The organism is Shewanella kaireitica (assembly GCF_023284045.1).
Classification (GTDB): domain Bacteria; phylum Pseudomonadota; class Gammaproteobacteria; order Enterobacterales; family Shewanellaceae; genus Shewanella; species Shewanella kaireitica.
This window is the reverse complement of record NZ_JAKIKQ010000002.1, coordinates 346028-564001: the sequence shown is the minus strand read 5'-3', so window position 1 is coordinate 564001 and position 217974 is coordinate 346028. Positions and strand designations below refer to the sequence as shown.

191 protein-coding genes, 5 tRNA genes and 2 pseudogenes (1 of these 198 running past the window's edge) are annotated in these 217974 nt (G+C 43.7%); 113 read left to right on the top strand and 85 right to left on the bottom strand.

What is annotated here, in order from left to right; all coding sequences use genetic code 11:
* The 4 genes and pseudogenes from L2730_RS05065 to L2730_RS05050 all read right to left on the bottom strand — a co-directional run.
* Positions 1 to 73 (bottom strand): annotated as a pseudogene (locus L2730_RS05065) (transposase); the annotation flags it as partial.
* Positions 74 to 153: 80 nt separating this feature from the next.
* Positions 154 to 270 (bottom strand): annotated as a pseudogene (locus L2730_RS05060) (alpha-amylase family glycosyl hydrolase); the annotation flags it as partial.
* Positions 271 to 752: 482 nt separating this feature from the next.
* Positions 753 to 1118 carry a DP-EP family protein gene (locus L2730_RS05055; protein WP_248973577.1) on the bottom strand — a complete coding sequence of 122 codons (366 nt, stop codon included), beginning with the start codon at positions 1116 to 1118 and terminating at the stop codon, positions 753 to 755.
* A gap of 48 nt (positions 1119 to 1166) precedes the next feature.
* Positions 1167 to 4415: an nSTAND1 domain-containing NTPase gene (locus tag L2730_RS05050; protein ID WP_248973576.1), complete on the bottom strand. Its 3249-nt coding sequence runs from the start codon at positions 4413 to 4415 to the stop codon at positions 1167 to 1169.
* 382 nt (positions 4416 to 4797) lie between these two features.
* Between L2730_RS05050 and L2730_RS05045 the strand changes: the two genes are divergently transcribed.
* Positions 4798 to 5118, top strand: a complete 321-nt coding sequence (locus L2730_RS05045; RefSeq protein WP_248973575.1) for a hypothetical protein — start codon at positions 4798 to 4800, stop codon at positions 5116 to 5118.
* A gap of 72 nt (positions 5119 to 5190) precedes the next feature.
* Here L2730_RS05045 and L2730_RS05040 read toward each other — a convergent pair whose 3' ends face one another.
* The 8 genes from L2730_RS05040 to L2730_RS05005 all read right to left on the bottom strand — a co-directional run bounded on the left by L2730_RS05040 (position 5191) and on the right by L2730_RS05005 (position 13752).
* The gene (locus L2730_RS05040) at positions 5191 to 5400 is read right to left on the bottom strand and encodes a TOBE domain-containing protein (protein WP_248973574.1); all 210 of its coding nucleotides are present in this window, start codon (positions 5398 to 5400) and stop codon (positions 5191 to 5193) included.
* Positions 5401 to 5433: 33 nt separating this feature from the next.
* Entirely contained in the window at positions 5434 to 5664 is a 231-nt protein-coding gene (locus L2730_RS05035) for a hypothetical protein (protein ID WP_248973573.1), read from the bottom strand.
* Positions 5665 to 6043: 379 nt separating this feature from the next.
* The gene (locus L2730_RS05030; RefSeq protein ID WP_248973572.1) at positions 6044 to 7147 is read right to left on the bottom strand and encodes an FAD-dependent monooxygenase; all 1104 of its coding nucleotides are present in this window, start codon (positions 7145 to 7147) and stop codon (positions 6044 to 6046) included.
* Positions 7148 to 7150: 3 nt separating this feature from the next.
* Complete coding sequence (locus L2730_RS05025; protein ID WP_248973571.1) at positions 7151 to 9274, bottom strand: LodA/GoxA family CTQ-dependent oxidase; 2124 nt, start codon at positions 9272 to 9274, stop codon at positions 7151 to 7153.
* 2 nt (positions 9275 to 9276) lie between these two features.
* Positions 9277 to 10425: a ferritin-like domain-containing protein gene (locus tag L2730_RS05020; RefSeq protein ID WP_248973570.1), complete on the bottom strand. Its 1149-nt coding sequence runs from the start codon at positions 10423 to 10425 to the stop codon at positions 9277 to 9279.
* An 80-nt stretch (positions 10426 to 10505) separates the two neighbouring features.
* Positions 10506 to 10679, bottom strand: coding sequence for a hypothetical protein (locus L2730_RS05015; RefSeq protein WP_248973569.1), 174 nt, complete (start codon positions 10677 to 10679; stop codon positions 10506 to 10508).
* Positions 10680 to 10971: 292 nt separating this feature from the next.
* On the bottom strand, positions 10972 to 12141 hold the full coding sequence (locus L2730_RS05010; RefSeq protein ID WP_248973568.1) for an MFS transporter: 1170 nt from the start codon (positions 12139 to 12141) through the stop codon (positions 10972 to 10974).
* 573 nt (positions 12142 to 12714) lie between these two features.
* Entirely contained in the window at positions 12715 to 13752 is a 1038-nt protein-coding gene (locus tag L2730_RS05005) for a class I SAM-dependent rRNA methyltransferase (RefSeq protein ID WP_428848432.1), read from the bottom strand.
* A 183-nt stretch (positions 13753 to 13935) separates the two neighbouring features.
* Between L2730_RS05005 and L2730_RS05000 the strand changes: the two genes are divergently transcribed.
* Entirely contained in the window at positions 13936 to 14511 is a 576-nt protein-coding gene (locus L2730_RS05000; protein ID WP_248973567.1) for an esterase/lipase family protein, read from the top strand.
* Positions 14512 to 14521: 10 nt separating this feature from the next.
* Here the strand turns inward: L2730_RS05000 and L2730_RS04995 are convergent, their stop codons facing one another.
* Together L2730_RS04995 and L2730_RS04990 are read right to left on the bottom strand one after the other, a co-directional pair.
* Positions 14522 to 15094 carry a GAF domain-containing protein gene (locus L2730_RS04995; RefSeq protein ID WP_248973566.1) on the bottom strand — a complete coding sequence of 191 codons (573 nt, stop codon included), beginning with the start codon at positions 15092 to 15094 and terminating at the stop codon, positions 14522 to 14524.
* Between the two features lie 131 nt (positions 15095 to 15225).
* A complete protein-coding gene (locus L2730_RS04990; RefSeq protein ID WP_248973565.1) occupies positions 15226 to 16176 on the bottom strand; it encodes a helix-turn-helix domain-containing protein in 951 nt (316 codons plus the stop codon).
* Between the two features lie 202 nt (positions 16177 to 16378).
* On the opposite strand from L2730_RS04990, the gene L2730_RS04985 reads away from it, so the two are divergent.
* The gene (locus L2730_RS04985) at positions 16379 to 17302 is read left to right on the top strand and encodes a YMGG-like glycine zipper-containing protein (RefSeq protein WP_248973564.1); all 924 of its coding nucleotides are present in this window, start codon (positions 16379 to 16381) and stop codon (positions 17300 to 17302) included.
* A gap of 69 nt (positions 17303 to 17371) precedes the next feature.
* Here L2730_RS04985 and L2730_RS04980 read toward each other — a convergent pair whose 3' ends face one another.
* Positions 17372 to 18721: a sensor histidine kinase gene (locus L2730_RS04980; RefSeq protein ID WP_248973563.1), complete on the bottom strand. Its 1350-nt coding sequence runs from the start codon at positions 18719 to 18721 to the stop codon at positions 17372 to 17374.
* Positions 18715 to 19404 carry a response regulator transcription factor gene (locus L2730_RS04975; RefSeq protein ID WP_248973562.1) on the bottom strand — a complete coding sequence of 230 codons (690 nt, stop codon included), beginning with the start codon at positions 19402 to 19404 and terminating at the stop codon, positions 18715 to 18717. Before L2730_RS04975 ends, L2730_RS04980 begins: the two co-directional genes overlap by 7 nt.
* 129 nt (positions 19405 to 19533) lie before the next feature.
* Between L2730_RS04975 and L2730_RS04970 the strand changes: the two genes are divergently transcribed.
* The 5 genes from L2730_RS04970 to L2730_RS04950 all read left to right on the top strand — a co-directional run bounded on the left by L2730_RS04970 (position 19534) and on the right by L2730_RS04950 (position 25903).
* A complete protein-coding gene (locus tag L2730_RS04970) occupies positions 19534 to 20580 on the top strand; it encodes a glycosyltransferase family 2 protein (protein WP_248973561.1) in 1047 nt (348 codons plus the stop codon).
* Positions 20580 to 21986, top strand: a complete 1407-nt coding sequence (locus tag L2730_RS04965) for an ArnT family glycosyltransferase (protein WP_248973560.1) — start codon at positions 20580 to 20582, stop codon at positions 21984 to 21986. Before L2730_RS04970 ends, L2730_RS04965 begins: the two co-directional genes overlap by 1 nt.
* On the top strand, positions 21968 to 22408 hold the full coding sequence (locus tag L2730_RS04960; RefSeq protein ID WP_248973559.1) for a GtrA family protein: 441 nt from the start codon (positions 21968 to 21970) through the stop codon (positions 22406 to 22408). Before L2730_RS04965 ends, L2730_RS04960 begins: the two co-directional genes overlap by 19 nt.
* 113 nt (positions 22409 to 22521) lie before the next feature.
* The gene (locus L2730_RS04955) at positions 22522 to 24045 is read left to right on the top strand and encodes an FG-GAP repeat domain-containing protein (RefSeq protein ID WP_248973558.1); all 1524 of its coding nucleotides are present in this window, start codon (positions 22522 to 22524) and stop codon (positions 24043 to 24045) included.
* A gap of 493 nt (positions 24046 to 24538) precedes the next feature.
* Positions 24539 to 25903, top strand: a complete 1365-nt coding sequence (locus tag L2730_RS04950; RefSeq protein WP_248973557.1) for a DUF4397 domain-containing protein — start codon at positions 24539 to 24541, stop codon at positions 25901 to 25903.
* Between the two features lie 56 nt (positions 25904 to 25959).
* Here the strand turns inward: L2730_RS04950 and L2730_RS04945 are convergent, their stop codons facing one another.
* Positions 25960 to 26385 carry a hypothetical protein gene (locus L2730_RS04945; RefSeq protein WP_248973556.1) on the bottom strand — a complete coding sequence of 142 codons (426 nt, stop codon included), beginning with the start codon at positions 26383 to 26385 and terminating at the stop codon, positions 25960 to 25962.
* A 205-nt stretch (positions 26386 to 26590) separates the two neighbouring features.
* Positions 26591 to 26827 carry a transposase gene (locus L2730_RS04940; RefSeq protein WP_248973555.1) on the bottom strand — a complete coding sequence of 79 codons (237 nt, stop codon included), beginning with the start codon at positions 26825 to 26827 and terminating at the stop codon, positions 26591 to 26593.
* A gap of 462 nt (positions 26828 to 27289) precedes the next feature.
* On the opposite strand from L2730_RS04940, the gene L2730_RS04935 reads away from it, so the two are divergent.
* Both L2730_RS04935 and L2730_RS04930 read left to right on the top strand, forming a co-directional pair.
* A complete protein-coding gene (locus L2730_RS04935) occupies positions 27290 to 27958 on the top strand; it encodes a YiaD family glycine zipper/OmpA-like lipoprotein (protein ID WP_248973554.1) in 669 nt (222 codons plus the stop codon).
* Between the two features lie 255 nt (positions 27959 to 28213).
* On the top strand, positions 28214 to 29005 hold the full coding sequence (locus L2730_RS04930) for a molybdate ABC transporter substrate-binding protein (protein ID WP_248973553.1): 792 nt from the start codon (positions 28214 to 28216) through the stop codon (positions 29003 to 29005).
* A gap of 72 nt (positions 29006 to 29077) precedes the next feature.
* Here the strand turns inward: L2730_RS04930 and mgtE are convergent, their stop codons facing one another.
* From mgtE to L2730_RS04870, 12 genes are all read right to left on the bottom strand, one after another.
* Positions 29078 to 30442: a magnesium transporter gene (gene mgtE, locus L2730_RS04925; protein ID WP_248973552.1), complete on the bottom strand. Its 1365-nt coding sequence runs from the start codon at positions 30440 to 30442 to the stop codon at positions 29078 to 29080.
* 133 nt (positions 30443 to 30575) lie between these two features.
* Complete coding sequence (locus L2730_RS04920) at positions 30576 to 30851, bottom strand: HPr family phosphocarrier protein (RefSeq protein WP_248973551.1); 276 nt, start codon at positions 30849 to 30851, stop codon at positions 30576 to 30578.
* Entirely contained in the window at positions 30838 to 31692 is an 855-nt protein-coding gene (gene rapZ / locus L2730_RS04915) for an RNase adapter RapZ (RefSeq protein ID WP_248973550.1), read from the bottom strand. Before rapZ ends, L2730_RS04920 begins: the two co-directional genes overlap by 14 nt.
* 202 nt (positions 31693 to 31894) lie before the next feature.
* On the bottom strand, positions 31895 to 32338 hold the full coding sequence (ptsN, locus tag L2730_RS04910) for a PTS IIA-like nitrogen regulatory protein PtsN (RefSeq protein WP_248973549.1): 444 nt from the start codon (positions 32336 to 32338) through the stop codon (positions 31895 to 31897).
* A 2-nt stretch (positions 32339 to 32340) separates the two neighbouring features.
* Entirely contained in the window at positions 32341 to 32628 is a 288-nt protein-coding gene (gene hpf, locus L2730_RS04905; RefSeq protein ID WP_020910875.1) for a ribosome hibernation promoting factor, read from the bottom strand.
* A 30-nt stretch (positions 32629 to 32658) separates the two neighbouring features.
* The gene (locus tag L2730_RS04900) at positions 32659 to 34170 is read right to left on the bottom strand and encodes an RNA polymerase factor sigma-54 (RefSeq protein WP_248973548.1); all 1512 of its coding nucleotides are present in this window, start codon (positions 34168 to 34170) and stop codon (positions 32659 to 32661) included.
* Between the two features lie 136 nt (positions 34171 to 34306).
* Entirely contained in the window at positions 34307 to 35038 is a 732-nt protein-coding gene (gene lptB / locus L2730_RS04895) for an LPS export ABC transporter ATP-binding protein (protein WP_248973547.1), read from the bottom strand.
* A complete protein-coding gene (lptA, locus tag L2730_RS04890; RefSeq protein ID WP_248973546.1) occupies positions 35035 to 35583 on the bottom strand; it encodes a lipopolysaccharide transport periplasmic protein LptA in 549 nt (182 codons plus the stop codon). The genes lptB and lptA overlap by 4 nt, the downstream gene beginning before the upstream one ends.
* Before the next feature lie 64 nt (positions 35584 to 35647).
* Entirely contained in the window at positions 35648 to 36205 is a 558-nt protein-coding gene (lptC, locus tag L2730_RS04885; RefSeq protein WP_248973545.1) for an LPS export ABC transporter periplasmic protein LptC, read from the bottom strand.
* The gene (kdsC, locus tag L2730_RS04880; protein ID WP_248973544.1) at positions 36202 to 36753 is read right to left on the bottom strand and encodes a 3-deoxy-manno-octulosonate-8-phosphatase KdsC; all 552 of its coding nucleotides are present in this window, start codon (positions 36751 to 36753) and stop codon (positions 36202 to 36204) included. Before kdsC ends, lptC begins: the two co-directional genes overlap by 4 nt.
* A gap of 1 nt (position 36754) precedes the next feature.
* On the bottom strand, positions 36755 to 37732 hold the full coding sequence (locus L2730_RS04875; protein WP_248973543.1) for a KpsF/GutQ family sugar-phosphate isomerase: 978 nt from the start codon (positions 37730 to 37732) through the stop codon (positions 36755 to 36757).
* 46 nt (positions 37733 to 37778) lie between these two features.
* Positions 37779 to 38738 carry a calcium/sodium antiporter gene (locus L2730_RS04870; RefSeq protein ID WP_248973542.1) on the bottom strand — a complete coding sequence of 320 codons (960 nt, stop codon included), beginning with the start codon at positions 38736 to 38738 and terminating at the stop codon, positions 37779 to 37781.
* A 175-nt stretch (positions 38739 to 38913) separates the two neighbouring features.
* Here L2730_RS04870 and mlaF point away from each other — a divergent pair, with 175 nt between their 5' ends.
* The 11 genes from mlaF (at position 38914) to L2730_RS04815 (ending at position 48084) form a co-directional block, all read left to right on the top strand.
* Positions 38914 to 39726 (top strand): phospholipid ABC transporter ATP-binding protein MlaF, encoded by an 813-nt coding sequence (gene mlaF, locus L2730_RS04865; protein ID WP_248973541.1) that lies wholly within the window; start codon positions 38914 to 38916, stop codon positions 39724 to 39726.
* On the top strand, positions 39713 to 40498 hold the full coding sequence (gene mlaE, locus L2730_RS04860; RefSeq protein ID WP_248973540.1) for a lipid asymmetry maintenance ABC transporter permease subunit MlaE: 786 nt from the start codon (positions 39713 to 39715) through the stop codon (positions 40496 to 40498). The genes mlaF and mlaE overlap by 14 nt, the downstream gene beginning before the upstream one ends.
* 71 nt (positions 40499 to 40569) lie before the next feature.
* The gene (gene mlaD, locus L2730_RS04855; protein WP_248973539.1) at positions 40570 to 41040 is read left to right on the top strand and encodes an outer membrane lipid asymmetry maintenance protein MlaD; all 471 of its coding nucleotides are present in this window, start codon (positions 40570 to 40572) and stop codon (positions 41038 to 41040) included.
* A 17-nt stretch (positions 41041 to 41057) separates the two neighbouring features.
* On the top strand, positions 41058 to 41729 hold the full coding sequence (locus tag L2730_RS04850; RefSeq protein WP_248973538.1) for an MlaC/ttg2D family ABC transporter substrate-binding protein: 672 nt from the start codon (positions 41058 to 41060) through the stop codon (positions 41727 to 41729).
* Positions 41729 to 42022 (top strand): STAS domain-containing protein, encoded by a 294-nt coding sequence (locus L2730_RS04845; protein WP_248973537.1) that lies wholly within the window; start codon positions 41729 to 41731, stop codon positions 42020 to 42022. Before L2730_RS04850 ends, L2730_RS04845 begins: the two co-directional genes overlap by 1 nt.
* A gap of 13 nt (positions 42023 to 42035) precedes the next feature.
* The gene (locus L2730_RS04840) at positions 42036 to 42287 is read left to right on the top strand and encodes a BolA family protein (RefSeq protein WP_044555622.1); all 252 of its coding nucleotides are present in this window, start codon (positions 42036 to 42038) and stop codon (positions 42285 to 42287) included.
* Positions 42288 to 42308: 21 nt separating this feature from the next.
* Entirely contained in the window at positions 42309 to 43568 is a 1260-nt protein-coding gene (murA, locus tag L2730_RS04835; protein ID WP_248973536.1) for a UDP-N-acetylglucosamine 1-carboxyvinyltransferase, read from the top strand.
* Between the two features lie 150 nt (positions 43569 to 43718).
* Positions 43719 to 45113 (top strand): sensor histidine kinase, encoded by a 1395-nt coding sequence (locus tag L2730_RS04830; RefSeq protein ID WP_248973535.1) that lies wholly within the window; start codon positions 43719 to 43721, stop codon positions 45111 to 45113.
* The gene (locus L2730_RS04825) at positions 45113 to 45751 is read left to right on the top strand and encodes a response regulator (RefSeq protein ID WP_248973534.1); all 639 of its coding nucleotides are present in this window, start codon (positions 45113 to 45115) and stop codon (positions 45749 to 45751) included. The genes L2730_RS04830 and L2730_RS04825 overlap by 1 nt, the downstream gene beginning before the upstream one ends.
* A gap of 193 nt (positions 45752 to 45944) precedes the next feature.
* A complete protein-coding gene (locus L2730_RS04820) occupies positions 45945 to 47624 on the top strand; it encodes an Ig-like domain-containing protein (protein ID WP_248973533.1) in 1680 nt (559 codons plus the stop codon).
* Between the two features lie 280 nt (positions 47625 to 47904).
* Entirely contained in the window at positions 47905 to 48084 is a 180-nt protein-coding gene (locus L2730_RS04815; RefSeq protein ID WP_248973532.1) for a hypothetical protein, read from the top strand.
* A gap of 460 nt (positions 48085 to 48544) precedes the next feature.
* Here L2730_RS04815 and degS read toward each other — a convergent pair whose 3' ends face one another.
* From degS to L2730_RS04800, 3 genes are all read right to left on the bottom strand, one after another.
* Positions 48545 to 49627, bottom strand: a complete 1083-nt coding sequence (gene degS, locus L2730_RS04810; protein ID WP_248973531.1) for an outer membrane-stress sensor serine endopeptidase DegS — start codon at positions 49625 to 49627, stop codon at positions 48545 to 48547.
* A gap of 126 nt (positions 49628 to 49753) precedes the next feature.
* Entirely contained in the window at positions 49754 to 51109 is a 1356-nt protein-coding gene (locus L2730_RS04805; protein ID WP_248973530.1) for a DegQ family serine endoprotease, read from the bottom strand.
* Between the two features lie 188 nt (positions 51110 to 51297).
* Complete coding sequence (locus L2730_RS04800) at positions 51298 to 51648, bottom strand: ZapG family protein (RefSeq protein WP_248973529.1); 351 nt, start codon at positions 51646 to 51648, stop codon at positions 51298 to 51300.
* 161 nt (positions 51649 to 51809) lie between these two features.
* Between L2730_RS04800 and zapE (L2730_RS04795) the strand changes: the two genes are divergently transcribed.
* The 9 genes from zapE (L2730_RS04795) (at position 51810) to L2730_RS04755 (ending at position 62863) form a co-directional block, all read left to right on the top strand.
* Positions 51810 to 52919, top strand: a complete 1110-nt coding sequence (zapE, locus tag L2730_RS04795) for a cell division protein ZapE (protein WP_248973528.1) — start codon at positions 51810 to 51812, stop codon at positions 52917 to 52919.
* A 340-nt stretch (positions 52920 to 53259) separates the two neighbouring features.
* Entirely contained in the window at positions 53260 to 53691 is a 432-nt protein-coding gene (rplM, locus tag L2730_RS04790) for a 50S ribosomal protein L13 (protein WP_020910899.1), read from the top strand.
* Between the two features lie 14 nt (positions 53692 to 53705).
* The gene (rpsI, locus tag L2730_RS04785; RefSeq protein WP_020910900.1) at positions 53706 to 54098 is read left to right on the top strand and encodes a 30S ribosomal protein S9; all 393 of its coding nucleotides are present in this window, start codon (positions 53706 to 53708) and stop codon (positions 54096 to 54098) included.
* Between the two features lie 841 nt (positions 54099 to 54939).
* The gene (locus L2730_RS04780) at positions 54940 to 55128 is read left to right on the top strand and encodes a DUF2065 domain-containing protein (RefSeq protein ID WP_020910901.1); all 189 of its coding nucleotides are present in this window, start codon (positions 54940 to 54942) and stop codon (positions 55126 to 55128) included.
* A 66-nt stretch (positions 55129 to 55194) separates the two neighbouring features.
* A complete protein-coding gene (locus tag L2730_RS04775; protein ID WP_020910902.1) occupies positions 55195 to 56490 on the top strand; it encodes an adenylosuccinate synthase in 1296 nt (431 codons plus the stop codon).
* A 204-nt stretch (positions 56491 to 56694) separates the two neighbouring features.
* Complete coding sequence (locus tag L2730_RS04770; protein WP_220736614.1) at positions 56695 to 57318, top strand: tetratricopeptide repeat protein; 624 nt, start codon at positions 56695 to 56697, stop codon at positions 57316 to 57318.
* 40 nt (positions 57319 to 57358) lie between these two features.
* A complete protein-coding gene (rnr, locus tag L2730_RS04765; protein WP_248973527.1) occupies positions 57359 to 59821 on the top strand; it encodes a ribonuclease R in 2463 nt (820 codons plus the stop codon).
* Complete coding sequence (gene rlmB, locus L2730_RS04760; protein WP_248973526.1) at positions 59822 to 60565, top strand: 23S rRNA (guanosine(2251)-2'-O)-methyltransferase RlmB; 744 nt, start codon at positions 59822 to 59824, stop codon at positions 60563 to 60565.
* A 207-nt stretch (positions 60566 to 60772) separates the two neighbouring features.
* Positions 60773 to 62863 carry a prolyl oligopeptidase family serine peptidase gene (locus L2730_RS04755; RefSeq protein ID WP_248973525.1) on the top strand — a complete coding sequence of 697 codons (2091 nt, stop codon included), beginning with the start codon at positions 60773 to 60775 and terminating at the stop codon, positions 62861 to 62863.
* 70 nt (positions 62864 to 62933) lie between these two features.
* Here L2730_RS04755 and L2730_RS04750 read toward each other — a convergent pair whose 3' ends face one another.
* Positions 62934 to 63677: a DUF481 domain-containing protein gene (locus tag L2730_RS04750; RefSeq protein ID WP_248973524.1), complete on the bottom strand. Its 744-nt coding sequence runs from the start codon at positions 63675 to 63677 to the stop codon at positions 62934 to 62936.
* Between the two features lie 507 nt (positions 63678 to 64184).
* Here L2730_RS04750 and rpsF point away from each other — a divergent pair.
* Genes rpsF through rplI form a run of 4 tightly spaced genes read left to right on the top strand, consistent with a single transcriptional unit; the run spans position 64185 to position 65631 of the window.
* Complete coding sequence (gene rpsF / locus L2730_RS04745; protein WP_020910908.1) at positions 64185 to 64598, top strand: 30S ribosomal protein S6; 414 nt, start codon at positions 64185 to 64187, stop codon at positions 64596 to 64598.
* An 8-nt stretch (positions 64599 to 64606) separates the two neighbouring features.
* Positions 64607 to 64912 (top strand): primosomal replication protein N, encoded by a 306-nt coding sequence (gene priB / locus L2730_RS04740; RefSeq protein WP_020910909.1) that lies wholly within the window; start codon positions 64607 to 64609, stop codon positions 64910 to 64912.
* An 11-nt stretch (positions 64913 to 64923) separates the two neighbouring features.
* Positions 64924 to 65151 (top strand): 30S ribosomal protein S18, encoded by a 228-nt coding sequence (gene rpsR / locus L2730_RS04735; RefSeq protein WP_005497284.1) that lies wholly within the window; start codon positions 64924 to 64926, stop codon positions 65149 to 65151.
* Positions 65152 to 65178: 27 nt separating this feature from the next.
* A complete protein-coding gene (gene rplI, locus L2730_RS04730; RefSeq protein WP_020910910.1) occupies positions 65179 to 65631 on the top strand; it encodes a 50S ribosomal protein L9 in 453 nt (150 codons plus the stop codon).
* Between the two features lie 493 nt (positions 65632 to 66124).
* On the opposite strand, the gene L2730_RS04725 is transcribed toward rplI, so the two are convergent.
* Both L2730_RS04725 and L2730_RS04720 read right to left on the bottom strand, forming a co-directional pair.
* On the bottom strand, positions 66125 to 69118 hold the full coding sequence (locus L2730_RS04725) for a TonB-dependent receptor (protein ID WP_248973523.1): 2994 nt from the start codon (positions 69116 to 69118) through the stop codon (positions 66125 to 66127).
* Between the two features lie 365 nt (positions 69119 to 69483).
* Positions 69484 to 71703 carry a S46 family peptidase gene (locus L2730_RS04720; RefSeq protein WP_248973522.1) on the bottom strand — a complete coding sequence of 740 codons (2220 nt, stop codon included), beginning with the start codon at positions 71701 to 71703 and terminating at the stop codon, positions 69484 to 69486.
* A gap of 124 nt (positions 71704 to 71827) precedes the next feature.
* On the opposite strand from L2730_RS04720, the gene dnaB reads away from it, so the two are divergent.
* From dnaB to L2730_RS04705, 3 genes are all read left to right on the top strand, one after another.
* Positions 71828 to 73234 (top strand): replicative DNA helicase, encoded by a 1407-nt coding sequence (gene dnaB / locus L2730_RS04715; protein ID WP_248973521.1) that lies wholly within the window; start codon positions 71828 to 71830, stop codon positions 73232 to 73234.
* Between the two features lie 93 nt (positions 73235 to 73327).
* The gene (gene alr / locus L2730_RS04710) at positions 73328 to 74404 is read left to right on the top strand and encodes an alanine racemase (RefSeq protein ID WP_248973520.1); all 1077 of its coding nucleotides are present in this window, start codon (positions 73328 to 73330) and stop codon (positions 74402 to 74404) included.
* A 68-nt stretch (positions 74405 to 74472) separates the two neighbouring features.
* Positions 74473 to 75744, top strand: coding sequence for a BamA/TamA family outer membrane protein (locus L2730_RS04705; RefSeq protein ID WP_248973519.1), 1272 nt, complete (start codon positions 74473 to 74475; stop codon positions 75742 to 75744).
* Positions 75745 to 75875: 131 nt separating this feature from the next.
* On the opposite strand, the gene L2730_RS04700 is transcribed toward L2730_RS04705, so the two are convergent.
* Positions 75876 to 78083 carry an OmcA/MtrC family decaheme c-type cytochrome gene (locus tag L2730_RS04700; protein WP_248973518.1) on the bottom strand — a complete coding sequence of 736 codons (2208 nt, stop codon included), beginning with the start codon at positions 78081 to 78083 and terminating at the stop codon, positions 75876 to 75878.
* A 399-nt stretch (positions 78084 to 78482) separates the two neighbouring features.
* Between L2730_RS04700 and L2730_RS04695 the strand changes: the two genes are divergently transcribed.
* The 6 genes from L2730_RS04695 (at position 78483) to L2730_RS04670 (ending at position 85384) form a co-directional block, all read left to right on the top strand.
* Positions 78483 to 79460: a LysR family transcriptional regulator gene (locus L2730_RS04695; RefSeq protein WP_248973517.1), complete on the top strand. Its 978-nt coding sequence runs from the start codon at positions 78483 to 78485 to the stop codon at positions 79458 to 79460.
* On the top strand, positions 79444 to 80394 hold the full coding sequence (locus L2730_RS04690) for a LysR family transcriptional regulator (RefSeq protein WP_248973516.1): 951 nt from the start codon (positions 79444 to 79446) through the stop codon (positions 80392 to 80394). Before L2730_RS04695 ends, L2730_RS04690 begins: the two co-directional genes overlap by 17 nt.
* A gap of 586 nt (positions 80395 to 80980) precedes the next feature.
* A complete protein-coding gene (locus L2730_RS04685) occupies positions 80981 to 83512 on the top strand; it encodes a DMSO/selenate family reductase complex A subunit (RefSeq protein ID WP_248973515.1) in 2532 nt (843 codons plus the stop codon).
* Positions 83513 to 83523: 11 nt separating this feature from the next.
* Entirely contained in the window at positions 83524 to 84168 is a 645-nt protein-coding gene (locus L2730_RS04680; protein WP_248973514.1) for a DMSO/selenate family reductase complex B subunit, read from the top strand.
* A gap of 53 nt (positions 84169 to 84221) precedes the next feature.
* The gene (locus L2730_RS04675) at positions 84222 to 84944 is read left to right on the top strand and encodes a TorD/DmsD family molecular chaperone (protein WP_248973513.1); all 723 of its coding nucleotides are present in this window, start codon (positions 84222 to 84224) and stop codon (positions 84942 to 84944) included.
* Positions 84944 to 85384: a hypothetical protein gene (locus L2730_RS04670; RefSeq protein ID WP_248973512.1), complete on the top strand. Its 441-nt coding sequence runs from the start codon at positions 84944 to 84946 to the stop codon at positions 85382 to 85384. Before L2730_RS04675 ends, L2730_RS04670 begins: the two co-directional genes overlap by 1 nt.
* Here L2730_RS04670 and L2730_RS04665 read toward each other — a convergent pair.
* Positions 85381 to 86103 carry a hypothetical protein gene (locus tag L2730_RS04665; protein WP_248973511.1) on the bottom strand — a complete coding sequence of 241 codons (723 nt, stop codon included), beginning with the start codon at positions 86101 to 86103 and terminating at the stop codon, positions 85381 to 85383. The two genes, L2730_RS04670 and L2730_RS04665, sit on opposite strands and share 4 nt — an antisense overlap.
* Positions 86104 to 86550: 447 nt before the next feature.
* Here L2730_RS04665 and dusA point away from each other — a divergent pair, with 447 nt between their 5' ends.
* The 3 genes from dusA (at position 86551) to L2730_RS04650 (ending at position 88494) form a co-directional block, all read left to right on the top strand.
* Positions 86551 to 87534 carry a tRNA dihydrouridine(20/20a) synthase DusA gene (gene dusA / locus L2730_RS04660; RefSeq protein WP_248973510.1) on the top strand — a complete coding sequence of 328 codons (984 nt, stop codon included), beginning with the start codon at positions 86551 to 86553 and terminating at the stop codon, positions 87532 to 87534.
* 224 nt (positions 87535 to 87758) lie between these two features.
* Positions 87759 to 88067 (top strand): hypothetical protein, encoded by a 309-nt coding sequence (locus L2730_RS04655; RefSeq protein ID WP_248973509.1) that lies wholly within the window; start codon positions 87759 to 87761, stop codon positions 88065 to 88067.
* Positions 88068 to 88293: 226 nt separating this feature from the next.
* Positions 88294 to 88494 (top strand): PspC domain-containing protein, encoded by a 201-nt coding sequence (locus L2730_RS04650; protein WP_020910929.1) that lies wholly within the window; start codon positions 88294 to 88296, stop codon positions 88492 to 88494.
* Positions 88495 to 88667: 173 nt separating this feature from the next.
* Here L2730_RS04650 and L2730_RS04645 read toward each other — a convergent pair whose 3' ends face one another.
* Positions 88668 to 89405 carry an enoyl-CoA hydratase-related protein gene (locus L2730_RS04645; protein WP_248973508.1) on the bottom strand — a complete coding sequence of 246 codons (738 nt, stop codon included), beginning with the start codon at positions 89403 to 89405 and terminating at the stop codon, positions 88668 to 88670.
* Between the two features lie 35 nt (positions 89406 to 89440).
* On the opposite strand from L2730_RS04645, the gene L2730_RS04640 reads away from it, so the two are divergent.
* Genes L2730_RS04640 through L2730_RS04630 form a run of 3 tightly spaced genes read left to right on the top strand, consistent with a single transcriptional unit; the run spans position 89441 to position 91644 of the window.
* Complete coding sequence (locus L2730_RS04640; RefSeq protein ID WP_248973507.1) at positions 89441 to 89920, top strand: copper chaperone PCu(A)C; 480 nt, start codon at positions 89441 to 89443, stop codon at positions 89918 to 89920.
* 12 nt (positions 89921 to 89932) lie between these two features.
* Entirely contained in the window at positions 89933 to 90904 is a 972-nt protein-coding gene (locus tag L2730_RS04635) for a DUF2333 family protein (RefSeq protein WP_248973506.1), read from the top strand.
* Between the two features lie 2 nt (positions 90905 to 90906).
* Complete coding sequence (locus L2730_RS04630; RefSeq protein WP_020910933.1) at positions 90907 to 91644, top strand: TIGR04219 family outer membrane beta-barrel protein; 738 nt, start codon at positions 90907 to 90909, stop codon at positions 91642 to 91644.
* 361 nt (positions 91645 to 92005) lie between these two features.
* Here L2730_RS04630 and L2730_RS04625 read toward each other — a convergent pair whose 3' ends face one another.
* Both L2730_RS04625 and L2730_RS04620 read right to left on the bottom strand, forming a co-directional pair.
* Positions 92006 to 92443, bottom strand: coding sequence for a TIGR02444 family protein (locus tag L2730_RS04625; protein WP_248973505.1), 438 nt, complete (start codon positions 92441 to 92443; stop codon positions 92006 to 92008).
* Between the two features lie 57 nt (positions 92444 to 92500).
* The gene (locus tag L2730_RS04620) at positions 92501 to 94411 is read right to left on the bottom strand and encodes an ABC transporter ATP-binding protein (RefSeq protein WP_248973504.1); all 1911 of its coding nucleotides are present in this window, start codon (positions 94409 to 94411) and stop codon (positions 92501 to 92503) included.
* Positions 94412 to 94572: 161 nt separating this feature from the next.
* Here L2730_RS04620 and L2730_RS04615 point away from each other — a divergent pair, with 161 nt between their 5' ends.
* The gene (locus L2730_RS04615) at positions 94573 to 94782 is read left to right on the top strand and encodes a YheV family putative zinc ribbon protein (protein WP_248973503.1); all 210 of its coding nucleotides are present in this window, start codon (positions 94573 to 94575) and stop codon (positions 94780 to 94782) included.
* Between the two features lie 93 nt (positions 94783 to 94875).
* Here the strand turns inward: L2730_RS04615 and L2730_RS04610 are convergent, their stop codons facing one another.
* The gene (locus L2730_RS04610; protein ID WP_248973502.1) at positions 94876 to 96168 is read right to left on the bottom strand and encodes a DsbA family protein; all 1293 of its coding nucleotides are present in this window, start codon (positions 96166 to 96168) and stop codon (positions 94876 to 94878) included.
* Between the two features lie 361 nt (positions 96169 to 96529).
* Here L2730_RS04610 and dbpA point away from each other — a divergent pair, with 361 nt between their 5' ends.
* The 6 genes from dbpA (at position 96530) to L2730_RS04580 (ending at position 104575) form a co-directional block, all read left to right on the top strand.
* The gene (gene dbpA / locus L2730_RS04605) at positions 96530 to 97906 is read left to right on the top strand and encodes an ATP-dependent RNA helicase DbpA (protein ID WP_248973602.1); all 1377 of its coding nucleotides are present in this window, start codon (positions 96530 to 96532) and stop codon (positions 97904 to 97906) included.
* Between the two features lie 136 nt (positions 97907 to 98042).
* Positions 98043 to 99185 carry an HDOD domain-containing protein gene (locus L2730_RS04600; protein WP_248973501.1) on the top strand — a complete coding sequence of 381 codons (1143 nt, stop codon included), beginning with the start codon at positions 98043 to 98045 and terminating at the stop codon, positions 99183 to 99185.
* Between the two features lie 521 nt (positions 99186 to 99706).
* Positions 99707 to 100924, top strand: coding sequence for an aspartate aminotransferase family protein (locus L2730_RS04595; RefSeq protein WP_248973500.1), 1218 nt, complete (start codon positions 99707 to 99709; stop codon positions 100922 to 100924).
* Positions 100925 to 101053: 129 nt separating this feature from the next.
* Positions 101054 to 102073, top strand: coding sequence for an arginine N-succinyltransferase (astA, locus tag L2730_RS04590; protein ID WP_248973499.1), 1020 nt, complete (start codon positions 101054 to 101056; stop codon positions 102071 to 102073).
* A 9-nt stretch (positions 102074 to 102082) separates the two neighbouring features.
* The gene (gene astD / locus L2730_RS04585) at positions 102083 to 103543 is read left to right on the top strand and encodes a succinylglutamate-semialdehyde dehydrogenase (protein ID WP_248973498.1); all 1461 of its coding nucleotides are present in this window, start codon (positions 102083 to 102085) and stop codon (positions 103541 to 103543) included.
* A 234-nt stretch (positions 103544 to 103777) separates the two neighbouring features.
* The gene (locus L2730_RS04580; protein WP_248973497.1) at positions 103778 to 104575 is read left to right on the top strand and encodes a DUF1338 domain-containing protein; all 798 of its coding nucleotides are present in this window, start codon (positions 103778 to 103780) and stop codon (positions 104573 to 104575) included.
* Positions 104576 to 104659: 84 nt separating this feature from the next.
* On the opposite strand, the gene L2730_RS04575 is transcribed toward L2730_RS04580, so the two are convergent.
* The 4 genes from L2730_RS04575 to crp all read right to left on the bottom strand — a co-directional run bounded on the left by L2730_RS04575 (position 104660) and on the right by crp (position 107828).
* On the bottom strand, positions 104660 to 105991 hold the full coding sequence (locus L2730_RS04575) for an ATP-binding protein (protein ID WP_248973496.1): 1332 nt from the start codon (positions 105989 to 105991) through the stop codon (positions 104660 to 104662).
* Positions 105988 to 106662, bottom strand: a complete 675-nt coding sequence (locus L2730_RS04570) for a response regulator transcription factor (protein WP_248973495.1) — start codon at positions 106660 to 106662, stop codon at positions 105988 to 105990. Before L2730_RS04570 ends, L2730_RS04575 begins: the two co-directional genes overlap by 4 nt.
* Positions 106663 to 106773: 111 nt before the next feature.
* Positions 106774 to 107112 (bottom strand): PepSY domain-containing protein, encoded by a 339-nt coding sequence (locus L2730_RS04565; protein ID WP_248973494.1) that lies wholly within the window; start codon positions 107110 to 107112, stop codon positions 106774 to 106776.
* An 80-nt stretch (positions 107113 to 107192) separates the two neighbouring features.
* On the bottom strand, positions 107193 to 107828 hold the full coding sequence (gene crp / locus L2730_RS04560; protein WP_012156707.1) for a cAMP-activated global transcriptional regulator CRP: 636 nt from the start codon (positions 107826 to 107828) through the stop codon (positions 107193 to 107195).
* 439 nt (positions 107829 to 108267) lie between these two features.
* On the opposite strand from crp, the gene L2730_RS04555 reads away from it, so the two are divergent.
* Complete coding sequence (locus L2730_RS04555; RefSeq protein ID WP_428848431.1) at positions 108268 to 109050, top strand: tetratricopeptide repeat protein; 783 nt, start codon at positions 108268 to 108270, stop codon at positions 109048 to 109050.
* Positions 109051 to 109684: 634 nt separating this feature from the next.
* Here L2730_RS04555 and L2730_RS04550 read toward each other — a convergent pair.
* The 3 genes from L2730_RS04550 to L2730_RS04540 all read right to left on the bottom strand — a co-directional run bounded on the left by L2730_RS04550 (position 109685) and on the right by L2730_RS04540 (position 112125).
* The gene (locus L2730_RS04550) at positions 109685 to 110572 is read right to left on the bottom strand and encodes a phosphoribulokinase (RefSeq protein WP_020910950.1); all 888 of its coding nucleotides are present in this window, start codon (positions 110570 to 110572) and stop codon (positions 109685 to 109687) included.
* Positions 110573 to 110884: 312 nt separating this feature from the next.
* A complete protein-coding gene (locus L2730_RS04545) occupies positions 110885 to 111139 on the bottom strand; it encodes a YheU family protein (protein ID WP_248973493.1) in 255 nt (84 codons plus the stop codon).
* Complete coding sequence (locus L2730_RS04540) at positions 111139 to 112125, bottom strand: hydrolase (RefSeq protein WP_428848434.1); 987 nt, start codon at positions 112123 to 112125, stop codon at positions 111139 to 111141. Before L2730_RS04540 ends, L2730_RS04545 begins: the two co-directional genes overlap by 1 nt.
* A gap of 204 nt (positions 112126 to 112329) precedes the next feature.
* On the opposite strand from L2730_RS04540, the gene L2730_RS04535 reads away from it, so the two are divergent.
* The gene (locus L2730_RS04535) at positions 112330 to 112845 is read left to right on the top strand and encodes a TAT leader-containing periplasmic protein (RefSeq protein ID WP_248973491.1); all 516 of its coding nucleotides are present in this window, start codon (positions 112330 to 112332) and stop codon (positions 112843 to 112845) included.
* A 38-nt stretch (positions 112846 to 112883) separates the two neighbouring features.
* A complete protein-coding gene (locus tag L2730_RS04530; protein WP_248973490.1) occupies positions 112884 to 114470 on the top strand; it encodes a GMC family oxidoreductase in 1587 nt (528 codons plus the stop codon).
* A 75-nt stretch (positions 114471 to 114545) separates the two neighbouring features.
* On the opposite strand, the gene tolC is transcribed toward L2730_RS04530, so the two are convergent.
* Complete coding sequence (gene tolC, locus L2730_RS04525) at positions 114546 to 115856, bottom strand: outer membrane channel protein TolC (RefSeq protein ID WP_248973489.1); 1311 nt, start codon at positions 115854 to 115856, stop codon at positions 114546 to 114548.
* Positions 115857 to 116148: 292 nt separating this feature from the next.
* Between tolC and nudF the strand changes: the two genes are divergently transcribed.
* The 7 genes from nudF to parC all read left to right on the top strand — a co-directional run bounded on the left by nudF (position 116149) and on the right by parC (position 124096).
* Positions 116149 to 116766, top strand: a complete 618-nt coding sequence (gene nudF / locus L2730_RS04520; RefSeq protein WP_248973488.1) for an ADP-ribose diphosphatase — start codon at positions 116149 to 116151, stop codon at positions 116764 to 116766.
* A gap of 39 nt (positions 116767 to 116805) precedes the next feature.
* The gene (locus tag L2730_RS04515) at positions 116806 to 117252 is read left to right on the top strand and encodes a DUF1249 domain-containing protein (RefSeq protein ID WP_248973487.1); all 447 of its coding nucleotides are present in this window, start codon (positions 116806 to 116808) and stop codon (positions 117250 to 117252) included.
* Between the two features lie 9 nt (positions 117253 to 117261).
* Positions 117262 to 118101 (top strand): 3',5'-cyclic-AMP phosphodiesterase, encoded by an 840-nt coding sequence (gene cpdA / locus L2730_RS04510; protein ID WP_248973486.1) that lies wholly within the window; start codon positions 117262 to 117264, stop codon positions 118099 to 118101.
* A 29-nt stretch (positions 118102 to 118130) separates the two neighbouring features.
* A complete protein-coding gene (locus tag L2730_RS04505) occupies positions 118131 to 118703 on the top strand; it encodes a YqiA/YcfP family alpha/beta fold hydrolase (protein ID WP_248973485.1) in 573 nt (190 codons plus the stop codon).
* 55 nt (positions 118704 to 118758) lie between these two features.
* Complete coding sequence (gene parE, locus L2730_RS04500; protein WP_248973484.1) at positions 118759 to 120645, top strand: DNA topoisomerase IV subunit B; 1887 nt, start codon at positions 118759 to 118761, stop codon at positions 120643 to 120645.
* An 89-nt stretch (positions 120646 to 120734) separates the two neighbouring features.
* The gene (locus L2730_RS04495; protein ID WP_428848433.1) at positions 120735 to 121829 is read left to right on the top strand and encodes a PQQ-dependent sugar dehydrogenase; all 1095 of its coding nucleotides are present in this window, start codon (positions 120735 to 120737) and stop codon (positions 121827 to 121829) included.
* Positions 121829 to 124096: a DNA topoisomerase IV subunit A gene (gene parC, locus L2730_RS04490; protein ID WP_248973483.1), complete on the top strand. Its 2268-nt coding sequence runs from the start codon at positions 121829 to 121831 to the stop codon at positions 124094 to 124096. Before L2730_RS04495 ends, parC begins: the two co-directional genes overlap by 1 nt.
* A gap of 64 nt (positions 124097 to 124160) precedes the next feature.
* Here parC and L2730_RS04485 read toward each other — a convergent pair whose 3' ends face one another.
* Together L2730_RS04485 and L2730_RS04480 are read right to left on the bottom strand one after the other, a co-directional pair.
* Positions 124161 to 124352 carry a bacterioferritin-associated ferredoxin gene (locus L2730_RS04485; RefSeq protein WP_248973482.1) on the bottom strand — a complete coding sequence of 64 codons (192 nt, stop codon included), beginning with the start codon at positions 124350 to 124352 and terminating at the stop codon, positions 124161 to 124163.
* 200 nt (positions 124353 to 124552) lie between these two features.
* The gene (locus L2730_RS04480; protein WP_248973481.1) at positions 124553 to 125479 is read right to left on the bottom strand and encodes a D-2-hydroxyacid dehydrogenase; all 927 of its coding nucleotides are present in this window, start codon (positions 125477 to 125479) and stop codon (positions 124553 to 124555) included.
* A gap of 48 nt (positions 125480 to 125527) precedes the next feature.
* Here L2730_RS04480 and L2730_RS04475 point away from each other — a divergent pair, with 48 nt between their 5' ends.
* Complete coding sequence (locus tag L2730_RS04475) at positions 125528 to 125860, top strand: DUF3392 domain-containing protein (protein WP_248973480.1); 333 nt, start codon at positions 125528 to 125530, stop codon at positions 125858 to 125860.
* Between the two features lie 91 nt (positions 125861 to 125951).
* Here the strand turns inward: L2730_RS04475 and L2730_RS04470 are convergent, their stop codons facing one another.
* From L2730_RS04470 to rsgA, 5 genes are all read right to left on the bottom strand, one after another.
* Positions 125952 to 126662, bottom strand: coding sequence for a glycerophosphodiester phosphodiesterase (locus L2730_RS04470; protein WP_248973479.1), 711 nt, complete (start codon positions 126660 to 126662; stop codon positions 125952 to 125954).
* A 26-nt stretch (positions 126663 to 126688) separates the two neighbouring features.
* Complete coding sequence (locus L2730_RS04465) at positions 126689 to 129883, bottom strand: mechanosensitive ion channel domain-containing protein (protein ID WP_248973478.1); 3195 nt, start codon at positions 129881 to 129883, stop codon at positions 126689 to 126691.
* Between the two features lie 70 nt (positions 129884 to 129953).
* The gene (locus L2730_RS04460) at positions 129954 to 130838 is read right to left on the bottom strand and encodes a DMT family transporter (RefSeq protein ID WP_248973477.1); all 885 of its coding nucleotides are present in this window, start codon (positions 130836 to 130838) and stop codon (positions 129954 to 129956) included.
* A gap of 7 nt (positions 130839 to 130845) precedes the next feature.
* The gene (gene asd, locus L2730_RS04455; protein WP_248973476.1) at positions 130846 to 131709 is read right to left on the bottom strand and encodes an archaetidylserine decarboxylase; all 864 of its coding nucleotides are present in this window, start codon (positions 131707 to 131709) and stop codon (positions 130846 to 130848) included.
* 25 nt (positions 131710 to 131734) lie between these two features.
* The gene (gene rsgA / locus L2730_RS04450; RefSeq protein WP_220736558.1) at positions 131735 to 132802 is read right to left on the bottom strand and encodes a small ribosomal subunit biogenesis GTPase RsgA; all 1068 of its coding nucleotides are present in this window, start codon (positions 132800 to 132802) and stop codon (positions 131735 to 131737) included.
* Between the two features lie 124 nt (positions 132803 to 132926).
* Between rsgA and orn the strand changes: the two genes are divergently transcribed.
* The 23 genes from orn (at position 132927) to L2730_RS04335 (ending at position 153391) form a co-directional block, all read left to right on the top strand.
* Positions 132927 to 133472 (top strand): oligoribonuclease, encoded by a 546-nt coding sequence (orn, locus tag L2730_RS04445; RefSeq protein ID WP_020910972.1) that lies wholly within the window; start codon positions 132927 to 132929, stop codon positions 133470 to 133472.
* A gap of 196 nt (positions 133473 to 133668) precedes the next feature.
* Positions 133669 to 133744 (top strand) — tRNA-Gly (locus L2730_RS04440).
* 48 nt (positions 133745 to 133792) lie between these two features.
* Positions 133793 to 133868: transfer RNA gene (locus L2730_RS04435), tRNA-Gly, on the top strand.
* 14 nt (positions 133869 to 133882) lie between these two features.
* A tRNA-Gly gene (locus tag L2730_RS04430) sits at positions 133883 to 133980 on the top strand.
* A 20-nt stretch (positions 133981 to 134000) separates the two neighbouring features.
* Positions 134001 to 134076, top strand: a tRNA-Gly gene (locus tag L2730_RS04425).
* Between the two features lie 248 nt (positions 134077 to 134324).
* Positions 134325 to 134400, top strand: a tRNA-Gly gene (locus L2730_RS04420).
* Between the two features lie 672 nt (positions 134401 to 135072).
* Positions 135073 to 135528, top strand: a complete 456-nt coding sequence (locus L2730_RS04415; RefSeq protein WP_248973475.1) for a hypothetical protein — start codon at positions 135073 to 135075, stop codon at positions 135526 to 135528.
* Positions 135529 to 135727: 199 nt separating this feature from the next.
* Positions 135728 to 137209, top strand: a complete 1482-nt coding sequence (locus tag L2730_RS04410; RefSeq protein ID WP_248973474.1) for an NAD(P)H-hydrate dehydratase — start codon at positions 135728 to 135730, stop codon at positions 137207 to 137209.
* A gap of 82 nt (positions 137210 to 137291) precedes the next feature.
* Positions 137292 to 137768, top strand: a complete 477-nt coding sequence (tsaE, locus tag L2730_RS04405; protein WP_248973599.1) for a tRNA (adenosine(37)-N6)-threonylcarbamoyltransferase complex ATPase subunit type 1 TsaE — start codon at positions 137292 to 137294, stop codon at positions 137766 to 137768.
* Positions 137752 to 139071, top strand: coding sequence for an N-acetylmuramoyl-L-alanine amidase (locus tag L2730_RS04400; protein WP_248973473.1), 1320 nt, complete (start codon positions 137752 to 137754; stop codon positions 139069 to 139071). The genes tsaE and L2730_RS04400 overlap by 17 nt, the downstream gene beginning before the upstream one ends.
* 25 nt (positions 139072 to 139096) lie before the next feature.
* Positions 139097 to 140959 carry a DNA mismatch repair endonuclease MutL gene (mutL, locus tag L2730_RS04395; RefSeq protein WP_248973472.1) on the top strand — a complete coding sequence of 621 codons (1863 nt, stop codon included), beginning with the start codon at positions 139097 to 139099 and terminating at the stop codon, positions 140957 to 140959.
* Positions 140952 to 141878 (top strand): tRNA (adenosine(37)-N6)-dimethylallyltransferase MiaA, encoded by a 927-nt coding sequence (gene miaA, locus L2730_RS04390; RefSeq protein ID WP_248973471.1) that lies wholly within the window; start codon positions 140952 to 140954, stop codon positions 141876 to 141878. Before mutL ends, miaA begins: the two co-directional genes overlap by 8 nt.
* 95 nt (positions 141879 to 141973) lie before the next feature.
* Complete coding sequence (gene hfq, locus L2730_RS04385) at positions 141974 to 142252, top strand: RNA chaperone Hfq (RefSeq protein WP_202286414.1); 279 nt, start codon at positions 141974 to 141976, stop codon at positions 142250 to 142252.
* Positions 142253 to 142272: 20 nt separating this feature from the next.
* Positions 142273 to 143568: a ribosome rescue GTPase HflX gene (gene hflX / locus L2730_RS04380; protein WP_248973470.1), complete on the top strand. Its 1296-nt coding sequence runs from the start codon at positions 142273 to 142275 to the stop codon at positions 143566 to 143568.
* 48 nt (positions 143569 to 143616) lie between these two features.
* Positions 143617 to 144756, top strand: a complete 1140-nt coding sequence (hflK, locus tag L2730_RS04375) for an FtsH protease activity modulator HflK (protein WP_220736550.1) — start codon at positions 143617 to 143619, stop codon at positions 144754 to 144756.
* Positions 144757 to 144758: 2 nt separating this feature from the next.
* Entirely contained in the window at positions 144759 to 145637 is an 879-nt protein-coding gene (hflC, locus tag L2730_RS04370) for a protease modulator HflC (RefSeq protein WP_248973469.1), read from the top strand.
* Between the two features lie 414 nt (positions 145638 to 146051).
* A complete protein-coding gene (gene petA, locus L2730_RS04365) occupies positions 146052 to 146642 on the top strand; it encodes a ubiquinol-cytochrome c reductase iron-sulfur subunit (RefSeq protein ID WP_020910985.1) in 591 nt (196 codons plus the stop codon).
* A complete protein-coding gene (locus tag L2730_RS04360; protein WP_020910986.1) occupies positions 146642 to 147856 on the top strand; it encodes a cytochrome b in 1215 nt (404 codons plus the stop codon). The genes petA and L2730_RS04360 overlap by 1 nt, the downstream gene beginning before the upstream one ends.
* On the top strand, positions 147856 to 148551 hold the full coding sequence (locus L2730_RS04355; RefSeq protein ID WP_248973468.1) for a cytochrome c1: 696 nt from the start codon (positions 147856 to 147858) through the stop codon (positions 148549 to 148551). Before L2730_RS04360 ends, L2730_RS04355 begins: the two co-directional genes overlap by 1 nt.
* 109 nt (positions 148552 to 148660) lie before the next feature.
* Positions 148661 to 149290 carry a stringent starvation protein SspA gene (sspA, locus tag L2730_RS04350; protein WP_020910988.1) on the top strand — a complete coding sequence of 210 codons (630 nt, stop codon included), beginning with the start codon at positions 148661 to 148663 and terminating at the stop codon, positions 149288 to 149290.
* On the top strand, positions 149290 to 149745 hold the full coding sequence (locus L2730_RS04345) for a ClpXP protease specificity-enhancing factor (protein WP_248973467.1): 456 nt from the start codon (positions 149290 to 149292) through the stop codon (positions 149743 to 149745). The genes sspA and L2730_RS04345 overlap by 1 nt, the downstream gene beginning before the upstream one ends.
* Positions 149746 to 149947: 202 nt before the next feature.
* Entirely contained in the window at positions 149948 to 150520 is a 573-nt protein-coding gene (locus L2730_RS04340) for an aminodeoxychorismate/anthranilate synthase component II (protein ID WP_248973598.1), read from the top strand.
* Between the two features lie 387 nt (positions 150521 to 150907).
* A complete protein-coding gene (locus tag L2730_RS04335) occupies positions 150908 to 153391 on the top strand; it encodes a S9 family peptidase (protein WP_248973466.1) in 2484 nt (827 codons plus the stop codon).
* Between the two features lie 80 nt (positions 153392 to 153471).
* On the opposite strand, the gene L2730_RS04330 is transcribed toward L2730_RS04335, so the two are convergent.
* Entirely contained in the window at positions 153472 to 154926 is a 1455-nt protein-coding gene (locus L2730_RS04330; protein WP_248973465.1) for a DEAD/DEAH box helicase, read from the bottom strand.
* 374 nt (positions 154927 to 155300) lie between these two features.
* Here L2730_RS04330 and L2730_RS04325 point away from each other — a divergent pair, with 374 nt between their 5' ends.
* The 4 genes from L2730_RS04325 to cydC all read left to right on the top strand — a co-directional run bounded on the left by L2730_RS04325 (position 155301) and on the right by cydC (position 160306).
* The gene (locus L2730_RS04325; protein ID WP_248973464.1) at positions 155301 to 155516 is read left to right on the top strand and encodes a DUF3565 domain-containing protein; all 216 of its coding nucleotides are present in this window, start codon (positions 155301 to 155303) and stop codon (positions 155514 to 155516) included.
* A gap of 178 nt (positions 155517 to 155694) precedes the next feature.
* Positions 155695 to 156045, top strand: coding sequence for a DUF3622 domain-containing protein (locus L2730_RS04320; RefSeq protein ID WP_248973463.1), 351 nt, complete (start codon positions 155695 to 155697; stop codon positions 156043 to 156045).
* A gap of 704 nt (positions 156046 to 156749) precedes the next feature.
* Positions 156750 to 158567, top strand: coding sequence for a heme ABC transporter permease/ATP-binding protein CydD (gene cydD, locus L2730_RS04315; protein ID WP_248973462.1), 1818 nt, complete (start codon positions 156750 to 156752; stop codon positions 158565 to 158567).
* Entirely contained in the window at positions 158567 to 160306 is a 1740-nt protein-coding gene (cydC, locus tag L2730_RS04310; protein ID WP_248973597.1) for a heme ABC transporter ATP-binding protein/permease CydC, read from the top strand. Before cydD ends, cydC begins: the two co-directional genes overlap by 1 nt.
* Before the next feature lie 415 nt (positions 160307 to 160721).
* On the opposite strand, the gene L2730_RS04305 is transcribed toward cydC, so the two are convergent.
* The 5 genes from L2730_RS04305 to L2730_RS04285 form a co-directional block, all read right to left on the bottom strand.
* Positions 160722 to 162605, bottom strand: coding sequence for a methyl-accepting chemotaxis protein (locus tag L2730_RS04305; protein WP_248973461.1), 1884 nt, complete (start codon positions 162603 to 162605; stop codon positions 160722 to 160724).
* Between the two features lie 281 nt (positions 162606 to 162886).
* Complete coding sequence (gene putA / locus L2730_RS04300; protein ID WP_248973460.1) at positions 162887 to 166081, bottom strand: bifunctional proline dehydrogenase/L-glutamate gamma-semialdehyde dehydrogenase PutA; 3195 nt, start codon at positions 166079 to 166081, stop codon at positions 162887 to 162889.
* A gap of 261 nt (positions 166082 to 166342) precedes the next feature.
* The gene (locus L2730_RS04295; RefSeq protein ID WP_248973459.1) at positions 166343 to 166918 is read right to left on the bottom strand and encodes a TIGR04211 family SH3 domain-containing protein; all 576 of its coding nucleotides are present in this window, start codon (positions 166916 to 166918) and stop codon (positions 166343 to 166345) included.
* Positions 166919 to 167082: 164 nt separating this feature from the next.
* Entirely contained in the window at positions 167083 to 168351 is a 1269-nt protein-coding gene (locus L2730_RS04290) for an inorganic phosphate transporter (protein ID WP_248973458.1), read from the bottom strand.
* 24 nt (positions 168352 to 168375) lie between these two features.
* Positions 168376 to 169056 (bottom strand): TIGR00153 family protein, encoded by a 681-nt coding sequence (locus L2730_RS04285; protein ID WP_248973457.1) that lies wholly within the window; start codon positions 169054 to 169056, stop codon positions 168376 to 168378.
* 231 nt (positions 169057 to 169287) lie between these two features.
* On the opposite strand from L2730_RS04285, the gene L2730_RS04280 reads away from it, so the two are divergent.
* On the top strand, positions 169288 to 170775 hold the full coding sequence (locus tag L2730_RS04280; RefSeq protein ID WP_248973456.1) for a CYTH domain-containing protein: 1488 nt from the start codon (positions 169288 to 169290) through the stop codon (positions 170773 to 170775).
* Between the two features lie 81 nt (positions 170776 to 170856).
* Here the strand turns inward: L2730_RS04280 and L2730_RS04275 are convergent, their stop codons facing one another.
* From L2730_RS04275 to L2730_RS04235, 9 genes are all read right to left on the bottom strand, one after another.
* Positions 170857 to 171549, bottom strand: coding sequence for a hypothetical protein (locus L2730_RS04275; protein ID WP_248973455.1), 693 nt, complete (start codon positions 171547 to 171549; stop codon positions 170857 to 170859).
* Positions 171550 to 171940: 391 nt separating this feature from the next.
* Complete coding sequence (locus tag L2730_RS04270) at positions 171941 to 172732, bottom strand: potassium channel family protein (RefSeq protein WP_248973454.1); 792 nt, start codon at positions 172730 to 172732, stop codon at positions 171941 to 171943.
* Positions 172733 to 172781: 49 nt separating this feature from the next.
* Complete coding sequence (locus L2730_RS04265; RefSeq protein ID WP_020911006.1) at positions 172782 to 173111, bottom strand: hypothetical protein; 330 nt, start codon at positions 173109 to 173111, stop codon at positions 172782 to 172784.
* 106 nt (positions 173112 to 173217) lie between these two features.
* Positions 173218 to 173871 (bottom strand): hypothetical protein, encoded by a 654-nt coding sequence (locus tag L2730_RS04260; protein WP_248973453.1) that lies wholly within the window; start codon positions 173869 to 173871, stop codon positions 173218 to 173220.
* A gap of 11 nt (positions 173872 to 173882) precedes the next feature.
* A complete protein-coding gene (locus L2730_RS04255; RefSeq protein WP_020911008.1) occupies positions 173883 to 174572 on the bottom strand; it encodes a PspA/IM30 family protein in 690 nt (229 codons plus the stop codon).
* Positions 174573 to 174584: 12 nt separating this feature from the next.
* Positions 174585 to 174998, bottom strand: coding sequence for a YjfI family protein (locus tag L2730_RS04250; RefSeq protein ID WP_220736527.1), 414 nt, complete (start codon positions 174996 to 174998; stop codon positions 174585 to 174587).
* 91 nt (positions 174999 to 175089) lie between these two features.
* Positions 175090 to 176811 (bottom strand): polyamine aminopropyltransferase, encoded by a 1722-nt coding sequence (locus tag L2730_RS04245; RefSeq protein ID WP_248973452.1) that lies wholly within the window; start codon positions 176809 to 176811, stop codon positions 175090 to 175092.
* Positions 176812 to 176878: 67 nt separating this feature from the next.
* Positions 176879 to 177778, bottom strand: coding sequence for a DUF350 domain-containing protein (locus tag L2730_RS04240; protein ID WP_248973451.1), 900 nt, complete (start codon positions 177776 to 177778; stop codon positions 176879 to 176881).
* A gap of 13 nt (positions 177779 to 177791) precedes the next feature.
* A complete protein-coding gene (locus tag L2730_RS04235) occupies positions 177792 to 178751 on the bottom strand; it encodes a hypothetical protein (protein ID WP_220736524.1) in 960 nt (319 codons plus the stop codon).
* A 332-nt stretch (positions 178752 to 179083) separates the two neighbouring features.
* Here L2730_RS04235 and glnE point away from each other — a divergent pair, with 332 nt between their 5' ends.
* From glnE to L2730_RS04210, 5 genes are all read left to right on the top strand, one after another.
* Positions 179084 to 181933: a bifunctional [glutamate--ammonia ligase]-adenylyl-L-tyrosine phosphorylase/[glutamate--ammonia-ligase] adenylyltransferase gene (gene glnE / locus L2730_RS04230; protein ID WP_248973450.1), complete on the top strand. Its 2850-nt coding sequence runs from the start codon at positions 179084 to 179086 to the stop codon at positions 181931 to 181933.
* A 220-nt stretch (positions 181934 to 182153) separates the two neighbouring features.
* Positions 182154 to 182810 (top strand): DUF4347 domain-containing protein, encoded by a 657-nt coding sequence (locus L2730_RS04225; protein ID WP_248973449.1) that lies wholly within the window; start codon positions 182154 to 182156, stop codon positions 182808 to 182810.
* 123 nt (positions 182811 to 182933) lie between these two features.
* Entirely contained in the window at positions 182934 to 183314 is a 381-nt protein-coding gene (locus tag L2730_RS04220) for a hypothetical protein (protein ID WP_248973448.1), read from the top strand.
* Between the two features lie 777 nt (positions 183315 to 184091).
* On the top strand, positions 184092 to 184559 hold the full coding sequence (locus tag L2730_RS04215; protein WP_248973596.1) for a nuclear transport factor 2 family protein: 468 nt from the start codon (positions 184092 to 184094) through the stop codon (positions 184557 to 184559).
* An 86-nt stretch (positions 184560 to 184645) separates the two neighbouring features.
* Positions 184646 to 185032: a DUF3224 domain-containing protein gene (locus tag L2730_RS04210; RefSeq protein WP_248973447.1), complete on the top strand. Its 387-nt coding sequence runs from the start codon at positions 184646 to 184648 to the stop codon at positions 185030 to 185032.
* A 27-nt stretch (positions 185033 to 185059) separates the two neighbouring features.
* Here the strand turns inward: L2730_RS04210 and zapE (L2730_RS04205) are convergent, their stop codons facing one another.
* The 6 genes from zapE (L2730_RS04205) to L2730_RS04180 form a co-directional block, all read right to left on the bottom strand.
* Entirely contained in the window at positions 185060 to 186247 is a 1188-nt protein-coding gene (zapE, locus tag L2730_RS04205) for a cell division protein ZapE (RefSeq protein ID WP_248973446.1), read from the bottom strand.
* A gap of 77 nt (positions 186248 to 186324) precedes the next feature.
* Complete coding sequence (locus L2730_RS04200; protein WP_248973445.1) at positions 186325 to 187860, bottom strand: M16 family metallopeptidase; 1536 nt, start codon at positions 187858 to 187860, stop codon at positions 186325 to 186327.
* Positions 187860 to 189284: a M16 family metallopeptidase gene (locus tag L2730_RS04195; RefSeq protein ID WP_248973444.1), complete on the bottom strand. Its 1425-nt coding sequence runs from the start codon at positions 189282 to 189284 to the stop codon at positions 187860 to 187862. Before L2730_RS04195 ends, L2730_RS04200 begins: the two co-directional genes overlap by 1 nt.
* Positions 189285 to 189676: 392 nt before the next feature.
* Entirely contained in the window at positions 189677 to 191215 is a 1539-nt protein-coding gene (gene norR, locus L2730_RS04190) for a nitric oxide reductase transcriptional regulator NorR (RefSeq protein ID WP_248973443.1), read from the bottom strand.
* Between the two features lie 173 nt (positions 191216 to 191388).
* The gene (locus L2730_RS04185) at positions 191389 to 193680 is read right to left on the bottom strand and encodes a nitric-oxide reductase large subunit (protein WP_248973442.1); all 2292 of its coding nucleotides are present in this window, start codon (positions 193678 to 193680) and stop codon (positions 191389 to 191391) included.
* 589 nt (positions 193681 to 194269) lie between these two features.
* Positions 194270 to 195196: an LpxL/LpxP family Kdo(2)-lipid IV(A) lauroyl/palmitoleoyl acyltransferase gene (locus L2730_RS04180; protein ID WP_248973441.1), complete on the bottom strand. Its 927-nt coding sequence runs from the start codon at positions 195194 to 195196 to the stop codon at positions 194270 to 194272.
* 243 nt (positions 195197 to 195439) lie between these two features.
* On the opposite strand from L2730_RS04180, the gene L2730_RS04175 reads away from it, so the two are divergent.
* Positions 195440 to 196303 (top strand): hypothetical protein, encoded by an 864-nt coding sequence (locus L2730_RS04175; RefSeq protein ID WP_248973440.1) that lies wholly within the window; start codon positions 195440 to 195442, stop codon positions 196301 to 196303.
* 599 nt (positions 196304 to 196902) lie between these two features.
* Here L2730_RS04175 and L2730_RS04170 read toward each other — a convergent pair.
* Positions 196903 to 197310 carry a hypothetical protein gene (locus L2730_RS04170; RefSeq protein WP_248973439.1) on the bottom strand — a complete coding sequence of 136 codons (408 nt, stop codon included), beginning with the start codon at positions 197308 to 197310 and terminating at the stop codon, positions 196903 to 196905.
* An 869-nt stretch (positions 197311 to 198179) separates the two neighbouring features.
* On the opposite strand from L2730_RS04170, the gene L2730_RS04165 reads away from it, so the two are divergent.
* On the top strand, positions 198180 to 198650 hold the full coding sequence (locus L2730_RS04165) for a TetR family transcriptional regulator (protein ID WP_248973438.1): 471 nt from the start codon (positions 198180 to 198182) through the stop codon (positions 198648 to 198650).
* A 17-nt stretch (positions 198651 to 198667) separates the two neighbouring features.
* On the opposite strand, the gene L2730_RS04160 is transcribed toward L2730_RS04165, so the two are convergent.
* Entirely contained in the window at positions 198668 to 198940 is a 273-nt protein-coding gene (locus tag L2730_RS04160; RefSeq protein ID WP_248973437.1) for a hypothetical protein, read from the bottom strand.
* Positions 198941 to 199201: 261 nt separating this feature from the next.
* Here L2730_RS04160 and L2730_RS04155 point away from each other — a divergent pair, with 261 nt between their 5' ends.
* Both L2730_RS04155 and L2730_RS04150 read left to right on the top strand, forming a co-directional pair.
* On the top strand, positions 199202 to 199789 hold the full coding sequence (locus tag L2730_RS04155; protein WP_248973436.1) for a hypothetical protein: 588 nt from the start codon (positions 199202 to 199204) through the stop codon (positions 199787 to 199789).
* Between the two features lie 9 nt (positions 199790 to 199798).
* Positions 199799 to 200881: a rhomboid family intramembrane serine protease gene (locus tag L2730_RS04150; RefSeq protein ID WP_248973435.1), complete on the top strand. Its 1083-nt coding sequence runs from the start codon at positions 199799 to 199801 to the stop codon at positions 200879 to 200881.
* Between the two features lie 64 nt (positions 200882 to 200945).
* Here the strand turns inward: L2730_RS04150 and L2730_RS04145 are convergent, their stop codons facing one another.
* From L2730_RS04145 to L2730_RS04130, 4 genes are all read right to left on the bottom strand, one after another.
* Positions 200946 to 202316 (bottom strand): MipA/OmpV family protein, encoded by a 1371-nt coding sequence (locus tag L2730_RS04145; protein WP_248973434.1) that lies wholly within the window; start codon positions 202314 to 202316, stop codon positions 200946 to 200948.
* 469 nt (positions 202317 to 202785) lie between these two features.
* Positions 202786 to 204168 (bottom strand): NAD(P)(+) transhydrogenase (Re/Si-specific) subunit beta, encoded by a 1383-nt coding sequence (locus L2730_RS04140; protein WP_248973433.1) that lies wholly within the window; start codon positions 204166 to 204168, stop codon positions 202786 to 202788.
* Positions 204169 to 204174: 6 nt separating this feature from the next.
* On the bottom strand, positions 204175 to 204450 hold the full coding sequence (locus L2730_RS04135; protein WP_020911038.1) for an NAD(P) transhydrogenase subunit alpha part 2: 276 nt from the start codon (positions 204448 to 204450) through the stop codon (positions 204175 to 204177).
* Positions 204451 to 205638: a Re/Si-specific NAD(P)(+) transhydrogenase subunit alpha gene (locus tag L2730_RS04130; RefSeq protein ID WP_248973432.1), complete on the bottom strand. Its 1188-nt coding sequence runs from the start codon at positions 205636 to 205638 to the stop codon at positions 204451 to 204453.
* A gap of 348 nt (positions 205639 to 205986) precedes the next feature.
* Between L2730_RS04130 and L2730_RS04125 the strand changes: the two genes are divergently transcribed.
* The 6 genes from L2730_RS04125 to L2730_RS04100 all read left to right on the top strand — a co-directional run bounded on the left by L2730_RS04125 (position 205987) and on the right by L2730_RS04100 (position 214006).
* Entirely contained in the window at positions 205987 to 207768 is a 1782-nt protein-coding gene (locus L2730_RS04125; protein ID WP_248973431.1) for an assimilatory sulfite reductase (NADPH) flavoprotein subunit, read from the top strand.
* 89 nt (positions 207769 to 207857) lie between these two features.
* The gene (gene cysI, locus L2730_RS04120) at positions 207858 to 209555 is read left to right on the top strand and encodes an assimilatory sulfite reductase (NADPH) hemoprotein subunit (protein ID WP_248973430.1); all 1698 of its coding nucleotides are present in this window, start codon (positions 207858 to 207860) and stop codon (positions 209553 to 209555) included.
* Positions 209548 to 210312 carry a phosphoadenylyl-sulfate reductase gene (locus tag L2730_RS04115; protein ID WP_248973429.1) on the top strand — a complete coding sequence of 255 codons (765 nt, stop codon included), beginning with the start codon at positions 209548 to 209550 and terminating at the stop codon, positions 210310 to 210312. Before cysI ends, L2730_RS04115 begins: the two co-directional genes overlap by 8 nt.
* 795 nt (positions 210313 to 211107) lie before the next feature.
* A complete protein-coding gene (locus L2730_RS04110; RefSeq protein ID WP_248973428.1) occupies positions 211108 to 212829 on the top strand; it encodes a hypothetical protein in 1722 nt (573 codons plus the stop codon).
* Between the two features lie 88 nt (positions 212830 to 212917).
* A complete protein-coding gene (locus tag L2730_RS04105; protein ID WP_248973427.1) occupies positions 212918 to 213331 on the top strand; it encodes a DUF3010 family protein in 414 nt (137 codons plus the stop codon).
* Positions 213332 to 213436: 105 nt separating this feature from the next.
* On the top strand, positions 213437 to 214006 hold the full coding sequence (locus L2730_RS04100; RefSeq protein ID WP_248973426.1) for a peroxiredoxin family protein: 570 nt from the start codon (positions 213437 to 213439) through the stop codon (positions 214004 to 214006).
* 85 nt (positions 214007 to 214091) lie between these two features.
* Here L2730_RS04100 and rpiA read toward each other — a convergent pair whose 3' ends face one another.
* On the bottom strand, positions 214092 to 214748 hold the full coding sequence (gene rpiA / locus L2730_RS04095; RefSeq protein WP_248973425.1) for a ribose-5-phosphate isomerase RpiA: 657 nt from the start codon (positions 214746 to 214748) through the stop codon (positions 214092 to 214094).
* A gap of 254 nt (positions 214749 to 215002) precedes the next feature.
* On the opposite strand from rpiA, the gene L2730_RS04090 reads away from it, so the two are divergent.
* The 3 genes from L2730_RS04090 to L2730_RS04080 all read left to right on the top strand — a co-directional run.
* A complete protein-coding gene (locus tag L2730_RS04090) occupies positions 215003 to 215947 on the top strand; it encodes a DUF808 domain-containing protein (protein WP_248973424.1) in 945 nt (314 codons plus the stop codon).
* Positions 215948 to 215967: 20 nt separating this feature from the next.
* Positions 215968 to 217056 carry an endonuclease/exonuclease/phosphatase family protein gene (locus tag L2730_RS04085; RefSeq protein ID WP_248973423.1) on the top strand — a complete coding sequence of 363 codons (1089 nt, stop codon included), beginning with the start codon at positions 215968 to 215970 and terminating at the stop codon, positions 217054 to 217056.
* Positions 217057 to 217369: 313 nt separating this feature from the next.
* Positions 217370 to 217974 carry the beginning of an alkaline phosphatase D family protein gene (locus L2730_RS04080; protein ID WP_248973422.1) on the top strand. 1165 nt of this gene lie beyond the right edge of the window, so 605 of the gene's 1770 nt are visible here — the first part of the coding sequence; it begins with the start codon at positions 217370 to 217372; the stop codon falls past the right edge of the window.

The following is a 217974-nucleotide window of genomic DNA, read 5'->3' as shown; positions in this document are numbered from 1 at the left end:
TAACACAACGATTAATGATGTGATAAAACGGCGTGGTATCCGGGTCGATGAGGGTTCTTCGTGCAGAGGTCATAGGGTTCACCAAAGTGACAACGGGTAACTCAAGGTAGGCTGAAGCTTAGTAGAGAGAGATGAGAAAGCAAAAGATATGGCTGTCCTGTCTTTCGTCTTTTCTTCACCACATAAGTAAGCTCTTCTAACACAACGATTAATGATGTGATAAAACGGCGTGGTATCCGGGTCGATGAGGGTTCTTCGTGCAGAGGTCATAGGGTTCACCAAAGTGACAACGGGTAACTCAAGGTAGGTTGAAGCTTAGTAGAGAGAGATGAGAAAGCAAAAGATATGGCTGTCCTGTGTTTTTGTGTTTTGAAAGTCCTTTTTAATTTAGTGGGTTATCCATGCAGCAACAAAAAGTAGCAACAAAAAGATGAGGCGAAAGCGCCTCATCTTTGGTTAGTGACAGGAATCATTAAGAGATATGGCTGTCCTGTCTTTTATCTGTCTTTTACTGTCTTTTAGTAATGCAGCATCAAAAAGATGAGGCGAAAGCGCCTCATCTTTGGTTAGTGGCAGGAGCCATCAAAAGATATGGCTGTCCTGTGTTTTTTTTCTTTTGAAAGTCCTTTTTAATTTAGTGGGTTATCCATGCAGCAACAAAAAGTAGCAACAAAAAGATGAGGCGAAAGCGCCTCATCTTTGGTTAGTGTCAGGAGCCATTAAAAGATATGGCTGTCCTGTTCTTGCTGGGTTTAATCTTGGCCGCGATTAACAACTTGTGGATCTGGGCTAGAAATTAGTAAGTTGCTTCCAATGGAAGATAGTATGAAGCGAAAACCTGTTTTTCCTGGCGTTTTATCTAAATCTAGCAATTGTAATTCCAATCCGTTTTCCGAAACATTGACGTTATCGATTACATTGTCAAATGGCGTATCAAACGCTGCTCCGATAAACTTAAGTTCTTTTCCTGTTTGATCTACTAGTAAATAACGAATAATTTCAGATTCATTAGCTACGACACTTCCTGTCACAGGCAAACCATTTTGAGTATAATTAAAATCAGGCACATTATTTTTTAGTGTTACTGTTAATGTGAAATCTACAGTGCTTTTTGGCATATTAACTTCCTTTGTTGTTGGTTACGTAAGCGCTTTAATTGGTTTGATTTATAGTTGATTCAGTATTATTCCGGAATCCTGCAAATCTTTCACTAAATCAGGTTGAGTTTTTAATTCGTTTAGGCAGGCTAATGCTCGAGCATAGATAATGGTATATCTTGGACTTTTGTTTATAGCAACTATTCTTTTATTTCGATCTCTTGCTTGCCGACAAAGTTGCAGTGCTAGTTGACTGTTGCCATTTTTTCTTTCGAGTTTTGCTTGTAATAGCTCAATACTAGATAGCTTACCTAGATATACTCTGTTTTCTGGTTGATTTAAAATGATTTTTTCAAAAAATCGCATTGCTAATATTGTCTCTTCCATGCTTTTTTTATAGGAGCCTTTTTTAAAATAATAGGTGGCACTAGCAAAATGATATTTTGCCCATATAAGCTCAAATTTCTTGGGGTCCATTATAAAGTATTCAGCCTTTAGTCTTTTTACGACACTAGAAGGCCTAAGTTCTTTTGATAAATGATTTGGTTTTCTAGCATAAATCCACATAAGGAAGTTAGAATAATATTGCTGTGCTTTAAGAACATCATTTTTGGGATCATGGTTCAGGGCTTTCGTTATTGCTATATAGCTAAGCTCTGCTTGAATTAGCGCTTCCTCGTGGTGGCCGATAAAATGAAATATGCTGGCTAGTGAATGATTACTGCCGGCTAATCTATCCAGCATATAGGGCGTAATCGTTGTGTTATTCTTTGACTGTAATTGAATTTCTTTGTGTATTGCTATAGAGGCATGAATATCTCCCTGTGCCAGGACTGCACGAGCCAACCACGATCTCGTATCTACTACATCAGCTATTAATTGAGAGTTACTTGGATCACTCTTAAGTGCTTGAAGCTTTAATTCTAATGACGCCTCAAACGCACTGCGAGCAGTACTAAAGTCTTGTTGTTCTAACGAAACCGACCCCAACGAATTCTGCGCATAAGAAAGCTCCATGAGTGCATCGTTATCCTCTGGCGCAATATCAAACATGGTCTGACTATAGGCAAGATACTTTTCAAACCACACTCTTGCCGCATCCCAGTCGCTTTTGTCGTAATCGAGCTGGCCTATCCAAAAGGCGTTGGCACCGAGGGTTTTGAGCAGCTCTAAATTGTGCGGTTGTTTTTCTAGCAACGTGGTGAGCTTGTTGCGGGCAGCATGAAAAGCGCTATTGGCTTCATCTAATTTATTACGTGAGTAGGCGACTTCGCCCATGGCCTCAAGGGTTTGCGCGTGTTGGAAGTTCGCTTCAAAACCTAAGTCATTGTTGAGCTGAGCGTCGTCACTAAAGTATTCTAACGCCTTGTTACTGATGCCATCGAGCAGGTCCATACGACCGATGCCGCGCATCTTGTCGGCGAAATCCCCCACCATAAAGCCGAGTAGGTTTTCGGCCGCTAAACGCTTTTGTTGCGCCACGTTTTCTGCTTGGTTACTTTTAATGCTCATAATGACCGACACCACTGACAAAACACACAGGGTGGCAATCGTCATACGCTTCACCCAGCGCTTGCTGCGCTGTTGTTTACTTGATGCGGTAATAAGCTCACGCTCTTGCGGCTCGATGGTAAACAAGGGGTTTTGTTGCAGTGCTAAAGCTTCTTTTAACGGTTTGCCGTCGGCGAGCAGATAGGCACTATTTTTGTGCTCTTTGCGCCAGCGCTTGGCAAGATGAAAGAGGCGGCTTTTTATCTGCAGGTCGCTAAGGTGCGCTTCTATCCATTTGGTGGCACGTGGCCAACGCCTTAATAGTGCTTCGTGGGCGATACTGAAACAGGGCTCATTATTTTGCAGGTGTGAGACAAACAAGCGACTGTCGACCATGGCCTGTACTAACGCGGTTTCTGACTCGGTTTTTAACTGCGACCAGCGTGCGGTGCGGCTGGTAATTGAGGTTTCATCTTCACGCAAGGTGACCAGTAAAGATAAAACCTGCGGTAGACTGGCCTTTTGCGGTTCAGTTAAGGCGTTAATGGCGTCTTCGGCGTTTTTGCCAATTGCGCCCTCAATGCCGCCAAGCTCTTGATAGACCGACAGTAATAATTGGTTTTCGCTACTGCGGCGTAGATACAAGGCTTGCAGCATAAACTGCAGCATCGGCAGGGCGTCGGGGTTACTGGCGGCTTCACTGCAGATGATTTCGTCCAGCGGCATGGCAGTGTCAGGATCGCTGTCCCAGGTTAAGTTAGCCGCAATAGCTGGCAGACGGATCATCTGCAGCAGTTCGCTACGCGACGGTGGCGCTAAGTCAAAATGGGCGCCGCGACTCTTGCCCGCCATTAGCGTGGGGTAATTCACCAGCAATGGGTAAAACTCATTACGACAAGCACTGAGCACCAGTAGTGTGCCTGAGGTGGATAGATGTTCGATGAGTTCGACAAACTGATGGCGCTCATCATCAATAAACAGTGGTGATGAGAGTAAGATCTCCAACCGATCGATAAACAGGGCAAAGTGGGTGAAGCCGCTGGTTTGATTTTTCAGTGCTTGCTGGCACAGCTGAATAATGCTGTTGGGCTCGGCTTGTATGGCGCTGGCTAAGGTGTCGGCACTGTAGCCATCAAACACCGGAAGATCGTTAAGCTCCCAGTCGAGCATGGTACTGGCAAGCTCAATAAATAGCTGTGAGGCGGCAACATCGGCAAAGTCTAGTTCGCTATAAGATGCCACTTTAATACTGTTGTAGCCAGCTGATGTCATTAAATTTGGCATCACGCCGGCGTTAATGAGTGATGATTTACCGCTGCCACTGGGGCCGAGGGTAAGGCAAAAAGCGCGGCCATATTTTATTTGTTGGCTGACTCTATCGAGTAGCACGCTGACCTGTTTGCCGCGACCAAAGAATACGTCGGCATAATTGGCTGAGTATGCCTGCAGACCAGGAAATGGCGAGCCACTTTGCCAGCTTTGGCTATCGGCGACCTCTTCTTGGCCAATGGGGAAACGCACTTCTGCAAGGGTGCGGTAACCGCGTTTGCGAATGGTTTCAATAAAAATAGGCGAGGTGGCACTGTCGCCAAGGGCACGACGGATCTGATTGATGATTTTATGTAGTGGATTGTCGCCCACATCGGTATTGGGCCAGCAATGGTGCACGATGTCGTCGCTACTTAACACTTCACCAGCACGCTGACAAAGTAGGTTAAGTACATCCATGGCTTTAGGTTCTAACTGCTTAAGCTGTTTACCATTTCTTAGGCTATTGGCACTCGGATCGACTTGCCATTCACCGAAGAAAAAAGTGCTATCACTCATAGTTTCATTCCATTGGCCCTATAGGGTGGTGCAAATGACCTAGGGTAAGGTTATTCCTGCTGTATCTACCCCAAAAAATAGTCAAAAAAAATTCACAAATCAGGTGGTTAAACACTAAGTAGATAATGATTATGGCATCGTTTTTAGTGTAGTTAAAGTGTGAATGTTGTTAATTTGTTGTTTATTTTTAATGTTGTTGTGAAGTGCACTTTTGATGACGTTTTTGGTTGGAGCTTAAGTTAGCTTGTGGCTAATAGTGATTATGTATTTTTTCAAAAAAGCTCAATTTTATTGGCTTGAGGAGTTAGTAGGTCTTTACTTTTTGGTTGATTTGTTCGATGTTTAACCTGTTGGGGTTTGCTTTTCGTCAGTGGAGGACAAAATGTCAGTATTATCTTTGGGCTTTGTGGTGCTGTTTATAGGCATTGCTTTTATGGGGCTGCCTGAGCTTAATCGTACGCTTAAGCAGCATGATCGGCAGCAATGGGACAGCTTACTGGGGTCGCAAGGTCGTTTTATGGCTTCTTTTGATAGGCTGACGCTATTTTTCTGGACGCTTGGGCGTGGCTTCGAAATCTCAGACAATATCGATATTCAGTACGCCGGTCATCAAGCTTTTAAACAAGCAACCCGAGTGAAATATACTATTTTATTGGGCACTTCTTTGATTATTATTGGCTTTATTATCTCGCTATTTGGCTGAGTAAAGCCGCTGTTACTATTGCAACCGCGGCTTTGCTGGCCAAACCTAGATAACCAAACTTAGATGACTTGGTTAATCTACAGCAACCATCACATTGCTTGCCTTGATAATGGCATACGCATCACCACCAACCACTAGGCCAAGTTGTTGGCAAGATTTTTTAGTCACAACAGACGTGATCTCAACGCCTGGTGCCAATTCAATAACGACTTCGTTATTAACTGAATCTTCGTCGATAGATTTGATTTTGCCGTTTAGGTTGATACCAACTACGTTAAGCATGAAGTCAATTCAGAAACACTCAAGCTTTTCAATTCAATGCGTATTGGCGACAGAATGGCGTTCCCTTGTGAGCCAATGCAAAGCAGAAGTGGAACGCTTGAGGGTTTCCCGTAGGGTGGGTTTCAAAGCGCAGTATGCTGCGGCGGAAACTCTTGATATAGCATAACTATTAGCAGCGATCTTCCGGCTTGCCTTCTGCGCTTTCAATTCCCACTGAATCAACAAATACTTAATGTATTTGGTATCCAGTGCGCTGATTTTCATGGAATAGTTCCCTTAATGTATGAGGGCGAAAGTATACGTGCGTAGTATGCTATCTATCTAATTTTAAAGTTAAATTGTTACATTTGTTTGAAGTAAGTCGCAGATGCTTGATAAAAGTTGGCGGCTGTTGAGCTTTCGAGCTTAGTTTTTGTTCTAATTCTAATTCTAATTCTAATTCTAAGGCAAGGCTTGAGCGATGATGCTTAGCGAGCTAAGTGAAAAGTCCGTAACGCATTGATAAGCGCCATGATAGAAGCATTGAAACGAACCCGAAGGGCTGTGCTTAATATAAAGACAGCGCAATGACTGCGCGGTCTTTGGCTATTTATTCAACGGCAGAGTGCTCGACTGATCCGGTTGTAGCTTATGTGGTATTTGATCATTGCAGTGGAGTTTGCCTCTTCTGCCAAAACTCGCTTTCAGGCCAGCGCTGTTCTTGATTATAGAAGTAAGCCTTTTGCTCAAGGTAGTTGATAAAGCTGTGGGCTAGGTTATTGCGATATTGATTGATCTCCAGTGTGTTATTTCTGAGCCAAGCTTCAATTGCGGTTGCGGCATCTATGCCATTTTTAAGTGCTTTGTAGATCCCTTGCGAGCTAATAGGATCGAAGCTTGACGCAGAGTCGCCAACGGTTAGCCAGCACTGGTCGGCAGGGGGATCCATTATGGCGGACTGGGCAACCCAAGTGTGCAGGTTGCTTGGGGAAGCCTGACCTGCAATAGGGCTAATATGTTGGGTGAGTTGCAGCGCGTGCTGCCAAGCATTAATGCTTTTGAGCTGTTTTTGCTTGATAACCTCGGCGTCGCTGGCAACGGTGACGATGACCTTATCATTGGGTAGGTGCGCTAAATACCACCAACCATAATCAACAGCTTCTAGCAGGGTCATCTGCTGGTAACTCTGTTTAGTGATGATGTCGCTAGCCTCGAAGTAGCCACTCACTGCCACCAGTTGATCTTCGACTCGTACTTTAGCGTTGAATTGTCGGGCGACTTTAGCGCTGCGACCTGTGGCATCAACAATAAAACGGCATCTAATTTGAGCCTTATTACGTAGAGTCACTTTAATCGGATAGGGGTGTTGCTCTTGGGTTAAGCTAGCAAAATGGGTGTTTTTCAGCAGTGCACCGCCCTGTTTTTCGACCTGCATGGCGAGAAACCTGTCGAATGCGCTGCGGTTTAAATGCCAGCCGTTGCCTTGTGGGTTAAACAGGTAGTCGTTATAGCCGAGTTGATCGCTGCCCCAGCTTGAGTAACTCCCTAAACAGGGGGCATGTTTTTGTGCGCTAAAGGCGCTCCAGATCCCTAGTTTATCGAAGAGTTCACGGCTATTGGGTGGGATGCTCTCGCCAATTCGAGGGGCTGTGTAATCACTGCCCTCGATGACAAGCGTATTGTTAACCCCAAGGTTGTGCAACGCAATCGCTGTTGCACAACCTGCCGGGCCCCCTCCGACGATGATGACGTCATAGAGTGGTTTCATCGCTTACCTCTTTTTGTTGATGGCGGTTTCGTTGCCAGCAATCATCGGCCAAGGAGTGGGTTGCTTCAGTTCTGGGGTTTTACCTTCGAGTTTACTTTCCACTTCTAAATAAACATCGTCGGGGTAGCACTCGCCATCATCAATTATGCTGGCTTGCACTATCACCCCAATATCATTCCACTTTTCAAGCATCTCGCTGTACTGCCAGAAGCGGCCTGCATTGGCTAAGTTGCCACTGTCTGTTGGGCTGTTTTCGCCAGGAACTGTGCCACTGCCTCTGACCGAATAACGCTGTGGTGGCAGACCATGACGGTCTTTTGCTATCTGCGAGTCTTTATAGTCTTGGGCGGTATAAACCGTCACTGGACGCTGGGCTGGCCATGACCAATAGAGGGTTTGTGAATCTTGTGTATTGGGGGAGGTTTGGTGAATGGCGCAGGAGTTATAATCTGCATGCCAAGGCAGCGCCATAAACTTGGTGGCATCTCCAGGTTCTAGTCCTAGATGTTCAACATCTTCATGGCGAGGGATCCAGCCGAGGGTCAGCAACGGGGCTCTATAGCCAAGAGTTTGGTTGCTGACAGCAGCGTAATCGAGTGTTTTGTGGTGAATTCGAAAGGGGCCAGCGCCTTGTTGCCATTGATTGACATACATGCTGGGCTCGCGGATCACCCAAGTCATATCAATACCGGGGCTAAAGCGGCCGCCAAGGCAGTTTTGCAGCGTGGCTCGGTCGAGGTATTCCCCCGCGCCAAGGGGGTTATCGGTACTCTTTTTATATTGGTGATTAGACCAACAGTGTAGAGCATGGTATTGACTCACTGTTGGGCTGAGAAACGGTTTACCGCCTGCAGGACTTGAATCGCCAAGTGCCAAAGGCATTAGCGGCGCGCCAACGTCGATAGATTGTGAGCGCCAGCTTGCTTGTTTCCCGGCGTTGGGTTGACGAATGTAGGCAAGGCCCGCCAAGATGGTTTCATCTGGATTGTCGTCGGCGCTGATACTGTCGACACTGTTATGGGCGTCAATGGCAAAACTGGGCAGATAGGCATTCCACAATTGCTGCGCTGTGGCTCTGAAGATAGGCTTAATGTGGTCGTCGAAAGCCGGCTGATAGTTAGGGTTAAACTGACCGTTACTGAAGATGGCTGGATCTAAATCTAACTCTCGTAAAAATAGATCATATGCTTCGTCAAACAGTGACACCACATTGAGGGTTTGCGGCGCATAGCTTGGGTCTGTCACCACCACCCAGCCACCAAAGACTGTGGCAGTTGTGCCATCGTCAAACTGCACGGTGGCATTGACTGGGCCGTCAGAGGTGTCGTCAAACCATTGGTCATTATTGACCGGGTTATTGATCTGTACTTTATCCTTTGCATCTAGCTTCCAAGCGTTACTTTTACCATAACCGCCTGCAACAATAAGCCGACCGCAGCTATCCGTTTCCATCTCTCCTAAGCTATCGATACGCCCTTGAGGCGTTTCTAGTTGCTCAAAGTGCATATATGGGAAGGACTGTGGATAGTCGGGCAGCTGTTGGATTTCAGCGTTTTTTTCGATAGATGCGATGTGGTTAGGGCTAAATTCTACTTTGCCATTACAGCCTTTCAGCACCCGCGGGCCGGCATCAATAATTAGCTTTTTGAGTCGCTCACCATTGTATGGGTCTAGACCCTCTCGCAGGTTTCTCAAGGTCGGCGTGGCACCGTTGTCGTAGGCGACGGCGCCGTGGTCATCGTCATTGGCAAACCAGCTGCATTTTTTGTTGGCTAAATGGACACTCCAAACAATGTCGACGACCTTCTTGCCATCGATAACACTGCCTATCTTAATCTCTTCGCCATTTGCAGCGGGGTACTTTTCAACCTCTTCTTCAGGGTAGGCAAAAATACGAAAGCGTGCCGCTTGGCGTTTAAAGGCACCACAGGCATCACGGAACTCTGAGCTTTTGATGATGGTATTTTCAGTGCCAGGACGAATAGGTAAACCGCCAGTTGTAGGATCGCAGGGCTTACCGGGTTGCGGCATTGCGGCAATGGATTCTGGTGCAAGATAGTACTCACTGCTATTGCCCACGCGAGCAATACCAATAGCTGGATGAATTTTAAAAATAGACTGGCTCATGATTATTGCTCCGTTTGGCTTTGTGAAGTAGAGAATACAGGGACGACTCCGTTTTCCCAGCAGGCGGCTATTGCTGCGCCGACTTTATACATGGTGGTGCCAAACTCGGCGCCAGCCTCATGCTGTACCTGCTCGACACTGATGCCATTCTCTTTGGCCAACTGTTGTTGATAAATAGGGTTAAACACAATATTCATTAGCTGTAGGAAATGACCAAAATGGCTAACGAGGATCTGCTGGTTTTGAAGTCCTCTAGGGCTGCCAAAGTTTAACGGAAAGGTCTCTGGCAGTGTTTGTTTACGCAGGTAAGTAAACTTTTGGAAGTGATCCCAATAGGGCTGAATATCGTCGACATGGTTTTGATACTCAGGTGATAGCTGCTCTTGTTGGTAATCTTCAAAACGTTGCTCAATGGGGACGTCTCGATTGATTTTCTCATCGGGCCAAGCTGCGCCTTCGCCTTGGTCGACAATTAAATCGATTAACCCATTCACTTGCGTGAGTCCTTCGCAGCCGTCTTTGCTTACTGTTAGCGAGCTAACTTGTGGGTAGGTCGACTGGAAATGAGCCACTTGGTTAACATTGGCGCTGATACAATCTTTGAGTATCGCGGCGCCAACTCTAATAGCGTTATAGATCTCCCCTATAGAGGCGTATTCATCGCTTTTAGGGTTTAATGTCGCCGGGCTTAGCTCACCGGGGCATTCGATGATGCACATGGTGTTGATGCGCTCGACATCCATCGGGCCTATTTGAGTGCTGTAAGGGCTGAAGACTTTTGTGGGTTGGTTGGGGTTTTCGGTAAAGTCTAGGTGTGGAACCTCTTTGCCATAGTGGGGGGCGGTAATGTGCAGATCAACACCGTAGGCGTTAGCGATATTGGCTGCACACTGCATATGCAGCATCTCTTGATTGACCACTGAACGCACGAGTCGCCTTGCTTCAGATGCTTGGTCGATGACGGAGTACATTGCCGACATATAAAATGGAATGGTATAGAGTTCGACGTCGACGGCCCATTGTAAATGCTCCCGCAGAGCCTCAATGGTCCACAGGTTTTTATTCATAATCCTTTTGGGATGCACGATGTCGTGGCTGGTTAGCAGTTCTTGCTGCGTTCTCATCCCGAGAAATTGTTTAATACTCATCATGTATTTCCTTTTGGTGCGCTGCATAAATTAGGTGGTTTACCCCATTGCTAAAGGGTTGTTGAGTGTCTACGTGCAGTTTTTTACTCAGCGGCAATATCTACTTGGCCAACTTTATCGTGGTGTTTGGCTGTTACCTCAGCCGTTGCAGCATATGCACTGGCCATAGCTATTGCTGCTGAAATAAAGATCACGAGTTGTTTTTTTAAGTAATGCTTAGACGTTATTTGCTGTAGATGTGTTTGCTTTACTTGCATGACAGTGACTCCTTGTCGTCAATTAACATCCGTTGTTAACTGGATTGCTCATTTACACTCGGTACAGAGACTAGGTTAGATCGCAACGGCTAACCTTTCGGTAATCTTCTTTTTAGTTAAGTGCTTACTAATGGTGAGTTTTTATTTTGAATTTCGCATTGCCGCTAAGGATAATGGCGGAATCGCAAAGTGGTTTTAGCTATCTTCGATTGGGGGAATGACTTCAATAGGGAGTTAAAATCGATAAGAGTATTTTTTTGAATACTCTTATCAATGTTGGGGTATTCGCTACTTAACCTATGGCAGGCGTTTGGCCGCTATGGGTTTTGTGCAAACTTTTTAACAGCATATAGATAGAAGTTGTCGTCAGTACAAAGCCCAAATACAAAATCAATGAATGGGCTGAGCGGTTACTGTGCTCAGCAATTACAGGTCCAAATACGGAGCCGACGCTATAACTAAGCAGCATTAACTCTGTGGCCGCGACTATCTTTTCTACCCCTATCGTTTCGCAAGCTAGCGTGATTGCTATGGGGTATAGGGCAAAGCAACTGGCGCCTAGAATAAAATAGCTCATGCTGATTATCAGTATTGATTTGCCGTCTAATACTCCCACAATACCTATGGTTCCAAGTAAGCAAAACAGTGCCATCAGTAAGCTTTTACTGACTCTTACCGATAAAAAGCTCACCAAAGGCTGAATGAGCATACCGCCGATAATAATCACAGCCATTAGAAATGCTGTTTTATCGGTACTGGCAAGTTGGGTATTAATGTAGCTTGGCATCAAACCATATATAGGCCCGAGTAACATACCAGACACTAAACAACCTATGATGGCTGGAGTGCTTATTCTGCGTGCTTCTTTCAGCCCTATTTTTTGATGCTGCAACTGTAAAGGTTGTCCTGTTTTAACCAGCAGTGGCGGCAGTACGGCAATGAGCAAAAGCCCGATGACACAAAAGAATGGGGTTAAGCCGTTAATGCCAATAGAACCAATTGCAAGCTGTCCCAAGGCGCTGCCGCCATAAAGAGACATCATATATAAACCTAATCGCTTGGCTCTTTGTTTAGCACTGTCGGCCATGAGTAGCCAAGACTCCACCACGACAAATACTCCCGCAACTGCTATGCCTGCAATGAATCGCGCTGCTAACCATACCCACGCAACGGGAAGCATGAGCATCAACAATATGGTTGCTATCAACAAAGATAGAAATAAGATAAGTGCCAAGCGATGGCCGCTGTTAGTGATAACAGACTGTACACCCAAAGTACCTACTAGTATGCCTAAGTAGAAGATACTGGCTAGCCAAGCTGTAAGCGAATTGTCCATATTAAACGATGTTAAGGACAAGGGGATAAGGCTCATGAGGAAGCCGGAAGCTATTGCGAAAAAAGCTAACCCTGTCACTGGGGTGAAGGTGCTGTTTTTTGCAGTTAAAAAGGCAGATTTATCCACCTTGTACTCCTGAATGTATATGCTTTTGCATGTTTGGTGTTAGAGGCTGTTGAACTTTCGAGCTTAGTTTTTGTTCGGTTCTTTACCGTAGTAGAAGCATTGAATCGAACCCAAAGGGCCGCGTTTCTTGGCTATTTTTACTGTGTTGTAGACTATTTGTGGAGAATAACTAAACGGCATAGCCTCCGCCTTGTCAAAATAGCCAATAAACTGCGGCAAAAATAACCGTGAAAGATCAACAGCCCCTAAATATTGGGAAGCGGATTTTAGGCCTTTTTTTGATAAAGTAAAGATTATTTTTTGAACATTGTTGGTTTGTCATTGCTAAAGCTTATTTGGGTTGGTTAGTTTGTTGTTTTAATGGGGTTTAATTGCTTTTGTTTTCTATTTTTTTGGGGTGGGAGGAGTTGTTTTTTAAGGCTTGTTGAAGTTAGTTGTTTGAGGACGGTATTGCGAAGAAAAACATGTTTGATTGTTATGGTTTATCTATTTTTAGCACTATATATTATAAAGTGGCAATAAATGGCAGGTTTTATTGCCATTTATTGCTGTTGTAGACGCTTATGTTAGTGGCTAGCTTAAGGTCAATGCCACTATTTTTAGTGGATGGTTGCCATCAAACGAAGGGAAGTCTTCATGGCAATCAAGCCATGTATGCTTGGTGACTTGGCGACCTTGTTTTTCGACGCAGCGAACTAAACTGTCAAACCAAGCTTGGCGATCCACTTTAGCGACATTGTTACAACACACTATTGTGCCTTTGGCTTTGGTGGTGAGCAGTGCCGGCTTAAACAAGCTCTGGTAGTCATTAATCAGATCGACGATACCAAATGGGCTTTTGGCGTATCTTGGTGGATCTAAAAAGACTAAATCAAACTGGGTGGCAGCCAGTTTTGGGTAGGCGGGCAGCTTTTGATTTCTGCGCCCTCCCACTTTTAACCCTGCCAGTTGCCTAAGTGCTGGGAAGGCATCGCTTTGCACAAACTCACATACCTCTTCAACATGGTTGAGCTTGGCATTTTTCTTACCTGCAGCCAGTGCAAATGAGGAAAAGTCGATATTTACCACTCGAGATGCACCGCCTACCGCTGCTGCAGTACCAATACCACAGGTATAAGAGAACAGATTCAGTACGCTGCGACCTTCACTGTGCGCTTTTACGTACTCGCGGCCAACTCGCATATCCAAAAACAGCAGGGGATCTTGGCCTTCATGCCGCAGTTTACTGCTAAACAAAATACCATTTTCGTGCATTACTTGCGCGCTAGTTGCAAAGGCTTCACTCTCGTCGCTCAAGCGGTTAAGTACGCGAGAGTTTTTGTTAGAGCGATCGTTATAAATAATCGGTAGTTGCGCTTGTTGAATGAGTAGCTCAGAGACTTGAGCTAGCTCGTCCTCGGTCAATGCTTGATGAAAGCTTTGGATCAACCAAGCGTCGCCGTAACGATCGATGTTGAGGCCGTTAACACCTTCGACAGTGCCGTGAAAAATGCGATAACAATCGGTGTCATTTTGCTGTGCTGCGGCGAAAAATTCAGTTCGATTGCTAATTGCTGCAGTCAAAGCTTGTGATACAGACAAAGAGGTGGGGTTCGATTGGCTTGTCGACATAAATACTGGGCTCATTTGAAATATAGGCAGATGGGACGAGTTAATAGTAGCAAAATTAATGTAATAAATATCGCTGAGGCTTATGTATTACAGGTTTTGCAACGCCTTAGTGTTTTTGCCAAAGTATATTGTGTGTTTTTGCTGCTAGAGTATAAGTGGAGACAACCCTAAAAGGAGTTTTTTGTGAAGATAGTATTAGTGCATGGCATTTTTAATACTGGGCATGTGATGCGCTGGATGCAGCATCAACTTACTAAAGCGGGTCATGAATGTTTTTCTCCCACCATCGGGCCATTTGATGGGCGCTTAGGAATTGAGCATGCGGCCGAAAACTTAAAGCTGCAGATAAACAAGCAGTTTGGGGCGAGCGGGGAGTTGGTACTGATTGGTTTTAGTATGGGCGGCATAGTTGGTCGCTACTATTTACAATTATTGGGCGGGGCGAGCAGAGTGAGTCAGTTCTTTAGCTTATCAACGCCTCACGCAGGTAGTATTTGGGCTTACCTGCCATATCCGTCTAAAGGGGTTAGGCAGCTGCGACCTAAAAGTGAATTGCTAGGTAAACTCAATGCTACTGTAAGCAACCTTGAAGGTGTTGTGTTGTATTCCTATCGCACCCCGATAGATCTCACTATTGTGCCTAGCGTCAGTTCCGTTTGGGCGGTGGCAGAGAATAAGTCATTTTGGATTGTGCTGCACCTTAGCGTGATTTTTAGTCGTAAAATCGTTAATGAAATCAATGGTAATTTGCTACGCTGACATTGTTTGCTTAAACAGAGCGTCGATGTTCTATTGGGCTCACGGTTTCAGAATTGTGGTTATCATTTTGCAAATTTTTACTTAAGCGGCCACTTTTTTCAGCTAACAGTGCTTGTTGATAAGCATGTTTAAGATCGGCTTCGATATTTGACTTAAACCGAGTGAGCAGTTGTTTCGTCGGGTTATCAAACTGAGTGGGTTGTGAGTCTAACATACAGATGGTGCCAAATATGTCGCCGTTGGGCCAACAGATCGGTAAGCCTAAGTAAGCAATTAAACCGAGCTTAATATCTGGGTTTTTATCCCAATTAGGATCTTGAGTAGCATCGTTAACAACTAGCTCTTTCTTACCTGTTATTACCGCTTCGCAATATAAGCCAATACCTAAGCGCTCTCGATCTCTCGCTTTAAAGGGATTGTTGGGGGTGTTGCTGGCAATAAATACTTCTATCTCTCTTGGGTAGGCTCGCATAACTAATGTGGCGGGGATACGAGATATTTCAGAGACCAAATTGACCATCTCTTGCCATCTTTCACAGATCTCGTGGTGAATGTCGATCCCTTGTGTATCGAGAGCAATCATATCTATATTCCTTTTTGCAGATAATAGGCGCGATTCCGTGCAACCCTAATAAATAGTTAAGTTGGTTTCTGGCCAAAATCAACTTAGATTTCAGAAATCGGTAATAAAAAGGCTGCTTTAGCTGTTGTTGATTATTTGCTGTTACGAATGAGATTAAGGAATAGTGGGCTGGCTATTAGCACCTGGCGTTGCAGATTGAAAGAAACATAGCTGCGACGCTTGCCTTGGTATTTTGCACCGTCTAAGCGTTCTGTTAATGCTTCACCTGTATGGACCACTACTCCACCGAGAAAATCCATTAGCTTAATGCCAATGTCTGAGCGCGCTTTATAACCAAAAGAGGTGTTCTGTGGATCTTCAACCAAGGTAAATAATAGTTGTGCGACGAAGTCTTCTGAAACATGGGCTCCGCCAAGATAGGTACTTAGCATGTATAGGCAACCAGGTTGTTCACCGGTAATGAGGTGTGCAGCTGTTAGCTCATTGTCTTGGAGTTTACCGAAAAGCAGTTGATCAAAAGTCTCTTGGCTGACTTTGACCATAAAAATGTGGCCTGCGAGCAATCCATTAACCAGATAAAAAGAGACCTCGGTTGAGTCGACATCAGCTAATGATTTAATGAAGTCTTGACTCCATTGCTCTCGACTATGACTGAGATTAGTGTGATAGTTGGCTATCCAGCCATACATTTGTGGTGCCTCATCGGCGCGCTTACACAGTTTGTCGAAGCTAACGTTTTCGGGTGAAATATAGGGGTGAGCTCCCATCACATGGTTGTACTTGAACTGTTGATCTAACATTTTGTTGAATGCGTCGAGCGAGGGTAACTGTTTGAGCTCAAAGGCGGGATCACATAATAGTGTATGAGGTTTGTCGCCAAAGTACTCCATAAGCGCAACCTGTCTACGCAAATTAGGACTGACCTTTGCTCGCTCCCAGCGACTGATTGTTAAAGAGTCTAGATCGGCAAACAGTTCATGATAATCAATCAAATCATAGGCTAATGCTTCTTGAGACAAGGCTTTCTGAGCACGTCGCTGGGTAATGTAATCTGCAATGCCTGCAAATTTGTCTGATTTCATGCTGACCCCTTTGTCTTTCTCGATAAATACCAATACCGAACAATCTGATCTCAACTAGGCATTCGGATATTTTTTTTTCATCGCCATGCCCTAATGCCGCTTTTTGATTACTGGTTTAATAGTCACCAATACGTTACCACTTCCCCTTAAGTTAGCAGCATTTTTGGAATAGGGGGACACATATTCTTATGAGGTTAAATTTATGTCTAACAACACTATTTTCTCAAATACGCAATCTGCACTGTTAGTGTCTTCAACTACTGCGACTAACAAAACCTTTATCAACGGAGCGTCTAGCACTATGAGCACAGTAAACAAGTATTCAAAAGTAATTCTAACCACGTTATGCCTGAGCATGCTAACAGCTTGTGCAAGCAGCGAAGGCATAGATGATGATGGACGTGACAGTAATCGTGGCCTTAAAACTGGCGCAGCAGGTGGCGCCATTTTAGGACTCGCTATGGGCGCAGTTGCAGGGGATGCTAGCCTTGCATTAAAAGGAGCAGCAGTTGGCGCTGCGGCGGGTGGTGTTGCCGGTGCGAGTGCAGATTACGCCAATGATAGAGAAGATCACCGCAACGAGAATGCTAGCAAGAACATTAATATAAACGGTTTGTCTGGAGCACAAGTGGGCGGAGCAGCTGCGCCTGCAACCGCTGCGCAGAACTGGGATCGCTTAGACACTTTTAGCGGACAATGGCAGGTGAATATCTGGGCATTGGATAGCAAAGGCGAGCGCGTAGAAGCGACTGGTGTTGCTCAAGGTGGATTGAGTAAAACGACTGCGGCCACGTTATCGGTAGAGAACTTAAAGGTGTCAGGCGTAAACCAAGACCTAAATGGGCAGGTTGAACTGTCATATACGCCAGCGCAGGGCTATCAATTGCAAACGGATTTTAATGGCAACAGTAAGCTTAGCTTTTCGGGAGAGTTCCAACCGCAGCTGCAACGTTATAATTACTACCCAGTCGGTGCAAACGGACAAACCTTTTCTGGAAATGAGCGTAGCCAAATGCGTCTAGAGCTTAGGTTTGCAGGGCAAGATGTATTTTTGGTCGACAGCTACGCGGTGGTTGATGGTAAAGAGGTGCAAATCCAGTCATACCGCTTTACCCGTCAAAGCTAGGTCAATAGAAAAAGTGCCCATCGATTATCGATTGGCACTTAGTTGTTTCCTAATCTGGAAGCCAGAACGTTAGCTATCTGCTTGGGGGAGGGTTAATCGAGCACAGCAGCCAGTCGGTTTGGTATCGGACAAACTGAATTGCCATTGATAGCGCTGGCAAAGACTATCAACAATCAATAAGCCTAGCCCATGTCCATGCCCATTGGCACTATCATGTTCTGATGCTGATAGTCCGCGCCCGTTGTCGGTAATAATAATTTCATCGCTATTGACTGAGATAGTTATCTCTCCAGAGTCACTGGCGTTTATAGCATTGCCGATGAGATTGCTTAGCAACATCCGTAATACGGCAGGGGTTGGCTTGATGGCTGGTGCTTGCTTAAAATCAACCGATAGTCTTACACCCTTACTACTTGCTAATGCCTTTAGTGGTTGCGTGATACTTTCAATTTCTGCTTGCTGTAACGTTCTAAGTGCTGCGCTGCTGGTGGCATTTTCCTGTTTGACTAAATTGAGCAATGCATCGATGGTATGTTGCATGTCGAGTGCTGCACGTTGAATGCGACTGCGTTGGCGGGCTTGAAACTCTGCAGCATCATTTTGTTCCTGCAGTTTTGCCGCACCACTGATGACAGTTAAAGGGGTTCTTAACTCATGGCTGGCATAGCGGGCAAAGGCCTGCTCCTGCTTAATCATCATCTCATTTTGCTGGCGATAATGATTTAAGCTATCGGCAAGTTCAGTAAATTCAGTGGCCGATTGTTCCGATACGGTAAATTTTTTGCTCGATTCGGGCGACTTTAATTGCTTACTTAATTGCTCGACAGGATTGACTAACCGACAGCTAAGTTTATGAATAACAAAGCCGAATAAGATAAATAATACCCCGATAAAACACAGTATAAATAGCTTGATGAGATGCCATTCTCGATCGCTAAGCTCTACACTTTCCGTGGGGGTTATTAGGAATAGCGGCGTTAGTTTGCCATCGAGAATGAACTCTCCGCGGTATAGGAAGATCTCTTTAGGGGCGATACCTTCTGCTTTCGTAGCCGTATAAACGATCCAGTCATGAAGGATGCCAGTCGATTCATTATTGATTACTTCACCATTAAAACCGACAGGAAAATTTGCTAAATTGCCGTATTTTTCTGGAATTAGTTCTGGGGAATAGAAAGCTTGAGTATGTAGCCCAATATTAAGGGGTTGTTTGGCACCTTGCTGAAATAGGCTGATGGCATAAGGAGCGCTAGTTTTAAGCTCTTGCTGATTAACTGCATCCTCGATCCACTGCATTAAACCAAACATTGATAGATAGAGTGATAAGCCAATCACTATCGCGAGACCGCTGAAATACCATAACAGTTTGTGAGGTAAGCTTGAGGCGGTTGAGACTCGGTGCAACAGTTTATTTAGCAAAGTACCTCTCCCTGTTGTAAGCGGAAACCCACTTTAGGAACAGTCGCTAACATAGGGTACTTAAAGGGTTTGTCGAGTTGATTACGCAGTTGGTACATATGGCTACGTAAAATGTCGTTGTTGGGTGGTGATTGTCCCCATAACTCTTCGATTATCTGCTCTCGCTTGACGACATTGGGTGCATGTTTCATTAGCAATAGTAATATTTGGTAGGTCGTTGGTGTCAGTGCTAACTGCATCTGCTGACGATAGGCTTGATGTTGAGCAATATTAATTTCAACATCACCAAATCTGAGCACCCCTTGTGCCACCTGACCACGATGACGCTTTATCAGCGCTTTTACCCGAGCATCAACCACATCCAAATCGAAGGGTTTGCCTAAATAGTCATCGGCGCCGCAATCAAAACCGGTGAGAAGATCCGCTTTATTATCGAGTGCAGTTAACATCAAAATTGGGGTACTACAGCCAAGTGAACGTAGTGCCTTACATAGGCTGAGCCCATCAAGCTTTGGTAACATTAGATCTAATATTATGGCGTCAAAATCAAATGCTTGTGCCAATGATAAACCCAGTTCACCATTATCTGCGAAATCAAGCTCTGCACCTTGAGCCTCGAAGTAATCTCCAAGAATGCCTGCGACATCTATATTGTCTTCGATAATGAGTAGTTTAAGTGTCATGGCAATTAATCAATGGTTCTGTTCAATACTGGTTACTTTAGCACTTTTTTTGTCGAAAAAATGTCAATGACATTTTCTTCACCTTACTACTGGCATGCTACTTAAAAATCATATTGATTAGAGGCTCGCATGACATACGCTCGCGTGAATGACGGCAATCGCACTGAAGTGTGTTTGTCAGTGATAGTACCGCTGTTTAATGAGTCGCAAATGATTGCGCCGCTTTTATCCCGGCTTACAGCTGTATTAGCGGAGCTTGATGAGAGCAGTGAAATTGTATTTGTTGATGACGGCAGTAGTGATGATTCTTGGTCACAGGTAAGTCAGTTGCCGTTAGCAAATAATGAATACCAATGTATAAAACTGAGCCGAAACTTTGGTAAAGAGGCGGCGATGTCAGCAGGTATTGAGCATGCTCGTGGGCTAGCAGTGATCATGTTGGATGCCGATCTTCAAGACCCGCCGGAACAGATCCCATTAATGCTCGAGCAGTGGCGAGCAGGTTACGATATCGTCAATATGAAACGCCGTAAAAGGTTGGGCGAAACTTGGTTTAAACGATTTTCAGCAAGCTGTTTCTACCGCCTCATGAACTGGGTGTCGGACTCTCCAGTGCCGGAGAATGTGGGTGATTTTCGTTTAATGAGCCGTCAGGTAGTGGACAGCATTAGAGCCTTACCTGAGCGGAACCGATTTATGAAAGGACTATTTAGCTGGCCAGGATTTTCGCAAACGACCTTGGAGTTTGACCGCGACCCTCGCTTTGTTGGAGAAACAAAATGGAATTACGGCAAGCTATTTGGCTTGGCGATGGATGGCATCACCTCTTTTAGTTTTAAGCCGCTGCGGATTGCCACATGGTGCGGTGTTATTACTGCCTTTAGTGCCTTTGCTTATGGTGGTTGGGTGGTCAGTAAGACATTGATCTACGGTGAGACTGTAGCGGGTTATCCTTCGATGATGGTGGTGCAGCTAGGTCTCGCTGGTATTCAGTTGTTAGCACTGGGCTTAATTGGTGAGTATTTAGGACGAGTGTTTGTTGAGGTAAAGCAGCGACCACTTTACTTGATTGAAGAGGTGGCTTACAGCCAATCGCTGTCACAAGTCAAACCTGATCGAGCTTCCACTACAGCGAACGTTGCCAAAAGTAATGTCAGTTATTTGGAGGCGAAGTAATGCAAGCGTTGAGCACTGGGCAGAAAAGTCTGGTTGTATTGTTGTTGGTGGTATTAACCCGATTACTGCTGTTGCCTCTTTATCCGCTAATGGATACCACTGAAGCTCGTTATGGTGAAATGGCGCGCTTAATGGTTGAGACGGGAAATTGGGTTACCCCTTTGTTTGATTACAATGTGCCGTTTTGGGGAAAACCACCATTACATACTTGGATGAGCGCGGCCTCAATCGTTGTGTTGGGAGTGTCAGAATTTGCGGTGCGTTTTCCCCATTGGATAGCGGCAATGTTGACCTTAGTCGTGGTAGCGACTTTCGCTAAGCAGCAGCGACTGCCAGTTTTACCATCGTTGATTATCTTAGCGTCTACTGCTGTATTTATTGTCAGCGCAGGTGCAGTCATGACTGACATGGCGTTAACGTTAGGTCTGACCATGGCGATGGTGGGCTTTTATTTATGCTGGCAAGGCGAGCTGCGTTGGGGCTATTTTGGCTTTGTGGGGCTGGCCATTGGTTTACTTGCTAAAGGGCCGGTGGCGCTGGTGATTTTTGCAATTGGTACTGGGTTGTGGCTACTGTGGCAATATGGAGTTTTCAGACCTTGGAAATTACTATGGCAACGTATTCCACTGGTCTCTGGATTACTATTAATGCTGACCATTGCGCTGCCCTGGTATATTTTGGCTGAAAATGCGACGCCTGGATTTTTGAACTACTTTATTGTGGGTGAGCATTGGTCAAGGTTTGTCGATAGTGGCTGGCAGGGAGATCTTTACGGTAGTGCTCACGATCAAACCCGTGGCACCATTTGGTTTTATTTCATTGGCGCTGCGCTACCTTGGTCAGCATTTTTACCGCAAGCCCTGTATAAAATCTATGTTGAAGCACCTAAACACACTGAGCAAGGATGTGACAGCAACGACAGTGCGCTTGCCAGTTACCTAATCTGTTGGATGATAGCACCTATGGTGTTGTTCACGCTTGCTGGTAATATCTTGCCTGCCTATGTATTACCCGGGATCCCAGCTTTAGCACTTGTGATAACCTTTGCTTGGCGTGGCGCTCAAGTCCCGCATTTGCATAAGGTCGCTATAGCCATTGCGGTTTTATTAATGATAGCGGTTGCGATCATCCACTTCGGTTCAGCAAAAGACAAGAGTGAGCGCTGGTTGCTACTGCAACGAGCGGAATCTCTGCCTACTTACTACCTAAATAAGCAACCTTTCTCTGCTCGATTTTATAGTGCAGGTCAGGCTAAAAAGATCACCGCTTTGGCTGAGATAGCAGCGAGCGAAAGTCGATATTATTTGGTGGTGCAAAATTCGAAAATTGAGAATCGTTTTGAAGGTTGCACAAGCGTCGCCAATAACAAAGACCGAGGCTTATTGCTTTGTCAGCGCAATCATTAAAGTATCTGCAGCAAATATGGCAATCCCATCAGCAAAAGGGGCGATTCCTGCTGGTGGGGGCAGCGGTATTTGTTGCGGATGCTGCGATGTTCTATCTGTTCTTTGAGTTATTTCATTTGCAAGTTTTAGCAGCAAGAGTGGCGGCGTTTTCTATTGCTGTGTTGCTGTCGTGGTGGTGCAATCGTTGTTGGACTTTTCATGAACGAAAACAAGCAGCGAAAACTAAACAGTTGTTGATGTTCATTACCGTATCAAGTGTCGCTGCGATTGCTAATCTGAGTGCCTTTTATTTGGTCACGCTGCTTTTAGGGAAGACTTGGTTGGATCTTAGTTTAGCGTTTAGTGTTGGTGTGTTGGTGGGGTTAATGCTTAATTGGTTTGGTGCTAATTTATGGACATTTAAAGTCGTTAAAGATGAATAATCCGCTAAAAAGGCTGCTATGTGTTACAAACTGTTAAATTTGCTTTTACTCTGTGCTCAAAACCGCTAGCTTCAAGGATTGTACTTTTGTGATTGCTAATGGAGTGGAACAACATGGAATCGGTTTTAAAAGGCTTTGGAGTGAGTTTAGTGCTCGTTACTGCGGTCATAGCTCAACCTGCAGAGGCTAAATCTACGCCTAAATTGACCTTAACAGAGTCAACATTAAATGCGCCTTTTAACCTGACTCATCCGATAGTGGCAGCAGATCTGTTGCCCAGTTCGGGCAAAGAGTTAGTGGCGTTTGGTGTTGATGATTTAAGCCAGCGCTGGATGGCCGTTTATGGTTTAGATAAGGGGCAGTACAAGTTAGCGATAAAGTTAGCGCTGCCTCAAGCAATGCACTCCTTCGACATCACTGAGTACCAAGAGGGCAAGACCCAGCAACTTTATTTTTTGTCTCAAGATAAACTGCATGTGTTTCAGCCTCAAACCGCGATAGCCAAAGCAGAGTTAGCGGCTATTGCCAGTATCAATTCGCTCTCCTTTAAGTCTCGCCCAGACTACTTGAGTGAGGGTGAGTTTATTGCGGATCTCAATGGTGATGGTGAAGATGATATTTTGATCCATGACTTTAATCAGGTGCAGTTATTTATTGCCGATGACGGCGAATTTAAACAGCAACAATTGCCAATAAAACCCCAATCTCGACTATTTGAAGATGGTGCTACCTATACGCAGTCTAAGCTCTATGTCACTGATATCAACTTGGATGGTTTAGTTGATATTGTCAAAATTGGTGAAGGTGAGTTAGAGCTATATAGCCAAACAGGAGACAAGCTATTTAACCCAATTGCTGAGTACGTGTCTGTTAGGCAACCTATAAGCGGTATTGACTGGTGGAACAAGCGCGACGCCTATGGTGAGCAGCTTGACCAGAGTGAGTTGGTGTACCGTAAAGTGGAGGAGCTTAAGGACATCAACAACGATGGTATTACCGACCTTGTGGTGCGCTATACCAAAAGTTCTGGCGTATTCGATAGAGCAAACGATTATGAGGTTTATCTCGGCGAGAACCAAAAGGGCAAGCTAGTGTTCCCAAAAGTAGCCAATAGTGTTGTTAAAGCTGAGGGTACCTTAACTGGATTACAGTTTATCGATATTGATAGTGACGATAAAGTCGAGGTGATGGTCGCTGGGTTTGATATTGGCGTGTCACAGATCATTGGTGCTTTGTTGTCAGGCAGTATCGATCAAGATGTGCACCTGTTTAAAATGGATGATCAAGGGCGTTTTGCGGAAGAGTCTAACGTGAGTAAAGAGGTTGAGCTTAATTTTAGTTTGAGCTCAGGACAAAGTGGCAGTCCAGTGGTCAAGCTGGCAGATCTTAATGGCGATGGCCTTAAAGATCTAATCTTGTCAGATGATGAAGACACGCTAAAGATCTATTTCGGTGCTGCTGGCGATACTTTGTTTAGTCGAAATGCTGAGAAGCATGATTTAAAACTGCCTGTTGATGGTGGCATGCTGCAAAGTGATGACTTAAATGGTGATGGTAAAGAGGACATCTTGATTAAATACGGCAAACAAGATGATAAAGCCCTCGCTAATCAGTTTAGGGTCTTTTTCGCCAGCTAATACCAATCAGTATAAAGATTTGATCGCTCAGCGAGAGTTTAGGGACTTTGAGGTAAGGCAATGAATGAAGAACATAGTTATTCTACATTCAAGTTCATTAACACAGCATCAAAGCCTCTAAAACTCGCCTGTAAGGAGTGTTTTTGGCTTCCTACTTCTGCGTTGAATAAACTCATAAGGGAATAACCATTGTGTCATTACTCACTTTGGATTGGCCTGCCTTGAATTAGTTCGCCAAAAACACTCTGAGTAGATCAACTACTTATACTGATTGGTATAATATATATTAGGGGTTGTCACAAGCAACCTCTGTTACTCTTTAGTCACATATTTAACCGCTATATTGATGCCTTTCATTTCTGTAAATACAAACAATCACTTTATTTTACAAAGCTATATATAGTCTTTCCTTACATTGCAATTGCTGACAGTTCTTGACACAAATTCTTGGTCATAGGTAGTGAGTTTGTCATTAATTAGTTAAGGAAAATAAATGAACTTCACACCACGGAGTATGAGTTGTCTCTTTTTAGCATTGGTTACAGTTACTGGTTGTAGCTCAGATGATGAAAGCGATTCAAGCAGCGAAGCATACGTACAGTACTACAGTGCATCAGCCAATAGCACGGCAACAGCCTTGGTTTTAGACGATTATCAATATACCGCAATCGATTACGCAGATTCTCAGCCGCGCTATGTTTACAGTACGGGAACGGTTGAAATGGAAGTGGTTGGTAGTGATGAATTTGGTGATGAGATATCGCTTTACACTTCAAGTTTGTCGCTTGCGAATGGCGATGATCATTTCTTTGTTTTGACGGGGGATTATAGTGAACCAGAGTTATTAGACATTCAGTATGACCGCACTGAGATGGACGAGTTGAATGATGATGACAGTGATGACTACAGCAAAATGCAAGTATTGGTGGTTCATGCTGCAGTTGGTGAAGCCACTTATGATATTTATTTTGGTAAAGACGTTGAGGACTTTAGTACAGCAGTTATGTTGGATTCGCTTAGCTATAAAAGCTATTCCAGTGAAGTGATGTTTGATACTGGCGAGTATGTGCTTTATCTCGCGGAGACAGGGGCAAGTGTGCCTATCTATACAACGGCAACGTTGGACTTATCTTCTAACACTGTTTATAAGTTTGTGATCCGCAATAGTTTTGGTCCAGGAACGCCCAAGCTCACCATTGATGCTGTTGATTCAACCGGTAGCCCAACCCAATATGCCAATATTGATGCCAATGCCGAGTATCGTGTTTTCAATGCACTGATTAATGCTGAAGAAATTGATATCACGATGTCGAGTAATCAAGAGACCCAATACCTATACGATCTTGGACAATATGAGTTAAGTGATTTCACTGCTATTGGTTACAGTGATTATGGGGTGACAGTTACAAACAAGAGTGCCAATGAAATACTGGCGAACAATTTGTTAGTGACCTTTAACCAAGATGAAAGCAAGTCAATACTGGTGTATCAAGACGCGGCTGGAGTGACCAAAGGCATGACATTGACTCACGACCATCGTCCGCAAGCTTTCACTCATCAAATTGATTTGGCGAATTTGGTTTTTGATTATGAGGCGCTTGATGTCTACTTTGTTAAACCAACCGAAACTATCGAGTCTGCCGAATATAAACTTAGCTATGTAGAGTTCACGGAATTGGGGACACTCAGTATTGCGTCTGGAGAATATGAGATAAATGTTGTTTTTGAAGATGACAATGAAACGCTGACTTTGCTCTATCAATCTGAGCCAATACTGTTTGATAATGCCGGCAATTACACCATGGTGTTGCATAAGGATGAGTCTCAGTCATTGGGTTATCGACTGACGATTTTATAATGACTCATCGAGGCGCTAGTTTCGTTGTAAAAACTAGCGTCTCACCAGTACTACTATTACTTTTCTAAGCTCTTGAGGGCATCGGTATCGATGCCTTTCATCACTTCTTGTTCAAGTGCATGCTGCTGGTTAATGTCGTTGGCTTTTTTCTGTTCTTGTAACTGTTGCTGTTCGATTATCATTCTAGTTTGACGTTGCGCTGCTTCTTGCTCTGTCTCGCATTGCCTAAAGCCATCTGACCAACCTTGGGCGTACTGCTTGTCACTGTTAAAGCGATTGACATCTTTTTTGAATTCGTCGAATAAGCTACCGCCAGCTTTGTTCCCGCTATGACAACCGTCATCAAAACCGTCGGCATAGGGAAGTGGAAAGCCTTTCTCAACCATCAAATCATGCTGGCTAACGCAGCCTGAAAGTACGAAAGCCAAAGCCATTGTAATTAACGTTGTCTTGATTACTGGATTTACAAAATCAGTCCCCATTGAGATTACCTCTGGTTGAATATGTGATTAAGTTTAGCAGCGTAACTGAATGTGTTGCAGGTCTCTGTGACGCAGGAGGGATGAGTAGTGGCAAAAGTAGCAGAGGTAAAAGCGAAATTAGCGCGCAGTTATTATTGTTATTACGATAACTTTACAATTTCGTTGGGGGCGAAACGATAAACTTTTACCTCTGCAAAAGGGGCTATTACTGAGTGATGAGGGTCAACTCCTGAGTTAACTGTTTAATCTTAATGCGTAGCTGTGCAATCTCAGACTTTAATACCATGCTGCGATTTGTTGGCTGTTGTTCATTTTGGCGTACAAGTTGATAAACGACTTTGGTCGACACACCATACTGCCTTGCAACGTCAGACAGAAGTCGACCATTATTTTTGACTTCATGGATGATACTCAGATTGAGATTATGGTTTATTACGGTCATTGGTTACCCCTCTAATTACTTCAAACTATTTAAAAAGTATCTACTCTACATCCCACTGACTGATGCCAATATGCCTAATTACATCGACATAATCCTGGTAATTTAGGGAGATTGTTTTAAGTAAGTTCATGTCATTCCTTGCATTGCTCTTGCGTACTACTTTATAGGTATGCTAGTTGTGTGCCAAATAATGCATAATATTTATATTGCTTAAAAACAACGGTTTACGTGTTCCGCGTTAATATCGGATAAACTTGCTAGGTAGCTGAAAGCTACGAAATAGGGCAAGTGTGCTTGATCTTGGTGCAGAGGTTATAGCCTAGAAAGTGACGGGTACTGTGTGATTTTACAGCGCTTGGAGTTTGAACCATTGTCTATTAACTCTCGGCTTATATACTGCTAACAAAATAACTCGATATGTTGTCGTCTTCGCACTATGAAGACAGTTTAGGAGTAATGTTCATGATTATTAAGCGCAATGGCGTTATCGCCAGTTGTATTGTTGCTGCAGTGTTTGTTTCTGGTTGTCAGACAACCAATCCATATAGCAATGAATCCCAAAATGCTAAAGCCACCAATGGCGCCTTGATTGGCGCATTAGCGGGAGCTGCGATAGGAGTCGCTTCATCAAGCAAAAGTGATAGAGGTAAAGGGGCATTAATTGGGGCTGCATCGGGTGCTGCACTTGGTGGTGGTATTGGCTACTACATGGATGTGCAAGAAGCAGAGCTACGTAAGCAGTTACAGTCATCGGGTGTGAGTGTGACTCGCAGTGGTGATACCATTATTTTGAATATGCCAAACGATGTGACTTTCGGCGTGGATCAAACCGATCTTAGCCAACGAGCAGAGCAAGTGCTAAATAGCGTTGCATTAGTTGCTTTAGAATATGATGAGACCAAACTCAATGTGATGGGACATACCGATAGCTCAGGTGCGGCCTCGTACAATATGAGATTATCACAGGTGAGAGCCAGTGAAGTGGCAAGCTACTTAATGAGCCGCAAAGTGCCGTCAGCCAGAGTGGTTTCTCATGGTGTTGGTGAAGAACGACCTGTTGCAAGTAACGAGACCAAAGCGGGTAGAGCTGAAAACCGCCGAGTTGAGATTATTCTTAGCCCGTTAAGTTAGTCTTTATACTGCTGAATATTGATTTTATTTAGACTAAAGCCACCGATAAGGTGGCTTTTTTGTGCGCGAAGATAAGCTGGTGGCTTGCGACTATTTGTCTAATGAATTTGGTTTTTGAGTGATCCCATTCAAGCGCTTGAACATACATAGTCTCGCAAGGACGTTATAGATTGTTTTCAATTGATAAATGCTTTTTGATCGATCTCTGTTATTGCTTTATTTACTGTCGCGTTAAAGTCACTTATGGAATCAAACATGAAAAAATGGATCGCAGCTTCACTATTAATCTTCCCTCTTACCGTCACCGCAGCGCCTATTGAGATGCGCGCCGCCGGTAGTCTGAAAAATGCGATGTCAGATATTGTGGCTGCGTACCAGCTAGAATCAGGGCAAGCGGTTAATAGTAGTTTTGCGCCTTCAGGTCTGCTTAGAAAACGGATTGAAGCTGGTGAGGTTGTGGATGTTTTTGCCTCTGCCAATATTAAGCATCCGCAAACGTTAAAGCGAAATGAACTGGCTGAAAGTGTGGTGATGTTTGCTCAAAATCAGATGTGCGCCATTGCGCAAGCAGATGTTGATCTCAATAGCGAAGATTTACTTCAGAAGATGCTTAGTAGCGATATAAGGCTAGGTACATCTACGCCAAAAGCTGATCCTTCAGGTGATTATGCATGGAAGGTATTTGCTAAAGCGGATGCATTAAGTGCTGGTGCACAAGTTCGGCTAGAAACTAAAGCATTACAACTCACTGGTGGTGAGAACAGTCAGAAAGCACCTACTGGACGTAATACTTATGGCTGGGTGATGGAGAACAATCGCGCCGATATCTTCTTAACCTACTGTACTAATGCAGTGTTGGCTCAAAAAGAGGTGCCCAACCTTAAGGTGGTGCAATTACCTGACGAGCTGGCAGTAGGAGCAAATTACGGTTTAGTCGTATTAAAGGCAGCTAAACCGGATGCTTGGAAGCTTGCGATGTTTGTGTTGTCAGAAAAAGGCCAGTCTATCTTAGCTGACTATGGTTTTAGCGCGCCGTTAAAGCTGTAGGATTTGATTGGTATAACCGAACAAAAATGCCGCCTATCAAGGCGGCTATTTGCATGGTTCAACGAACAGGCATTAATTTAGTAGAAACACAGTCGCTAAACCTAAAAAGGCAAACAGACCGATGACGTCGGTCACTGTGGTTAGCACCATACCGCCTGCTAGCGCAGGATCAATATTCATTCTTTTGAGAATGAGCGGAATACTGGCACCGGCAAGCCCTGCGACTGTCATGTTAATCAACATAGCGCCGCCAATGGTTGCTCCTAGCGTGATATCGCCTTTCCATGCCCAGACAGCAGCACAGACTAATACCGACCACAGTAAGCCGTTGAGAAAGCCAATGGCAAGTTCTTTGCCGATAAGCCATCTGGAGTTACTTTGGCCAATTTGACCTAAGGCAATACCACGAATAACCAGCGCTAATGTTTGGTTACCTGCTACACCGCCCATGCTAGGGACAATGGTCATCAAAATAGCGATGGTGGCGAACTGTTCCAAGGTTCCCTCAAACATGTTGCTGACAGAAGCGGCGAGTAATGCGGCAAATAAATTAACCGTTAACCACAATGAACGGCGAAAAGTACTTTTTAATACAGGGCCAAAGGTATCGGTATCATCGTCCATACCTGCCATACCCATCATTGAGTGTTCAGCATCTTCACGGATAACATCAACCACGTCATCAATGGTTATACGGCCAAGTAGTTTGTTGTCATCATCAACTACAGGTGCAGACATCCAGTCATGACGTTCGAACAGCTGTGCAACCTCACTGTCAGACATACCTACGGGAATAGGCTCGACATCGGCTGCCATGATATCCCTAATGGATGAATCAGGGTTACAAGTCAGTAGGTCGGCAATACGAACACCACCCAGTACGCGGTCATGTTTGTCGACCACATACAGCATATCGGTTGCGTCTGGTAATTCGCCACGAATTCTTAAATAGCGAAGTATCACATCGATATTGACGTCAGGCCTTAAGGTCACCGTATCAGTATTCATAATACTGCCGGCGGTATCATCAGGATAGGAGAGTGCTTGCTCAACCCTCACCCTATCTTGAGTGCTCATCGACTGCAGCACCTCATTAAAGACACTGTCAGGTAAGCTTCTCAAAATATAGGCTAAGTCATCGGTGTCCATGCTTTGGGCAGCTTTGGCGACTCGCTCAGGACTCATTTGACTAATTAGGCTATCTTTTAGTTCTTCGCCCAGCTCATCAAGAATTTCACCAGTATGCTCTTGGTCAATCAATTGCCAGAGGACTTGACGAGTACGCGGTGGCGAAGATTCGAGGATAAAGGCGATATCAGTAGCTGCCATATCTTGCAGCATATTGCGGACATGGACGAACATCCCACTGCCCAATGCTTTATTCAGCTGATTGAGGCGTTGATCTGTTGTTTCATTATCTAAGACTTCAATCGGCATGGATCCCTCTCAGGCTCGTATAAAAGGCGCATATAATAACGTAAGTAATACCAATCGCCTCAAGAAATCGCTCACTGAATTAATTGGATTGGTGTCAGAGGTATATAAGGATAAATTTTACAGGAAAAGAGGGCTAGCTGTCTTCGTCAAATTTGGCATTGATTAAATGGCATATAGCCTCTAATGCTGGCTCTGCATCTGCTCCTGTGGCAATTAGCTTTATGGATTTGCCCATTCCTGTCTCTAACATTAGTAAGCCTAGTACACTTACGGCTGATGCTTGTTTTTCGCCTTGGATTATTGTTATTTCAGCATCAAATTCAGAAGCTAACACCACCAGTTTGGTTGCGGCTCGAGCATGAAGTCCAAGCTTATTGCATATGGTAACTTGTCGTTCAATCGTTGGCATTTTTTAACTCGCGGTGACTAGTGGTCACTTTATGCCGTCCATCTTTAAAGTGTTCAGCAAGCCTTTCGGTTACATACACAGAGCGATGTTGGCCTCCAGTACAACCAATAGCGATGGTCAAATAACTGCGATTATTACGCTCTAAGTCTGGCAGCCATGTACGTAGCAAATTCTCTATCTGCCAGATAAATTTATTAACCAATGGGCGTTGATTGAGAAAATCCTGTACTGGCTTATCAAGCCCTGTCATCGGCCTTAGTTCCGGTTCCCAGTGCGGGTTAGGCAGAAATCTAACATCGAACATAAAGTCGGCTTCGGTAGGCATACCATATTTAAATCCGAAAGACTCAAACTTGATCATTAGCTCTTTATCAATATTACCCAATAAAATTTCACGAACTTGATCGTTAAGATCGTAGATGTTGAGGTTTGAAGTATCGATATAGTGGTCGACGATTTTTGCTAATGGTTCTAGCTGACGGCCTTCAAGCTGAATGGCTTCTTTCAATGAGATATTCGAATGAGACAGTGGGTGAAGTCGTCGGGTTTCGTTATAGCGTTTAAGCAATACTTCATCGCTTGAGTTTAGGAAGAAGCTGAGTAGCTCGACACCTTCAGGTAAATTCGTTAGGTGCTTTTCCAGCTCAGTTTCTTTCTCTGGCATATTGCGAATATCGACACTAATTGCTACGAGCTCTGAATTACCCGTTAGCTGCTCTAACAGTGTTCCCATCATAGGTAACGGAAGATTATCGACACAATAATAGCCGAGATCTTCTAACATCCTTAGAAGAACGGATTTACCAGAGCCTGAACGACCAGAGACAAGAACGAGTTTCATCTTTTGACTACCTGATAGAAGTTAGAATGAGTGTTTTATATATGTTTACAAGATGTACAAGGGTATAGATTAACTTTTTTGTTGGTGAAAGCAAGAGCTTAGGCAAGAAGGAGAGAATAAATAATATTGCTGTCATAATTACTGAGGTCTTTAAATAACCTACTTGTATAACATAAGGTTACTTAAAGACCTGAGTCATTAGCTATTGAGTGATCAAATCGTACAGCTCTGATTCACTGGTGCTTTTCCTCAACTGCTTAACGATAGCTTTATTGTTAAGCTTTTCAGCCATTGAAGACAAAGTGGCTAGGTGTTGCTCACATTGCTCTGCAGGAACCAAAAGTGCAAACAATATATCGACTGGCTGCTTATCTATCGAGTCAAAAGAGATCGGTGTTTCGCATTTGATTAATATGCCAAGTGGGTGGTCAATATTGGTCAACCGCCCATGCGGGATTGCGATACCGTTGCCTATACCTGTGCTACCCATTTTTTCGCGAGCCAACAGGCTCTCGAATATCTCTTGTGAAGATAGAGTAGGGTACTGGACAGCGGCAATGTCGCTGATGAGTTCCAGTACTTTTTTCTTACTGCCCGGAGTGGCACAGGTGGTGCATTCCGGCTGCAGGATGGTACATAGTTCCATCGTTAATGTTTGGTCAGCTTCTCTTTGTGTTTAATAACCTGACGATCTAATTTATCGATCAGGGAGTCGATTGCGGCGTACATGTCCGCATGTTCCGAAGTGGCAAAAACTTCACCTTTTTTAAGATGAATTCTGGCTTCGGCAATCTGCTGCATTTTTTCTACATTCAAAATGACGTGGACATTATTGATCTGATCGAAATGACGTTCAAGCTTTGTGAACTTTTCTTCTACATAGCCACGCAGTGATGCGGTGATTTCGATGTGATGTCCAGTAAGGTTAATTTGCATAGAAAATTCCTCCAAGTGCCTAATTTTGAGTTATAAACTCTTACGTTGGTTTGAGGGCGGGATTAGCATTGCTTCACGATATTTCGCGATAGTACGACGAGCAACTTTTATCCCTTGTTCTGCCAAAAGTTGCGCCATTTTGCTATCGCTCAATGGTTTCTTTTGGTTTTCAGCTGCGACTAACTTCTTAATAAACGCTCTAATAGCTGTTGATGAGCACTCTCCACCGTCGTCGGTTCCGACATGACTAGAGAAGAAATACTTTAATTCGAAAATACCTCTGGGGGTATGCATATACTTTTGAGTGGTGACCCTTGAGATGGTGGACTCATGCATCTCAACGGCTTCTGCAATATCATTTAAAACCATTGGCTTCATAGCTTCATCGCCATATTCAAAGAAGCCTTGCTGGAATTTCACAATGCAGTTACTGACCTTTAGTAAGGTTTCATTACGGCTTTCTAAACTTTTAATGAACCACTTAGCTTCCTGTAAATGGCCGCGAATGAACTGGCCATCGGCTTGGCTTTTTGTGCTGCGAGCCATTGAAGCATAGTGCTGATTAACATTAATTTTAGGCATATAATCTGGGTTTAGCTCAACCACCCAGCGACCTTTCTTTTTGGCTACTGATACATCGGGAATAACGTATTCATCTTTGCTGCGAGTGACTGCTAATCCAGGTCTTGGGTTAAGCGTTTGGATCAGGCTTATGGCTTCACGGAGCTCATCTTCTTTTAGCTTCGTTTTACGCATTAATTGCCTAAAATCGCGCCCTGCAATTAAATCTAAGTAGTCTTTGATGAGTAGGCGGGCATTGTCAATATGTGGCGTGGTAGCGGCATATTGGGCCAGTTGGATCAGTAGACACTCGCTTAAGTCGCGAGCGGCAACACCAATGGGGTCAAAATGCTGTACGCGTTTGAGCACGGCTTCAACTTCATCAATCTCAATCTCAGGATCGCCCATTGCTTCAAGAATATCTTCGCAGTTTTGAGTGAGGTAACCACGTTCGTCAATAGCATCAATAATAGCGGTGGCGATAGCAAGATCGTTATCGGAAAATGGTGTTAAGTTCTTTTGCCACTCAAGGTGCTCATACAAGCCTTCGCTGGTTTCACCTTGGAATGGCATATCGTCATCGCGCATACCGCCAGAGCTTGCATTTGATGAGACGGTATAGACTTCGTCCCAAGTGGTATCCATCGGCAGATCATCAGGCATTGAATCTTGGGTTAATGCGTCAGAGGTTTCTACTGCGGCGCTATCTTGCTGGGGATCAACTTCGGCGCTGGCGCTGTAATCGTTGTCACTATCAGATTCTGAATAGCTGTCGGACTCGCTGGTGGTGCGATCTTCATTGCTGACAGGTTCGCCGTCAGATTGCTCTTCATCTAATTCTAGTAGGGGATTTGACTCTAATGCTTGCTGGATCTCTTGCTGCAGCTCTAAAGAGGACAGTTGCAGTAAGCGGATTGCCTGCTGTAACTGTGGAGTCATGGTTAGCTGCTGACCCATTTTGAGCTGAAGTGACGCTTTCATCTTACCGCTATTCCCTACACTGTAATTAAACGTTGAAGCTCGTTAATTTGGCGAAGAGAGCGTAAAGGCCCAACACTATGATTATATTAGTATACTTAATTAGTGCCGCGCTTTAAACGCTCATGTTGTTGATTAACTATAGCCTGAATTGTTCACCTAAGTACACTGCTCTAACCTGCTGGTTGTCTAAGATTTCAGCAGGCGTGCCCTCAGCAATGAGATTTCCGTGACTTACAATATATGCATGCTCACAAACGTCTAATGTTTCACGAACATTGTGATCGGTAATCAGCACGCCTAAGCCGCGGTTTTTTAGCTGCTCAATGATTTTTTTAATATCGATGACAGAAATGGGGTCTACACCTGCAAAGGGTTCATCAAGCAATATAAATTTTGGGTTGGCTGCTAGCGCCCGTGCAATTTCAACTCGACGGCGTTCACCACCTGAAAGTGCCATACCTTGGCTGTCTCGTATGTGAGTGATATGAAACTCTTCAAGCAGGCTCTCTAGTTGCGCTTCACGTTGCTCATTGTCAATATCGCTGCGAGTCTGAAGCACTGCCATGATATTGTCGCGGACTGAAAGCTTTCTAAAAATACTTGCTTCTTGCGGTAAATAACCTATACCTTTTCGAGCACGAAGATGCATAGGATCTAAGGTAAGATCGTCTTCATCAATAAAGATCTGTCCTTTTTCACTCTGAACCAAACCGACGACCATATAGAAGGTTGTGGTTTTGCCTGCTCCATTTGGGCCGAGTAACCCAACAATCTGCCCGGTTTTTACCGTTAAACTCACATCTTGAACAACCGCACGGTTTTTATAGCTCTTAGCTAAGTTGCGTGCCATTAGCGTTTTTTGGGTCATTGCTGCTCCTGCTTTTCTATCGGTTCAGCTGGGGTTTCAGGAGTCTCTTCTTGGTAGGCTTCTGGTTGAATGATGGTGATCACTCTGTCATTGCCTTGGCCGGTGCTTTCAGCAATGAGTTGCTGTAAACCTATATTGTACTTAATGCGGTTACCTGTAACTTGGCTACCCTCTTGCTCGAGTGTCGCATCACCTAAAAGGGTTAAGATTCTGGTTGCTAACTCGTAACGGATCTCTTTAGCGCTTGCCGTTGCGGGGCGGCCATCTTCCATTACTTGGGTATAGGTTGCCGGATTGCCTGTGGCAACTAGTGTTTTTCCGGAGTTCGCTTCTTTAGAGAAAACCCGTAACTCATCAGCGTTCATTTTAATTGAGCCTTGAGTCACCTCTACCGGGCCAAAAAAGATAACCTGATTGTTTTTTATATCAGCTTCTTGGCTCGCTGCGGCAATTTTGACCTCTTGTTTAAGGTCATCAACAGCGGCATAGCTGCTCATGCTGAGCAGACACAATAGACCTGCAAGTATGGATTGATTGTATTTCATAACTTCCTTCTACTCGGCCATTAGTGTGACTGCACGAGTGAGTATATTGGTTTTTTTGAACCGCTTATTTAGCATCGTAGATCCCTTCGACTTCGCTGATCAACTTTACACTTTGAGCATTGAGATCAGCATAAAGACCTGTGCCTTGAATAACAAATTCATTGCCAGTGACGTGAATAATTTCATCAGAGGTCATTATCATGGTATCCAAGTCTAGTTCTAAATAAGATGTCGATAATGTTTGAATCGGCTCTTCAGGGCTTATGGAGTCGATAATAACATTGTTTTGTAATGAGACCTTACCGGTTAAATTGTTATGGCTGCCTTTTACCGCCCTTAAGCGCCATTGTGCTTGGCCATCATCAGGGTAGATTAGATACACTGGGTCTGTGAAGTAAGTCATGCTGGCATCTTCAAAGTGTTCCATATGCTTGGCAGTGACCTTGCTATTGACAAAACCTGCTTCATTGTACTCTGTACTGCGCAGGTCATCGATGATGTAATTGGGCCGTTCGCTTGCATTGACGTCTAACGTTTGATCGCTTTTTTTAGACTGCACCTGCCAATAGAGGATGAGTGCAGTGCCAAATAAAGCGATAATCGCGAGTGTGACGCGATTCATATGCTCATCCCATGAGCTGACTCAAATTTATCTTGGCTAAGCAGCAGTAGATCTGTTAGCTCGCGCAGTGCACCGTGACCGCCTTTAATATGGGTGGTCATAAGTGCATGCTGCTTAACGTATGGGTGGCCATCGGCTACGCATACAGATAGACCCACTTCTTTCATGACAGGAAGATCGACCATATCATCACCTATATAGGCGACTTCATCAGCACTTACGTTGTACAGTGCTAGCAGTTCATTGTAAGGGGTGAGCTTATTATCGACACCTTGATATATATGAGTGACGCCAAGGGCCGTCATTCTGTCTTCTACTATTTGTGATTTACGGCCGGTAATAATAGCCACGTTGATACCACTAGAAAGGACTGAGCGCACACCGTAGCCATCACGGGTATGAAATGTTTTAAGCTCTTCTCCGGCATTGCTCATGTAAACCAAACCGTCTGAAAATACCCCATCGACATCACAGATCAGTAACTTGATCTTGCTGGCTGCTTGCCAAACGTCATCACTGATTGGCCCGTAAAATCCTTGTTTAGACATGTTAAATCACTCCTGCTTTTACCATATCGAGCATATTTAATGCGCCGACGGGTTGTTGCTTTGAATTGATGACAATAAGGCCGTTAATATTTTTCTCTTCCATCACTTTTAGCGCTTCTGCTGCGAGTACATTGTCGGTAATCGTGACGCAACCTTTACTCATGACATCAGCAATAGAAGTGGTGCGTAAGTTGACCTCTGCATCAATCACCCGGCGCAAATCGCCATCGGTAAAGATCCCGACTAAGGTGTTTGCTTCATCTACAATCGCCGTCATGCCTAAGCCCTTTTTAGAGATCTCATAAAGCGCGTCGGTAATGCAAATATCATGCTTTACTAAAGGCAGTTCATTACCGCTGTGCATTACATCACTGACTTTTAATAATAGCTTACGGCCTAAGCTTCCACCTGGATGAGAAAGCGCAAAATCATCTTTAGTAAAGCCACGAGCTTGCAGTAAAGCAACGGCGAGTGCATCACCCATAACCAAAGTAGCTGTCGTACTTGAGGTCGGTGCTAGCCCAAGCGGGCATGCTTCTTCTGGCACTTCAATACAAAGGTGCAGTTGAGCGAGTTTTGCCATGTTTGAATCAGGTTTGCCCGTGACCGATATCATCGGCAGTCCCATACGCTTAATGACGGGCATTAAGGTTAGTATTTCACTTGACTCACCGGAGTTTGAGATAGCAAGTACGATATCGTTTTCGCTTAAAACGCCTAAATCCCCATGGCTCGCTTCACCTGGGTGGACAAAGAATGCTGGCGTTCCGGTACTGGCTAATGTCGCTGATATCTTGTTACCAATATGGCCTGATTTACCCATGCCCATCACGATGACTTTACCTGTACATTGCAATATAAGTTGGCAAGCTTGGGCAAATTCGCTCGAATCAACATACTGGTGAAGGTTATCGAGGGCTTGTTTCTCGATATCAATCACTTTGGTGCCCCATTGGCGTAACTGCTGTTCATCTACCATTTCTTGGTCTCTCTTTTATTTACTGCTTTAGTTGCTGCATTCATATTCAAGATAGGAAAAGTAACGCTTGGTATGCAACAAATGTAATCAGTAGTACGACGCCGTGCCACGGTTTTAATTGCCGTGCGCGTCCAGTCAATAAGATCAGTATTGCAAGTGCACTACTCGTTGCAAGTACCATATAGAAATCTCGTGTACTTGCTGCTGCATCGACTTCGCCAGGTGCAATGAGGCCGGGGAGTGCAAGTACCGCTAAAATGTTAAATAAGTTTGAGCCAACAATATTACCGATGGCTAAGTCATCTTCTTTTTTCAGCACACCGGCTACACAAGCTGCAAGCTCTGGTAAGCTCGTGCCGACCGCAATAATGGTGAGTCCGATAACGAGATCTGAAAGGTGGTATGCCTTGGCAATCCCCACGGCTCCTTGAACCATCCAGTCTGCAGACAATGGTAATAATACCATGCCAATGATAAGCCAAAAAATGGCTTTCTTAGTCGGGACGTCTGCTGGGATCTCACTTTCAGCATCTATTGCCAACGCATCGCGATTTTTATTGGTCAGCGCATGCCAAATAAGGTATCCCATCAATGCGAAAAACAGCACCATTAAAGACACACCTTCGATGCGAGTTAGAAAACCGTCATGTAAAAAGTAACCCACAATCGCCGTCGCGGCTAGCATCAAAGGTATTTCACGCCTTAGGGTTTGCGAGCTGACAGAAATTGCACCAAGTAGTGCTGTAATACCTAAGATAAGAGTGACATTCGCAATATTTGAGCCGAGTACATTGCCAATTGCAGTATCTGTCATTCCTTCCATTGAGGCTGTCGCTGCAACAAACATTTCAGGAGCAGAGCTACCCATCGCGACGATGGTTAAGCCGATCAACATTGGCGGAAGGCCTAAGTTACGTGCGAAAGCTGCTGCACCATAGACAAACTTATCTGCACTCCAGACTAAAGCACCTAAGCCAGCCACTAACAAAAATATATTAAATAACATCGATTCTTAGTATTTTGGGATATAGCCGCGTATTTTCGCTGTAATTGAAGGAAAATGAAAGTATTGAGTCGAGATAGTGTTGATTTGGTTGTACCTGAATGGCCAATTACGTACAATTTCTTCCTTTGCGGTATGGAAAAATGGATGTTTCTAACTTCGAATGCAGGGCTCATGCATGACTCAAAAGCATAACTCATTGGTCGAAATCCAGAATATGGCCTTTAGCCGAGGTTCTCATGTTATTTATGAGGACATTAGTCTGTCGATCCCGACCGGCAAGGTGACTGCGATTATGGGGCCAAGCGGTATCGGTAAGACAACCTTACTAAAACTGATTGGTGGTCAACTTAATCCAGATAAAGGCAAAGTACTATTTGATGGTACTGATGTGCATCAATGCAATCGTAATGAGCTGTTTGCACTGCGAAAGCGTATGAGTATGCTTTTTCAAAGCGGCGCACTCTTCACCGATATTAACGTATTCGATAACGTCGCTTTTGCACTAAGAGAGCACTCTGGTCTGCCTGAAGCCATCATTCGCCGTATTGTATTGATGAAGCTAGAAGCCGTCGGGCTGCGCGGGGCTGCTAAGTTAATGCCAACGGAGTTATCGGGTGGTATGCAGCGTAGAGCTGCATTGGCTCGTGCAATTGCCTTAGAGCCTGAAATCATTCTTTATGATGAGCCCTTTGCCGGACAAGATCCTATCTCCATGGGGGTGTTAGTTAAGCTTATTCGTGAACTCTCCGATGCACTTAATCTTACTTCTGTGGTGGTATCTCATGATGTGGATGAGGTGTTAGGTATTGCTGATTATGTTTATGTATTGGCAGATAAAAGAATTATTGCCCATGGCACACCTGATGAGCTTCGCTTAGCTGATAATCCGCAATTGAAACAGTTTATAGAGGGGGAACCAGACGGACCTGTGCCGTTTCATTACCCTGCGCCTGATTATAAAAAGGAGTTGTTAAGTGGGCTTGACTGAACAAATTGCTAAATTGGGTCGCAGCGCTATTGAGTTAGTGACTGGACTTGGCAGAGCGGGATTAATGCTTTGGGGAGCTATCGCGCATCGTCCAAGATTGAAGAAAGGCCTGCCATTACTAATAAAGCAACTGTATGTCATTGGCGTGCAATCAATGGTCATCATTTTAGTCTCTGGGCTATTTATTGGCATGGTACTAGCCCTACAGGGCTATAATATTCTAGTAGGGTTTGGTACTGAAGAGAGCTTGGGCCCGATGGTCGCCTTGAGTTTATTACGAGAATTAGGCCCTGTGGTTACGGCATTACTGTTTGCTGGGCGGGCAGGTTCAGCGCTAACTGCTGAGCTCGCGTTAATGAAGAGTACCGAGCAGTTATCAAGCTTAGAGATGATGGCGGTCGATCCATTAAGGCAGATTATAGCGCCGCGGTTTTGGGCTGGAGTGATTAGCTTGCCGCTTTTAGCATTAATGTTCACAGCAATTGGTATCTATGGTGGCCATATTGTTGGCGTGGAGTGGAAGGGCATTGATAGTGGGGCCTTTTGGTCAATTTTGCAGTCATCTGTAGAGTGGCGACAAGATATTGTTAACTGCATGATTAAGAGCTTGTTGTTTGCCGTTGTGGTCACCTGGATTGCACTTTATCGTGGCTATCATGTCATCCCGAACCCTGAGGGGATCAGCCGCGCAACGACCCAAACCGTAGTGCAGTCGAGCCTTGCGGTATTGGCATTGGATTTTCTACTAACGGCAATGATGTTTGGTAGCTAATTACTAATTTCTAACGTTGTTATTGCGGTTAATTATTGTTTAGATTTATTGAATAGAGTGGTAAATGAGTTATGTTGACACGGAAGATTGAGGTATTGGTCGGTCTATTTTTATTGTCAGGGTTGGCAGCATTTTTGATATTGGTTTTTAATGTCGCCAATGTTGAAGTGAAAACTGGCGACAATAGTTACACCTTGCATGCAAAATTCGACAACATAGGTGGTTTGAAAGTGCGCTCACCGGTCAAGGTTGGTGGTGTTGTTGTTGGTCGTGTTAGTGCTATTGAGTTAGATCCAGAAAGGTTGGTTCCGGTTGTCAGTTTGTCGATGGACAAACAATACAAGTATTTTCCCGAAACCAGCAGTTTATCTATTTTAACCTCAGGCTTATTGGGCGAACAGTTTTTAGGCCTATCTCCGGGGTTTATGGACGATGATATTGAGATGTTAGTTGATGGCGACAGTATTGATGATACGCATTCCGCCTTGGTACTGGAGGAGTTGATAGGCCAATTTCTTTATAGTGCAGGCACTAAGGATTAGTAGTTGGAGTAATGGATATGTTTAACAATTTTTTTCGTGGATTAGTCTTGGCTTCAGCGGTTATATTAGGTTTCACAGCCCACGCTGCAGACGATAGTGCAGTAGACATTGAAATCGATACAACCAATCCCTACACACTAGTAGAAGCTGTTTCTCAAAAAACCTTTGCCCGTTTTAATCAAGATAAGCAGTTGATTGTGGATAACCCTGATCACCTTAAAGTTATCGTGACGGAAGAATTAATGCCGTATATTGACTACAAATATGCGTCTTATAAAGTACTGGGCCAATACCTGCGTGACACTACAAAAGATGAACGAGCTCGCTTTGTAGAAGCTTTTCGTGGTTACTTAATCTCAACCTATGCACAGGCATTTACTGAATATACTGATCAAACAGTGGAGTTTAGCCCTGCTAAAGACTTTACGGGTGAGAAGATGGTTAATGTTAATGTTAGGATTATAGATAAAGGGCGACCTGATATTAGCTTACAGTTTAAGGCTCGACGTTTAAAGGATGACACCTGGAAGGCGTTTGACCTGGTGGCAGAAGGCGTTAGTTTATTGTCTTCTAAGAAATCTGAGATCACCAATTTGGTGCGTCAAAAAGGAATAGAACCTGTAATTGAAATGCTGATTGAGCGCACCGAGACTCATATTGACTTAAGTGTAATTGAGCAGGCGAATTAGTGGCTAGCTTTCAACAACAAGGCATAATTTGTGCGATTAGTGGCTGTCTAGATCAGCAAGCCGTAATCAGTCTATGGAATGACAGACATTGCTTATTAGATGTCGATACTGCATTTTTGCAGTTATCGGCCATTGAATATTGCGACAGTGCCGGAGTGGCATTTTTACTCGAATTAGTCAGTATTTTTGCTGCTAGAGGCGCCAGCTTAAAACTGGTTTCTGCTTCAGAGCAGCTTAAGAAATTTATTGTATTATATGATTTAAACGACTTCTTTATTGAAGAAGCACAGTAAGGTGAACAGTTCCATGGAATGTAAAGATATAGAAGCTATCCTGTTAGAAGCATTATCTCTCGACGAAGTTAAAGTGACTCAAGAAGGTACTCACTACAAAATTGTCGCTGTTGGTGAGTGTTTCGACGGTATGGGGCGCGTAAAGCAGCAACAAACTATTTATGGTCCATTAATGGCTCACATTACCAGTGGTGAGTTACACGCAATTACGATTAACGCTTTCACGCCGACACAATGGAAGCGTGAAAAAGTTTTTAATATGTAATTGCGGATTTAGAGAGTTAACGTGGATAAATTAAAAATTGAAGCAAGCGGCGCGCTTGCTGGCGACGTTGTTATTTCAGGCGCTAAGAACGCTGCTCTGCCAATCCTCATGGCAGGTGTGTTAGCTGAGACTGACTTCAACGTATCGAATGTGCCTAGCCTTAGGGATGTTAATACTAGTTGTGAACTTTTACGCTGCTTAGGGGCTGAAGTTACTCGCTCTGGCGATGATAAAGTTTGCATTTCAACCACTAATCTTAATGAGTTTTGTGCACCCTATGAGTTAGTTAAGACCATGCGTGCATCGATACTTATTTTAGGCCCTTTGCTTGCTCGTTATGGTAAGGCCGATGTATCACTGCCTGGTGGCTGTGCAATTGGTGCTCGACCTGTGAATCTGCATTTGCATGGACTTGAGCAAATGGGCGCCAAGATAGAAGTCAAAGAGGGCTACATTAAAGCTCGCGTTGATGGTCGCCTAAAAGGCGCGCATATCTTTATGGATATGATAAGCGTTGGTGCAACTGAGAATTTACTCATGGCTGCAGCATTAGCTGATGGTGAAACTGTCATTGAGAATGCTGCCCGTGAACCTGAAGTTGTCGATTTGGCCAATTGCCTAATTGCAATGGGCGCAAAAATTGAGGGGGCTGGTACTGATACGGTTCGTATTCAAGGTGTTGAATCATTGCAAGGTTGTGACTACCGAGTGATGCCAGACCGAATTGAAACCGGCAGCTTTCTTGTTGCTGCAGCGGTGACTCGTGGCAAAATTCGTTGTACTAAAGCAGATCCTAAGTCTCTAGAAGCTGTGTTGGCTAAGCTTGAAGACGCGGGAGCGAGCATTACTACTGGTGATGATTGGATTGAACTGGACATGCAAGGGCAGCGCCCAAAAGCAGTCAATATCAAGACTGTGGCTTATCCAGGTTTTCCAACTGACATGCAGGCACAATTTTGTGTGCTTAATGCATTAGCAGAAGGCACTGCGACGATTACCGAAACAATTTTCGAGAACCGTTTCATGCATGTTCCTGAGCTTAGCCGAATGGGGGCAACCATGGAGCTAGAGGGTAATACCTGTATTATTCATGGCATTGAAAAGCTCAATGGTGCTCAAGTGATGGCAACTGATCTACGCGCTTCTGCCAGTTTGGTGATAGCAGGTTTGGTCGCAGATGGTACAACAACGGTTGATCGTATCTATCATTTAGATCGTGGTTACGAGCACATCGAAGATAAGTTTAAAGGTCTCGGTGGAGATGTTAAGCGAGTAAAATAATCGTTCAGTTACAGATTATTTTCTAAATAAGAACCATTTAGGCGTTATTGCTTAAATGGTTCTTTGTTTTATGAGCTAGCGCAACGCTTGAATAGATAAACTTAGAAGGAGATCATCTTCAGTTTAAAACCATAGTGCTATGTTATTAGTATGCCAGTTTTTATTACTTTCAATATCTACCTGTTCTACGGCCTCGTGTTCTTCTCGATTGGCTGTGCGGTCGTGTTCCGAAATTTTAGGTTTAGCCAATTAAAAGTCGCATCAACGTTATGGGCTTTGGCTGCATTTGGTTTTACTCATGCTTTTCATGAATGGTCAGAGCTTTATGTGATTATTTTCTCGGATCATATTGCACAGCAGTATCAGTTACTGACTCAGTGGTTATGCCTTGCTAAGTTACTTCTTTCCTACATAGCACTGATGGTGTTTGCTTGGCAAATACTCAGTATTACCAATAAACGGGTTGCTCTGGTTGGACACGGAGTACTAGTGACAATAATAGTCAGTTACCTTTGGTTACTTATTCCTGATTTACATGATTTGGCGGTAAATAAGACCGGTTTCCTTGAGGCGAGCCAATACACTCGAGTGCTTATTGGTTTTGGTAGTGCCTCCTTAGCGGGGATTGGTATGGCTGTATATGGCAACAGCTTACGCCAGGAAAATCATCATTATGGTCTGTATTTTGTGATCAGTGGAGTCGGACTACTTATCTATGGCGTGTTGTCTGGTTTGGTTCCTACTGACTACCATCACAGTGTGCCAGTGCTGCGAACTTTGGCTGGAGGATTGATTCTAGTAGCGTTGTTTAAAGCGCTGAAAGTATTTGATTTGGAAAAAGAGCAAGCCACTGAAGCTAAGCTGACTCGAGCGATTGAAGCTGACAAGTATAAAGCGATAGGGCAGTTAGCGATGGGGGTTGCACACGAGATAAATAATCCTCTGGCTTCTTCTACGTTGGCGCTGGATCTATGGGAGCGCAAAAACAACGATCACAATGAAACTGATAGCAATTATCTTTATCGGGCTCGGCTAGGCATTGAACGAGCATCGGCAATTAGTAAGGAACTATTAAGTTACGCTAGGCCTGCATCAGGTAAGAAAAGTTTTGTTGCCATCAGTGATGTACTTGGCTCTGCTGTGCAGCTGTTGTCTCACCGAATTAAGCATCATCAAATTGAGGTTAATTGCAGCGATGACATTATTTTGTATGCTGAAAAAGTTAAGTTGGAAGAGTTATTTATCAACCTAATCTGTAACGCCATTGATGCATCACCCGATAATCAATCTATCATTGTCACTGCAGTACAGGAAAAAAATAAAGTCACAGTGCGAGTTGAAGATACTGGTTGTGGTATGAGTGAGGCTGAGCTTAGTAAGGCTACGGAGCTATTTTACTCAACGAAACCTGTTGGGAAGGGAACTGGCTTAGGCTTGGCAATATGTGAGCAAATAACGTCGTTACATAATGGGGAAATGCATATCGTGAGTAGCAAAGATCTTGGTACATGCGTCGAACTGATTTTTTATCGGGAGTACTATTAATGATCTCTATATTACTGGCTGAAGATGATATTGAATTAAGCCGCAATATGGTTGAAATCCTCGAGTTGGAGGGCTTTGAAGTTACAGCGGTCTATAGTGCCGAAAGTGCTATTGAGCTAAGTGAGAAGCGCCATTTTGACATAGCATTGATGGATCTATTGATGTCGGGTATGACAGGTGTTGAAGCAATATCAAATTTGCGACAGAACCAACCCTTTATAGCAGTTATCATTATTACAGCCTACGCCACAGTTGATACCGCTGTCGATGCGATGAAAAAAGGCGCTGACAGTGTGATTACTAAGCCTTTTAAGAGCCAGGAGCTAATTGTAACAATTCGGCGTAGTTTAACTGAGAAACAGCTACTTAAGAGCCGTGCTGATCTGGATCCTGACCTTGTCTACAGTGCGTTGGCAAATCCAAATAGAAGAAAAGCGCTGAGAGTACTAGCAATACATAAAGAGCTTAAGTTTATGGATCTATGTCGTTTAGTTGAAATAGACGATCACACCAAGTTTAACTTCCACTTACGTCAGTTAAAAAAAGCGGGCTTAGTGATGCAAAATGAGAAGAAGATCTACATTTTGACAAATACTGGTCAATTTGTTTTACAGCACTACAACTTATCGGAAGATTAAAAATATTTAATAAATAACGAGTTAAGAGATTGTTGATAACTATAGTTCACAAGTTGTTAGTTTTAGTGAACTCTAGTCATCTATCTCTTTAGTAGTAACTCTTCAATACTTGTTGCATGTCCATAGAGACATATCAATCGCCATTCCCTGCAACGTTGGCGATATGAATATGAGCAATGTTGAGGATGAACTTATGAACGCACAAATTCCATGTAAAAAATTACTACTCGCCAGTATGATAACCATGTTGGTTGCTTGTGGTAGCGATAATGATGATACCACTCCCCCAGTAGAGAATACTCCGCCTGTCGCAGTTGATGATGCCGCTAACGTGATGGCAACAAAGACTATTACAATCGATGTCTTAGCCAATGATACAGACGCTGATGGTGACGCACTTTCTATCGTGTCAGTGGATTCTGAAGATGCTGTTATAAAAGATGGCAAGGTTGATTTTACTGCTGGTACGGACAGCGGTGAAGTCAAATTTAACTACACCATTACCGATGGCACCGATGAAGCATCTGCAGTGGTAACCGTTACAATCGAAGCGACACCAGAGCCTGAACCATTAAGTTATGTGGGTTCAGCTGCTTGTGCTGATTGTCACAGTGGTAAGCACGAATCTTTTACTAAGACTGGACATAACTTCAAGATCCAAAAAATAGCAAATGGTGAGCAACCAGTTTTCCCTTATACACCAGAAACGACCATTACTGGTGCTATCGACTTGCTGCAGTTTGCCGGTCCAGATGGTGATGGCACTACTAACAATGCTTTAGGTGCACCGACGAGCTACGATGATGTGACCTATGTTGTAGGTGGTTACCATTGGAAGATGCGTTGGTTAGATGCTGAAGGTTATATCGTTACTGGTAATAACGTGCAGTATAACATCCGCAATAGCGACGGTACTTTGAACATCCCTGATAATCACATTGATGATCCTGATGTGATGGGCGACTATAAAGCATCTGAGATGAACTACCAGTATAAGTGCGGTAACTGCCATACAACCGGTTGGAAGCGAACCACTACCGAAGATGACGATGTTCGTAATCTAGACCGTCAAGATGATCTACCAGGTATGGGCGGCACTTTTGCTGAGCAAGGCGTACAGTGTGAAGCATGTCATGGTGCGGGTAGTGAGCATATCGCGGCTCCATCAAAAGAGAATATCACTAAGATAGCGATGGCGCGTACTACTGAAGATTTCTTAGCGGAAGATATGGGCTTTGGTAAGGCGGTAACTTGTGCTGAGTGTCATACTCGTGACGGTGAGAAAGATTACCCAACTTATATAAGTGCATACAACGTTGCCTTCCCTGAAGGTAGCCAAGTGGGTGGTCGTATTATCTCTAGCGGTGGCTTGTCTAAGCATCATCAAACAGGTGATGAAATCTTAGGTGTCGTTCCTGAAGATCACGGTGACTTTAAAGCCGGTGACGAAATTGGTCCTAAGAAAGATATGACTTGTACCACTTGTCATGACTCGCACAAATCTACCGTAAACCAAGATAGTGCTGATGGCCTACATACTGGTGCAGTGAAAGAGTGTACGTCATGTCATACTGGTGAATATAAGAAAGAGTTCACTGTTGGATTGCATGAGTTTGTAGCAGAGTGTACCGATTGTCATATGCCTAAACTGGCTAAGAGTGCTGTCACGCACCTAGGTGAAGATGGTGTTACTAAGTTTGGTGATGTGAAGTCTCATTTGTTCACGATTGACTTAGACCCGAACGCTAAGCAATTCACTGAGGATGGTAAGTTCCAAATGCCGTGGGCTACAGCGCAGTTCTCTTGTGGAGAATGCCATGAAGATACTGCTGGATATGTAGAGAAGCTTCCTGGCGGTAAAATGCATAAGTAAAACCTAAACTCATCATTTAGGCCCTGCAAGCAAGCCGCCCTTTCATCACGAGGGCGGCTTTTTCTTATCTTGAAATCCTGCTTATATTCCCTCAGTTAAACAAAGCTTAATGTATGAGGCCATGTGCTAGTGGTTAATTTTGTTATTGTTAGTTAACGAGTTAAAGCCTTACCCATACCGTATTCATTACAGGTGAGGCCGAAGGTTCATTGAGAGCTAAATGAAGGCAAAGCTGCTGCGAATATTGTGCAAAAGGTGTTTATCAAAAGGAGTTGTATAGATGAAGTTATGGCAACGAATGAGCTTACTTACAGTATTGATTATCTTAGCATTAGGCTGTTATGGGGTAGGGTTTACCTCTGAGGCAACAGGTTTAATGGTACTAGGGGTAATATTTGAATCAGCCTTCTGGTTTGGCTTATTGCGGATAGACGAGCCTTCCGCAAACAAAGCAGAGTAGTTATGCTCTTCACTCATAACTAGCTGTAGGTCAAGCATGGTCCTGACATGCTTAAGGCATACCCTCCATCCCTCGAGCCCAGATGCCGTGACTGTCATTAATGCACGATTATATGGTCTACTTTGTTCCATACAATATCAGACATTCCCCCCTCGTTGGAGGTCTGATATAGGGAGGCGAGAGCAAGGATGTTCGAAGCTAGAATAATGCAGCAGCGATTATCGAGATTAACGTAGGAGCAGTTACCGAGGGGCAATTCATGATCTTACCTCAAAACTGCTAAACTCTCGTTGAACGATTAAACCTTTATCTTGATTGGTATTAGTTGGTTATTGTGTTGATCATTACCCACATAGCTATGAGCATAGGCCTAAGAGCATGTTGTAACGCGTTCGGTGCCGGCATAAAAAAAGCCTGCTAGCTGCAGGCTTTCTTAGGGTATACACAGTGCATTAAGCTGCTAATTATAGTGAACCGGCTTTTCATCGATAGTCACAGGTACTTCGTAAGATTTTCCTTCACGAATAATGGTCAGCTTGACCTCTTTGCCTGGCGGGGTTTCTGCAATTCTGTCCATCAACATTTCTACCCCCGGGATGGCTTCGCCTTCGTAATGAGTAATTACGTCGCGTTTTCGAAGTTTTGCTTTGGCTGCGGGTCCTACTGGATCGATACTGGTGATCAGTACTCCTGTAAGATCAGGAATGTTGAGGATCTGCGCCATAACGGGGCCAACAGCTTCTCCACCAATCCCCAAAGCACCACGAATAACGCGGCCATCTTGGATTAGTTTGCCCATAATGCTGTGGGCAAGCTTGATGGGGATTGCGAAACTAATACCATGGGTGCCACTTTCATTACCTATCTGAAAAGCCGCAGTATTGATCCCAACGAGTTGCCCGGTAGTATCAATGAGCGCACCGCCCGAATTACCTGCATTAATTGCGGCGTCAGTCTGCAGAAAGTCAAGATAGCCAGAACTCAGTCCGTTTCGCCCCGTCGCGCTGATAATACCCTGGGTAATGGTTTGCCCTAAGTTATAAGGGTTACCAATTGCGAGTACTACATCGCCAACTCTAGCGGGAACATCGAGTTCAAGTGGCACCAAAGGTAAATTGTCACCTTCAATTTTTAAAACTGCTAAGTCGGTTTCAGGATCGCTACCCACCACTTCCGAGGTAAACTTTCTGCCATCTTGTAAGGCTACCACGATCTCATCGGCTTGCTTGATGACATGGTAGTTAGTGAGTATGTAGCCCTCTTTGCTCATTATCACGCCTGATCCGAGCCCTTGCAGCGAACTAGGTTTCAGCGGTTTTCTTTGATCTATACTGAGGCTGTAAATATTGACTACAGCTGGAGCAGCTCTGCGCACTGCTGTGGAAAAAGAGAGTTCGTTGCTACTGGTTACCGCGCGATTGAATAAGCCATTAGTGAGGCTTTGCCCGGTAATTAAAGGCATCACAATAATGATAACTGCAGCCATGATAAGGCCAAACGCTATGGCTTTACTGACATATATAAGAGTGTCTTTAATCATCATGTCTGGGAGTAATACTGAAAAGGTGAGTTAGATTAACATGTTTGAAGCTAACACGCAGTACGAAAGCCCTAGCTAAACAGAAAATAGCCGAGTAAATCACTCGGCTATTTCTACTGCGGAGATTCGCTATCGAAGGATCAAATATATGCTGGTGTTGTCACGCTGTATTTTTAGCGCGACAGAACCCTTTTGATCTTCAAGTACTGATTTTAGTGACTTAAGGTTTTTTACTTTACTGCGGTTTACACCAACAATGACATCCCCTTTTATTAGGCCACTTGCAGCAGCTGGTGACCCTTGAGCGACGTCGGTGATAACGACCCCAGAGTTGTTTGAGTTCTCTAGCTTAGCGCCCTGAAGCATTGGATGCACCGCGCCAGCAGCAGCTTCTGCTGTTTGGGTTGATTCACCTAAGGTTGCAGTTACTGTTTCTTCATCACCATCACGAATTAGGCCAAACTCAACTTTGCTACCAGCTCCCATAGTGGCAACTTTTGCTCGCAGCTCTTGAAAGCTCTTAATCTTACGACCATTTACGCTAACAATAATGTCACCAACTTTAATCCCAGCCTTGTCAGCCGCGCTATCTGGCATCACTTCATTAATAAAGCCACCATGCTGGGTTTCGATACCAAAACCTTTAGCGAGCTCGCTAGTGAGATCTTGCCCCAATACACCGAGTACACCACGGCGAACTTCACCATGCTCAATAATCTGATCGACCAGGTTGTTGACCATATTAGCTGGAATGGCAAAACCAATACCGACGTTACCGCCGCCTGGCGCAACAATGGCGGTATTGATCCCGATGAGTTCTCCGTTGAGGTTAACGAGTGCTCCACCTGAATTACCACTGTTAATGGCGGCATCGGTTTGAATAAAGTTCTCCAGCATTTCAATACCTAGGCCGCTACGCCCCATCGCACTGACAATACCTGAGGTTACTGTTTGTCCAAGGCCAAAAGGATTACCAATGGCGACCGCAAAGTCACCGACCTGCAATTTATCTGAATCAGCTCGTTTTAGGGCGGTGAGGTTTTTGGCTTCAATTTGTAATAAAGCGATATCAGATTCGGCATCACTGCCTATGAGCTTCGCTTCGACTTCACGACCGTCATGTAAACCAATAAGAATTTCATCAGCACCTTCGATTACATGGTTATTGGTAACGATATAACCCTCTTTAGCATCAATGATCACTCCTGAACCTAGCCCTTTAAACGGACGTTCCTGCACTTGCTCCCTTGGTGCATTAGGGCCAAAGAAGTAGCGAAAAGCATCAGGCACTTTTTGCTTAGAAACATGTGTTCCCGAAACGGCAACCGCAACGACTGCTGGCGTCGTTTTTTGTAGCATAGGTGCTAAGCTTGGCACTGTTTCACCACCGACAGCTAATGGAATTGCTGCTTGAGATACAATAGGGGCTAGCGTTAATGTTGCGCCCAAAAGGGCTGCTGAAAGTAAGGATAATTTAGTCTTCATTTATACGTTGCTCCAATTTCGTCAAAACTAATGTCTGCATGATTCTGTAAATATGTTTTCAATATGAAGGCAGCGGCCATGCATGTCATAAAATTACATCGTTGTTATTGAGTCGGACTCAAGCGAGTATCAAAAAGTTCATCAATCATTAACAAAGGTTAATTCAGCGGTACATGTTTCTTATATATTCAAACTGACGGGGCTTTCTTAGTATAGGCATTATCTATTGATGCGCTGTGGTTATCGATAGGCTCTGCTTCAGAGCTTGTTGTATCAGCGGCCGCAGAGGTTAATATGCTGGCTGATGTATGCCACTTTTGGTTTACTTTACTGATGAGGCTAGTCAATTCTGCCAACTGTTTGTCATGCTCATCACAGTGATCTGACACCTCTTGCTTGTACTGGCTTAACTCTAATTGTGTTTGTTCTAATTGCTTATTTTGACTCTTGTCCTTGCTGTTTCTCGATAAAACGCTATGCCCCACATAGCCAAAAACGCTACCAATAACAAAGGCTGCAAAAGTTAATGCCCATTCCATAGTGACTCCAATAACGACTTTTAATAAGAGAGATGCAGCCAAATATACATTGCAGCATTCCAGCGTGGTACTATTTACTGCAGAGTTTAATTAAAATTAATCGTCAAACAGCTAAAAATGGCTGATTTGTGTTTGTCCCCTACTTATAGAGAATGATTTACGTGTCGCATTTAACGCCTTGGCAGCATTATCAGCAAGATCTAACTCGAGATGACTTTTCCCACGATGCAGCACAAGAGCAAGCCGTTAAGCAGCTGCAACGCGTGTATGACGATCTTATTGCGCAAAATTCTCAAGGCCGTAGTAGCAATAAACTCTTATCCTTTTTCGGGAGAAAAGCGAAGCCAAGTGTGCAAGGCTTGTATTTGTGGGGCGGGGTTGGACGCGGTAAGACGTACCTTATGGATACCTTCTTTGATGCACTGCCAAGTGATAAGAAGCTTCGAGCACACTTCCACCGCTTCATGCACCAACTTCATATTGATTTAGCTCAGTTACAAGGGCAGCGAGATCCATTGGTAATGATTGCAAAAGAGATGGCCACTAAGTATCAGGTGATCTGTTTTGATGAGTTTTTTGTATCAGACATTACTGATGCCATGCTATTAGGTACTTTGTTTGAATCTCTGTTTGCTGAAGGTGTGGCTTTGGTCGCAACCTCTAATATCATTCCCGATGAGTTATACCGTAACGGCTTACAGCGTGCGCGCTTCCTTCCTGCTATTGCCGCGATTAATAAGCATTGTGAAATCTTGAATGTTGATTCTGGTGTGGATTACCGACTTAGAACTCTTGAACAAGCAGAGATCTATCATTCGCCTCTTGATGAAAAGGCTGAGCAAAATCTACAAGAGTACTTTATTAAGCTTGCTCCAGAGTCTGAAGTATCAACGCTGGCGTTGGAGATTGATGGACGCAACATCGATATTCGCCAGCAAGCTCAAGGGGTATTACTGATAGATTTTAGAGCTTTATGTGATGGGCCGCGTAGCCAAAGAGATTATATGGAGGTCGCGAGGCTATATCATACTGTGCTGCTGAGTAATGTTGAGCAGATGGGCGAGCATTTAACTGGTGATGATATTGCACGTCGATTTTTGGCGATGGTTGATGAGTTTTATGAGCGCAACGTTAAACTCATTATCTCCTCGGCGGTGTCACTTGATGATATCTATACTGACGGCTTACTGAATTTCGAATTTAGACGCTGCCGCTCAAGGTTAACGGAAATGCAATCCCATGATTATTTAGCACTGGAGCATCTGCCGTAAGTTGTAATCGCATTAAATGGCTAGTGATATAAAGCCACCTGGGTAAACCACAGCAAGTAGATAAAACTCCCCTTAGCAACAGTCGCTAAACCGTTTGAAGCTAAAGGGGAGAGTTCTATAGAAGAATATTTTGAAAAGAGATTAGAATTTATCTAAAAATTAGGTGATTTTTAACTCATCTTTGTCTATAATCCGCCACCTGCCCTCGTTATCCACCACTTTAGGTGGAAGTTGTAAAGCCTAATTCTTTGCTCGAAGGGGCGGGGAAAGGCATTTTTTGTGTTTTTGCCAATAGTGGCATTAGCATGTGAGACAGAATTTTAACATTGGGTTTTTGTAAATGAAGACTACTTTTACTGCTACACCAGAAACAGTCACTCGTGATTGGTTCGTCGTTGACGCCGAAGGTAAAACTTTGGGTCGTATCGCTACTGAAATTGCTACTCGCCTACGCGGTAAGCATAAGCCAGAGTATACGCCTCATGTAGATACTGGTGACTACATCATCGTTATTAACGCTGATAAAGTTACAGTGACTGGTAACAAAGCTAAAGGCAAAGTTTACTATTCACACTCTGGTTTCATCGGTGGCATTAAGCAGATTACTTTTGAGAAGCTGCAAGATCATAAGCCTGAAATGATTATTGAGAAAGCAGTTAAGGGTATGCTACCTAAAGGTCCTTTGGGCCGTGCCATGTTCCGTAAGCTTAAAGTTTACGCTGGTACAGAGCATAACCACGCTGCACAACAACCTCAAGTTCTTGATATCTAAACGGGATTATAGCAATGGCTGCAACTCAATACTACGGCACTGGCCGTCGCAAAACATCTACAGCTCGCGTATTCGCTAAAGTAGGTACTGGTAACATCACTGTTAACAAACTACCTCTAGACGAATATTTTGGTCGTGAAACTTCTCGCATGGTTGTTCGTCAGCCACTTGAGCTAGTTGAAATGACTGAAAAGTTAGACATCAATGTAACAGTTAAGGGCGGTGGTAACACTGGCCAAGCTGGTGCAATTCGCCACGGTATTACTCGTGCGTTGATGGAACTTGACGAGTCTCTACGTCCTTCTCTACGTGCTGCTGGTTTCGTTACCCGTGATGCTCGTAAAGTTGAGCGTAAGAAAGTTGGTCTACGTAAAGCACGTCGTAAGCCACAATTCTCAAAGCGTTAATTTTCGCTTTCAGAGTTCAAAAAACCCAGCTATATGCTGGGTTTTTTATTGCTTGTAATTCAGTCTTCTCAGCTTAATTCAATACCATTCAGTCGATGTTCATTCAGGAAGGCTTTGTAGGCAAGGAAGATGACTGAAGCTAATTGTTAATCTCAAGTCAGACATCCTTGTTAATTGCTACTTGCAATACTCTAAATCCTTTTAGACGTAGCTTCGGACTACCTTCAGTCCCTAAGCATTATTGGAGAGTAAAAGGTCTTTTTATTTATTGAGATTGGATACTGCCGCTGTTTGTATGTGTGGGTCTCCTATAAGGCTGTTAGAGCTAATGCCAATCGGCATAAGTAGTTGGTCTACTCAAAGTGTTTTTTGCGAACTAATTCAAGGCGGGTAATTGACATAATAGTTGTTCCCTTTTGCCTTTATCCAACACAGAAGTAGGAAGCTAAAAACACTCCTTACAGACGAGCTTTAGCGGCTCTGATGCTGCGTTATTGAGTTTGAACGTAGAGTAACTACGTACTTTACTCATTGCCTTGTCTCAAAACCGCTAAACTCTCGCTGAGCGACCAAATCTTTATGCCGATTGGTATAAGATATAAGTTAGGTAGGAGTATGGATAAGAGACTCTAATCCGCTCTGTGGACGTTATGGCTAGCTACATCAAGTTTGTGCAGTAGCTATTGATAGGTTTTATCTGTTTTGAAACGTGTCTCCTATACTTTCTGTTAAACTAGAGTCACTAAAAGTGGTATAAGAAATGTGTTGGGCGTAAATGCGTATTTGAGTGAATGAAAGTGTGTTCATATTATAAACTGTTCGGCATAGGAAATACTTTGTTATGTCTTTTGAGTTAATCATGCTGGCGTTAGGTTTAGTGTTGATAATTGAAGGAATTGGTCCACTTTTGTTTCCAAATCGTTGGCGTGCCTATTTGAAAGAAATTTCCAATCAAAATCAGCAGCTTCTGCAACGCTTAGGTGGTTCTTTAGTCACTGTTGGCATAGTAATATTGATTATTTTTTCATAAATTACTTGCCTAAAGCCCCTATAGATCTGCTAAAATCCCGTTTTAACCACTACCGTGCAGCAAATAATGGGCAAAAACGTTGTAGTTCTCGGCACCCAATGGGGTGACGAAGGAAAGGGTAAGATAGTCGATCTTCTTACCGAACAGGCTAAATATGTCGTTCGTTACCAAGGTGGCCACAATGCTGGTCATACACTTGTTATCGATGGCGACAAGACCGTTCTTCATCTTATTCCATCAGGGATCTTACGCGATAATGTGAAATGCATTATTGGTAACGGCGTGGTGCTTGCACCTGACGCACTGATGACTGAAATTAACATGCTTAAAGAGCGTGGCGTCCCTGTAGAGGAACGTTTATTAATTTCTGAAGCATGTCCTCTAATTCTTCCATTCCATTGTGCATTAGATATGGCTCGCGAAAAAGCGCGTGGCAATAAAGCTATTGGCACAACGGGTCGTGGAATTGGTCCAGCATATGAAGATAAAGTTTCACGCCGCGGTTTACGTGTAGGCGATCTGTTTAATGCAGAATTGTTTGCCGAAAAACTGAAGGAAGTGATGGCTTATCACAACTTTATGTTGACTGAATACTACAAGTGCGAAGCAGTTGATTATGAAGAGACATTGAAAGATGCTCTTGCGATTGCTGATTACTTGAAGAGCATGTGCACTGACGTTTCTGAGCTTCTTGATCAGGCACGTAAAGCAGGTGAACCAATTCTATTTGAAGGTGCTCAAGGCACGTTACTAGATATTGACCATGGTACTTATCCATTTGTAACCTCTTCTAATACTACCGCAGGTGGTGTTGCAACTGGTTCTGGATTTGGTCCGCGTCATCTAGATTACGTTTTGGGTATTATGAAGGCATACACCACACGTGTTGGTGCTGGTCCTTTCCCTACGGAATTGGAAAACGAAATTGGTGACTACTTAGGTACTAAGGGTCACGAGTTTGGTGCGACTACGGGTCGTAAGCGTCGTCCAGGTTGGTTAGACATTGTCGCAATGAAGCGTGCAGTTCAAATCAACAGCGTAAGCGGCTTCTGCTTGACTAAGCTAGATGTTCTAGATGGTCTTGAAGAGGTGAAGATTTGTGTCGGCTACCAGTATCCAGATGGAACTGTAGCAACAACAACTCCGCTTGCAGCAGAAGGCTATGAGCAGGTAACCCCTGTTTTAGAGACTATGCCTGGTTGGAGCGAAACAACATTCGGCGCAACATCTGTAGAGCAGCTGCCACAAGCAGCAATGAACTACATTAAGCGTTTAGAAGAGTTGCTAGAAACGCCAATTGATATTATCTCAACGGGTCCGGATAGAAACGAGACCATGATTCTGGTGAATCCGTTTAGTTAATAAAAAGAGGCCGCGATTAGCGGCCTTTTTATTGGGTGCTTGCTGAAGGTAAAAAAAGTCGCTACAGCTAGGAAGGGTTGGGGCGCAGGTAGTCCTCAAGAAATACGTTATACTGCCGATGAAAAAGACAGAGCAGGCTGCAAATATATCTATAGCTGATAATATGTTTGTGCTTGAATTTACTTACTGTCATTGAGAGAACTTATGCTGCGTTATGTATTAATTATTGTATTGTCGATAATTTCTTTGCCGAGTATGGCTGCTCCCAAAGCAGTAGACGTCTATACTCAAGAGCAACTGGTTGATTTAATCCGTAGTAAACGCTATTTAACGCAAGTTAAGGGCGATGATTGCCAAATTGTAGAAGATATTGAAGCTAGAGCAGAAGTGTTAAAGCAGCCACTCTATCAGTATCTTTGGGCTGAAATGCTCAATTACGGGATCTGCGTTAAGGCCAACCCGCCGCGTGGGATCTCGATGTTAAAAACCTCAGCACGACAAGGCAGTGCTGAAGCCATGGTTAGAATGGCGGAGTATTATCATGACGGTAAATTCGTTATGGAAGATAAAGAGCGTGCTGTGCAATACGTATTGCCCGCTGCTGCGACAGGTGACCTGCCTGCGCGAATCATGTTGGTTCGGTTATTTGGTGAAGGCTATGGTAGCCCACGCGATTACGAAACTGGATTTCATTGGCTATACAACGAAGTATTTAGCGATGAAACGGTGCAAGCCGAAGCAAGCAATTTGTTAAAGGTGTTAGAGGCAAAAATGCCGCCCAGCTCAGTGGCTAGGGCAAAACAGGAACACCTGAGAACGCAACAATAAGCATGGCTGAAAGCAGTCATGCCAATATTTTGGAAAATGAATGATACAAGATCCACATATTAAGCGAGAGCAAGAAAAGTACGACAACCCTATCCCAAGTCGTGAGTATATTTTGGAATACTTACGCTCTCAAAAGTCCCCGTTAACCCGTGAACATATTGCAAATGCACTCAAGATTGAGGGCGAAGAGCAATTAGAAGCTATCCGTCGTCGTTTGCGAGCGATGGAGCGTGACGGTGAGCTAGTGTTTACCCGTGGTAAAGCCTATGGCTTGCCAGAAAGAATGGATTTACTAACCGGTACGGTTATTGGCCACCGCGATGGTTTTGGGTTTCTTAAGCTAGAAGAGGGCGGTGACGACCTCTATATTAATAACCGTGACATGATGATGTATTTCCACGGTGATAAAGTGCTCGCACAAAAAGCAGGTGTTGACCGTAAAGGCCGCCGCGAGGCCAGAATAGTGCGTTTAGTTGAACAGCGAAGCGCTGCACTTGTTGGCCGCTTTCATCTCGATGCTGGCATGGGCTTTGTTATTGCTGATGACCGTCGAATTACCCAAGAGATCTTAGTGCCTGAAGAGGACCGTAAAGGTGCTCGTCAGGGCGATATAGTAGTATTAGAGCTTACTCGCAGACCCGGTCGTTATGTTAAAGCAGCAGCAAAAGTAATCGAAGTTTTGGGGCAACAGATGGCTCCTGGGATGGAGATTGAGATTGCACTGCGCAATTACGACCTGCCACATAAGTGGTCAGGGCTGATAGAGAAGAAGCTCAGAAAAATTCCTGATGAAGTGACAGAGGCAGACAAAGAAGGCCGTGTTGACCTACGTCATTTACCGTTAGTAACTATTGATGGTGAAGATGCCCGCGACTTTGACGATGCGGTATATGCAGAGAAGAAAAAGTCTGGTGGCTGGCGTTTATGGGTCGCAATCGCCGATGTTAGCCATTATGTGCGTACAGAATCGGCATTAGACAGAGAAGCGCGCTCGCGCGGTAACTCGGTGTACTTCCCATCTCAAGTCATTCCGATGTTGCCAGAGAAGATCTCAAATGGCCTGTGTTCTTTGATGCCAGAGGTTGACCGTCTTTGTATGGTTGCTGAGATGACTATTTCTGCAGCGGGTAAATTATCGGGATATAAGTTTTACCCCGCAGTAATGCACTCTCATGCTCGTCTAACCTATACCCAGGTTGCTGACATGCTAGAGGGCGGAGAGGTGAGTGATAAGCTCAAACCTATTTTCCCACATCTGCAAACATTACAGTCTCTGTATCTAACATTGGATGAAACCAGAGCTGAACGTGGCGCTATTGCATTTGAAACCACTGAAACTCAGTTCATTTTCAATGAGCAGCGTAAGATTGATAAAATTGTTCCACGGAGCCGTAATCAAGCGCATAAGATCATTGAAGAGTGCATGATTTTAGCAAACGTTGCTTCGGCTAAGTTTGTTAAAAAGCATAAAGGTGAAGTGTTATACCGAGTGCACGAGGCGCCATCAGAGCAAAAACTTACTAACTTTAAGGATTTCCTTAAAGAACGTGGATTGACCATGGAAGGTGGACTTGAGCCTACTCCAAAAGATTACCAAGCGGTGATGGAGCAGATAGCAGATAGACCTGATGCTGAGCTTATTCAGGTGATGCTATTAAGGTCTATGCGCCAAGCAACCTATACCCCCGATAACGAAGGTCATTTTGGTTTGGCATTAGAGGCATATTCACACTTCACCTCGCCAATTCGACGTTACCCTGATCTAATCTTGCACCGCGTAATCCGTTACTTGTTGTCAAAACAAGAGGGAGAACAGTCTGAGCAGTGGACTGGCGATGGCGGTTACAACTACAAGATTGAAGAATTGGATCTTTTAGGTGAGGAGTGTTCAACCACTGAACGCCGTGCAGATGAAGCAACGCGAGACGTCAATGATTGGCTCAAGTGTGAGTTTATGCAAGATCATGTTGGCGATACCTTTGAAGCCGTTATTGCATCGGTGACACACTTTGGCATGTTTGTACGACTTAATGATCTATTTATCGATGGATTAGTACATATCTCAAGTTTAGGTAGTGATTACTACCAATACGACAATATGCGCCAACGTTTAGTCGGTGAGGCCTCTGGTCAGGTATATCAGATTGGCGATACGGTAACGGTAAAAGTTGCAGCGGTAAATCTTGATGACCGTCAAATTGATCTGATGATGGAAGGGGACTCTGCAGGCGGTAAGCGCCGTAAACCGAGTAAGCCCATGACTGCGAGAGAACGTGTTAATCGTGAAGGCGCTAAGCTTGCTGATAAAGAGCGCAATGCTGGCAAAGGCAAAGGCAAACGTACAAGTAGCACTAAGAGTGGTGCTAAGTCAGGCTCTCGCTCGGCAAGTAAAAACAAATCAAGCAGTGGCAGCAAAGCTGGCACGACTAAGACAAAAGCTTCTGCAAAAAAGTCTTCGGCTAAAAAAGCCAAGTCAGCGAAGCGTAAAACGAGTAAGAAATAGATGAAGAAGCAAGATATTACTTTCGGTTTGCATGCTGTTGAAGCTGTATTGCAAAATAGCCCAGAGCGCGTTATTGAAATCTGGGTACTACAAGGCCGTGATGACAAGCGATTAACACCAATCTTGGAAATCGCATCGCAATGGGGCGTGTCTGTTCAGTACGCTTCTCGCAAAGCGTTAGACGATAAGTCAGCAGGTGGTCAGCATCAAGGTGTTGTGGCAAAGGTGAAAGCTGCCAAGATCCTCAATGATAACGATCTACATGCAATGTTAGATGCCACTGAAACGCCATTTTTGTTAATACTGGATGGGGTTACCGATCCGCATAACCTGGGTGCATGTTTACGTAATGCTGATGCTGCTGGTGTGCAAGGGATTATCGTACCGAAAGATAACTCAGTTGGGTTAACGCCGGTTGTTAGTAAAGTGGCTTGCGGCGCTGCAGAAATCGTTCCTCTATATCAAGTGACCAATCTTGCGCGCACCATGCGTAGCTTACAAGATAAAGGGATCTGGATTGCTGGAGCAGCAGGTGAAGCTGATAGTGATGTTTACCAAGCTAGCCTAACAGGACCTCTGGCGATTGCTATGGGCGCAGAAGGTAAAGGGCTTCGCCGCTTAACTCGTGAAAGCTGCGATACCCTAATTTCTATCCCAATGGCGGGCAGTGTATCTAGTCTAAACGTGTCTGTTGCGACGGGAATTTGCCTGTTTGAAGCTGTGCGTCAACGTTTAGCAAAATAAGTCTACTAAGAACTAATGACCTGCATATCACAGGTCATTACTATAAGCGCCGATGAAGCTTTGACTTCATCGGCGTTTTCGTATCGATTTGACACTAATCTTTACAGAATAGCTTGAGTTGGCTGTTACTTTTTCTGTTTCGACTATTCCACTTTCATTGTGCATGCAGTAGCTTATTCGAATAAATTCTTATAACAGGATGTTTACATGCGAAACAAAGTCTTATCTTTATGCGTGCTAAGTTCAATTGCCGCAGCTCCCACTTTTGCTGAAGAGGACAAGTTTCTCTGGCTCGAAGATGTAGAGGGCAAGAAACCGATGGAGTGGGTTAAACAGCAAAATGCCCTCTCAGAAAAAGAGATAAAAGCATATAAAGGGTTTGATGGGCTAGTCAGCAATAGCCTTGCTATTTTGAATAACAAAGAGCGGATCCCCTATGCAAGTCGTATGGATGGCTACCTGTATAATTTTTGGAAAGATGAAAAGCATGTCCGTGGCATTTACCGTCGCACCACCATGGAAGAGTACGTCAAAGCCGAACCTAAATGGGAAACGGTATTAGATGTTGATGCGCTAGGAAAAGCTGAAGGGGTGAATTGGGTATACAAGGGGATGGACTGTCGTTACCCTAATTATGATCGTTGTATGGTATCGCTGTCACGCGGCGGCGCTGATGCTGTTGAAGTGCGTGAGTTTGATTTAAAGCAAAAAGCATTTCTAGACAAACAGAGTAAACCTTTTACATTGAATGAAGCAAAATCAAGTGTCAGTTGGATAGACAAAGATACTGTTTTTGTTGGCACTGATTTTGGTGACGGTAACAGTTTAACTGACTCTGGATATCCAAAAGTGGTTAAACAGTGGCAACGTGGTACGCCATTGTCTGAGGCTAAAACAATTTTTAGTGGTGATAAAGCGTCAGTTGCGGTGTCTGGTTATGTCATTTATGACGATGAAAAGCCACTACAACTGGTGACTGAAAGCCTTACTTTTTATACTGCTCAACACTACGCATATCGTGACAACAAATTGGTGGAGTTACCGCTGCCGAAAGATGCAGACATTAAAGGCTATTTCAATGATCAGCTCTATATAGAGTTGAAGAGTGAGCTCAAAGCTGGCGGAAAAACCTTTAAGCAGGGCGCTATTGTTTATACAGATCTTGATAAACTGATTGCGCAGAAACCTGAATTTAGTGTGCTGGTTGAACCAACCGCGACAGCCTCAATTTCCCAAGTTCGATTTACTAAAGGTGCAATATTAATTACTTGGCTTGATAACGTAAAAAGTAAATTGATACGTTATGTACAAAAGGGTGGTAAGTGGCAAACGCAACAAGCTCCAATTGATGTCAACGGTACATTAAGCGTATTCGGCGCTGAAGATGACAGCAGTGAGGTCTTCGTTAACTACACCAGCTTTTTAGAACCCTCTAGCCTTTATCTATTTGACGCTAAGAGCATGAAGGCAAGTAAGTTAAAGGCGATGAAGCAGCAGTTTGCAGCAGAAAAATTTGAAACGAAGCAGTATTTTGCTAAATCAAAGGATGGCACAAAAGTGCCGTATTTCGTGGTTATGGCAAAGAACATAAAGCTAGATGGTACAAACCCGACTCTGCTCTATGGTTATGGCGGTTTTGAAGTATCGCTGCGTCCTTCATATTCTGCGACAATCGGTAAAAACTGGCTAGAGCAGGGCGGTGTGTATGTGCTATCTAACATTCGCGGCGGTGGTGAATATGGGCCTGCGTGGCATCAAGCTGCGTTGAAAGAAAATCGTCATAAGGCTTATGAAGATTTTGAAGCGATAGCAAAAGACTTGGTTAGCAGAAAAATTACGTCGAGTAAGCATTTGGGGATCCAAGGTGGCAGTAATGGCGGCCTATTGATGGGCGCGGCCTTTACTCGCAATCCAGATCTGTATAACGCAGTCGTGTGCCAAGTGCCGTTACTCGATATGAAGCGTTATAATAAGCTACTGGCTGGGGCTAGTTGGATGGGAGAATATGGCGACCCTGATATTCCAGCGCAATGGGACTATATAAAAACATTTTCGCCTTATCATAATCTAAAGAAAGATACTGTTTACCCTAAAGTGTTTTTTACTACCTCAACTCGCGATGATCGTGTCCACCCAGGCCATGCTCGTAAAATGGTTGCGAAAATGGAAGATATGGGGATAGATGTGCTGTATTACGAAAACATAGAAGGTGGGCATGCCGGTGCTGCTGATAATAACCAAGCCGCAGAACTCAGCTCTATGGTTTACGCTTATTTAATGCAGCAATTAAAGTCATAGAGAGTCGCTGTTAACCGAATTACCCTTGAGTGCGCTCTAAACAAACTCAAGGGTAAATTATCGAGTCTGGCTATTGAAAGGTATACAGTAGATTAAAGGTCGTGATGGTGTCTGTTTGTTTAGACCCTTCAGGTACCACTTGGGTGTATTTTATATTGACACCTATCTTGAATGCCCAATCTTGAAAAAGGGTATTTTTATAGCTCATATCTAAAGTTAGCGTGTTGTTGTCTTCACCAACCTCAGACGTTAAATCAGCATTAAGGCTAGTATACTCTTGTAGTTTCTGTTCGAATTTTGCCGCAGTACGCAAAATGACATCTTTATTGGCTTCAGGGTTAGGGTTCGTGTCTGTCGCAATGGGTAAGTTATAGCGATAACCTGGACCGACTTCTAAACTAAGTTTGGTACTCGAGTCGGAAATTGCATCGAAACCATAACCGCCTGAAATAGTCGATACTTGCGTGTAACTACCAAACTTATCCCAGGTGAAGTCACCACGGCCAAAAACGTAGCCACTGTAGAATTTATAGCTAGATTGCAGCTGCAGATCGTACTTTTCTGAAGTGGTCTTTTCATCGTCAGCGGCAAAATAGGCCTTAATGGTCCCTTCTTGTCTAATCGCATCGGTATCGTAAACCAATTTTGTACGACCATTAAAACTGCTCGACTCGGTATTACCGGTATTAAGCTGGAAACCCGCCTCTATTTCGGCGGTAAAATCACTTGGCGGCTCTTGATAATCTGGCGGTACAAGTGCATAGGCTGCAGGCGAGCAAAGTAGTGTTAAGACTGCGGTAAGGATTCTAGACATTATTATTCTTGGTATGTTGTTCTAGGTTGAAAGTTAAATGAAGCAATGCGACATCATACCTAGAATCAGCTGTCGCGCAAACTAGATTCCTGCTTGTCATGTATCCCAGTTATATCTTGGAGATAAATGGGGTCGCGATTTGACCTAAAGTTATATTGATAGTCATCTCTATACAAAGCGATCTAAACGCATAAAAATTACAGCGAATCGAAATGCATCCGCAGTGAACTCAAGGCGTTTATACCTTCAACCTTCGCTGGAGGTGACGTAATCAAGGCCGCCCTAATGTGGCCAGCATTGAAAAGTTTGCCAGCGGCTAAATTGATGACTCACTTAAAACAACAGCTATAACGCAGTTAATTACGTTCTAGGTAAGTTATCGCTTGAGTCTCGTCGCTAATTTATGTATTATTCCGCGGCTTAAATCAGTCACTTTAATTAGTTCCTTGCCTCTATTAGGTTTGACTGAGCCAACAACGAGGCTAGATAACCGTAAGGAGCAAAAAAATGCGTCATTATGAAATCGTATTTTTAGTTCACCCTGATCAGAGTGAGCAAGTGCCAGGTATGATCGAGCGTTACACGGGTATTCTTACCCAAGCTGGCGGTCAAATTCACCGTTTAGAAGACTGGGGCCGTCGTCAACTGGCTTACCCAATCATCGAGTTGCATAAAGCTCACTATGTTCTTATGAACGTAGAGACTACTGCAGAATCGGTTGAAGAACTTGAAACAGCTTTCCGTTTCAACGACGCTGTTTTGCGTAGCATGGTTATGCGTACTAAAGCTGCCATCACTGAAGCATCTCCAATGGCTAAAGCTAAAGACGAACGCGATACACGTCGTTCATCTGAAGAGCGTGCACCTCGTGCAGAAGCTACTGAAGAAGTTAAAGAAAGCGCTGAAAACACAGCTGAGTAAGTTTTTTTGTGACCACAAACAATTTGGTACTAGCAGGAACCATTACGCGTTCTAGACGATTTGATAGCCCAGCAGGCATTGCCCATACGGTACTGATGTTGGAGCACAAATCTCAACGTTATGAAGCAGAAATGCTACGCAACGTTTATTGTCAAATCCAAGTTGTATTAAGTGGTGAACGCTTTAACAGCGTTACAGAAAATCTGAAAGCCGGCGTAGAAATCCAAGTCGAAGGTTTCCTTAATCTGCAACAGAGCAGAAATGGTCAAAATCGTTTGGTTTTACACGCTGAAAATGTCGAATTGAAAACTTAGGAGACTGTCACATGGCACGTTATTTCCGTCGTCGCAAGTTCTGCCGTTTCACTGCAGAAGGCGTTACCGAGATCGATTACAAAGATATCGTTACTTTGAAGAACTACATCACTGAAAGTGGTAAAATTGTTCCTAGTCGTATCACTGGTACAAATGCTAAATATCAACGTCAACTAGCTCGCGCTATCAAGCGTGCTCGTTATCTTTCTCTACTGCCGTACACTGATTTACATCAGTAATACTGCAATAATTTAGAGGAATATAAAATGAACGTTATTTTACTTGATAAAATCGCTAACCTAGGCAACTTGGGTGACCAAGTTTCTGTAAAAGCTGGTTACGCTCGTAACTTCCTTTTACCACAAGGTAAAGCTGTTGTTGCTAACGCTGCTAACACTGAAGTTTTTGAAGCACGTCGTGCTGAACTAGAAGCTAAGTTAGCTGAAGAATTAGCTGCTGCTTCTGCTCGTGCAGAAAAAATCACTGCACTAGAAGCTGTTGTTATCGCTTCTAAAGCTGGTGACGAAGGCAAGCTATTTGGATCTATTGGTAACCGTGACGTAGCTGATGCAGTTACTGCTGCTGGCGTTGAGCTTGCTAAAAGCGAAGTACGTCTACCACTAGGTGCATTGCGCAACACTGGTGATTTCGAAGTTGAAGTTCAACTTCACACTGAAGTTAAAGCTATTGTTAAGCTTTCTGTTGTTGCAGAAGACTAATATTTTGCATTAATACCTTCGGGTATTGGCAAAGCTTTAATTTAAAACACCGCACTAATTTATTAGCGCGGTGTTTTTTTATGTCTGAAAAGCGGTCTGTGTTGAACTTACGCCGATTACCATTGAAGCGAACTCATGTTTGCTTAATTTTGATTATATTATTTTCACTCATTGCTTATTTTAATCAAATAATTTCAAATGCTACTGCTCTGTTCTACGTTGCCATTGAATGTTCAAAACAGTGTTCATCTAAATTATGTGAAAGGTGCACTTAGGATTCTAGTAGTCTGTGCCCTTATTTCTTTTAAAGTGAGCAGCTTGAGTATAGCTAGTTGAAAATTAGCTTAAGCTATTAGTTCAAACCTCAAGATAAATACTTATAAGATAAACGTGATTAGCTTGTTGGGCCATTATTTGCGTATCGAGTATCAGTACATTAATTATAAGCAAAAAAACGGCCACTAAAAGTGGCCGTTTTCAATCACAAATTTATTTAGAATTTGTAATGTGCAGATAATTGCACTGAACGTGGAGCTGTATAACCGATAGGCTTTAAGTAGCCAGGGTTAATTGTGTCGCTACCTTGGTCAAGATCTTTTTGTTGATCGAGAATATAAGGATCTTGTGTGTTAAACACATTAAACACAGTCGCTTTTACTGTTAAGCCTTCAGCGAAAGCTGGTGAGTAAGATAGACCAAGATCAAGTTTGAACTCCCAATCTGTACGACCTTCATCACCACGTGAAGTTAGCTGCTGCTCTCCATTTTCATTCTTACAATAGAAACTTGAAGCGCCATAACGCTTAAAGTTTGGTGCATCGTAAGCTGTAGAGCCGTCGCCTTCTTCCATACCGTCAAGGCTTACAAAACCTTGACAGCTTAATGGTGTACCTGACATTAGTGATGCATTTGCTGAAACGAATAGCTCGTCAGTAACTTCATAAACACCATATAGCTTAAACTGGTGTCTTCTATCTGTAGGTAGGTCTCCATCAGCGCCATGCATGAAGTTTGCGTGGTCAAAGTCTTGCGTTGCACCAGCATCTTCTTGAGCTAAAGATGAGTTAACGTAACCTTCTGCGTTACCCCAAGTTCTAGATAAGACGTAAGACATGTTAATCTTCCAGCTATCGCTGAACTGCTTATCTAACACTAGCTCCAATCCTGCATACTTACGATCATACTCTGGTAGGTTATGGTATGAATTGGGTGTAGTTGTGTTTGTTAGGTTGCCATCATTATTAAGGTCCATTGCAATGGTAATATCTTTACCTGGATTAATTAATATACAACCAGCTAGTGAATGCGGATCAAAGTTATCATAGCCGTTATCAGCAGCCCAGCGAGTGAATCCATCGTTCGCACAGAAATCATCCATGCCACTTTGGATCATTTTACCGGTCACTTTGGCGCTAACGCTCCAATCATCACTAACAAATTGTTGATAACCGATAATTAATTCATCTTGGTGCATAGGTTCTAGGTTTACGTCAGCAATACGGTCAGGTTTTGGTACCTGATTATCGTAAATACCAGTTCCAATTTCAGGTCCTTGGGTAACGGGTGAACCGTCAGCATTCCAGCCATCTGGTGCGGTATACCAATTTTCGGTGAATAATTCTTCACGAGTCGCGCGAATGTTAGTGTTAGACGCCACTGGAATATAATTACGTCCTAAAGTACCAAAAAGCTTCGCTGATGAATCGCCGTTAACATCCCATGAAAAACCTAAACGAGGAGCTATTAGGGTGTCTGACTCAACAAAAACTTCTCCGTTACCAGCGTAGTTAGAGAATTGTTCTGCACGCACACCTGCGTATATCAATAAGTCATCAGAGAACTGCCAGTTATCTTCTAAATAAAAGGCTGTATTTTCAGTTTTAAAGGTAGCAGTTTGTGTGAAATATGTTCTGTGGCGTAGAGTTTCTGTGCCACAAGCTAGGTCAACGCCGTTGATTTTACATCCATTTTCATTTGTGTCTGCCGTCACGTAGCGATAATAGTTATCGCCAGAGTACTTTACACCTGGAGATGTGGAGTTGTATTCCTCTTTGTTGTAGCCCAAACGAATTAAGTGATCACCAAGAGCCCAATCGATATCTAATTTAAGGCTGGTTCTTTCATCCTTATCGTCAACTTGATCTACAACTGTTGATTGAACTGGTGCATTCCAGCAACCAATAGCTGTTCTTCCACCCCAACCAACTCCACCAGTTGAATCCCATGCATAAGCACAGTCATCACCAGGTAAGTTAGGTATTTTGGCATATAATGATTCTAATTCACCGTACATTGCGTTAACGCTGATGTTATCTGTTATGTAGCCGGTATATGCAAAAATATTAACCGTGCCACCAGTTTTATAACTGTACTGAGAAGTTAGATCGCCATGACTACCGGTATACTGCAATGTCTTATCTGGATTGGCAGGGTCATCTGGGTTATTGTAGTTTTTATAATCCCAATCCGTTTCATTGTTTATATGGGTGAAACGAACTGAGTGATCATCAGTAATAAACCAGTTCAATTTTGCTAGGTAGTTTGGATTAGTGATCTCATATTCGTAACTTGAATCTTTAGAATAGTTGTTGCGCTCTTTTTTCTGTCCTTCGACATTTGCGAAAAAGAAAAGCTTATCTTCAACTATAGCTCCACTAGCGTATGCGTTATACGATAACGTATCGTAGGTGTCATCAGCATTGTAGGCGCTAATTGTATCATTTAAGTAATCTTGAGTATTTTTCTCTGAGCCACGTAAAGATTCTGGTGTGTAATAAACTGAGCCACCAAATTCAAAATCATTTGAACCTGAACGGGTGATTACATTAATAATACCACCTAATGAACGACCGTATTCAGCGCCGTAACCACCAGCCTTAACCTCTGTTTGTGCAATAGCATCTTGTGGTAACGTTGCATACTCAAGCATGGTACGTAGGTTAGTTACATCCATACCATCAATGTAATAACCATTCTCGGCGATAGAAGCTCCACCGAATGAAGGGAGGTTTCGGTCGAATGCCCCACCACCTTGGATTGCACCTGGTGCTAATAGTGCAACAGAGACAGAATCACGGCCCATTGGCAGCTTATCGATATCTTCTGCTGTAAATACAAAAGAAGATTCAGCTGTTGAGGTATCGATTGAAGTAATACGAGAGCCCGTAACTGAAAGAATTTCGATATCGTTGAAGTCAACTAGCGTACCGGTACCAAGGTTAACCTTAACTTCTCTTTCGTGTCCGCTAGAGTCGGTAACTTTGTATGTACCCGGTTGAATGCTTTGAATGTTAAATCGACCATTATCGCCAATAGTAATTGTACGGCTAACACCAGTTTGAGTATTACGGTAGGTTATCTGCTCCCCTGCACTGGCTTTACCATAAATAGAACCAGTAGCGCTATTGGCTAATACTGGAGTGCTTATTGCTAGTAGTGTCGAAATAGACGCCGCCAACAATGAACGTTTGAAATTCACTGTCTTCATGTTCAATCCTTGTATAAATATAGTGTTATTATGTTGTTATTATGTTGTTGCTTTCTTGTGGCGAAGCCGATGCTATATTGTTGTATACAATAGATCAAACTGTTATAAGCGAGGTAAGTCCTTAATACTTAAGGCTGATTGGTGGTTAATTTTGTACATATACTTTTGTTAAGGGGAATGTAACTAGGTTCGGCTGTTCGCTTAGAGGTTTCCTCTGAAATGCCTGTACACACTTTGAAATATTTTGAAATGCATTCTGTTACAGCAGTAATATTATTTTGCAGGTGACTGACTAGAATAAAAAAAATGGCAGCTAACTAAGTTGAGAGCTTAGTTAACTACCATTTTGTATGTGAGTAGAGTTTTTAGTTTCTGACTAAATCTAGCTCTTCAATCAGATTCTGTGCGTGGTCGACTTTATCCATCATCCACAATATGTAGCGGATATCGACATGTACAGCACGAGTGATTGTTGGATTAAAGAACCAGTCTTTGGTAATCGCCTCATAAGTTGAGTCGAAGTTAAGCCCCACAAGTTCACCTTTGCCGTTAAACACTGGAGATCCTGAGTTACCGCCAGTGGTATCAACGCTTGATAAGAAGTTAACGGGTACTGAATTAAATTGCTCTGGCTTATCTAAACAAGAGAATAGGCGGCATAACCAAGACGCTGGGTCTTGATATACAGTAGCCACTTTATGGCTGCCGTAACGCTGCTCTTCAATCGCTTTTAATAACTTGGCGGGTGCATTAAATGGCTCTACACCTGTGTGTTTGGCTGGAATGCCTTCTAAGCGCGTAAATGGCTGTTTATAGAGTGCATCTTTAGACTGATAGCCATCGACCATACCGTAGGTGATCCGCAGTGTGCCGTTGGCATCAGGGTATACTGGCCAGTTGTTAGACTTGTAGTAAGCAATAACGGCCTTCATGTAGTCCGGACGCGCCATCGACAACTTACCTGCTAAAGTCTTAGCAGCCTTTTCACCAGTCATGTTTTTGTCATACAAAGATACGGCAAGACGAATGAAAGGATCGGCACTGGTTTCAAACGCGCTCGCATCAGCATCCATCCAAGCAAGTCGCTTGTCTTTATCTGTTAATGAGGTGAGTGCATATAATCCATCTAGCTTCTCAGAAAGGCTTGCTTCCACATCGCCTTCATTCAGCGCAGTATCAAGTTCGCTAACGCGGATATCTTGGTTCAGATATGCTTCTAAATCTTGCAACCAAAGTGTTTTATCAACGCTCACTGCAAAACTTGAATCAAGACGCTTAAGGCGTGCTTTAAACATCTTCATATCACGCTCTTGGTAGCCCTCTTCTCGCTCAGCATCAGGTTTAGCTTTCTCTTTTGCTAGGCGGTAGAGCTTATTAGCAGTTGCAAGCAGTGCGCTACTTTGCGCATTCTCAAAGTAATAACGGGTTTGACGTTGTTTGCGTTGCTCAACCAGTAGTGTTTCCAGTTCATCAAACTGAGTCTGGAAAGATTGGTAAGTTTTGTCTTTTGCCAGCCATGCCTTAAAGTCATCTTCGCGACCCTGTTTGATCCCAGCAATATCTGTGGCTTTAAAGCCATCAAGCAGACCATTGTACTTCTTCATACGGTTGGCCATACCGGCAAGCTTGCCTGCGTATTTAATCTTCACTTCATTATTGGCTGCGCTCATAGCCTCGATGGTATCGATACGCAGTTGATAGCGAGTGGCAAGCGTTGGGTACAACCAATCACTGGCGAACTTTAGCTCACTGGTTAAGCGGTAACGGCTGGTAGAACCTGGGTAACCGGCTACAAATACTCCGTCGCCCGCTTTAACACCGTCAGCATTAATCTTAAGGTAACTTTTTGGCTGATAAGGCACGTTGTCCTTATTAAATACCGCTGGCTTACCATCTTTACCAACGTAAGCGCGTAGGAAGGTAAAATCAGCTGAATGACGAGGATACTCGTAGTTATCGATATCACCGCCAAAAGCTCCTGCACTTTCTGGTGGCGCGTACACTAAGCGAACATCACGAATAATAAGTTGTTTAATTAGGTAGTACTCGAGACCATTATGGAAACTGCGCACTGAACAACGGTAGTTATCGTCTGACTCACACTCTTTAATGAGTGCTTTACGATTGGCTTGAATATTCTTATAGCGCTGTAATGGATCGTCACCAATATCTTGTTTCACTTGTGTCGATACATTGGTGACCGCTTCTGTAATATACAAACGCTCATTGGGGCCAGCAGTTGGCTCTTTGTCTTTACTGGTCGCTAAAAAGCCATCGGCAAGATAATTATGTTCTTTTTTACTGTTATATTGAATAGCACGGTAGGCACAATGATGGTTTGTGACAACTAAGCCTTGGGGCGAGACAAAACTGGCGGTACAATAGCCCAAGCCGACAACAGCATTCATAGGGTAACGAGTGAGATCGGCGAGTTGTTCTGCCGGAATATCAATACCACGCTCGCTAAGTTTGTCAGCGATAGAGGGCATTTGATACGGCTGCCACTGTCCTTCATCAGCCATAACTGCTGAGGATGACAATACCCCAGTAGAGAGAGCGATTGCGGCAATCAATGCATTGCGCATGTTCTTTCCTTATATTGTTTTTGTGTGTTTTATTTATTTGCAGGTCGTATGATGTTAATTGCCTGCTCTGCTTGAGCCCGTTTTATACCACATTTTGCTTAATCGTTGGAATTTTGGAGATTTAATGTCACAGCAACGCGCCTTTAAGGCCAAAGAAAAGCCAAGAGATATTCAGATGGATGCGCTGAAGATGCCACCGCATTCAATTGAAGCAGAGCAATCTGTTCTCGGCGGTTTGATGTTAGATTCTGACGCATGGGACAGAGTGGCAGAGGCCGTTGTAAAGGAAGATTTCTATTCGCGAGCTCACGCGATGATTTTCACTGCGATGGAAGTGCTGGTCAGTGCAGGTAACCCGATCGACTTAATTACCGTCTCTGAGCAGTTAGAGCTTGAAGACCAATTAGAAGATGTCGGTGGTTTTGCTTACATTGGTGAAATAGCCAAGAACACACCAAGCGCTGGCAACATTCACTCTTATGCTGACATTGTGCGTGAACGTGCTGTTGTTCGTGACATGATTAAAGTCGCTAACGAAATTGCCGATGCTGGCTTTAACCCTGAAGGGCGTAATTCAAGTGAACTACTTGATTTAGCTGAGACCAAGGTTTTCAAAATCGCTGAGCAACGCGCTAATGCTAACGAAGGCCCTGAAGGCATTAAAACGATTCTTGAAAAAACCGTCGATAAAATTGAAGAGCTTTATAATAACCCGACCAACGGTGTGACTGGCGTTTCGAGTGGCTTTGGCGATCTCGATAACATGACTGCAGGCTTCCAGTCTGGCGATTTAGTGATTATTGCTGCGCGTCCATCTATGGGGAAAACCACGTTTGCGATGAACTTGTGTGAACAGGCTGCCCTGCATGAAGATAAGCCAGTGCTTATTTTTAGTTTAGAGATGCCTTCAGAACAGATCATGATGCGTATGTTGGCATCACTTGGACGAGTGGATCAAACTAAAATTCGTACCGGTCAGCTTGACGATGATGATTGGGCTCGCGTGTCTTCAACCATGGGGATAATGCTGGAACAAGGCAAGATGTATATCGATGATGGTTCAGGCCTAACACCGACAGAAGTTCGAAGTCGTGCTAGACGAGTTGCTCGAGAATACGGCGGCCTATCGATGATCATGATTGATTACCTTCAATTGATGCAAGTACCTGCGCTAAAAGATAACCGTACTCTAGAAATTTCTGAGATCTCTCGCTCACTTAAAGCCTTGGCTAAGGAATTAGAGATCCCGGTAGTTGCACTATCTCAGCTTAACCGCTCATTGGAGCAACGTGCTGATAAACGTCCTATTAACTCAGATTTGCGTGAATCGGGCGCAATCGAGCAGGATGCCGACTTGATCATGTTTATTTACCGTGATGAAGTGTATAACGATGACTCTGAAGATAAGGGCACCGCTGAGATTATTATTGGTAAGCAACGTAACGGCCCTATTGGGCGTGTACGTTTAACCTTCCAGGGGCAATTTTCTCGCTTTGACAATTACGCGGGTCCGCAGTTTGAAGAAGATTAATTGTTGTTAATAACCAATTTTAATAACAATAATTCACTACAATAGAGCCTCAATGAGGCTCTTACTTTTTAACACATATTAGCAAGGTTAGTTTTGAAACCATTCCCACGCGCAGAGATCAGCCGCAAAGCACTAAAGCATAATTTAGCCCGACTGCATGAGTTAGCACCTTCAAGCAAGGTGATGGCGGTAGTAAAAGCTAATGGCTATGGCCATGGTTTACTCAATGTTGCTCAATGCTTAGATAATGCTGACGGCTTTGGTTTAGCGCGCCTTGAAGAAGCACTGGCGCTTCGAGCTGGTGGCGTGACGGCTAAACTCTTGCTGCTTGAAGGTTTTTTCCGTATTGGAGATCTAACCACATTAGTTGAGCACGACATTGAAACCGTGGTGCATCATGAGTCTCAGCTGGAAATGTTGGAGAGCATAAATTTAACTAAGCCGGTCACGGTTTGGCTTAAAGTCGATAGTGGCATGCATCGTCTTGGCTTTTCGCCTGCGCAGTTCGACGCTACTTACCAAAGATTAATGTCCAATGACAATGTAGCCAAGCCGATCCACTTGATGACTCACTTTGCTTGCGCCGATGAACCGAGCAATCCTAGTACCGCTGAGCAACAGAGAGTATTTGATACATTGACCAAAGATCTTCCCGGAGATCGCACTCTGGCTAATTCTGCTGGCGCACTGTTTTGGCAGCAAAGCCAAGCAGACTGGATTAGACCTGGAATAGCACTTTATGGTGTCTCACCAGTATTTGGCGATCTCGGCGCTAAACACGGCTTAATGCCTGCGATGGATTTAGTCTCTCAGCTGATTGCTATACGTGAACATAAAGCGGGTGAAAGTGCGGGTTATGGTAGCTATTGGACTGCAGAAAAAGACACGAACCTAGGTGTCGTTGCTATCGGTTATGGTGATGGCTATCCGCGCAATGCGCCGCTTGGCACCCCCGTATTGGTTAATGGTCGAATTGTACCTATTGTAGGTAGAGTGTCGATGGATATGCTGACAGTGGATCTAGGTATTGATGCTAATGATAAAGTGGGCGATCTCGCTGTTTTGTGGGGTAAAAATCTGCCTGTTGAAGAGGTGGCTGAACATATTGGTACTATCGCTTATGAGCTTGTCACCAAGCTAACTCCTCGCGTTGCTGTTTGCCTAGATTGAGCAATAAATAAAGTTTAGTCGCTTTTGGTGAGGCGGGATGCCCACCATCTGCGTGAAGATTTTTTAAATTGAAATTACAATTATTCATTTCTGCTGTGGCCTTGATGCTACAACCTTTAGCGCTTGCGAGCCCTACGATTACCACTAAACCGCAAAATTCGTCTGTGGTCACTAAAGATTCATCATTATCCGAGCAGGGCAGCACAAAGGTGACAACTGCAGAGGCTGAGTTTGTCGCGGTACCATTCGCTTTCTCATCTGAGTCATTGAGCACTGCATTAGGAGCTGCGGGAGTGATAAAGCATGCAGGGCAAGTTCAGGCCTCAATTCTTGGGATTGGTTTATACAGTGCAAATGACAGCTGGATAGGTTACTTAAGTGCACATAATTATCAGATCCCTAAAGTCGATAGCTGGCTGTTTTCGGTTGAGACCTATCAAGCGCAGTTTAAGGAGGGAATCTACTATCTCGCAGACCCTGCAATGCCAGAGCAAAACGTCAGCAAGGTAGTCACACTTGGTGATGAATCCTATACCCGTTTGCATGCCAAATATGTACTACCATGGGGACGCGGCAGCGCAGGCGCTGCACGTAGCCTTGCTCGCAGTAAAGATCCAATCAATTGGAATCCACTCAACTCTGGCGTAACCAGTATTAAAGTGAGTCCTTTTGTGCAAACACGTGAGTTGCAAGGTTATGAGTATTTACCTGAAAAAGCGCAAGGATTAGCGCTAGAGTTCGACTGGGACAATCGTGATAACGGTAAAAATAGTACCCAAGGTGGGCAAACTAGCCTGAAGTTTAGCCGAGACTTTGGTTCTGAGGAGCGCAGTAGTTGGACAACTTGGGAATTTGAGCAAAGTGCTTTTATTGCGATTGGTGGTAATGATTGGTTTGCGCAACAGGTATTGGCATTTAACTTTTATTTGGCGGATACGCCGACTTGGAATGAGCAAAGTGGCAATGATTATCATAGGCCGCCTTCATTTGCAGGTATTAGTTTGGGTGGATTTGATCACCTCCGAGGTTACGCCAGTAAACGGTTTACTGGCCGCTCGGCGGTGATGTACTCGGCGGAGTACCGTATTCAGCCAAGATGGCAACCATTGCAACAGTGGCCAGTGTTTAACTTGTATGATATTCCATGGTGGCAATGGGTGGCATTTGCAGAAGCAGGGCAGGTGGCCGATGAGTTTAATGCGGCAGCACTGCATGATGACTTAAAATGGTCAGCAGGTATTGGCGCACGTTTTGAGGTAGAAAACGTTGTGGTTAGAGCTGAGCTAGCGTATAGCAATGAAGACAGTCAGTTCTGGGTAATGGTTAACCAGCCTTTTTAGAGCAAAAGTAAGTTTAGATAAGAATCAAAATTAGATAAAAAGGCACCCGAAGGTGCCTTTGAGTTTTGCAGGGGATAAAAGGTTAGAGTATACCTAGGGACAAGTTAGGCACTCTGTTGTTACCGCATTTTTTACAAACTAAACCCATGATGTTCCATCACCTTGGCAGGGCTATGACAAGTGGCGCAAGCTTCTTTTGCGTCTTTTGCATTGCCCGCATCATTGACATCGACAATATGGTCAGCATCTTTATTGGCACCGAAATATCCACCGTTACCTCTAATATGTGACATCGCTGCATCTGATAGGTACTTCTGGTGACAGCTCAAACAAGCAGCTGCATCAGGTGATGCATACCAAGTCTTAACAGGGTTCACTAAAGGATCATTGCCTTTTACAGCAATAAAGCTTGGCACTGTATGGGCTTGACCAGCATTACGACCTAACTCAAAGCCATACTTAAGACCGCCATAACCTTCAGTCGCAGAGTGACAAGTTGTACAATCTGTCTTTAAGATAGTGCCGCTACCGCCGTGACCATTGTCATGACCAGTCGCTTTGTGTGCTTTATACATAAAGCTTGTAGACTTCATTTCACCCCAGGCAACAGGCTGATGATCAATTTCTACAGCTCCTAGTTTCTTATCGTTGGTATGACAAGCAATACAGTTCACCCCATTGGAATCATGATAGAACTCATAACTGTGGCAGCTATGGCATGATGCTGTATCAATAATTGAACGGCGTTCAGCCACAACCGCTTCAGAATCTGCTAGTACCGTACGGTAAGCGGGAGTCTGAACATAAGCTGGATAAGCATGGTTCGAATCGCAACTAGTGCGCTTATCTGTGCCCTCTTCGAAACAGACTTTCAATACCGGTAGGACTTCAAGTGAGCGTGATGCTATATCTGTAGGGAAATTGATAGTCACAGCAACACTTACCGAGTTATCAGCATTCCAGGTTGCCTTGGTCTCATCTTTAATATCGATTCGACGCTCACTGTATGAGGCTTGATTATAATCAGGGTAATCCTTTTCAACATCCCAACTCACAACCATATAGGGTTTGCTGTAACCTAGTTTATAGACTTCATCTTTTGCTACTGGCTCAGCATTAGCATCCATGATTTCCATATCAAATGTAATTAGATTAGCAGCACTAATTGCAACATTACTCACCTCTACACTGTAGTCATTGGCAGCTTGGTATGGTTTAGCGGCTTTTGAATGAACTTCAACGCTATGACAATCGGTACAAATTAATTCAGGGTTCTTATCTGACTTATGCTGTGCTGGAGAGTCTGTATGGCAACCAGTACAGGCATTGGCATTGGCGTTTGCAAGCCATAGATCTTTATCTGCTAATGTTTCGTCTTGAACATGACATACAGCGCAATCCATAAATGGTTTCGTTGGGAATGCAGGATAATCAAACGCATGGTCACCACCGTAACCTGCAATGGTATAAGGCATAGGAACGACATTACCTTCAGCATCCTTTCCTTCGCGCTCAGGTCCCATATGAATTGCATGTACCATGTGACCAAGTTCAACTGAAACATCATTTGGATCGGAAACAATGCCGTTGTGACATGACTGACAGTTTTCTAAATCGAGTCGACGTCCACCGTGAGCCTTGAGGCTGTCAGGTTGATGACAGGTGTAACAAGTTTCAAGTGTTACTAGCTCGCGAGTCTCAACTCCCTCCGTTAAGTTACTTGCTGGGATCCAATCATAGTGAGCATTTTCAGCTAGTTCATGGCCTGAGGCATATTCAAATTGCATCTCGATAGCAATACGTTGAGTCAAGGATGCATCAAAGACGACTCCAGCAGGATCAACCGCTGTGGTTAAGTTAGTACTGAATGTGTAGGTATAGGTACCATCTTTATGATCGACAAGGCATTCTGCACAATTCTTTATCTGCTCAAAGCCTTGCTCGAAAGTGGTTCCGGCATCGTTTGTTGCGTCATTTAACAGCGAGATCCACTGTTTAAGATCTGAACCTTGATTGGTTTTTAACTGGGCTAATGAGAAACGGAAATCATGGTACTCATTCTCAGCGCTAAGGCCATATAGCCCAACACCCTGTTTATTTTCTAAGTCAAAATTAACAGTAATTATTCCGTCTGCATAGGTTGCGTTGCTGATTTCAGCTATTGCCTCTGCGGCCATATCGATATGCAGCCCAGAGGTGCCGGGATCACCGGGCCCGCCCGGACCACCTGGTTGTCCGTCTTCACCATTCTTGCCATCTTCACCATCTGAACAGCCTGAGATTAGAAATGCCGAGCTAATCAACAGTGCTAACGATGCTTTTTTTGTTGTTATCATCATACGTTCCTTAAAGTAACCACTTTTGGTTGTTGAAATGTTAGATAGTTGGCTTGCTTGTTAATATGAAGTGGATCACTGATGACGAATGAAAGTTTTTGGTGTAAACATCTGAAGTTTTCTTTGTTCTTGGATGGGTATCTTGCTTTTGGTGTTTCGGTTGGCTCTTTGTTTTGCTTGGCTGTGTTTTACTGGATTTATGCTTCAATATTCGCTGGGTGAAAATGTGAAATGCATATATTGCAAATCTAAAAACTGAAATTCATTAATTAACATGCATAAGTCACATAATTGAGCCTTAACTAAAGTAAAGCGGCAGAATTTAGATAACACGCATACCTATGCGATAACTATTGGTTTAAATTAGTGTACATAAAAAGGGAGTAATCTTTCTGAGGTTGGATGAAGAAGTTAAATGCGAATAGCTTGTTTGATATTCAAGTGTTTGTTTTGCTGTATGAATTATTAAATGCAACGGCAGTAAGCAAAGCGCTTGGGGTACCAAGCTCAAAAGTGAGTCGGAGCTTAAAATCAATTAGGCATTCGATGAATGCACCGTTATTTATTCGTAAACAGCAGGGATTTGAGCGAAGTAGTCTTGCTGATGATATTTATCCTAAAATGAAGAAAATCGTACAGTTAGCTAAAAAATGTGAAAGCTTAGACATTCATCTTGAAAGCCCCCGAAAACGCGAGCTAGTAATTGCATGTCCTCCAACATTATCACTGAACCTTTTACGCCATTTACAAAAAAGAGCGGCTGAAGAAAACGACGACTTTATATTCCACATTAAATCCTGTCATAGCAACGTAGGCGAGCTATTAAAGCAACAACGGCTAGATATAGCTGTGACATATAGCGCGTATAACACAGAGCAGTTATCTTCAAGACTCATTGTTAAGTCAAATGCTTATGTGATGGTTGCAAGAAGTCAGCATTCACTACTGGCGCTAAATGAGTCACTACAGCTTGATAATATTTTTGATTACCCATACATCAGTTTCGCAGGGAATGAACTAGAGGATATTACTGACCCTCTGGAATGCTACGCGCTAGATAGCCATCGTAGTTTAAACGTTATTGCAAAGGTATGTTTGTTAGCCGATCTGATGATCCAACTTGAAAGCAGTAATGCCATTGCACTTTTATGTTATCGAGATGCGATTGAGTTTCTCTGTCAGCGAGGAGATATTTCTGCGAAGCAGTTAGATGACTCAACCTGCAAATTGATTAATCAGCGCAGTGGTCAATACCACCACTATATTACCCAATCGAGAAAGGGCGCAGATATTCCCCCTTGGTTAATAAATGAAATTCAGGGTTATATAGAAGGAAATATGGTTTTGCCTGCTGGAGGTATAAATGAAAAAACTGAGTAATATTAGTATCAGTACTATTGAGATATTTTGTCAGCTATACCTAAAAGGCAGCACCAAAGTTGTTGCAAATGACCTTTGTTTATCACAACCCAAAGTGAGCCGTGCAATCAGTGCGTTAAGGGAGGTGTTTGACGATCCCCTATTTATTAGAAAAAATAACCAGCTAATCGCAACAGAGCTGGCTCATCATTTACATATATCACTGTCGGAAATATTAACCTGTAGTCGTTCTATTGAGGAAGATGCTATTGAAAAGATATCCTCCGCTGAACCGCCTATCGTCATTGCAACGGTGCCACAGCTAGAAATCGGCTTAGCGCAGGAAATTGTTAATGATGCCATCAATCATCAACAAAATCCCAATATTGCAATATCAACCACTGCTTGGTCAGAACTCAGTGAGCAGCAATTGATTGATGGTGAGATCGAAGCCGCTATTTGCTTCAAGCCGTCAACGCGTAAAGAACTCTTGTCGAAATCTATTATTCAGCATCGAGGAGGGTACTTAATTGCGCAATCCCATCATCCCATTTGGGATGACCTTTCAATTGATAACATGATTAATTACCCGATAGTAAAGCTTGCCACTATGCCATTTCCTGCAAATAAATCTCCAATAGGAGTTTATGCTGCATCACAAGGCAAGCCTATGCAGGTATATGCAACGGCTCCAAATCTTGGTAGCGCAGCGAGTAGTTTGGTTAACTCCGAGGCAGTTATGATTGTAGGGGTGAAGGCTGCAGTTGATTTTTTAGCGAGCATTAGTGGTATAAAGGCTAAAAAAGTTGACTATTCACAAGATAGAGCACTATTGACAGGTTTTAGTTATCCAACTGTTTATCTGTGGCTAAAGAGAGCATCTGATGGCAAAGTTATTTCGCCTATGTGGTTACAGCAAACGCTAGAAGCTTATATCACCAAGTCTCATAAATAGCGGTAAAATCACTTGAATTGGTGTAGTTCATATTCAGTTTCCTTGGCTGTTCATCGGACGGTTATTCTATTGGTAAGCATCGCAATAGCAAAGAGAGAAGATAGAGCGCGAATGTCGATATTACTATTTCTATATTACAGTCGCAGTTAATTAAACTTTACCTTATAAAAAACAGAGAGCCGTTAATATTTAAATAGTGGTAAAGCTATCAAATATAAACCTGAATGAAACTGATTTTTATTCGTTAATAAACATTTATTGGTACTGAAGTGTTATTTTAAAGCGTTGTTATTGAAGAGTATTTTTAGTTGTCTCTAGTTGTATCTCACAGTTTTTTTGGCGAATGTGATCTGCTTAGTAAAGTTAGTTAGCTTAGGTTAAACAAGCGAAAAACATTTAACGAACTTGCTCACGAAATGTTGAGTATTATGTTGAAAACCACACGTCAATATCACATTTCTCTCTGCAAGTTTTTTTAATTATCAACATTAGGCAGACAATTACCTTATTAAAAGTGTGGGTAAACACGCACTTAAAATGCGCCATTTAGGCGTGACAATGTTGTTAAATGTCGAGGTAACGCAAAATGAAAAGACGTACTTTTTTGCAAGCAACCAGTGCCCTAACTGCTGGAGCTGTACTTGTTGGCTGTGGTAGTGATGATGACTCTATTGATTGGACTCCGATTGAACCAGGGCTTCCTATTGAGCCAGATCCTGATGAAACGGCTCCCTACGGCTATAGCGCCTGTTTGGTGAACTGTGGCTCTAATTGCCCAGTAAAAGTATTTACTAATGAAGATGGTTCGATTGCAAATATCGAGACAGACCACAATATTGAAGATGAAGCGGGCAAACTACATCAAGTTCGTGCTTGTGCACGTGGTCGCTCACTCAAACAGCGTACCTATGCCGCAGATCGTTTAAAGCAACCAATGAAGCGTGTTGGTAAGCGTGGTGAAGGTCAGTTTGTACCTATCACGTGGGATGAGGCCGCCGCTGAGATCGCCAGTGAGTTGCAACGTATTGCAGGGCAGTATGGTAACGACTCGATTCTAAAGCTTTATGGCACAGGCGCGTATTACTCTGTTAAGTCATCCAATTGGTTTAATCGAGTGTTAAACCTCAACGGTGGTTACTTAAGAATTCAAGGTAACTACTCATGGCAGCAGCTTAACTTTGCCTCGAAAGCGACCGGGCACTACGGTACCAGTGGTTCAACACTAAATGGTTTGGTGCATTCTGATCTATTTTTAGGCATAGGTTATAACCCGAACGAAATGCGTCAATCTGGTTCTGGTGAGGGGCGAGATTTCTCCGAAGCACTCAAAGCAAATCCTGGCTGTGAAGTTATCATGGTCGACCCACGTTATACCGACTCTTGTTTAGGTAAAGAAAGTGAGTGGCATGGTATTCGCCCTGGCACAGATTCAGCATTTGCAGAAGCATTAATGTATGAAGCTATTTCTCAAGGACATGTTGACCAAGCATTTATGGACAAGCATGTTTCAGGTTACGACAAAGCTTCATTAGAAACCTTAAAAGCTGCGCTCGAAGCTGATGCTGATAAGAAAGATCTTGCTCAGTACGTCGATGTTGAAGAGAACTTCCACGATTACATTATGGGCGCAGGTAAGTTTGTTGCTGAAGGTGCTAAAACACCAAAATGGGCGGCAGCAATTTGTGGTATCTCAGAAGATGCAATTAAGTCTATCGCACAAAAGATCATGTCAGCTAAAAATGCCTTTATCGTCACAGGTGCAGGGGTTAACCGCCATGCTAACGGTGAGCAAGCGATGCGTTCATGCTACATGTTGCCATGGGTATTTAATCAAGTTGGCCGTTTAGGCACTTCAAACGGTGCGATGCCGTCACAAGGCCGTTCAGGTTTAAGTGCTTCTGGCATTTCAGGCCTTTCAAACCCAATCGATACAACCATCAGCTTCTACAACTGGGAAGAGGCGATCCGTAATCATGAAAACATGACCGGCAGAAGCCACGATGTAAGAGGGCTTGAAGATTTAGATACGCCGCTTAGAACACCGGTTAAGTCCATTTTCGCCCTTAACTCTAATGCACTCATTAACCAGCATTCAGAGACAAGTCTGACAGCTAAAACGCTAGAAGATGAAAGCTTATGTGAGTTTATCGTCGTCAGTGATTGCTGGATGACGCCGAGTGCAAAATTTGCCGATATTCTCCTACCAGACACCAGTTGGTTGGAAACTGATGATTTTGCATCAGCATCATACGCTGCTGGTAACACGGGTTACTTGACAGCCATGCGTGGTATTAAGCCGATGTTTGAGTGTCGTAACTACTTTGAGCAGGGCTTAGCGATAGCAAAAGCCATGGGCAAAGAAGCGGAATACACAGAAGGAAAAACTGAAGAGCAATGGATGGAAGAAGCTTATGGCAAAGCTGTGGCTAATGCTAATAATGCCAATGCTATTCCTGCTTTGCCTGCGACCTTTAAGGAAGCCCAAGATATCGGTATTTTTCACTACAGCAACCCAGAGCCCGTGATATCGATGGACTCGTTTGTTAATGGTGGTGAGGCGCTTGGCACTCCAAGTGGCAAAATTGAGATGTACTCAGTCGCCATGGCTCAATTTGGTGTTGAGCGTACATTCGATAAAGATGTTCAAGGTGATTATGTCTCTGCTTTACCTAAGTACCAACGTACTTGGGGGGGGTATGAAGATACTACTGAAAATGTCGACACTGATTACCCACTGCAGTTGGTGGGATACCACACTAAAGGTCGTACACACTCAAGTTATCACAATGTGCCATGGCTACGTGAAGCGGTAGAAGATGCAGTGTGGATGAACCCCGTTGATGCCGCTGCTCGCGGACTGAAAGATGGCGACATGACACAAGTGACGAACCAGTACGGTACTTTAGAAGTCCCTGTTCGTATTACGCTACGAGTCATGCCTAATGTTGCTGCTCTTGGGCAAGGCGCTTGGTATGCACCGAACAAGAGCCGTTTAGATGCTAATGGCAACCCAATTGACGAAGGAGGCTGTATTAACACGGTAACACGTTACCAGCCATCGCCTTATGCCAAAGGTAATCCACAACATACCAACCGTGTTCAGGTAAAGGCTAAGTAGGGGAGTAGATCATGACTAATTTAATTAAAACAACTGAAGCGGAACAAGTTCAATACGGTTTCTATTTTGATAGCGCTAAATGTACTGGCTGTAAGACTTGTCATGTATCGTGTAAATCACGTGGTGATCTTCCGGATGGTATTATTCAGCGTCGTGTTTATGAGTTTGTTGGTGGCAGTTTCAGTGAAAATGCTGATGGTAGCTATAGTAACGACATTCACACTCACTACACCTCTATTGGTTGTAACCACTGTAGTGAACCTGTTTGTGTCAGTACTTGTCCAGTAGGCGCTATGCATAAAGAGCAAGACACAGGTTTGGTTAAGACCAATGATGACAAATGTATCGGTTGTAATATGTGTGCCCAAGCTTGTCCATATGATGCGCCGCAAATGGATACTGAGCGTAAAAAAATGACCAAGTGTGATGGTTGTTCTGATCGTTTAGAACTTGGTCAAAAGCCTATTTGTGTTGAGTCCTGTCCGTTGCATGCACTTGACTTTGATACCATGGAAAATCTAGAAGCTAAATATGGTAAAGGCGATACTCATCTTAAACCTCTACCTGATTTTTCTGTGACTAAACCTAACCTCATCGTGAAAAATAACCGTCATGCCGGCAAAGGTGGCGCCGTTATCAATAGCAGAGAAGTATAACTGTCCGTGTAGGGCGCCTTATGGCGCCCTGTTTATCTAATGTGAGGTTAAGCATGACAGAATTAACACAAACCACTTTAAGCAAAATAACTAGCGGATGCAGTGAAAAGCCAGCCGTCTGTTTTGATATTGATGAAGCCGCTGGCATTGCCAAGCTGCTGCACAACGTTTATTTCGCTTACCCAAGTGCCGATTTCATAAACTTACTGGCGCAAAATGAGATCAGCAAAACTTGGCATATGTTTGCCGACAGTGAAGATTATCGTTTAGGAGTCAGTCACCTTTCAAGCTACTTAGAGAGCTGGAGCGAGGATAAATTAACAGAGTTAATGCTTGATTATGGTGATCTTTATTTCGGCGCGAGTATGCCGTTAGCACTGCCGTGGGGCTCTTGCTGGTTAACCGAGCAACGCTTGCTTAATGATACCAGTACTCACGAGTTACTTCGGTTCTACGGTGATCATGGTATTGAGTTACAACTAGATAAAAATCAACCCGCAGATCACATTGGCATCTTTTTGTCAGTGATTTCACAACTGTTAACTGTCATGTCAGATCCAACAAAAGAAGGTCAGCACATTGAGTCAAAGCAGGTATTGACTTTATTGTTGTCAAATCACCTACTGACTTGGTCTGAGCCATTTTTACAAGCCAGTATTGATAACGCCAAGACTGATTTTTATCGTGGTATGGCATTGTTACTAAGAGAACTGCTGAATGCTTTAACCACCGAGCTAAACATTCTTGCTACTGTCCATGTAAAGAGTCGGCACTGATGAGTGTTATTGGGGCAACAAGGTTACAATTTAAGAAGAGTGCTTTTGCCGAAGAGGTTGTAAAGCACTTGGTTTTAGAGCCAGAAGTACATGATCTATTTAGTGCTGCAACCTCAATAGAAACTACCAGCCATATTATTGCTGCAATTGTTGGTAGTGAAACCCCTGAGCTATTAGAGGAAACCTCAATGAGCGACTTATTAATTTTTAACTCGCTATTTACTTGCCTGAGAGTGCTATTCGTAAAGCAAGTTCAGGGGGCCGATTTAAGTCAAGGCGAACAGCAGATTGTGTCCCTAGCGAATCGCTTTGCGAAAAAACTCGCCAGTAATGAAAACAGTATGCATCTGCAAGGAAATATTAAACTGGTCATAAAGCTATACAAGCAGCTGCAAACTCTTGCTAGAGCAGAGGTTAGAAGCAAACGCTCTATGTGTTAGTCGCAGATAATATTGAGATAACCCAGTGTTTTCGACCAAACCGGTAATGAGAATTGACTGACTAAAGGTGTGACATGAGGATCGCCAATGCTATTAAGGCCATCATAACCTCCCGATAGGCTAATAGTTTCAATTTGATGGTCTGCTTTGGCAATTATTATGGCCTTATCTAGTTGATGTTTGCTGGTAAATTTAGTCACCTCAAAACTTGTAATTGGTAAGCTGTTATGATCATGGGCCGTGATACTAGTGCCTCGACTGCGAACTAAAGGGTAATGTTGCTTTGCTTGCTCCGCACTTTTTTCTCGAGCTTTCGATAGCGCGAGCTTAATCTCGTCAAGGGAATTCAGTTGACTAAGAGTTTGCGCTATTGGGAGCAACAGCAAGGAGCCAGCGCTCTGCTCTAAAGTAAAATATTGGCCATGAAATTTTATAAGCGCATTATCTTCAAGCGTGAGATAACTTTGTTCTGCTTTAGCAGCTTGCTTCTCTAACCAAAAACATGGCTTTCCCTTGCTACTAAGATCTTGAAAAACAGCAATGGGGTTACTTCCCTCTGCAATGGCACTATCGAATGCAGAGCAAATTTGATAGACGCAATTAGCAGAAGAGCTAAGTTGAATTAGATCGCCTCCTTTTAAGTGGTTACATTTTTCTTTGATTAGTGATGGCTTCCATGCTGAGACGGTTGAAATTTTTTTCTGTTGTTTTTTTGTCATTTCCCAATGCCTTGTTGTCTCAGAAACAAACGGATTTTTACAAATTAGCCAGCAAATACAAGCTCCGCAATAGTTATTGGAACTAAGATCGATAAGTTGTGATATCGGTCTTTACGCCTGTTGCTTTACTGTTGAATGTTGTTTTTTATTGGTTATCGATTAGGTGGGTGGCAACCTTTGCTTAACGTGCTTGCGGTGCGGCTAAAAAGATCGAGTTCGTGTTTTTAACCACTCCTCACAGCTCTCGGCTCATTAGCATATTCAAAGCGCTCCCTTTTACTTGCTACACTTTAATAGTCATGTAATGGCTCAAGATCAGTGACGGGTAATTCAAGTTCCTCTATTCCTGTTAACGAGCTATATACGGTTAGTACTGTCGTTTTGGTGGTCAGCAGTGTAAAATGCGCGCCCGGATCGGCTCTTGTTCTCGTTTTATTTGGTAATTATATGCAAACCCAACTCAACCGCACTTTTTCTATCGCTCCAATGCTTGATTGGACTGATCGCCATTATCGTTACTTTGCACGATTGATGTCTGCTGAAGTGTTGTTGTACACCGAAATGGTGACAACTGGGGCGATAATTCATGGGCGAGGTGATTACCTTGCTTATAACCAAGAGGAGCACCCGGTTGCATTGCAACTCGGAGGTTCAAATGCGGCCGATCTTGCCACTTGTGCCAAGCTTGCTGCTGAGCGCGGTTATGATGAAATTAACCTCAATGTTGGCTGCCCATCAGATCGAGTGCAAAATGGTCGTTTCGGTGCTTGCTTAATGGCCGAACCTACATTGGTGGCTGAGTGTGTTGACGCCATGAAACAGGTGGTTGATATTCCGGTGACAGTAAAAACTCGTATCGGTATTGATGAGCAAGATAGCTATGAGTTTTTGACTCAGTTTATTGAGACGGTAAAAGCCGTTGGCTGCAATGATTTTATTATCCATGCTCGCAAAGCTTGGCTGCAAGGATTAAGCCCAAAAGAGAACCGTGAAATACCAGAGCTAGACTACGAGCGCGTGTATCAGCTGAAACGTGATTACGCTGATCTGAGTATTAGTATTAATGGTGGTGTGAAAACATTGGCTGAGTGTAAGACTCATCTTCAACAGCTTGATGGTGTCATGGTTGGGCGCGAAGCTTACCAGAACCCTTATATATTGGCCGAAGTCGACCAACAGTTATGTGGTATTAATAAACCAGTTATGAGCCGAGATGCTGTTTTGGAGAAGCTACTTCCTTATATAGAGAAACATTTACAAGCGGGCGGTAAGCTGAATCATATCACTCGGCATATTATCGGCTTGTTCCAAGGAGAGGTTGGTTCGCGTGTTTGGCGCCGATATATAAGTGAAAATGCACATAAATCGGGCGCAGGGATAGAAGTGGTAACCCAGGCTAGACAAGAGATGAAAGCAGTCGTTAGTCTATAATTCTCACTATATTATTCCGCTAAAAGATCATATGTAGTGAAATTCACCAGAGCATGGTGAGTTTCACTAACCTTCGATACACCTCCTTAGTCCTTTCGTTTTAACTTCAAGTCTAAAAACAATAAAATTCCTTTTATTCAGTCACTTAGTTTATTTGTTGAAAGTTGGCACGGCACTTGTATTAGTCTCTATGCAATTAGGCGAAACTCGAAAAGGAATCCATTATGTTTAATTCTATTGTTATGAAGACTGTAAAGACCTCTGTATTAACTGTTGCATTGTTAGGTGCAAGTTTATCTGCTCAAGCCGAGACATCGTTAGTCTCAGAAGTTGCAAGCAACATTGAGCAAAATATTAGTGCTCAAATGCAAGATCTTGTTACTAAAGCGCAAACTGAATTGAGCCTCTCGATTCAATCTCAAATGTCAGAAATGATGTTCGAATTGGATAGCAATGAAGAGCTTGAAACAAGCACATTAGCTGCTGAAAAGGTTGAAACACCACTAGTAACAAGCGCACTAATTAAGGACTAATTATGTGGTTTATTGCTCAGTTCGCTGGCTTACTTTTACTGCCAGTGGTTAGTTTAGCGATATGCGCTTGTCTTGTTTGTTCGCTGCAGTGGCACAAACTAAAAGATTAAGTTAAAGAGATTGATTTAGTACTGTTGCTACCAATAACTGATTTATTAGTACAGTTTTTGAATAAGTAGAACTTCTAATATAGAAATGCTTATAGATAGATATTAGGGAGATTAAAATGGCTGATTTAATTAGCAGGTTAAAAGACCCATCATCATTAGTTTGTGGTGTGGCTGCGTCAATGGCGGATAAGTTTGAATGGTCGTGTTTATGGACTCGTGTAGTATGTGCTGTTGCTGTTTTTTGTAACCCAGCAATGGGTCTAGTTATCTACTTTGTTCTGGCCTTGTTGTTACCTAAATGGGAAAAGCAATGTTGATATTTGCGGCTAAAGGACAAGAGTCTACGCAGAAGGCAGTTGTAGCATTCAAAGGCTGTGATTGTGCGAACCTAAACAGTGCCATTTTTGGCTATTTAAATTAAAAGTATGCTTGTTAATCGCGATACCGATCCAAGCATACTTTGCACATTAGCCTGTCTTTAGCGGGTAAATTACTTCTTTAAAAATGCTGCGAAACGAGATTTTGCTTCATCACTCGCAAGCCTAGCACCAAACTCTACTAGCTCTTTTTTCATTTGCGCCCTGATCGCTTCCTTGTTATAGCGCATAAGCTGTTTAGTTGTTTGCAGTGAAATAGGTGGTTGCTGAGCAAGTTTCTTTGCTTGATCTAACGAAAACTCAAAAATATCTTCATTAGTAATCACATCATTAATTAATCCATATTGATGTGCTGATTTAGCATCGAAACTTTCGCCCAACATGAGTAACTCTGCGGCTTTCACGTGACCGACAACTTGAGGCAGTAAAAGACTGGCACCCGCTTCTGGTACTAACGCAAGTTTGACAAAAGGCAGCTGGAATTTTGCTGTGTTGTCGGCGTAAACTAAATCGCAATGCAGTAGCAAGGTTGTGCCGATACCGACAGCTGCTCCAGTGACTGCAGCTACTACAGGTTTTTTTAAATCGAGTAGGCAAAAAAGGAATTTAAATGCAGGATGATCTACACCTAAGTTACTATTTTTTAAAAAGTCAGCTACATCATTACCAGATGTAAAGCATTGTGCTTGACCACGGAACATAAAGGCTCGAATTTCATTGTCCGATTCACCTTGGATAAGGTATTCTGTTAGCTGTGTATACATTTGAAGGTTAAGTGCATTGCGCTTTTCTGGACGATTAAACGTAATAATGCGTACCCCATTATCGTCCCTAACCTGAATAGTACTCATTCGTTATGTCCTCATGTTGCGAATTGGGTTTTAAAATGGAGTTTAAGACATTGAAGCAAATATTCAAACAACTGTTTAACATTACTCTGCTGAGTTGTTTTTCATTTACTGCTTTTGCCCAGGTGATGCTGACTGACGGTTATGTCCGCGCAATGCCTGCCAGCGTTCCCAATACCGCTGCTTATATCACCCTAGAAAATCATGGCCCAGCGACTCGACTTGTTGCTGTTTCGGCTGCATTTGCGAAAGAAGCTCAATTGCATACACTTGTTGATGAAAACGGCATGATAAAAATGCGCCAAGTTGATGGCTTTGACATAGAGTCTCATAGCAGTTTAGTGTTGTCGGAATCAGGTAATCACATCATGCTATTGGGCTTACATGCGCCTCTAGCTGAAGATAGCAAAGTGGAGCTAACCTTAAGCTTTGCTGATGGCCAGCAACAAGTGATTTCACTGCCAGTTAAGAAGCAGGCCGTTTCGGCAGAGTCTGAACACCACCATCACCATCATTAGGAGTAACAGTAAATGCAAATGACATGGAAGAAAGGCGTCGGTATCGCCGCGGTGATCTTTTTGATTGGCTACTTTGTTGCAGTATGGTGGAGTGTCGAGCCTGATGTGATTGAGCAAGAAGCTTATAAACAAGATGGCAGTCGCCAGGTGACAGGTTATGCCACCACAACCTCATTAATTTTAACAGTCGAAACCTTGCTAGATAAACAGGGTGGGTGGTTGTCGAATGATGTTACTCCCCCTTCGATTCTGATGGACAACATGCCAGCATTTGAGTTTGGCGCTATTGAGCAAGCTCGTGACTTAGCGCTCATTATGCGTAAAGAGTTTAGCCGTTCTCAGTCTCAATCTACCGCTGATAAAGACCTACTGGCAGCTCACTCTAAACTCAATATTGAACACACAAGCTGGTTGGTACCAAGTGCTGAAAGTGAGTATCGTGATGCGGTTAAGTTATTGAAATTGTACCGTGCTCGAATGATAGCTACAGAGAATCCAGATGCACAGTTCTATGCACGAGCTGATAACCTAAATGAATGGCTGAAAGAGGTGCAAAAACGCCTTGGCAGCATGTCACAACGTCTTTCTGCAAGTGTTGGTCAAGAGAGACTCAATACAGACCTATCTGGTGATAGCTCAGCAAGACAATCAACACCAGGCTATGTTGCACAAGAGATTAAAACTAGCTGGTGGAAAATTGATGACGTGTTTTATGAGACTCGTGGCGCAACATGGGCGCTGCTTAATTTCATGAAAGCGGTAGAAGTTGATTTCGCTGACGTTTTAAAGAAAAAGAATGCTCAAGTGAGTTTGCGACAAATTATTCGTGAACTCGAAGAAACACAGCAGCCCGTTTGGAGCCCTATGATCCTTAATGGTTCAGGCTTTGGGGTTGTCGCTAATCACTCTTTAGTGATGGCAAACTATATCTCGCGTGCAAATGCCGCGGTTATCGATTTAACTAACTTATTGACTCAAGGTTAACTATGAAAAAGACATTATTAGCGTGTGCACTATTAGGCTCTCTAGTCGGCACTTCTGCTCATGCTGCTTCTGTTGTTGGTTTTAAAGTGGGTGGTGATTACTGGCAAGCTGATACCAGTGGAACTTTTGCAGAAAGAGGCCAGCCGCAACAAGAGTTTAACTATAAAGACTCTTCGCAAGGCAGTATCTGGGTTGCAATTGAGCATCCAATTCCATTGATCCCGAATGTTAAGATCCGTGAGAATAGCTTAGAAGGTAAAGGCAGCATGTCAGGTGCTGATTTTAACTTTAATGGTCATAACTTCATCGGTGATGTAAACGCAACAACTGACCTAAGTAATACTGATTTTGTGCTTTATTACGAGATTCTAGATAACGATATCGTTGCGTTAGATATTGGTGCTGCATATAAGCTTATGCATGGTGAATTCCGCGTAGCAGACGCTGGTCACCCAGAAAGAAAAGATATCGATAGCGGCATTGTGATGGGCTATGTTGACGCTCAAGTGGGTATTCCTGGTCTAGGATTGTACGGCTTTGCTGACATCATGATGGGCGTTGATGAGTCAAACGTTTATGACTACTCTGTGGGCCTTGGCTGGAACTTTGATGGTACAGCACTTGATTACCGTATTCGCGCTGGTTACCGTGACTTCAAATTTGATGTTAATGGTTTTGACGGTGTGACTGCAGACATGCAATTTAAAGGTTACTTTGCCGGTGTAGAACTGGTTTTCTAAGCTAGTCTTTAAATCAGCGTGGCTTAATTGAATGCCAGTCTCTAAGACTGGCATTTTTGTATTTAATGTTAATTGCCTAATACCAATTGCATTAAAAGTTTGACCATTCAGCGGGAATTCAAAACGTTGTAGGTAAGTAGTGGGATTTGAGCTAATAGTTATTCTATATCCAAATCCCATAGCGAAGCATACAGCGTTTTGAAACCTGCACTACGTGAGTTCCTCAGTCTTTCCACTTCTGCTTTGCATTGGCTTAAAAGGGAATAACCATTTCTTTACCAATGCGCTTTGAATTGAAAAGACTGAGGGACTCTGAACTGGCCAAATACTTAATGCAATTGGTATAATTTGCTAAAATGCTTTAGCTAGTTAAAACAGCATAGTCTTTATCGCTTAAGTTAAATAGCGAAAGGTAACTTGCCAAATTACTGCTTTCTCCCTGCCACTCCAATTGTTTGAGGCTGTGTAAGATAAGCTTTTGTGATTTACGCTCCAGCATCAGTTCCACATCCAGCATCTGTTGATACTCATCGGCAGCTAAACAAGATTTACTTAACCGGCGCAACTGTCTGTAGGGGAGTAATACACGTGATTCCCATTTCAACGTATCTTGTTGCAGCGATTGCCACTGCTGCAGCGAAAGTAAATGGCTTTGCTTATCGAGCCAAGTCGCTAGCAGTAATAGATTCACGTTTACTTGGTGGTCATCTTGTAGCGCTAGGCATATTTGTTGATGTTTTAGATAGATATCATCACAATCTTGCCAAAGTAGCCCATCTAGCTTGTTGAGAAACGTCATCTTCATTGTCCATTGAAAAAGGGGCTAATGCCCCTTTTAATTATTCCATTATCTTAATCAGGCAGAAGCTCGCACACTTTGTTCAATCTCTTCTATCTGTTCTTGAACTTCCAACCATTCCATTTCGCTTTCTTCTAAGCCTTGAGTGAGCTTGGTGCGTTCATTTAGCACTTGAGTAAGCTTGGGCTTATTATCAGCATCGTAGAGACTGGCATCCGCTAGCATCTCTTCCAACTCGCTCAAACGGTCACTGGCTTTTTGCTGCTCTTTCTCTAGCTTGGTTTGGATTTTTTTCATTGGTGATAGCTTTTGCCTAAGCTCTGCTTCCAAACGCTTTTGCTGTTTCTTGTCTTGAACGGGTTTGGCTGTTGCTGCAGCATCGTCTTTATTGGCCGTCTTCGCTGCATCCAGTAACCATTGATGATAATCATCTAGATCGCCTTCAAAGCTCTTCACTTCACCTTGGTCGACTAAGTAGTAATCACTGCAACTGAGTCGCAGTAAATGCCTATCGTGCGACACGATAATCATCGCACCTTCAAATGACTGCAGCGCCATGGTGAGTGCGTGGCGCATCTCTAAATCTAAATGGTTGGTCGGTTCATCGAGTAACAATAGGTTAGGACGTTGCCAAACCAGCAGTGCTAACACTAGGCGGGCTTTTTCACCACCAGAGAATGGACGTACAGGTGCAACGGCCATATCGCCGTTAAAGCCATAGCCGCCTAAAAAGTTGCGTAGCTCTTGCTCTTTAGCGTTAGGTGCAAGCCGGGCAAGGTGTTGCAGTGGCGTATCATCTAAGCTCAGAAATTCTAATTGATGCTGGGCAAAATAGCCGATATTTAGACCTGGATTGGTTTCGTATTTGCCTTTCATTGGCGATAGTTCGCCAGAAAGCAGCTTTACTAAGGTTGATTTACCAGCACCATTTCGACCCAATAGACCAATGCGCGCGCCAGGCACTAAGTTCAAATGGACCTTCTTGAGGATCTCTGTCTCACCATAGCCGATAGAAACTTGCTCCATGGTGACTAGTGGGTTAGGCAGTGCCTCTGGCTCTCTAAAGGCCATATGAAACGGGCTGTCAGCCTGTGATGGCAGTAATTCGGTCATGCGTTCAAGTGCCTTTAATCGGCTTTGAGCTTGCTTAGCTTTACTGGCTTTATAGCGAAAGCGGTCAACGAACGACTGCATGTGGGCTCGCTCTTTTTGCTGACGCTCAAAGGCCACTTGTTGCTGCGCCATTCGCTCTGCACGCACATGTTCAAAGGCTGTGTAGTTGCCTTTGTAATAATTGAGTTTGTAGTTTTCTACGTGAACAATTTCATCAACAATACCGTCGATAAAGTCACGGTCATGACTGATCAAAATCAATGTACCTTGATATGCTTTGATCCAACCCTCTAACCAGTACATGGTGTCTAAATCCAAGTGGTTGGTGGGTTCATCGAGCAACAATAGATCAGAGCGGCATAATAATGCCTGGGCTAAGTTCAAGCGCATGCGCCAACCACCCGAAAAGCTCTTCACTGGATTAGATTGCTCTGCTTCACTAAATCCAAGACCTGCTAAAAGGCTTGCCGCTCGGCTATGGATTGCATAGCCGCCAATGGCGTCTATTTTACCGTGTAGTAAAGCGATTTTATGACCATCATCTTGCTCTTGCGCTTGATGCAGAGCCGCTTGAAGTTCGCGGTACTCGGTGTCTCCATCAATCACATACTCAATCGCTGCCACTTCAAGTGCAGGCGTTTCTTGGGCAACCGTTGCAGTTTGCCAGCCAGACGGCATGGAAAAGTCGCCTTTGTCTAATGAGATCTTGCCTAAGATAAGTGCCAGTAGTGATGATTTACCCGTACCATTAGCACCCACTAAGCCCACTTTGTGGCCGGGGTAAACGGTTAACGAGGTTTCATCGAGTAGGGTTTTAGACCCGCGAACGAGTTGAGCTTGAGAGATGGTGATCATTTATGCCGACTTGAGTCTGAGTTAACGCAATTAATGCAGGGGATAATAGCTTAGTTTCTAGTCTGACTGCTATGACCAACAGGCAAAACTCTGGCTATGTATCGGCTTATTTGTTCTTTTGTGGCAAAATAGCCGCGAATTTACCCTTAGGGATCTAATTGATGACGACCAAGACCAAGAAAGTGAAGAAACGATTTGTTGCTGGTGCTAAATGCCCAAAGTGTAAAGCACAGGAATCTATCGTGCTATTTAAAGATAATGGCATTGAAACGGTCGAGTGTGTTGAGTGTGATTATCGAGAACAACAAACTGATGAAAAAGTTGCTAAAAAAGCGACTGGTGCAGTCATTGGTGTCTTTAAACCTGAGTAGAGCAACCTCAGTATCTACGGCAAATAGCTGAGTATGTATTTAGACATATTACTGCTGAAAGGTGGAATAGTAAGAGATTTATACTGATTGGTACTAACCGTTTTGATGAAGAATTAACTGCTCTATTCTAGCGATTCTGTCTTGTCCCCAGACACTAATTTGTTGATGGTTATCTTGATAATGAAAGCTCGGTACTCCCCATAGACCGAGCGCTAGCATCTCGTCGAGATTCTGTTGTGCCCATTGACGCCAGTTTGGCTGTTCTATCAGGCTTTGGGCATGCAGCCAATCTAAGCCGCTACGCTCAACAATACGCTTAAGACCCGCATCGGTATCGCTGTGTATGCCTTGGCTATTGACCGCTCGCGAGTAATTTAACAGGTATTCGATAGCCTTACCTTGTTGTTCAGCATATTCAAATAGTGCGTAGCATCTCTCCACGCCCTTGCCTAAGGGGTCGGCCACTTTGCCATAATCAATGTTTAAGCGGCGTGCCTCACGAGTGGTGTCGTGAAAGATATACATTTTTTTGGCTGTTGGAACCGCTAAACCGCGCATCACCATCGGCAGTACCGGTTTGATAATCAGTGGCATTTGATATTTTTTGGTAAACTTCACAGCTTGCTCTAAGCCTAAATGGGAGTATGGGCTGCGAATGGAGAAATACAGCGTTAAGCTGGGCTGCTCGCAATGATTGGTTTTGCTTGGTGGCTGCAGTAAATCAAATTTGAGTCTGGTCTTAGTAAATCGCGGAGTTAAATTCTGATGATTTAATGCAATCAAACGCTGCTCTAAATAGGCGAGCCTATCAACGCCCCAATACCATTCGTTGCCATAATAAATGGTGCCAGCCTGATAATGGCCAAGGGTTTTCAGTAATGCACTATTGCGAGCTAAAATTTCATCCTCTACGAGACTCAAGGTAGCGTTATTGCTGCGGGGTATTTTTCCCTGCCAAAACTGCTCAAAAACCGTGATTAATTGCTGAACCTCTGTGGTAGATGTGTCACAAGCTAACAGGGCTTTAATTGCTGTGATTTTTTGTGCGTCGCAGCTTAAATTTGCATTGGGAAAATTCAAATCATATAGCTCGGCCAAATACTGACAGTCGTCGAAAGCATTTTTTTGCCAAAGCTGAGGCTCTGGAAAGGCGTTTTTAGCCTGCGACATTATCGGGTGAAAGGATAAACTCAGTGGCATCGTTGCACCGTAGCGAATGATAAATGGCACCAAGGCTTGCAGTAAAATATAGCTGTAGGGATCATCAATCTTAATAAATACTTTTAGATTGTGAGGCTGGCGTAGCAGCTTGCGTTTTAGCTCAAAAATATAGCGTTTGCAGTTAAGCAACTCATTGCTGGATAAGCACTGTGCAATATATGGCATAACAGCTGTTTTAACGGGCATGATAATGAGTTAATTGAAGATGTTAGTTTTAACATAAGCGGCAAAGCGTTAAAGGTAAAGCGCAGGCTTTAATCTTTATTGCTGAAAACATCTGGGGATGCTGCATCTATTGTAATAACTGCTACAATAGCGCGCTATAATAGTTAGCATTCATCATCGACAATTTGAGCCTTGTGTATAACAGGCCTTTGTCACTATATTTTATCGCTGCAGAGAATCGGCAAGCTCGCCGTTTGTATTTAGCTGGTTAGTCATTATTGACCAGCAATAAGCTTCATTCTCGCGGTGAATACTTAGGAAAGAAACTTTGACTCAATCAGTCCTCGATACCGATGGCCAAGTGCCGTTTTCAACCCTAAAGCTCAAAACTGAGTTACTCGACAACTTAACCACTATGGGTTTTGAGTCGATGACGCCAATTCAGGCGCAGAGCTTACCAGCGATCCTTAATGGGGAAGATGTCATTGGCCAAGCCAAAACCGGTTCGGGTAAAACTGCCGCATTCGGTTTGGGGTTATTACATAAGCTAGATGTTAAGCGTTTTCGTATTCAGTCTTTGGTGATGTGTCCCACTCGAGAGCTTGCTGACCAAGTGGCAAAAGAGATCCGTACACTAGCCCGTGGTATCCATAACATTAAAGTGCTTACCCTTTGCGGTGGAGTGCCAATGGGTCCACAAATCGGTTCGCTTGAACATGGCGCACATATTATTGTTGGTACACCTGGACGAATTATTGATCATTTAGATCGTGGCCGTTTACATCTAGATGATGTGCATACATTAGTGCTTGATGAGGCTGATCGCATGCTAGACATGGGGTTTCAGGTAGAACTTGAAGCCATTGTTGAACAGGTCCCTGTTGAACGTCAGACGTTACTTTTCAGTGCGACATTCCCTGAACAGATTAAATCTATTGCAGATTCGATAATGTTCAAACCTGTGTTGGTTAAAGTCGCTTCCACGCATGAAACAAGCACTATTGAGCAACACTTTTATGAAGTGGGTAATAATAATGACCGCATGCGTGCATTGAAATTATTGCTATTGCAGCACCGCCCTGAAAGTGCAGTGGTGTTTTGTAACACTAAGCGCGAAACCAAAGATGTAGCGGCGCAGCTTAAAAATGATGGTTTTAGTGTTGTGGCGTTGCATGGTGATCTTGAGCAAAGAGACAGAGATCAAACCTTGTTGCAGTTTGCCAACAAGAGTGTGTCGATAATGGTGGCAACGGATGTTGCTGCGCGAGGGCTCGATATTGATGCGTTAGATGCGGTTATTAACTACCACATTGCCTTTGATACTGAAGTTCATATTCACCGTATTGGGCGTACTGGCCGCGCGGGCAGTAAAGGTGCTGCACATACTTTTTATAGCGATGAAGATGGTTACAAAGTGGCACTGCTTGAAGATTATCTTGAGCGAGATATCGTCAGCGAAGGGCTACCATCAGAGAATCTACTCGATACGTTCCCGACACAACCAAGCATGATTACTTTGCAAATTGATGGCGGTAAAAAACAGAAGCTGCGTCCGGGCGATATTCTTGGTGCACTGACGGGTGAAGACGGTATCGAAGGCAGTGAAGTGGGCAAAATTAAAATTACTGATTACCGCTCATATGTGGCTGTTAATCGTAAAGTTGCTAAGCGAGCACTACACAAAATAGTCAATGGTAAATTGAAAGGGCGTTCATATCGCGCCTGGGAAATGCGTTAACGGCTAAATAATTTTGTGGTTGAGCCGATAAAAAATCCAGAGTCACTCTGGATTTTTTATCGCTGTCTAAAAGGTGATAATACACTGTTAGCGTTTATCACAACTATTGAGTTTAAGGTTTAAAGTAGGATTCTTTGTGGCAATTTCAGTCGCGGGTGGAGTAAAGCCCGGAAAAATCGTTGAGCTAGAACATAGGTTGCAACACTTGTTGATTGTAGGCAAAAGCAAGCCTACAGCTATGGCTGGTGAAATTGATGCTGAGCTTGAAGTTAATGCTAATAAGCTTGAAATTGAACGAGAGGCGATTAGAGCGCGAATCGACAAGCAAAACCGCGCCCAAGCGCTATATAAAGCCGTGTCGAGCCAACTTATCACTAGCGTAAACCAAACCATTGAACATCAGTTAGCATCCGTCGAACTAGTGCTTGAACATTCAAGCCTTGATGATAAGCAGGTTTTGTTGTTGGAAATGCTCTATTCCAAACAAGTCGACCTGGTGAAAATACGGCCGTTGGTGATGGCGTTGCCTTGGTTGCAGCGCGATCTTATTAATATGATCAATAGTCCGACCTTCAGACATCGTCGTCCAAAGTCTTCTGAAATCCAGGTCACCGATATAAAGTTGGTACTCAATTATATTGGTATTGAAAATCTACAGGCGTTGATCCCCTATTTTTGCCTACGTAATCTTATGCCCAGTGGTCAACCTCAGTTGCTGTGGGTCACACGCAAGCTATGGCGTTATAGCATTATCAGCGCAATAGCGGCGCAAGCTTTGGTTGAGTTGCACAGTAAAGACCGTGCATTCTTCTATAGTTGCAGTTTGATGAATCAACTGGGTAACTCCTGTGTTATTAGTAATTGTGCCAAGCTGTTTGATACCACTTGGGGGACTTGGCTCAGAGAGGCTAGTGCTAGTCGAGATAAAGCACTGTACGATGCCGTGATGGCAACGGAGTTTCCTGCATTGGATGTTTACCAACAGGCGTTGAAGCATAGTGGTTTATTGAACTGGCAGTTACTTGAGTTACTTGATTTTGAACAAAGCCGTCTAACACAGGCTTTCAAGTCGATTAATACCAGTTTGAAATATGCAGACTTAAACGATGATGCAAAGTTGTTAGAGAGAGCTAACTGTTTCGCTCGAGTTTACCTGTTACAAGAGTCTGGAAATATTACTGCTGCAGAGCGACGGGTGATGTATGACTATTATGAGCTTTCTGAGCAAGAGTTGATCCGATTGAATGCACAAAACTACCGTAAACTGTCTTTAATCTAGTATTAAATAGATAAGGCGATAGCTTTATCAAAAAGCATATCGGTATTGGCTATTATTGCTAGAGCTGAATCAATATATAGACGTCCATACATCCGCCAATTATTGCCAAAAAATAGTATACAATTATTAATAAAAAAGGCTAATTTGGTTAGTTAATCATGTGCTGGCTAAAAAAGTAACGAATTAATGCTTTCTAGCGCGATAGTAGCCAGATATGGCTTGCTAATTATTCAATAAGTTTGAATATTTAGCGTTTACATGCTCTAGATAACTTTTTTATGACTAAATATGCTTAAACCCACGCCATATCTGCGTTGATAATTCAGTTCTGCAAATCTTTATGCACTATTAAGGCTGAACAGCTCTTAGAAGGTTGTGAAAAACTGGTATTTTGATCACATTTTCGCTAATAATGTCCTCCTAGCAAAACATACAACCGCGATGTCACCTACATAAGATAAAGGCATCAAGCGGAAAACGACTGCATAAAAGTGGTCGCAAATTAGAAAGGATGAGAAAGAATGAGCGTTAACACTAATCTTACACGTGCCCAGTTTGACGAAGTTATGGTGCCTAACTATGCGCCTTCAGCTGTAATCCCAGTTCGTGGCGAAGGTAGCCGAGTTTGGGACCAAGAAGGTAAAGAGTTTATCGACTTCGCTGGTGGTATTGCGGTTAATTGTTTAGGTCATTGTCATCCAGCTTTGGTTGGTGCGCTTAAAGAACAGGGCGAAAAGCTTTGGCATCTATCTAACGTTATGACTAACGAGCCTGCGCTTGAATTAGCGACTAAGCTTGTTGAAGCAACATTTGCTGACCGTGTTTACTTTGCCAACTCTGGCGCAGAAGCAAACGAAGCCGCACTTAAGCTAGTACGCCGTTACGCGATGGATAAGTTTGGTGCTGAGAAAGATCAAATCATCGCATTTGATAAAGCATTCCATGGTCGTACTTTCTTCACAGTAAGTGTCGGTGGCCAAGCGGCATACTCTGACGGTTTCGGTCCAAAACCACAAAGCATCACTCACGTACCATTCAATGATATTGCTGCTCTAGAAGCGGTTTTCTCTGACAAGACCTGTGCTGTGATGATGGAGCCACTTCAAGGTGAAGGCGGCATTATCGATGCTGATCCTGAATTCTTAAAAGCGGTACGTGCACTTTGTGATAAGCACAATGCTTTGTTGGTATTTGATGAAGTTCAAACTGGTGTTGGTCGTCTTGGTGAGCTTTATGCTTACATGCGTGGCGATGTGGTACCAGACGTACTGACTACAGCGAAAGCACTTGGCGGTGGATTCCCAATCGCAGCTATGCTGACAACTAAAGAGATCGCAGATCATCTTAAGATTGGTACTCACGGCTCAACATACGGTGGTAATCCACTAGCATGTGCAATTGGTAATGCAGTACTAGACGTAGTAAACACTCCAGAAGTGTTAGACGGCGTTAAAAACCGTGAGCAGTTGCTACGTGATGGTCTAAACAAGATCAATGACAAGTATGACGTTTTCTCTGAAGTACGTGGTCAAGGCCTGTTGATTGGTGCAGTAGTTAACGAAAAGTACCAAGGACGCGCTAAAGAGTTCTTAGTAGCCGGCATCCAAGAGGGCGTTATGAGCTTGGTCGCTGGTGCAAACGTGGTACGTTTCACTCCTTCTCTGGTTATTCCAGAAGCAGACATCGCGGAAGGCCTAGCGCGTTTCGAGCGAGCAGTCGCTAAAGTAGTCGCAGCCTAATTGGCAAACGAAGCGCTAGAGCATTCTAGCGCTTCTTTTTTGTCTTTAGGATACTTGTTGGTTAGCTCTTAATATTGGCTTATTTAGCACTGTTGAGGCAATCGCAGGTGATAGTGAGGAGACTCCTAGATGTTAGTTATACGTCCAATTCGATCCACTGACTTTGACGCGCTATACCAAATAGCAGAAGAGTCAGGCCATGGATTCACATCTTTACCTGTGAACGAAGATCTTCTTCGAAGCAAGATCGCTCGCGTTGAAGCATCGTTTAAAAAACAGGTTGATAAGCCTTTTGATGAAGGCTATTTAATGGTGCTTGAAGATACTGCAAACGGCGAAGTCGTCGGTACTTGTGGTATTGAAGCGGCTGTGGGCATGGAAGATGCCTTCTACCATTACCGCCTTGGCACGGAAGTTTACCATTCTGAGCAGATTGATGTTCGCAATGAAGTTGAGACTTTGACTTTATGCCATGATTACACGGGCGCTGCTGAGCTGTGTACTTTATTCCTGCGTGGCAGCTATCGAAAAAATAACAATGGCCGCATGTTATCACGTAGCCGTTTCCTATTTTTAGCGCAACATGCACAGCGTTTTGGCGAAACAGTCATTGCTGAAATGCGTGGTGAAAGCGACGACGAGGGCAACTCGCCTTTTTACGGCTGGTTGCAGAAACATTTCCTTGGTATCGATTTTATTGAAGCTGATTATTTATCGGGCCTAGGACAAAAAGCATTTATGGCTGAAATGATGCCAAAAAATGCGGTTTATGTTTGCTTGCTGCCTGAAGAAGCACAGAAAGTGATTGGTGAAGTTCACGCTAATACCAGACCTGCACTTAATTTACTGCAAGCTGAAGGCTTTAGATGCCGTGGCTACGTCGATATCTTCGACGGCGGGCCGACTGTAGAGTGCAACCTAAATGATATTCGCTCGGTACGCGAGAGCCGACTGCTTACTGTGACCATTGGTGATACACCAGCGGCTGCAACTAGCTATATCGTTTCAAATACGCAACTTGAAAATTACCGCGCTACAGCTGCAGAGTTAGCTGTATCAGACGACAACGACAACGTGATCTTAGATGCTGAAACCGCTGCAGGCCTGATGGTTGCAGAGGGCGAGCAGATCCGTGTCTTGGCAATGTAGGATTATAAAATGACACAATTTATTGAAGGTAAATGGACTGCTGGTTTAGGTCACGAAGTGACATCAATTAACCCAGCTAACCAAGAAGTGATCTGGAACAGTAAAACAGCGACGCCAGAGCAGGTCAATACTGCAGTAGACGCTGCACGCAATGCTCAATTTGACTGGTTTATGCTGGGTTTTGAAGCGCGTTTAGCTATTGTTGAAGCGTACCGTGACCAACTTGAAGCAAACAAAGCTGAAATGGCTGAAGTGATTGCACAAGAAACCGGTAAGCCGCAGTGGGAAACTGCGACTGAAGCAGGTGCTATGATTGGCAAAATCGGCTTGTCTGTAGCGGCTTTTCACAAGCGTACAGGCACTTCTGAGAATGACACTCCAGCTGGCCGCGCAGTATTGCGTCATAAGCCTCATGGCGTGGTTGCGGTATTTGGACCATACAACTTCCCTGGTCACTTACCAAATGGCCATATCGTGCCGGCATTATTAGCGGGTAACACTGTAGTATTTAAACCATCAGAGTTAACTCCAAAAGTCGCTGAGCTTATGCTTAAGCTTTGGGAAAAAGCAGGTTTACCAGCGGGCGTGATTAACCTTGTCCAAGGCGAAGTTGATACAGGCAAAGCGTTAGCATCACATCCACAAATTGATGGTCTATTTTTCACTGGTAGCTCGCGCACAGGTCATATCCTGCATCAGCAATATGCTGGTGACCCTGGTAAAATTCTAGCGCTAGAAATGGGCGGTAATAACCCGCTGATCATTAAGGGTGTTGAAGATACTAAAGCTGCCGTGCATGACATTATCCAGTCTGCTTATATCTCATCAGGCCAGCGTTGTACTTGTGCTCGTCGCTTATATGTCGAGAAAGGCGCAGCCGGTGACGCACTGCTTGAGCAACTAACAGTAGCAGTTAACAACATTCAAGTGGGCGCGTGGAATGCACAGCCACAGCCGTTTATGGGATCGATGATTTCAGAAACTGCCGCCAAAGGCATGGTTGAAGCACAGCGTAACCTAGTCAACCTAGGCGCGACACCAATGGTTGAGCTCACGCATCTAGAAGCGGGAACAGGTCTTGTATCTCCAGGTCTTATTGATGTCACTGACGTGATTGAACTGCCTGATGAAGAGTATTTTGGCCCGCTACTACAAGTGGTTCGTTATAGCGATTTCGATGAAGCAATCAGACTGGCTAATGCGACTCGTTATGGTCTTTCGGCAGGCATACTGGCTGATAGCCGCAAAGATTATGATTACTTCTTAGCGCGCATTCGCGCCGGTATTGTTAACTGGAATAAACAGATAACAGGCGCTTCAGGTGCTGCACCATTTGGCGGTGTTGGCGCATCGGGTAACCACAGAGCTAGTGCATTTTATGCCGCTGACTACTGTGCCTACCCAGTCGCTTCGGTAGAAGCTGACGCCGTCAGCCTACCAGCAAAACTAAGCCCAGGTTTAAGCATTTAGTTTTACGGTTAAATCATAAGGGAAGTGCTCGGGGCACTTCCCTTTTGTTTATATCAATAGCTTTTATGAACCATTAAAGCCGTTGAGCAAGTATCAACACTGTTGATGCAATGCAAATCTAGCAAGTACTAGCGGCTTCACTTACCAACCTAGGTGGGGCTGCTAAATCCCTCAAATGTGTATAGCCACGTGACACAAACAAACAATAAGCACGCTGGCGTAAAGGAGTTAACGATGCACACTAATGTAAACGCGTTATTTGAAGCACTTTGGCAAGATTATATTGAGATGACCCCATCAGCCGCTAAAGTCCATCAGTTACTTTCAAAGGGCGACAAGATCATCAACGATCATATTGCACTGCGAACGTTTAATATCAGCAAGGTTAACCTTGATGTACTAGCTGCACATTTTGAATCTATTGGTTATGTTGCTTGCGGTGATTATAAGTTTGAAGCCAAGAAGCTTAATGCTAAGCATTTTGAGCATCCAGATAGCACTCAACCAAAAGTATTTATCTCTGAGTTGTTGGTAGAAGAGTTTAGTGATGAACTTCAGACAACAATTAAAGGCTTGATTGAGCAGGTTGATGTAGCAGCTACAACTGCAGATAACTTCCTTTACTCGGGTCGTCACTGGGATTTAGACGCTAAGACCTATGAGTTGCTATTAGCTGAAAGTGAATATGCAGCTTGGGTTGCAGCACTGGGTTATAGAGCAAACCATTTTACGGTTTCAATTAATCACCTACCTAATTTCGACACTATTTTTGAAGTTAATAATGCGTTGAAAGAGGCCGGCTTTGTGCTTAATGCTGTCGGCGGTGAAGTTAAGGGCAGCCCTGAAGTATTGCTAGAGCAATCTTCAACAATGGCTGACAAGATCAATGTTAGCTTCTCAGACGCTGTGGTAGAGATCCCTAGCTGTTTTTATGAATTTGCCATCCGCTACCCTAAAGCTGACGGTGAGCTTTACACAGGCTTTGTGGCGGCGTCTGCAGACAAGATTTTTGAAAGCACTAACGTAAACTAAATAACCTGTTAGTTAGAACGGTAAAAAGAAAAAAAGCCGGAATTATTCCGGCTTTTTAATGGGTAGAATTCATTGGACTTTATACTAATCACTAAAATCCAATGTGACCTTCAAGCCTGGTAAGGTTTGACTGTGTTCGAATTGAAGGCCAATTTTATATTGCTCTGCAATATCTTTGACAATCGATAGACCTAGCCCATGTCCCATGGTTGCTTCGTCTAAACGTTTACCACGGTGAGTGAGCTGTGCCAGCTCTTTTGTTTTAACCCCTGGGCCATCATCCTCAATCGTCAGTAGTAGCTGCTGATTATGATTGCTAATGCAGACTCTGATCTCGCTGTCAGCCCATTTAAAGGCATTGTCTAGCAAGTTACCGAGTAGTTCCATACCGTCTTCACGGTGCATGGGTAAGCGGCTTATATCAGCTGGAATATTAAAACGGCAATTGATATTTTTAGTGCGATGAACCTTTTTGAGGGTTTGTGTCAGATCTTCAATATCTTTTGGTAACTGCATTTGAGCCGCTGGTAACATGTCTCCGGTAATTCTAGCTGCTGCTAGTTTTCTCTCTATCATTTTATGTACGAGGTTGAGTTGCTTTTGTAACGCCTCAGCAGACTGAGGATCTTTTAACCCTAAAGCTTCTACCTGCTGCTGCATTACTGCCAGTGGTGTTTTCAAGCCATGGCTTAAGTTACCGAGATTATTACGGCTGCGTTCGATCTGCTTGCTTGAATACTGTAAAAGCTCATTGTAGTTGGAGGCAAGAGGTTGCAGTTCGAGTGGAATGGTATTGAGATCGAAAGAGGATATCTCACCTTCACGTAATTTCGCTAAGGTATCTTTCATTTGGTTTACCGGCTTAAAAGATTGGCGCAGAACTAAAAATATCCCCATTATCATGGTCATTAACATCACAAGGTTAACGATGAGTTTGGTGCCATAGATCTCAGAAAAAACCTTACGGCCAATACTTAAGTCCTGTGCAACGGTAAGCGTCGCATTAAGCCCTGATGTTTCAGACTCTAGTCCAATGGATAATAACTGAATATCGTGGTTTTGCGGACCTTTAGTTTGCCAGGCGCGAGTTTCGCCCTTTTCTAAATCAACGACTTCTAAACGTTGATCCCATAGTGAACGTGATCTGAGTTCCTGCTCAGGGAGATCCAGCTGATAGTAACGGCCAGAGTAAACCGGTTTATAGAAATTTGAAAGTTGGGTTTGATCTATTCTAAAAGTGCTGTCTTCAATATGGGTAGCAAGCAAGACCTGCTGAAGATCTTCCTGTAATCGGGCAATAATTGAATCATGAAAAGCTTGCCGTAACATCGACTCGAAAAAGATAATTGCCACAATCGTGGCAATAACGACTAAGCCTGTTAACCACAGGCTTAGTTTGCTTCGGATTGAAATCATTGAGTGACGCCGTGAAAAATATACCCTTGGCCACGGCGAGTTTCTATCGCGGTTTTACCCAATTTTTTGCGCAGGTGAGTCACATAGACTTCAACCACATTACTCTCTTTCTCATCGTCAAATTGATATAGCTTGTCTGTCAGCTGGGCTTTTGACAGCAGCTTTTTAGGTGACATTAAGAATATCTTTAATAACCTAAACTCCATCGCCGTAAGCTCAAACGTATTGTCTGCAACAGTGACGGATTGCTGGCTTTCATCTAACGCAACTCCCGCGTAAGTAAGCTGCTTATTTGGTGTATTAGCTTTTCCGTGAGCACGCTGGATTAACGCTTGAATTCTGACCAGTAGCTCTTGAGTATGAAACGGTTTACCTAAATAGTCATCAGCACCAGAGTTAAAACCTTCAACCTTCTCATGCCACTGACTACGGGCCGTTAGCATGATAACTGGCGTATGTATGCCTTGTTCACGCCAGCGTTCAAGTAGCTCAAGGCCATTACCGTCGGGCAGACCAATATCAAGGATGACACAATCATAGTTGGTCTCCTTAATTAGATAATCAGCTTCGCTAATTTTGTCAGTTGTGTCAGTGACATAGCCAGCTTGTTTAAGCTGTTTTAGCAGTTCTTCAACAAGTAGCGTGTTATCTTCAACAAGGAGTAATTTCATAAAGTATGCTCTCAGTGATGCCTGTAGAGTATTGAACACGTTGATTTCGACAGGAGTATGAACTCAATAGTAATGTTAACAGTGTAAAGCGATCTGATTTATAAGCCAATACTACAATGGCTTTGCAATGCAACTACTTGGTAATTTCGTTGGATGAGTGAGTTGACCGCTTTTTGCATCAAGGGTTAAATCAACCAATTGACTTGCGATTGTTCGGATCTGTAACTCATATCGCCAGTGGCCATTTTGCTGGTATAAATGAGCGTCGATAAGTTTACCGTGACAGAGCGTTTGAATACCCGCAAGGGTCACGTCAAGTGATAAGATCTCGCCACCTTTGACAAGTTGCTGAGCTTGATAGTGCTCTACTTCAATTTTTTGGCTGGCAAAAGCTAAGGTAGAGAACTTTAGAAAGCAAATCAAAACGCTTAAATAAATGGCAACTTTCAAGCGAAACTCCTAAAAAAATGGCCTGAGATATATCTCAGGCCACTTTATAGAAGCTGTCTTAAACCGAGCTTAATACTGTATTAGCGAGTACCGTATACTACGATAGTCTTACCGTGAGCTTGGATAAGGTTTTGTTCTTCAAGCATTTTCAAGATGCGACCAACAGTTTCACGAGAACAACCTACAATTTGACCAATCTCTTGACGAGTGATCTTTATCTGCATGCCGTCAGGGTGCGTCATTGCATCTGGCTGTTTAGCAAGGTGAAGCAATGTTTGTGCAATGCGACCAGCAACATCTAAGAAGGCTAAGTCGCCGACTTTTTGGCTGGTGCTGTGTAGACGATAAGCCATTTGCGAAGAAAGCTTCATCAAAATTTCAGGGTTCACCTGAATAAGTTGCTTAAATTTCTTATATGAAATTTCAGCAATCTCACAAGCTTGCTTAGCACGAACCCAAGCAGTACGCTCTGCTTGCTCTTCGAATAAACCTAGTTCACCAATAAAGTCGCCCTGGTTTAGGTAAGAAAGAATCATCTCTTTACCTTCTTCGTCTTTAATCAAGACGGCAACCGAACCCTTTACGATGTAATAAAGCGTATCTGAATCTTCACCAGCGTGGATCAAAGTGCTTTTGGCTGGGTACTTATGAATGTGACAGTGTGATAAAAACCATTCCAAAGTAGGATCTGGTTTTGGCTTTCCAATCAGAGCCATGCCTATGTTCCTCGACTGATTTACGTTAAGAGTAAGAATATGCTAATTAAGCATCTTACGTCAATTAAGCAGGTGAAACCTTGATGGAAGTCTTAGTTTAGACTTAACGCATAAAGGTAACTCGCTATCAAGATAGTCTTTTATTCTGATACATTAGTAATATATGTCAACTCATTACGGCTTTTCAGCCAATAGTATGCTTAACTCTGCAAGCAATATCACATCCTGTTTGGTTACTTTCTGGCAGACAGTGAATGGCACAATAATGTATGGCGTCAATTCTAGCATTTTTTGAACCTTATCAATAAAAATGATTCTCATTACTGTGTCTGAGTCTTTATTCTCGACATTTGTGGCAAATTCTGGCTAACTGCGAGTTAGCCTATTTCAGCAATAACCATTAAGACCTGTGTTTGTGGTTTGATTTAAAGGAGCTCACGTGAAGTTTAGACCTTGGATTTTAAATACTGTAGTGGTCTTTTTTATAACGGCAAGCACAGCTGTTCAAGCTTTTTCGATCCCTCAACCTAAGGGGGCTGAAGAAGCCAGCAGAGTCGCGCATATCCATTTAAAAGCTGCTCAAGGTGATTTCGATGCTCAGTATTTACTTGGACTTATGTACCTCTCTGGTCGCTATGTAGAGCAAGATCAAGACACTGGTATGGGCTGGATAACCGCTGCTGCACAGCAAGGCCATGCTAAAGCTCAGCAAACAGTTGCTGACTTAGCTTTTGAAGGTAGTATTGTATCTAGGGACTTATCGACGGCAAAGCAGTGGTATACAGCGCTGAGTAAGCAAGGCAATAAGTGGGCCGACTTTAGATTGGGCTTTATTTATGCTTCTGGTGGTGAAGGGGTTGAGCGTAACTGTGGCAAAGCTGTAGAGCAGTTTAAATTAGTGGGTGATGAAGTCTCGCTGGGGAATGTTGCATGGATTTTAGCGACCTGTCCAGAAGCTAAGTATCGCGACGGTGATCAAGCACTAGCGCTTTCGTTAACTTTACTTGAAGCTAATGCAAAAGATCCTACTAATTTAGATAATCTTGCCGCTGCCTATGCGGAGCTAGGAGACTTTGACGCTGCGATTACTACTCAACAAAAAGCCATTGAGGCATTAGCCGTTACATCAGATAAGAGTAAAACCGGAGAGTTTATGCAGCGACTTGAAATTTATCAGAACTCCGAGCCATACAGAGAAGTAGTCCCTCTAATCGGCAAGTAATGCCTAATACCGGGAGAGCGCTCATACAACTGGGCGCTTTTTTTTGGCAAAAATTTGCCTGACCATAGAAACTGAACCAATTATTAATACAAATGGACTAATCCTTGTTAGCTAGGACCTTGTCTTTATAGCCTAGTTAGCCTTACAGAAGCATTCATCAGAACAATAGGGCTGTCGAATTGACGATTAGTGATGAGCTTTAGAAGTTAGCCTGCATATCCTAAGAAATGCATGTCTTGGAAATTAAGCAGATCAACATGAAGATGGAGTTTTCTTTCTAAGATGAGTTTAACTATTAAAATTGGCTTAGAGAGGTTAGCTAGCATGACTAGGGAAATAAACAGATTAATATGAGTGCGAAATTTACTGTTAGAGATTGGAGATTAGAGATTAGCCAGCATACCCAAGGAGATAAACAGATCAACATGGAGCTGGAATTTGCGTTTTTAAGATGAATTTAGAGATTAGAGGTTAGAGGTTAGCCAGCATACCCAAGGAAATAAACAGATCAAGATGGGGGAATTTACTTCCAAGAGTACGCTAACTTATCGTTCTTTCGCCTGAAATCCCGATGAAATGAAGTCTACAGAACTTGTCTTAAACAAATCTTAAGATAATCTATTGCTGTGGCTTCTTATTCATTTTCCGGTGAAATAAGCTGTAATCGCTTATCCATTAAGTCTTTCACTAGTGGCGTTAAGATAAGCTCCATGGCGAGTGACATCTTACCACCAGGTACTACTAGCGTGTTGACCCGCGACATAAATGAACCTTGGATCATGCGCAGGTAATAGGGGAAATCGACATTCTTGATACCGCGAAAACGGATCACAACAAAGCTTTCATCCAAACTTGGAATGCTCTTGGCACTAAAAGGGTTTGAAGTATCTACAGTAGGTACTCGTTGAAAATTAATGTGAGTGCGCGAAAATTGTGGCGTCATATGGTTGATATAGTCGTCCATGCTGCGCACAATTGAGTCCATCACTTTTTCTCGGCTATGACCTCTATCTGAAGTATCTCGAATGATCTTTTGAATCCACTCTAAATTGACAATGGGCACCATGCCTATCAGTAGATCAACATGCTGGGCAACATCACAGTCATCAGTGACAACGCCACCATGTAAGCCTTCGTAGTAAAGCATTTCAGTATTTTCAGGCAATGGGTGCCATTGAGTAAAGGTGCCTGGCATTTGATTAAAGGGAACGGCTTCATCAAAGGTATGAAGGTAAGCCCGTGTTTCTCCTTGTCCTGTGCTGCCATAATCACTAAAACACTGTTCAAGACGCTGAAAGTCATTGGCTTCAGGGCCAAAGTAACTGATGTTGCGGTTCTCTGTTTTCTCTTTACGGATCATCACCGCCATTTCTGGGCGGGTGAAATGGTGAAAGCTATCGCCTTCAACAATAGCTGCATTGATCCCCAGCTGCCTAAAGATATGGTTGAATGCTGTAGTCGTTGTTGTCGTACCTGCACCAGATGAACCTGTTACAGCAATAATCGGATGTTTTGCTGACATTTTTTTACCTAAAATAGAGACAGTTAAATATCACCTGTAGACAGCCAAATATGGCTAACGGTATTGATTCTGCAATAAACCATATTATTTAAAAACTGTATGTGAATTTATATAGCTATTCTATTTCAAAGTGGCTATTTCAGACACTCCCATTGGGTGGGTTAAAAGCGATGTTAATTGTGTCACTGGACTAGACAATAGACTCGCTATTGCACCGCGGCTAGAGCCTTGTTTAAGTCACTTTTTAATCCCACTGAAATAGCGCATCTTGAAGTCGAATAGGTATAGTTATACGTACTCGTAACACTTAGGTCAATCTTGAGCTGAGTCCACAGAGACAATATCTTCTTTACGTCTAACTGCGATCGATTCTTCCTCTTCGCTAAACTCAACCACTAATTCTCCGCGAGAAAGTGCGTCGCGACACAGGGCTATAGCAGATTGTAGGCTGTCTTCATCCGTATTCGCAAAACTGCCATCTTCGACTTGGCCAATGAGAAACTCTTTTATGAGATTCTCGAGGGTCTCTGCAGGTAATTGGTTTAGCGCTTCGTAAGGAACTAGCATCAATGATTTCCAGATTTATCAGTATGAGAGGTTAAAAATGACAAGATTCTTTTTTCAATATAGTATCGCGGCCGCCATGGTGAACCACCTTCGATAAATCCAACATGGCCGCCATTATCATGCAATTCGTATTCAACTTGCTCAGCTAATTGGTCATGGGTAGGAATGACAGCATGAGTCATAAAAGGGTCATCTTTAGCATGGATCACTAACGTTGGCTTTTGGATCTGGCTCAAATAGGGAAGGCCGCTGGCTCTATGGTAGTAATCATCGACACCATTAAAACCATGCAATGGTGCTGTGATTTTGTCATCAAATGCATAAAAAGTGGTGAGCCGTTCGATCTCGGCCTTGCCAATAGGCATTAGTGGCTGCAATGCTGGTGTAGATACTTTGCCAAGCATTTTTTCTTGCAGCTGCTTGATCAAATAGCTCTGATATACCTTTGAAAAACCTTTCTCTAGTCTTTTGGCGCATGCCGCTAGGTGCAGCGGTGCAGATACCGCTACAGCTCGTTCAAGCAAGCTGTTTTCCTGTTGTTCACCTTGATATTTAACCAATACATTGCCACCAAGACTATAACCGACTGCAAGCAAGGGAGACTCAGGGTATCGTTGCTTTAGTTGAATCAAGGTTTGCTGAATGTCTTGAGTATCACCGCTATGATAGCCCCTCACAAGTCGATTAAGCTCTCCGGAGCAGCTACGGTGGTGATGTACTACGGCGCATAATTGTTGTGTTTTACAAGCCGCTAAAATCCGACGCGCGTAATGGGAACTAGAACTTCCCTCCAAACCGTGGACAATGATAACAATCGCTTGATTGGGTTTAGGTTTACCCTGCCAATCAAGATCAATGAAATCCCCATCAGAAAGCTCTAACCTTTCCCTCTTTAGCTGTGGTCTGTCCACTTTTGTGAGTACGGGCAAAATCGTTTGGATGTGGGGGTTTCTAGCCCACCAAGGAGCTGAGAATTTTTGTCTTATCATAATTGGCTATTGCTGAAAATTAAAACGTGTGTTTAATTGTTGTTATGGCAAGAGTGTAACACAGATTGAAAACCACTATTAAAATCGCTTAAACCTAAGGCTTTTACTTGGGGCAAGTGATGAAAGTGTGTGTTGAATAGCAACTTGAAAGCAGCTTTATTGAAATCAATATTGAGACAAAAATAATAATAAGAGGACAAGATGGAGCGACGTACTTTTATCACTACCGCATTAGTTGGCACTGCTTGCTTAGCTTTGGGCGTTAATTATTGCTCAAGTGATCACTTGAGTGTCAACGCTAAACTAGATGACAAGCATCGATTGTTATTTAGTGTGCTATTGCCTGTTTTTCTCGACGGGGCATGGCCTGATGTGCCGGCATTAAAAAGGGACGCAGAGAATCGCACCTTAGATGCCATCGAGCATACTATATCTATACTCCCAAAAGAGAGCCAACTTGAACTAGAGCAGTTATTAGACTTGCTCGAGGGGAGGCTTGGACTACTCATTTTGACAGGCAGTATGACGCCGTTAATGATGCGTAATAGTGCGGAGCTAGTCGATATGCTGCAAAGCTGGCGCACTAGCTTTATGGAGATGATGGTGACAGCTTATCAAGGCTTAAGAGAATTGGTGATGGCGAGCTACTATTCGGCACCAGAACATTGGAGTAGATTACATTACGCCAAGCCGAATTTCCTAGAGGAGATGAAATAATGCTGGCGGTTAATCATATCGGATTTAAGGAGTAGTTCGTGGCGATTGAAGATCCTATTGTTACAGGGCTTAATTCGGGCTGGGCGCATATTAATGCGGGGCAGTTAACAGAAAATCAAACACTTGAAGCAGATGTGGTTATTGTCGGCAGCGGTGCAGGAGGTGGTACGGCGGCCGAGATCCTCACAAAAGCCGGCCTATCAGTGATAATCGTTGAAGGCGGGCCGTTAAAATCATCGAAAGACTTTGTGATGGAAGAGCGCAGCGCTTATCCCGATCTTTATCAACAAGCTGCTGGCATGAAGACAACGGATAAGGCGATCGGTATTTTTCAGGGGCGCGCAGTAGGCGGCTCGACAACGGTTAATTGGACCACGTCTATTCGTACACCAGAACCGGCTTTAGCCTTTTGGGCGTCGGATAAATCGGTGCAGGGATTATCAAAAGAAGAGTTAACTCCTTGGTTTGAACAAATGGAGCAACGACTGAATATTAGCGAATGGCCATTCGATCCCAACCGTAATAATGCTGCGTTAAAAGAGGGTTGTGAGCAGTTAGGTTGGGATTACACGGTAATTAAACGCAATGTTAAAGGTTGTTGGAATACAGGCTATTGCGGTATGGGGTGTCCTGTTAACGCGAAGCAGTCAATGTTAGTCACTACAATACCTGCTGCACTTGAGGGCGGCGCGACTTTGGTCAGTCAAGCTAAAGTGATAAAGCTTGCGCATCATGATGATAAAATTTATGCAGTAAAAGCCCAAGCATTAGACAGCAATATGAGGTCTTTACCTGTTGAGGTCATTTTTAAAGCCAAGCATTATATTTTGGCTGCTGGCGCTATCCACACACCCACAATCATGCTGCGCTCTAAATTGCCTGATCCCTATGAGATCATCGGTAAGCGAACCTTCCTCCACCCAACATTGCTTAGTGGAGCGATGTTTACCGATCCTATCAATGGTCATAGTGGGGCGCCGCAATCTATTTATTCAGATGAGTTTGTTTGGAAAAACGGAGCTGATGGTGAGTTAGGTTATAAGCTTGAAGTACCGCCTATCCACCCGATTTTGATCGCATCAAAAACGATCGGCTACGGTCAGAGCCATGCAGAATTGATGGCGAACTTTAATCAGCTTCAAGTGACCATAGCCCTTGTTCGTGATGGTTATCATGAGAATAGCCCTGGCGGTGAAGTTAAATTAACTGAGTATGGCAGTACATTGGATTACCCATTAACTGACGCATTTTGGCGAGCAGCAAGACGCGCCTATGCAAGCATGGCTGAACTACAATTCGCTGCAGGCGCAAACAAAGTGTTACCTATTAGTGAAGGTATGCCGTATTTAGGCAGTTGGTCAGAAGCTAAGCAGGCCATTACGAATATGGATCTTGCGCCATTAAAAACGGTTGTTGCTTCAGCTCATGTGATGGGAGGGTGCCCACTGGGGGAAGACCGTAAGATGTCGATGGTCAATAGCTATGGCGAGTCGCATTATTTTGAAAACCTGTCAGTGATGGATGGTTCTATATTCCCCACGAGTCTTGGCGCTAACCCTCAGTTATCGATATATGGCATAACGGCACGTAATGCTACTAGACTGGCAGAAAAGCTAAAAAGTTAATTGAGCTTTGCTACAGGATAAAAAAGCCCAGTGTGAACACTGGGCTTTTTTTCTATATAACATGTATTTTGCCAATTATAGCGGCGCTTTTAGACCGTTATTGATTGCACTAACGTCATCTTCGTTCAACGTACCAGCAGCTTGCTTAAGGGCAATGATTGAGTTGATGTAGCCATAACGTGCATCAGACAATTTACGTTTTGAATCGTAAAGATCTCGTGTTCGGTTCAATACATCAACAATAGTACGAGTACCCACTTCAAAACCTGCTTGAGTTGCCTTTAATGCACTCTCTGATGAGATCACAGACTGCTCATAAGCACGGATTGAACTGATTGAGGCACCTACGTTGTTAAAGTTATTACGTACATCTTTAACGACTTTACGGTGCGTTTGCTCAAGTTTTTCACTTGCTTCAACATATTGATATTGAGCTTGGTTAACTTGAGAGGTGACTTTGAAACCTTCAAAAATAGGGATGCTCAAAGTCACACCTAATGTGCCATTGTCAAAGTCAGGAGTATTAACACCACCTGTTTCTTGCTCGATGCCTTTTCTGTAGCCTGCATCTAAGCTCAATGAAGGCATATGACCTGCTTTATAAAGCGTAATGGTCTCTTCGGCGATATCTTTACCAATACGCGTTGTCATTAGGTCAACGTTATTGGTTTCTGCCATCTTAATCCAGTCAGTCGACATAGCGGGTGCTACCGGCGATGCTGAAAAACGGTTAGTGTCGAGAATGTTAATGCTCTTGTGATCGATACCGGTGATTTCACGTAATGCTTCATAGCTGTTAGCTAGCGTGTTTTCAGCAAGGATCTCTGTGGCATTTGCAAGGTCATACTGAGCTTGAGCTTCATGCACGTCAGTAATAGCGGTAAGACCAACGGCAAAACGTTGTTTTGTCTGCTCGAGCTGACGCTCAATAGCGCGCTTCTCTGAACCTTGGAACTCATAATTATCTTTGGCCGTTAATACATCAAAATAAGCTGTGGTGACACGAATAATCAGGTTTTGTAGAGACGATGCGTATGCAGAGTCTGCTTGTGATGCCGCTTTTTCTGCCAAGCTTAAACCGACCCATGCACTGTGGTCATAGATGACTTGTTTAAGCGAGACACTACCTACAACGCCACTATTATCATCACTTGGATCATTCCAAGCTTTATCGTAACCAATGTTAGCACTGATTGTTGGTAACAGCGGTGCACGCTGCTCTTGAATTTGCTCGTAAAGCGCATCACGCTGAGCTTTTGCTTGTAGTGCAACTGGATCACTGGTTAATGCTTGTTGGTATATCTGTAAAAGGTCGTCGGCATGAGCAACTTGCGCTGAGACTGCTAGCGTCAGTGCGGCACATAGAGAACGGATCTTGAATTTCATTTGCTGTCCTTTTTAGACAAAATTCTCCATTGAGGAGCGAATTTAACTTTGTTTTGTTTAGTTATGCCTAGCTTATATCTTTAAAGTTAGGCGGTTTGCGCTTCCCGACGCTTCCCAATACATCTAAACTTAGTGCATTAGATAGTAAAAACCTACAATTCCTAAGTCAACTAGGAAGTGTAACAGTTTTTTATCGCAATAATCAGATCTGCCTTTATCTTAGTATTAATAATTTTATTTTGCCTTGTTTTGGCATAAACGCTTTGATTAATAAGTAGCTTTAGGAGAATAAATGAACAGCACTTTTAGCCATGAAGATGTCGAGTTGCTCGGCAAAAAAACGCTATATAAAGGCTTTTTCAAGATGGAAGAGTATAAGTTCAAGCACCGTTTATTCGACGGTGGTTGGAGTGAAGTTGTTACCAGAGAAGTGTTTGAAAGGGGGCATGCCGTGGTGGTGTTACCTTATGATCCGGTTAACGATAAGGTCGTGCTGATAGAACAGATCCGCATTCCTGTGTTGGAAAGCGCGTCTACGCCCTGGTTGCTTGAGTTAGTGGCTGGGATGATTGATCCTGGTCAAACATCGCAGGATGTTGCCGTTAAGGAGCTTAAAGAGGAAACGGGTTTGACGGCGATAAATGTCACTAAGGTTAATCAGTATTTCTCAAGTCCGGGCGGAACGAGCGAGCGCTTTGATTTTTATTGGGCAGCAGTCGACTCTACAAGTGCTACTGGCCATCATGGTTTAGCTGAAGAGCATGAAGATATAAAGGTGCATGTCGTTGATAGGGAGCTAGCCTACAAAATGATGACTAATGGTCGCATTGATAATGCTTCTACGGTTATTGGTTTGCAATGGCTGCAGCTAAACTATCAAAATTTGCTTCAAAGTAATTGTGAAATATAATCATGGTTGCTTGATTTTTAAGAACTTTGGAATGATTTTGTGTCAAAAGTAACTTATGCTGGGAAATCGAAGTACCAGCCAAACGTCAGCCAGTTTTTGGCTGTTTGTTCGAGAAACTATATGCATATTCAGCGCTGGCTCACCCAAGAGCCTAGTGAAGGAACATATTGGCAGGTTGGTGGTGAGTTTGGTCGACTAAATGTTCGCCTATTGGAAAATACTAAATATACCCAATTGGTAGAGATTTCTAGGTGCGTTGGAGAACATGCTCTGGTGTCAACACCAAAAGTTTCTGTGCGCATTTACCATGACGCTAAATTAGCAGAAGTGTTAACTAGTCAACAGATTTACCAATTACGTCCAGTGTATGATTATCCAAATATGCATATGCATCATCGTGATGAAAAGTATCAAGTGAATGCGTTTCTTGAAGAGTTGTTGAAGATAGATAACTTGACCAAATTTATTTGTGAATCTGATATTTAGGTAATTACTTTGCTAAAAGAGGCAATCTCTTATTCAATTTCTGAATCTGAAAGTGTGAGAATGGTGCAAGTCACTGATCCTCACCTTTTTGCTGATCCTGAAGCTCAATTGCTAGGCGTGAATACAGCTCAAAGCTTAAACGCAGTGCTAAATACTATTGCTGCTGTTGATTATCCAGCCCATTTTATGTTGGCCACCGGAGATATTAGCCAAGACTATTCCAATGAGTCATATCACCGGTTTGTTGACGCGATAGCGCCGCTGAAGATCCCTTGCCATTACTTGCCGGGTAATCATGACGACCCTCGTATTATGAATCTGCATATGCAGGGAGATAATGTGCATGGTCAAAAAAGAGTGTTAGCGGGAAATTGGCAAATTATTATGCTGGATTCTACCGTGAGAGGACGCCCTGGGGGGCACATGTCTGACGCAGAGCTAAATCTCATTGATAGGGCTATTGAAGCTGAGCCAAATCGCCATACATTATTAGTTATGCATCATAATCCTGTACTGGCTGGCTGCGCTTGGTTAGATCAGCATTGTATGGATAATGGTAGTGACTTTATTCAACAAGTTTCACGCTATCGACAAGTTAAAGGGCTGCTTTGGGGGCATATCCATCAAAGCGTTGATACCGTTCACCTTGGGCCTAATGGTCCTGTGAAGTTAATGGCTACCCCTTCAACCTGTATTCAATTTAAGCCCAAATCTCCCTATTTTGCATTAGATGCACTACAACCGGGTTACCGTTTGCTGGAGCTTAAGTCTGATGGTAGCATCCTAACTAACGTATACCGGGTACCAGGTGAAAATTTCTCACCAGACAACGAAGCTGGCGGTTATTAAGCAAAGTTAAAACCGCAGCGTGAGGAACTATGCTGCTTTATATTCATGGATTTAACAGTTCACCTCTTTCGGATAAAGGACTTGTTACCGCAAGTTTTATCCAACAAAACTACCCAAATTTAGATTTCAGACAACCACAACTGCCTAGTGAACCACTTGCTGCTATGGCGATGCTGATCGATATTGTTGAACAAGCAAAGGTCGCTGGCGAGTCGATAAGCTATATAGGGTCTTCATTAGGTGGCTACTTCGCCAGTTATTTGGCTGAAAAGTACGGCGGACGCGCAGTTTTGATTAATCCTGCGGTAAAACCCTTCGAACTGTTTGATGAATTCATTGGCACTCAGTACAATCCCTATACGAACGAAACCTATCAGGTTTTAGCCAAGCACAAACAGGATGTTGCCCAGTTCGATACTGCTGCAATTAAAAATCCTGATCGCTTCTATGTTTTGTTACAAACAGGCGATGAAGTACTCGACTATAAACAGGCTGTGCAGAAGTATCATTGTTGTCAGTTGCTGATTGAACCAGGCGGTGATCATAGCTTTATCGGTTATGAAAGCCAGCTGTCTGCCATTTGTGAATACCTGTTTTCTTGACAAATAGACCCGTAGGGCCGCACCATGGCCTGAATAACAAAAAAAAATGTGTGCTATGACAAATCAATACACCTCAGATGCTATTGAAGTCCTAAACGGACTTGACCCTGTAAAACGTCGCCCAGGTATGTACACCGATACTTCGCGTCCAAACCATTTAGGACAGGAAGTCATAGACAATAGTGTGGATGAAGCACTTGCTGGACATGCCAGTCGAATCGATGTGATCTTGCATATCGATAACTCTCTTGAAGTGACGGATGATGGTCGTGGTATGCCTGTCGATATTCATCCTGAAGAGGGGATCCCAGGTGTTGAACTTATCCTGACTAAACTGCATGCTGGCGGTAAATTTTCGAATAAAAATTACCAGTTCTCCGGTGGTCTCCATGGGGTGGGTATTTCAGTTGTAAACGCACTTTCTAGTCGAGTCGAAATTACGGTAAGACGTAACGCTGAAGTCTATGACATGGCTTTTGAACACGGTGAAAAGGTCGAAGACCTTCGTGTAACTGGCACATGTGGTCGACGCAATACTGGTACTAGAGTTCACTTCTGGCCAGACGCAAGCTATTTTGATTCCGGCAATTTCTCTATTACCAAACTCAGTTACTTACTGAAGGCCAAGGCGGTATTATGTCCAGGCTTAAGGATTAAGTTTGTCAATAAGCAAACTAACGAAACCCAAGAGTGGTTTTATGAAAGTGGCTTAGAAGATTATTTAAAGTCGTCGATTGACGGCGCGACTATGCTGCCTGAAGTGCCGTTTGTTGGTAATTTCAAAGGCAACCTTGAAGCTGCTGATTGGGCGATCACTTGGTTACCAGAAGGTGGCGATTACCTAAATGAGAGTTATGTAAACCTCATTCCAACTCCGCTTGGCGGAACTCATGTGAATGGCTTTAGGCAGGGCCTACTGGAGTCTATGCGTGAGTTTTGCGAGTTTAGAAATCTTGTTCCACGCGGCATTAAGCTAACGCCTGAAGATATTTGGGATCGCTGTACTTTTATTCTTTCGATAAAAATGCAAGATCCACAATTTGCTGGCCAAACTAAAGAGAAGTTATCAAGTCGTCAGTGTGCTGCGTTTGTATCTGGCATTGTGCGTGACGCATTTAGCCTTTGGCTAAATACCAATACTGAACAAGCTGAAGCTTTGGCGGATATGTGCATCAATAATGCGCAGAAACGTTTGAAAGCTGCTAAGAAGGTGGCGCGTAAACGCATAACCTCTGGGCCTGCTTTACCAGGTAAATTGACCGATTGCAGTGGTCAAGATCCTATGCGTGGCGAACTGTTCTTGGTCGAAGGTGATTCCGCGGGCGGTAGCGCTAAGCAGGCTCGTGACAGAGAGTTTCAGGCTATTATGCCACTGCGTGGGAAAATCCTTAATACCTGGGAGGTCGATGAAACACAGGTATTGGCATCTCAAGAGGTGCACGATATTTCAGTTGCGATAGGTTGCGATCCAGATAGTAGTGATATTTCAGAGCTAAGATATGGAAAAATCTGTATTTTGGCTGATGCTGACTCCGACGGATTGCATATTGCGACCTTGCTTTGTGCGCTCTTTATGAAGCATTACCGTATTCTGGTTGAAGAAGGGCATATCTACGTGGCAATGCCACCTTTGTTCAGAATCGATATTGGTAAAGAAGTTTTCTATGCACTTGATGAAGCGGAGCGGGACGGCATTCTTGATCGAATTGCAGCTGAAAAACGCAAAGGCAAAGTTCAGGTAACACGATTTAAAGGGTTGGGTGAAATGAATCCTCTGCAACTACGTGAAACCACAATGGACCCTAACACACGCCGATTAGTTCAACTAACCGTTGATGATGCCGATGATACATTAGCAGTAATGGATATGCTGTTAGCAAAGAAACGTTCTAGCGATAGAAAACTATGGCTAGAAACCAAAGGCGATCTCGCACAAATATAGATCGACTTTTTATAATAATAGAGCACTAAAAAAGAATAATAATGACGTTTGAAAATTACCCCAAGGGAATGTTTATCGGTTTATCGATGATGTTTGCTCAAGTTATTTTTGGCACCGCAGCGTATGCTGCCGAGCCTGTAATGATCACGGTATCAAAAGGCTTTGGCTTAACGCTATTTGCTTCTGATTTAGGTGATGCAAAGCAGTTAGCACTTGGCACTAATGGCACGCTGTTTGTTGGTTCTCATAAAGAGGGGATTATCACTGCCTTAGTCGATGCCGACCAAGATGGCAGAGTTGATAAGCGTTATATCATTGCTAAAGGGCTAAACTATCCAGAAGCGATCGCTTTTCACGATGGTGCACTTTATGTTGCAGAAGATGATCGTATATTAAGGTTTGTTGAGATCGAATCTCGTCTGAGGAGACCTGGTCGACCGAAAGAGGTTTATGACCGCTTACCAGGCAATGCTAAGAAGAGTCGCCGTGCAATGCATTTTGGACCAGATGGTAGGCTCTATATTGCCATTGGGGCTCCATGTAACGTGTGTGAGCCAGAAGATCCGTTTGGCAGTATCATCGCTATTGATGTTGAGAGCGGTGAGAGTGAACAAATTGTCAGCGGTGTTCGCCGAGTCGGTGCGTTTGATTGGTCAGTAGCAGACAAAGAGTTGTGGTTTTCTGAGCTCGGTCGTAATTGGATGGGTGATAACTTACCGCCGGATGAGATAAATAAGGTTGAAACGGTCGGTAGCCATTATGGATTTCCCTACATCCATGCAACAGATGTTATCGAACCCGCTTATGATAAACCTGAAAACCTAAAGGTTGTAGCACCTCAGTTTGAGTTACCCGCTCATGTTTCACCTCTGGGGCTACATTTTTATCGTGGCGATCAATTCCCTGAGCGCTATCATAACCAAATGTTTATTGCCGAAAATGGTTCTTGGAATCGCTCAAGTAAGGTTGGCTATCAAGTGGTAATGCTTGAAATTGAGAATAAAAAAATTGTCAAACGCAGCACGGTTGTTAGCTTTTTAGATGGTGAGTTTCCAGTCGCCAGACCTCATTCATTGATCACCGCACCTGATGGTGGCATGTATATTTCAGACGATTTAAAAGGCAATGTTTACCGTTTATATTACAAAAATGCACCAAAGAGTCAGTCACAGGATAATGATTAATGAGTGATGCGATAGATTTAAGCTTAGACGGCGTAGAGCAAATGCCAATGCGCCGCTTCACGGAAGAGGCATACCTTAATTATTCGATGTACGTCATCATGGATCGCGCTTTGCCGCATATCGGTGACGGACTCAAACCCGTTCAAAGGCGTATTATTTATGCCATGAGTGAGCTTGGGTTGTCTGCTCAGTCAAAGCATAAGAAGTCTGCCCGTACAGTGGGTGACGTGTTGGGTAAATACCACCCACACGGAGACAGTGCTTGTTATGAAGCAATGGTACTTATGGCGCAGCCATTTTCTTACCGTTATCCGTTAGTAGACGGCCAAGGTAACTGGGGGGCGCCGGATGACCCTAAGTCATTTGCAGCAATGCGATATACCGAAGCTAGGTTATCCAAATTTTCTGAAGTACTACTGAGCGAGTTAGGTCAAGGTACCGTCGATTGGGGGGTAAACTTTGATGGTACGATGAAAGAACCATTGGTTTTACCTGCAAGGCTGCCTCATATCCTGCTCAATGGTATTACGGGCATTGCTGTGGGCATGGCAACAGATGTTCCGCCACACAATGCTAAAGAGCTTGTGGGTGCCTGTATTGAATTACTTGATAACCCTAAAGCAGACTTACCACGATTAATGGAATTTGTCCCAGGGCCTGACTATCCAACAGAAGCTGAAATTATTACGCCATCTGCGGACATCGCCAAAATTTATCAAACGGGTCGTGGCTCTATTAAAGCACGGGCGGTTTACACTGTTGAAAATGGTGAGGTGGTGATATCCGCGCTACCACATCAAGCTAGTAGCGGTAAGATTTTAGAGCAGATCGCGGCGCAAATGCAGGCTAAGAAATTACCTATGGTAACTGACTTACGTGATGAATCTGATCACGAAAGCCCTGTACGTATGGTGATAGTCCCACGTTCAAATCGTGTCGATTGCGATCAGATGATGGCGCACTTATTTGCTACGACCGATTTAGAGAAGAGTTATAGAGTTAACCTGAATGTGTTAGGGCTGAATGGCCGTCCGCAGGTTAAAGGTCTACGTGAGCTGTTAACTGAATGGCTTGTCTTCCGCATGACCACGGTTAAGCGTCGCTTAGAGTTTAGACTAGATAAGATATTAGCTCGGTTACACATCCTCGATGCCTTGATGATTGCATTTTTGAATATAGATGAAGTCATTGAGATCATTCGTTTTCATGATGATCCCAAAGCAGAGTTAATGACTCGGTTTGAACTATCTGATAAGCAAGCTGATGCGATTTTAGATTTGAAACTTCGCCATTTAGCCAAGTTAGAAGAGTTTAAAATTAAGTCTGAGCAAAGTGAATTAGAAGCCGAGCGAGACAAGCTACAGTTATTACTAAGCTCAGAGCGTCGTATGAAGACGTTAATTAAGAAAGAGTTGATCAAAGATGGCGAAGATTATGGTGATGATCGCCGCTCACCGCTAGTTGTTCGCGGTGAGTCAAAAGCGTTAACTGAGCAAGAGTTAGTACCAGCTGAATCTGTCACAGTTGTCTTGTCTGAAAAGGGCTGGGTAAGGTGTGCTAAAGGGCACGAGGTTGATGGTAAGAGCTTATCTTATAAAGCAGGTGATGAGTTCTTGTGTTCGGCTCCAGGGCGCAGTAATCAGCCTAGCGTGTTTATTGATACCTCCGGTAGGGCATTTGCAACTGAGACTCATACACTTCCATCTGCGCGCTCTCAAGGGGAGCCGATAACCACTCGTTTCAATTTGGCGCCTGGTGCAACGATGGAGCATGTGCTACTTGCTGACGAAAGTCAGTGTTACATACTGGCATCCGATGCGGGCTACGGCTTCATTGCTGCCAATAAAGATATGATATCGCGCAATAAGGCGGGTAAAGCACTGTTAAGTCTGCCAGCGAATGCTAAAGTTTTGCAGCCTCAAAAAGTAGATAAATCAAAAGCTCAGTCAATCTTGGCCATTACCAACGAAGGCAGAATGTTACTATTCTCTTTAGATGCATTACCGCAGCTGACTAAAGGTAAGGGCAACAAAATAATCGGAATACCGACCGAGCGAGCTAAGAATCGAGAAGAGTTGCTAATTCACCTCAATGTAATCCCTGAAGATATGCCTGTCACGCTATGGGCGGGTAAGCGCAAGCTAACGTTGAAGCCGAGCGATCTAGAGCATTATCGAGGAGAGCGGGGACGCAGGGGGGCGAAATTGCCACGAGGGCTGCAGCGAGTTGATAGTGTCGAACTTGGAGATGGTGAACCTGTCGTTTAATTGCTTGAATAAAAAATGCAGCCTAATGGCTGCATTTTTTTATCTATTAATTGCGTAACACAGTCTAAGCAACTTCATAGTAATTAGGTTCGATATCGACTTGTCTTTGGATAATTTGACTGGCCATTTTTACGCATTTTCCACACTGATCGCCCACGCCCAAACGCTTTTTTACATCAGCTAATGAAGCATCGCCTTGGCTAACAGCTTCTTTAATCTGAGTATCTGTAATCGCATGACAAAGACAAACGTACATAAATAATGGTCCAACAATCGAATGTGCACGAATTATAAATGAAAACGATTCTCAATGCTAATAACTACTGAGAATAGTTATCAATCATTCGATAGGTTGGTAGTTATTAAAAACATTGCGGTTGATCACAACCAAGTGCCGGAGTGGGCACTTGGTCATATTTTGCGCTTAAAAGCTATTTCTTGATTTTTAAAGTGGACCTAGTAACCGCGTTCGAAATGAACCCGATGGGCTAGTTCCTCGCCTTTTATCCACTTGTGGTAGTTTTCAGAGAAGATCTCTACCACTTGCTCCGGAAAACTTGGAGCTGCAATATGTGGGGTGATGACAACATTGTCTAGCGACCAAATAGGATGCTCTTCTGGTAATGGCTCTTGATTGAATACATCGAGTATTGCTTGCTGTTGCTGATTTTGAATCAGCTGGATATAGAGCGAATCAAGATCAAGTACGTCGCCTCGACCTAAGTTAAACAACACCACCTCTTTTTTTAGCAGAGATAATGTATGTTGGTTCAGAGCACCGCGTGTTTCTGGTGTGCTCGGCAAGATACTCGCAACCGCATCCGCTCTTGGTAGATGACGAGTCAAGTTGGCTAAGGTGTCGATTTCGTCAAAACCTTTAGTGGGTTTTGCCCCGCGATTAATACCAATGACATGCATGCCAAAGTGTTTGGCAGTTTGGGCTATATGTTTTGCAATAGAGCCGGTACCTAAGAGCAGTAGGTTCTGCCCTTGTAAAGTCTTATAGCTACCAGGTAGCCATACTTTCTGCGCTTGTTGAGTTTTATAACGGCCGTGTTCACGCTGGTAAGCGAGTAGATAGCCAAACAGGTATTCGCTCATTAATGGACCAAAGATCCCTCGTACATTTGTAAGTTCATAGTCTCGTCGCTGCCTAGGTTTAACTAATGCGTCGACGCCCGCAAAAGTCGACTGCATCCATTTTAAATTTGTAGCATGTGGCAGTATTGGGGCGGCAAGACTTGGTTCTGCAAGCCAAATGTCAGCGGCAAATATGTTTTGCGGATTATCATCCAAAATATGCACATTTGGTAGATGGCAAGAAGTCAGAAGCTGACGATATTTTTCATTTTCTCTGGTGAGCAATAGTAACTTGTGTCCCATGCTGACTCCCTTTATCCTAGCTATATGTCATTAAATTAGAGTACGTTTATGTCCAAGTTGATTGAATTTCTGAGCTATTTAGGTTCGTTTATCTACCCCTGGCTAACAGAAGCTTCAACGGCAATCGTTGCTTGTGCACTGGTTGTATTTGGCAGCGATATCAACCGCTTTTTACGACGTTATCTTACCGGGCGTTCTTTCATTATTCGAACGCTGATCTTTGTTATCGTCAACGCATTTGGTTATGGGCTAATTATAGTGAAATTAAGCCCGCTACTAGCGCAATACATGGCACGTGTCCCATCACACTGGTTGTTTCTACTGGTGTTAGCCATTTTCTTTGCTATTGGTAGCTGGGCTCAACGTAATAAACAAGTTTAAGCCGTTAATTTTAGTGTAGATTATATTACTGTGGTTTGAGACATCGATATGTAAAGAATGGTAACGAATACCGATTACATACCGTCAATACTCAGGCGTTTGCTGCATTTATTTGTGTGATTGTAGCAAGCGCTTTATCTGGAAAATTACTGAAGATACCATCGACCCCTCGCTTGGCTAACATCTCAATATCATCAATAAAATCCACCGTATAGACGTACACTTTTGCACCACGTCTATGGGCGTCTTCAATCATCTCTTGGGTGACAAAGCTGAGGCCTAAATGAATCGAGTAAGCATTTAACTTTGTAACAATCTTTGCCAGATCAAAGGGCACTCCTTCAATGAGAGGGGCGACTCTTGCCTGTGGGTATTGCAGCTTGAAAGCATAAAGCTGGCGGTGGTTAAAAGAGGAGATCAGCAACAGATCTGGATCATATATCTGTTCATCGATAAGTTTTGCGTATAGTGCTATAAAAGCAGGCAACACGGATAGCCCTTTAAGCTCGATATTAACTTCTATATTGTGAGGCTTGAGTAGCGCTAAGACATCAATAAGTGTAGGAATTGCTTCACCAGATACCGTTATACTCTGTAAGTATTCTGCGCTGACAGTGTCAATAAGCCCGCAACCAGAACTTGTTGCTTCGAGTCTACGGTCATGGAAAACGTAGAGCTCTCCTTCGACTAAATGAATGTCCAGCTCAACTGCTGTAGCGCCTAACTTAATCGCTTTTTCAAAGGCCTTTAAGGTATTTTCAGGGGCACTACCGCTAGCACCGCGATGAGCAAATACCTTCATTGCTGAGTTTCTCTAATCATAGGGGATTAAGTCCGTATTAAGTTTTGCACATCTTTTGCCTGCCCTGGTGACAAGTGAACCTCTAACTGAGGGTAGGCAAGTTCCAAATTGTTATCTCGTAATTTTTTACTGATCTGTTTATGTAGCTTATGTCTAAGCGGCCAACGTGTGCCCATGTCTTTGGCGTAAGCTCTAACCTCAAAGTCTTGGGTATGCTGACCAAACCCTGCGAACCAGACTTCAGGTTCTGGTGTGAGTAGTGCATCATCACACTCTTGTACTGCTTGATAAAGAGCTGCCTCCACGCGTGCGGGATCGGAATCTCGGGCTACAGAAACATACACGATAACCCGTGTTATCGGATCTGAAAGCGACCAGTTAATCAGTTGCTCAGTAATAAAGGCCTTATTGGGCACAATGATCTCTTTTCGATCCCAGTCGATAATGGTGGTGGCACGGATCTGGATTTTACTGACAGTACCCGTGAGATCTCTTATCGTTACCGTATCACCAATTCGTACAGGTTTTTCGAATAAGATGATGAGACCTGAGATGAAGTTAGCAAAAATTTCTTGCAAGCCAAAACCTAAACCTACTGACAGAGCCGCGACTAACCATTGCAGCTTCGACCACTCCATCCCTAATGTTGAAAATCCACTTAATACACCAAAGAAAATCACTAAATAGCGACAAACTGTGGTCAGTGCAAAACCAGTGCCTTGGCTGAGATCTAATCGTTGAAGAATTGTTAGTTCAATCAAACCTGGTAAGTTGGTGGCAATCATCATCGAAAAGCCCACAATGATAAGCGAGAGTATAAGCGACTTTAAAGTGATGGGTAATTGCTGTTCAATACCATTAATGGTGGTATTGCTAGACCATAAGGTTACTCCATCGAGTAAAGAGAACAATGCTGTATGCGTTTGAGTCCAGAGGCCTACAATACTGGCCAAAAAGGCTAACAGTAAGAGCGAGCGAACCAAACCTAAAGATTGCCCTGAAATCGTTTCTAAATCGACCTCGGGCTCTTCATAGGTATCGAGTTGCTCAGGTGAATTTACTTCCCCTTTTTCACGTTGTGCGAGTACTTCCGCGCGCTTTGTCTTAGCGCGTTCAAAGGCAATTCGACGCCTCTCTATTAACATCCAGCGTTTTATTAATTGATAAAGCAATAAAAAGCCTAGGCCAAAAATCAATGATAGCTGCAACTGCAGGAACATTTGCACGGCTGTGTAGTAGTAACCTAAGAAGGCCAATACAGCACAAGCCAATGGCGTTATTATTAGCATCGCCCACAGTAGTTTTTGGATTAATTTTCTGTTTTTATCGCCATGGTGATGCTTATTCTCTCGGTTGGATATTTCTAAAACATCCTTATAGAACCAAAATAACATTAAACAAAATATGATAAATGCACCACGGCCTAAGCTATTTCTAACGAGTGAGGTATCAATGATTTCGGCAAATGCTGTAATGCCTAAAAATGGGGTTACCATAAAGGTAAGTTGCTTAAACTTCGCTTGCCCGGCACGTACTATGCTTCGCTGGGCTTTGAAATGATTGATTAGCAATCCCTTATCTAAAGCGAGTAAAAACACCAAGCGATATAGTTGATAGAAAATGCCTACAGCCAAAATGCCCATACCGATAGCGGAAACAAAATTTATATTAGATAAATAGAAAATTAACCCTGCGAGAATAATAGGAAGCGGTTTGAGCAGACTGTAGCTCGCAGAGTTTAGTAGCACGTGCCAAGTATAAATAAACTTATCTTGAGTAACGTTCCCTACAAATGGCAGTTCACGTCGCATTGCTGCTTTAAACTTTGGTGTGAGGATATCTTGTGCCACGAGGCTAACGATAAGCAAAATTAGCCACCAAGACCATAAACTGCCTTGTTCAGTGAATGAGTTTTGCAGTTGCTTCCAGGGAGCTTGTTGGATCATCCACTGCACGCTTTGGTGCAGTTCAGTAAGCCAAAGTCCTCCAATTCGATTAGCATTAGGCACCCAAAATAGATGCTCATTTAGCGTGTCTCTTAAAGTGATGTATTGCTGATTAAGTTGCTCGTTACTCACTCTTAAATCAGCTAACTCACTTAAGTATTGATCATAGCTTTGCAGAAGTTGTTGTAGTAGTAATTCTTGTGAAATAAGCAGCTTTGCATGCAGTTGTGTTGGCTTTGGTACACCACTAAGCTGCTGTTCATTGATAATTTGCGATTGCTCTATTTGGTAACGGGCTAATCGTGCGTCTGCAATCTCTGATTGCACTTTATCTTGGCTTGGTGGTTTGGGTAATGCTTGTAGCATCTGCAGAAAACGTTCACCGAATGCTGAGTTGAGCTTGAGCCAACTTATCTGCTGCTGAATATTAGTGAGCTGCTTAGCTTGATCTTGGTATTGCGCCTCAGCATGCTCTTGCTGTGTGAGCGCTTGGCTAATTTTGAGATTAAGTGTTTTTAGTGTTTCGCCATACTGTTGATTTGCTTCATTAAGGGCTTGAGCAATTGGATCTGTAGCGGTTGAATCAGGAACTAAACTTTGGGCTATTGCTGCTTCAGTGCGCATGTGGCGTTGTAATTCTAGCTGTTGGTTGATTCGTTCAATAAACAGTTCTTGCTGTAACAACTGCTCACGCACTAGTTGTAACTGCAGTTGGTTGAGATCAATCTCTTTCTGACTACTGGCTAAGTTTGCTTCAAGGGTGACAACATGCTGCTGGTATAGCTCTCTTTGAGCCAGTAGTATTTCATTCGCTAGAGTCTGCTCATTAGAAATTTTGATTTTTTTGTGCTTTTTGAGTGTTGCTCGTGCACTATTTAAGGTTTTTGGTAAATTATTTAATGCGCTATTTAACTCATTAATTTTATTGCTCAAACTAATTTCAACTTCTTTGAATTCAGATAGTCGCAGGTAGGCCATTGAACCTTGCTGGCTAATATCTTGCTCTGTTGAGAGCGTGACCGCTTTCTTTGCTTCTGTTATTTGCTGCAATAGGTTTGCTTTATGTAATTCAAAATTACTTAGCAGTGTTTTAGCATTCCTTTCGGTAAGTGCTAGCTCTTGAATTTTTGACTGTAGTAAGAGCAACTGTTGTTGCGGAGTCTTAGTTTCACTAGTTGTAGGGTTTATCCCCAACTTTTTTTCAAGAGAAGTAGGTTGGTTTGCATTGGCAGTGGAGCAAAATAGACACAGGAGAACCAATAAAAAACGATGCATGATTAGCAGCTTGCATAAATCGAAAAGGACTAACTTATAGTAGCCAAGTTATCAGAATAAAGAAATCGAACTATGCAGTCTTTTTAACCCGTTGTGACTTGTGACTCTGTTGGGTTTCAAATAATGCTGTAGCAACGACTAGAGTCCCGCCGATAATAGTCTTAATATCGAGATCTTCGCCTAAAAGCAGTAATGCCAAAACGGCACCATAGAAAGGTTGTAAACAAGAGACTAGGCCAACTGTTTTTGCACTGAGTAAGCGCAGCGCAGAAGTGAACAGAGCGTGTGGAGCAGCAGTGAATATAGTGCCAAGTAGTATGATTAACCACCAAACATTAGATTCAATCGTGCTGACTTCGACTGACAACCAAGGTGCAAGAAAAACCACTGCTACAGCGGTTTGGTAAAGCATTGCTTGTTGGCCGCTATATTGAGAAAAATAGCGTTTGTGTAATAAGTTTCTGGTAGTGAAAAGTGCAGCAGAAACAATGCCTATGACTATCCCAAGTGTAACGTCATTGCCAAGGCTTGCTTCAGGAATAAGCAGGCTAACCCCTATCAACACTATAACGCCACTTATAACATCGGCGAGTTGCAGTTTTGATTTTGTCACTAAAGGCTCTGCCAATACGGTCATTACGGGGTAGCTAAAAAACGCAATCATGCCAATGGCAACAGAGGATAGTTGCATAGAGGCAAAATAAGTTACCCAATGTAAACTCACAATCACACCCAGCCCAATGGCAACCCAATAATCTTTAGCTGCTTCAAGGGCTATTTTTTGCTTACTGAGTTTGACTATCAGTGAGAGAACTGCGGCAGCGACTACACAGCGTAAAACGGTGATATCTAAAGCGCTTAAGGGGATGAGCTTAGAAAACAGAGCGGTGCCACCGAATAGCAGTACTGCTAAATGCAGTTCAACCAACCCTGTTTTTTTATCATTGGGATTCAATGTGAACTTAGTCTTCTATTTTTGCAAAAGCTTGACCCATACGGGTGACGCTACATGGTTCGACACCGTCAGCAAACTCATCGAGTGCATCTTTAGCAAACAACATGACTACAGTGCTGCCGAGCTTGAAGCGACCCATCTCAGCACCTTTTTCAAGAGTTAGTGCATCAGGGCCTTCAGTTGGGTAGTCCCAAGTAAACACATCTTTACCGGTTGGCGGAGTGACGGTACCCGCCCATATTGTCTCGATACTCGCAACAATGGTTGCTCCCACAAGCACCATCGCCATAGGGCCAATTTCTGTTTCGAAAATCGCCACTACGCGTTCGTTACGAGCAAATAAGCCAGGTACATTTTGCGCGGTTAACGGATTAACTGAAAATAGTTCACCAGGCACATAAGTCATCTTCGACAAAGTACCTTTGATTGGCATATGAATGCGATGGTAATCTTTAGGGGCTAAGTAGATAGTTGCGAAATCACCCTCTTCAAAACGTTTGGCATCCGCTGCTTGGTTACCCAGCAGTGCTAGTGATGAGTAATCATGACCTTTAGCTTGAAAGATACGACCATCTTCAATAGGCCCTAACTGACTTACCGCACCGTCCACAGGGTGGATGATGTAATCTTTATCTTCACAAAGCGGGCGAATACCAGGTTTTAATGCACGAGTGAAAAACTGATTAAAAGTCGGGTAAGCCTCAGGTGCTGGCTGCGCCGCTTCACTCATGTCTATTTTGTATTGTTTGATAAACCATTTAATTGCTGCCGTGGTGACTGAACCCATTTCTGCTGCTGCTAGCTTTCCCACAAGGCGTGAAACAAGGTGCTTTGGCATAATATACTGCAGCGCAATTTTAACTTTATCCAATTTTAAATTCCTTTCTATTCTAGTTCTATTCGTCTGGACCGGCTCTAAAGTGACGAGCATGTCTTTGCTCGTCCAAACTTGCAATTATTTTGTGGTAATTATGGTATCTATCTTGGCTGATCTCTCCAGCCTCTAATGCTTCTGCTATTGAGCAGCCGGGATCATTTAGGTGCTTGCAGTCTCTAAACTTACAGGTTCCCAAATAATCTCTAAACTCAATAAAGCACTGACCGACTCTTTCTGCTGGCAAGTGCCAAAGTGCAAACTCACGAACACCTGGGGAGTCGATTAAATCACCGCCAGTTGAAATGTGCAGTAGTTTAGCTGTTGTGGTTGTGTGTTGACCAAGACCTGAGTTTTCCGATATATCGCCAGTCAGTAGCTCTGCATCTGGCATCATGGCGTTAATCATAGATGATTTACCCACACCAGATTGACCGACAAATACACTGACTTTACCATCCATTAATTGGTTGATTTGCTCGACGCCTTCGCCAGTTTTACTACTGACTTTATAGACCTCATAGCCAATATCACGATAACGCTGTAGTGCAGCTTCAATCTCAGGTAGCTCCTCGGGCGTGATCAGATCAACTTTGTTGAGCACGATAACTGGGGCAATACCGGTATCTTCAGAAGCAACCAAATAACGGTCGATAATCTGCGTGGTAAAGGCAGGCTTAACGGAAGTGACAATGAGGATCTGATCGATATTGGCGGCAATGATTTTTACGCCGTCGTACAGATCAGGCCTAGATAGAAGCGAGTGCCTTGGATGGACGGCTTCTACAATCCCTTCAATTCGGCTGGCACCTGACTCACTAGTTAGTGCTAAGCGAACAATGACTTTGTCACCGGTAACTAAGCTTTTAATGTTTCTGCGTATATTACAACGCGCAAGGTGTCCTGTTTCGGTCTCAACATCTGCATGCTGCCCAAAACGAGAAATAATGGTACCAAGCTGCTCTGGCCCTAACGAGTTATCCTGTAGTTCAGGCGTATTGTCGCTAGCTTCGCTGCTTTGCAATTTCTTTTTTTGGTTGTTGCGCATTCTGCGTAACTGACCTTGGCTTAATGGTTTCTTTTTGCTCACGTATTACTCACGTAATTTGCCTTCAATGATAAAGGTGATTTTTTGTCGCTTAAAAAAGCAGTATGATACACCGTCTTAAACAAAAAAGCCTGAATTTAGGCTAACAGGGATTACAGGTCGCTTTATGGCTATAGATGAAAACAACCTTATTTGGGTCGATCTTGAGATGACAGGGCTAGAGCCTGCTGTTGATAGGATTATTGAAATTGCGACTATAGTAACCGATAAAGAGTTAAATATTATCGCGCAAGGGCCTGTTATTGCGATTCATCAAACTGATGAACAACTCGCATTAATGGACGATTGGAACCAGAAGCATCATGGTGAATCAGGATTGGTTGAGCGAGTAAAAGCCAGCCAATTTAGCGAAGAAGACGCTATTGCGCAGACGATTGAGTTTTTGTCGCAATATGTTCCAGCGGGTGCTTCACCTATGTGTGGTAACAGCATTGGCCAAGATCGCCGTTTTTTAAATCGCTATATGCCAGCACTTGAAGACTTTTTCCATTATCGAAATATTGATGTCAGTACAGTTAAAGAGCTTGTACGCCGCTGGGAGCCTTCAGCAATGGAAGGCTTTACTAAACAAAATACTCACCAAGCGTTACTCGATATTCAAGAGTCTATCGCTGAATTGCAGTTTTATCGTGCAAAAGTATTTAAAATTTGACCATTCAGTCAGTTTATTTGCAAGAAGGGGTTGCAGAGCAGTGAAATTCTCCTATAATGCGGCCTCAACTTTTCGCTAAGCGGCAAACCTAGCGATTAATAATAAAAGTTGAAATGCGACATTAGCTCAGTCGATAAAGGTGAAAGACGATACCTTCTAATTGACATAGTATGGTTAAAACAGCATTTAAAATATTGCGACATTAGCTCAGTTGGTAGAGCGATACCTTGCCAAGGTATAGGTCATCGGTTCGAACCCGATATGTCGCTCCAAATATTAGCTTATTGGATCACCAAATTCGGTAAGTAGAAAAGTTTAAAGCGACATTAGCTCAGTTGGTAGAGCGATACCTTGCCAAGGTATAGGTCATCGGTTCGAACCCGATATGTCGCTCCAATTTAAAAGATTACGCGACATTAGCTCAGTTGACTCCTTAATAAGAGCAAAAGGGCGATACCTTGCCAAGGTATAAGTCATCGGTTGTTTGTTTCGAAGCCGATATGTCGTTGCAATCAAAGTAAAGGTTATGCGACATTAGCTCAGTTGGTAGAGCGATACCTTGCCAAGGTATAGGTCATCGGTTCGAACCCGATATGTCGCTCCAATTTAAAAGATTACGCGACATTAGCTCAGTTGACTCTTTATAAGAGCAAAAGTGCGATACCTTGCCAAGGTATAAGTCATCGGTTGTTTGTTTTGAAGCCGATATGTCGTTGCAATCAAAGTAAAGGTTATGCGACATTAGCTCAGTTGACTCTTTATAAGAGCAAAAGGGCGATACCTTTCCAAGGTATAAGTCATCGGTTGTTTGTTTTGAAGCCGATATGTCGTTGCAATCAAAGTAAAGGTTATGCGACATTAGCTCAGTTGGTAGAGCGATACCTTGCCAAGGTATAGGTCATCGGTTCGAACCCGATATGTCGCTCCAATCTTTCTCTTACAAAACCTCAAAACCTCAAAACCTCAAAACCTCAAAACCTCAAAACCTCAAAACCTCAAAACCTCAAAACCTCAAAAAACTACAGCAAAATAAATGCATAGCTCAGTTGTGCTTGTAGATAAAGTAGATACCCTCTTTTTGCCAAGGTATAGGTCATCGGTTCGAACCCACTGTAGTTTGAAGCTAAAAGCTCGCTCCAATCTTCCTCCATAAACTCCAATCATCAAAAGCCATAACCTCAAAAACCACGAAAGAAAAAAAATCTGCAGTTCAGCTGTGTATGTAGATGAAGTTGATACCCTCTTTTGCCAAGGAATAGGTCATCGGTTCGAATCCACTGTTGTTTAAGTCAAAAGCTCACTGCTGTCTCAAGTTTCAATGCATTTTCTTTCAAGCTTGCGGTAAAGATGCCTCTATGAGTTATTTCATGCACTAAACTATTTAATGAGATTGAAGTGACTATAATTTGAGAGGAACAAGCTGGGATGAGGTGCGATAGCGTGATCGAGCGCTAGTTTCTTTAATAATCTCTAAAGTAGGCGTGTTTGGAATAGATAAAACATGACAGCCTTCAAATCTTCAGTTTTTTGTTCAGACCATAATAGCATTAGACTAATTTTTAGCTTGTCACCGAAAGTGCGAGCGATAGGAGAGCGGTATATGCGTATTCAACAACTTAGTGAGCTTATAGATTATGTAGCGACTTGTCGCCTTGAGATGGCTCAGCTATATAGTCGTTTGCATACCCAAGCGGATTCTTCACGAGTTAAGTTAATGCTAGAGTATTTTCAGCATCATCAACGCCAAACAGCTGAGAAGCTTGAAAACTATATCGATGAAGCGCCTAAGAAAATACTTGATACCTGGTATAAAGATATCGTTTTTGAAGACTTTGTTTCTCGCTGTCAAAAACAGACTTTACCCGCCAATATGACCGAAGATGATGTTTTGGAGTTACATCTAGAACTTGATAATAAGCTGATAGGCTTAATAGAGAAAACCGCTTTGTCTTCAGCCTGTAGCGAGACCAAAGGCGCGCTTGAAGATTTAGTTAGAGTGGAAAAAATTCAACAACAGCGTCTAGTGCATAGTAGTATTCGTATGGACGATATCTAATTTCATAGCTCGGTTTCGTCTAAGCTAAAGGCACTTAACGGTGCCTTTTTTGATCCTTTGGAAGGCTAATGCATCAGCATACTTGTGTTAGATCAAACTATGGAGATTTAAAGGTCTTATAAGTGAACAATTCATATGAGTTTCAGTCTTATTGACTAATATTCTAAATTAGTTGAAGTTCAGTTCTAGGAAAAGCTTAATGAGCGAAAAGTATTTATCTGCATTATTACCAGTATATTCAGTCGAGCAAGTGAGGCTGGCTGAGATTACTGCTGTCAAAGATAGTGATATAAGCCTTTTTAATCTTGTAGAGCGAGCCGCATCGGCGGCTTTTGAACAACTCCAATCACTTGAGCTTCCTACTCAGTCTGTTTTGATCCTCGCCGGGCATGGTAATAATGGCGCTGATGCTTATACCACTGCGGCAATGTTGATTAAAGCAGGTTGGTCTGTCTGTTTACAGGCCTCACTTGCCCACAGGCCTTCTGAGGAACTATTGCAGGCTATTGTTAAGTTTGAGCAGAGTGGCGGTCACTGCTCTCCTTTCAATATTGACGAAATTAATCATGCGAATGTGATTGTCGATGGCCTACTCGGCACGGGAGTCAACGGAGAGCTAAGTGATGAACTTGTCTCTATTATTAATGCTGTAAATAACAGTGCTGCGTGGGTCTTGTCACTCGATGTTCCATCTGGGATTGAACCTAATACTGGGATGGCGAAACAGGTAGCTATAGAAGCCGATATGACACTGGCTTTTGGCGCGATTAAGCAAGGCTTACTGACCAGCCAGGCGCGACATTTTTGTGGGGCGTTAATCTTAGCTGATATTGGTTTAACCTCTTTCTTACCTAAAAGTGCTCTCAAAAAGTTAGTGAGCAAAGATCTTCCAAAGGTGTTTAAACCAAGAAGAAGAGATTCGCATAAAGGAAAGAGCGGTAAAGTCACTGTTATCGGTGGCGATAAGGGGATGTCTGGGGCGGTGAGATTGGCCTCCGAGGCAAGTTTAAGAAGCGGAGCTGGTTTGGTCACAGTGGTTTCTAGACCTGAGCATCAGTTAGTGATTTGCTCTACCCGACCTGAATTGATGTTCTGGGGTTGTGAGCTAGTGGATATGGAAGTGTACTTAAAGCTAGGCTGGGCTGATGTATTGGTTATTGGCCCTGGACTCGGCACCGCTGACTGGGGTTACAATTTATTGAAAGCTGTTGACCTAGCCGATAAACCCAGTGTGATAGATGCAGATGCGTTAAATTTACTTAGTCAGTTTTCATTAACCAGTAAAAACTGGGTACTAACGCCTCATCCTGGAGAAGCTGCTAGGCTATTAAATGTCAGTATTGCTGAAATCGAGCAAGATAGGTTTAATGCAGTTCGCCAGCTGCATGCTAAATACGGTGGCGTTATTGTATTAAAGGGCGCTGGTACGCTAATTTATGACGGTAAGGAGTGTATCGTTGCACCCGTTGGTAACCCCGGGCTTGCAAGCGGTGGCTGCGGTGATGTTTTATCTGGCATTATCGGGGCCTTGATGGCGCAAGGCTATGACAATATGCAAGCAGCTTGTTTAGCCGTTGTCATACACGGAGATGCTGCAGATCTTGCTGCTAAAGAGGGGGAGAGAGGGATGCTTGCGAGTGATCTTATGCCTTATATTCATCAGTTGGTTAATCAAATCTAGTTTAGAAATTTAGGTGATTAGGTTAAAGTAGCGCATTCTAGGAAACGTGTTATTTAGGGCATCTTTTTAAATCAATATGAATATACAATCAATCAGCTTAGATCTTAAAGACGAGCAGGCGACAGTTAGCTTAGGCAATAAGTTATCAGCCTTGATTACGCCGCCATTAACGCTTTATTTGAGTGGCGATCTAGGGGCTGGGAAGACGACTTTTAGTCGTGGGCTAATCCAAAGCTTAGGTCATGATGGTGCAGTAAAGAGTCCTACTTATACTTTGGTTGAACCCTACGAAATAGCGGGCATTGACGTATTTCACTTTGATCTATACCGCCTCTATGATCCAGAAGAGTTGGAGTTCATGGGGATACGTGATTATTTCACTGAACGTAGTTTGTGTATTGTAGAGTGGCCTGATCGTGGACATGGTCTATTACCGCAGGCTGATATACATATCTACATCAAATATGTTAATACTGGGCGACAAATAGAATTACAGGCTCTCTCTACTAAGGGCGAAGAAATATTGGCGTGTTTAAATAATAATGATAATAAACAATAATATATTTAAGTTAGCTCTACTATTACTTAGCTTATGTACTTCTTTTTTTGCGCAGAGCGCGAACAAACTCGAAGGCGTAAGAGTGTGGGCGGCGCCTGAATCGACACGTATTGTTTTTGATTTGAGCAAATCCCCGAAATACAGCCATTTCACATTAACCAATCCGTATCGCTTAGTTGTTGATTTAAAATCGTCTTCCAATAAAGTCGACTTGGGTAAAATCGCCAATAACAGCAAGTTAGTAAAAAGAATAAGAAAGAGTTCGCCACCAGAGAAAGGCACTCTCAGAATTGTTATTGATTTAACAAAGCCGCTTAAAGCAAATTTGTTTGCATTGCCACCAACGGCACCCTATGGCAATCGCTTGGTTGTTGATCTGGACGGTGGAAGCACTAAGGCTAAAAGCAAGCCGGGTAAGCCCGCTACCGCTTTGCGTGATGTCATCGTCGCTATCGATGCCGGTCATGGTGGGGATGACCCCGGATCGATTGGCCCTTCAGGCATGTACGAAAAGAAAGTGGTGCTGCAGATAGCAAAAAAAGTCGCGGCAAAAATTAATGCCACACCTGGAATGAAGGCGGTAATGACCAGAACAGGTGATTATTTCGTTAATTTGAATCGCCGTTCAGAGATTGCCCGCACCAGTAAAGCGGATCTGTTAATCTCGATTCACGCTGATGCTTTTACCTCTCCTCAACCTCGTGGAGCTTCAGTTTGGGTTTTATCTATGCGTCGAGCTAACAGTGAAATTGGTCGTTGGTTAGAGCAAAAAGAGAAGCATTCGGAGTTGCTGGGTGGCGCTGGTGAAATTATTCAAAATACCGACAATGAACAATATTTGGCGATGACCTTGCTCGATATGTCGATGGACCGTTCGATGGCGATCAGCCATAACATCGCAGGTGATGTGTTATCCAATTTGGGTAAAGTGACAAAGCTACACAAGCATAAGCCAGAGTCCGCCAGCTTTGCTGTGCTAAAGTCGCCTGATATCCCCTCAATATTGGTTGAGACTGGCTTTATCTCCAACCATAAAGAGGAGCGCCTCCTTTCCCAAAGAGAGCATCAAAATAATCTCGCCAAAGCGGTGCATAAGGGCGTGGTTAAGTATTTTGAGGCCAACCCTCCGGTTAACTCTTTACTGGCGAGTAAAAGTAATACTAAGCATAAAGTCCGTAGTGGCGAATCATTGTCGGTTATTGCCCATCGATACCAGATCTCGATTAGTAGCTTGAAAAAAGCTAATAAACTGAAATCTGATTCTTTAAGAATAGGGCAGACGTTAGTGATACCGCGGGCGTAAATATGTTGCAGTTAAAGAGTAAATAATGGCTATAGAAAAATTACCACCTCAACTTGCTAACCAAATAGCGGCAGGTGAAGTTGTTGAGCGGCCAGCTTCTGTTATCAAGGAGCTGGTAGAAAACAGCTTAGATGCTGGTGCAACCCGAGTCGATATAGAAATAGACAAAGGTGGCAGTAAACTGATCCGTATTCGAGATAATGGTTTTGGGATCCCTAAGCAAGATTTAAGCTTAGCTTTATCTCGTCATGCGACTTCGAAGCTTAAATCTTTAGATGATTTAGAAGCCATTATGAGCTTTGGGTTTCGCGGTGAAGCGTTAGCCAGTATCAGCTCAGTTTCGCGCCTAACGTTAACGTCTAGAACAGAAACCCAAGCTGAAGCGTGGCAGGCGAAAGCTGAAGGCACTGAGATGGCGGTGCAAATACTGCCTGCAGCTCATCCAGTTGGAACCACTATCGAAGCTGTTGACCTGTTTTTTAACACTCCCGCGCGCCGTCGTTTTTTAAAAAGTGATAAAACTGAGTTTACTCATATCGATGAGTGGCTAAAGCGAATCGCTTTGGTTAGAAGAGATATTCACTTTACCCTTAAGCATAATGGAAAAAGTGTACGCAATTATCGTCCAGCGATAACTGAAATCCAATATTTGCAGCGTTTGGGGCAAGTTTGCGGTAAAGCATTTGCAGAAACCTGCTTACATATAAACTGTAATCATAATGACCTTACGTTAAGCGGTTATTTACAAGCCCCTGGTGCAGCCAGTGGCTATTGTGAAACACAGTACTTCTATGTCAATGGCCGCTTGGTAAAAGATAGATTAGTAAATCATGCGGTGAGACAAGCATTCTCTGAATATGCAGCAGGCGTATCGCCCGGCTATGTGCTAATGCTCGAGTTAGACCCTCACCAGGTTGACGTCAACGTTCATCCCGCTAAGCATGAAGTGCGTTTTCATCAAAGCCGTTATGTGCATGATTATATCTTGCAAGCTCTGCAATCTGCTATGGCGCAGTCATCTGAACTGGGGCTTGAAGCAGAGGCTGAACCTACAGATGAAAGCGGAGTCACTTTTGAACCTAACAGTACAAGCAGTAATGCTTCCTCTAGCAGTTATAGTGAGCCAGATACAAAGCCTATAGCAGTCAATGAACGCCCTTTGACGACAACAGCAACTAGCTATAATCAAGGGCAGTCTAACTATAGAACACCTTTAAGACCTGCGACTCATAGGGCTGATGTGGAACTGCCCAGCCAAAGTAGCTTAGAAGCTTATGCTAGTTTGCTAAGTAGCAGTAATGCAGAACCCGCAAGCGGGAAAGTGGTCAGTAATCCGCATGCTTCGGCGGTGTCGGACGCTAGCGTGAAGATGCCTGCAATATTGGCTGATAAATATTGGGTTATAGTCGAAGAGGACAGTATCCGCTTGCTGAGTATTGCTGATGTGATTAAAGAAACCGCACGGCAACAGATCCAAGCTAAATTGGCGCAAGGATTAGTGGGTCAACCTTTGCTGATGCCTGTGGCTTTACCTGCCGATAATCTTTGGAATGAAGTTATTGAAACTCGAGAACAATTGCTAAGAAAGTTGGGAATTGAGCTATCTATCCGACTTGGGCAGTTGATTATTAAAAAAGTGCCCCCATATCTGAGAGACAGCCAATTGGCTGTTTTAATCCCAGAGTTATTACAATGGATTCGATTTGAAGAGCCGAGCGATGATGCGTTAGTTCATTGGCTCGCGATACAAGCTTCAAGTCGTTTTACAGCCAGCGCCGAGGCGTGGTTAGCATTTAATGCATTAGATACTAGCGCAAAAAGCGCTCTTTATAAGCAAAGCCAGGAACTTCCTTGGCAGCAATGGATGAAAGAATCTCAGAGTGACTGAACAGAGAAAACATAAAATAATCACCTTAATGGGCCCAACCGCTTCAGGTAAAACTGCGCTGGCTATTGAGTTGGTTAAAAATTATGACTGCGAAATTATTTCCGTGGACTCGGCATTGATCTACCAACAAATGGACGTTGGCAGTGCTAAGCCGGATGCCGCAGAGCTTGCTGTTGCTCCTCATCATCTGATTGATATTATCGACCCAGCAGAAAGCTACTCTGCTGCAGACTTTAGAAAAGACGCATTGCTCAAAATAGAAGATATCATCAGCCGTGGTAAGACCCCGTTACTGGTGGGTGGCACTATGATGTATTTTAAAGCTTTGATAGAAGGCTTATCACCTCTTCCAGGGGCTAATGATGAGATTCGAGCGCAGATAGCGGCTGAAGCACAAGCCGATGGCTGGCAAGCACTGCATGATCAATTAAAAGAGATTGATCCTGTTGCTGCTGAGCGTATTCACCCTAATGATCCGCAACGATTAGCAAGAGCATTAGAGGTTTTTCGGATTAGCGGCAAGTCTTTAACTGAGTTAACGAAAGTAAAGTCGGATGCATTCCCTTATGAAGCGATACAATTTGCGATTGCACCTAACGACAGAAAGGTGTTACATAAAGCAATAGAAACACGTTTTAAGGCTATGTTAGGTCTAGGGTTTGTTGAAGAAGTTAAAAGATTAAAGTCCCGTGATGACTTACATTTGGAACTGCCCTCTATGCGCTGCGTAGGCTATCGACAATGTTGGCAGCATTTAGATGGCGAATATGACTATGAAACTATGGTTGAAAAAGCTATTGTGGCTACTAGGCAGTTAGCAAAACGTCAATTAACATGGTTGCGTGGTTGGCCAGACTTAATTTGGCTTGAAAGCGGTGCTGAAAATAATCTTGATACAGTATTGCGATATAGTCGCTAGCTAATTGGCGATAGCTGTATAATACTAAAACCAAAGAATAAAGTTTTCTAGTATTAGAATTACTATTGATATTACATAAAAAAGGAAATTAGAAAATGGCAAAGGGGCAATCTTTACAAGACCCGTTTTTGAACGCATTGCGTCGTGAACGCGTTCCAGTATCTATTTATCTTGTTAACGGCATTAAGTTACAAGGACAAGTTGAGTCTTTTGATCAGTTTGTAATTTTACTTAAAAACACAGTAAGCCAGATGGTTTACAAACATGCCATTTCTACAGTGGTACCTTCACGCCCATTTAACGTGAGTAACCACCAAGCGACAAATGCACAGGCTGGTTATAACGCGCAGCATGACGAAAGTGATGAGAAGTAATTTTTTGAGGAGATTGCTTTTTGTTTGATCGTTATGAGGCAGGAGAACGTGCGGTACTTGTCCATGTCGATTTCTCCGATGATGACAGCCGAGAGGATTTAGTAGAGCTTAAACTATTAGTTGAGTCTGCTGGGGCACAGTCAATCGGAGTTATTACAGGAAGTCGCCGAGCACCGGACCGAAAGTTTTTTGTCGGTTCAGGTAAGGCGGAAGAGTTGGCGGCGATGGTAGCGGCCACAGATGCTAACGTAGTGATTTTTAATCATGCGTTAAGCCCAGCTCAAGAACGAAATATTGAGCATTTGTGTGAATGTCGAGTACTCGACAGAACAACTCTAATCCTAGATATTTTTGCTCAGAGAGCAAGAACCTATGAAGGCAAGTTACAGGTGGAGCTAGCGCAACTGCGCCACATGTCAACGCGTCTTATCAGAGGTTGGACGCATTTAGAAAGGCAAAAGGGTGGTATTGGTCTTCGTGGACCAGGTGAAACCCAGCTTGAAACTGATAGACGTTTATTGAGAGGGCGAATTCGCACGATTAATAAGCGTTTAGCAAAAGTTGATAAACAGCGTGACCAAAGCCGTCGAGCCAGACAGCGAAGTGATATGTCGACGGTTTCTTTAGTCGGTTACACCAATGCTGGCAAATCGACACTATTTAATGCATTAACAGCGTCAGATGTTTACGCTGCTGATCAACTCTTCGCTACGTTAGATCCGACATTGCGAAAGCTGGAACTGCCAGACGGTCATATTGTTTTGGCGGATACAGTAGGGTTTATTAGGCATTTGCCTCATGACCTAGTTGCTGCATTTAAAGCGACACTGCAGGAAACACGACAAGCAGATTTGTTACTGCATGTTGTCGATAGCGCAGATGAAAATATGGCTGATAATTTTGAGCAGGTACAAAGCGTGCTCAAAGAGATCGATGCCGACGAAATTCCTCAGTTGATTATATGTAATAAAATCGATCTGCTGGATGAGGTGAAACCTCGCATTGATTATGATGATGAAGGTAAGCCAATTAGAGTCTGGGTATCTGCCCAGCAGCAAAAAGGCTTGGAACTAGTTCAAGAAGCGATCAACGATTTAGTTGGTAAAGCTGTCAAAGAACTAGCCTTGCAAATCCCTGCTTCGGCAGGGCACTATCTTGGTCAGTTTTATAAACTGGATGTAATACAGCAGAAAGAGTATGACGATCTGGGGAACTGTATGATCTCTGTACGCTTGTTAGAGGCCGATTGGCGTCGACTGGTAAAGCAGAGCCTTGGTGAAATAGAAACTTTTATCGTCGATGATGTCGCCGTATAAATAGTAATTTTAGTAATCTCGTTTATTTCATACACTATGGAGTACTAAATGGCTTGGAACGAGCCCGGTAACAAGGGTCAAGACCCTTGGGGAAAGAAAGGTGGTAACGATAAGGGACCACCAGATCTAGATGAAGTTTTTCGTAACCTTTCTAAACGCTTTGGCGGTAAAGGCAATGGTTCAGGCAATGGCATAAGTTCAATGAGCTTAGTGATTGTTTTAGCTATTGCTGTTGTTGTTTGGGGGCTATCTGGCTTCTACACAGTGAAAGAAGCTGAGAAAGGTGTTGAGTTGCGTTTTGGTGGCTATATTGGAGAAGTTGATCCAGGCCTTCAATGGAAAGCGACCTTCATTGATGAAGTTACTCCTGTGAACGTGCAAACTGTTCGCTCGATCCCTGCTTCTGGTAGCATGCTAACAGCCGATGAGAACGTAGTTTTAGTGCAACTTGACGTACAGTTTCGAGTTAATAATGCTAAAAACTATCTCTACAGTGTAGTTGATGCAGATGCTAGTTTACGTGAAGCCACTGACAGTGCATTGCGTTATGTGATCGGTCACAACACCATGGACGATATCTTGACTACTGGTCGAGATAAGATCCGTCGTGATACGTGGAACGAAATCGAGCGTATTATCGAACCTTATAAACTAGGTATCGTGATTGTTGACGTTAACTTCTTGCCTGCTCGTCCACCTGAAGAGGTTAAAGATGCCTTTGATGACGCGATCGCCGCTCAAGAAGATGAACAACGCTTTATCCGTGAAGCCGAAGCGTACTCTCGTCAGTTAGAGCCTAAGGTTCGTGGTACTGTACAAAGAATGGATCAACAAGCTAAAGCTTATAAGCAAAGAGTCACGCTTGAAGCGCAAGGTAAAGTTGCCCGTTTTGAACAGTTACTCCCTGAATATCAGGCGGCCCCAGATGTTACTCGTGAGCGTATGTATTTTGATACGATGCAAGAAGTGATGAGTGGGACTAGCAAAGTGCTTATTGATGCTAAAAATAGCGGAAACTTGATGTATTTGCCACTCGATAAGTTGATGCAAAATAGCCAGTCAAATAAGTCTGTTAGCACTAAAAGTAAACCCGCACAGCCTATAATGTCGGTCAACAGCACGACAAATAATAGCAGTATGCCTCTTGATGGTCGTCCATCAAGAGGTGATCGTACGGGGAGGAATTAAGTATGGGTAAATTTACTGCGGTAATAGCAGCTGTACTTGTTGCCATCTGTTTGTCGTCTATTTTGGTGGTTAACGAAGGTGAGCGTGCCATCGTTTCGCGTTTTGGTAAAGTCCTGAAGGATGATGGCATCACTCGCGTATACGAGCCCGGCCTGAACATTAAGATCCCTATGCTTGATAAGGTTAAATTTCTGGACTCTCGTGTACAGACGCTCGATGGCGCAGCAGATCGCTTTGTAACTTCAGAGAAGAAAGATCTTATGGTCGATTCTTATGTGAAGTGGCGCATCTTGGATTTTGAACGTTACTACTTGTCAACCAATGGTGGTATTAAGGCCAACGCTGAAACCTTGCTACAACGCAAGATCAACAATGACCTTCGTACTGAGTTTGGTCGCCGTACGATTAAAGAGATCGTTTCGGGAAGTCGTGATGAGCTACAATCAGATGCACTGAAAAATGCTTCTGAAAGTGCAGAAGATCTAGGTATCGAAGTTGTTGACGTTCGTGTTAAGCAAATTAACTTGCCAGCAAACGTCAGCACTAGTATTTACCAACGTATGCGTGCTGAGCGTCAAGCTGTTGCAAAAGAGCATCGCGCTCAAGGGCAAGAGCAGGCTGAAATCATTCGTGCTAAGACTGATGCAAGTGTGACGATTCAAACGGCAGAAGCTGAGCGTTTAGCGCTGACTACTCGCGGTGAAGGTGATGCGCAGGCGGCTAAAATTTATGCTGACGCGTATACTAAAGACCCTGAGTTTTTCAGTTTTATGCGTAGCTTAGATGCTTATAAATCAAGTTTTGACGGCGATCGCGATGTCATGGTTCTTGAGCCAGACAGTGAATTCTTTAGATATATGAAGAGCTCTACAGGTAAATAACCTTATCGCTTGATCGGAAAAGGCCTAACAACTGTTAGGCCTTTTTTATGTGCGAAAGATTTAATTTTAGGCCTGAATTTTATTCCTACCTATTCAGTCAACTATTCTGCTGTATCGACAATAACCTCACTTTAGAATGTATAAGTGGCTAATTTAGAACAAGATAATTAAAATGTATTTTCATGTTCTTTTAAGTTAATTTGCATAAAATGTTAGCCGAGATGCTTTCTTTTTGCGCAGAATGGCCACTAAAAGCAACATAGTTAACTTTGTTGTGTGTTTTAACTATGATCTGGTTCTAATTTTTGGCTATAATGAGCCCCGCCTCAAATTTAGATTTTTAATCTCTGGCTTAAGTCAGAATTTAAGAAACTTAATAAAACAAAAATTCCAACACTCTCTGGAGACAAGTGGATGAGCAATGCGCCAGTCGATACCGGACGTCGCAGATTTCTGACCGCAGCAACCGCCGTAGTAGGTGGTGCTGGTGCCGCTGCTGTAGCGGTTCCGTTTATAAAGTCATGGAATCCGAGTGCCAAAGCGAAAGCAGCAGGTGCGCCGGTTGAAGTAAACATAAGTAAAGTCGAGCCAGGTCAACTTATTCGAGTTGAATGGCGTGGTAAACCTGTATGGGTTGTTCGTCGTACACAGGAGATCTTAGATGGTCTGCCTACTATTGACGCTCAGCTTCGCGATCCAGACTCTGTTGAACCACAGCAGCCTGTATACGCACAAAACCCAGGGCGTTCAATTAAGGCCGAATATTTCATAGCCGTTGGCTTGTGTACTCACCTAGGTTGTTCTCCAACTTACTTACCAGACACGTTTGGTGAGCAAGTCGAGGGTGTTGCTTCAGGATTCTTCTGTCCTTGTCACGGTTCTAAGTTTGATATGGCTGGTCGCGTATTCCAAGGTGTACCTGCGCCATTGAACCTAGTTATCCCTCCACATCAGTATATTGATGATGGCACCGTGATTATCGGTGTTGATAAAGGAGCTGCGTAATGGTTAAGAATATCATTGATTGGATTGATGCTCGTATCCCGATGACCGCGACGTATAATCGTCACGTCGGTCAATATGCGACACCAACCAACTTTAACTTTTGGTACTTTTTTGGCTCATTAGCCATGCTAGTACTTGTTAACCAATTACTTACCGGTATTTGGTTAACAATGAACTACGTACCAACGGCTGAAGGTGCGTTCGCTTCTATTGAATACATTATGCGTGATGTTGAGTACGGTTGGTTGCTGCGATATATGCACTCCACTGGTGCTTCGGCCTTCTTTGTGGTGATCTATCTGCATATGTTCCGTGGTCTTATTTACGGTTCGTATCAGAAGCCTAGAGAACTACTATGGCTATTCGGTATGCTTATCTTCCTCGTGTTGATGGCTGAAGCGTTTATGGGTTACTTGCTACCTTGGGGACAGATGTCTTACTGGGGTGCACAAGTAATTATCTCATTGTTCGGCGCTATCCCCGTTATTGGTGATGACCTAACATTGTGGATCCGTGGTGACTTTGTCGTCTCCGGCGCAACCCTGAACCGTTTCTTCGCATTGCATGTTATTGCGCTACCGTTAGTACTTGTTGTGTTGGTGTTCTTACACCTTATTGCACTGCATGAAGTGGGCTCTAATAACCCAGACGGTATCGAGATTAAAAAGAACAAAGATGAGAATGGCTGGCCAAAAGATGGTATCCCATTCCACCCTTACTACACAGTTAAAGATATCATGGGCGTTGCTGGTTTCTTGATTGTCTTCTGTTATGTATTGTTCTTTATGCCAGAAGGTGGTGGTTACTTCCTTGAGAAGCCAAACTTTGAAGCGGCTAACCCAATGAAGACGCCTGAACATATTGCGCCAGTTTGGTACTTCACACCTTTCTATGCAATTTTGCGTGCGATTCCAGATAAGTTAATGGGTGTTATCGGCATGGGCTTAGCCATTGCTGTACTGTTTATCTTACCTTGGTTAGATCGTTGTAGTGTTAAGTCAATTCGCTACCGCAGCATGGCTCACAAGCTGAATATTAGTCAGTTTGCTGTTTCATTCGTGGTACTTGGTTACTTAGGTGCAGTTCCTGCTACACCTGCACTCACTATTGCGGCACGTATCTTTACAGTGACTTATTTTGGCTTCTTCTTACTACTATGGATTTACAGTAAGAATGAGAAGACTAAGCCTGTTCCAGAGAGGTTGACACACTAATGAAAAAATTATTGATTGCATTAGTCGCCTTGGTTCCAACATTGGCAATCGCTGCTGGGAGCACTGCTCACCTAGAGAAAGCTAATATAGATCTTAATGACCAAGAGTCGCTGCAGCGTGGTTTGGATCACTTCCAAAATAACTGTGCCGGTTGTCATAGCACTCAATATCAGCGTTATGAACGTGTAGCGACTGATTTGGGAATTTCGCTAGATGACATGCGGGCTAAATATATCCATGATGACGCCAAAATTGGTGAATTGATGGAAAATGCGATACCAGAAGCTGATGCGGCTAAGTGGTTTGGTGCTACACCACCAGATTTAACTTTGGTTGCACGTGTCCGCGGTGAAGATTGGATTTACTCATACCTTAAAGGTTTTTATAAAGATGAAAGCCGTCCATTTGGTGTGAATAATACGGTTTTCCCATCTGTGGGTATGCCTCATGTACTTGAAGAGCTACAAGGCCTATCGGTTAAACAGGAAGATGGCACTTTAGTTGCGACTGGCGGTACACTATCTGCTGAAGAGTATGACCAATACGTCCGTGATCTTACTGGCTACTTGGTTTACGCTGGCGACCCAGTAAAACTTGAGCGTGAAAGCTTAGGTTGGTGGGTGATGGGCTTCCTATTTATTTTCTTTATTGTGGCCTACCTCTTAAAGAAAGAATACTGGAAAGATGTACACTAAGCCCTATTAAAGGGTAGAATGTATTATCCGCATATTGTAAACGGGGAGCTTTGCTCCTCGTTTGCTTTTGCATTTTTGCTTTTTGAATTGTGAATCCCGGAGGGTATCAATGGCTGTTGCTGCCAACAAACGCTCAATCATGACCCTGTATTCAGGCGCAGATGACCTTTACAGTCATCAGGTACGTATCGTTCTTGCTGAAAAAGGCGTAACGGTTGACGTATTGCAGGTTGATCCAGATGAGATCCCTGAAGACTTGATCGAGCTAAACCCGTACAACACTGTACCTACATTGGTTGACAGAGAATTAGTACTGTATAACTCTCGCATTATTATGGAATATTTAGATGAGCGTTTTCCTCATCCTCCACTAATGCCTGTTTATCCGGTTTCACGTGGCCAAACTCGTCTTTGGATGCACCGCATTGAAGAAGATTGGTATGAACTTGTAGAGCGCATTAGAAAAGGCGATCGCGCCGAAGCGGCTCGTAAAGAGTTGACTGAAAGCTTAACGGCTATCGCACCTATCTTCGGTGAAGTGCCTTACTTTATGAGTGAAGAGTTCGGTTTAGCTGATTGCTACTTAGGCCCGTTATTATGGCGTCTACCAGTATTGGGTATCGAACTCGATAACCGTGCTGCAAAAGATATTAAAGCATATATGACTCGTTTGTTTGACCGCGAATCATTTAAAGCTTCTTTGACAGAGACTGAGCGCGAAATGCGCATGGGTATCTAATGAAAGAGTTAACCCCGAATCGTCCATACTTGTTGCGGGCTTATTATGACTGGTTGATGGATAACCAGTTAACGCCCCATGTTGTTGTTGATGCTTATGTGCCAGGCACCCAAGTTCCACAGCAGTATGTTAAAGATGGTCAGATTGTGCTGAATATTACCGAAAGTGCTGTAGGCGGACTACAGATCACTAACGAATTTATTGAGTTCAGTGCACGTTTTGGCGGTGTACCTCAGCAGGTGTTGTTGCCTATGGCTGCAATTGTCGCTATCTATGCCAGAGAAAATGGCGCAGGTACTGTCTTTGATGTCGAAGAAGCGTACCAATTAGAAGAAACTGAAGAAGCGGGTCTTTCTGTAGTAGAAGAGCCCGTTGCTGAGGTTAGTGAGCCTGAAGAGGTCAAAGAAGAGGTTAAGGAGCCTAAACGCCGAGGTCATTTGACCTTAGTAAAATAGGTTGTAACCAAACAGAAAGGCCAGTCATTTGACTGGCTTTTTTATTGGAAAAATTTACTGAAAAGCTAGAGTGCGGTGAAGATGTGTTAACTCTGTGGTAGCATCTGCGCCCAACTACACTATTACTCAGTGGCATCAAAGGCGAGCTTTTTGGCCTTTGACATTAAATGGCGCTAAAGAAGAACAGGCTTACGGCACAGCTATGATCTTAATGATCGATAATTATGACTCTTTTACTTATAACTTAGTGCAATATTTTCAGCAATTGCAGCAAAGTGTAGTGGTTAAGCGAAACGATGAGCTTACCCTCGTAGATATAGAGTCTATCAACCCCACTCATATAGTGATCTCTCCTGGCCCATGTACGCCTAATGAAGCTGGACTCTCTCTTGCTATCATCAAGCACTTCGCTGGAAAGCTGCCTATTTTAGGTGTTTGTTTAGGCCACCAAGCTATCGCACAGGTTTTTGGCTCTGAAGTGATAAAAGCTAAAAGAGTGATGCATGGTAAAACCAGTAAAATAGCCCATAACGGAGAAGGCCTTTTTGACGGGCTTAATAACCCATTAACCGTTACCCGTTATCACTCTTTATTGATTGATGAAATTCCTGCAGGCTTTAGTTTGGATGCTTGGTATGACGATCCAATTCATGGCCGTGAGATAATGGCGATGAGTTGTGCCGCTAGTAAAATTTACTCTGTGCAGTTCCACCCAGAATCTATTTTGACTGAGCAAGGCCATAACTTGTTAGCCAATTTTATAGATATCACCTAATAGCAATCAATATGTGAATTTGGTCTACTGTGAGAGTTTTTGACAAATTAATTTAAGGCGGGTAAATGGCCTAATGGTGATACCGTTATACGTATACTCAACACTGAAGTAAGAAGTAAGAAGTAAGAAGTCAGAAATAAGAAACATTGCTTATGGCGACTTTAGCGGCTGTGATATTGCGTTAATGAACTTGAGCGACGAAATACAATGTTATTCACTCAAAGCCTCTCTCTAAACAGCTAAACTCTCGTCTAGCGAGCAAATCTTTATACTGATGGAGATAAATTGCTACTATCTGTTACAAAGTTTACTTAATTTTAGACAAGTCCCTTTAAGAAAGTGTGGTATAAAAGTCCGCAAAAATACCAATAATAAAAGGGATGGATAATGAAAGACGTCATTCGTCATATCGGATTGAGTGCGCTAACAGTCGCTATTTTAGCGGGTTGCTCATCGACAACGACTACAGATGTACCAGTAGTAGAAAAGAATCTCTCAACAAATGTTGTGGCTTTATCTGCACCGCCACAAGTAGACCAAGCGCTTACGCTAAATCAAATCATGGCTAACCCTGATTGGATGGGGCTACAAGCAAAAGGCGCATATTGGAGTGACGATAGCCAATCTATCTATTTTTCTCGCCAAGCCCATGGTTCACCAACCCGCAGTTATTATCAGCAAAGTATTACTGACACAGTTGCAAGTGAACTTGCCCTAAATCAATTGCACGCAGCAGATCAAGAGTACGGGGTAGTCGATAATAACAAAGCCCGTAAAGCTTACATATACCAAGGTAACTTGTTCGTTAAAGATCTCAGCTCGTCAAAAATTACCCAATTGACCCGTCAAAATACTAAAGTCGATGGCGTTCGTTTTCTTAACAACGGTGATATCGCTTATTGGCAGGGAGATAATATTTTCAAGATAGACCATAACTCTGGTCTGTCTGAGCAGCTAGCAAACATCAAAATGGCAGCAGAGCCAAAAGGTGTGCAAGAGCCAACAAGCTATATTGCTAAACAGCAGCATCGCCTAATTGAGTATGTTGCACTGCAACAAAGTAATGCTAAATCTAAACAGCAGTATAAAGAAGCGCTAGCTAAAGCTGATCCGACTATGTCTGCAAAGACATGGTATTTGGGCGATTCAGAAACGGTGACGGAACTGAGTTTATCACCAGATGGACGCTATGTTTTGTTGTCACTGCGAGACAAAGATTATAGCTGGCGCGCCGAACATGACATTATGCCTAATTATTTAGGTAAGGATGGATATGTTGATGCAGTGCCTGCTCGAGCTCGCGTCGCTGAAGATACCCCTCCTGGTGAACGTCTAATGCTGCTCGACTTACAAACTCATAGCAAGAAAGATATCACTATCGAAGGGCTTACTGGTTTTGATGAAGATGTGCTCGCCAGTGTAAAAGCTGAAAATGCCCAAGCGAAAGGGGAAAGCTATAACAGTGAAAAGTCACCTCGTAAGATCCAGCGCATTCAAGATTGGGGCTGGTCACAAAGCGCGATGCAATGGAGTGAATCTGGCGACAAACTCGCGGTAATGCTTGAAGCTGTCGACAATAAAGATCGTTGGATAGCGACAGTTGATCTTACTAAAGGTAACTTAAAGACTGAGCACCGTTTACATGATGATGCATGGATTAACTACAACTTTAACCAGTACGGTTGGTTACCAAATAGCGACAGCCTTTACTACCTTTCTGAAGAGACGGGTTACTCACATATCTATCTTAAAGCTAAAGGTCAGAAAGCGCGTGCTTTGACTCAAGGCCAATACGTGGTGAGTGACATCACCTTAGGCCCTAAAGCGCAGTTTATTTACTATAAAGCTAACAAGAGCCACCCAGGTATCGATAATGTTTACCGAGTAGAGATTGCTACTGGTAAAGATGAGCAGCTGACACAGTGGCAAGGGCAATTAGATTACAGCCTGAGCCCAGATGGCAAGCAGTTACTGCTAAATGCCTCTACTCGCACCAGACCTGCTGAACTATTTGTGCAACCACTTGGCGGAGAGATGAAGCAGCTAACTGATTATACCAGTGATGCGTTTAAAAATTACGCTTGGCAAGCACCAGAGGTTGTCGCCGTGCCATCATCTCATGGCGCTGGTGAAGTGTACGCACGTGTTTATTTGCCACAAGGATACAGCAAAGAGAACGCTGACAAGTACCCAGCGGTTATTTTTAACCACGGTGCTGGTTACTTGCAAAATGCTCACTATGGCTTCTCAGGCTACTTTAGAGAGTTCATGTTCCACAACTTACTCGCACAACAAGGTTATGTTGTGATGGATATGGATTACCGTGGCTCAAAAGGTTATGGCCGAGATTGGCGTACCGCTGTTTATCGTCAAATGGGGACACCGGAAGTTGAAGATCTTAAAGATGGCGTCAGTTGGATGGCAGCAAACGTCAATGTTGATGCTGGTAAAGTAGGTACTTACGGCGGTTCATATGGTGGGTTCTTAACATTTATGGCGCTATTTAATGAGCCTGAACTATTCCAAGCGGGGGCAGCTTTGCGTCCGGTAACAGATTGGGCACATTACAATGCACCTTACACCTCTAATATTTTGAATACCCCAGATGTCGATCCTATCGCCTATGAGCGCAGCTCGCCGATTGAACATGCTCAAGGATTGCAAAAGCCATTGCTAATCATGAGTGGCGTTTTAGATGATAATGTATTTTTTCAAGACAGCGTGCGTTTAGTACAACGTTTGATTGAACTTGAAAAGCCAATGTTTGAAACAGCGATCTATCCTGTCGAGCCCCATGGTTTCCGTCAACCATCAAGCTGGCTAGATGAATATCGTCGTATCCATAAACTTTTTGAGCAAGAGCTTAAATAACATTAAGTAAACCAATAAAAAGGCTCCCGTTTGGGAGCCTTTTTTAATTCTTTGTAGTCAAAAGTGTCACAGGAAAAAAATTAGCCTTGAGTACTGTTGTCACTGCGGCGAGTCCGTCGCTGGCCTGATAATGGTGCTGAGCCCGGCTTGCTTGATCTAGCATGTCTTGGGTTCTTATCATTTGGCTTATGACCACGGGCGGATTCTCCGCTACGTTGCCCATCTTTATGCTCAACCTTGCCTGCACCATCTTGTTGGCTACGGTTTTGACCTTGACCTTGACGATTGACAGGCTTTCCACCTGAATTAGAACGCTTTTGGTTTGAACCTCGAGAGTTGCTATTACGCGGACCTTTGTTCTGTCCGTGAGATTTACGGGTTAAATCTGTCTCTGGCAGGTTATGGCTTGGCTCAAAACCTTCAATCACTCTGCGCTCTAGATTTTGCTTAATAAGCAGTTCGATATCGCGAAGTAGCTTAATCTCTTCATCACTGACCAGTGATACGGCTTGCCCTGTTGCGCCAGCTCGACCTGTACGGCCGATACGATGCACGTAATCCTCAGGCACATTTGGCAAGTCGAAGTTAACCACTTGCGGTAGCTGGTCAATATCAAGGCCACGTGCCGCAATATCGGTTGCAACTAACACTCGAACATCACCACTCTTAAATTCTGCAAGTGCTTTTGTACGTGCACCTTGGCTTTTATTGCCATGAATCGCTGCTGCAGTAATGCCTTTTGCATCTAAATTCTTTGCTAGACGGTTTGCGCCGTGCTTAGTTCGGCTAAAGACGAGCACCTGCTGCCAGTCATGTTGCTTGATAAGTTTTACCAGTACAGAGGCTTTCTGACTTTTATCGACCGGGCAAATCCACTGCTTTACTGTATTAGCGGTTGCATTACGGGGCGTGACGGATATCTCAACTGGATTATTAACTAAACCTTTAGCTAGCTTGCGAATGTCATCAGAGAAGGTTGCCGAGAACATAAGGTTCTGACGTTTAGCCGGCAAAATCGCAAGTATTTTTTTTATGTCGTGAATAAAGCCCATATCAAGCATACGGTCAGCTTCATCGAGAACGAGTACTTCAAGCTGACTAAAGTTGACTGCACGTTGATTATAAAGATCGAGTAGTCGACCTGGGGTAGCCACCAAGATATCAACGCCACGGTTAAGTTTTGTTATTTGCGGGCCAATACCTACGCCGCCAAAAATGACCGCAGATTTAAGAGGTAAGTTTTTGCCATATGTCTCAACACTTTCACCCACTTGGGCTGCAAGTTCACGTGTTGGAGTCAGTACTAATGCTCTGACTTGTTTTGCAGGGGCTTTGTTGCCTTTTGAAAGCAGTTCTAATAGAGGCAGTGTGAAACCGGCAGTTTTACCCGTACCGGTTTGCGCTGCAGCCATGACATCTTTGCCTTCAAGTACCGCAGGGATCGCTTGCGCTTGAATTGGAGAAGGAGTGTCATAGCCTTTATTGGCAACAGCTTTCAAAATTTGGGCAGATAAACCCAGTGACGCAAAACTCATAGATTGGTCTCATTTCGGCCAGCCAAGCTGGCGTAAAGCGCGCTGACTGCAGTTATAGGGAGCTAGCATATGCTAGCGGGCGTGCAGCTTACAGGATCTGCTTAAAAAGCGCCATTTAATAAACGATAGCCCCATACTATTCATCATAGATGAGTATGGCAGTGCTGGGTGAGTATTGAATGATTGTTTATCGCCTAAAGCTGAAGATTGTAAGGAAATTGCACTTATTTGGAAAAAATCTTTTATTTGTGTGATTTTTAGTCATTTAAAAGATGTTGTTTCGGCTCTGCACGTGTTAATCTCGCGCCCCTGAAGATTATCTGCCGACCTCAACCCAAATTTAGCCGATATATTTGCTAATTAAGGCGTACGTCTTGCAACAAGCCATTACTAATTATCATCAAGATGATGAACAACATTGGGTTGCAGAACTTGCTTGTGGTCATAATCAGCACGTACGCCACCGTCCTCCTTGGGAACAGCGTGACTGGGTCACAAGTTTTAGTGGTAGAAAATCGATGCTTGGCTACATGCTATATTGCAAGCAGTGTGAGCTCGAGATGATAGATAGTCGCGGTAGTAGCGACTAGCCGTAGATCACTCGTCACTGAGCAGATTTACGACTATGATTTATTTTTGGCGTTAAATCGCTGACAGGATATTAAAGGTAATAGCTAAGTAAAGACTGTGCTGTTACTCATTGATTGAGCTTGAACATTTCAATGTCGAGCTCAAAGTATTACGATTATTGTTAGGAAAATAAGTAACATGACACAAACAAAGAAGTATGATTTTCGCGTTGTTCAAGATAAAGAAACTTGGACTGGCCAGATCACTCGCCGCCAATCAGCTAGAAAAATCGTTGTTTCAAAAAACCAAAAAGGTTTTGCGACAGAAGCTGAAGCAACTGCATGGTGCGAGACTGAGCTTAAATCATTCTTAGAGAATCTTGTTAAGCGCAACGAACGTAAAGCAAAAGCACGTGAAGAGCGTAACATTGCTGCGGACGAAAAAGAGTCAGCAGCTGATGCATGGCGAGCTGCTCGCGATGAAAAAGCGGATTCAAATAACGATTTTGATGAAGATAACCTCGATTACAGCTCTGACGCTGAACGTTAATTGAGATGGCTAATCACTAATAGTGATTAGTTGAAAAGTGAACCGTGTAGAGCTTAGCTTGCACGGTTTTTTTATGGTTGAAATATCATACCAACCATTATGTCATTTATTCATTTTGAATAAGTTTGCCAAAAATACACTGAGTAGAGCAACTTCTTATACTGATTGGTATAAGCTAATTGATTTTCAATCCACCCCATTCTTTGATCTAGCTCAATTTTTGTGAGTCTAGTAACAGATCCAAGACTGGCGTTTTATTCTACGTTTAATGCCTGCGATACTACGTGCTTATATACCTCAAGACCGCTATTTGTTTTGGCGTGCGGAACTAATACTTAAGTCAGTCCTCTTAAGTACAGCTTCGCGGGTGATAACCTTTAGCCGATTTATTTCGATAATTTATTAAGCTTATACCAATCAGTATAAAGATTTGATCGCTCAGCGAGAGTTTAGCGGCTTTGAGGTAAGGCAAAGAATGAAGAGCATAGTTATTCTACGTTCAAGTTCATTAGCGCAGCATCAAAGCCGCTAAAACTAGCCTGTAGGAGTGTTTTTGGCTTGCTACTTCTGCGTTGAATAAACTCATAAGGGAACAACCATTATGTCATTACTCACTTTGAATTAGCGTGCCAAAAACGCTCTGAGTAGATCAACTTCTTATACTGATTGGTATTACCTATCACATACAGCAGATCTGGAAACTAATGGATAAAAGCGTAGAGAAAAAGCTCACTCACTGGCTCAAGCTACAAAAATCAGCTTGTGGTTATTACCTTAATTTGTCGATTTTATTTGGGGTGTTAACAGGGATTAGCTTGATGTGCCAAGCATGGTTAATAGCCACCATATTGCAGGGGATCATTATTGATGAGTTGCCAAAATCTGCTTTTACCGATCATTTTTGGTTACTGCTACTACTAACTATATTTAGAGGTGTGCTAGCTTTTGCCAGAGAGCGTTCAAGCTTCAAGGCGGGGGCACGACTGCGGGTACATATGCGAGCTGCCGTTATGGATAAGCTTGCGGCATTAGGGCCAGCCTTTATTCAAGGAAAACCTGCCGGAAGTTGGGCTAGCATCGTGCTCGAACAGGTGGAAGACTTACAAGATTTTTATGCTCGCTACCTGCCGCAAATAGTGCTGGCTGGCTTTATTCCGTTGATCATTCTAATCGTTGTATTTCCTATTAATTGGGCGGCTGGGGCAATTTTACTGGCTACCGCCCCACTTATCCCAATGTTTATGATCTTAGTGGGTATGGGCGCTGCTGATGCTAACCGCAAGAACTTTGGTGCCTTAGCACGTTTGAGTGGTCACTTTATGGATAGGCTTAAAGGTTTATCGACTCTAAAGTTGTTTAACCAAGGCGCTAAAGAAGCTAAGGCGATAGAGAAGGCGTCTGAAGAGTTTAGAGAGCGCACCATGTCAGTGTTGCGGATGGCATTTTTAAGCTCTGCAGTACTTGAGTTTTTCGCCGCATTATCGATAGCGGTATTGGCGGTCTATTTTGGTTTTAGCTATTTAGGTCATTTGGATTTTGGTCATTACGGTAGCTCAATCAGCTTATTTACCGGTTTATTTGTTCTTATTCTAGCACCTGAGTTTTACCAACCACTGCGTGATATGGGCACACACTATCACGCTAAAGCGCAAGCCATTGGCGCTGCAGAAGAGTTGATGGCGCTGCTTGAACACCCTGAACAAAATAAAGCAGAGCAGCAAGCTGATGCTGCTAACTTTGAGGGCACTATCCAAATTGAGGCTGTTGATTTGGCCGTGTATAGCATGGACGGTACTCAGTTAGTCGGCCCTATCAGTTTTTCTCTCGCAGCAGGCGAGCATATAGCGATTGTAGGTAGCAGCGGAGCAGGTAAAACCAGTTTGCTTAGTGCTCTTTTGGGTTTTCTTCCCTATCAAGGCCAGTTAAAAATTAATGGTATTGAGCTGAACCAGCTATCTAAACCGCAGTGGCGTAAACAGTTGGCTTGGCTTGGGCAAGAACCACAATTATTTTGCGGTACAGTGCGGGAGAATGTTGCTTTAGGCAAGGCAGCGCAAGGACAGGTATTAGCCGATGATGACATAAAGGCTTTATTAGCTAAGGCCCATATCCTTGATTTCATTGAATCTCAACCATTGGGGCTGGATTTTCCAATACAGGAGCAAACTGCTGGACTATCGGTTGGTCAAGCTCAACGCATAGCGCTCGCTAGGGCATTAGCGCAACAACCTAAATTGTTTATATTAGATGAACCCACAGCCAGCCTTGATAGTTTAAGTGAGCAAGCTGTACAGGGAGCTTTAGCCGTAGCGATGCAAGATAGTGGCTGTTTGATGGTCACCCATAGGCTCGAGTCGTTGCATGCAATGGATCGAGTCTTAGTGATGGAAAAGGGGCTACTCGTACAACAAGGAACTTACGCGCAGCTTGCTGATGCTGCAGGGGCATTTAAGCGGATGTTAGCGGAGTCTAGTGCAGTAGAGTTCGGTCAGATCAAAGCTGAATCTGAGGAGAATAAGTGATGAGAGCATTACTTCCTTACATCAAACGATTTAGAAGCCAATGGTTCATGATGTTTATCGGGCTATTTTTAAGTGTCACCACTTTGATGGCTGGCATTGGTCTATTGTCACTTTCTGGCTGGTTCTTATCAGCGACAGCTGTCGCAGGCTTAACTGTCGCAACAGCGCAGATGTTTAACTACTTTACCCCAGCAGGTGGTGTGCGCTTTCTCTCTATTGTGCGCACCGCTAGCCGTTACGGCGAGCGACTAGCGACTCATGAGGCGACATTTAGTTTATTAACCGATTTGCGCTGCTGGGTGTGGAATAAGTTAATGCCGCTTAGCGCCAAAAACCTACAAGGGATCCGCCGCGGCGATCTATTGAATCGATTGGTTGCCGATATCGATACCTTAGATCATCTGTATTTACGCTTGTTAACGCCGCTACTTGCCTCACTGTTGATGTTGATAGGCTTATACTTTTTCGTATCTTGGTTTGATGCCGAGCTAGCAGTTATTCTCTGCAGCATGCTTTTAGCGGTTTGGCTGCTATTACCGACGGTGTTTTACTTTCTCGGCCGAAAACCTGGGGTCGCCCAGTTAGAAACTAAACGTCAACTGCGGGTGCAATTATTGGAGTACCTGCAAGGGCAAGCAGAGTTAACCCTGTTTGGTGCTCAAGGAGTTTACCGTCAGCGCTTAAACGCTGCCGAAAGTTTGATGATAGCGAGCCAAAGCCGGATGAACTTGGTGACTTCGCTTAGCCAAGCATGTTTGATTTTTTGTCATGGTTTTGCCGTATTAGTCATGCTGTATATGGCCGCTGCCGGGGTGGGGGAGTCTGTACCGCCTGGGCCGAAGCTTGCGATGATCGTGTTTATGACGATGGCGACGATTGAGATGATGATGCCTCTAGCTGGCGCATTTCAGCATCTCTCTGCTTGTAGTTCCGCTGCTACAAGGTTAAACCAAGTTGTAGAGCAAACACCTGATGTTACTTATGCCGCTGAAAGTCAGCTTCAGATCAGCAAAGGGCATGTTGAGCTGTCTGATATTGATTTTGGTTATGATGCAGCGCATCCAGTACTGAGTAAGCTTAGCTTAACTATTCCGGCTGGGACTAAAGTCGCGCTGCTTGGGCAAACCGGTTGTGGTAAGTCGAGTTTACTGTCGTTAATCACCAGAGAATGGTTGCCGCAAAGTGGGCAAGTGAAGCTCGATGATCGAGACGCTGCGGCTTATTCAGAACAAGCGTTGCGAGATTCCATGTCAGTCGTGAGTCAGCGGATCTATCTTTTTAGTGGCACTCTAAGAGAAAACCTAGCGATAGCATTGGAAAATTTCAGCCGTAAAGATGATGACAAGTTGATTGCGGTGTTACAGCAAGTCGGCTTGAGTGCGTTACTGCAAGGTGATAAACCGCTAGATAACTGGATTGGTGAGGGGGGGCGACAACTGTCGGGTGGTGAGCTGCGCAGGATTGGCGTTGCAAGAGCCCTGCTTAGGGATGCGCCATTGCTACTGCTTGATGAACCTACAGAAGGCTTAGATAAGAAAACTGAGCGTGAAATATTGGATCTACTGTTTGATTTTGCAGTCGATAAAACAGTACTAATGATTAGCCATCGTTTAACGGCGATGACGAGAATGGATACGATTCATTTGATGGAGCAAGGCAGAATTCGCTGTTCTGGTGATCACCAGCAACTGCTACAAGCTGATCCTTACTACGCCAGTTTGCATCAGAAGTTGGTATAGCTGTTTGTCCACCATCGCGATATTTTGTAAAAAGGCAGGATGAATATCCTGCCTTTTTATACCCATCCCACTTGAAAATGCTCGTTTCAGAGGTGTTGTGCTAGTTCAATTCTAGGCGCGTTAACGTGGAAATGGTTATTCCCTTTTAAGTTGCCGCAACAACGAAGTGGGCTTGCAGAACCCCTTCTTCGATGGGCGTTTCTTATATAAAAAGCATGGGCTTTACTCTGTGTTATTGATTTTACCAAGGGAGCGACCATTAGCTGCAATCAATGCCTCGCCTACATGGATGTAGATGCTTAGGTTCAGTATGGAGCAATGAACCTGTGACTAAAGCCCATTAAACTCCCACTGAATCCTGCATTTTCAGGTCGGATGGGTTTAATGCAAAATCTTAAGTATCTTCAATCCAGTGCTAAACCTTGAACTTAGCCACTCTATCGTTAAGCTCTGCGGCGATAGCGAGCAGTTCATCTGCATTATTTGCTACGCTATTGGTTTGTGAGGTGAGTAAGTCTGATACCTCTCTCACCGCTTCCGTATTACGACTAATGTCTTCTGACACTGCACGTTGCTCTTCGGCTGCCCCTGCAATCTGAGTCGCCATGTCGGATATATCAGTGATTGAACGCGTGAGTTGTTCAAGGTTTTCGAGTGCTTTTTCTGAGTTATCAACGCTTTCAACTACGATATTTGTGCTGGTTTTCATATTACTTACAGCTAGTTGGCTGTTCTTCTGCAGCGTGATAATCATATTACGGATCTCTTCGGTAGAGTCCTGAGTACGGTGACTTAGCACCCGAACTTCATCAGCAACCACTGCAAAACCGCGCCCTTGTTCGCCGGCACGAGCAGCTTCAATAGCAGCATTCAGTGCGAGTAGGTTAGTTTGTTCTGCAATTGATTGAATTGTTGCAAGCACCAAGTTGATTTCTGTAGTGTTTTGTTCTAATTCAGTGATGACATTGGACGCTTGGCTAAGCTGCTGAGATAGCTGGTTGATGGAACTATTGCTTTCTCGAATGATCTGCTGTCCTTGTTGGCAATTCTCTGCAGAGACACTGGCGGCACTGGCAGTAGATTCAGCATGATTAGCTACTTCCCCTGCTGTTGCTGACATCTCATGAATTGCTGTGGCTATTTGATCAATATCTTGATGCTGTTTATCGATTTGCGCACTGGTCATGCCGACGAGCGTTGAGGAGTCATTGGCTTGTTTGGTGAGTTCGTGTGCATTGCTGACTAGCGCTGAAACCATTTGCTGCAAGGAATGCAAGAATGCATTCATATGCAGAGATAGTGTGCCAATTTCGTCAGCCTGTTTGACTTCAAATCGTTGGGTTAAGTCGCCTTGCCCTTTGGATAAGTCCTCTAATGCCAATGTTAGTTTATGTAATGGTGCAAACATGCGATTTAAGGCGACAGTTGCTAGCCCAAGAATGAGTATGAATAACCCAGACATTATCACTAATATTCGGGTGATCTGTTTTTGTACGCCGGCGTAAGCTAACTGCTCATCTTCCACAATACCTAAGGTCCAGTCGGTGCCAGGGATTGCGGTTAGCTGAACTAATCTATCTTGTTGCTCTCCATGCCAATTAAGCGTAAGAAGCGCACCTGAAGTGCGTGCTTGCTCTACATTTTGGGAGTTGAAATAAGGGCTAAGTTCGGTCGCGGGTTTAAACAGTCGTTGATGATCACTCAAGGCGAGTATTTTATTACTGCCGTCGATTAAAAATGCAAAGCCGTTATTAGGCACTTGCAACTGTTCAACTTGTTCCGTTATCCCATCAACCGTCATATCGGCCGCGACAACACCGCTATTTGCGCCAGAAAAAGCTTTGGCCATAGTTACCACAATACTGCCATCAAAATCGAGGTAAGGGTCAGTGAAAATCAATTGTTGGCTGCGTTTAGCTTGTTTAAACCAAGGACGAGTCGTTGGGTCGTAATCGCTTGGCCACACCTCGTCTTGATTGCCATAAACCACGTCGCCATTATCAAGACCTGCATAAACAGACATGAAACCGCCTGCGCGTGATGTGAGTAACATCTCGCGTTCAACATCAATACTTTTGCTTATGAGGGATTCATTGGCCAACAGTAAGTTGCTGCCCATTTGAATATTGGTGGCGATAAAGTTACTCGTGGCAGTACTTGTTTCATTAATTCTATGGGTAATGGTATTTGTGGTTTCTTCAATAAGTTGTGAGATAGATATGTAGGACTGTACAGCACTGATGAACGCACAAGTCAGTAGTATCGCAATTTGAATTTTTCGTTTAATTGTTAGAGTCATTGAGTTGATTTTTATCTGCTGTGAAGTTGTGGTTATGCATACTGGTTACGCTTGTGTTTTTGGCGTTAATTGTGCGGCCGTTGCATGCCTTAAAGGGTATTTTGTGCTGATTGTACTTGAGGTGAACAGCAAGGTTTAGTTGAAAATGCTGCTTGAGATCACAGCCTTAAGATTGGGGTTTCTAGATGTTGTAACAATGACAAGTTAACCACAAAAAAAGCCAGGTGTTAGCCTGGCTTTTACTTCAAAACGAAATGTCTTGTTTGCTATATCATCGCGGTCTAGTCTTCACTGTCACCTAAAGACAACAATGTGGCGTTACCACCGATAGCAGTAATATTATTGGTTCTGGTTTTTTCAGTCACAAAGCGTGTTAGGTAGTGTGGACCACCTGCTTTAGGGCCGGTACCTGATAAACCTTGGCCGCCAAATGGCTGCACCCCAACAACGGCACCAATTTGGTTGCGGTTGATATACACGTTACCGACGTTAACTTTATCAGCCACTTCAAGTGCATGACCTTCGTTACGGCTGTGAATTCCCAAAGTTAAACCAAAGCCGGTTGAGTTTATCTCGTCGATTACTTTATTTAGCTCAGATGCTTTGTAGCGAATGACGTGCAGAATTGGTCCAAAGTGTTCTTTCTCAAGTACCTTGATGGAGTCAATTTCGACTGCTGTTGGAGTCACGAAGTGACCGTTCTCTGTGCCAGCTGGTAGCTCTATTTGCTTAAGCAGCGTGCCAACTTGCTTAATGTGGTCTATATGCGCATTTAGGTTCGCTGCTGCGGTGGCATCAATAACTGGGCCGACGTCAGTTTTAACTGAGCTTGGGTCGCCAATGGTGAGCTCGTCCATCGCGCCTTTCATGACATCGAGGACGCGCTCTGCAACATCTTCTTGTAAGAACAGAACTCGAAGTGCCGAACAGCGTTGACCTGCACTGGTAAAGGATGATGAAACCACATCGTTGACCACTTGTTCAGGCTGTGAAGTTGAATCAACAACCATTGCATTCTGGCCACCGGTTTCAGCAATTAGCGGAATAATGGCTCCTTCACGCATCGCGAGTGTGCGGTTAATCAACTTCGCCGTGCCAGTTGAACCGGTAAAGCAAACGCCACCAATACGTTCATCGCTAGTGATAGCAGCGCCAACAGTCGCGCCAGTGCCAGGTAGGAACTGTAACACCTCTTTTGGTATACCAGCTTCATGAGCAAGCTGAACCGCACGATAGCCAACAATAGATGTTTGCTCTGCCGGCTTAGCTACAACTGTGTTACCAGCAGCTAGTGCTGCAGCGACTTGGCCTAAGAAAATTGCCAGTGGGAAGTTCCATGGGCTAATACAAACAAAGATCCCGCGACCTTGTAGGAATAGCTCATTGAGCTCGCCTGTCGGGCCAGGAAGTAGTTCAGGCTGACCCATCATCTTCTTAGCTTGTACTGCGTAGTAACGACAAAAATCGACGGCTTCACGCACTTCATCGATACCATCTTGAATACTTTTTCCCGCTTCACGGGTACAAAGCGCAATCAGCTCTTCACGGTTCTCTTCAAGCAGGTCCGCAAGTTTCTGTAGCGCATTTGCACGTACTTCAACAGGGGTTGAACACCAGCTAGAGAATGACGCATCAGCACCAGCAAGCGCTTGTTCAATCGCTTGGTTATTAGCAAAGGCAACTTTACCGACAACTTTGGTGGTATCAAACGGACTGACAATCTCTTTAGTTTCACCGCTGAGGGTTTCGCCGTTAACCAATGGTCCAGCAGACCAAGTTGTTTCTTTAAACTTTTCTATAGCCGCAAAAAATGGCGTAGATTCTGAAATGATGTTCATGTTGAGGCCCTTGGAGTTTTTACGCTCAGCACCGAAGATATCTTCCGGTAAGACGATTTTGTTGTTAGCCAGGGTTTTGTATCCCTTGAGTGTCGATAGAGGGTGTACTACCAGTGACTCAATAGGCGTATTTGGATCGACCAGCTTGTGCACAAATGATGTATTGGCACCATTTTCAAGTAGGCGTCGAACTAGGTATGGCAGCAGATCTTTGTGGGCACCGACAGGCGCGTAGATACGTACTGTTTTCACGCCACTTTCTGCAAGTAATGTGTCGTAAAGCTCTTCACCCATGCCATGCAGGCGCTGGAATTCGTAGTTTCTGTCGCCAGCCATTGCGGTAATTGACGCAACAGTTTGGGCGTTGTGGCTAGCAAATTGTGGGTAGATAGCTCCACGTGTCGAATCTGACAGCAAGTATCTAGCACAAGCAAGATAGGACACATCGGTGCCAGCCTTACGGGTATAAAGAGGGTAACCCGCTTCACCGTTTTCTTGTGACCACTTAAGTTCGCTGTCCCAATATGCGCCTTTAACAAGACGTAGAGGGATCTCATCGCCTTGAATTTTAGCTAGGCGAGTTAACCAACAAAGTACGGGAAGAGCACGTTTTGAGTACGCCTGCACGACAATGCCGAGCAGTCCCCAGCCTTTAGCTGCTTCTGAATTGTACAGACGCTGGAAAAGCTGCAGTGATAGTTCTAGACGATCCATCTCTTCGGCATCAATAGATACACCAACGTTTAGCGAACGGGCCTGCTTGATTAGCAAGATCAACGTATCGTGCAACTCAGTTAACGTTCTGTCTTCGTTGGCAACCTCATAACGTGGGTGCAACGCAGAAAGTTTTATTGAGATAGTAGGGCGAGGTGCTTCACTTTCGTCATATTCCTGAGCGCCGAGCGCGGCGATAGCACTTGAGTAATCGTCGAAGTATTTAGCGGCATCTTTCTTAGTTAATGCGGCTTCGCCTAGCATGTCGTAGCTATGGGTATATCCAAGTTTACGTTTATCAACGCTGTTTTTTAGCGCTTCTTTCACACTACGCCCTAGTACAAACTGCTTGCCCATAATCTTCATCGCTGCAAGCATCGCTTGGCGGATAACAGGTTCGCCCATTTTATTGACTAAACGGTTTAGTAGGTTACTCGGTCGGCCATCTGTTTTTTGGTCAAGCTTAACGATTTTACCAGTAAGCATTAAGCCCCATGTCGAGGCGTTGACCAACACAGAATCGCTCTTACTTATGTGTTCATCCCATTTTGCACCTGATAATTTATCTTCAATCAAGGCGTCAGCTGTTGCTGAGTCAGGAATACGTAAAAGTGCTTCAGCAAGACACATTAAAATAATGCCTTCCTGAGTTTCTAAGCTATATTGCTGCAAAAATGCGTCAATACCGACCATCAGGCCTTTTTTATCGTATTGACGAACTTTATTGACTAATTCGTGTGCACGGTTTGTCACACGGTCGATCTCTTCATCGCTGGACGGAACCAGTTTTATCAATTCTGATAAATATTGTTCTTCGTCAACGATGTAATTATCGCTGATCGCTTTGAACAGTTCGTTGAGATCGGCTGAGTCGTAATGACCAGCTAGTACTTCACTCGCTTTGAACATATTAATCACTTCCATCTTGGCCGTAAGGCATATTGCTGGGATGTTGTCGCGACAAGAGCTTTGTTGTTATTTTTGTATACAATCCAAGGTCTCCGCGCGGCCGATTATACCTGCAAAATGTGATGAGTAACACCTTTGTGAGTTGTTGTGTGATGTTTGTTTGATCTGGCGTTGTGTGTGTGTGGTCTAGGCCACTTATGGCGGGAGTTATAGCGAATAAAATAAAAAGCCAGCGTTTAAAAACGCTGGCTATAACACTTGAAAATAATAGTTTTTTTACCAGTGGTTTTTAGGCTTACGCTGCGGCCTAGGTAGATAAACTAAAATAATCCCTAAAACTAGGCCGCCAGCAGCGATAAAGCCACCTTGCTTCCACATTTCGAAACGTTCATTTTTTTGCATACTGGCAAGTTTCACCTGAGCGCTATCTCGCTCCTGCGTAGCGCTCGCTAATTCTCTTTGGGCTTTAGATAGCTGAGACTTTATTTGATTTAACTCTTGTACGCTAGCATCTGTCGTTGTCAGTGCAGTCGATAAATCTGCTTTAGTCTGCTCAAGCTCAGCTTGTAGTACTGGTAGTTGCTCACGCAAACTGACCTTAGCGCTAAGCATCTTTGTTTGAACCCAGCCCTCACGACCCTTGTGATCGATAATCTTGCTGTAATCGCCTTGTGCTTCGCCTAGTGATGTTACCTTCTGACCTGCTTCTACACTGCCCAGTATGCGGAACTGTGTTCCCGGTCCACCATGGAGGTAAATAAAAACATCATCTGAGATGTAACTTGTTTGGTTCGCAGCAAATAAAGAAGGGGAAAGTAGTAACGCTCCCACAATAGTTAGAATTCTTAACACCAATCTATTCTCATCAATGAAATTTAGCCAACATGCTAGGGATTTAAAGGCCCTAATGCAAGAGGCAATAAGGGGCATAAAACGCAAAAAGGGAGCTTGATACAAATATTATCAAACTCCCTTCATTAAATCGCAGAGTATTTCTATGCTATTAGTGTATGTATTTAGTTAAAAATACCTTTAATCATGAAGAAGAACATGATTGAAAGTGCAGCGCCTGCTGGTAGGGTTACTACCCAAGACACTACAATGTTGCGCACAACACCAATATTAATTGCAGCAATACCACGTGCCATACCGACACCTAATACAGCGCCAACTAAGGTTTGGGTGGTAGAAATTGGTAGACCTGTACCTGATGCGATAACGACGGTAGATGCAGCAGCAAGTTCTGCAGCAAAACCACGACTTGGTGTTAAGTGAGTAATGTTCTTACCGATGGTTTGCATTACACGCTTACCAAATATGGCTAAGCCTAAAACGATACCAACAGCACCAAGAGGTAGAATCCACCAGACCAGCGGTGCTTTACTGCTAATTTCGCCACCACTGTTAACAACAGAAACTACTGCTGCTAGCGGGCCAATAGCATTAGCTACGTCATTCGAACCGTGAGCAAAAGCCATACAACAAGCGGTTACAACCATTAAGATAGCGAACACTTTCTCAACGTTGCCAAACTGAGTTTGACGATCTGCTTTGCTATCCATCTTTAAGCGCTTGATAGCTATCATGCCACCAACACCGACGAGTCCTGCAATAACAAAAGCTAATGCGTAAGCTTCTAGACTACTGAAGTGTAGACCTACATGCTTAAGACCTTTAGTGATAGTCACAAGTGACATCACAAAGCCGGCAAGTGCCATATAGAAAGGCACATAACGCTTAGCATTTTCTAATGGGTTGTCAGTATTGAAGATGAGCTTTTGCACACTTTGGAATATCATAAAGGCGATAAAGCCCGATATTGCTGGTGTGACGACCCAAGAACCTACGATACCGCCAACTTTGCCCCATTCAACTGCTTCAGTTCCCACACCAACCGCTGCGAAGCCAACAATGGCGCCAACAATCGAGTGAGTGGTGGAAACTGGCCAGCCTAATGCAGAAGCGGCAATAAGCCACAGACCTGCAGCGAGCAAAGACGCTATCATGCCGTAAACGAGCAGTTCAGGTTGTTCAATAAAGAACGTTGAGTCAATAATGCCTTTACGAATTGTGCTGGTGACTTCGCCACCCGCTAAATACGCACCTGCAAACTCAAAAATCATAGCGATAATGATCGCTTGTTTAATTGTAATCGCATTGGAACCTACAGAGGTTCCCATTGCATTGGCTACATCATTGGCGCCAATGCCCCATGCCATTAAAAAACCAAACAGAGCCGCTATGCCAATAAGCCATGGGCCGTTGGTGACTAATACATCAACCATGTTATTACCTTGATAATCTTTTGATTAGACGCGAGCTAACATTAGCTCTAGGCGGGAACCGACTCGTTCGGCAAGATCTGCCAAGTCGCCAACCCACTCAATTATCTTGTAGAGGAACATTACATCTACAGGGTTTAATTCAGATTCGATAGCAAAAAGCTGTCTACGGATCTTAATTTGTAAGTCATCAGTGTCATCTTCAATAGAATCTAGTTCACTGATCATTTTTGCCACAAGATCCACTTCACGACCTCTAAAACCTGTTTCTAGTAGGTCATCGAGTTCATTAATTGCTTCTTTTGACAAAGCGACTGCATCAATACAGCGCTGTAAATAAGCAATAAAGGGTTCTTGGATTGCGTGAGGGACAACAAGTTGACGGCCAATGATACGGCCGGAGATGTCTTTCGCTTTGTTAGCGATCTTATCTTGCTGGGTTAGTAGCTCCAGTAAGTCAGTACGCTCGACTGGCATAAACAAACCACCGGGCAGAGTTAAACGGATTTCACGTTTTAGTGAATCAGCTTCTTGCTCTGCAAAGCTTATTTGCTTGCGCAGTTGAACTGCTTTGTCCCAGTCACCTGAGGCAGTAGCTTCGAAAAATGGGACAAGAGTAGACGCACAGTCATACACTTTGTCGATATGCTCTTGAAGAGGCTTAATTGGCGATTTTGCAAACACGCCCAAAATAGAGTTTACTGGCATTGCCGTTTACCTATTTAGGTTATTCCAATATTGGAAAAAGCGGGCGCATGTTAACCCAAGCGGCCGCGTAAGAAAACTGTGTTTTGTATTTAACTAAACAGTTTTTTATTCTAACGAGTTATATCTTAACTGCAAAGCGAATCCTACGGCGTTTTTATTACAAAAATATTACACTGTGTAGATTTAGTGACAGATTGATTAAATTTTGATGACAAGGCGAAAAATAGATAGATGGAAGCTGAGATAGAACTTAAACTTTTCTTTAACGAGAATAAGAAAGAAAACCTTATAAATCTGCTAGATAGTTTACCTAACTCAGATGCTAAAGGTTGTGAAAAGTTGACCAACGGTTATTTTGAAACTCCAGAGCTGACTTTACGGCAGTGGGACATGGGTTTACGTGTTCGCGGTATAAATAATCACCGAGAGCAAACTATTAAGACAGCAGGTCAGGTTGTGGGCGGCATTCATTCCCGACCTGAATTTAATGTTGATATTGATCACGACTTTCCCAAATTAAATTTATTTCCGGATAAAATTTGGCCAGAGGGCGTTGATATTGATCGGGTGCAATCAAATTTACTATGCCTATTTCATACCGATTTTGTCCGTCAAAAGTGGCATGTTTTTGTTGAAGATAGCTTAGTTGAGGTCGCTTTGGATATCGGTGATATCCGTGTGGATGACCGCTCTGAAGCTATTTGTGAATTGGAATTTGAACTACTCGCTGGTGATACCAGCGCATTGTTAGTGCTCGCTGGCATCGTTAGCAGAGAGATCCCAGTGAGACTAGGTAAAGCCAGTAAGGCACAGCGTGGCTATCAATTAGCGGCGCAAGCAAGCCCATTTAATTTGGAAGTGTTAGATTTTATTGCTTTAAAGCCAGAACAAAACCTTAAACAGGTTGCTATAAACCTACTTGAAGTTGGTTTAGATAGATGGCAACAGCTTGAAGCGATGATTTTGGATGTCGCGCTGAACCCTGTTGAATTACCAATGCTGTGCTACCGATTAAGAGCCTGCATTCGTTTGCTTCGAAGTACTTTAAAACAATTTGCCTTATTAGCTGATGACTTCGAGAAGGACTTTGATTGCATTGAGCAAAGACTGAGCTTTATAGAAGAGTCTCTGAGCTTATATTCGATATTGGAGAAAGACGGTTCTCTTATCACTAAGTTGCCAATGTCAGACGCGCTCATAGATATTGCTCATGCAAAATTGCAGCAACTCGATATACCTGAGCAGTTTGTCAATTTATTGGATGATATTTGTTACGGTAGATTACAGGTGCATCTGGTTGATCTATTAATGAAAATTAGTAATGGCAGTGTTGTTATAGATAAAGATTTAGGCCTAAGAGATTTCGCCGATAAGTTGCAAGAAAAGTCGTGGCAAAAGATATTGGAAGTGATGCCGATAGATGACGACTTAAGCAGTCGAGATTATCTGTCTGTGGCCACAGCGCTCGATAACAGTATGTTTGTCGGGGTGGCTTATGGTGAGCTTTATTCAAACAAGTCACGAGATCAATTTAGAACACCTTGGCAAGATTTGGCTTTAGGCATTAGAACGTTAGCCGCTTATCGCCAATTAAAGATGATTAGTGAATTAGCTTATATTGATATTAGCGATTGGCTAGAAAATAAAGAATCAAGTTTGGTGCAAGCGATGGAGCTTTCTCGTCGCAGTGCGATGAAGAATGAACCATACTGGCGCTAAATAAACACTGTTTAACTTAAATAGCTCAATAACAAAAAGCCCACTTTTAAAGTGGGCTTTATTATGTCAAATGCAGGGGGGTTAGAAGCTGTAAGTTACACCGATAACCGTTTTAGTTTCCCACTCATCGTTATTTGATTTTTTCGCCAACTCAGGTTTTGGCTCACCGGTATCGGCTTGGCCAGCTTTAACATAGAGGTTGAAGTTGTCAGACACTTGGTAACCAGCAACTGCGTATACTTCACGCTTCTCATCTTTAAGACCTTCGAATCGGTCTTGAGTGAAAGAGGCTTCAATACCTGCGCTTAGGCCATTGTCAAACTGGTAGCCGGTACCAATTTCAGCGCGGTACTCTTTGACTGTGCTGTTAATTAAATAAGGGCTATCATTCATAGGAATAGCGACAGGCTGTCCTACTTTAATGCGATCTTTGCGCATTGCACGACCTTCTACGTAGGCGTAGAAATTATCAAAGTTAGTCTGTACCTTGATACCGCCACCTAGGCCGCCATTGTCAAAACCTTCGCGTTTGCCATCTTCAAGATTCCGCTCTCCAGAATATGCCGTTTCTGCTGAGAAGAAAGGGATGACTGAGACTGCGCCAAAGTTAAAGTCATAGCCAAGTTGTGTTTCAACGTTTGCATGCTTGTCTTGGGTGGTGTATTCCGCTTCAATCTTACCCGTTACACCATTCATAACATCAGCATTTGCTGCGCCGATTGAACCGAAAGTAAGTGCTGCTAGTGTTGATAATGCAATAAGTGATTTTTTCATATTCGTATCATCCAAAGTAAATGACAAATTATTTTGTCTATTAGTAAAAGTGTTTTTAAAGTTTCTTAAGGTTCTGAAATTAAGCCTTTAAGTTTCGACTTTGCCTTTGTTTACGGCGTTGTGTTTGTCGAGTGAGGCTAGTATCTATGAAACTTTAAATAGAATGGAGTTGGTTACTATATAGATATCGAATAGGTTGTTCTGGTAAGAGGAGAGAGATTTAAGACGCCATCATATTTCTTTTAATAGGGAAGTTATTTTGAACGTTGTTTTGATCGTTGCTTTAGGCACACTCTAAATGCTGTATAGAGGTTTTACTTTGAGCAGGGGGGGATTTGTTGCAATATTTAAGCCTGCACTAACTTGCTATAAAGCCCACGCAGTTGCTGGGCTAATCCTTATTCTTGATTGATTCTTTCAAGATTGCTATTTCGTTTAATAGCATCTGTTGGTTAGCTTCCATACGAGCAAGGCTATTATGCAGCTCGGAGCGGATCTCCTCACTATGAGTCTCTAGCTTTTCTGATTCATCAGGGGAGACAAAGACTGATGCCATGTAACCGGAAATTACACCAAAAAAGCTCACACCACAGACAATAACCACGCCGCCGATTATATGTCCTGCGGTAGTGACAGGATAATAATCGCCATAACCCACCGTTGATATTGTCACTAGCGCCCACCAAATTGCATCTTCAGCGGTTTCTATATTCGCGCCTTCAACTCCGCTTTCGACAATAAGCACCAACACTGATGCGAAAGTTAAAATGGTTATTAGCGCAACCAGTAAGCTTGCAAGAGTGGCCTGACGGCGCTGTTTTACCATAGGCACGATTAATGAGCGGGTCATGCGAATAAGTCTTACAACGCGGAGGATTTGAAACAGGCGTGCCATCCTAAGGGCTTCAATTGCTGGGATACTGGCTACAAAATCTATCCAGTGATGTTTAAAATACAACATCTTGCTGTCAGCTTTGAACAAACCATAGAAAAAGTGCGACATAAAGATAAGGCAGATGCTGGTATCGATGAAAAACAGCAAACGACGAGTTTCTCCATCTAGCCCACCAAAGGTCAGTACTAGAACCACAACCACTGACAAAAGTGACAAAATCATCATTGCGAGTTGGAAAGGAGTTGGTGGCGTTTCTGGTTGTATTAGCCAGCGCTTCTCTGTGGTCATTTTTCGATCCGTCGTTATCGCTACGCAGTCCCTGAAGGATTAAGCGAGGTTAGTTGTCTGTACTAAATTGAACTAAATCATCCAGAACGTGCTTTTTAATCTCTAGCTGCTGCTCTGCCGTTAAGTTGTACTTTTCAGCGAGTAAGGCATAGTCTTCGGCACTCAAAGACACGGTAAGGCGAGGGCGTTTTGGACGCTTGGTTACGGTTAAACCAAGAATATCTCTGATTTGATCGGATGGGCTAACACCCGCATCAAGCGCTGCTTTACGAATGGCGTATTGAAATTTCTCATCCAAATCAAAGGCTATTTGGGTTGCCTTGGCGGCTTTTTGGTTTTGTTGCCATTGTTCAGGCAAGGTGTTTTTTTGCTTGCTCATGCGTAAGGTATTACCTTTCCATTGGTTCTGCTTTATCAGTTCATGCTATCACTCATAGACTCAGAAATAAAAAAGGTTCTAAACCTTTAAGTTTAGAACCTTTCATTTATTCACCTGGCCAGTAGTCTCGTATGTCAGACAGCGGACGATAAAGGGTCAACATGACATCGGTTTCACCGCCATCATAGACCTCAATATCAATAGCTTTATCTTCATCATCATCCAATAATTGGTATGATTCAAAAGGATCGCCCGTAGCACCATCTGCATCTTGAGGTGGCTTCTTACCGCGATAATCCTGGCGGTGAAAATAACCGAAACCAGCAAAACTTACTTGATGATATTGCGGTGATAACCATTGCTCAAACTCTGGAGATAATTCAGCTGACAACTCTTTAGTTGTTAGCTCTGCTTTACCTGGCTCTTCAAAAATGGCGCTAAATTGCTCCAAATCGAAAAGCTGATCTACCAAACCGCGGTTAACCTTAATCGACAAGGCTAGGTAGGTTTCATCGTCTTCATCGAGTCCGAGGAAGATGGTGTCGCTACCATGACCTTTTAGCACCCATTCAGTTTGTTGTTTGCGTTCATACTCATAAGTATTGACCGCTTCAACTCGCAGTTGCTGACCGCGCAATTGCGGTGGCAGCGCAAAGCTATCATCAAGGGAGATCATGTCTCCCTTATTTAACTTTGATGGGTGATCGAGTTGACGTTTAGGTTCCTCTTTCTTGCCAAATAGGCCACTTAGAAATCCCACGTCACTCTCCTTTAGCCTTTACGGGCTTTAATGCGATCAAGTACGGCGTTAGCGTTAGACTTCTGCTCACCAATACCGGCTTCTGCTAGTTTATCGTGCAGGGCTTTATCGCTATTTTCTTCCGCTAATGTCTCAGAGGCTTTAAGACGGTCATCAAATGATTGCTGACGAGCCTTGATGCGCTCTAATGAGTCTTTAGCGTTAAGCAGTTTAGAGTTGCTACCTGCAAATGAGTCAGTAATTGTCGCTGTCGCTTTCTGCACGCTTTCAGTGGTTTTAACCATAGTTAGCTGACGTTGGTAATCAGTCACTTGACGCTCTGTTTTACGTACAAGCTCTTTTAAACGAGTTGCATGTGCACTGAAGCTTTCGTTAGCTGACTGTTGGTCATTTAGCTCTTGGTCTAGCTCAGCGATTTTCTCAGCCACTTCAAGGGCTAATGCTTCGTTACCTTTTTCAAGCGCTTGTGCTACGTAACCTTCATGTTCAGCTACAGCACGCTTTAAACGGTCAACTTCACGGCTAGCTTGCATCTCTTTAGCCATCACTTCTGTTAGGTCGCGTTTTGCTTTAGTGAGGTGCTTCTCAGCATCACGGATCTCTTGTTCAAAAATACGTGTTGAGTTAGCGTCTACAATACCTTGGCCAACTTCAGTTGCGCCACCACGAAAAGCAGTAAGAATTTTGTTTAGAATGCCCATAATGTGGCTCCTTTATTTAAGGTAGTCGACGAGTTCGTCGATAACTTCAAGACAGTTGTCAGATAGAACAGACAGTTCTTGCTCTATCTCTTCCATGCTTGATTGCACAGATAGCGCGCCGTAAACCACATATTTGTCGTCGATTTTTGCAAATGACGAAAGTGGCATTGGGATGTTGAGTTCTAACATGGTCTCAAACATCTCACTACGTCGCTCTTGATTCACTTCATCCTCGCCCCACAGGTAACTGATGCAAAGGATTTGGTTGTCCGTAACCGATACGAATACGGGGATCTCTTCTCGGCCAACAACGTTAACCTGCAAGACTTCCACGTCGCCATCAATTGGATAACAATCAAATTGAAAGCCAGTATGGCTATTGTCGCCAAGTTCATTTAGATGGTTGGCAATGTTGTGGATATTCATATTTGTCCTCATTGACATATTATGTCTGCGATTAAAGATACCACCACGACATAATATGTCAAGTGCTATCTTCAGTGTTTAAAAATAAACCTTACTGATTTTCTAGCCAAGCCTGCTGGTGGTACTGATACAGCTGGCTTGAGCCTAAGGTATTGGGTTTAATTGCTTGCTTATCGATATAAAAATTACCCGGAAAAGCAAAAGCTGCATGCATCAGCTCTGGGGTAAACCAAGCATCTGCTATGGGCAGTTGCTGTATCTCATTTAGTCTAGATTTTGCGCTTTTGCCACTTAAGGTAGCAATAGTCCAACCCCATTCGCCAAAACTTGGCACATTATGATGGTATTGGTCGACATTAAAGCCGGCTAATTCCAAAGTATTGCCGACAGAGATAAATGCATTAGGTGCATGGTACGGAGATGTCGACTGTACCGTTAAGGCAGCATCACGACTCATAAGTTCCTTAAGCTTTAAATAGAAAGCATCAGAATAAAGCTTATTAAGATCAGGGTGACTAGGGTCGGGTAAGTCGACAATTATCGCGTCGAACTTCTCCTCGTTCTTAAGTAGCTTATCGACACCATTAAATGCATCATCAAAAATCAATCTTACTCTTGGATCATTTAGCGAGTCTTTATTAAGCGACATCAAGGCTTGGGATAAATGCGCTGGCATATCGGTATCTGGTTTTTTGAATAGCTTGACCAGCTCCTCATCCAAATCCATTAAGGTGACTTGTTTAGGCTGCCATTTAAGCACTTGAGTGAGCCCTAAGCCATCTCCACCACCAATGATTAATACTTTGTCGTGACGGGCGCTGGCAGCCAATGTCGGATGCACTAAGAAAGAGTGATAGATATGCTCGTCACTGCTAGAGAACTGCAAGCGACCATTAATATAGAGCGAGTGAACAGGGCCTAGGCCATTGCCGCGAAGGCGTTCAGTGAACGTTAGCTGTTGGAATCGCGTTGCCTTGGCGTACACCACATTGTCTTTATAGAGCAGGTTATTAAAGCTTTGCTCCCAAGTAGGGCCATGCAGTGCCAACAAAATGAGTATGCCTGTGGCCGCAATGTGTCCTGCTAGTAGTATTTTTACGTGGCGGATCTGTGCCCAAAAGCGCCAGATAAACAGTAAACCCGCGAGTAGGTTAAAGCTGGCGGTTAACGCTGCTGCTAATTGGATATCAATGGCGAGCATAAACATCACCCAGATAGCTGCACCAATGCCAGCACCGATATAATCAGCGCCATAGATAGTGCCGGCGTTATGCATCAGGTGTGCTTCAGATAATGCTTGGCGTACCCGGGCAATGAGCGGGATCTCCATCCCAATCATTAAGCCTAACAGTACGCCCCAAAAGTAGGGCAAGTACTCACTGAGTTTCTGTAAGGTGCCAATAAAGCCACCATCAGGCAGCTGATCGCTAGGAAGACCGAGTGTTTGAGCTACAATTAATGGCAGTTGCTGGCCGAAGCCAATGACAGCGGCAGTGATTAAAATGGCTAATGAGCCACATAAGGCGACAGTGAGCTCAAGTACCGCAAAGCCGGTGAACGCACAGCGGATCTTACGCGCCGCAAAAGCACCCATTCCCATAGAGACAATCATCAGCCCGATCATGGTGTAAATAGCCGCTTCTAGCGCACCAAGAATACGGCCTGCATAATGGGATAGTAGGTATTCGTAGATCAGGCCACAGCCAGCAAGCACTGCCATTATTCCAAGCAGTAGTACGTCATCAAACCAGCCTAGTTTGCCGGGTTTTGTAGTATTTGGAGCTAAGGTATCTATTTGAGAACTGTTTGGCATGCTGAGTCTATTGGGTTAACTGTATGATGAAAATGGGAGCGAAGTCGCTCCCATTTTTAGATGAACACTAGGCCATTAATGCGGCGAGAATAAGTGCAATGGATACACTGATCGCCATTTCAACCGCTGCGACGCCGACATTATGTTGCTTCTCTACTTCATCAAACAGGTTGATGTTAGCGAGCACTAACTTTTTGACTATTTTTATCAAAATCGACAGTGAAAGCAGCATAATGACTGAGAATATCAACCAACCAATTAAGTTAGCAACGTAGGCTTCTGGATTGAAAATAATAAAGTGACTTGCAGCATTGAAGCTAAAGGCCATTGCCAGCATATATCCAGCATGTCTGATGGCTAATGCTGTGTGTCCTTGAGCTAATGCTTCTTGCATTGATGCGCCTTGATTACGCTTAGCGTAACGATTCGCACGCACACGAGTCAGGATCACTAGCATCAACTGTGAGATAGCAAAGGCACTAAAGATAGCGATAAAGGTATAGACGGTGAGATCTTCTGCCCACATCAATACCGAGCGAATGATAATTGCGGTTGCGATAGCGGCGGCTGCATCCACAATAGCAACAGACACATTGCCCTTAATGATGAGCGCATTCTTATCAATCTCATTGAGTGCCACTTTGTCATGTAAAAAACGACCAAGTTTGATGAGGAATAAACCAAATAAACCGTAAGCGCTCATGCCTATAGCTTCCACCAAATATGACTCTGCTGCCTCACCTGTAATCGCACCAGTAAGTACAATACCTAGCGCAGCTACAGCGCCTGCAGTACTGATCCCAAAGGCAAAGTTATCATTCTCTGCAAGTTCATGGCGGCTATTGACCTTTACCGTCCAGCCTTGCAAATAACGCATTAAGGTCAGTAGTAAAACTGCGATAGTAAGATCAATCGCTAAAATAATCAGCAGATCTGGCGTAATGCCGTTGTTTAGAAAAAATGTCATTAGAGTCCCTTAATTATTTGCCTCGGCGAACACCGCGAGTAGTACGACTGCTGGAATTACGAAAGCTACTGTCTTTAGAATAGTTAGAGCGGAACTTGCTTTTACTACTCGCAGTGCGTCCTGTTGAACTTGCTTTTGGTGTACTAGTACTTTGTCTAGATAAACTGGTCGAGCCGGTACGTGACTTGGCATAAGGACTATCAAATCTTTTGCCCTGAGAACTGTACTGCTTTTTAGTGCGCTCATAGGTTTGAGTTTGTGCGCGTGCTTGTTTAGGCGATGTATAACGGTATCGGCCAACATCATTGTAATAGCTATAGTTACGACGGCTAGACCAGCGGTCATAACCAATAGGACCCCGAGTCAGGTTGGAGAACATGGAATACATGCCGTACCATGCCCAAAATGACATGCCATTAGAGCCTGTTTGCCAGTTACCGTAAGAGGGGTTACCGACCAGCTGGCTACCTGCGCCAAAATCTTCAGAACCATTAGCTAATGCGGCAGCTTCGCGGCTAATGGAGTTGACCCGGGCAAGTGCACCGTCAGACATATCAGCCACAACATTGAGAGGATCGGAGAGCATATCGTTATATAGGCTAGGATCTGCTGCTTGATAGAGGTTCTCTACTTCGGCCAATTGCTGATCAAGATCGACAAAATTAGCCGCATTCTGAGCCTCGGTTGACCGTCTAACCAACGAGGTAAACATTGGGCCACGATTGGTCGCATCGGTTGCCAACTCGTTTAGCAGCGGTGCTAAATCGGGTTTTTGCTGGGATAGGACACTGGTATATTGCTGCAATAAATTTGCATTACGCACTTGGCCGTCGTTGAGCATGGTGCTAAGTGAGTCCAATCGCTGTTGAGTCAGCTGTTGGTACTTTGCTATTTGCTCTGGTCTATCGTCACCGCATCCTGCGAGCGAAAACGCCAAAATAACGGTGAGAACACGAATTAGCATTCCTGCCATGCTTTCTCCAAAAATTCAGTTAAGGTAAGGCATTAGTGGTTGTCAGTCTCTTGCGGCTACTTTCTTTGCCTAGCTTGCTATTTTAGTACATGAGCTGGATCTTTCATGTGCTGAAATATTGAATTCTCAAGAGAAACAGCTTTGCTGTACTGCAATTACTAATGCTTTGGGTATAGTATTCTGTATTAGAGCACAAAAATACAATGATTGATGTTTCAAAGGCATATAAGCGTTAATTTACTCATGCAGCCAACATCAATTAAAAAACTCAATCACATTTTTATAGCACTCGAGACATAATATGTCGAGAGTCAAAATTGTTAGGGATTATTATGCGCGCGGCTTTACTGGGTAAAAGAGAAGTTTCCACTCAAATGGCTGCTAACGTAGAAAACTACTGGCAAAGATTAGTTGATATATCTCCAGAGGCGCTTGTTTCCTTATCTAAAGAGCAACAACAAGAACTTAAAACCATGATGGCGCTGAGTGACTTTGTTGCCACTCAACTGTGTAGACATCCAAGCTGGATCGATAGCCTTTTCACACAGCAGCTCAATGACCTTGAAAGAAATCTATTTGATAGTGAACTACACGAATTGTTGGCTGTAGTAAGCGATGAAGAGCAGGTCAAAAAGATATTGCGCCAGTATCGTAACCGCCAAATGGTATGTATCGCATGGCGAGACTTTATGGGTTACACCCCGCTTGAGGAGTCGTTATTAGATCTATCTGCACTCGCGGAGGCATTAGTTATTGCTGGCCGTGATTGGCTATATCAAGATATGTGTAATTCGCTTGGCACGCCGACTAGCGCTGAAGGGGTTGCACAAAAGTTGCTGATTTTAGGCATGGGTAAACTCGGCGGACGAGAACTTAATTTTTCATCCGACATCGATCTAGTATTCACTTTTCCAGAGCATGGTGAAACCGTCGGTGGACGCCGTTCACTTGATAACCAGCAGTTTTTCATTCGCATGGGGCAGCGTTTAGTTAATTTGTTGCACCAAGTCACGGTCGATGGTTTTGTTTATCGAGTCGATATGAGGCTACGTCCGTATGGCGAGAGTGGCCCACTGGTTGTCAGTTTTAGTGGTCTTGAAGACTACTATCAAGAGCAGGGGCGTGACTGGGAGCGTTACGCCATGGTCAAAGCGCGAGCTCTAGGCCCGTGGACCTCTGATTCTGATGAATTGCACAATCTACTTCGACCCTTTGTTTATCGCCGTTATCTTGATTTTTCTGCCATTGATTCATTACGAAAAATGAAAGGCCTGATTACCCAAGAAGTACGCCGCAGAAAGCTCAATGACAATATTAAGCTTGGAGCGGGTGGCATTCGAGAGGTTGAATTCGTGGTGCAGAGTTTTCAGCTTATTCGTGGTGGTCGCGAGCCAGCATTGCGGCAGCAGAGTTTGTTTGCGGCGATTGAAACCTTGTATAACCTTGGGCAAATTGAGTATTTAGCACTTGATGAACTGAAGCAAAGTTACTTGTTGCTGCGTCGAGTAGAAAATCTTTTGCAAGCAATTAACGACGAACAAACTCAAACCTTGCCTGCCAATGAACTTGATTGGCAGCGGTTATGTTGGGCATTTGATGCAGACAATGAGATGGATTTGAGGCAACAGATCGAAGCTGCGATGCGCTGTATACATCGTCATTTTAAAGAGACGGTGGGTGGCAACGATCAAGAAGACAGTAATGAAACTTGGTCACAACAACTTTGGAATGCTCAAGAGGAAGAGACAGCATTTGCGATTTTAGAAGAGCAAGCTGTGGATCGACAACTTTGGCCAATGCTGAATCGTTGGCACGATACCGTCGTACGCAGAACGATTGGTCCTCGTGGTAGAGAAACACTCGATAAATTGATGCCACGGTTATTGTGTGACCTGTCTGCTCATTCTCAGCCAACCAAGGCATTTGATCCTGTATCAAAGGTATTGGATCAAATTCTAACTCGCACAACCTACCTTGAACTGCTTTGTGAAAACCCAGGGGCTCGCCAACAGCTTGTTAGTTTATGCTGCGCCAGCCCATGGATTGCTCATCAGTTAGCAAAATTTCCAATGCTGCTCGATGAATTGATTGATCCGGCCCAGCTATATGACACCACATCCTTGGATGATTACAGTAGTGAGCTTAGGCAATACCTGCTTCGGGTGCCAGAAGATGATATGGAGCAGCAGATGGAAGCACTGCGACAGTTCAAGCTGTCGCAGCAACTGAAAATTGCAGCTGCCGATGTGACGGGAGTATTGCCGGTCATGCAGGTGAGCGATCACCTTACCTTTTTGGCCGAAGCCATCATCGAGCAGGTGGTACAACAAGCTTGGGCGCAGATTTCTGCTCGCCATGGTGTGCCTGACAACCTAAAAGCCAATGAGATGGGCTTTGCGGTTATTGGCTACGGTAAGGCTGGTGGCTTAGAGTTAGGCTATGGTTCAGACCTTGACTTGGTATTCCTGCACAATGCTAAGCAAGGTGGACAGACAGACGGTGATAGGGCGATTGATGTCGGGCACTTCTATTTAAAGTTGGCACAGCGAATATTGCATCTCTTTTCAACTCGTACCATATCGGGTGAGTTGTATGAGGTCGATATGCGTTTACGCCCCTCTGGTGCCTCAGGCTTACTGGTGAGTGAAATTGAAAATTTTGGTGATTATCAACGCACAGATGCCTGGACGTGGGAGCATCAAGCCCTAGTGCGTGCTCGCTTTATGTTTGGCGATAATAGTTTGTCGAGTCGTTTCAATGAGCTGCGCTCAGACGTTTTAGAGTCTAACCGTGATAATGCAACACTGGCAAAAGAGGTGCGCGATATGCGCCTCAAAATGCGCCAACATTTGCTCAAAGTGCCACAAGGAATGTTTGATCTTAAACAGAGCCCTGGTGGCATTGCCGACATTGAGTTTATCGCGCAGTATTTAGTGCTGGCTCACGCTTGCGAGTATCCAGCACTGTCTTTTTGGTCTGACAATGTGCGCATCTTTGAGCAATTAGCTGAGCTGGAACTGATCCCAATCGCGAGTGCTCAAGCGCTTACCCAAGCTTATTGCTACTTGCGCGATGAGAGCCACAGATTAACACTGCAGCAAGTTGAAACAACGCGACCATATGCCAGCGTGCAGCATCATGCTGAGAAGGTCATTGATATCTATCAGCAGATCCTTCACTAGCGATCGAGTCAAAAGTGGGATTAAAAAAAGCTAAGCTTAACCGCTTAGCTTTTTTCTTGTGGATGTTGCTAATTGCAAACTGCACTGCAAATTAAAAAAACAGCATAACCCCACTCAATGATAATTACATTTGACAAATAAAATCAATCGTTTAAAAGGTTGGTTCATTCTATGCATTATCTCGATTAAACCAGATAATGCATAGTGAAAGGGGCAAGGTATGAACAGCCTTAACCAAGATTCAACTTATTCAACCTTTAACGACAACCTGACTCATTTGGAGTTATTTAGCGAAGCGGAATCAAACCAGGCACCGAGGCAGATAAAGTTTCCAAGACAGTTCCCTATCTCATGGTTACTTCTGCTGTGCTGCCTGCTCTTTGTAAACGAGGTGACCGCAACAGAACAACCTTTGACCGCGACTCTACTTAATATTGAAAGCTCTACAGTGCTGGTTATTGTCGATGATAAAGTGCAAGATCTTGAAGGCTTACTACAGAGATTACAAAGTGACGTCGATCTACTCGTGCTTGATGCAACCCAAGAGCCATTTTTACAGATCAATCAAGCGCTCAGCGATCAGCAAAACTATGTTGGGGTGGTGATGGTTGCAGCCGCTGCGAGTGATGCGATCTACATCGCAGGACGTTGGGTTGATAAGCACTATCTGCTGCAGCATAAAGACAGTGTTGCCCAGTTTGGTGAGAACTTTACTCAAAGGAGTAACTTAATGCTGTTGACCTCAGATAACATAGTAAACCCTAAAGGAGATGGCTTTATAACCTTGTTAACCGGACTTACTCAGCTGGATGTTAGCGCACACGGCGGGGCTGAACATCATTATCTGGCTTCAAATAGTTTTATAGGATTTTTCTAGTTATAACAGCGGTTTAACTTGATACGTTTTGTAGCATGTTTTACTTTTCATTAACTAGGATTTTATTAAATTGCTGCTACTATGCACATCAACATAACTTGGTGTTGTGCAAAGGACTATTTGATGACATACGTTAACGGGGTCAACAGTAATTTGACTAATAACTTAGAAGCGTTAGCAAACGTTAAAAGTCGATTATCCGCAGTTAATACTGATGCTATAGCTAAAGAGATCCCCTCTACTTCAACGACTAAACCAGAGAGCGCTGTGTCTTCGGTGACTCTTTCTGAGGCAGCAAAATCCAAACTTGCACAAGAGCAACAAGCAAGTGCAACTACAACCACAGAAAGTGATGAAGGGGCTGATTTAAAGTCTTTTACTTTTGGTGCCTTAGGGTTAGATCACCCTGATAAAGTCGAAGAGAAAGAAGACTCCTCTTACACTGCAGGCCAATATGTTAAAGCGGCTGCGACAATTGGCGGCATGATCGCGATGTTTATTTAATGGCTTAGTCATTCACTTAAGACACTTCTTTCAATAAGCTGTATTAGTTCAATTCGTTATCAACTGAAAAAATCGCTTAGTAAGAGGGTAAACTTGACGATTACAGGGTGTTGTCACCTCATCATCCTTTTGCTGGTTTCTCGTGTTTGTACTCAGGTACTTATTTTGCAAGAGAGTTGGCGCAGTAAGCGTGGAACAGCGTTGGTAAAGCTGTTGAGGCTAAAGCCAAATCGGCTACACCTTATGAGCAGTGCTGCAAGCAATCCGACTTTATATTCATTAAGTGCAGTAAACCTTAATCTCTAATCTCTAATCTCTAATCGCGAAACCTCCTAAGAGTTTTTATTGTCACCATTCAATAAAGTCATAAGCTTTAATACCAATTACATTAAGTATTTGACCAATTCAGAGCCCCTCAGCCTTTTCAATTCAAAGCGCATTGGTAAAGAAATGGTTGTTCCCTTTTAAGCCAATGCAAAGCAGAAGTGGAAAGACTGAGGGGCTCACGTAGTGCGGGTTTCAAAACGCTGTATGCTTCGCTATGGGATTTGGATATAGAATAACTATTAGCTCAAATTCCACTACTTGCCTACAGCGTTTTGAATTCCCGCTGAATGGTCAAACTTTTAATGCAATTGGTATAATATCGTCACTTTCTAAATAATTGAAAGGTAAATCAAACTGGTGTTATGGTAGCTCTTTTAATGTCGAACCTCTTGTTGATTTGATTGCAGGGGAGCTAGTTGCAAGTAAAGGGAGTTTATTTTGAAGCGTTTGATGATTGCAGTATTGATTACAGCATTAGGTTTATTAAGCATTAATGGTGTTCAAGCTGAAGATGATAAAGCGACGATGCAACAAATTGCCCAGCGTTATTTTGAGGTGATGGTTGCGTCTCAAGCACCCGGCGCGACGGAAAAAGAGTTGGAGAATTATTTAGCGTTACTTAGCGACGATGTCGGTCATCAGCATATTCCCTATGAAATCGATGACAGCCGTCACCCCGATGGCAAGAAAAGTATGCGTAAAGGGATGACTTTTTATCTAGGTGCTCATACAGAATATAGCGCAGAACTACTCAATCTTTTTACCTTTAACGATACAGCTGTTGCGATTCGTTACACTCACAGTGCCAAAGGGATCCACCCACAGAGTAATCAGCCAGTTAGTTACACTTCAACTATGATGGAGGTGTTAGAAATTGAAGATGGCAAAGTGGCAATGATCCGCAAATATCATGAGTAAGTAGCAAAATGCTTTATTCAAAATAATGTATTCGTACAAGCATTTTCACTGCAGAACAGCCCCTAAATTGAATATTGGAGATAGCGATGATTGCGACTGGAGAGTTTTCTATAGAGCTAAGCCCGACTGAAGACGATGCCATTGAAGCGGGTAGAATGTCATTTACTAAGTTGTTTTCTGGTGATATTGCTGGCTCGAGTGAAGGACAGATGTTGAGTAAGCGCACTGCGACTGTAGGCTCAGCTGCATACGTCGCCATTGAAACTTTTGTTGGCGCTATTGACGGGCGACAAGGCGAAGTCTCTTTTCACCATACGGGTGTGATGGACAGAGGTGCGGACAGCTTATCTGTGCTGGTGGTGCCAGATTCTGGTACTGCAGATCTGGCCGGGATCTCTGGCTCGATGATGATAAAGATTGAATCTGGTGTACATCGTTATCACTTTGAATACGAGATTAATCAGCAGAAATAACACGACTGCATATTAAGGTGCGAGTGCTTAATCGCTTGAATAGGCTTTTGACTGCATCTGGGTGAGCCGACTTAAGGTTCGCCTAAACTCAAAGCTTAACGCGCCGCCAGTATATAGTACCTCCATAGGCACATCGGCTTGGATATACAGAGTGACACCTTGATCGTATAACTCATCAACCAAGCTGATGAAGCGTCTGGCTGGATCATCATTAACCGCATAGGACAGCTGTCTATCGCCGGTTTCTATGGCTACAGCGCCATCTTCGGTGCCACGGGCACGGATCCAGCTTCTCGGCTCACCGCCTAGTACTGGCACAGCTGACAAGATCACCACCTTAAAGCGGCTGGCGATGTCGATATAATCTAATTGGGAGCGCGGGCCATCACAAAGTGCATCAAAGTTAAACCAGGCTATCTGCTCGTTGTATTTGACAGTCTCAATCACCCGCCCATGTACAATTAGCGCTGTTGAAATGGGCGCTGAAGAGTTCGACATTGAGTCAAAGCACTCAGCAAAATCCTCTTGTTGCTGTTCAATGTCGTTAACAAAATAACGTTGTTTGTAAGCTGTATCATGTAGACGGTGGTCAACTTCACCGCTAAGGTGTAGCTGCTGCGTATGTTGGTTTAACAGCGCAATGGTGGCTAGAAAACGCTGCCTTTGCAGGCCGTTCTTATATAGCTCATCGATGGGAATATTGGAGGTAGCGACTAAGGTTATCCCTTCACTAAACAATGCTTCAAAAAGTTTACCAAGCAGCATTGCATCGCCAATATCTGAAACAAAGAACTCATCAAAACAGAGTATGCGGCACTCAGCTGCAATGTTTTTAGCAATGCGTTGTAGTGGATCTCTATGGCCTGACTCCGCAATTAACGCTTGGTGAATACGTGCCATAAAGCGATGAAAGTGCAGTCTTAACCGAGGGATCCCCTCAACGCTGTCATAAAATAGATCCATCAGAAAGGTCTTGCCACGGCCAACATCTCCCCACAAATATAAGCCGTTAATCGCTTTATAAGGCGGCTTATTAGCGTGAGTGGATGTGAGTGCTTGCTGCAAACTATCTAAAGCTTCTAGCGTTTGATATTGGCTTTTATCATCAACAAAGTCAGGTTGGCTTAGATGCTGCTGATAGCGCGCCAATGGGCCTGATTTTTGCTGCGTAATGTCTGCAGTGGATAGTTGCAATGGTGCACTAGAAGATGTCATCGATAATTTGTTTTCTTACTCACAATGGCGCGCATTATAACAAGCAAATTTAATAAGTAATTAGAATGAATCAGTCCCTAGTCATTGGCTGACACTTCAATAATCTGCCAACCCGGTAATTTCTGCTGTAGATCCTGACGTATTCTATCTAGATCGCCGCGGATCACGACATAGGGTGTACGACTGAACACATTATTGGCGATAGCTTGCAACTCGTCAGCATTCAAGGAATCAATTTTATCGGCAAACATCTGTTGGTATGCTGGAGAATAACCTGAGGTTAACTGGCGAATAGTATCGACCTCTAGTGCCATTGGGTTGTCTTGACGAAGCAGCAGCTTACTGCTGTTATAGGTCTTTATTGCTTTTAGTTCAGCTTGGCTGGCAGGGCTGTCGGCCGCGAGTGTAAGATGTTTCAGTACCCCATCAATAAAGGCACCGCTATGCTGTAACTGAGTGCTGCCATAAAACTTAATCGTGCGTGAAAGCGGATTGTCATAGCAGCGGCCATAGATGCCATAAGTTAGGCCACGCACCTCTCGCAAATCGTAATACAGTCGGCCGCTAAAGCTGCGACCTAGCCAGCTGGCTAATAGCTGGCAGTCTTGTGCGTCAGCGCTGTTATCTAACATGACTGTTTTTTGATTGCTTGTTGTGGTGCTCGAGTTTCTAGCTAGCGGATAACCGACTCTTATTTGTGTCTGTACGCTACCTGGCGCGTCGATAATATAGAGGTTTTTCTGTTCATTCCCGAGCGCGATATCGGGCTGATTTGTTGGGCGGTCATCACTGTTATCTGTTGCTGCATTGACTGCTACCGATAATGCTACAGCATCAGATAAAAGTATATTGGGTAAGCTTTTTTCGCCAGTTTCGCCGGAAAGTAGAGCTTGATTGCTCAATACAGCCCAAGATGATTGCGAGAGTATTTTATCTTTAACTGCGTTGAGGCTTGCAAGCGTTAAGGTGTCAGCAAGCTCGCTGTCATTGAGCGCTTGGTTGTAGGTATGGGTTTCGCCCAAAATGGTTTTTGCCCAAACAGTATCTATCTCTGCACCGCTAAAGGCGTTGATATGTTTAGCAAGTTTTAGCTGACGTTTTACGTTGTTGATATCAATCTCATTAAAGCTATCTGCTTGCCAAAAATCACTTAATAGCGTGGCGGCTTCAGCAGGCAGTTGATGACAGCTTATACTGATGGCGATACTGTGCAAGGAGGGACGAAAACGGATGCTATCGGCGCAGTTTAGACTTTGTTTTGCACTAAGCCAGCGACGCTTCTGTTCAAACGCTGCGAGTAAAACATCCATATTAGCAAAAGGCTGTTTGCTGTATGCCACAAGAGTTAGCTTATCAAGGCCTGATTGTGGGTCAGAGAATACAAATAATTTGCTGCCATCAACATAGTTTTGCTGTTCAACGCTATGTTTAAGTTCAAAGTGCATCGCATTAACCGCAGGCGCTGCTTGGATTTTGTTAAACTGCGGCAAAGTAGTCGATGCGCTATCAGTAAACTTTATGTGAGTTTGTTGGCAACCTAATAGGTACAGACCTAAATAGCCGATCAATGCGATACTTGTCACTCTCATCCGCTGCTTTATCCAATGTCTCATCACATTACACTCTCTTCAAGGCTATCTGCAGCGCCCTTTGGCAGCCACTCAAGAATTGTCTTCGCTGCACGTATATGCCACGGTGGCAGTAGATCCAACCGTACTCGTTTGTGACTAAAATAGCGCTCACTAACCCGTTGTAGATCGGCAGCAGTGACCGTACTTATTCTTTGCCACTCACCAGTTAATGGCGCAGCGCTGTCACGTAGCTGAGTCGCTGATAAGGCACGAGCCATTAGAGATGGGTTATCTAATCTTGCTAAGCGTTTATCGAGCCAAATCTGTTTTAGCTGGCAAAGTTGCTGTGCGGCAATCGGCTTCGTCGTTACCGATGCGATAAGCTGCTCTACATTGTAAGTTAATGTATCAAGCGAGGTGCGTGCTCGAGGCACCAGCACCAGATTAGTGACTCCATGATGCTGCATTTGTAGCGGAATAGAGTAAGTCAGTAGCTGGTCAGGATCTTTAAGACTAGTGCGCTCAATGAGGCTACTTTTATTTTGAAACAGATAAGCCTCTAGCAGTGCGAGTGCAGGTGCATCTTTGGAGCTAGCGCCAGCGGTATGCCAAGCCAGTAATACAGCAGGCCAGGGGCCGCGATCATCAATAATTTCGCCATGTACAGCCTTGGCATTAATATTGAGATCTGCCAACGGCTGACGTTTATCACTCGGCTGTTCCCAGCTGGCAAAGCTATTGTCTATCCAGGTATCGGTCTGCTTAGGAATATTGCCAACCAAACTCAATTGCATGGCATCTGGCCGATAAAAACGCTGATGAAACGCATTCAGCGATGCAGGCGTCGCGGCTTTTACATCTGCCACCGATCCTATCACCGCATGGCCGTAGGGCGTACCTTCAACTTGAGATAACAAGAACTCCATTGCTTTGCGCACATAAGGTTGGTTATCGATGCTGGTGGCCATCTCTTCAAGCACTGCAGCTTGCTGATTTTTTACAGTAGTTGCAGTGAGGGCTGGGTAGCGGAAGCGATCTGCCTCTAACCACAAACTGAGTTCCAATGCCGGAGCTGGAATTGTGAGGTAATAGTTGGTGAAGTCGAAAAAGGTACTGGCGTTGAATTGGCCGCTCAGCTCGCTCATGGTCTGGGTATAGCTGTCGCCGGGAGCATTTTTGCTGCCTTTAAACAGCATATGTTCAAACAGGTGGGCATAGCCCGTCTGCCCCTTAACTTCATCTCTAGAACCCACATCAAACTGGCTAGCAATAGATACAGAAGATGAGCCGTCGACAGCCAAAGTTCTCACTTGTAAGCCATTGCTTAACCGGCGATATTGGATCCGCTGCTCAGCTTGATACAAAGGCGCCGCTTGGGCGCTCAGATCGCAACTGGCATTACCGCTGCTCGGCTGTTGAACCTCTGCAGCATAAGCACTGCTGCAGCTAATACTTACAATACACATTAGCCTGCTGAAAAAATAGCTGTTTGCCGATGTTCTCAATGTGCTTCATCCTTTTGCAACGTAATAGAACGACTTAATTGTTTCTGTATTGCTTATATACCCATCCCACTTGAAAATGCTCGTTTCAGAGATGTTGTGCTAGTTCAATTTTAGGCGCGTTAACGTGGAAATGGTTATTCCCTTTTAAGTTGCCGCAACAACGAAGTGGGCTTGCACAACCCCTTCTTCGATGGGTTTTAATGGGCTTTACTCCGTGTTATTGATTTTACCAAGGGAGCGACCATTAGCTGCAATCAATGCCTTGACTAAAGCCCATTAAACTCCCACTGAATCCTGCATTTTCAGGTCGGATTGGTATAACTACTATCTTGCCTAGCGTTTGTTTAAATTAGCTATTTTATGCCAATACGTTTAGCCAATCGGTGCAAATTACCTGAGTCGAGTGCTAATGCTCTGGCTGTAGCAGCCCAATTGCCTTGGTTTTCTGTGAGTACCTGTTGAATGTATTGCGACTGAAATGTCGCCGTAGCCTGTTTTAAGGTTTGGTTGCTTGGCAACGCCTTGGCGCCAGACTTAGGTTTGCTCACAACACTCTGGATTGCTTCTGCTTGAAAGTCAAAATGCTGCGGCGCGATAAGACAACTATCTGATGTTGATTGCGCTCTTGAAAGCACTGCCGCGCGGTGCAGAACATGCTCCAGTTCTCGAATGTTACCAGGCCAGTCGTAACCATTGAGTAGGGCTAAGCTGTGGCTATCGAGTCTTAAGCTTTTCAGGGTTAACTTCTGGCGGCAACGCTCGACAAAGAAACCGCTCAGCAGGGTAATATCGCCATCTCGCTCTCTTAGTGGCGGCACCATAATCGGAAATACGCTGAGTCGATGATACAAGTCAGCCCTAAAGCGCCCTGCAAGCACTTCCTGTTTGAGATCTTTATTGGTTGCGGCAATGATCCTTACATCGACCTTAAGGCTTTTATCTGAACCGACTTTTTGTAGGTCGCCATACTGTAAAACTCGTAATAGTTTGGCTTGAAGCCCTAACGGTAACTCGCCAATTTCATCTAGAAAGAGTGTGCCGTTGTCGGCTTTTTCAAACTTACCACTACGGTGACTTATCGCGCCGGTAAATGCGCCTTTTACATGGCCAAAAAGCTCGCTTTCAGCCACTGATTCAGGCAGTGCGGCGCAGTTCAGATAAACCAACGGCTGCTTGGCACGGTTAGATAGCTGATGTATTGATTGAGCAACCAACTCTTTACCGGTACCTGTCTCACCTAAAATCAACACATTTAGGTCGGTACCAGCCACCACATTTAGCTCGTTTTTCAGTGTATTCATGGCAGTCGACTGGCCTATCATCTCCACTGGCGCATCGGTGTTAATCCGCGCAACAGCGGTGACCTCTTGCGATTGTACCGCTTGTTTCTCCAGTTTATCGATCATCAAGGCATTACTGAGTGACGCCGCTGCAATCGCGCTTAGGGTGCGCAGTTCATTGTCGCTGAAGGCATTAAATTGCTGCGGATCGAAGCCATCGATAGTGACCGCACCGATAAGATCGCCATTAGCTAATAGTGGCAAGCCAATACAGGCATGCACCACTAAGTGATCGCCTTGATGGGGAATAAGGCCATCGTAAGGGTCGGGCATTTCGCTGTCAGCGGGAAAACGAACAATATCACCAGCACGAGCGATAGCTTCAAGCCTTGGATGCTCGCTGAGAATAAAGCGCCGTCCAAGCACATCTGGGCTGAGGCCATCGATAGCAAGCGGATTAAATTGCTGACCAGTAAATTGCAGCAGCGCTGCAGCGTCACAGTGCAAAGTTTGTCTTATGGTATCGAGTAAGCGTGAGAAGCGGTCGTGATCAGACAGGCCAGCAGTAATATCTAAGGCGATACGAGTAAGATCGGTTTGGCTTAAAGACATAGGTGATATCCATTGCGTCGCGCAGCTGCGGTTAGCATTTGTTGAGTGTCTCGTTTTGTCTTTTTGACATTAAAGCTCAATGTGGGCAGTGTCAAATATACTGTTATATAGCGATAGAGAATAAAAAAGGGCGCTAGATAAACTGCGCCCTTAAATTTTTATCACTTTACGGTTTATGCACTTGCTGAAACTTGGTCATTGTCCAGTTCAGCGGCTTTCTTTTTGCTTATCGCTTTTTTGATAATGTCGAATAGGAAGTAGCCCATAAACAGACCACCAAAGCCAAACAATACGTCACCTGGCATACGCATCCATACTAAGGTTTCAACCAGTGGGCTGTGGATCACCTCTGGTGAGCGAGCAAACCAGTAACCATTGTCAATAACAGCAAAGAACTGCACGATACCTACAGGCAGTAGCGACATAAACACCATTGCTGCTAAGCCAATGTTCATGGTCCAGAAAGCGCCTTTTAATAGCTTTTCATTCCACTGCATTTGACCTGTTAATCCGCGTAAGCAGAACAGCATTAGCCCCATGCCTAACATGCCATATACACCCATGAATGCTGCGTGAGCATGAGTTGCTGTGGTGTTTAGGCCTTGAATAAAGTACAGCGCAATCGGTGGATTAATGAGAAAACCTAATACGCCGGCACCCACTAGGTTCCAAAAGGCGGTGGCAACAAAGAACATAATCGCCCATTTGTAACGGATCATCCAAGGGCTTGCAGCGCGTAGACGGTAGCTTTCAACCGCTTCGAAACCAATCAATGCTAGTGGAACCACTTCAAGTGCGGAGAAGATCGCGCCCCATGCAATTACTGAAGTTGGCGTGCCGGTAAAGTACAGGTGATGCAAAGTACCAATCAGACCACCAGTTAAGAAGATTACTGTAGCAAATAGCACAGCGGCATTAGCGCTGCGAGCACGGATGAGTCCCAGGCGCACTAACATCAAGGCAATAACAGAAGTTGCGAAGGTTTCAAAGAAGCCCTCTACCCACAAGTGAACTACCCACCAACGCCAGTATTCGGCAATCGCGAGGTTAGTGTGCTTACCCATGAATAGGCCAGCACCGTAAAATAGACCAATCGCAACACATGAAGCGTATAGCACCCAAATAACTGGACGCATTTCACCTTTAACTTTTAACGCTGGGCGCATGGCTGCGGTAACGAGTGCTAGCCAGATCAGCAGGCCTGCAAGTAATAGCACCTGCCACACGCGGCCTAGATCAATGTATTCATAACCTTGATGGCCAAATAGGAAGTTCATGTCTAGGTCAAAGTACTGCTGTACGCCTATCCATTCGCCGGCCATAGAGCCAAGGACTACAATCACTAAGGCAACCCAGAGTATGTTAACACCAATGCGCTGGAACTTAGGTTCGTGACCTGACAGCGCTGGTGCAATGTAAAGTCCTGTGCCTAACCATGCTGTGGCAATCCAGAATACTGCTAATTGGGTATGCCAGGTTCGGGTGACCGAGTATGGCAAGATCTCTGAAAGTGGAATGCCATAAAAATTTTGCCCTTCGACGGCATAGTGGGCGGTGATCCCGCCGAGCAATATCTGCAGTAAAAACAGACCTATTGCGGTGACAAAGTATTTACCTACAGCCTTCTGAGACTTCGTCGGTTTAGTAAAGAACAAAGGATCTTGATCGGCAGGCTTGGGTAAGCTTTCATGTTTACCGCTGGCATGGTGCCAGACAAGTGCGCCAATACCGGCAATTAGGGTGACAATACTTAAAATTGACCAAACAACGTTGTCTGAGGTTGGCGTGTTGCCAATTTGCGGATCAAATGGCCAGTTGTTGGTGTAGGTATAGTCGGTATCTGGGCGTTCAGTGACAGCAGCCCAAGCTCCCCAAAATAGAAAGGCATTGAGTTTTTCGCGGCGATCTAAGCTTGGAACGGTTCCCTCTTTCATCGCATATTGTTCGCGCAGTGATGATAGCTTAGGATCGTCACCAAATAGCGCTAGATAGTGCTGTTCTACCTGTTTAATCGCTGCGATACGAGTCGCTGAAAGAGTGATATCTGTATCGCCATTGGCTTGCTGGACGACAGTGTTGCGACGAATATCTTCTCGCAGAGCTTGCTCAAGTCCCGCTTGCTGCTGCGAATCGAGTTGAGCAAAGTCTTTATTGAAGCGCTGCATCGCTGTGATATTTAACCAAGCTTGAGCTTCTTTGTGTAACCAGTCTGCAGTCCAGTCTGGTGCAACGTATGAGCCATGACCCCAAATAGACCCTAGTTGATGCCCCCCCATAGAGCGCCAAACTAACTGACCTTGTTCGATATCATCTTTGCTAAACAGTGTTTGTCCTTGGCTATCGACATAAGCCGTCGGGATAGGCGGCTTCTCTCGATAGATCTCACTACCAATACTTAGTAGTACAGTAAATGAAGCAATTAGCACCAGCAGTAGTGCGATTGCAGTTAGTCTTTGTTTGCTCATAAGTCCTCTTAGCGCAACGTTATTGTTATTCAGGCGAACCTTGCTAGAGCAGATAACATGCCAACTATCTATGCTGTTGATTTATAATGCTTTGGTGTTTTTACTGATAACGAATAGTTGTCATAAAGACAGCGTCTGAGTGTGTCTATATGACGCTGAGTGTCTTTTTGACAATGAGTTAATACTATAACACTGCAGGTGGAGGACTAGGCTGGATAAAAGTTGTACAAACAGTGACTTCAATTGATAGGTATATACCCGTTCTACTTGAAGATGCAGGATTCAGTGGGAATTTAATGGGCTTTAATCAAGGCATTGATTGCGATTAATGGTCGTTCCCTTAGTAAAATCAATAACACAGAGTAAAGTCCATTAAAACCCATCGCAGAAGGCTTTGTGCCAGCCCACTTCGTTGTTGCACTCACTTAAAAGGGAATAACCATTTCTACGTCAATGCGCCTAGAATTGAACTGGCACAATGCCTCTGAAACGAGCATCTTCAGGTAGTACGGGTATAATACTTTGCTGCTATTGGTTAGCAGCAAAGTGAGCGGTTGCCCTGTGTCAATTTTACAAAGGGCGATAATGATTACTTATACAATGATGGATCTTCTGGATTAGGACGGGTTTTAAAGCGTCTATGCAGCCACATGTATTGTGATTTATTGCGGCTAATAATCTGTTCAATGATGTGATTGCCGCGCTTAGCATCTTCAATTTCATTTTCACCAGGAAAGTTGTCCAGTGGCGCTTGGATCTCGATATTGTAACCAGTGTCGCTGCTGTTGCGCTCTACAAAAAAGGGTAACACTTTAGCTTTCCCAAGCTTTGCCAACGTAGTGGCTCCGGTAATTGTGGCGGCTTCTTCAACGGCAAAGAAAGGGATGAAAGTGGCACTTGAACGGCCAAAATCTTGATCGGCGGTATACCAGATAACATTAGGCGCTCGTAAGCTTCGCACCATCTGGCGTAGATCTCTTTTCGGTACTAAGGCCTTATTAGAGCGTAGTCGTCCTTTTACCTGCAAATATTCCATCACTGCATTGTTGTGTGGACGGTATACGCCGACACCGGGTTGGAACTGGCCAAAGATGCGTGCGCCCATCTCTAACGGTAAACAGTGAACAGCAAACAAGATCACCCCTTGGCCATTATCGAGTGTCTGCTGAACATGTTGTTGACCTTTTATGGTCATATGCTGCTGAATTTTTTCATCCGACCACCACCAAGCGTTAATGGTGTCGAAAATGGCTTTACCCGTTTGTTCGAAATTCTCACGCAGCAGAGTTTGTTGTTCGGCATCACTCATTTCGGGAAAACACAGCTGCAAATTACGTTTAGCAGTATTCACCCGTTTGCCAACAATACCCATTGCCATCCTGCCAAGCGCTGCGCCCATTTTCATTTGAAGACGCAAAGGCAAAACTTGTGTGAGACGCATCAGACCAACACCTAGCCAAAGGAGCCAGTACTTAGGATGATAAAGATGAGATGAAAACTGGGCTTTTTCTACCACGGAAAACTCGAATACATTGGAAAATTACTCATTATTCTAACGCAATCTCGCCCACATTTACTCAACATCATTAAAAATTAGGTACAATCAGGGGGAAATCTGTGAAAGAGCCCGCCATAGTGGCACTATTTCCTACATTTGAGCACACCAAAGCGCAACAGCCATGTTGCTGTTGAGTTTGTTGAGGAACATCCCATTGACCCGATTAAAATCTCCATGGCAACCCAATAGCGCAGTAGCACAATGGCTATAGCGTTGGTTGCGGGTTTACTGCTTTCAAGTGGTTTTCTTTGGGAGGATATTGCAACCAAAAAAGCCCTCATCTGTGAGCGCGAATTACTAGCGGTTTGCTTAGAAGTACTGCCTGAGTCAGCTAGAATCCAGTTGCCAAACAGTCAATTACTTCAGCTATCAATGGGCGCGCGTGCGGCTATGGTGTTACCGATCCTTCACGGTGAAATTGCCGGAGTCTTGGTGACTGATTTTGATAAACTGCCGCATAAGCGCAGCGTAAACTGGGGCACGGGTCATTACTCGTTAGCGCTTAATCGGCAAGATGAACTGACCTACTGGCATGAGTTGGGTCACCTTGAAGCGATAGCGGCAATGCAAAGCCTAAATCTAGAGATTAACAGCACCTACCAACATGAGTGGCTATCTGATCTTTACCTAGTTTGGCGAGTAGCCAATGAAACGAATAGCCTAGATTTAGCTTGGCAGCAATACCATAGGCGCAATATCGATGTGATAGCCAATACCGAGTTTATGTCCCACTGGAGCGTTCCTATTTTGGCGCAAGCATTACAGCGTTACAGTGCAAAGCAGCTGCAATCCTTTGATAGTTTCAATGCCTTTTTAACCGATTTTTGGCCGCTGTTAACTGTACCTAATGATGACAGCATTGCTGAGTTCTCTAGCCTTATACAACGCACCTTTGGCGCAGGCACTGTACAACCCTTACCCGGTTACATGTATTGGCGCAAACCCGATTTAGGCCGTTACCTTGAGCCGACGTTGATTAAGATTATGGGGCAATCAAGCGCAAAGCGCTGGTTAGCGGAGCAAAGCATGCAGCCAGAGACACCGAGCATAGCTCCTCGACTGTAACTGTAAAGTCTCGCTTGGTGACTTATTTCTGGATAGGATAGATTTAACCTCGCGAGCCTTAAGATCAGTATCGAGCTTAAGGGGACATATGGTAATCAAGCGTAATTCAGCTGCATTGAGCCTTTGCAAGTCGCCGTGAATATATCCCTATAGGCTCAGCTAAATCATCCCTGATTTAGAAGCTTGCACAGCCCAACTCAGATGAATAACTAGCAAGCCCATTTTAGTCGGTAAGTCATTATTGGACTGAAACGCCTTAGTGCAAAGGGTCTAAGAATGGGTAGTGGAATTAGCAAATGTATGGGTATCAATTAAAGTTTACATTGACCCCACATATCCGAAGGACTACAACATCTAGATTTAACATACAGAGAAAAATAAGAACAAGGAGGTATTAAGGCATTGATATTTTGACGTAAATAAATTAGCTGGCGATGCTAAGGGATCGATGCGGCTAGTAAAAAATGTTACTGCTCAGCACACACCAAAAAAGCGTAAGATCTTACGCTGATATTTACACTATAAAGGTATCACTTTAAGCTCGGGCTTGTTCAACACTTGGGATAAGGACGCGGCTGCGCGCGGCCTATCCTTATACGTTAGATAGCACTTAAATCTAGCTCGAAAACCTCGTAATGGTTCCAGCGTAAAAAGTGTTGTCCATTTTCAAGGAACAAATCTGCATCGTCACTTGAAGGGTAACAAAAATCATCCCAATACTTACAGAATGTTGTCCACGGTAAAGCCAAAGCAGTATCACATTTCCATGAAATTGTTACCAACTTAGATTTAACATCAAGTTTAGAAAGCCATTCTGTTGTAGCTTGATTGTCAGCTGAGGCATCGAGCCTCGTAGCCCCAACAGGGAAATTCACAGGAATTTGAGATGATAATTTTTGGGCTAGTTCCTCATTTAAAGGTTGAAGTCCGTCTAGTATTTCCTGAGGAAGTTTTGCATGTGAGGATTCTGTCCACCTCCATGAAAGAGGAAAATCATTAATATTCACCTAAACCTCCTTGTGCTATCTAACAGTATATTAGGCTGAATTCCGAATAATAACGGTCTTAATAAGAACAGGTCGTCAGCACTTTAATCACTCAAGACTAACAGTAAACCGGTGTATCAACAATGAGTTATAACATAGAAAGAACTGATTCCCTGTTTCTTTGCCTGAGTGAAACAAAGAACCTCTATCATTGCATAAAGTGCAATGTTCACGCAGGAAGAAAAGCCTCTAGTCTCCGGCCTATATGATAATTCGGCGGCAGGTCTTATATCTTACATCCCACATTAGCTTTATAAGCCCAAAGCTTTAATTGTGCTACTGACCATTTTTATCAGTGAAAATGATTTTGACGCATTTCCGCGTTAAGCTTCAAACCGCAAGGGTATAAATTTAAACACCAGTTAACCAGTGTAGATACGGCTGAAGCCGTCGAAAACATGGCCAATTCTGTTCCATACATAATTTGGCATTCCCTCCGTCCATGGAGGTCTGATGTTTTCGCTGAGCTTACATGGACGTACTTGAAGCGTGCTTCAGCAGTGTCTGCACATACCCCGCTGGAGGCGATTAATAGTCATGAGCCTACAAATTCAAACTGGTTGCTTGGTAACAACAGTTAAAAATGCAATTAGTCTTCATTCAAAGGCCAACCAATCTTGGCGCAAAAGTGAGGCTGCATTAAGCTAACGTGATCCCAACGTTCTAATACCTGCAAGCTTGCTGATAAAAGCCCAACCTTAAACAAGCATAGCAACCATTTTTAGCTGAACCTAAGCTGAACACCAGTCAGATTGCTACACAAGATGCGAGTTTCAGCTGGATGCTTTTGATAGAGTGATATCAATTGCACAAAGGTAACGGGAAGTATTATGCCAAAGCGTTCAAAAGCTGAAACTAAGCACACTATCGAGCAGATCTTAATTGAAGCGCAGAAGCAGATCTTAGAAATGGGTTATGACGTTATGTCCTACTCAAGCTTGTCTGAGGCAACAGGTATCAGCCGCACCGGTATTAGTCATCACTTCCCTCATAAATCAGATTTCTTAACCCAGCTCGAACCCCAATTTGCAAGTTTACTTATGGAACATTTAGATTTTAGCTGCCGTGATGCATTACGAACCTCTTGGCTTCGTGCGCTAGAGTCGCCTACATTTAGCGGCATCGTGAAGCTGTTTTTCTCTATCTGCGGTTCTAGCCAATTGGATTCTGCGCAATATAAAACATTAGGTTCGCTTAACGCTAAGGCATCTGCGGAGCTTGGTGAGCATGGGCCATCAATGATTGATACGTTACTGGGGCGAAGTGCTGTGTTGTTGTTTAGTCAGAAGCAGCTAGTGTAGGCGGGAACAGAGTATGGCTATTTCTGCTCTCTTAGTACGATACTTGGATTAAAATTAATCTCACCTTCATCATCTATTGTTGCGAGTTTATTGTCTTGGCTGGCAACGGCAGTGCTGCAATTATTTGCATTGCGGACAAACAAAAGCTGGTAGCCCAATTTCGCTAAGGTATAAAAGGCAAATCGCTGCGCATTAGTGAGTTTTATCCAGTGGCTATTAGTATCAATTAGCGTCTCTTTTCTGTTTTCGATAAAAGGTGACGTTAGCTCTATAGCTGCGGTGTGTAGCATTTAAATTCACTTATATTGACTAAACTTTCGATGACCAATATTGATGTATAAATGAGCGATAAGCAAGTGAAATTTATCGTTTTAGTTGATGCTGACAATGGTCGCTATATTCTTGTATATTGAGTACCAAATACTATTGAGTACAGCTCTAAAAAACTCTTACAGGTTATAGCGAGCAAAGTTGTTTTTGTATATGCTTGCGGCGTTCTAGATTTTAAGAGTTATGAATTAAATATTCAGCATCAAGGAGTAATGCACGAAATGGATGTCAAACCTCAGGTCAGCGCTGCTGCAGAACCTATCAAACGTTTCCCCAAATTAGATAATCAAGAGTTAGTAAAGACTAGTTTTTGGATTAGCCAAGTATTTATGATTATTGCCACCATCGTCGGTGTCTACCTCGCGGCTCAAGAGGGTTTATCGCAAGCTATTATTTTTGATGATCTATCTAATAAACAGAATAATTATTATCTGCGGCATGCGCTTTATGATGAAGTGAATGACAACGTGACCATTATCAATGAATACGCAGATACAGTAGCGAAAAACTCTCCTTATGATTTAAAGAGTATCCACCCCAATATGGCCACCTTTGTTTGGGAAAATATGCGTTACTCCGCCAATACGCTTGAAACGCCAACGCAGCTCTTAACCGAGACGCGGCGTTTTTATATGGCATCTGCCGATATTATTTCCAAAATGGAAACACGCTTTTACGGTGCTAAATTTGGCGCAAAAAAGCTCAAAGAGCTAACCAAAGGGGTATCTGAATCAACCCTGCCAATGTTAAAAGATAACTACCAAGCATTAGCTGTTGAGCTAGAAGCTGCTGATATTACTGTCGAATAAGGATATAAAATGACAATCATCTGCCCTGGTTGTAATAGCCAAGCGATGCGAGTGTTTGACTTTCATGGTCAAGAAGTGGATAGCTGTACTCAATGCGGCGGAATTTGGTTTGATAGTGGCGAGCTCAATGGCGCGCTGTCTGTTGCTGATAATGGCAATAGCAATGTCGGTATTGAAAACGCGTTAGGTGAGAACTTGGGTATATCATCTCGACAGTGCAGCCACTGTAAATGCAATATGCAGCACTATTACTTGATGAATGACTTTCAGATAGAGGTCGATGTCTGCCATTCTTGCACTGGAGTGTGGATTGATGAGCATGAACGAGAAAAGGTGGTGCAATCTCCTAGAGTAAGAGCAGCTCTAGAGCAACTCAATCAGAAAACCAGTGTTAAAACTTGGCTGTTTCAATTTCTATTACAGATGCCGATTGAGTATAACCTTAAGACCAAGAGTAAGCCGTGGGTTACTTATGCTTTACTCGCGTTAAATATCATCATCTTCTTTGCTTATGGTTATAGCGAACCGGCAACAGTATGGGTGTTCGATCACTTTGCGATGCAGCCATCGTTAGTGATGCAGGGTGAGCAGGTGATGCCGTTGCTAAGCCATATGTTCTTGCATGGCGATATTATCCATCTGCTGGGTAATATGTATTTTCTCTATGTGGTGGGTGACAATTTAGAGGATGCACTCGGTCATTCACGCTTTTTGGCGGTGTACCTTTTATGTGGTTTTGCTGCTGCTTTTGCGCAGATTGCATCCGATCCAACTTCAGCTATCTTTATGGTCGGAGCGAGTGGCGCCATAGCGGGTTTATTTGGTATGTACCTGCTTTGGTTTAGACATGCCAGCCTTACCTTTATGTTTGTTATTTACCAAAAGAAGCTCTCTCCAATGGTATTCTTTGCTATTTGGTTACTGATAAACCTTTTTGGCGCATGGGCGGCACAAGGTGGGGTTGCTTATTGGGCGCACATTGGTGGCTTTATTGCAGGCCTCATCATAGGTTTATTGCTTAAGGCTCGAGTGATGTCAGCGAACCCTATTTTGGCACTGCTTAACTCACCTGAAGTGAAGGTTTCTCGATAAAAGGCAATGCTTACAAAGATAAAAAAGGCCGCATAATGCGGCCTTTTTTAATTATTCAAAACGTTTAGAAATGCCATTGCAGGTAAAGCGATTGATAGTTACTGCCACCACTTATGCGGCCAAAGGCTGAACTTGACTCAAAAATGCCGGAGCGGTGATGAATACTGTAACCAAACCAGAGGTTCTCCATGTCTCTAGATTTAAAAATATCACCCACATTGACATCTAAAGAGAAATCTAAGTAGTTAAGCAGCTTCGATGGTTTGTAATCTTTCTCTGCAAGCTCACTCGATTCTATATAGGTCACAGTACTGGCATAGGATAAGCCTTCGGCCACACCGAGTCTAAAGCGCGGACCAATCTCGAAAGTGTAATAAGCTTTAACGGCGATAATGGCTTCAGCAATATTATCCTGTACTTCAGAATCATGGTGCCAGACTATACCTGGGGTTAAGTACAAATCGATCGGTAGCGTAAACAAGGTATCGGTTAACTGTGTTCCATAAAAAGCCGAGGTCATCTGGTTGTTGTAAGGATCGGTTTTTGTCTGCCATTTGAGTATGGCATTCAGGTTTGATGGTGTTGCCCAGCCGTGGGCTATACGAATGTACTCAGTTGGTTTTTCTTGTTTGGTTATGACAGGTTTAGCTGAATAACTTTTTTTCTTTGACTCGGGGAAAAAGCCAAAACCAAAGAAGGACTCATACTGAAAACGGTTGTTAATACTGGGCAAATTATAAACTTCATCTTCTAGTCGGCCGACACCGAATTGCCCTAGTAAGTATAAGTTGCTGGCAACATGGTAACGGGCCTTGATGCCCGCGTTAAAGCTGACGCCTCCACCCACTTCATATTGATCTAAGCCGTAATAGAACTGATTAAAATCAGCACTTTTCCATTGAAATTCAGCGTAGGGTATTAAGCGCCAGTCTTCAGACTCCCAAAGGTATTGGGTTCGGCTATAACCATAGCTGCGCTTGTGTGAATCAGAAAGAAAGGCCAAGTCAACATCCCACTGATCTTTTACAAAGCGGTACTGTAGCCCGAAATCGAATGCTTGAGATTGGGTGTCATTTTGCAACTCTTGCGGAATATCAACAAAACGGAAACGGGTATAAAGGTTGATTTGGTGGTTATCGTTCTTCCAAATGTGGCCAGCGGCTTCCATACCGTTTATGTAGAAATAGTCATTTTGAAAATAGATAAGTGGCAGTGTGTCATACACTTCATCTTCTTCTGTGGCATAAGGAATATCGCCGCGGCGCATTCCAATTCCTATGCCCCAGTTATCACTCCATTGATATGTCGCTGGTTGCTGGGTAGCTTCATTAGTAACTGGAGCGGTTTTAACTGGCTCATCATTGGCCTGAACAGCACTTAAAGGAGTGAGCAGCATCAAGCTGACTGAGAGCGTGGAAATAAAGTTTAGATTCATATTATTCTTATTTATACCCGTTTTACTTGAAAATACTTGTTTCAGAGGCATTGTGCCGGTTCAATTCTAGGCGCATTGATGTAGAAATGGTTATTCCCTTTTAAGTCATGCAACAACGAAGTCGGCAGGTACAAAGCCTTCTGCGATGGGCGCTTCTTATATAAAAAGCATGGACTTTACTCCGTGTTATTGATTTTACTAAGGGAACGACCATTAGTGGCAATCAATGCCTCGCCTACATGGATGTAGGTGCTTAGGTTCAGCATGGAGCAATGAACCTGTCATTAAAGCCTATTAAATTCCCACTGAATCTTCAGGTAGCACGGGTATAAGCGCAGTATCTGTTTCATGCAGTATAAGTAAAATTTACTTTTAAGTCTGATTTTTATACATAAGCTTAACAAATTAAGATGAACCTATGATTAAAAAAAAGACCGCGAATGCGGTCTTTTTAGATTTGTATATTGCCTTAGTCAGCTTCTTTCAAGCTTTGCGTTAATTCAACAATGGCTTTTTTACCATCGCCAAACAGCATGACTGAGTTATCCATTGCAAATAGCGGGTTAGGCAAGCCAGCAAAGCCTGGGCTAAGTGAACGCTTAACCACTACCACAGTTCTCGCCTTGTCGACGTTAAGAATTGGCATGCCGTAAATTGGGCTACCTTTATCTTCGCGTGCCATAGGGTTGGTAACATCATTGGCACCAATAACAATCGCTACATCAGTTTGCTCAAACTGCGGGTTAATCTCATCCATCTCGATTAACTGCTCGTAAGGCACTTCAGCTTCTGCCAGTAACACGTTCATGTGCCCCGGCATACGACCTGCAACTGGGTGGATAGCGTAAAGCACATTGGTGCCACGGGCTTCCATTACTGAGGCGAGTTCGCGTACTGCGTGCTGCGCTTGCGCCATGGCTAAACCGTAACCTGGCACAATTACAACGCGCTCGGCGGTTTCTAGTAGCATGGCGACCTCTTCAGGTGATGAAGAGGTGACTTTTCCTGCATAGACCTCATCAGCATCAACCGTTTCGCCGCCTTCTGCCATCACGCCAAATAGCACGTTAAATAGCGAGCGGTTCATCGCTTTACACATAATCTGCGTCAGAATAATTCCTGATGCGCCAACCAGTGACCCTGAAATAATCAGTACTGTATTGCCTGTAATAAAACCAGTGGTTGCCGCTGCTATACCCGAATATGAGTTAAGCAGTGCTATCACTACCGGCATGTCTGCGCCGCCAATAGGAATAACTAACAGTAAACCAAGTACCAGAGATACAGCAACCAGTGCGTAAATCAGGTTGATATTGCTTGGGTCCATCACAATAGCAATGGCTAAACCAACAGCACTAATCAGCAGCACGGCATTGAAGATCTTATTGCCTGGCACCTTTATCGGGTTACCGGAGATAAGCTCTTGCAGCTTAGCAAATGCGATAAACGAACCAGAAAGCGTCACTGCACCAATAATCACTGTTGCGCTAATCGATATTAGTGCAACGGTGTGAGTGGCTGACTCTGGGTCAAGGAAGTTAGCGAGTGCAATAAACAGTGATGCGCCGCCACCAAAACCATTTAGCATCGCAACCATTTGTGGCATGGAAGTCACTTGGATTTTGGTCGCCATGACTGCGCCAATGGTGCCACCGAGTAATACACCAGCAATGATCCACTCATAGCTTAAAATGCTTTGATCTAACAAGGTGACAACAACAGCGATGAACATACCCAGCGCTGAAAGTTGGTTACCTCTCACTGCCGTACGGGGCTTGGTTAGGCCTTTTATCCCTAAGATAAATAAGCTCGCAGCCACCAAATAGGCGAGATAAATAATCGTCGTACTCATAGTGGCTTATTTCCTTTTGAACATAGCTAGCATGCGGTTAGTAACCATGTAGCCACCAACAACATTAATTGTGGCAAGTACCACGGCGATAAAACCAAACACGTTGACCCAAATCCCAGCACCAGAACCTGCTGACAAAAGTGCGCCAACTAACGAGATCCCTGAGATCGCGTTTGAGCCCGACATCAATGGTGTATGCAGTGTTGGCGGTACTTTGGTGATCATCTCGACGCCGAGGAATACCGCGACCATAAATAGGGTCAGTAAAAGTAAAATTTCCATTTATTTAGCCTCCGGTGTAACAGCTTCAGGTGTTGGTTCCTGCGCTGGTAGTCCTAAAAGATCGCGTAGACGGGCGCTTGCCACTTCGCCTTTGTGCGCTACGACAGTGTCGTTAACAATCTCATCATCGAAATCGAGATGTAATACACCATCGTTGTCGACAATCAGTTTAAGTAGGTTTTCAATGTTAGTGCCGTACATTTGGCTGGCGTGATTTGCCGCGCTGCCTGGCACATTTGATGGACCTAGAATGGTCACACCTTTGTAAACCACCTCTTTATCGACTTCTGTTAGTTCACAGTTTCCGCCGGTTTCAGCGGCAAGATCAACAATGATGGTGCCACTTTTCATGCCATCAACCATCTCTTTAGTGATCAAGATAGGTGCTTTTCGACCTGGAATGGCGGCGGTGGTAATAACAATATCTTGCTGCGCTAATACATTGGCCATTGCTTGCTGTTGACGCTTTAAGAAGTCATCACTTTGCTCGGCAGCGTAACCACCTTTGGTTTCTGTATTCTCTGCTTCTAAATCTAGCTCTACTGGTTTTGCGCCCACAGAGATGATCTGCTCCCGGGCTGCCGGGCGAATATCATAAGCTTCAACCACTGCACCTAAACGCTTAGCGGTTGCACAAGCTTGAAGACCTGCAACGCCGACACCCATAATGAAGGCGCGTGCAGGTTTGAGGGTACCTGCTGCTGTCATCATCATTGGGAATAAACGTGGTGCTTTATGGGCTGCCAAAAGCACAGCCTTGTAACCAGCAATCGTGGCCATAGACGAGAGGATGTCCATGCTTTGTGCACGCGTAATACGCGGAACAAGCTCAAGCGCAACCGCTGTAGCTCCTGTCTCTGCAATGGCTTGAGCATTCTCAGGTTGCGCCAGAGGATCCATCATGCCGATGATAATCTGCTCTGGTTTAATGCTTGTCTTGAGCTCTGCAAGCTGCTCGCCTTTGGCGTTAACAACAGTAATTACATCCGCGTCACTTAAGACTTGTTCACGGGAGGCGACAGTTGCGCCTGCTGCGATATAGTCTTCATCGGTAAACCCGGCTTTACTTCCAGCATTGCTTTCAACCAGCACTTGCACATTCTTTTTTAGGAGTCGGGCCACATTGGCTGGAATAAGTGCAACTCGACTTTCTCCAGCGTGACTTTCTTTGGGGATACCTAACTTCACAAAGGTTAACCTCTCAGTTGAGGACATTCGTAGGGACAGATGTCATTTTTTATATGTAAGGCTGCATATTGTGGCGACTCTGAATTTAGACACAAGTGCATATTTTTCAATATCGTGTTTATGGTACTGGTCAGACTGAAAATTTTGCGCTAGGCCACACTTTTAGATAGAAGTTTGCTGTCATCAAGCCCACTAAAAGTGAATTCATTCAAATGTCAGTTACTTTTGTAGCTTAATTTTCGACCTTTGTATATTCCAAAATGGAATTAAAAATCATCTTTTATTCTTTTTTACTTTTCTAGCGAGGCGCTAAGCTTGCCAGCATTATACTGATACTGGGCCGTCCTAATGTTGTTAAAAGAGCTTTCATCACTCGCATCACCTTTGTCTTCTGGGCAGGTCGATAAGCTAAAGCAGCTCACAGCTGAACTGAGTGCCGTACAACTTGCTTGGGTAAGCGGTTACCTTGCAGCGACTTCTGAGCAAGGAACATCTGCGGTACCGCAAGCAAGTGCAGAACAAACGATTACTATTTTATATGGTAGCCAGACCGGAAACGGTCGTGGTGTTGCCACTGAGCTTGCAGAGAAAGCACAAGCGCAAGGTTATGCCGTTAACTTGGTTTCAATGGGCGATTACAAAGCACGTCAGCTAAAGCAAGAAACACTGCTACTGTTGGTTGTTAGCACACACGGTGAAGGCGATGCACCTGATGATGCTATCGAACTGCATAAATTTTTGTCATCAAAACGAGCCCCCAAATTAGATAACCTTAATTACTCCGTATTGGCTTTAGGCGATTCAAGCTATGAGTTCTTCTGCCAGACAGGTAAAGACTTTGATGCTCGTCTTGCAGCGCTCGGTGCGACGGCTATATCACCGCTTATTGAGTGTGATGTTGATTATGAAGAGCTGGCTACTGCTTGGCAGGAAAGTGTCCTTGAGGCAGTTAAGCCACTGATCACAAGTGCTGGTGCTAGCGTGGTTTCAATCGGCAGTACAGCAAGCTCTGCAACTTCAAGCTTTACCAAGCAAAAGCCTTACACTGCTGAGTTATTAGTAAGCCAAAAGCTAACAGGTCGAGATTCTGATCGCGATGTACGCCATGTTGAAATAGAACTGGGTGAATCGGGAATTAGTTATCAAGCAGGCGATGCATTAGGGGTATGGTTCACCAACAATGAGCAATTAGTTAATGAACTGCTTGAAAGCTTGAGCCTTAACGGTGACGAGCAAGTGGCCTTGGGTAACGACAATTTAAGTTTGCGTGATGCGCTTACCAATAAGAAGGAGCTAACTCAGCTCTATCCTGGACTTGTGACTGGTTGGGCTGAGCTCAGTCAAAGTAAAGTATTGCTTGAGATCAGTAACGACAAAGCACGGGTTCGTGAATACATCAATAATAACCAAGTCGCTGATTTGGTGCGTCAGCATCCAGCTAAAGTGACGGCTGAACAGTTGGTTGGCTTGCTTCGTGGTATCACGCCAAGACTCTACTCTATCGCGTCTAGCCAAGCTGAAGTGGAATCTGAAGTGCATCTGACGGTAGCTCTTGTTGAAGATGAGCGCGATGGTGTTGCCCGTTTTGGTGGCGCATCTCAATTCCTAGCCAGTGCAGAAGAGGGGCAACAAGTGCAAGTTTATGTTGAACCGAATAATCACTTCCGTCTGCCAGAAAATCCAGAAACACCAGTGATTATGGTTGGACCAGGAACCGGTGTTGCGCCATTTAGAGCATTCATGCAACAGCGCTCTGCTGAAGGCATTGAAGGTAATGCATGGCTGATATTTGGTAACCCACACTTTGAACAAGACTTCCTTTATCAAACGGAGTGGCAGCAGTATCTGCAAAGCGGTGAGCTGTCTCGTATCGACTTAGCTTTCTCTCGTGATCAAGAACATAAAGTGTATGTGCAACACAAGATTGCTGAGCAAGGTGAAGCTTTGTGGCAGTGGTTAGAAAATGGTGCGCATTTCTATATCTGTGGCGACGCGGAGCGCATGGCAAAGGATGTACACCAAGCACTGTTAGATGTCGCGGTTAAGTTTGGTGGCAAAACTACCGAGCAAGCTGAAGAGTACTTAGAGACTCTACGCGCAGCAAAGCGTTACCAAAAAGACGTTTATTAATATCCACTTGAGCAAACAGAACGCATTGATGAGGTGCTGGTACCGATTTATCAGCAGCAATAGAAAAGAATAATAGAGAGTATCTTGCTATGAGTGAGAAGAAGTTAGCAGTAAACGAATATTTAAAGACCGACAGTGACTATCTACGTGGCACCATTCAAGAAGGTTTAGACACTGCGGTAACGGGTGCGTTTAGCGAAGGTGACCAACAGTTAATTAAGTTTCATGGGTTCTATCAACAAGATGATCGTGATCTGCGTAATGAACGTAAAGAGCAAAAGCTAGAGCCATTATATAGCTTTATGTTACGAGCACGCGTTGCTGGTGGCGTGTGTTCGCCGCAGCAATGGTTAGCGGTTGATGATATTGCTTCAAACTTAACAAGCTCAAACAGCATTCGATTAACGACGCGTCAGACATTTCAATATCATGGTATCCCAAAGCGTAACTTGAAGACGATTATTCAAGATCTTGACCGTGAAGCATTGGATTCGATCGCAGCTTGTGGTGACGTAAACCGTAACGTGATGTGCAACCCAAATCCGGTTGAGTCTAAGTTACATCAACAAGCTTATGCTTATGCGAAGCAATTGTCTGACAACATGTTGCCGCACACAAAAGCTTACGCTGAGATCTGGTTAGACGATGAGAAGTTAGTCACCACAGAAGGTGAAGAGGTTGAGCCTGTTTATGGTAAGACTTACCTGCCTCGAAAATTTAAGATGGCTGTCGCAGTGCCGCCAGATAACGATGTTGATGTTTACACCAATGATTTAGGCTTTGTGGCTGTTGCCGAAGAGGGTGAGTTAGTTGGTTTTAATATGGTTGCCGGTGGTGGTATGGGCTCGACTCATGGTGAAGTTGCCACTTTCCCACGTTTAGCTGACGACTTTGGTTACATCAAAGCGGAAGATACACTTAAGTTTGCCGAAGCTGTGATGACGGTACAACGCGACTGGGGTAACCGAGAGAATCGTAAGCTGTCTCGTCTTAAGTACACGATTGTGAAGCATGGCTATGATGCCTTTAAAGCAGAAGTCGAAAAGCGCACTGGTATTAAATTTGAGCCAAAAAGAGATGTCGTTATCGGTGACCGTGGAGACCGTTATGGTTGGAAGCAAGGTGTTGATGACAACTGGCATTTAACCCTATTTATTGAAGGTGGTCGTGTTAAAGACTTGCCGGGGCAACCGCTACAAACAGGGCTAAGAGAGATTGCAAAAATTCACCAAGGTGATTTCCGCATGACCTCTAATCAGAATATTATCATTGCAGGCGTTCCCGCGGCTGATAAAGAGAAAATAGAAGCGCTAGCAAGGCAACACGGGTTAATGGGTAAGCTCATTACCGAAACTCGTGGTCACTCCATTGCCTGTGTGGCACTGCCAACCTGTGCGCTAGCGATGGCTGAGGCCGAGCGCTATTTCCCTGACTTTTTAACGAAAGTGGAAGCGCTGCAAGAAAAGCATGGTTTCTTAGATCAAGGTATTGTGATCCGCATGACGGGTTGCCCTAACGGTTGTGCGCGTCCATTTGCTGCTGAAATAGGTTTAGTGGGTAAGGCGCCTGGTCGTTACAACCTTTATTTAGGAGCGAGTTTTGAAGGAACACGTCTAAATAAGCTGTACCGGGAGAATATTCAGGAAGCAGAAATTCTTGCTGAGTTAGATAGCCTGTTTGCGCGCTATGTTACAGAGCGAGAAGCGGGTGAGACATTTGGTAACTATACCGTTCGCAGCGGTGTTGTGACCGCAGTAATAGATGCTGCTAAGGATTTTCATGGCTGATCTGCCGATAGATTCTGTTATCTCTAAAGAGGCGTTGGCAGCTTTGCTTTCAGCGCCAGAAATAGAGCAGCGTGCGGAACTGGAAAGGGTCAATGCTTTTCTTGGTGAATTGACCCCACAGCAGAGAGTTCGTTGGGCGCTTGAGTACTTACCCGGTAAGGCTGCGTTGTCATCGAGCTTTGGCATTCAAGCCGCGGTTATGCTGCACATGATAAGCACGGAAAAGCCGGATATCCCTGTTATTCTCACCGATACGGGGTATCTGTTTAGCCAGACTTATAAGTTTATTGATGAACTGACTGAACGGTTAACGCTTAATCTTAAAGTTTATGCATCACCGTTGAGTGCCGCCTGGCAAGAAGCTAAATTCGGTTTCTTGTGGTTGCAGGGTATAGATGGACTGGATCGCTATAACCAGATCAACAAAGTTGAACCTATGCAGCGTGCGCTTAAAGAGTTGGAGGTGGGTACTTGGTTTGCAGGGCTTAGACGTTCGCAGTCGAGCACTCGCGAAGCGCTACAAGTACTCGCTATTCACGGTAAGCGATATAAGGTGCTACCGATTATTGACTGGGGCAACAAGCAGGTGCATGAATACCTTACCGAGTTTGATCTTCCGTACCATCCGCTATGGGATCAGGGTTATGTCTCTGTCGGTGATACTCACTCAAGTAAGCCACTTGAACTGGGGATGACTGAAGAGGAAACGAGATTCAATGGAATGAAACGTGAGTGTGGGCTGCACTACGATATTTAGTCGTCTAGTTTTGGGGGCATTTTAAGGTCGACTTAAGTGGTACATTGGTACAGCTTAGCGTCTTTACCCTGTGTGAGTTTGATATTGGTTAATACTTTAACACTATAAAATAAAAGGACTTTAGTCAGTTTGTGCTCTTTTGTTTAATTATTTGTACATTTTTACTCACAAGGTTATGCACAGCTGTTTTTTTTAGGCTATAGTTCATCGTTCCCGTAGATGGTTTTAGGGGCTGTTCCGTATCAAACCTAATTAGGTTTAGTGGCATTTAGTCTTCCACTGGATGATTTTTATAGTTGAGATAAATGTATATTCTCCTATTTTAACATTCATCTAAATGTCGCAGACGGAGCCGTCAGTAACCCAACAAACCAAGCTCAGTTAGCGCAAAGTCAGCGCTTTAATTGAGTGCTTAGATTGGCTTGCTAGCGCCTGCTTATCCAAAGCGAGTTATCCCCCAGATAGTCCGATGTGGCTATCTGGGGCTTATCCTTTCCCTAATCACCTTGTTCAATAAATCCTTTAGTCAATGACTCTCGTCGAAATCATAGCGTGCAGCGATAACACGACTTTATTCAGCTAACGATTAATAAACGAGAAGTAAACTTGGTCGCAGCCAGCTGTAAATTAGTGTTGAATCAAATGGCTAGTTGATAGAATTTGCCGCGTAATGCTGTACTATGAACCAAGAATTTTATTAGACTGTCGTTGCTTGGTGATTCTTGCGTGATGGTGACAAGATAGAACAATCGCATTGCTGGTGAGATTGATGGAATTATTAAATGGAGTTTTTAAATGAATAAGATGTTAGTTGCTGCGTTAGTAGCTGTGGGTGCGGGTGGATATTGGTACAGTCAACAAGCTGCTGATGTCTCTGCGAGTGATAACGCGGTTATGGCATATATTCCCGCTGATACGCCAATATTTTCGGCGCAGTTACAGCCTTTCCCGATTAAGTCTTATATCAACTCCTTATCTGATGCTTATAAGCAGTCAGGTGCTAACTCCTTAGGCGAGTGGGAAGCTGAAGAAGACCCAAGAGCGAAGTTTTTTCTTAGCTTAACTAAGTCCTATTTAGCTGCAATGCAAGATGGCGAAACGTTTATTAATACTTTTGGCCTTGCTGAAAATATTCGTAGTTACTTTTACACATTAGGTGCATTACCGGTACTTAAAATAGAGGTGGCCAATGCTGATGCTATATGGGCGCTGCTGGATAAAGCAGAAGCCGAAAGCGGTTTAGCTCATGTAGCGGGTCAATTGAAAGGGGCTAACTATCGCAGTTATCCGCTGACAGAAGCGACAGATGAGGAACAGATAAACTTGGTAGTTGCAGTTAACAACTCTATGTTAACCATGACCATAGATACCTCGTTTAGTGAAGCGGCTCTGCTTGAAACGGCACTTGGAGTCACGCCTGTTGAGCGCTCTGTTGTCGATGCTAAGATTATTGAAGATATCATAGCAAAGCATGGTTTTACTGATGAGGGTATAAGCTATATCAATCATCAAGAAATTATCACAGCGCTCACCAGTACCGATGGTAATCAACTGGCTCGCCAACTGACAAAGCTATTTGCGATGGCGGATGAAGATCCGTTTGCAGAGCTTCGCTCTGCAACCTGTAGCCAAGAGTTATCATCCATTGCTACTAATTGGCCTCGCACTGTAGCGGGTTATGATGAACTGGCAATCTCAGATAGCGAAAGCTCGCTAAGCTACAGAGTGGTTTTCGAAAGTAACAACCAAGTTATGCTTGATGCCTATCAAAAGATGCGCGGTTATATTCCTGCCTATGTGCAAGATATCAATAACAGTGTATTTAGCTTTGGATTGGGGATCGACGTTAACCAAATGGTGCCTTCATTACAGGCTATTTGGGATGAGATGCTAACCCCACAATACCAATGTGCGCCGCTGCAAGAGATGCAAGCACAGATGAGTCAACAAAGTCCGGCAATGCTTGGCATGATGACGGGGATGGCGAATGGCGTTAAAGGCGTTGGTCTGTCGGTTATTGATTATAAAATCAGTGAAGATGTTGATGCTCCAGAGATTGAAAGCTTAGATGCGGTTGTGACACTGTCGGCTGATAATCCAGCGATGCTATTTAATATGGTTAAACCATTCGCTCCTGAATTGGCTGATATTCAATTGCCGACAGACGGCAGTGCTGTGGTATTAAACGATGTGTTACCTATGCCGCCAGAGATGAATATTACCGCTAAAATGGCCGTTAAAGGCAACCATTTGGTGTTGTACTTTGGTGATAAAGGCGAAGCAGTTGCCGATAAACTGACGACAGAAGCCTTAGCAAATAATGGCTTGCTGGCAATGTCTGTGGATTATATGAAGATGTTTGCGCCATTGTTGACTTTTATTGAGCTAACTGGCGAGCCTGTTCCTGAAGAGTTTAAGTCGATGAAAGATTACGATATGCGCGTCAAAGTTGCGCTTGATGTTGATGACAAAGGCATTATTATCGATTCATCGGTGAACTCAAGAGCAACTAAGTAAAATGTAGTATCCCGAGAAGTTATTCCGATAAACGCCAGTTCTTGATAGCTGGCGTTTTTATTTTTAGCGCGAGCTTAGGAGAGAAAAAGTGATTATTGCAGGGCTTTTCTTAAAAGCGAATGAAGTTAGAATTGTGACCCTAACAGGGGAGCGCGCGAGTCATAGCTTAGTCGCTCCTAAAGTAACAAAATTCAGTTTACTTAAAAACCCAACCCAAGCTGATGTCGCAGCCTTTATTGAACAAGTAAATACACATATCAGCAGCAATGGCATTGATAAAGTTGTACTGAACCGACGCGCCACGACTGGGCAGGGGGCTGGTGGTGCAGGGACCTTTTTAATGGAAGGTGCGATGCTTGCAAATTGTAATGCTGAAATAGATTTTATTCACCCTGCAACATTACGCGCGTCCGACAAGAAGCACGCTGAATTGAAGTCCTGCAGACCAAAGACTGTAGATTTAGGCAAGGCTTACGATTTAGCATTTGAGTGCTTATCTTAAACGAGCGCTCGACTGTAGTTGATCTTTTTAGTTTGTAATGCGTATCTTTATGGGTATAAGTGCTATAACAATGAAAGGCGACACAGGGAATATTAGGTGAAAACTATGATCAAACAATTATCAAAGATACTTTTAGCCGCAGCGTTAGTACTGCCGCTTGCAGCTACAGCAACCGATTTAAAGGTTGGTGATACCGCGCCAAATTTCAAGTTACAAGCAACTGACGGGCACTTTTATCAGCTAAGCGATTACAAAGGCAAGCAAACTTTGGTACTGGCTTGGTACCCAATGGCTAACACCCATGGCTGTACGCTTGAATGTAAATCTCTGGTTCAAAAAGGGCATCTTATTCGCGAGTACAATGCGGTCTATATGATGGCAAGTGTTGACGAGCTAGAAGATAACCAAGCATTTGCTAAAGAACAAAAAGCTGACTTTCCCATGTTAAGCGATCCAACTAAAGAAACAGCCAAAGCTTATGATGTGCTTAATTTTGTCCGCGTCGCGAGTCGGGTTACTTTTTACATTGGCGAAGATGGAAAAATCTTAAAGATTGATGAAGATATCAATGCTGAAACCGCTGCTGAAGACATCGCTGCGAACTTAGCGGCGTTGAATATCGATAAAGCTGAAGCTGAACTTGAAAACAATGGCGAGACAGCCCAAGTCGAATAATCTTTAGCTTGGTTAGAGACAAAAAAGCCACAGACTGAAAAGTCCGTGGCTTTTTTACGTTAGCTGATAATGAGCTAGCGATAAATTACTTAACTGTCTTAACACCTTCTGGCGTACCCACTAGCAACACATCAGCGCCGCGCATGGCAAATAGGCCATTGGTGACCACACCAACAATAGCGTTGATCTGCTCTTCAAGTTCTTTTGGGTTCATGATTTTCATGTTGTAGACATCTAAAATAATATTACCGTTATCAGTCACAACGCCTTCACGGTATACAGGATCGCCGCCAAGTTTAACTAGCTGACGTGCCACGTATGAACGAGCCATTGGAATAACTTCAACAGGCAGTGGGAACTCACCTAAAATGTCGACCTGTTTAGTGTTATCAACGATACAGATAAACTTATCAGCCACTGCAGCAACGATCTTTTCACGAGTCAGCGCAGCACCGCCGCCTTTAATCATATCCATGTGGCCATTAATTTCGTCAGCGCCATCAACATAAACTGACAGGTCATCAACACTGTTAAGATCATATACTGGAATACCAAGCGCTTTCATTTTCTCGGTAGAAGCTTCAGAGCTTGATACGGCGCCGTCAATGTCTGCTTTGATGGTCGCAAGAGCATCAATAAAGTGATTAACGGTTGAGCCGGTACCCACACCAACAATGCTATCTTTTTCAACATATTGCAGTGCAGCCCATCCTGCGGCTTTTTTCATTTCATCTTGAGTCATAACGAAATCCTTTTTAAAGGCAAAAATTAAAAATATGGCGTTAGTATACGCGTTAAACAGCTAAAGCGTGCCTGAAATTTGTGTTTAAAGTGACAAGCTTGGCATATCATGATTAGCTTGGCTTAAAGCGATAGCGTGGGTTGATGACTTTAGATAAGTGTTAGCGAGCTCAAGTCATTTTTTAGATGGAATTTTTTGTACTGTTTCAGCTTTTTGAAAGATGCTGGCAGTGCTAGTGAATTAAAGGAGTCACTATGGCAGGGGCAAGCCTATTAACCTTGTTAGATGATATCGCCACCATTTTGGATGATGTGGCGGCGATGAGTAAAATTGCTGCGCGTAAAACCGCCGGTGTGTTAGGGGATGATTTAGCACTAAATGCTCAGCAAGTTACTGGCGTTTCAGCAGATAGAGAGCTGCCCGTTGTTTGGGCTGTGGCGGTGGGGTCATTTAAAAACAAGTGCATATTAGTCCCGGCAGCTATGTTGATTAGCGCATTTATTCCTTGGGCTGTTACGCCCTTGTTGATGTTTGGCGGCTTATTCCTTTGCTATGAAGGCTTCGAGAAAATTTACCATAGTTACCAAGTAAAGCAGCAAGGCCAAGCAGCCGCAAAGGCCTTACCCGAAGAGGTGATTGGCGATCTTAAAGAGTATGAGCAGAGAAAAGTAAAAGGTGCCATTAGAACAGACTTTGTACTCTCTGCTGAGATCATAGCCATCACGCTCGGTATTGTGGCTGATAAGAGCTTAACCACCCAGTTCTTCACTCTCAGTGTGATTGCTATCGTCATGACTATTGGTGTATATGGTTTGGTGGCGGGGATTGTGAAAATTGACGATGCAGGCTTGTATTTAAGTCAGCGTCAGGGCAAAAGTTTCACTGCCCGTTTTAAGCGTCGATTTGGCTTCATGTTACTCAACTCCGCGCCCTATTTAATGAAAACCTTATCTGTAGTCGGCACCATCGCTATGTTTATGGTTGGCGGTGGGATCTTAACTCATGGGCTGCACTGGGTTAGCGAGCGCATAAGCCAAGCTGCTGTTTATATTGAAAGCGTATCCGTTGTTGGTCCTGTATTATCATTTGTTACCCCGAGTATTTTAAACTCTATTTTTGGCGTTATTGCTGGGGCATTGGCAGTGATAATGATGCAACTATTTCTCAAGCTAAAAGGTGATAAACCTGCTAGCCACTAAACCCTGCCAGGGAGCGTTCGTTGGACAATAATGCACAGCAAAATGAAACAACAACTTTTCAAGTTAAAGTGGCGAGTTTCAACTTATTCAATTATATCGAACCACCGCTTGCCTACTATGATTTTGAGAATATCTATAGTGATGAACAGTGGGCTAAGAAACAGCTTTGGTTAGCCAACTTCCTTGCTGAAAACCAGCCTGATATTATTGGCTTTCAAGAAGTTTTCTCTGCTGAGGCTTTAGCGACTCAAGCTCGCGAAGCCGGGCTTGAGCATTTTGCAGTCGTTGATGAACCGAGTATTGTTGATGATTTTATTTGCCGGGACCCTGTGGTTGCTATCGCTTCGAAATTTGCCTTTGAAGATGTACAGGCAATTGACGTTGATAGCGAATATGCCAAAGCTCTGAGGTTAGAAGAGTCGTTTAAATACAGCCGTAAACCTCTTAGGGTCACCGTTGTATTGCCTGACATTGGCCACTGCGATATCTATGTCGTACACCTAAAGTCCAAAAGAGCATCATTAGATGAATTGCCGCCAGCGCAAAGCATGACTGTAAACAATAGCGGAAAAGCTAACTTTGGTGAGTTACTAGGGCGTAATGTGCTTGGCCAATGGGCATCAGGTATTCAAAGGGGCAGTGAAGCAGCGTTGTTATTTCATACTATGATGCAGCGGCGAATGGAAACCCAGAATGCGATGATATTATTAGGGGACTTTAATGACTCTTTGAGTCATCAACCGCTGTCTTTGTTATTGGCTCAAGAGTTGCGCTTCGAAAGAGAGGGAAGTGGGGAATTAGCAAGCTATCCTCTATCTGATGCTTATCAGCTGTATTGTCAGCGAGAGGCCGAAGTCAATGTTGAAAATATTTCAGATGAGAACTCGATACCTTCTCAAAGGCAAGCTACCCATTATTACGGCGCTCAAGGAAACGTACTCGACTATATTTTACTGTCTCAAGATTTTAACCCCCATTTTCATACCAGCACCGCAGAAGTTACCGACTACCATACTGCAGATCGCCATCTGATTAACCCTCAGTATGAACGGGACAGTCATAGTACCGATCATGCTCCTGTATTGTGTACAATCCATTCGCGGCGATAATCTTATAATGCTATCCGCTTCAATACGGGATCCCTTTTCTCAATTATTCTATTGATTGCTCTAATTCCTTTTAACGGAATCACAAGAAATACTGCACTGGTTTGTATGGTGTTTCTGTACTCTATAAAATTTATTTTTCTTAGGGATATTTGCTAGTCTAAAAATCATTGTATTAAGTTAAACACTCCTCCCTCATCTCTTGTTAACAAATGCTTTACCTAATTGTCACGAATGTGTAATAGTTGCTAATTACCATCCAGACTCATTAGACCTCGTACCACTAAAACAAAATGAAATTAAGGGAATAATAATAATGAAACGACCTTTCTCACGAAGAGATTTTCTTGCTATGTCTGCCAAAGGCGTAGGCGCAGCAGTAGTATCATACGGCCTGATGGGCTGCAGCAGCGATGATGATGACGAAAACGTTATAGCAGCAGAATTTTTACACGGTGTAGCCAGTGGCGACCCGAGCCATGATGCGATTATTTTGTGGAGTCGTGTCTCGCCTATGTCCGCTGGTGATATTAAAGTATCTTGGGAAGTCGCCACCGATAGTACTTTTAGTCAGGTAGTGACTAATGGTGAGATGGTCACTAATAGCGACCGAGATTACACGGTTAAAATTGATGCAACTGGGCTTGAGGCTGGCACTCAGTATTTCTACCGTTTTAAGGCTGGTAGCAATATGTCTCCTCCTGGTATGGCTAAAACATTACCTCAAGGTGCACTCGCGCAAGCAAAATTTGCCGTTTTGTCATGTGCTAATTTCCCTGCTGGCTACTTTAATGTCTATGAGATGGCATCGAGAATGGATGATTTAGATGCGGTTATCCATTTAGGCGACTATATCTACGAATATGCTCGTGGAGAATATGCCAGTGAGCGAGCCGCAGAGCTTGGACGTGAAGTATTACC

Coding starts and splice junctions, on each gene's coding strand:
- L2730_RS05055 (WP_248973577.1), bottom strand. CDS start 1,118: ATGCCAAAAAGCACTGTAGATTTCACATTAACAGTAACACTAAAAAAT.
- L2730_RS05050 (WP_248973576.1), bottom strand. CDS start 4,415: ATGAGTGATAGCACTTTTTTCTTCGGTGAATGGCAAGTCGATCCGAGT.
- L2730_RS05045 (WP_248973575.1), top strand. CDS start 4,798: ATGTCAGTATTATCTTTGGGCTTTGTGGTGCTGTTTATAGGCATTGCT.
- L2730_RS05040 (WP_248973574.1), bottom strand. CDS start 5,400: ATGCTTAACGTAGTTGGTATCAACCTAAACGGCAAAATCAAATCTATC.
- L2730_RS05035 (WP_248973573.1), bottom strand. CDS start 5,664: ATGAAAATCAGCGCACTGGATACCAAATACATTAAGTATTTGTTGATT.
- L2730_RS05030 (WP_248973572.1), bottom strand. CDS start 7,147: ATGAAACCACTCTATGACGTCATCATCGTCGGAGGGGGCCCGGCAGGT.
- L2730_RS05025 (WP_248973571.1), bottom strand. CDS start 9,274: ATGAGCCAGTCTATTTTTAAAATTCATCCAGCTATTGGTATTGCTCGC.
- L2730_RS05020 (WP_248973570.1), bottom strand. CDS start 10,425: ATGATGAGTATTAAACAATTTCTCGGGATGAGAACGCAGCAAGAACTG.
- L2730_RS05015 (WP_248973569.1), bottom strand. CDS start 10,679: ATGCAAGTAAAGCAAACACATCTACAGCAAATAACGTCTAAGCATTAC.
- L2730_RS05005 (WP_428848432.1), bottom strand. CDS start 13,752: ATGTCGACAAGCCAATCGAACCCCACCTCTTTGTCTGTATCACAAGCT.
- L2730_RS04995 (WP_248973566.1), bottom strand. CDS start 15,094: ATGATTGCTCTCGATACACAAGGGATCGACATTCACCACGAGATCTGT.
- L2730_RS04990 (WP_248973565.1), bottom strand. CDS start 16,176: ATGAAATCAGACAAATTTGCAGGCATTGCAGATTACATTACCCAGCGA.
- L2730_RS04985 (WP_248973564.1), top strand. CDS start 16,379: ATGTCTAACAACACTATTTTCTCAAATACGCAATCTGCACTGTTAGTG.
- L2730_RS04975 (WP_248973562.1), bottom strand. CDS start 19,404: ATGACACTTAAACTACTCATTATCGAAGACAATATAGATGTCGCAGGC.
- L2730_RS04970 (WP_248973561.1), top strand. CDS start 19,534: ATGACATACGCTCGCGTGAATGACGGCAATCGCACTGAAGTGTGTTTG.
- L2730_RS04965 (WP_248973560.1), top strand. CDS start 20,580: ATGCAAGCGTTGAGCACTGGGCAGAAAAGTCTGGTTGTATTGTTGTTG.
- L2730_RS04955 (WP_248973558.1), top strand. CDS start 22,522: ATGGAATCGGTTTTAAAAGGCTTTGGAGTGAGTTTAGTGCTCGTTACT.
- L2730_RS04950 (WP_248973557.1), top strand. CDS start 24,539: ATGAACTTCACACCACGGAGTATGAGTTGTCTCTTTTTAGCATTGGTT.
- L2730_RS04945 (WP_248973556.1), bottom strand. CDS start 26,385: ATGGGGACTGATTTTGTAAATCCAGTAATCAAGACAACGTTAATTACA.
- L2730_RS04940 (WP_248973555.1), bottom strand. CDS start 26,827: ATGACCGTAATAAACCATAATCTCAATCTGAGTATCATCCATGAAGTC.
- L2730_RS04935 (WP_248973554.1), top strand. CDS start 27,290: ATGATTATTAAGCGCAATGGCGTTATCGCCAGTTGTATTGTTGCTGCA.
- L2730_RS04930 (WP_248973553.1), top strand. CDS start 28,214: ATGAAAAAATGGATCGCAGCTTCACTATTAATCTTCCCTCTTACCGTC.
- mgtE (WP_248973552.1), bottom strand. CDS start 30,442: ATGCCGATTGAAGTCTTAGATAATGAAACAACAGATCAACGCCTCAAT.
- L2730_RS04920 (WP_248973551.1), bottom strand. CDS start 30,851: ATGCCAACGATTGAACGACAAGTTACCATATGCAATAAGCTTGGACTT.
- rapZ (WP_248973550.1), bottom strand. CDS start 31,692: ATGAAACTCGTTCTTGTCTCTGGTCGTTCAGGCTCTGGTAAATCCGTT.
- ptsN (WP_248973549.1), bottom strand. CDS start 32,338: ATGGAACTATGTACCATCCTGCAGCCGGAATGCACCACCTGTGCCACT.
- hpf (WP_020910875.1), bottom strand. CDS start 32,628: ATGCAAATTAACCTTACTGGACATCACATCGAAATCACCGCATCACTG.
- L2730_RS04900 (WP_248973548.1), bottom strand. CDS start 34,170: ATGAAAGCGTCACTTCAGCTCAAAATGGGTCAGCAGCTAACCATGACT.
- lptB (WP_248973547.1), bottom strand. CDS start 35,038: ATGACCCAAAAAACGCTAATGGCACGCAACTTAGCTAAGAGCTATAAA.
- lptA (WP_248973546.1), bottom strand. CDS start 35,583: ATGAAATACAATCAATCCATACTTGCAGGTCTATTGTGTCTGCTCAGC.
- lptC (WP_248973545.1), bottom strand. CDS start 36,205: ATGAATCGCGTCACACTCGCGATTATCGCTTTATTTGGCACTGCACTC.
- kdsC (WP_248973544.1), bottom strand. CDS start 36,753: ATGTCTAAACAAGGATTTTACGGGCCAATCAGTGATGACGTTTGGCAA.
- L2730_RS04875 (WP_248973543.1), bottom strand. CDS start 37,732: ATGGTAGATGAACAGCAGTTACGCCAATGGGGCACCAAAGTGATTGAT.
- L2730_RS04870 (WP_248973542.1), bottom strand. CDS start 38,738: ATGTTATTTAATATATTTTTGTTAGTGGCTGGCTTAGGTGCTTTAGTC.
- mlaF (WP_248973541.1), top strand. CDS start 38,914: ATGACTCAAAAGCATAACTCATTGGTCGAAATCCAGAATATGGCCTTT.
- mlaD (WP_248973539.1), top strand. CDS start 40,570: ATGTTGACACGGAAGATTGAGGTATTGGTCGGTCTATTTTTATTGTCA.
- L2730_RS04850 (WP_248973538.1), top strand. CDS start 41,058: ATGTTTAACAATTTTTTTCGTGGATTAGTCTTGGCTTCAGCGGTTATA.
- L2730_RS04840 (WP_044555622.1), top strand. CDS start 42,036: ATGGAATGTAAAGATATAGAAGCTATCCTGTTAGAAGCATTATCTCTC.
- L2730_RS04830 (WP_248973535.1), top strand. CDS start 43,719: ATGCCAGTTTTTATTACTTTCAATATCTACCTGTTCTACGGCCTCGTG.
- L2730_RS04825 (WP_248973534.1), top strand. CDS start 45,113: ATGATCTCTATATTACTGGCTGAAGATGATATTGAATTAAGCCGCAAT.
- L2730_RS04820 (WP_248973533.1), top strand. CDS start 45,945: ATGAACGCACAAATTCCATGTAAAAAATTACTACTCGCCAGTATGATA.
- L2730_RS04815 (WP_248973532.1), top strand. CDS start 47,905: ATGAAGTTATGGCAACGAATGAGCTTACTTACAGTATTGATTATCTTA.
- degS (WP_248973531.1), bottom strand. CDS start 49,627: ATGATGATTAAAGACACTCTTATATATGTCAGTAAAGCCATAGCGTTT.
- L2730_RS04805 (WP_248973530.1), bottom strand. CDS start 51,109: ATGAAGACTAAATTATCCTTACTTTCAGCAGCCCTTTTGGGCGCAACA.
- L2730_RS04800 (WP_248973529.1), bottom strand. CDS start 51,648: ATGGAATGGGCATTAACTTTTGCAGCCTTTGTTATTGGTAGCGTTTTT.
- rplM (WP_020910899.1), top strand. CDS start 53,260: ATGAAGACTACTTTTACTGCTACACCAGAAACAGTCACTCGTGATTGG.
- rpsI (WP_020910900.1), top strand. CDS start 53,706: ATGGCTGCAACTCAATACTACGGCACTGGCCGTCGCAAAACATCTACA.
- L2730_RS04780 (WP_020910901.1), top strand. CDS start 54,940: ATGTCTTTTGAGTTAATCATGCTGGCGTTAGGTTTAGTGTTGATAATT.
- L2730_RS04775 (WP_020910902.1), top strand. CDS start 55,195: ATGGGCAAAAACGTTGTAGTTCTCGGCACCCAATGGGGTGACGAAGGA.
- L2730_RS04770 (WP_220736614.1), top strand. CDS start 56,695: ATGCTGCGTTATGTATTAATTATTGTATTGTCGATAATTTCTTTGCCG.
- rnr (WP_248973527.1), top strand. CDS start 57,359: ATGATACAAGATCCACATATTAAGCGAGAGCAAGAAAAGTACGACAAC.
- rlmB (WP_248973526.1), top strand. CDS start 59,822: ATGAAGAAGCAAGATATTACTTTCGGTTTGCATGCTGTTGAAGCTGTA.
- L2730_RS04755 (WP_248973525.1), top strand. CDS start 60,773: ATGCGAAACAAAGTCTTATCTTTATGCGTGCTAAGTTCAATTGCCGCA.
- L2730_RS04750 (WP_248973524.1), bottom strand. CDS start 63,677: ATGTCTAGAATCCTTACCGCAGTCTTAACACTACTTTGCTCGCCTGCA.
- rpsF (WP_020910908.1), top strand. CDS start 64,185: ATGCGTCATTATGAAATCGTATTTTTAGTTCACCCTGATCAGAGTGAG.
- rpsR (WP_005497284.1), top strand. CDS start 64,924: ATGGCACGTTATTTCCGTCGTCGCAAGTTCTGCCGTTTCACTGCAGAA.
- rplI (WP_020910910.1), top strand. CDS start 65,179: ATGAACGTTATTTTACTTGATAAAATCGCTAACCTAGGCAACTTGGGT.
- L2730_RS04725 (WP_248973523.1), bottom strand. CDS start 69,118: ATGAAGACAGTGAATTTCAAACGTTCATTGTTGGCGGCGTCTATTTCG.
- L2730_RS04720 (WP_248973522.1), bottom strand. CDS start 71,703: ATGCGCAATGCATTGATTGCCGCAATCGCTCTCTCTACTGGGGTATTG.
- dnaB (WP_248973521.1), top strand. CDS start 71,828: ATGTCACAGCAACGCGCCTTTAAGGCCAAAGAAAAGCCAAGAGATATT.
- L2730_RS04700 (WP_248973518.1), bottom strand. CDS start 78,083: ATGATGATAACAACAAAAAAAGCATCGTTAGCACTGTTGATTAGCTCG.
- L2730_RS04695 (WP_248973517.1), top strand. CDS start 78,483: ATGAAGAAGTTAAATGCGAATAGCTTGTTTGATATTCAAGTGTTTGTT.
- L2730_RS04690 (WP_248973516.1), top strand. CDS start 79,444: ATGAAAAAACTGAGTAATATTAGTATCAGTACTATTGAGATATTTTGT.
- L2730_RS04685 (WP_248973515.1), top strand. CDS start 80,981: ATGAAAAGACGTACTTTTTTGCAAGCAACCAGTGCCCTAACTGCTGGA.
- L2730_RS04680 (WP_248973514.1), top strand. CDS start 83,524: ATGACTAATTTAATTAAAACAACTGAAGCGGAACAAGTTCAATACGGT.
- L2730_RS04675 (WP_248973513.1), top strand. CDS start 84,222: ATGACAGAATTAACACAAACCACTTTAAGCAAAATAACTAGCGGATGC.
- L2730_RS04670 (WP_248973512.1), top strand. CDS start 84,944: ATGAGTGTTATTGGGGCAACAAGGTTACAATTTAAGAAGAGTGCTTTT.
- L2730_RS04665 (WP_248973511.1), bottom strand. CDS start 86,103: ATGACAAAAAAACAACAGAAAAAAATTTCAACCGTCTCAGCATGGAAG.
- dusA (WP_248973510.1), top strand. CDS start 86,551: ATGCAAACCCAACTCAACCGCACTTTTTCTATCGCTCCAATGCTTGAT.
- L2730_RS04655 (WP_248973509.1), top strand. CDS start 87,759: ATGTTTAATTCTATTGTTATGAAGACTGTAAAGACCTCTGTATTAACT.
- L2730_RS04650 (WP_020910929.1), top strand. CDS start 88,294: ATGGCTGATTTAATTAGCAGGTTAAAAGACCCATCATCATTAGTTTGT.
- L2730_RS04645 (WP_248973508.1), bottom strand. CDS start 89,405: ATGAGTACTATTCAGGTTAGGGACGATAATGGGGTACGCATTATTACG.
- L2730_RS04640 (WP_248973507.1), top strand. CDS start 89,441: ATGGAGTTTAAGACATTGAAGCAAATATTCAAACAACTGTTTAACATT.
- L2730_RS04635 (WP_248973506.1), top strand. CDS start 89,933: ATGCAAATGACATGGAAGAAAGGCGTCGGTATCGCCGCGGTGATCTTT.
- L2730_RS04630 (WP_020910933.1), top strand. CDS start 90,907: ATGAAAAAGACATTATTAGCGTGTGCACTATTAGGCTCTCTAGTCGGC.
- L2730_RS04625 (WP_248973505.1), bottom strand. CDS start 92,443: ATGACGTTTCTCAACAAGCTAGATGGGCTACTTTGGCAAGATTGTGAT.
- L2730_RS04620 (WP_248973504.1), bottom strand. CDS start 94,411: ATGATCACCATCTCTCAAGCTCAACTCGTTCGCGGGTCTAAAACCCTA.
- L2730_RS04615 (WP_248973503.1), top strand. CDS start 94,573: ATGACGACCAAGACCAAGAAAGTGAAGAAACGATTTGTTGCTGGTGCT.
- L2730_RS04610 (WP_248973502.1), bottom strand. CDS start 96,168: ATGCCATATATTGCACAGTGCTTATCCAGCAATGAGTTGCTTAACTGC.
- L2730_RS04595 (WP_248973500.1), top strand. CDS start 99,707: ATGAGCGTTAACACTAATCTTACACGTGCCCAGTTTGACGAAGTTATG.
- astA (WP_248973499.1), top strand. CDS start 101,054: ATGTTAGTTATACGTCCAATTCGATCCACTGACTTTGACGCGCTATAC.
- astD (WP_248973498.1), top strand. CDS start 102,083: ATGACACAATTTATTGAAGGTAAATGGACTGCTGGTTTAGGTCACGAA.
- L2730_RS04580 (WP_248973497.1), top strand. CDS start 103,778: ATGCACACTAATGTAAACGCGTTATTTGAAGCACTTTGGCAAGATTAT.
- L2730_RS04575 (WP_248973496.1), bottom strand. CDS start 105,991: ATGATTTCAATCCGAAGCAAACTAAGCCTGTGGTTAACAGGCTTAGTC.
- L2730_RS04570 (WP_248973495.1), bottom strand. CDS start 106,662: ATGAAATTACTCCTTGTTGAAGATAACACGCTACTTGTTGAAGAACTG.
- crp (WP_012156707.1), bottom strand. CDS start 107,828: ATGGCTCTGATTGGAAAGCCAAAACCAGATCCTACTTTGGAATGGTTT.
- L2730_RS04550 (WP_020910950.1), bottom strand. CDS start 110,572: ATGTCAGCAAAACATCCGATTATTGCTGTAACAGGTTCATCTGGTGCA.
- L2730_RS04545 (WP_248973493.1), bottom strand. CDS start 111,139: ATGCTAGTTCCTTACGAAGCGCTAAACCAATTACCTGCAGAGACCCTC.
- L2730_RS04535 (WP_248973491.1), top strand. CDS start 112,330: ATGGAGCGACGTACTTTTATCACTACCGCATTAGTTGGCACTGCTTGC.
- tolC (WP_248973489.1), bottom strand. CDS start 115,856: ATGAAATTCAAGATCCGTTCTCTATGTGCCGCACTGACGCTAGCAGTC.
- nudF (WP_248973488.1), top strand. CDS start 116,149: ATGAACAGCACTTTTAGCCATGAAGATGTCGAGTTGCTCGGCAAAAAA.
- L2730_RS04505 (WP_248973485.1), top strand. CDS start 118,131: ATGCTGCTTTATATTCATGGATTTAACAGTTCACCTCTTTCGGATAAA.
- parE (WP_248973484.1), top strand. CDS start 118,759: ATGACAAATCAATACACCTCAGATGCTATTGAAGTCCTAAACGGACTT.
- L2730_RS04495 (WP_428848433.1), top strand. CDS start 120,735: ATGTTTGCTCAAGTTATTTTTGGCACCGCAGCGTATGCTGCCGAGCCT.
- parC (WP_248973483.1), top strand. CDS start 121,829: ATGAGTGATGCGATAGATTTAAGCTTAGACGGCGTAGAGCAAATGCCA.
- L2730_RS04485 (WP_248973482.1), bottom strand. CDS start 124,352: ATGTACGTTTGTCTTTGTCATGCGATTACAGATACTCAGATTAAAGAA.
- L2730_RS04480 (WP_248973481.1), bottom strand. CDS start 125,479: ATGGGACACAAGTTACTATTGCTCACCAGAGAAAATGAAAAATATCGT.
- L2730_RS04475 (WP_248973480.1), top strand. CDS start 125,528: ATGTCCAAGTTGATTGAATTTCTGAGCTATTTAGGTTCGTTTATCTAC.
- L2730_RS04470 (WP_248973479.1), bottom strand. CDS start 126,662: ATGAAGGTATTTGCTCATCGCGGTGCTAGCGGTAGTGCCCCTGAAAAT.
- L2730_RS04465 (WP_248973478.1), bottom strand. CDS start 129,883: ATGCATCGTTTTTTATTGGTTCTCCTGTGTCTATTTTGCTCCACTGCC.
- orn (WP_020910972.1), top strand. CDS start 132,927: ATGGCTATAGATGAAAACAACCTTATTTGGGTCGATCTTGAGATGACA.
- L2730_RS04415 (WP_248973475.1), top strand. CDS start 135,073: ATGCGTATTCAACAACTTAGTGAGCTTATAGATTATGTAGCGACTTGT.
- L2730_RS04410 (WP_248973474.1), top strand. CDS start 135,728: ATGAGCGAAAAGTATTTATCTGCATTATTACCAGTATATTCAGTCGAG.
- L2730_RS04400 (WP_248973473.1), top strand. CDS start 137,752: ATGATAATAAACAATAATATATTTAAGTTAGCTCTACTATTACTTAGC.
- mutL (WP_248973472.1), top strand. CDS start 139,097: ATGGCTATAGAAAAATTACCACCTCAACTTGCTAACCAAATAGCGGCA.
- hfq (WP_202286414.1), top strand. CDS start 141,974: ATGGCAAAGGGGCAATCTTTACAAGACCCGTTTTTGAACGCATTGCGT.
- hflK (WP_220736550.1), top strand. CDS start 143,617: ATGGCTTGGAACGAGCCCGGTAACAAGGGTCAAGACCCTTGGGGAAAG.
- hflC (WP_248973469.1), top strand. CDS start 144,759: ATGGGTAAATTTACTGCGGTAATAGCAGCTGTACTTGTTGCCATCTGT.
- petA (WP_020910985.1), top strand. CDS start 146,052: ATGAGCAATGCGCCAGTCGATACCGGACGTCGCAGATTTCTGACCGCA.
- L2730_RS04360 (WP_020910986.1), top strand. CDS start 146,642: ATGGTTAAGAATATCATTGATTGGATTGATGCTCGTATCCCGATGACC.
- L2730_RS04355 (WP_248973468.1), top strand. CDS start 147,856: ATGAAAAAATTATTGATTGCATTAGTCGCCTTGGTTCCAACATTGGCA.
- sspA (WP_020910988.1), top strand. CDS start 148,661: ATGGCTGTTGCTGCCAACAAACGCTCAATCATGACCCTGTATTCAGGC.
- L2730_RS04345 (WP_248973467.1), top strand. CDS start 149,290: ATGAAAGAGTTAACCCCGAATCGTCCATACTTGTTGCGGGCTTATTAT.
- L2730_RS04340 (WP_248973598.1), top strand. CDS start 149,948: ATGATCTTAATGATCGATAATTATGACTCTTTTACTTATAACTTAGTG.
- L2730_RS04335 (WP_248973466.1), top strand. CDS start 150,908: ATGAAAGACGTCATTCGTCATATCGGATTGAGTGCGCTAACAGTCGCT.
- L2730_RS04330 (WP_248973465.1), bottom strand. CDS start 154,926: ATGAGTTTTGCGTCACTGGGTTTATCTGCCCAAATTTTGAAAGCTGTT.
- L2730_RS04320 (WP_248973463.1), top strand. CDS start 155,695: ATGACACAAACAAAGAAGTATGATTTTCGCGTTGTTCAAGATAAAGAA.
- cydD (WP_248973462.1), top strand. CDS start 156,750: ATGGATAAAAGCGTAGAGAAAAAGCTCACTCACTGGCTCAAGCTACAA.
- cydC (WP_248973597.1), top strand. CDS start 158,567: ATGAGAGCATTACTTCCTTACATCAAACGATTTAGAAGCCAATGGTTC.
- L2730_RS04305 (WP_248973461.1), bottom strand. CDS start 162,605: ATGACTCTAACAATTAAACGAAAAATTCAAATTGCGATACTACTGACT.
- putA (WP_248973460.1), bottom strand. CDS start 166,081: ATGGAAGTGATTAATATGTTCAAAGCGAGTGAAGTACTAGCTGGTCAT.
- L2730_RS04290 (WP_248973458.1), bottom strand. CDS start 168,351: ATGGTTGATGTATTAGTCACCAACGGCCCATGGCTTATTGGCATAGCG.
- L2730_RS04285 (WP_248973457.1), bottom strand. CDS start 169,056: ATGCCAGTAAACTCTATTTTGGGCGTGTTTGCAAAATCGCCAATTAAG.
- L2730_RS04280 (WP_248973456.1), top strand. CDS start 169,288: ATGGAAGCTGAGATAGAACTTAAACTTTTCTTTAACGAGAATAAGAAA.
- L2730_RS04275 (WP_248973455.1), bottom strand. CDS start 171,549: ATGAAAAAATCACTTATTGCATTATCAACACTAGCAGCACTTACTTTC.
- L2730_RS04270 (WP_248973454.1), bottom strand. CDS start 172,732: ATGACCACAGAGAAGCGCTGGCTAATACAACCAGAAACGCCACCAACT.
- L2730_RS04265 (WP_020911006.1), bottom strand. CDS start 173,111: ATGAGCAAGCAAAAAAACACCTTGCCTGAACAATGGCAACAAAACCAA.
- L2730_RS04255 (WP_020911008.1), bottom strand. CDS start 174,572: ATGGGCATTCTAAACAAAATTCTTACTGCTTTTCGTGGTGGCGCAACT.
- L2730_RS04250 (WP_220736527.1), bottom strand. CDS start 174,998: ATGAATATCCACAACATTGCCAACCATCTAAATGAACTTGGCGACAAT.
- L2730_RS04245 (WP_248973452.1), bottom strand. CDS start 176,811: ATGCCAAACAGTTCTCAAATAGATACCTTAGCTCCAAATACTACAAAA.
- L2730_RS04240 (WP_248973451.1), bottom strand. CDS start 177,778: ATGACATTTTTTCTAAACAACGGCATTACGCCAGATCTGCTGATTATT.
- L2730_RS04235 (WP_220736524.1), bottom strand. CDS start 178,751: ATGGCAGGAATGCTAATTCGTGTTCTCACCGTTATTTTGGCGTTTTCG.
- glnE (WP_248973450.1), top strand. CDS start 179,084: ATGCGCGCGGCTTTACTGGGTAAAAGAGAAGTTTCCACTCAAATGGCT.
- L2730_RS04225 (WP_248973449.1), top strand. CDS start 182,154: ATGAACAGCCTTAACCAAGATTCAACTTATTCAACCTTTAACGACAAC.
- L2730_RS04220 (WP_248973448.1), top strand. CDS start 182,934: ATGACATACGTTAACGGGGTCAACAGTAATTTGACTAATAACTTAGAA.
- L2730_RS04215 (WP_248973596.1), top strand. CDS start 184,092: ATGATTGCAGTATTGATTACAGCATTAGGTTTATTAAGCATTAATGGT.
- L2730_RS04210 (WP_248973447.1), top strand. CDS start 184,646: ATGATTGCGACTGGAGAGTTTTCTATAGAGCTAAGCCCGACTGAAGAC.
- zapE (WP_248973446.1), bottom strand. CDS start 186,247: ATGACATCTTCTAGTGCACCATTGCAACTATCCACTGCAGACATTACG.
- L2730_RS04200 (WP_248973445.1), bottom strand. CDS start 187,860: ATGAGACATTGGATAAAGCAGCGGATGAGAGTGACAAGTATCGCATTG.
- L2730_RS04195 (WP_248973444.1), bottom strand. CDS start 189,284: ATGTGTATTGTAAGTATTAGCTGCAGCAGTGCTTATGCTGCAGAGGTT.
- norR (WP_248973443.1), bottom strand. CDS start 191,215: ATGTCTTTAAGCCAAACCGATCTTACTCGTATCGCCTTAGATATTACT.
- L2730_RS04185 (WP_248973442.1), bottom strand. CDS start 193,680: ATGAGCAAACAAAGACTAACTGCAATCGCACTACTGCTGGTGCTAATT.
- L2730_RS04175 (WP_248973440.1), top strand. CDS start 195,440: ATGGCTATAGCGTTGGTTGCGGGTTTACTGCTTTCAAGTGGTTTTCTT.
- L2730_RS04165 (WP_248973438.1), top strand. CDS start 198,180: ATGCCAAAGCGTTCAAAAGCTGAAACTAAGCACACTATCGAGCAGATC.
- L2730_RS04160 (WP_248973437.1), bottom strand. CDS start 198,940: ATGCTACACACCGCAGCTATAGAGCTAACGTCACCTTTTATCGAAAAC.
- L2730_RS04155 (WP_248973436.1), top strand. CDS start 199,202: ATGGATGTCAAACCTCAGGTCAGCGCTGCTGCAGAACCTATCAAACGT.
- L2730_RS04150 (WP_248973435.1), top strand. CDS start 199,799: ATGACAATCATCTGCCCTGGTTGTAATAGCCAAGCGATGCGAGTGTTT.
- L2730_RS04145 (WP_248973434.1), bottom strand. CDS start 202,316: ATGAATCTAAACTTTATTTCCACGCTCTCAGTCAGCTTGATGCTGCTC.
- L2730_RS04140 (WP_248973433.1), bottom strand. CDS start 204,168: ATGAGTACGACGATTATTTATCTCGCCTATTTGGTGGCTGCGAGCTTA.
- L2730_RS04135 (WP_020911038.1), bottom strand. CDS start 204,450: ATGGAAATTTTACTTTTACTGACCCTATTTATGGTCGCGGTATTCCTC.
- L2730_RS04125 (WP_248973431.1), top strand. CDS start 205,987: ATGTTGTTAAAAGAGCTTTCATCACTCGCATCACCTTTGTCTTCTGGG.
- cysI (WP_248973430.1), top strand. CDS start 207,858: ATGAGTGAGAAGAAGTTAGCAGTAAACGAATATTTAAAGACCGACAGT.
- L2730_RS04115 (WP_248973429.1), top strand. CDS start 209,548: ATGGCTGATCTGCCGATAGATTCTGTTATCTCTAAAGAGGCGTTGGCA.
- L2730_RS04110 (WP_248973428.1), top strand. CDS start 211,108: ATGAATAAGATGTTAGTTGCTGCGTTAGTAGCTGTGGGTGCGGGTGGA.
- L2730_RS04100 (WP_248973426.1), top strand. CDS start 213,437: ATGATCAAACAATTATCAAAGATACTTTTAGCCGCAGCGTTAGTACTG.
- rpiA (WP_248973425.1), bottom strand. CDS start 214,748: ATGACTCAAGATGAAATGAAAAAAGCCGCAGGATGGGCTGCACTGCAA.
- L2730_RS04090 (WP_248973424.1), top strand. CDS start 215,003: ATGGCAGGGGCAAGCCTATTAACCTTGTTAGATGATATCGCCACCATT.